General features: G+C 62.4%; 208 protein-coding genes and 3 pseudogenes (1 of these 211 cut by a window edge). 127 read left to right on the top strand and 84 right to left on the bottom strand.

Going from position 1 to position 230686, the window contains the following annotated elements:
- The 3 genes in view from K6M89_RS20410 to K6M89_RS20400 are tightly spaced (at most 44 nt apart) and all read right to left on the bottom strand, a layout consistent with a single transcriptional unit that may run on beyond the window.
- Nucleotides 1-413, bottom strand: the 5' portion of a protein-coding gene (locus K6M89_RS20410; protein WP_222140745.1) for a transporter substrate-binding domain-containing protein. Its footprint begins 427 nt before the window's first position; the window shows 413 of its 840 coding nt (coding positions 1-413); its start codon is at nt 411-413; the stop codon falls past the left edge of the window.
- 44 nt (nt 414-457) lie between these two features.
- Nucleotides 458-1108 carry an amino acid ABC transporter permease gene (locus K6M89_RS20405; protein WP_222140744.1) on the bottom strand — a complete coding sequence of 217 codons (651 nt, stop codon included), beginning with the start codon at nt 1106-1108 and terminating at the stop codon, nt 458-460.
- A 5-nt stretch (nt 1109-1113) separates the two neighbouring features.
- Entirely contained in the window at nt 1114-1782 is a 669-nt protein-coding gene (locus K6M89_RS20400) for an amino acid ABC transporter permease (RefSeq protein ID WP_222140743.1), read from the bottom strand.
- A 404-nt stretch (nt 1783-2186) separates the two neighbouring features.
- On the opposite strand from K6M89_RS20400, the gene K6M89_RS20395 reads away from it, so the two are divergent.
- Nucleotides 2187-2894 (top strand): TetR/AcrR family transcriptional regulator, encoded by a 708-nt coding sequence (locus K6M89_RS20395; protein ID WP_222140742.1) that lies wholly within the window; start codon nt 2187-2189, stop codon nt 2892-2894.
- A 50-nt stretch (nt 2895-2944) separates the two neighbouring features.
- Here the strand turns inward: K6M89_RS20395 and K6M89_RS20390 are convergent, their stop codons facing one another.
- Entirely contained in the window at nt 2945-4159 is a 1215-nt protein-coding gene (locus K6M89_RS20390) for an MFS transporter (protein WP_222140741.1), read from the bottom strand.
- 126 nt (nt 4160-4285) lie between these two features.
- Complete coding sequence (locus K6M89_RS20385) at nt 4286-4768, bottom strand: GNAT family N-acetyltransferase (protein ID WP_222140740.1); 483 nt, start codon at nt 4766-4768, stop codon at nt 4286-4288.
- A 326-nt stretch (nt 4769-5094) separates the two neighbouring features.
- Between K6M89_RS20385 and K6M89_RS20380 the strand changes: the two genes are divergently transcribed.
- Nucleotides 5095-6033: a transglutaminase-like domain-containing protein gene (locus K6M89_RS20380; protein ID WP_222140739.1), complete on the top strand. Its 939-nt coding sequence runs from the start codon at nt 5095-5097 to the stop codon at nt 6031-6033.
- A gap of 188 nt (nt 6034-6221) precedes the next feature.
- Here the strand turns inward: K6M89_RS20380 and pcaF are convergent, their stop codons facing one another.
- From pcaF to K6M89_RS20365, 3 genes are read right to left on the bottom strand one after another with little or no spacing between them, the layout of a single operon-like run.
- The gene (pcaF, locus tag K6M89_RS20375; RefSeq protein WP_222140738.1) at nt 6222-7427 is read right to left on the bottom strand and encodes a 3-oxoadipyl-CoA thiolase; all 1206 of its coding nucleotides are present in this window, start codon (nt 7425-7427) and stop codon (nt 6222-6224) included.
- Nucleotides 7428-7437: 10 nt separating this feature from the next.
- Complete coding sequence (locus K6M89_RS20370) at nt 7438-8142, bottom strand: CoA transferase subunit B (RefSeq protein WP_222140737.1); 705 nt, start codon at nt 8140-8142, stop codon at nt 7438-7440.
- Nucleotides 8139-8846 (bottom strand): 3-oxoacid CoA-transferase subunit A, encoded by a 708-nt coding sequence (locus K6M89_RS20365; protein WP_222140736.1) that lies wholly within the window; start codon nt 8844-8846, stop codon nt 8139-8141. The genes K6M89_RS20370 and K6M89_RS20365 overlap by 4 nt, the downstream gene beginning before the upstream one ends.
- Nucleotides 8847-9106: 260 nt before the next feature.
- Between K6M89_RS20365 and K6M89_RS20360 the strand changes: the two genes are divergently transcribed.
- The 11 genes from K6M89_RS20360 to K6M89_RS20310 all read left to right on the top strand — a co-directional run bounded on the left by K6M89_RS20360 (nt 9107) and on the right by K6M89_RS20310 (nt 20395).
- Nucleotides 9107-9865, top strand: a complete 759-nt coding sequence (locus tag K6M89_RS20360; RefSeq protein WP_097584493.1) for an IclR family transcriptional regulator domain-containing protein — start codon at nt 9107-9109, stop codon at nt 9863-9865.
- A gap of 149 nt (nt 9866-10014) precedes the next feature.
- The gene (locus tag K6M89_RS20355; RefSeq protein ID WP_222140735.1) at nt 10015-10263 is read left to right on the top strand and encodes a FitA-like ribbon-helix-helix domain-containing protein; all 249 of its coding nucleotides are present in this window, start codon (nt 10015-10017) and stop codon (nt 10261-10263) included.
- A gap of 241 nt (nt 10264-10504) precedes the next feature.
- Nucleotides 10505-11431, top strand: a complete 927-nt coding sequence (locus tag K6M89_RS20350; RefSeq protein ID WP_222140734.1) for an ArsR/SmtB family transcription factor — start codon at nt 10505-10507, stop codon at nt 11429-11431.
- A gap of 210 nt (nt 11432-11641) precedes the next feature.
- The gene (gene arfA, locus K6M89_RS20345; RefSeq protein ID WP_222140733.1) at nt 11642-13150 is read left to right on the top strand and encodes an arabinosylfuranosidase ArfA; all 1509 of its coding nucleotides are present in this window, start codon (nt 11642-11644) and stop codon (nt 13148-13150) included.
- 180 nt (nt 13151-13330) lie between these two features.
- Nucleotides 13331-15235, top strand: a complete 1905-nt coding sequence (locus K6M89_RS20340; protein WP_222140732.1) for an ABC transporter substrate-binding protein — start codon at nt 13331-13333, stop codon at nt 15233-15235.
- A gap of 116 nt (nt 15236-15351) precedes the next feature.
- Entirely contained in the window at nt 15352-16356 is a 1005-nt protein-coding gene (locus K6M89_RS20335; RefSeq protein ID WP_222140731.1) for an ABC transporter permease, read from the top strand.
- A gap of 3 nt (nt 16357-16359) precedes the next feature.
- A complete protein-coding gene (locus K6M89_RS20330; protein WP_222140730.1) occupies nt 16360-17217 on the top strand; it encodes an ABC transporter permease in 858 nt (285 codons plus the stop codon).
- A gap of 1 nt (nt 17218) precedes the next feature.
- Nucleotides 17219-18208, top strand: coding sequence for an ABC transporter ATP-binding protein (locus tag K6M89_RS20325; RefSeq protein ID WP_222140729.1), 990 nt, complete (start codon nt 17219-17221; stop codon nt 18206-18208).
- Nucleotides 18205-19017: an ABC transporter ATP-binding protein gene (locus tag K6M89_RS20320; RefSeq protein ID WP_222140728.1), complete on the top strand. Its 813-nt coding sequence runs from the start codon at nt 18205-18207 to the stop codon at nt 19015-19017. The genes K6M89_RS20325 and K6M89_RS20320 overlap by 4 nt, the downstream gene beginning before the upstream one ends.
- A 266-nt stretch (nt 19018-19283) precedes the next feature.
- Nucleotides 19284-19877 carry an ankyrin repeat domain-containing protein gene (locus tag K6M89_RS20315; protein ID WP_222140727.1) on the top strand — a complete coding sequence of 198 codons (594 nt, stop codon included), beginning with the start codon at nt 19284-19286 and terminating at the stop codon, nt 19875-19877.
- A gap of 14 nt (nt 19878-19891) precedes the next feature.
- On the top strand, nt 19892-20395 hold the full coding sequence (locus K6M89_RS20310) for a YHS domain-containing (seleno)protein (protein WP_222140726.1): 504 nt from the start codon (nt 19892-19894) through the stop codon (nt 20393-20395).
- A 15-nt stretch (nt 20396-20410) separates the two neighbouring features.
- On the opposite strand, the gene K6M89_RS20305 is transcribed toward K6M89_RS20310, so the two are convergent.
- The 8 genes from K6M89_RS20305 to K6M89_RS20270 form a co-directional block, all read right to left on the bottom strand.
- On the bottom strand, nt 20411-22573 hold the full coding sequence (locus K6M89_RS20305; protein ID WP_222140725.1) for a tetratricopeptide repeat protein: 2163 nt from the start codon (nt 22571-22573) through the stop codon (nt 20411-20413).
- A gap of 639 nt (nt 22574-23212) precedes the next feature.
- Nucleotides 23213-24382, bottom strand: a complete 1170-nt coding sequence (gene ssuD / locus K6M89_RS20300) for an FMNH2-dependent alkanesulfonate monooxygenase (RefSeq protein WP_222140724.1) — start codon at nt 24380-24382, stop codon at nt 23213-23215.
- A 159-nt stretch (nt 24383-24541) separates the two neighbouring features.
- The gene (locus K6M89_RS20295; RefSeq protein ID WP_222140756.1) at nt 24542-25264 is read right to left on the bottom strand and encodes an ABC transporter ATP-binding protein; all 723 of its coding nucleotides are present in this window, start codon (nt 25262-25264) and stop codon (nt 24542-24544) included.
- Nucleotide 25265: 1 nt separating this feature from the next.
- A complete protein-coding gene (locus K6M89_RS20290; protein WP_222140723.1) occupies nt 25266-26102 on the bottom strand; it encodes an ABC transporter permease in 837 nt (278 codons plus the stop codon).
- A gap of 24 nt (nt 26103-26126) precedes the next feature.
- Nucleotides 26127-27092: an aliphatic sulfonate ABC transporter substrate-binding protein gene (locus tag K6M89_RS20285; RefSeq protein WP_222140722.1), complete on the bottom strand. Its 966-nt coding sequence runs from the start codon at nt 27090-27092 to the stop codon at nt 26127-26129.
- A gap of 38 nt (nt 27093-27130) precedes the next feature.
- The gene (locus K6M89_RS20280) at nt 27131-28393 is read right to left on the bottom strand and encodes an SfnB family sulfur acquisition oxidoreductase (RefSeq protein ID WP_222140721.1); all 1263 of its coding nucleotides are present in this window, start codon (nt 28391-28393) and stop codon (nt 27131-27133) included.
- Nucleotides 28394-28399: 6 nt separating this feature from the next.
- Nucleotides 28400-29668 (bottom strand): SfnB family sulfur acquisition oxidoreductase, encoded by a 1269-nt coding sequence (locus K6M89_RS20275; RefSeq protein ID WP_222140720.1) that lies wholly within the window; start codon nt 29666-29668, stop codon nt 28400-28402.
- Between the two features lie 31 nt (nt 29669-29699).
- Nucleotides 29700-31109 carry an LLM class flavin-dependent oxidoreductase gene (locus tag K6M89_RS20270; protein WP_222140719.1) on the bottom strand — a complete coding sequence of 470 codons (1410 nt, stop codon included), beginning with the start codon at nt 31107-31109 and terminating at the stop codon, nt 29700-29702.
- A 394-nt stretch (nt 31110-31503) separates the two neighbouring features.
- Between K6M89_RS20270 and K6M89_RS20265 the strand changes: the two genes are divergently transcribed.
- The 12 genes from K6M89_RS20265 to K6M89_RS20210 all read left to right on the top strand — a co-directional run bounded on the left by K6M89_RS20265 (nt 31504) and on the right by K6M89_RS20210 (nt 45758).
- Nucleotides 31504-32844, top strand: coding sequence for an ABC transporter substrate-binding protein (locus K6M89_RS20265; RefSeq protein WP_222140718.1), 1341 nt, complete (start codon nt 31504-31506; stop codon nt 32842-32844).
- A gap of 106 nt (nt 32845-32950) precedes the next feature.
- Nucleotides 32951-33892, top strand: a complete 942-nt coding sequence (locus K6M89_RS20260; protein ID WP_222140717.1) for a carbohydrate ABC transporter permease — start codon at nt 32951-32953, stop codon at nt 33890-33892.
- Nucleotides 33889-34704 carry a carbohydrate ABC transporter permease gene (locus K6M89_RS20255; RefSeq protein WP_222140716.1) on the top strand — a complete coding sequence of 272 codons (816 nt, stop codon included), beginning with the start codon at nt 33889-33891 and terminating at the stop codon, nt 34702-34704. The genes K6M89_RS20260 and K6M89_RS20255 overlap by 4 nt, the downstream gene beginning before the upstream one ends.
- 59 nt (nt 34705-34763) lie before the next feature.
- Nucleotides 34764-35111: an ArsR/SmtB family transcription factor gene (locus tag K6M89_RS20250; protein WP_222140755.1), complete on the top strand. Its 348-nt coding sequence runs from the start codon at nt 34764-34766 to the stop codon at nt 35109-35111.
- Nucleotides 35104-35607, top strand: a complete 504-nt coding sequence (locus K6M89_RS20245) for an SRPBCC family protein (RefSeq protein WP_222140715.1) — start codon at nt 35104-35106, stop codon at nt 35605-35607. Before K6M89_RS20250 ends, K6M89_RS20245 begins: the two co-directional genes overlap by 8 nt.
- A 240-nt stretch (nt 35608-35847) precedes the next feature.
- Entirely contained in the window at nt 35848-38448 is a 2601-nt protein-coding gene (locus K6M89_RS20240; protein ID WP_222140714.1) for an AMP-binding protein, read from the top strand.
- 108 nt (nt 38449-38556) lie between these two features.
- Nucleotides 38557-41571, top strand: a complete 3015-nt coding sequence (locus tag K6M89_RS20235) for an ATP-binding protein (protein WP_222140713.1) — start codon at nt 38557-38559, stop codon at nt 41569-41571.
- Nucleotides 41572-41702: 131 nt separating this feature from the next.
- Nucleotides 41703-42863: a YcaO-like family protein gene (locus K6M89_RS20230; protein WP_222140712.1), complete on the top strand. Its 1161-nt coding sequence runs from the start codon at nt 41703-41705 to the stop codon at nt 42861-42863.
- On the top strand, nt 42784-43617 hold the full coding sequence (locus K6M89_RS20225; protein ID WP_313140638.1) for a TfuA-like protein: 834 nt from the start codon (nt 42784-42786) through the stop codon (nt 43615-43617). Before K6M89_RS20230 ends, K6M89_RS20225 begins: the two co-directional genes overlap by 80 nt.
- A gap of 42 nt (nt 43618-43659) precedes the next feature.
- Nucleotides 43660-44880 carry a gluzincin family metallopeptidase gene (locus K6M89_RS20220; protein ID WP_222140711.1) on the top strand — a complete coding sequence of 407 codons (1221 nt, stop codon included), beginning with the start codon at nt 43660-43662 and terminating at the stop codon, nt 44878-44880.
- Nucleotides 44881-44899: 19 nt separating this feature from the next.
- Complete coding sequence (locus tag K6M89_RS20215) at nt 44900-45370, top strand: hypothetical protein (RefSeq protein ID WP_222140710.1); 471 nt, start codon at nt 44900-44902, stop codon at nt 45368-45370.
- 25 nt (nt 45371-45395) lie between these two features.
- Nucleotides 45396-45758, top strand: coding sequence for a hypothetical protein (locus K6M89_RS20210; RefSeq protein WP_222140709.1), 363 nt, complete (start codon nt 45396-45398; stop codon nt 45756-45758).
- 20 nt (nt 45759-45778) lie between these two features.
- Here the strand turns inward: K6M89_RS20210 and K6M89_RS20205 are convergent, their stop codons facing one another.
- From K6M89_RS20205 to K6M89_RS20185, 6 genes and pseudogenes are all read right to left on the bottom strand, one after another.
- On the bottom strand, nt 45779-46675 hold the full coding sequence (locus K6M89_RS20205) for a GGDEF domain-containing protein (RefSeq protein ID WP_222140708.1): 897 nt from the start codon (nt 46673-46675) through the stop codon (nt 45779-45781).
- A 131-nt stretch (nt 46676-46806) separates the two neighbouring features.
- The gene (locus K6M89_RS20200) at nt 46807-47301 is read right to left on the bottom strand and encodes a GNAT family N-acetyltransferase (RefSeq protein WP_222140707.1); all 495 of its coding nucleotides are present in this window, start codon (nt 47299-47301) and stop codon (nt 46807-46809) included.
- On the bottom strand, nt 47298-47594 hold the full coding sequence (locus K6M89_RS20195) for a type II toxin-antitoxin system TacA family antitoxin (protein ID WP_097584836.1): 297 nt from the start codon (nt 47592-47594) through the stop codon (nt 47298-47300). Before K6M89_RS20195 ends, K6M89_RS20200 begins: the two co-directional genes overlap by 4 nt.
- A gap of 127 nt (nt 47595-47721) precedes the next feature.
- Nucleotides 47722-49820, bottom strand: a pseudogene (locus tag K6M89_RS20190) (carboxy terminal-processing peptidase); the annotation flags it as partial.
- 108 nt (nt 49821-49928) lie between these two features.
- Nucleotides 49929-50185 (bottom strand): annotated as a pseudogene (locus K6M89_RS31140) (hypothetical protein).
- A 110-nt stretch (nt 50186-50295) separates the two neighbouring features.
- Nucleotides 50296-50586 carry a hypothetical protein gene (locus K6M89_RS20185; protein ID WP_222140753.1) on the bottom strand — a complete coding sequence of 97 codons (291 nt, stop codon included), beginning with the start codon at nt 50584-50586 and terminating at the stop codon, nt 50296-50298.
- A gap of 705 nt (nt 50587-51291) precedes the next feature.
- On the opposite strand from K6M89_RS20185, the gene K6M89_RS20180 reads away from it, so the two are divergent.
- The 3 genes from K6M89_RS20180 to K6M89_RS20170 all read left to right on the top strand — a co-directional run bounded on the left by K6M89_RS20180 (nt 51292) and on the right by K6M89_RS20170 (nt 53144).
- Nucleotides 51292-52065, top strand: coding sequence for a hypothetical protein (locus tag K6M89_RS20180; protein ID WP_222140705.1), 774 nt, complete (start codon nt 51292-51294; stop codon nt 52063-52065).
- A gap of 507 nt (nt 52066-52572) precedes the next feature.
- Complete coding sequence (locus K6M89_RS20175; RefSeq protein ID WP_222140704.1) at nt 52573-52839, top strand: DUF1488 family protein; 267 nt, start codon at nt 52573-52575, stop codon at nt 52837-52839.
- Between the two features lie 38 nt (nt 52840-52877).
- Nucleotides 52878-53144 carry a BON domain-containing protein gene (locus K6M89_RS20170; RefSeq protein WP_222140703.1) on the top strand — a complete coding sequence of 89 codons (267 nt, stop codon included), beginning with the start codon at nt 52878-52880 and terminating at the stop codon, nt 53142-53144.
- Nucleotides 53145-53246: 102 nt separating this feature from the next.
- Here the strand turns inward: K6M89_RS20170 and K6M89_RS20165 are convergent, their stop codons facing one another.
- Nucleotides 53247-53570, bottom strand: a complete 324-nt coding sequence (locus tag K6M89_RS20165) for an ATPase inhibitor subunit zeta (RefSeq protein ID WP_222140702.1) — start codon at nt 53568-53570, stop codon at nt 53247-53249.
- Entirely contained in the window at nt 53567-53857 is a 291-nt protein-coding gene (locus K6M89_RS20160; RefSeq protein ID WP_222140701.1) for a hypothetical protein, read from the bottom strand. The genes K6M89_RS20165 and K6M89_RS20160 overlap by 4 nt, the downstream gene beginning before the upstream one ends.
- Before the next feature lie 451 nt (nt 53858-54308).
- Here K6M89_RS20160 and K6M89_RS20155 point away from each other — a divergent pair, with 451 nt between their 5' ends.
- A complete protein-coding gene (locus tag K6M89_RS20155) occupies nt 54309-54674 on the top strand; it encodes a hypothetical protein (RefSeq protein ID WP_222140700.1) in 366 nt (121 codons plus the stop codon).
- 43 nt (nt 54675-54717) lie between these two features.
- On the opposite strand, the gene K6M89_RS20150 is transcribed toward K6M89_RS20155, so the two are convergent.
- Nucleotides 54718-54933: a hypothetical protein gene (locus tag K6M89_RS20150; RefSeq protein ID WP_096477652.1), complete on the bottom strand. Its 216-nt coding sequence runs from the start codon at nt 54931-54933 to the stop codon at nt 54718-54720.
- Between the two features lie 407 nt (nt 54934-55340).
- Between K6M89_RS20150 and K6M89_RS20145 the strand changes: the two genes are divergently transcribed.
- The 3 genes from K6M89_RS20145 (at nt 55341) to K6M89_RS20135 (ending at nt 56794) form a co-directional block, all read left to right on the top strand.
- Nucleotides 55341-55634 carry a hypothetical protein gene (locus tag K6M89_RS20145; RefSeq protein WP_222140699.1) on the top strand — a complete coding sequence of 98 codons (294 nt, stop codon included), beginning with the start codon at nt 55341-55343 and terminating at the stop codon, nt 55632-55634.
- A gap of 237 nt (nt 55635-55871) precedes the next feature.
- Nucleotides 55872-56180: a hypothetical protein gene (locus tag K6M89_RS20140; RefSeq protein ID WP_222140698.1), complete on the top strand. Its 309-nt coding sequence runs from the start codon at nt 55872-55874 to the stop codon at nt 56178-56180.
- A 302-nt stretch (nt 56181-56482) separates the two neighbouring features.
- Nucleotides 56483-56794: a hypothetical protein gene (locus tag K6M89_RS20135; RefSeq protein ID WP_222140697.1), complete on the top strand. Its 312-nt coding sequence runs from the start codon at nt 56483-56485 to the stop codon at nt 56792-56794.
- Between the two features lie 62 nt (nt 56795-56856).
- Here the strand turns inward: K6M89_RS20135 and K6M89_RS20130 are convergent, their stop codons facing one another.
- Complete coding sequence (locus tag K6M89_RS20130; RefSeq protein WP_222140696.1) at nt 56857-58308, bottom strand: CYTH and CHAD domain-containing protein; 1452 nt, start codon at nt 58306-58308, stop codon at nt 56857-56859.
- Between the two features lie 35 nt (nt 58309-58343).
- Here K6M89_RS20130 and K6M89_RS20125 point away from each other — a divergent pair, with 35 nt between their 5' ends.
- A complete protein-coding gene (locus K6M89_RS20125) occupies nt 58344-58874 on the top strand; it encodes an NUDIX hydrolase (RefSeq protein ID WP_313140625.1) in 531 nt (176 codons plus the stop codon).
- Between the two features lie 35 nt (nt 58875-58909).
- Here K6M89_RS20125 and K6M89_RS20120 read toward each other — a convergent pair whose 3' ends face one another.
- A complete protein-coding gene (locus K6M89_RS20120; protein ID WP_222140695.1) occupies nt 58910-59779 on the bottom strand; it encodes an NmrA family NAD(P)-binding protein in 870 nt (289 codons plus the stop codon).
- A gap of 270 nt (nt 59780-60049) precedes the next feature.
- On the opposite strand from K6M89_RS20120, the gene K6M89_RS20115 reads away from it, so the two are divergent.
- Nucleotides 60050-60610: a GNAT family N-acetyltransferase gene (locus K6M89_RS20115; protein ID WP_222140751.1), complete on the top strand. Its 561-nt coding sequence runs from the start codon at nt 60050-60052 to the stop codon at nt 60608-60610.
- 109 nt (nt 60611-60719) lie between these two features.
- Here K6M89_RS20115 and K6M89_RS20110 read toward each other — a convergent pair whose 3' ends face one another.
- Nucleotides 60720-62681 carry an elongation factor G gene (locus tag K6M89_RS20110; protein WP_222140694.1) on the bottom strand — a complete coding sequence of 654 codons (1962 nt, stop codon included), beginning with the start codon at nt 62679-62681 and terminating at the stop codon, nt 60720-60722.
- A 531-nt stretch (nt 62682-63212) separates the two neighbouring features.
- Here K6M89_RS20110 and K6M89_RS20105 point away from each other — a divergent pair.
- The 4 genes from K6M89_RS20105 (at nt 63213) to K6M89_RS20090 (ending at nt 68799) form a co-directional block, all read left to right on the top strand.
- The gene (locus K6M89_RS20105; protein WP_222140693.1) at nt 63213-65027 is read left to right on the top strand and encodes an McrB family protein; all 1815 of its coding nucleotides are present in this window, start codon (nt 63213-63215) and stop codon (nt 65025-65027) included.
- 44 nt (nt 65028-65071) lie between these two features.
- Nucleotides 65072-66286 (top strand): McrC family protein, encoded by a 1215-nt coding sequence (locus tag K6M89_RS20100; protein WP_222140692.1) that lies wholly within the window; start codon nt 65072-65074, stop codon nt 66284-66286.
- Nucleotides 66287-66777: 491 nt separating this feature from the next.
- Nucleotides 66778-67242 carry a very short patch repair endonuclease gene (locus K6M89_RS20095; RefSeq protein ID WP_222140691.1) on the top strand — a complete coding sequence of 155 codons (465 nt, stop codon included), beginning with the start codon at nt 66778-66780 and terminating at the stop codon, nt 67240-67242.
- A gap of 69 nt (nt 67243-67311) precedes the next feature.
- The gene (locus K6M89_RS20090) at nt 67312-68799 is read left to right on the top strand and encodes a DNA cytosine methyltransferase (RefSeq protein WP_222140690.1); all 1488 of its coding nucleotides are present in this window, start codon (nt 67312-67314) and stop codon (nt 68797-68799) included.
- Here K6M89_RS20090 and K6M89_RS20085 read toward each other — a convergent pair.
- The 3 genes from K6M89_RS20085 to K6M89_RS20075 all read right to left on the bottom strand — a co-directional run bounded on the left by K6M89_RS20085 (nt 68796) and on the right by K6M89_RS20075 (nt 74156).
- Nucleotides 68796-69782: a PD-(D/E)XK motif protein gene (locus tag K6M89_RS20085; RefSeq protein WP_222140689.1), complete on the bottom strand. Its 987-nt coding sequence runs from the start codon at nt 69780-69782 to the stop codon at nt 68796-68798. The two genes, K6M89_RS20090 and K6M89_RS20085, sit on opposite strands and share 4 nt — an antisense overlap.
- Entirely contained in the window at nt 69775-71844 is a 2070-nt protein-coding gene (locus tag K6M89_RS20080) for a Z1 domain-containing protein (protein ID WP_313140612.1), read from the bottom strand. The genes K6M89_RS20085 and K6M89_RS20080 overlap by 8 nt, the downstream gene beginning before the upstream one ends.
- 281 nt (nt 71845-72125) lie before the next feature.
- Entirely contained in the window at nt 72126-74156 is a 2031-nt protein-coding gene (locus K6M89_RS20075; RefSeq protein WP_222140687.1) for an ATP-binding protein, read from the bottom strand.
- Nucleotides 74157-74482: 326 nt separating this feature from the next.
- Between K6M89_RS20075 and K6M89_RS20070 the strand changes: the two genes are divergently transcribed.
- Nucleotides 74483-74782, top strand: coding sequence for a hypothetical protein (locus tag K6M89_RS20070; protein WP_010060282.1), 300 nt, complete (start codon nt 74483-74485; stop codon nt 74780-74782).
- Between the two features lie 96 nt (nt 74783-74878).
- Here the strand turns inward: K6M89_RS20070 and K6M89_RS20065 are convergent, their stop codons facing one another.
- The 6 genes from K6M89_RS20065 to K6M89_RS20040 all read right to left on the bottom strand — a co-directional run bounded on the left by K6M89_RS20065 (nt 74879) and on the right by K6M89_RS20040 (nt 83951).
- The gene (locus tag K6M89_RS20065) at nt 74879-76249 is read right to left on the bottom strand and encodes an alpha-glucosidase/alpha-galactosidase (protein WP_222140686.1); all 1371 of its coding nucleotides are present in this window, start codon (nt 76247-76249) and stop codon (nt 74879-74881) included.
- Between the two features lie 24 nt (nt 76250-76273).
- Nucleotides 76274-77941 (bottom strand): ABC transporter ATP-binding protein, encoded by a 1668-nt coding sequence (locus tag K6M89_RS20060; protein WP_222140685.1) that lies wholly within the window; start codon nt 77939-77941, stop codon nt 76274-76276.
- A 10-nt stretch (nt 77942-77951) separates the two neighbouring features.
- A complete protein-coding gene (locus K6M89_RS20055; RefSeq protein ID WP_222140684.1) occupies nt 77952-79088 on the bottom strand; it encodes an ABC transporter permease in 1137 nt (378 codons plus the stop codon).
- A 1-nt stretch (nt 79089) separates the two neighbouring features.
- Nucleotides 79090-80097 (bottom strand): ABC transporter permease, encoded by a 1008-nt coding sequence (locus tag K6M89_RS20050; RefSeq protein WP_040111638.1) that lies wholly within the window; start codon nt 80095-80097, stop codon nt 79090-79092.
- Between the two features lie 176 nt (nt 80098-80273).
- Entirely contained in the window at nt 80274-82361 is a 2088-nt protein-coding gene (locus K6M89_RS20045) for an ABC transporter substrate-binding protein (protein WP_222140683.1), read from the bottom strand.
- Nucleotides 82362-82484: 123 nt separating this feature from the next.
- Entirely contained in the window at nt 82485-83951 is a 1467-nt protein-coding gene (locus K6M89_RS20040) for an alpha-glucosidase/alpha-galactosidase (protein WP_222140682.1), read from the bottom strand.
- Between the two features lie 245 nt (nt 83952-84196).
- Between K6M89_RS20040 and K6M89_RS20035 the strand changes: the two genes are divergently transcribed.
- Nucleotides 84197-85039 (top strand): AraC family transcriptional regulator, encoded by an 843-nt coding sequence (locus tag K6M89_RS20035; RefSeq protein ID WP_064685785.1) that lies wholly within the window; start codon nt 84197-84199, stop codon nt 85037-85039.
- 24 nt (nt 85040-85063) lie between these two features.
- On the opposite strand, the pseudogene K6M89_RS20030 reads toward K6M89_RS20035, so the two are convergent.
- Nucleotides 85064-86123: pseudogene (locus K6M89_RS20030) on the bottom strand (class I SAM-dependent methyltransferase).
- Between the two features lie 198 nt (nt 86124-86321).
- Here K6M89_RS20030 and K6M89_RS20025 point away from each other — a divergent pair.
- The 4 genes from K6M89_RS20025 to K6M89_RS20010 all read left to right on the top strand — a co-directional run bounded on the left by K6M89_RS20025 (nt 86322) and on the right by K6M89_RS20010 (nt 89963).
- Nucleotides 86322-86639: an XRE family transcriptional regulator gene (locus tag K6M89_RS20025; RefSeq protein WP_222140681.1), complete on the top strand. Its 318-nt coding sequence runs from the start codon at nt 86322-86324 to the stop codon at nt 86637-86639.
- On the top strand, nt 86640-86900 hold the full coding sequence (locus tag K6M89_RS20020) for a hypothetical protein (RefSeq protein WP_010032482.1): 261 nt from the start codon (nt 86640-86642) through the stop codon (nt 86898-86900).
- Between the two features lie 10 nt (nt 86901-86910).
- Nucleotides 86911-87150 (top strand): hypothetical protein, encoded by a 240-nt coding sequence (locus tag K6M89_RS31135; RefSeq protein ID WP_009987796.1) that lies wholly within the window; start codon nt 86911-86913, stop codon nt 87148-87150.
- A 251-nt stretch (nt 87151-87401) separates the two neighbouring features.
- On the top strand, nt 87402-89963 hold the full coding sequence (locus K6M89_RS20010; RefSeq protein WP_222140679.1) for a GcvT family protein: 2562 nt from the start codon (nt 87402-87404) through the stop codon (nt 89961-89963).
- A gap of 60 nt (nt 89964-90023) precedes the next feature.
- Here K6M89_RS20010 and K6M89_RS20005 read toward each other — a convergent pair whose 3' ends face one another.
- Entirely contained in the window at nt 90024-90761 is a 738-nt protein-coding gene (locus K6M89_RS20005; protein WP_097581871.1) for a phosphatase PAP2 family protein, read from the bottom strand.
- 159 nt (nt 90762-90920) lie between these two features.
- Between K6M89_RS20005 and K6M89_RS20000 the strand changes: the two genes are divergently transcribed.
- Entirely contained in the window at nt 90921-91466 is a 546-nt protein-coding gene (locus tag K6M89_RS20000) for a hypothetical protein (RefSeq protein ID WP_222140678.1), read from the top strand.
- A gap of 10 nt (nt 91467-91476) precedes the next feature.
- Here K6M89_RS20000 and K6M89_RS19995 read toward each other — a convergent pair whose 3' ends face one another.
- The 5 genes from K6M89_RS19995 to K6M89_RS19975 form a co-directional block, all read right to left on the bottom strand.
- Entirely contained in the window at nt 91477-92967 is a 1491-nt protein-coding gene (locus K6M89_RS19995; protein ID WP_222140677.1) for an HAL/PAL/TAL family ammonia-lyase, read from the bottom strand.
- A complete protein-coding gene (locus K6M89_RS19990) occupies nt 92964-93740 on the bottom strand; it encodes an ABC transporter ATP-binding protein (RefSeq protein WP_222140676.1) in 777 nt (258 codons plus the stop codon). Before K6M89_RS19990 ends, K6M89_RS19995 begins: the two co-directional genes overlap by 4 nt.
- Nucleotides 93741-93765: 25 nt before the next feature.
- Nucleotides 93766-94470: an ABC transporter permease gene (locus K6M89_RS19985; RefSeq protein ID WP_222140675.1), complete on the bottom strand. Its 705-nt coding sequence runs from the start codon at nt 94468-94470 to the stop codon at nt 93766-93768.
- 10 nt (nt 94471-94480) lie between these two features.
- Complete coding sequence (locus K6M89_RS19980; RefSeq protein WP_097581867.1) at nt 94481-95206, bottom strand: ABC transporter permease; 726 nt, start codon at nt 95204-95206, stop codon at nt 94481-94483.
- 218 nt (nt 95207-95424) lie between these two features.
- On the bottom strand, nt 95425-96267 hold the full coding sequence (locus K6M89_RS19975; protein WP_097581866.1) for a transporter substrate-binding domain-containing protein: 843 nt from the start codon (nt 96265-96267) through the stop codon (nt 95425-95427).
- A 191-nt stretch (nt 96268-96458) separates the two neighbouring features.
- Between K6M89_RS19975 and hutC (K6M89_RS19970) the strand changes: the two genes are divergently transcribed.
- Entirely contained in the window at nt 96459-97214 is a 756-nt protein-coding gene (gene hutC, locus K6M89_RS19970; protein ID WP_222140674.1) for a histidine utilization transcriptional repressor HutC, read from the top strand.
- Between the two features lie 31 nt (nt 97215-97245).
- On the opposite strand, the gene hutC (K6M89_RS19965) is transcribed toward hutC (K6M89_RS19970), so the two are convergent.
- On the bottom strand, nt 97246-97968 hold the full coding sequence (hutC, locus tag K6M89_RS19965) for a histidine utilization transcriptional repressor HutC (protein WP_222140673.1): 723 nt from the start codon (nt 97966-97968) through the stop codon (nt 97246-97248).
- 61 nt (nt 97969-98029) lie between these two features.
- Nucleotides 98030-99376: a formimidoylglutamate deiminase gene (locus tag K6M89_RS19960; protein ID WP_222140672.1), complete on the bottom strand. Its 1347-nt coding sequence runs from the start codon at nt 99374-99376 to the stop codon at nt 98030-98032.
- Between the two features lie 122 nt (nt 99377-99498).
- On the opposite strand from K6M89_RS19960, the gene hutI reads away from it, so the two are divergent.
- The 6 genes from hutI to K6M89_RS19930 all read left to right on the top strand — a co-directional run bounded on the left by hutI (nt 99499) and on the right by K6M89_RS19930 (nt 106366).
- Complete coding sequence (gene hutI / locus K6M89_RS19955; protein ID WP_222140671.1) at nt 99499-100761, top strand: imidazolonepropionase; 1263 nt, start codon at nt 99499-99501, stop codon at nt 100759-100761.
- On the top strand, nt 100758-102293 hold the full coding sequence (hutH, locus tag K6M89_RS19950) for a histidine ammonia-lyase (RefSeq protein ID WP_222140670.1): 1536 nt from the start codon (nt 100758-100760) through the stop codon (nt 102291-102293). The genes hutI and hutH overlap by 4 nt, the downstream gene beginning before the upstream one ends.
- A 183-nt stretch (nt 102294-102476) precedes the next feature.
- On the top strand, nt 102477-103283 hold the full coding sequence (gene hutG / locus K6M89_RS19945) for an N-formylglutamate deformylase (RefSeq protein ID WP_222140669.1): 807 nt from the start codon (nt 102477-102479) through the stop codon (nt 103281-103283).
- Between the two features lie 24 nt (nt 103284-103307).
- Nucleotides 103308-104981: a urocanate hydratase gene (gene hutU / locus K6M89_RS19940; protein WP_222140668.1), complete on the top strand. Its 1674-nt coding sequence runs from the start codon at nt 103308-103310 to the stop codon at nt 104979-104981.
- Between the two features lie 5 nt (nt 104982-104986).
- Nucleotides 104987-105562 (top strand): HutD/Ves family protein, encoded by a 576-nt coding sequence (locus K6M89_RS19935; protein WP_222140667.1) that lies wholly within the window; start codon nt 104987-104989, stop codon nt 105560-105562.
- A 174-nt stretch (nt 105563-105736) separates the two neighbouring features.
- A complete protein-coding gene (locus tag K6M89_RS19930) occupies nt 105737-106366 on the top strand; it encodes a J domain-containing protein (protein WP_222140666.1) in 630 nt (209 codons plus the stop codon).
- Between the two features lie 12 nt (nt 106367-106378).
- On the opposite strand, the gene K6M89_RS19925 is transcribed toward K6M89_RS19930, so the two are convergent.
- The 3 genes from K6M89_RS19925 to K6M89_RS19915 all read right to left on the bottom strand — a co-directional run bounded on the left by K6M89_RS19925 (nt 106379) and on the right by K6M89_RS19915 (nt 107740).
- Nucleotides 106379-107080 (bottom strand): DUF899 family protein, encoded by a 702-nt coding sequence (locus K6M89_RS19925; RefSeq protein ID WP_097581856.1) that lies wholly within the window; start codon nt 107078-107080, stop codon nt 106379-106381.
- 11 nt (nt 107081-107091) lie between these two features.
- Nucleotides 107092-107304, bottom strand: coding sequence for a hypothetical protein (locus K6M89_RS19920; protein ID WP_222140665.1), 213 nt, complete (start codon nt 107302-107304; stop codon nt 107092-107094).
- A gap of 253 nt (nt 107305-107557) precedes the next feature.
- Nucleotides 107558-107740 carry a hypothetical protein gene (locus tag K6M89_RS19915; RefSeq protein ID WP_097581854.1) on the bottom strand — a complete coding sequence of 61 codons (183 nt, stop codon included), beginning with the start codon at nt 107738-107740 and terminating at the stop codon, nt 107558-107560.
- Between the two features lie 69 nt (nt 107741-107809).
- On the opposite strand from K6M89_RS19915, the gene K6M89_RS19910 reads away from it, so the two are divergent.
- Nucleotides 107810-108448, top strand: coding sequence for an alpha/beta hydrolase family protein (locus K6M89_RS19910; protein WP_097581853.1), 639 nt, complete (start codon nt 107810-107812; stop codon nt 108446-108448).
- Here the strand turns inward: K6M89_RS19910 and K6M89_RS19905 are convergent.
- The 3 genes from K6M89_RS19905 to pcaQ all read right to left on the bottom strand — a co-directional run bounded on the left by K6M89_RS19905 (nt 108445) and on the right by pcaQ (nt 110641).
- The gene (locus K6M89_RS19905; RefSeq protein WP_222140664.1) at nt 108445-109143 is read right to left on the bottom strand and encodes an RES family NAD+ phosphorylase; all 699 of its coding nucleotides are present in this window, start codon (nt 109141-109143) and stop codon (nt 108445-108447) included. The two genes, K6M89_RS19910 and K6M89_RS19905, sit on opposite strands and share 4 nt — an antisense overlap.
- A complete protein-coding gene (locus K6M89_RS19900) occupies nt 109140-109652 on the bottom strand; it encodes an MbcA/ParS/Xre antitoxin family protein (protein ID WP_222140663.1) in 513 nt (170 codons plus the stop codon). Before K6M89_RS19900 ends, K6M89_RS19905 begins: the two co-directional genes overlap by 4 nt.
- Nucleotides 109653-109723: 71 nt before the next feature.
- Nucleotides 109724-110641 (bottom strand): pca operon transcription factor PcaQ, encoded by a 918-nt coding sequence (pcaQ, locus tag K6M89_RS19895; protein ID WP_222140662.1) that lies wholly within the window; start codon nt 110639-110641, stop codon nt 109724-109726.
- Nucleotides 110642-110979: 338 nt separating this feature from the next.
- Here pcaQ and pcaD point away from each other — a divergent pair, with 338 nt between their 5' ends.
- The 8 genes from pcaD to K6M89_RS19855 all read left to right on the top strand — a co-directional run bounded on the left by pcaD (nt 110980) and on the right by K6M89_RS19855 (nt 117328).
- Nucleotides 110980-111789 carry a 3-oxoadipate enol-lactonase gene (pcaD, locus tag K6M89_RS19890; protein ID WP_222140661.1) on the top strand — a complete coding sequence of 270 codons (810 nt, stop codon included), beginning with the start codon at nt 110980-110982 and terminating at the stop codon, nt 111787-111789.
- Nucleotides 111786-112184 (top strand): 4-carboxymuconolactone decarboxylase, encoded by a 399-nt coding sequence (gene pcaC, locus K6M89_RS19885; protein WP_222140660.1) that lies wholly within the window; start codon nt 111786-111788, stop codon nt 112182-112184. The genes pcaD and pcaC overlap by 4 nt, the downstream gene beginning before the upstream one ends.
- Nucleotides 112185-112193: 9 nt before the next feature.
- Nucleotides 112194-112943 carry a protocatechuate 3,4-dioxygenase subunit beta gene (pcaH, locus tag K6M89_RS19880; protein WP_016736534.1) on the top strand — a complete coding sequence of 250 codons (750 nt, stop codon included), beginning with the start codon at nt 112194-112196 and terminating at the stop codon, nt 112941-112943.
- A complete protein-coding gene (gene pcaG / locus K6M89_RS19875; protein ID WP_222140659.1) occupies nt 112943-113554 on the top strand; it encodes a protocatechuate 3,4-dioxygenase subunit alpha in 612 nt (203 codons plus the stop codon). Before pcaH ends, pcaG begins: the two co-directional genes overlap by 1 nt.
- Nucleotides 113555-113717: 163 nt before the next feature.
- Nucleotides 113718-114764, top strand: coding sequence for a 3-carboxy-cis,cis-muconate cycloisomerase (locus K6M89_RS19870; RefSeq protein ID WP_222140658.1), 1047 nt, complete (start codon nt 113718-113720; stop codon nt 114762-114764).
- A gap of 314 nt (nt 114765-115078) precedes the next feature.
- Nucleotides 115079-115909, top strand: coding sequence for an MBL fold metallo-hydrolase (locus tag K6M89_RS19865; RefSeq protein ID WP_222140657.1), 831 nt, complete (start codon nt 115079-115081; stop codon nt 115907-115909).
- A 151-nt stretch (nt 115910-116060) separates the two neighbouring features.
- Nucleotides 116061-116435 carry a GFA family protein gene (locus tag K6M89_RS19860; protein WP_222140656.1) on the top strand — a complete coding sequence of 125 codons (375 nt, stop codon included), beginning with the start codon at nt 116061-116063 and terminating at the stop codon, nt 116433-116435.
- Nucleotides 116432-117328 carry an alpha/beta fold hydrolase gene (locus K6M89_RS19855; protein ID WP_222140655.1) on the top strand — a complete coding sequence of 299 codons (897 nt, stop codon included), beginning with the start codon at nt 116432-116434 and terminating at the stop codon, nt 117326-117328. Before K6M89_RS19860 ends, K6M89_RS19855 begins: the two co-directional genes overlap by 4 nt.
- Here K6M89_RS19855 and K6M89_RS19850 read toward each other — a convergent pair whose 3' ends face one another.
- Nucleotides 117329-118081 (bottom strand): polysaccharide deacetylase family protein, encoded by a 753-nt coding sequence (locus K6M89_RS19850; RefSeq protein ID WP_222140654.1) that lies wholly within the window; start codon nt 118079-118081, stop codon nt 117329-117331. It lies immediately after the preceding gene.
- Complete coding sequence (locus tag K6M89_RS19845; RefSeq protein ID WP_222140653.1) at nt 118078-119169, bottom strand: glycosyltransferase family 4 protein; 1092 nt, start codon at nt 119167-119169, stop codon at nt 118078-118080. The genes K6M89_RS19850 and K6M89_RS19845 overlap by 4 nt, the downstream gene beginning before the upstream one ends.
- A 183-nt stretch (nt 119170-119352) precedes the next feature.
- Here K6M89_RS19845 and K6M89_RS19840 point away from each other — a divergent pair, with 183 nt between their 5' ends.
- Nucleotides 119353-121065 (top strand): adenylate/guanylate cyclase domain-containing protein, encoded by a 1713-nt coding sequence (locus tag K6M89_RS19840; protein ID WP_222140652.1) that lies wholly within the window; start codon nt 119353-119355, stop codon nt 121063-121065.
- On the top strand, nt 121065-121943 hold the full coding sequence (locus K6M89_RS19835) for an FkbM family methyltransferase (RefSeq protein ID WP_222140651.1): 879 nt from the start codon (nt 121065-121067) through the stop codon (nt 121941-121943). Before K6M89_RS19840 ends, K6M89_RS19835 begins: the two co-directional genes overlap by 1 nt.
- A gap of 310 nt (nt 121944-122253) precedes the next feature.
- Here the strand turns inward: K6M89_RS19835 and K6M89_RS19830 are convergent, their stop codons facing one another.
- The 3 genes from K6M89_RS19830 to K6M89_RS19820 all read right to left on the bottom strand — a co-directional run bounded on the left by K6M89_RS19830 (nt 122254) and on the right by K6M89_RS19820 (nt 124199).
- A complete protein-coding gene (locus tag K6M89_RS19830) occupies nt 122254-122580 on the bottom strand; it encodes a hypothetical protein (protein ID WP_097581839.1) in 327 nt (108 codons plus the stop codon).
- A 60-nt stretch (nt 122581-122640) separates the two neighbouring features.
- Nucleotides 122641-123084: a DUF805 domain-containing protein gene (locus K6M89_RS19825; protein ID WP_222140650.1), complete on the bottom strand. Its 444-nt coding sequence runs from the start codon at nt 123082-123084 to the stop codon at nt 122641-122643.
- 209 nt (nt 123085-123293) lie between these two features.
- Nucleotides 123294-124199 carry an NAD(P)/FAD-dependent oxidoreductase gene (locus tag K6M89_RS19820; RefSeq protein ID WP_222140649.1) on the bottom strand — a complete coding sequence of 302 codons (906 nt, stop codon included), beginning with the start codon at nt 124197-124199 and terminating at the stop codon, nt 123294-123296.
- Nucleotides 124200-124331: 132 nt separating this feature from the next.
- Between K6M89_RS19820 and K6M89_RS19815 the strand changes: the two genes are divergently transcribed.
- Nucleotides 124332-124787: an Rrf2 family transcriptional regulator gene (locus tag K6M89_RS19815; RefSeq protein WP_097581836.1), complete on the top strand. Its 456-nt coding sequence runs from the start codon at nt 124332-124334 to the stop codon at nt 124785-124787.
- An 80-nt stretch (nt 124788-124867) separates the two neighbouring features.
- Here the strand turns inward: K6M89_RS19815 and K6M89_RS19810 are convergent, their stop codons facing one another.
- Nucleotides 124868-125347 carry a class I SAM-dependent methyltransferase gene (locus K6M89_RS19810; protein WP_222140648.1) on the bottom strand — a complete coding sequence of 160 codons (480 nt, stop codon included), beginning with the start codon at nt 125345-125347 and terminating at the stop codon, nt 124868-124870.
- 71 nt (nt 125348-125418) lie between these two features.
- Between K6M89_RS19810 and K6M89_RS19805 the strand changes: the two genes are divergently transcribed.
- Nucleotides 125419-126645: a DUF3095 domain-containing protein gene (locus K6M89_RS19805; protein WP_222140647.1), complete on the top strand. Its 1227-nt coding sequence runs from the start codon at nt 125419-125421 to the stop codon at nt 126643-126645.
- Here the strand turns inward: K6M89_RS19805 and K6M89_RS19800 are convergent.
- Nucleotides 126634-126900, bottom strand: coding sequence for a type II toxin-antitoxin system Phd/YefM family antitoxin (locus tag K6M89_RS19800; protein ID WP_222140646.1), 267 nt, complete (start codon nt 126898-126900; stop codon nt 126634-126636). The two genes, K6M89_RS19805 and K6M89_RS19800, sit on opposite strands and share 12 nt — an antisense overlap.
- Before the next feature lie 27 nt (nt 126901-126927).
- Nucleotides 126928-128265 (bottom strand): nucleotide sugar dehydrogenase, encoded by a 1338-nt coding sequence (locus tag K6M89_RS19795; protein WP_222140645.1) that lies wholly within the window; start codon nt 128263-128265, stop codon nt 126928-126930.
- A 598-nt stretch (nt 128266-128863) separates the two neighbouring features.
- On the opposite strand from K6M89_RS19795, the gene K6M89_RS19790 reads away from it, so the two are divergent.
- The 10 genes from K6M89_RS19790 to K6M89_RS19745 all read left to right on the top strand — a co-directional run bounded on the left by K6M89_RS19790 (nt 128864) and on the right by K6M89_RS19745 (nt 143501).
- The gene (locus K6M89_RS19790) at nt 128864-130207 is read left to right on the top strand and encodes an adenylate/guanylate cyclase domain-containing protein (RefSeq protein WP_222140644.1); all 1344 of its coding nucleotides are present in this window, start codon (nt 128864-128866) and stop codon (nt 130205-130207) included.
- A gap of 154 nt (nt 130208-130361) precedes the next feature.
- Nucleotides 130362-132251 carry an ABC transporter ATP-binding protein gene (locus tag K6M89_RS19785; RefSeq protein WP_222140643.1) on the top strand — a complete coding sequence of 630 codons (1890 nt, stop codon included), beginning with the start codon at nt 130362-130364 and terminating at the stop codon, nt 132249-132251.
- Entirely contained in the window at nt 132251-134158 is a 1908-nt protein-coding gene (locus tag K6M89_RS19780; protein ID WP_097581828.1) for an ABC transporter substrate-binding protein, read from the top strand. Before K6M89_RS19785 ends, K6M89_RS19780 begins: the two co-directional genes overlap by 1 nt.
- A 3-nt stretch (nt 134159-134161) precedes the next feature.
- On the top strand, nt 134162-135160 hold the full coding sequence (locus tag K6M89_RS19775) for an ABC transporter permease (protein ID WP_097581826.1): 999 nt from the start codon (nt 134162-134164) through the stop codon (nt 135158-135160).
- Nucleotides 135160-136332: an ABC transporter permease gene (locus tag K6M89_RS19770; protein WP_170964833.1), complete on the top strand. Its 1173-nt coding sequence runs from the start codon at nt 135160-135162 to the stop codon at nt 136330-136332. The genes K6M89_RS19775 and K6M89_RS19770 overlap by 1 nt, the downstream gene beginning before the upstream one ends.
- 97 nt (nt 136333-136429) lie before the next feature.
- The gene (locus K6M89_RS19765) at nt 136430-137638 is read left to right on the top strand and encodes a glycosyltransferase family protein (protein ID WP_097581825.1); all 1209 of its coding nucleotides are present in this window, start codon (nt 136430-136432) and stop codon (nt 137636-137638) included.
- 9 nt (nt 137639-137647) lie between these two features.
- Nucleotides 137648-138895, top strand: coding sequence for a glycosyltransferase family 4 protein (locus K6M89_RS19760; protein WP_097581824.1), 1248 nt, complete (start codon nt 137648-137650; stop codon nt 138893-138895).
- Nucleotides 138892-140037, top strand: a complete 1146-nt coding sequence (locus tag K6M89_RS19755; protein ID WP_222140642.1) for a glycosyltransferase family protein — start codon at nt 138892-138894, stop codon at nt 140035-140037. The genes K6M89_RS19760 and K6M89_RS19755 overlap by 4 nt, the downstream gene beginning before the upstream one ends.
- A gap of 181 nt (nt 140038-140218) precedes the next feature.
- Nucleotides 140219-142933 (top strand): ABC transporter ATP-binding protein, encoded by a 2715-nt coding sequence (locus K6M89_RS19750; RefSeq protein WP_222140641.1) that lies wholly within the window; start codon nt 140219-140221, stop codon nt 142931-142933.
- A 100-nt stretch (nt 142934-143033) separates the two neighbouring features.
- On the top strand, nt 143034-143501 hold the full coding sequence (locus K6M89_RS19745) for a cyclic nucleotide-binding domain-containing protein (RefSeq protein ID WP_004679746.1): 468 nt from the start codon (nt 143034-143036) through the stop codon (nt 143499-143501).
- 156 nt (nt 143502-143657) lie between these two features.
- Here K6M89_RS19745 and K6M89_RS19740 read toward each other — a convergent pair whose 3' ends face one another.
- Nucleotides 143658-144989, bottom strand: a complete 1332-nt coding sequence (locus K6M89_RS19740; protein ID WP_097581821.1) for an MFS transporter — start codon at nt 144987-144989, stop codon at nt 143658-143660.
- 376 nt (nt 144990-145365) lie between these two features.
- On the opposite strand from K6M89_RS19740, the gene cyoA reads away from it, so the two are divergent.
- From cyoA to K6M89_RS19710, 6 genes are all read left to right on the top strand, one after another.
- Nucleotides 145366-146535, top strand: coding sequence for a ubiquinol oxidase subunit II (gene cyoA / locus K6M89_RS19735; RefSeq protein ID WP_222140640.1), 1170 nt, complete (start codon nt 145366-145368; stop codon nt 146533-146535).
- A 42-nt stretch (nt 146536-146577) separates the two neighbouring features.
- Nucleotides 146578-148581, top strand: a complete 2004-nt coding sequence (gene cyoB / locus K6M89_RS19730) for a cytochrome o ubiquinol oxidase subunit I (RefSeq protein ID WP_222140639.1) — start codon at nt 146578-146580, stop codon at nt 148579-148581.
- Nucleotides 148582-148586: 5 nt separating this feature from the next.
- Entirely contained in the window at nt 148587-149207 is a 621-nt protein-coding gene (cyoC, locus tag K6M89_RS19725; protein WP_222140638.1) for a cytochrome o ubiquinol oxidase subunit III, read from the top strand.
- Nucleotides 149204-149605, top strand: a complete 402-nt coding sequence (gene cyoD, locus K6M89_RS19720) for a cytochrome o ubiquinol oxidase subunit IV (protein WP_097581817.1) — start codon at nt 149204-149206, stop codon at nt 149603-149605. Before cyoC ends, cyoD begins: the two co-directional genes overlap by 4 nt.
- 46 nt (nt 149606-149651) lie before the next feature.
- Nucleotides 149652-150410 (top strand): SURF1 family protein, encoded by a 759-nt coding sequence (locus K6M89_RS19715; RefSeq protein ID WP_222140637.1) that lies wholly within the window; start codon nt 149652-149654, stop codon nt 150408-150410.
- A gap of 109 nt (nt 150411-150519) precedes the next feature.
- The gene (locus K6M89_RS19710) at nt 150520-151695 is read left to right on the top strand and encodes an acyltransferase family protein (RefSeq protein WP_222140636.1); all 1176 of its coding nucleotides are present in this window, start codon (nt 150520-150522) and stop codon (nt 151693-151695) included.
- A gap of 52 nt (nt 151696-151747) precedes the next feature.
- On the opposite strand, the gene K6M89_RS19705 is transcribed toward K6M89_RS19710, so the two are convergent.
- The 3 genes from K6M89_RS19705 to K6M89_RS19695 all read right to left on the bottom strand — a co-directional run bounded on the left by K6M89_RS19705 (nt 151748) and on the right by K6M89_RS19695 (nt 156068).
- Complete coding sequence (locus K6M89_RS19705; RefSeq protein ID WP_222140635.1) at nt 151748-153685, bottom strand: hybrid sensor histidine kinase/response regulator; 1938 nt, start codon at nt 153683-153685, stop codon at nt 151748-151750.
- A 69-nt stretch (nt 153686-153754) separates the two neighbouring features.
- Nucleotides 153755-155161, bottom strand: a complete 1407-nt coding sequence (locus tag K6M89_RS19700) for an FAD/NAD(P)-binding protein (RefSeq protein ID WP_222140634.1) — start codon at nt 155159-155161, stop codon at nt 153755-153757.
- A 289-nt stretch (nt 155162-155450) separates the two neighbouring features.
- The gene (locus K6M89_RS19695; protein WP_222140633.1) at nt 155451-156068 is read right to left on the bottom strand and encodes a flavodoxin family protein; all 618 of its coding nucleotides are present in this window, start codon (nt 156066-156068) and stop codon (nt 155451-155453) included.
- Nucleotides 156069-156344: 276 nt separating this feature from the next.
- On the opposite strand from K6M89_RS19695, the gene K6M89_RS19690 reads away from it, so the two are divergent.
- The 5 genes from K6M89_RS19690 to K6M89_RS19670 all read left to right on the top strand — a co-directional run bounded on the left by K6M89_RS19690 (nt 156345) and on the right by K6M89_RS19670 (nt 163251).
- Nucleotides 156345-158153 (top strand): ABC transporter ATP-binding protein, encoded by a 1809-nt coding sequence (locus K6M89_RS19690; RefSeq protein ID WP_222140750.1) that lies wholly within the window; start codon nt 156345-156347, stop codon nt 158151-158153.
- A 223-nt stretch (nt 158154-158376) separates the two neighbouring features.
- Nucleotides 158377-160275 carry an ABC transporter ATP-binding protein gene (locus tag K6M89_RS19685; RefSeq protein ID WP_222140632.1) on the top strand — a complete coding sequence of 633 codons (1899 nt, stop codon included), beginning with the start codon at nt 158377-158379 and terminating at the stop codon, nt 160273-160275.
- A 94-nt stretch (nt 160276-160369) separates the two neighbouring features.
- A complete protein-coding gene (locus tag K6M89_RS19680; RefSeq protein WP_222140631.1) occupies nt 160370-160684 on the top strand; it encodes a hypothetical protein in 315 nt (104 codons plus the stop codon).
- 400 nt (nt 160685-161084) lie between these two features.
- Nucleotides 161085-162125 (top strand): LacI family DNA-binding transcriptional regulator, encoded by a 1041-nt coding sequence (locus K6M89_RS19675; RefSeq protein ID WP_222140630.1) that lies wholly within the window; start codon nt 161085-161087, stop codon nt 162123-162125.
- An 88-nt stretch (nt 162126-162213) separates the two neighbouring features.
- The gene (locus K6M89_RS19670; RefSeq protein ID WP_222140629.1) at nt 162214-163251 is read left to right on the top strand and encodes a LacI family DNA-binding transcriptional regulator; all 1038 of its coding nucleotides are present in this window, start codon (nt 162214-162216) and stop codon (nt 163249-163251) included.
- Nucleotides 163252-163256: 5 nt separating this feature from the next.
- Here the strand turns inward: K6M89_RS19670 and K6M89_RS19665 are convergent, their stop codons facing one another.
- Entirely contained in the window at nt 163257-164549 is a 1293-nt protein-coding gene (locus tag K6M89_RS19665) for an MFS transporter (protein WP_222140628.1), read from the bottom strand.
- Between the two features lie 143 nt (nt 164550-164692).
- Nucleotides 164693-165892 carry a multidrug effflux MFS transporter gene (locus K6M89_RS19660; protein ID WP_222140627.1) on the bottom strand — a complete coding sequence of 400 codons (1200 nt, stop codon included), beginning with the start codon at nt 165890-165892 and terminating at the stop codon, nt 164693-164695.
- Nucleotides 165893-166064: 172 nt separating this feature from the next.
- Between K6M89_RS19660 and K6M89_RS19655 the strand changes: the two genes are divergently transcribed.
- Entirely contained in the window at nt 166065-166805 is a 741-nt protein-coding gene (locus K6M89_RS19655; protein WP_222140626.1) for a TetR/AcrR family transcriptional regulator, read from the top strand.
- Between the two features lie 14 nt (nt 166806-166819).
- Here the strand turns inward: K6M89_RS19655 and K6M89_RS19650 are convergent, their stop codons facing one another.
- Nucleotides 166820-167260: a response regulator gene (locus K6M89_RS19650; protein ID WP_097664071.1), complete on the bottom strand. Its 441-nt coding sequence runs from the start codon at nt 167258-167260 to the stop codon at nt 166820-166822.
- Nucleotides 167261-167535: 275 nt separating this feature from the next.
- Here K6M89_RS19650 and K6M89_RS19645 point away from each other — a divergent pair, with 275 nt between their 5' ends.
- Nucleotides 167536-168075 carry a L,D-transpeptidase family protein gene (locus tag K6M89_RS19645; RefSeq protein WP_222140625.1) on the top strand — a complete coding sequence of 180 codons (540 nt, stop codon included), beginning with the start codon at nt 167536-167538 and terminating at the stop codon, nt 168073-168075.
- A 7-nt stretch (nt 168076-168082) separates the two neighbouring features.
- Here K6M89_RS19645 and msrA read toward each other — a convergent pair whose 3' ends face one another.
- On the bottom strand, nt 168083-168787 hold the full coding sequence (msrA, locus tag K6M89_RS19640; protein WP_222140624.1) for a peptide-methionine (S)-S-oxide reductase MsrA: 705 nt from the start codon (nt 168785-168787) through the stop codon (nt 168083-168085).
- Nucleotides 168788-168995: 208 nt separating this feature from the next.
- Between msrA and K6M89_RS19635 the strand changes: the two genes are divergently transcribed.
- The 5 genes from K6M89_RS19635 to cueR all read left to right on the top strand — a co-directional run bounded on the left by K6M89_RS19635 (nt 168996) and on the right by cueR (nt 182275).
- Entirely contained in the window at nt 168996-174467 is a 5472-nt protein-coding gene (locus tag K6M89_RS19635; protein WP_222140623.1) for an alpha-2-macroglobulin family protein, read from the top strand.
- A complete protein-coding gene (gene pbpC, locus K6M89_RS19630; RefSeq protein WP_222140622.1) occupies nt 174464-176545 on the top strand; it encodes a penicillin-binding protein 1C in 2082 nt (693 codons plus the stop codon). The genes K6M89_RS19635 and pbpC overlap by 4 nt, the downstream gene beginning before the upstream one ends.
- Nucleotides 176546-176605: 60 nt before the next feature.
- Nucleotides 176606-179212, top strand: coding sequence for a malto-oligosyltrehalose synthase (gene treY, locus K6M89_RS19625; protein WP_222140621.1), 2607 nt, complete (start codon nt 176606-176608; stop codon nt 179210-179212).
- Between the two features lie 141 nt (nt 179213-179353).
- The gene (locus K6M89_RS19620; protein WP_222140620.1) at nt 179354-181876 is read left to right on the top strand and encodes a heavy metal translocating P-type ATPase; all 2523 of its coding nucleotides are present in this window, start codon (nt 179354-179356) and stop codon (nt 181874-181876) included.
- 9 nt (nt 181877-181885) lie between these two features.
- The gene (gene cueR, locus K6M89_RS19615) at nt 181886-182275 is read left to right on the top strand and encodes a Cu(I)-responsive transcriptional regulator (RefSeq protein WP_222140619.1); all 390 of its coding nucleotides are present in this window, start codon (nt 181886-181888) and stop codon (nt 182273-182275) included.
- 5 nt (nt 182276-182280) lie between these two features.
- On the opposite strand, the gene K6M89_RS19610 is transcribed toward cueR, so the two are convergent.
- Entirely contained in the window at nt 182281-182589 is a 309-nt protein-coding gene (locus tag K6M89_RS19610) for a hypothetical protein (protein WP_222140618.1), read from the bottom strand.
- A gap of 177 nt (nt 182590-182766) precedes the next feature.
- On the opposite strand from K6M89_RS19610, the gene K6M89_RS19605 reads away from it, so the two are divergent.
- From K6M89_RS19605 to K6M89_RS19595, 3 genes are read left to right on the top strand one after another with little or no spacing between them, the layout of a single operon-like run.
- A complete protein-coding gene (locus K6M89_RS19605) occupies nt 182767-183306 on the top strand; it encodes a sigma-70 family RNA polymerase sigma factor (protein WP_097606695.1) in 540 nt (179 codons plus the stop codon).
- Complete coding sequence (locus K6M89_RS19600) at nt 183293-184060, top strand: anti-sigma factor family protein (protein ID WP_097663910.1); 768 nt, start codon at nt 183293-183295, stop codon at nt 184058-184060. Before K6M89_RS19605 ends, K6M89_RS19600 begins: the two co-directional genes overlap by 14 nt.
- 20 nt (nt 184061-184080) lie before the next feature.
- Nucleotides 184081-184791 (top strand): Bax inhibitor-1/YccA family protein, encoded by a 711-nt coding sequence (locus tag K6M89_RS19595; protein WP_222140617.1) that lies wholly within the window; start codon nt 184081-184083, stop codon nt 184789-184791.
- A gap of 121 nt (nt 184792-184912) precedes the next feature.
- Here K6M89_RS19595 and K6M89_RS19590 read toward each other — a convergent pair whose 3' ends face one another.
- The 4 genes from K6M89_RS19590 to repA form a co-directional block, all read right to left on the bottom strand.
- Nucleotides 184913-186043 (bottom strand): RHE_PE00001 family protein, encoded by a 1131-nt coding sequence (locus K6M89_RS19590; protein ID WP_222140616.1) that lies wholly within the window; start codon nt 186041-186043, stop codon nt 184913-184915.
- A gap of 179 nt (nt 186044-186222) precedes the next feature.
- The gene (repC, locus tag K6M89_RS19585; protein WP_222140615.1) at nt 186223-187437 is read right to left on the bottom strand and encodes a plasmid replication protein RepC; all 1215 of its coding nucleotides are present in this window, start codon (nt 187435-187437) and stop codon (nt 186223-186225) included.
- Between the two features lie 155 nt (nt 187438-187592).
- Complete coding sequence (gene repB / locus K6M89_RS19580; RefSeq protein WP_222140614.1) at nt 187593-188588, bottom strand: plasmid partitioning protein RepB; 996 nt, start codon at nt 188586-188588, stop codon at nt 187593-187595.
- Complete coding sequence (gene repA, locus K6M89_RS19575) at nt 188585-189781, bottom strand: plasmid partitioning protein RepA (protein ID WP_097581776.1); 1197 nt, start codon at nt 189779-189781, stop codon at nt 188585-188587. The genes repB and repA overlap by 4 nt, the downstream gene beginning before the upstream one ends.
- A 201-nt stretch (nt 189782-189982) precedes the next feature.
- Here repA and cobF point away from each other — a divergent pair, with 201 nt between their 5' ends.
- From cobF to K6M89_RS19550, 5 genes are all read left to right on the top strand, one after another.
- The gene (gene cobF, locus K6M89_RS19570) at nt 189983-190747 is read left to right on the top strand and encodes a precorrin-6A synthase (deacetylating) (RefSeq protein ID WP_222140613.1); all 765 of its coding nucleotides are present in this window, start codon (nt 189983-189985) and stop codon (nt 190745-190747) included.
- Between the two features lie 71 nt (nt 190748-190818).
- On the top strand, nt 190819-192201 hold the full coding sequence (cobG, locus tag K6M89_RS19565) for a precorrin-3B synthase (protein WP_222140612.1): 1383 nt from the start codon (nt 190819-190821) through the stop codon (nt 192199-192201).
- A 2-nt stretch (nt 192202-192203) separates the two neighbouring features.
- Nucleotides 192204-192836, top strand: coding sequence for a precorrin-8X methylmutase (locus tag K6M89_RS19560; protein WP_222140611.1), 633 nt, complete (start codon nt 192204-192206; stop codon nt 192834-192836).
- On the top strand, nt 192833-193564 hold the full coding sequence (locus tag K6M89_RS19555) for a precorrin-2 C(20)-methyltransferase (protein ID WP_222140610.1): 732 nt from the start codon (nt 192833-192835) through the stop codon (nt 193562-193564). Before K6M89_RS19560 ends, K6M89_RS19555 begins: the two co-directional genes overlap by 4 nt.
- Entirely contained in the window at nt 193561-194325 is a 765-nt protein-coding gene (locus tag K6M89_RS19550) for a precorrin-3B C(17)-methyltransferase (protein WP_222140609.1), read from the top strand. Before K6M89_RS19555 ends, K6M89_RS19550 begins: the two co-directional genes overlap by 4 nt.
- Here K6M89_RS19550 and K6M89_RS19545 read toward each other — a convergent pair.
- Complete coding sequence (locus K6M89_RS19545; protein WP_222140608.1) at nt 194289-195059, bottom strand: cobalt-precorrin-6A reductase; 771 nt, start codon at nt 195057-195059, stop codon at nt 194289-194291. The two genes, K6M89_RS19550 and K6M89_RS19545, sit on opposite strands and share 37 nt — an antisense overlap.
- On the opposite strand from K6M89_RS19545, the gene cbiE reads away from it, so the two are divergent.
- Together cbiE and cobM are read left to right on the top strand one after the other, a co-directional pair.
- Nucleotides 195058-196290 carry a precorrin-6y C5,15-methyltransferase (decarboxylating) subunit CbiE gene (gene cbiE / locus K6M89_RS19540; protein ID WP_222140607.1) on the top strand — a complete coding sequence of 411 codons (1233 nt, stop codon included), beginning with the start codon at nt 195058-195060 and terminating at the stop codon, nt 196288-196290. The two genes, K6M89_RS19545 and cbiE, sit on opposite strands and share 2 nt — an antisense overlap.
- A gap of 4 nt (nt 196291-196294) precedes the next feature.
- On the top strand, nt 196295-197053 hold the full coding sequence (gene cobM, locus K6M89_RS19535) for a precorrin-4 C(11)-methyltransferase (RefSeq protein WP_222140606.1): 759 nt from the start codon (nt 196295-196297) through the stop codon (nt 197051-197053).
- Nucleotides 197054-197139: 86 nt separating this feature from the next.
- Here cobM and K6M89_RS19530 read toward each other — a convergent pair whose 3' ends face one another.
- Nucleotides 197140-197952, bottom strand: coding sequence for a TIM barrel protein (locus tag K6M89_RS19530; protein WP_222140605.1), 813 nt, complete (start codon nt 197950-197952; stop codon nt 197140-197142).
- Between the two features lie 160 nt (nt 197953-198112).
- Nucleotides 198113-199141, bottom strand: coding sequence for a LacI family DNA-binding transcriptional regulator (locus tag K6M89_RS19525; RefSeq protein ID WP_222140604.1), 1029 nt, complete (start codon nt 199139-199141; stop codon nt 198113-198115).
- A gap of 131 nt (nt 199142-199272) precedes the next feature.
- Here K6M89_RS19525 and K6M89_RS19520 point away from each other — a divergent pair, with 131 nt between their 5' ends.
- The 13 genes from K6M89_RS19520 (at nt 199273) to K6M89_RS19460 (ending at nt 212378) form a co-directional block, all read left to right on the top strand.
- A complete protein-coding gene (locus tag K6M89_RS19520; RefSeq protein ID WP_222140603.1) occupies nt 199273-200361 on the top strand; it encodes a fatty acid desaturase family protein in 1089 nt (362 codons plus the stop codon).
- A 22-nt stretch (nt 200362-200383) separates the two neighbouring features.
- The gene (locus K6M89_RS19515) at nt 200384-200698 is read left to right on the top strand and encodes a MocE family 2Fe-2S type ferredoxin (RefSeq protein ID WP_010028639.1); all 315 of its coding nucleotides are present in this window, start codon (nt 200384-200386) and stop codon (nt 200696-200698) included.
- A gap of 10 nt (nt 200699-200708) precedes the next feature.
- Nucleotides 200709-201932: an NAD(P)/FAD-dependent oxidoreductase gene (locus K6M89_RS19510; RefSeq protein WP_222140602.1), complete on the top strand. Its 1224-nt coding sequence runs from the start codon at nt 200709-200711 to the stop codon at nt 201930-201932.
- A 26-nt stretch (nt 201933-201958) separates the two neighbouring features.
- Nucleotides 201959-202774 carry a 3-methyl-2-oxobutanoate hydroxymethyltransferase gene (locus K6M89_RS19505; RefSeq protein WP_222140601.1) on the top strand — a complete coding sequence of 272 codons (816 nt, stop codon included), beginning with the start codon at nt 201959-201961 and terminating at the stop codon, nt 202772-202774.
- A 341-nt stretch (nt 202775-203115) separates the two neighbouring features.
- The gene (locus K6M89_RS19500; protein ID WP_222140600.1) at nt 203116-204045 is read left to right on the top strand and encodes an NUDIX hydrolase; all 930 of its coding nucleotides are present in this window, start codon (nt 203116-203118) and stop codon (nt 204043-204045) included.
- A 69-nt stretch (nt 204046-204114) separates the two neighbouring features.
- Nucleotides 204115-205086 carry a quinolinate synthase NadA gene (gene nadA / locus K6M89_RS19495; RefSeq protein ID WP_222140599.1) on the top strand — a complete coding sequence of 324 codons (972 nt, stop codon included), beginning with the start codon at nt 204115-204117 and terminating at the stop codon, nt 205084-205086.
- Entirely contained in the window at nt 205083-206624 is a 1542-nt protein-coding gene (locus K6M89_RS19490; protein WP_222140598.1) for an L-aspartate oxidase, read from the top strand. The genes nadA and K6M89_RS19490 overlap by 4 nt, the downstream gene beginning before the upstream one ends.
- Nucleotides 206602-207522 (top strand): carboxylating nicotinate-nucleotide diphosphorylase, encoded by a 921-nt coding sequence (gene nadC / locus K6M89_RS19485; RefSeq protein ID WP_222140597.1) that lies wholly within the window; start codon nt 206602-206604, stop codon nt 207520-207522. The genes K6M89_RS19490 and nadC overlap by 23 nt, the downstream gene beginning before the upstream one ends.
- Before the next feature lie 305 nt (nt 207523-207827).
- A complete protein-coding gene (locus tag K6M89_RS19480; protein WP_246642554.1) occupies nt 207828-209780 on the top strand; it encodes an AfsR/SARP family transcriptional regulator in 1953 nt (650 codons plus the stop codon).
- A gap of 103 nt (nt 209781-209883) precedes the next feature.
- Entirely contained in the window at nt 209884-210027 is a 144-nt protein-coding gene (locus tag K6M89_RS19475; RefSeq protein WP_222140595.1) for a hypothetical protein, read from the top strand.
- A gap of 13 nt (nt 210028-210040) precedes the next feature.
- Complete coding sequence (locus K6M89_RS19470) at nt 210041-211306, top strand: YcaO-like family protein (protein ID WP_222140594.1); 1266 nt, start codon at nt 210041-210043, stop codon at nt 211304-211306.
- The gene (locus K6M89_RS19465) at nt 211303-212046 is read left to right on the top strand and encodes a TfuA-like protein (RefSeq protein ID WP_222140593.1); all 744 of its coding nucleotides are present in this window, start codon (nt 211303-211305) and stop codon (nt 212044-212046) included. The genes K6M89_RS19470 and K6M89_RS19465 overlap by 4 nt, the downstream gene beginning before the upstream one ends.
- 65 nt (nt 212047-212111) lie before the next feature.
- Entirely contained in the window at nt 212112-212378 is a 267-nt protein-coding gene (locus K6M89_RS19460; protein ID WP_222140592.1) for a hypothetical protein, read from the top strand.
- Nucleotides 212379-212419: 41 nt separating this feature from the next.
- Here the strand turns inward: K6M89_RS19460 and K6M89_RS19455 are convergent, their stop codons facing one another.
- A complete protein-coding gene (locus tag K6M89_RS19455) occupies nt 212420-212824 on the bottom strand; it encodes a helix-turn-helix domain-containing protein (RefSeq protein WP_004668301.1) in 405 nt (134 codons plus the stop codon).
- A gap of 468 nt (nt 212825-213292) precedes the next feature.
- Between K6M89_RS19455 and K6M89_RS31895 the strand changes: the two genes are divergently transcribed.
- Nucleotides 213293-213583, top strand: a complete 291-nt coding sequence (locus tag K6M89_RS31895; protein ID WP_438826588.1) for a hypothetical protein — start codon at nt 213293-213295, stop codon at nt 213581-213583.
- Here the strand turns inward: K6M89_RS31895 and K6M89_RS19445 are convergent.
- Together K6M89_RS19445 and K6M89_RS19440 are read right to left on the bottom strand one after the other, a co-directional pair.
- On the bottom strand, nt 213575-214411 hold the full coding sequence (locus tag K6M89_RS19445; RefSeq protein WP_222140591.1) for an amidohydrolase family protein: 837 nt from the start codon (nt 214409-214411) through the stop codon (nt 213575-213577). The two genes, K6M89_RS31895 and K6M89_RS19445, sit on opposite strands and share 9 nt — an antisense overlap.
- 70 nt (nt 214412-214481) lie before the next feature.
- The gene (locus tag K6M89_RS19440; RefSeq protein WP_222140590.1) at nt 214482-215267 is read right to left on the bottom strand and encodes an IclR family transcriptional regulator; all 786 of its coding nucleotides are present in this window, start codon (nt 215265-215267) and stop codon (nt 214482-214484) included.
- A gap of 300 nt (nt 215268-215567) precedes the next feature.
- Between K6M89_RS19440 and K6M89_RS19435 the strand changes: the two genes are divergently transcribed.
- Together K6M89_RS19435 and K6M89_RS19430 are read left to right on the top strand one after the other, a co-directional pair.
- Nucleotides 215568-216302, top strand: a complete 735-nt coding sequence (locus K6M89_RS19435; protein WP_222140589.1) for an SDR family oxidoreductase — start codon at nt 215568-215570, stop codon at nt 216300-216302.
- Nucleotides 216303-216466: 164 nt separating this feature from the next.
- Complete coding sequence (locus K6M89_RS19430) at nt 216467-217744, top strand: L-fuconate dehydratase (RefSeq protein ID WP_222140588.1); 1278 nt, start codon at nt 216467-216469, stop codon at nt 217742-217744.
- Here the strand turns inward: K6M89_RS19430 and K6M89_RS31890 are convergent.
- On the bottom strand, nt 217719-217949 hold the full coding sequence (locus tag K6M89_RS31890) for a Tn3 family transposase (RefSeq protein WP_222140587.1): 231 nt from the start codon (nt 217947-217949) through the stop codon (nt 217719-217721). The genes K6M89_RS19430 and K6M89_RS31890 overlap by 26 nt on opposite strands.
- Before the next feature lie 59 nt (nt 217950-218008).
- Between K6M89_RS31890 and K6M89_RS19420 the strand changes: the two genes are divergently transcribed.
- Nucleotides 218009-218872, top strand: a complete 864-nt coding sequence (locus tag K6M89_RS19420; protein ID WP_222140586.1) for a class I SAM-dependent methyltransferase — start codon at nt 218009-218011, stop codon at nt 218870-218872.
- 230 nt (nt 218873-219102) lie between these two features.
- On the opposite strand, the gene K6M89_RS19415 is transcribed toward K6M89_RS19420, so the two are convergent.
- From K6M89_RS19415 to K6M89_RS19400, 4 genes are read right to left on the bottom strand one after another with little or no spacing between them, the layout of a single operon-like run.
- The gene (locus K6M89_RS19415) at nt 219103-219657 is read right to left on the bottom strand and encodes a sarcosine oxidase subunit gamma (RefSeq protein WP_222140585.1); all 555 of its coding nucleotides are present in this window, start codon (nt 219655-219657) and stop codon (nt 219103-219105) included.
- Nucleotides 219650-222607, bottom strand: coding sequence for a sarcosine oxidase subunit alpha family protein (locus tag K6M89_RS19410; protein ID WP_222140584.1), 2958 nt, complete (start codon nt 222605-222607; stop codon nt 219650-219652). Before K6M89_RS19410 ends, K6M89_RS19415 begins: the two co-directional genes overlap by 8 nt.
- Nucleotides 222604-222885 (bottom strand): sarcosine oxidase subunit delta, encoded by a 282-nt coding sequence (locus K6M89_RS19405; RefSeq protein WP_097581736.1) that lies wholly within the window; start codon nt 222883-222885, stop codon nt 222604-222606. The genes K6M89_RS19410 and K6M89_RS19405 overlap by 4 nt, the downstream gene beginning before the upstream one ends.
- A gap of 11 nt (nt 222886-222896) precedes the next feature.
- Nucleotides 222897-224147 (bottom strand): sarcosine oxidase subunit beta family protein, encoded by a 1251-nt coding sequence (locus K6M89_RS19400; RefSeq protein WP_222140583.1) that lies wholly within the window; start codon nt 224145-224147, stop codon nt 222897-222899.
- An 87-nt stretch (nt 224148-224234) separates the two neighbouring features.
- Here K6M89_RS19400 and K6M89_RS19395 point away from each other — a divergent pair, with 87 nt between their 5' ends.
- From K6M89_RS19395 to K6M89_RS19365, 7 genes are all read left to right on the top strand, one after another.
- Nucleotides 224235-225194, top strand: a complete 960-nt coding sequence (locus K6M89_RS19395; RefSeq protein WP_097581734.1) for a GlxA family transcriptional regulator — start codon at nt 224235-224237, stop codon at nt 225192-225194.
- A gap of 80 nt (nt 225195-225274) precedes the next feature.
- Nucleotides 225275-225958, top strand: coding sequence for a helix-turn-helix domain-containing protein (locus K6M89_RS19390; RefSeq protein ID WP_222140582.1), 684 nt, complete (start codon nt 225275-225277; stop codon nt 225956-225958).
- Between the two features lie 90 nt (nt 225959-226048).
- A complete protein-coding gene (locus K6M89_RS19385) occupies nt 226049-226954 on the top strand; it encodes a class II glutamine amidotransferase (protein WP_222140581.1) in 906 nt (301 codons plus the stop codon).
- A 56-nt stretch (nt 226955-227010) separates the two neighbouring features.
- Nucleotides 227011-227697 carry a GltB/FmdC/FwdC-like GXGXG domain-containing protein gene (locus tag K6M89_RS19380; RefSeq protein WP_097581730.1) on the top strand — a complete coding sequence of 229 codons (687 nt, stop codon included), beginning with the start codon at nt 227011-227013 and terminating at the stop codon, nt 227695-227697.
- A 14-nt stretch (nt 227698-227711) separates the two neighbouring features.
- Entirely contained in the window at nt 227712-229040 is a 1329-nt protein-coding gene (locus K6M89_RS19375; protein ID WP_222140580.1) for an FMN-binding glutamate synthase family protein, read from the top strand.
- Nucleotides 229041-229119: 79 nt separating this feature from the next.
- On the top strand, nt 229120-230427 hold the full coding sequence (gene glnT / locus K6M89_RS19370) for a type III glutamate--ammonia ligase (RefSeq protein WP_222140579.1): 1308 nt from the start codon (nt 229120-229122) through the stop codon (nt 230425-230427).
- A gap of 81 nt (nt 230428-230508) precedes the next feature.
- On the top strand, nt 230509-230686 hold a 178-nt coding region (locus K6M89_RS19365), incomplete at its 3' end, for an ACT domain-containing protein (RefSeq protein WP_222140749.1).

The following is a 230686-nucleotide window of genomic DNA, read 5'->3' as shown; positions in this document are numbered from 1 at the left end:
GTCTCCGGCTTGGCGAGCAGCATGATGTCGATCGCCGAATAGGGCTTGGTGAACTGCACCACCTTGGCGCGATCGGGATACATGCCCATCACGGCAATCAGCGCATCGACCTTGTTGGTCATCAATGTCGGGATGCGGTTGGCGACGGCGACGCGATTGAACTCGACCGGCACTCCGATCTCCTCACCGAGAAGCTTGGCGAAATCGGCATCGAAGCCAGCGCTCTGATTGCTTTCGTCGACGAACCCCCATGGCGGGTTCTCACCCTGAATGCCGATCACGATCTTGCCGTTGGCCTTCAGTTCCGCAAAGCTCTGCGCATCGGCGCTGCCCCCACCGAATGCGACGAAAAAGCCGAAACCGACTGCCCCCACAGCCCCCCAGGCTTTCCTCAACAGATTGGACTTCTTCATCATTAGGCTTCCTCCTTGCCCTTTAGCGTTGTTCCCTGCGCGCGCTAGCGAGCGCTCGCAAAGCGTTTTTCCAGTTGGAAACTGAAGTGCGACAGCGGCCAACACAGCGCGAAGTAGAGCGCGCCGACGAGACCGAAGACGATGAGCGGCTGATAGGTCGCGTTGGACACGATCTGCCCGGCACGAGTCAGCTCGGTAAAGCCGATGATGGCGGCAAGAGACGTGCCTTTGACCAGTTGCACCAGGAAACCGACCGTGCTCGGCAGCGAAATCCGCAGCGCCTGCGGCAGGATGACGTAGACGATGCGGGTTCGATATCCGAGCCCAAGCGCCTTGGCCGCCTCCTCCTGTCCCTTCGGCAGCGCCATGATGGTGCTGCGCCAGATCTCGCCCAGATAGGCGCTCGCATGCAGCGTCAGGCCGGCGGCAACGGCGATCCAGGCGTTCACCGTGATGCCGACCAATGGCAGGCCGTAATAGATCACGAAGAGCTGCATCAGCAGTGGTGTGCCCTGAAAGATGATGATGAACGCCGCCGCCGTGCCTCGCAGTGGCGGGAACGGTGCGGTGCGGATCAGGGCAATGCAGAGCCCTCCGATGGCGCCGCAGACGAAGGCGATGGCTGCGAGCAGGATCGTCCAGTGGAACGCTTCGAGCAAGATGACGATCTGGTTGAGGCCGAGTGTCTGAACCATGGCCGTCACCGCGTCGGATAGGAGAGAAGGCCGCGCTCGATCACGGAGAACAGTCCCGTCAGCATGGCGGACATCCCGAGATAAAGACCGGTCAGGGTCAGGTAGACTTCGAAACTGCGAAAGGTCGCCGATTCCAGCTCTTGACCGATGCTGGCCAGCTCCATCGCCGATATCGAGGCGACGACGCTGGAGGTGAGCATCAACAGGATGAACTGGCTCGCAAGTGCAGGAAAGCTGACGCGCAGCGCCGGCCTGAGGATGATGTGGCGGAACACCTGGAAACCGTTCAGGCCGAGTGCGCGACCGGCCTCGACCTGGCCCTTATGAATCGATTCCACCCCGCCGCGGATGATCTCAGCCGCATAGGCGCCGCCGTTGAGACCGAGGGCGACGACAGCGGCCGTGTCGGGCGCCAGCCTGATGCCGATCGACGGCAGGCCGAGATAGATGAAGAAGGCCTGCACCGGAAAGGGGGTATTGCGGATGATCTCGATGAAACCCTTCACCAGCCAGACGAACGGCCCGAACCCGGTCCGGCGCAAGGTTGCGCAGACAAGGCCGATGGCAAAGCCCATCGCCATCGCCTTGGTGGAGATCGCAAGCGTCAACCAGCATCCATAGAGAAGCCGGGGCCAGGCGTCGAAAATCACGCTGAAATCGAATTGATAGCTCACTGTGAGCCCCTCCCCGCAGCCGTAGGCGCCTTCTCCGTTCCAAGCGCCTCCGACAAATGTTCATATTGGTGCAAAGATAGCCAAATGATCGAATATCTGTCAACTCCTCCGATTTATTCCCATCTCCAATCTATATAATGTGCAAATTCATCCATTTAACATAAAAGCGGCTGCAGCCATGGAAATTCAACTCTCATATTTTTTCTATTTTTCTACCAATATTGTCGCTTCAAAAATGTTCGAACTAGTACATATTTTCCCAAACGCAAAGGGAAGGAAGTCCCAGTGTCGACCGGCGATACGGCTGTTGAAGGGTTGTGAGAATGTTCGAGAACGACCATGCTTGCAAAGCAGGCCAAAGGTCGCGATAAGGGCGATTACATGTGGCTGGTCAGTGAGGAACCATGGCTGAAAGTGGAGCTAAATCCGCCAAGTCGCAAGCGACGCAAAAATATCAGCGGCAGCAGCGCACCAACGATCCCGACCAGACCCGCGCCGACATTCTCGAAGCGGCGGAGGATCAATTTGCCCGGCGGGGTTACGCCGGTACGACGATCGACAGCATTGCGCAGAAGACCCGCCGCAGCAAGCGGATGATCTACTACTACTTCAATTCGAAGGCGAAGCTCTACGTCGCCGTGCTCGAAAATGCCTATGCGCGCATCCGCGTCGCGGAGGCGAAGGTCAATCTCGGCGAGGACGATCCCCGCCAGTCGCTGAAGAACCTCGTGGATTTCTGCTTCGATTTTCACTTCGATCACCCCACATATGTCAAGTTGATTGTCAGTGAAAACCTCAACGAGGCGAAATACTTAACGGCCTCGTCGCTGGTCGGGGAGCTGCACCGGCCGATCCTGCAACGCATCGATCAATGCCTGCGCCTCGGATACCAGAAGGAGCTCTTCCATCAGGTCGTCACGCCGATGGAAATCCATATGACGTTGAGCGGCCTCTGCTTCTTCAATGTTTCCAACCGCGCCACCTTCTCGGCGATCTTCGATGCCGACATGACCTCTGCTGCGGCGCGGCGCGCCCGCAAGCAGCAGATTCTGCTGACGATCCTCGGGCGGCTGAACACGACAATGGACGGTTTCGTGTCGGATTTCTCGTAGCGTTCGAGCCCTTACAACCGCAGCGCCGCAGAGAAGCCTTGGGGTTTGCCTCACGAAGACACGCCGAAGGCCGGCTGCGACTTTTGGCGGGCGAGAGGCGGGAAGGCAAGGGCGATTGCCGCCGCTCCGAGACCGACCATCGCCGAGCCGATGAACAGCCAGGAATAATTGGCAAAAGTATCGAAGATCCAGCCGCCGATAAGAGGACCGAAGGCCATGCCGAGGCTGGAAAGCATCGTCGCCGCGCCAAGCACGGTACCGATGATGCGCTGGCCGAAATACTCCCGCGCCAACACCGCATAGAGCGGCATCACCCCGCCATAGGCGCTGCCGAAGACGATGGCGAGCGCGTAGAATTCGGTCAATTCGCTGACGAAGAGATAGGTCGCAAGCGCTGCCGCCTGCACCGTGAGGCCGGCGACCAAGACCGGCTTTACCCCGAGCCTGTCGGCGAGGCTGCCATAGAGCAGCCGACCGCCCAGCCCCGCCAGGCCTTCGACGCTATAGATGCTGACGGCAGCCATCGGTGCGACGCCGCAGATCGTCGCATAGTTCACCATGTGGAAGATCGGGCCGGAATGGGCCGCACAGCAGGCAAAGAAGGTGAGGCCGAGCACGATGAATTGCGGCGAGCGGAAGACTTTCGACAGCTGTGGCCGGGCGCCTTCGGCGGCAAATTCGCTTCCCGCATCGACGCTCTCGACAGGCGGACGCCTGACCAGCATAGCCGCCGGCACCAGCAGCACCCAGGTCGCGATGCCGATGATCAACATGGCCGGCCGCCAGTCATAGGCCGAGATCAGCCAGCGCGCGAAAGGCGAGATCGTCATCGGCGCGACGCCCATGCCGGCGGAGACCAGCGACACGGCAAGGCCGCGGTTCTCGTCGAACCAAGCGGTCGTCGCCGCGATCATCGGCGCGAAGAAGGCGCTGGCGGCCAATCCGACCAGGAGTCCGTAGGTCAGCTGGAATTGAATGAGCGTTTCGGCGCGGCTCGCCAGTACCAGCGCCAGACCGAGCAGCACGGATCCGATCATCACCACGATGCGCGGCCCGAAGCGGTCACTGGCCGCGCCCCAGAGGAAACCGCCGAAGCCCATGACGATGAAATTCAGCGTCATCGCGCTGGCAATGCCGACATGCGACCAGCCGGTCGCGCTCGCGATCGGCTCCTGGAAAATCGCCAGCGAGAACATTGCGCCGATTGCCACACAGGACATCAAAGCGCCGACGGCGACGATGACCCAACGATAGGGAACACTCATGCTTCCAACCTCCATGCCGACAGTGATCGCGAAGCTGCGGCCGGCTTGCCGCATCTCGCCTACGATCAATGACGTTTGAAGCGCTGCGATTTCGACACCGCCCTCACATGTTTTTTCCGTACAATTCTACAGGGTGCGGAACATCACCAGTGCGTCGACATAACCGTCGGTCGGATGGAGGAAGACGCCGGGAAGCCGGCCGACGATGTCGAAGCCGAGAGATTGCCACAGCTCGACGGCGCGGCGATTACTGCTGACGACGAAATTGAACTGCATGGCCCGAAAGCCGCGGACGCGGGCATGCTCCAGCGAATGCTCGTGCATGCGGCGGGCGACGCCACGGCCAGCCGCCGCGGCATCGGTCATATAGCCGCAATTGCAGACATGGCGCCCGCCGCCGGCCTGATTGGCCTTGATATAATAGGTGCCGAGGATGACGCCATCCTCTTCGGCGACGAAGGTCTCGCGGTCCGGTCCCATCCAGTAGGCCAGCGCATCACCTTCGGAGAGATCTCGATCCAGCGCATAGGTCTCACCGGCGCGGATTGTCGGGCCGATGATCCTCCAGATGGCGCTTCGGTCGTCGTTATTTGCGGGTCGGATCAGCATGCCCGATTTCTACAGAAGCCTGATCTGGCGCGCAACCGACCCGGATCTGCCGGCACGTGCCGGAAGCCCCACGCGTAACCAGCCTCAGACCTTTTTCGAGTCCGCGAGTGCAATTGCTATCGCCTGCCTGGCGCAGATCCACAGCGCCGCCTGCGACTTTCTCGCGGCTCCCGAAAGCTCCGGTGCCGTGATGCCGCGATGCTCGCCTGAGATGCACCGCGGGCGGACGAACCAGCGCTCAAATCTCCGCAACGCGGATCAAACACCCGATTGAACGCTGTGGCAGAACAGGCGAACCGGCATCTGGCCCCGCAGGAGGTTGTAATATGAATGTCAAAATCCTTTCCAACCATTGCGAGCACAACGACCGCGCTCAGCATCGCAAGCTTCAACATTATACGAAGCATTCACTCTTCAGCTCGCCCGGGCGCCATTCCGCACTCCTCGAAATGCTGCCGTCCGATCCATCGGGGGTCGCCCGCACGGTGCAGGCTCTGCTGATCTACGAACACGCCGCAGAACCACTCTATGGTTACAAGGTTCCCGACGCCCGCCGCGCCGAAAGCCATATCCGCCCGATCGAGAAGATGGTTGATGCGTTGCTGGCGCTTGACGATCGTCCGCTCTCCTGTGCCCGGGCGCCCGGGAAGCGCCTGGTCGGCATTTGCCGCCACTACATGTTACTGTCCATCGCAATCCTTCGCCACCACGGCGTTCCCGCTCGAGGCCGGGGAGGCTTCGGCGCCTACTTTAACCCCGGCAAATTCGAAGATCACTGGGTCGGCGAATACTGGAAAGCAAGTGATGGACGCTGGGCGCTGTTGGACAGCCAGCTCGACCAGGTTTTCATCCGCAAGCTCGGAATTGGCTTCGACATCCATGACGTTCCACGCGACCAGTTCTTGACCGCGTCCGACGCCTGGCGCAGATGCCGGCGCGGAGAACTCGATCCGAACTTGTTCGGCATCGAGTTCGCGCAGCTTCGTGGTCTGTGGTTCGTCGCCGGTAACCTGATCCGCGACCTCGCCACCCTCAACGGTCGCGAAGTCCTGCCCTGGGACGTGTGGGGTGCACAACCCGCACCAAATTCAACGCTTTCGGACTCCGAACTGGATTTCTTTGACGAGATCGCCTTGCTTACGGCCGATCCGGATGCAGACTTCGACGCGTTGAACCGGCGTTTTTTCGAAGATGCGAAACTAAGGCTGCCCGGAAGCGTCTTCAACTCATTACGCGAGCGTCATGAAAGAGTGTTAGAGGGCTGAGACGCCGCGCGGAGTGTCATACGCGGCCCCGGCGAGTACCCTGGCTCTCCTGCTACCATTCTGCCCTGATGCATCGGCCAAATGGGACATCCGGTCCCAGGATCTGCGCCTGTGATAAGGTGGGTATGGCGCTGGAGCGCCGGGAGTTGGGGATGTGGCGGTCTCTCGGGATCTGACGTACCGCGCCCTCAAACCCTTTCCAGTGCGATGGCGATCCCTTGCCCGACGCCGATGCACATCGTCGACAGCGAGTATTTTCCGCGGGCTTCCGCAAGCTCCAGCGCCGCTGTGCCGGTAATGCGGGCGCCCGACATGCCCAAGGGATGACCGAGCGCAATGGCGCCACCATTGCGGTTGACCCGCTCGTCGTCATCAGCAATGCCGAGCGTGCGCAGCACCGCCAGGCCCTGGCTGGCAAAGGCTTCATTGAGTTCGATGACGTCGAACTGTTCCTGGCTCATTCTAAGCCGGGCCATCAGCTTGCGCGAGGCCGGGATCGGCCCGACGCCCATGACACGTGGCGGAACGGCGGCGGAGGCGCCGCCGAGGATGCGGGCGATCGGCGTCAGGCCGTATTTTCGCGCCGCCGCTTCCGAAGCGACGATCAGTGCCGCCGCGCCATCATTGACGCCGGAGGCATTGCCTGCGGTGACCGTGCCCCCCTCTTTCTTGAAGGGCGTCGCGAGTTTCGCCAGCGCTTCCATCGTCGTCGCGCGCGGATGCTCGTCCTTGTCGACGACGACGGGATCGCCCTTACGCTGCGGGATGGTCACCGGGGCGATCTCCTTCGCCAGCCGGCCGCTCGCCTGGGCGGCGGCGGCCTTGGCCTGGCTGCGCACCGCAAAGGCATCCTGGTCCTCGCGGCTGACATGATAGTCCGCGGCGACGTTCTCGCCGGTCTCCGGCATGGAATCAACGCCGTATTGTTTCTTCATCACAGGGTTGACGAAACGCCAGCCGATCGTGGTGTCGTGAATTTCCGCCGCCCGTGAAAAGGCCGTCTCGGCCTTCGGCATGACGAAAGGCGCGCGCGACATGCTTTCGACGCCGCCGGCGATCATCAGTTCGGCCTCGCCGGCGCGGATGGCGCGTGCGGCCGTGATCACCGCATCCATGCCGGAGCCGCACAGCCGGTTGATCGTCGTGCCCGGCACGGCGATCGGCAGGCCGGCCAGGAGCGCCGACATGCGCGCGACATTGCGGTTGTCCTCACCCGCCTGGTTGGCGCAGCCGAAGATCACGTCGTCGACGGCTTCCCAGTCGACGTCGTCGTTGCGCTGCATCAGCGCCTTCAGCGGGATGGCGCCGAGATCGTCGGCGCGCACCTGCGAGAGCGAGCCGGCGAAGCGGCCGATCGGCGTCCTGATATAGTCGCAGATAAAGGCTTCGGTCATGGCTTTTCCTTTAGAGTTTCGGAACGACGAGATCGGTAACCGGTCCGTCGACATAGAGCGGCGCACCGGTCATCGCCTGCAATTCCTCCTCAGACATCGCGGCCAGCTTCTCGCGCAGGACAAAACGCCCTTCGACGATGTCGATGACGGCGTGGCTTGTGTAAACGCGGGTAATGCAGGCGACACCGGTCAGCGGGAAGGTGCATTTCTCCACCAGCTTCGGCTCGCCCGTCTTGGTGACATGCTCAGTGATGACGCAGACCTGCTTGGCGCCGTGCACGAGATCCATGGCGCCGCCGACAGCAGGCACGCCCTTGCTGCCCACCCGCCAGTTGGCGAGATCACCGTTCTGCGCGACCTGATAGGCGCCGAGGATGGCGACGTCGAGATGGCCGCCGCGCACCATGGCGAAACTGTCGGCGTGGTGGAAGAAGGCCGCACCCGGCTTCAGCGTCACCGCCTTCTTGCCGGCATTGATCAGGTCCCAGTCTTCTTCACCGTCCGCCGGCGGCTCGCCGAAATTCAGGATGCCGTTTTCGGTGTGGAAGATCGCTTCACGGCCGGGCGGCTGATAGCGGGCGACCATTTCGGGAAAGCCGATTCCGAGGTTCACATAGGCGCCGTCGGCGATATCCTGCGCAGCGCGCCAGGCGATCTGCGCATTGGAAAGCTTGATGTCTTCCCGGGTATTGATGGGACTGTTATCGACGGTCATACGTAGGCCACTCCGGCTCGAATGAGCTCTTCTTCCTGCTGGGGATTGGCAACGGCAACGACGCGGTCGACGAAGATGCCGGGGGTCACCACATGTTCGGGATCGATGCCGCCGGCCGGCACGATCGATGAGACCTGGACGATGGTCTTCGCTGCCGCCATGCACATTAGCGGATTGAAGTTGCGGCCGGCCTTGTTGTAGGTGAGGTTGCCGTGTATGTCGCCGACCGCAGCCTTGACGATGGCGAAATCGGCCTTCAGCCAGCGTTCCTGCACATAGTGGCGGCCGTCGAATTCGGCGATAACCTTGCCCTCGGCGAGTTCGGTGCCATAGGCCGTCGGCGTGTAAAAGGCCGGAATGCCGGCCCCGCCAGCGCGGATGCGCTCGGCCAGCGTTCCCTGCGGCACCAGTTCGAGCTCGATTTCGCCGGCCAGATATTTGTCCGTAAAGGCGCGCGGATCCGACGAGCGCGGGAACGAGCAGATCATCTTTCTGACCATGCCGGCATCGATCATCGCCGCGATGCCGATGCGGCCGTTGCCGGCATTGTTGTTGATGACGGTCAGACCCTTGCAGCCCTTGTCGATCAGGGCGTGGATCAATTCAATCGGCGCGCCCGAACCGCCGAAACCGCCGATCATGACGGTCGCGCCGTCACCGATCTCGGAGACGGCCTCCGCCGCGCTCCCGACTGACTTGTCCATGCCGGATTCTCCTTGGCTCGATCGGGTGGGCAGCTCGCCATCCCGTCTCCTGTTCAGAGATAAAGCGCGGCAGGGGCATACCGCAAGATATTTTGTGCGTTATTTGACATTTGTTCATATATCGCACAATGAGGGGCGGTCAGGCGTTGCCCGAGCAATCGATCCAGTGAATCGATTGCAGCGACGAATGCCCGAAGCGCAAGCGAAGGGCGGAGCGATACAAATTTACTTAGCCAAGCCCCAACCACAGGAGCCCCCACATGCGCGAAACGGATTTCGTCAGCGGCTTTGCCCGCGGTCTGAAAGTCATCGAAGCCTTCGGCGAGACGCGGCAGCGGCTTTCGATCGCCGAGGCCTCGAAGCTGACGGCGCTCGACCGCGCCACCGTGCGCCGCTCGCTGCTGACGCTCGCCGAACTCGGCTATGCCGATTATGACGGCAAGTTCTTCACACTGACGCCGAAGATCCTGCGGCTCGGCCATGCCTATCTCTCAGCGACGCCGCTGCCGGCGCTCTTGCAGCCGCACCTCGATCATCTCTCGGAACGCGCCGGCCAGAGCGCTTCGGCCTCCGTGCTCGACGGCATCGAAATCGTCTATGTCGCCCGGGCCTCGCAGCGCCGGGTCATGTCGATCAATCTCACCCCGGGCAGCCGCCTGCCGGCCTATTGCGCCTCGATGGGTCGCGTGCTGCTCGCAGCCCTTCCCGAAAGCGAGGCCCGCGCCATCCTTGCCCGCAGCGAGCTGAGGCAAAATACTGCGAATACCAAGACCGATCCTGAGGAACTCATTGCCGAATTCCGGCGCGTGCGCGCGGACGGCTATGCCGTCATCGATCAGGAGCTGGAGATCGGCCTCTGCTCGATCGCCGTTCCTGTGGAGAACGACCGCGGCGAAACGGTCGCGGCAATCAATATCGGCGCGCCGGCCGCCCTCGTCCCGGCGGCGGAGATGAAGGACCGCTATCTCAAGCTGCTGAAGGAAACACAGGCCGCATTGCGGCCGCTCTTGCACCGGTGACGGTGCAAGCGAGGACGCGGCCCCGGTCGGAGGGCATTGACCCGCGCCCTGCCCTTTCTGCGGGGCTGACCGCCTGAGAACGGAAACGCATCCGCTGGCCGTTGAACCTGCAATCACTGATTTATATGCTGTCATTGATGAATGGAGGCATGGCCAGCATGACGATCCGCAATCTCGATGAGGGATTGAAGCAGCGGCTGCGCGTCCGCGCCGCGACGCATGGCCGTTCAATGGAAGGCGAAGCACGCGATATTCTGCGTACGGCACTTGCGACCACCGAGCCGGTGGCACGCAATCTCGCCGATACTATCCGCGCCCGCCTGCAATCGGTCGGCGGAATTGAGCTCGAAATTCCGCCCCGGCAGCCGATCCGGGACGCGCCGGACTTTGACGCGTGACCATTCTCGATACCAACGTCATTTCGGAGTGCTCACACCCGCACCGCAGTGCTTCACTAGCAACGCGCAACCTGTCCGATTTCGAGGGAATTGGCTTGCAAATCATTAATCCGTGAGAAAACCGCTAACCCTCCGCGCGTAGAGTTGCAGACCTACACGGGTAATCACTGTCGGCGCCGCCGTTCCCACTTGATGTATCATAATTTCCGATATACATCATTTCATCGGAATCATTGGGGGAATGATGGAACGTTCGTTTTTGACGATTGCCGCCGGCGAGAACAGTGAGGCGATCCGCGCACTTTCTGCCCCGGCGCGGATCGAGATTCTCAAGCTGCTCTGCGCCAAGGGGCCGATGAATATCAACGATATCGCGCGCGCTTTGTCCCTCCCCCAATCTACGGTCGCCACCGGGATTCAGATTTTGGAAGACGCACGGCTTGTCGACTCGCAATTGGCAAAAGCGCGGAAGGGGAACCAGAAGATCTGCTCGGCGATCTACAGCGAGATCCTGATCAGCTTCGAGGAAAGCGCGGCGCAACGGGCAAACAATATTATCGAAGTCGAGATGCCGGTCGGCTTGTATACCAGTTGCGACGTCCATGCGCCATGCGGCCTTTGTTCCACCGAGAGCGTCATAGGCCCCCTCGACGTGCCCGACTATTTCCTTGACCCACAGCGGATGCAGGCCGGGCTCGTCTGGTTCGGCCGGGGCTATGTCGAGTATAAATTCCCCAACAATGCCAAGGTGTTGAACAAGGATATCCGTGCCATCGAGTTCTCCTTGGAATTATCCTCGGAAGTGCCTGGCACCAATCCGGACTGGCCCTCGGATATCACTCTCTGGGTCAACGGCATGGCGATCGGCACCTGGACCTCGCCCGGCGATTACGGCGACAAGCGCGGCGCCTTCACGCCCGCCTGGTGGAAGCTGGAAGGCTCGCAATATGGGATGATGAAGACCTGGCGCATATCGACGCGCGGCACCTTCATCGACGGTGTCGCCGCATCGAATGTCACGCTCGGCGATCTGGCGCTCGGCCAGCATTCCTCGATCCGGCTGCGCGTCGGCATCGCCGAGAATGCCGGCCATACCGGCGGCGTCAACATTTTCGGCCGCGGCTTCGGAAATCACGGCCGCGACATCATCATGCGGCTCCATGTGTAATCAATCAATATCGGAAATTTTGATTTAAAAACGTTGGCTACTTTGCGATTTCGTGGTTGATGAAATACGATAACATTTTGTAATTACGCTGTTTTTGCCGAAAAATGAATTAGTATGACAAAAGATTCAACTCGGTTGACAGAACGACATTCCTGATATCAAGTTACAGGCAAGAAAACAAAATTCCTGATACATAAACGGGAGGATCCGTTGAAGACGAATGTCGTTGCCCACCGCGATTTCCGCATCGCGACCATTGACGCCAGGCTCTACAGTTCATTCCTCGAGCATCTCGGCAGAGCGATCTACGGGGGCATCTACGAGCCCGGACATCCGACAGCCGATGAAGACGGCTTTCGCCGCGATGTTCTCGATCTCGTCCGTGATCTCGACACGCCCTACTGCCGTTATCCCGGCGGCAACTTCGTCTCGGCCTATAATTGGGAAGACGGCGTCGGCCCGCGTTCGGAGCGCCCTGTTCGTCTCGACCTTGCCTGGCGCACCCGCGAAGCCAATCAGATCGGCGTCAACGAATTCGTCGACTGGTGCAAGAAGGCGAACACCAAACCGATGCTTGCCGTCAACCTCGGCTCCCGCGGCCTCGATGCCGCCCGCAATTTCCTCGAATATTGCAATCATCCCGGCGGCACCTACTGGTCGGATCTGCGCCGCAAGCACGGCTGGTCCAATCCGCACGATGTCAAATTGTGGTGCCTCGGCAACGAGATGGACGGCCCTTGGCAGGTCGGTCACAAATCGGCCTATGAATATGGCCGGCTGGCGGACGAGACGGCCAAGGCGATGCGCGGCTTCGACAAGTCGCTCGAACTCGTGGTCTGCGGCTCGTCCAATTCCGATATGAAAACCTATCCCGATTGGGAGGCCCAAGTCCTTGAGCAGTGCTACGACAGCGCCGACTATATCTCGCTGCATATGTATTTCGCCAACCGCGAGAAGAACACGCTGAACTATCTCGCCCGCGCGACCAAGCTCGATCGCTACATCACCACGATCGGCGGCGTGATCGACTACATCAAGGCGAAAAAGCGCTCGAAGAAGACGATCGGCATTTCCTTCGATGAATGGAACGTCTGGTATCATTCCAACCAGCAGGACAAGGAGATCCTGGCGCGTGACGAGTGGCCGAATGCGCCGCATCTGCTCGAAGACGTCTATAATTTCGAGGACGTGCTGCAGGTCGGTGGCATTCTGAACACCTTCATCCGCCGCTCCGACCGGGTGCGTATCGCCTGCATCGCCCAGCTCGTCAACGTCATCGCCCCTATCATGACTGAGGACGGCGGGGCTGCCTGGCGCCAGACGATCTATTACCCCTTCTACTACGCCTCCCGCTATGGCCGCGGCTCGGCGCTGCAGCTGGTCGTCGATGGCCCGACCTATGACAGCGACGAGGAGAACGAGGTTCCCTATCTCGACGTCTCGGCCGTCCATTCCGAGGATGGCAGGAGCCTGACCTTCTTTGCCGTCAACCGCCATCCGGACACAGTGCTCGATCTCGACGTGCGGCTGGAAGGCTTTGGCGGCGCCCGGCTGATCGAGCAGGTGGAAATGAGCCATGGCGATCTCGAAGCCGTCAATACGGCGCGGCGGCCGGAAACGGTCGTGCCCGCCAAGGTCGAGAGCGCAAGGGTTGAAGACGGACGGGTGCGGGCGGCGCTGAAACCGCTGTCCTATAACGTCATCCGGCTGTCGGTGTGACAGTCGCCGGGCAGGCCAATCGGCCCGGCTGAGAATTCGGCTCGACTGCGAGGAGGCAGACGAGCCGGAGGGATGGTTCGCCGAAGACATGGAAGTTCCGAGGCTTCTGCGAACCGACAACCGCGACATGCCCATGCGTGCCCAGCGGCCGCGGCATGATCGCTTTCAAGGGAGGAGTTCATGCAAAAGTGGAAGAGGTTTGCATTCGGCTTCGTGCTGGCCACGTTCGGCCTGACCGCAGTGGCCGGAGCCCAGGAATACACCTCCTTGCCGCGCAAGGAGACGCTCATCGTCGAAAATCCGGAAGGGACGATCAAGAATCCCGGCTGGTTCAACATCTGGGTCAATGGCGGCGGCGGTGTTTCCACAGGCCTGCAGCAGCTGACCATGGATACGCTCTGGTATATCGACCCGGAACAAGGGCTTGGCGGCGCGAGCTGGGACAATTCGCTCGCCGCCGACAAGCCGCAATATAATGCCGACTTCACCGAAATGACCGTGAAACTGCGCAAGGGGCTCTTCTGGAGCGACGGCGTCGAATTCACGGCAGACGACGTGGTCTATACCGTCAAGACGCAGATGGACCACCCCGGCATGGTCTGGAGCGCGGCCTTCACGGTGCAGGTGGCAAGCGTCGAGGCGACCGATCCCCAGACCGTCGTGTTCAAGCTGAAGAAGCCGAATTCGCGTTTCCATTCGATCTTCACGGTGCGCTGGAACGGCGCCTGGATCATGCCCAAGCATGTCTTCGAAAAGGTGGAGGATCCGCTCCGCTATGATTTCGCTAATCCGGTCTCGCTCGGCGCCTACAAGCTCAAGGGCTATGATCCCCAGGGCCAATGGTATACCTGGGAGAAGCGTGAGGACTGGCAACGGACCTCGCTTGCCCGCTTCGGCGAGCCGGGCCCGAAATACGTGACCTATGTCGATCCCGGCCCGCCGGATAAACGCACCATCGCTCAGCTTGAGCACAATCTCGATATCATTCACGACAATACGCCGGAGGGCATGTTCACCCTCAAGGAGAAGTCGAAGACAATCGAAACCTGGTTCCCGGGCTTCCCCTTCGCCCATCCGGATCCGACGCTGCCGGCCGTCATCTTCAACACCCAGAATCCGCCCTTCGACAAGGCCGATGTGCGCTGGGCGCTTGCCCTGTTGATCGACATCAAGGCCGTCGACATGGCGAGCTACCGTGGGGCGGCGACGCTTTCCGCGCTCGGCGTGCCGCCGACGGCGGCAACGATGAAGGACTATCAGGCGCCGATGCAGGATTGGCTGAAGGATTTCGAAATCGATACCGGCAAGCGCAAGATCAAGCCTTATGATCCGACCATCGGACAACAGATTGCCGATATCCTGCGCAAGCAGCCGAAGTTCAAGGATCAGATCCCGAGCGACCCGCAGGCGATCAGCAACGCCTTTGGCTATGGCTGGTGGAAACCGGATCCGCAGGCAGCGACCGAGCTTCTTGAAAAGGCCGGATTCAAGAAAACCGGCGGCAAGTGGATGACGCCTGACGGTCAGCCGTTCCGGATCCGTATGTCTGTCGAAGGCGATACCCGCTCCGTCTTCACCCGGGCCGGAACCCTGATCGCCCAGCAATGGGCCACATTCGGCATCGACGCCAAAGCCGTGCCGGTCGCGAAACTTTGGCAGACGGCGCTGCAGCCCGGCGATTTCGATGTGGCGATCGCCTGGAGCGTCGAGACCTGGGGCGGCGATCCCGACCTGTCCTTCTTCCTCGAAAGCTGGCACTCGCAGTTCGTGGCGAAGAAGGGTGAAAACCAGCCGCCGCGCAACTGGCAGCGCTGGTCCAATCCGGAGCTCGACAAGATCATCGAGAGCATCCGAGCCATCGGTCCCGACGATCCGAAGGGCATGGAGCTCGGCAAGGATTATCTGAAGCTGGTCGCCCGTGAAATGCCGACGATACCGCTGATGTCCTATAACGTCTTCACCTCGATGGATACGACCTATTGGACCGGTTATCCGACGATCAAGGACCCCTATACGGATCCCGTGCCGAACTGGGCGAATTCGAGGCTGATGATGGTCAAGCTGAAGCCGGCTCAACCGCAATAACCCTCCCAACGCCGGCGCGTGAGCCATCGCGCCGGCCCCCTCATCGACGGGCATGAGCCCCGCTGCCATGCTCGTCGATCCTTTCCAGAAAGGAATTAGAGAGGAACCTCCGCCTTATGACGTCCTATCTGCTCTTTGTGCTGAAGCGGTTCGGCCAGTTTCTGCTCGTCGTCTTTCTCGGCGTGACGATCACCTTCTTCGTCACCCACCTGACCCCGATCGATCCGGTCGAAGAAAGCATAGGCGCCATCACGCAGATGGGTCAGTCCGACCCGAACGCGATCGAGCTGATGCGCCAGTCGCTTCGCGAGCTTTACGGCATGGAAGGCACGATCTGGCAGCAATATCTGAAATTCTGGCTGCGGCTTGCGACAGGCGATCTCGGCCCCTCGCTCTCGGCCTTCCCCACGCCCGTTTCGACAATCATCCTGCGCTCGCTGCCCTGGACGATCGGGCTGATGACGGTCTCGACGCTGATCACCTTCGTGCTCGGCAATGCGATCGGCGCGCTCGCCGGCTATTACAGGAAGAACATGGTGCTGAAGGGCGTCAGCCTCATCTTCATCGCGCTGCTTCCCATTCCCTATTATATCCTTGCCTTCGTGCTTCTCATCATCTTCGGCTATCTCTGGCCGGTGCTGCCGATCACCGGCGGCTACGAGATGAACGCCAATCTGGACCTCTCCTTCGCGCTGGTCCTCGACATCCTCGAACATTCCATCCTGCCCGCCCTGTCGCTGATCCTTGTCGGAGCCGGCAGCTGGCTGATCGGCATGCGGGCGCTTGTCTCCAACATCATCACCGATGATTACGTCACCTTCGCCGAGCTCGGCGGAGTGCCGAAGAACAAGATTCTCCGCTCCTATATCGCCCGCAACGCCATGGTGCCGCAGTTCACCGGGCTTGCCATGTCGCTCGGCGCGATCTTCAACGGCACTGTCATCACCGAAATCGTCTTCGGTTATCCCGGCATCGGCAACCTGCTGATCTCGGCCGTGCATGCCGGCGACTACAGCCTGGTGCTCGGCCTCAGCGCCCTGTCGATCGTCGGCGTTGCGGCCGCCGTCTTCATCATCGACATTCTGAGCCCGCTGATCGATCCGCGCATCAAGGTGGAATAGAGCATGTTTACGATCATCCGCGACCTCTCACGCCACAATATGGAATTCCTCTGCGGCCTGCTGCTCTTTGCGGTCATCGTCGGGCTGGTCATCCTGTCCTATTTCTCGCCCTATGGCGCGACGGACATCTACCTCCTGCCGCCCGACATGCCGCCGGACGGCGAATACTGGCTGGGCACGACCTCGCGCGGCCAGGACGTTTTCTGGCAGCTGACGACGGCTCTCCGCAACACGCTCTATTTCGGCATCGGCGTCGCCATTCTCTCGCGCATTATCTCGCTGGTCGTCGGCCTCGTCGCCGGTTATGCCGGCGGCGCGGTCGACCGGCTGCTGATGGCGATCAACGACAGCGTCATGGTCATCCCGCAATTTCCGCTGCTGATCCTTTTCTACTTCGTGCTGAAGGACAGCATGACCTGGACGGCGCTGATCGTCATCATGGCCATGCTCGGCTGGTCCTATGACGCCCGCCTCATCCGTTCGGTAGCGATCGGCCTGAAGACCAGGCCCTTTACCACCCAGAGCGTTTATTCCGGCATGACCATGCGCAAGATCCTCATCGAGGAGCACCTGCCCTATGTGCTGCCGATCGTCTTCGCCACGACGATGAACAACATGATCTGGTCTATCGGCATGGAGATCACGCTCTCGGTGCTGGGGTTCACCGACATCGAGACGCCGACCATGGGCATGATGATCTACTGGGCCAACGCGCATTCGGCGCTGATCTCGGGCATATGGTGGTGGGTGGCCGCCCCCGTTGCCGTCATCGTCATTCTCTTCCTGGCGCTCTTCCTGCTGTCGATGTCGATGAACGAATACAATGATCCGCGCAGCCGGCTCAACCGGATGGGAAGTTAGTATGGATCCTTTGGTCGAAATCGAGAATCTGAAAGCCTATTACCGCGCCTTCCTCTTTGGTGTCGATCGTGAGGTGCGGGCCGTCGACGACATCAGCCTGACGATCGGCCGCGGCGAGGTCTATGGCGTTGCCGGCGAATCGAGCAGCGGCAAGACGACGCTGATCAAGACGATTGCCGGCGCGATCCGCCCGCCGCTCCGAGTCGTTTCGGGCAGTGTCAAATTCCACTTTGGCGGCGGCAGCCAGGATCTCTATGCGATGACGCCGGAGGAGCGCATAGCGCTGCGCTGGCGCCATCTCTCCTATATCATGCAGGGCTCGATGAACGTGCTCAATCCGGTGCGCCGGATCCGCCACTCCTTCACCGATTTCGCCTTCCGCCACATGACGGTGAGCAAGAGCATCTTCTTCGAGAAGGTCGCCGCCCACCTGCAAAGGCTGAAGCTCGATCCGCAGCTGCTCGACGCCTATCCGCACGAACTCTCGGGCGGCATGCGCCAGCGCATGACCATTGCGCTCGCCACCATCCTGACGCCGGAGTTCATCATCGCCGATGAGCCGACGACCGCGCTCGACGTCATCGTTCAGCGCGACGTGCTGACGATGATCCGCGAGATCCAGCGCGAGATGGGCTCATCCTTCCTGTTCGTCACCCATGATATGGGCGTGCATGCGACGGTCTCCGACCGCATCGGCATCGTCTATGCCGGGCGGCTTGTCGAGGAGGCGCCGACGCCCAAGCTCTTCAGCCTGCCGCTCCACCCCTATACGCAGCACCTGGTCGGCAGCCTGCCGAAGATTGGCGACCCCACGACGCGGCCGTCGCTGGAGGGGCGCCCGCCGAACCTCGCCATGCCGCCGGAAGGCTGCCGGTTTCACCCGCGCTGCCCGAAGCGCATGGATATCTGCTCGCAGAAGGTGCCGCCACTCGTCACCGTCGAGCCTGGGCGGCGCGTGGCCTGTTTTGCAGTTACGGGAGATCCGGTTTGAGTGCTCTGCTTCGCCTCTCGCATGTCACCAAGGTTTACCGCCAGGGCGGCCTGCTCGGCCGGCGGCTGATCACCGCGGTCAGGGATGTCAGCTTCGAACTCGGCGACGAGCCGGAGATCCTCTCGATCGTCGGCGAATCCGGCTCGGGCAAATCGACGGTGGCGGCGATGATCCTCGGCCAGACCGAGCCGACGGAAGGCGAGTTGCAATTTGCCGGCAAGACCGTCGCGATCCACAGCCGAGCCGAACGCACGGCTTTCATGAAGGAGGTGCAGCCGGTTCTCCAGAACCCCTTCGAAGCCTTCAACCCGCTGAAGCGGGTCGACCGCTATCTCTTCGAGACCGCCCGCAATTTCTCCGCCGGCGGAAAACGGCCGGATCGGCGCGAGGTGGAGAAGATGGCCGACGCCGCCCTCCATCATGTCGGCCTCACCCTTGAAGAGGTGAAGGGCCGCTTTCCCCACGAACTCTCCGGCGGCCAGCTTCAGCGCGTCGCCATTGCCCGCGCGCTGATCCCGCAGCCCCGCCTGCTGGTCGCCGACGAGCCGGTCTCCATGGTCGACGCCTCGCTGCGCATGGCGATTGTCAACCTGTTCGGCCGCCTGAAAAACGAGCTTGGCCTTTCGATCATCTACATCACCCACGATCTCGCCACCGCCTATTACATCAGCGACAACATCATCATCATGCGCAAGGGCGAAATCGTCGAACGCGGCCAGGCGCGGACGGTGCTCGACAATCCGCAGCATCCCTATTCGCGCGCGCTGAAGGATGCAGTGCTGGCGGCGGATTTTAGTGTGGCGGTGTGAGTGGTGGGAGGTGAGTGCGAGGAAATGGTGCCAAGAAAGCGCTTTCGTTTCTGCCACAGCAATTCCAGGAAAAGTGTGAAGCGGTTTTCCGTCCGGAATTGCGTAAAAACAAAAACTTAGAGCGGTCCTGCGCTTCCATGAAAGCTGAAGCGTTTTAGCTTTGAAGCGGAAATTTCGGTGGCGGTCGCCGCTGCAGCTGAAGCAGCTGCTAGGTAGCCTACATGCCGACGGCGTGCTATTCTGTCGGTAAATATTAAGGTGAAGCTATGCGCCGGTTTCTTACATCGGTAGCGTTGTTTTTTTCAGCGACCGCGGCGGCCGCGGGTGATCTATTGTTCGATGCCGTTTCAGCAGGAAACACCGTTGCCGTGGAGCAATTTCTGGCCTCGGGTGCCGATGTCAACAGCCGCACTCCCGACCAGGCAACACCACTCATCAACGCCGCGCTTGCCAAGCAGCTTGCCGTTGCCGAGTTGTTAATAAAAAGAAATGCCGATGTTATGGCAAGGAATTCAGGCGGCTTTACGCCCCTTCACGCTGCGGCATTTTCGGGTAGCGTACCCATCAGCAAACTGCTCCTAGATCACGGAGCAATTCTCGATGATGCGTCCAACAAAGCAGGCGTTACGCCGCTCATGGTTGCTGGCGAAGAGAACCATGTCCTCCTCGCGGAGTTTTTCCTCGCCAACGGGGCCGATGTCACCCACGCCGAGGTTCACGGCTACGCGCCAATCACGAGGGCCATGTGGAAAGGCAATTTCGATATCGTCCGTCTCTTCAAGCGACATGGTGTGTCGTGCCCTCCGGCCAGCGTTCTCGGCGCAGGTAATTACGCTAAGTGCATGGAAATACACGAATAAAACAGGAGGCGCAAATGCATTTTGGAAACGGGACACAATGCATTGGTCGATCTTTGGCAGTGATCGGCCTAGCTGTCGCAGACGCTGTCAGCGGATCGCCAGCCATGGCCGACGACTCGGTAAACACGGGGTACTTCGGCGGCGTCGCTATCATGGGATACGACACTGTCGCCTACTTTACCGAAGGCAAAGCGACGAAAGGTTCGGAAAACATCTCCTACGAATGGATGGGGACGCCTTGGCATTTCGCAAATGCCAAACATCGCGAGATGTTTATGAGCGAACCGCTTAGATACGCGCCGCAATACGGCGGCTACTGCACGGGCGAGGTGAGTGGCGGGTCTGTCACGGTCAACATCGATCCGGAAGCCTTCAAGATCATCGAAGGCAAGCTTTACCTGATGTATGACAAAGCGGATGCGGAGGACTTTGCCGCGCATCCGGCAGACACTGTGGCCAAGGCCGATGCCAAATGGCCGAAGGTCTCGGCCGATCTCGAACTCGATCAGTATCACTGACCGATTAACAAGACTCTATTGGGCAGGCGAAAAATAAAAAACCTTGGTCGAATTTACGTAAGCATAGCTGGTTTCGTCGGCCGGGTTTGGGTGTCTATAGACCGGGCCGCAGTCGGGTCGGCCAAATGCGTTTTCACTTTGCTCGCAAAGCAGGTCTCCTTTGACAGAAACCTTCTCGGTCATCATCTGGGATGCCGAGCGGAATGCGGCCTTACCGTCCAGTTGGACCTGCATTAGCGCAGGGCTTTCGGACGGCTCGGTCTTTCCTCGCAGAAGTTTGCCCATAACTATGGCCGTGATCTCGGCACCCTTCAACCGGTTTTGCTCATTCCCCTGAAAACCAAACGGCCATTCCGGCAGTCCAGCCTCGCGCAACGCGTCTAGGATAAATGCCAAATCCTCGTCCCTGAAATGGGCATTGCCGAGCCGCCAGGACGCGAGGCAGTCACGCCCCCCGAGAAGACGTTCAGCCTCAGCGACAGTCGCTCGAGCCTCATCAATGCGACCGACACGGACATAGGCCATGGCGAGGGCGGTAACGAACTCGCCGTTGCCTTGGGAGCCATAGCCCGCGCGTTTGAAACTGTCTATCGCCCTCTCGTAGTCGCGTTGCAGATAAAAAATCATGCCAGCCGTATATCGGTCGACAGCGGAGGGGTTCGGATCGATCCTGAGCGCCTTCTCGACGGCCGCAGCGGCATCGGCGTGATTGCCCGATATCAATTGAACATATGCAGCCGCCATATGGGCCTCGGCGTCGGCGGGGCCGACTGACAGGGCCTTCTGCGCGGAGGCGATCGCCTGCTCGTAGCGTCGGTCCACGACCTGCATGATAGCGAGCACCGCATAAGGCGACGGCAGTTCGGGATCGAGGGCGAGTGCGCGACTTGCCTTATCGTAGGTTCTTTTTCGCGCCAGGGCACTCTGGAGGACGTCATCATACGCGCTTCGCCAGACATAGGCCGTCGCGTGCGCATCGGACGCGAAGGCTTCGGCAAAGCCGCCGTCGAGTTCCTCGGCCTTGTCAAATAGCGCCAATGCCTCCAGCATCCGAGAACGGCGTCCGGTACGGGCCGCCTGCTCGGCACGCAGATAATAGTCATATGCCTCGAGATTGGCGGTCGGCGGACGGGCAATTCGCTCTGCCTCGGACGGGGAGAGTTCCAGACCGAGCGCATTAGCGATTTGACGGCTCATCGAATCCTGCACAGCAAACACATCGGCGCCACTGCGATCAAACCGATTGGCCCACAGATGGTCGCCGCTCTCGGTGTCGACCAGTTGCGCGTTGACGCGCATCAGGTCGCCCATTCGCTGCACACTGCCCTCCACGAGATAACGCACGCCGAGATCGCGGCGTATGTCCGCCAGCACGTGAGGTTTATCCTTGTAGGCAAAGACGGAATTTTGGGAAATGACATCAAATTTCGACAACCTGGTGAGATCCGTAATCAAGTTGTCGGTGATGCCATCGGCAAAATAATCCTGGGTTTGGTCACTCAAATTGGCGAAGGGTAGTACCGCGATCGATGGGCGTTGTTTATGCGGCCATTGCCAGGCGAAGACTGTCGCACCGGCGGCGATCAATAGTCCTACCAGCGCTAACAGCGCCATACCCCGGGGCCTTGCCCGGGTGGAGAAGATGACTTTGCCGGTGTGGGCTGGATCAAGCAGGACGCAATAGACGCGAACCGGATCCGCTATGTTTTTCAATCGATGTTCGCCGAGCGCCGAGAAACCGACATCGACCTTGTGCGCGACGTGGTCGAATGCGGTACCGGAGATGAAAATTCCGCCGGGTTCAGCAATCCCCTGCAGACGGGCGGCAATGTTGACGCCGTCGCCATAGATGTCATCGCCTTCAACAATAATGTCGCCGAGATTGATCCCGATGCGAAACCGAATGCGCTGTTCCGCGGGAAGTCCCGGGTCTCTGCCGGACATTCCCCGCTGGATTACGGCAGCGCATTGAACCGCGTCCACAACGCTAGCAAACTCGACCAGTGCCCCGTCACCCATGAGTTTGATAATCCGGCCATGGTGCTCTTCGATGGCGGAATCGACCAGCTCCCGACGGCAGGCCTTCAACCGCTCAAGCGTGCCGCCTTCATCCACTCCCATGAGACGACTATAGCCTACCACGTCAGCGGAAAGTATCGCGGCGAGACGCCTCTCCATTTCTCAGCCCACCCTTTCGATACAGGGAGCTGGACATCTTACCACGACCGAGGGCGCGCTGGCTCGGGTTCTTAGCTCAATTGGAGCCGCGCTTCCTCTCTTCCGAGACGACGCAACGCTTGGCGATATCGATCGAGGCTCGGATTGGCACAATGGTGCTTGCGACCACACCGGGGATCGGCTCGTTGGCCTTTGCATACCTCGCACTGTCAAGCGATGCAGCAAGCGGGGAGCGGCCCTCTAATTGTAACAGCGGAGGCTGCATATGCCGAGCTGGCCACGCGGCTTTACCGAAATCGTGGGCTTTCAGGAACGGGCTCGGCATAGTCTCCGGCCGAGTTCGGCATAACGGCACAAACATGTCACTCGCCCGGATCCCGGGCTGCACTTTTGCACGGCTCCGGACTTTCCCGAGAGCCCTTGGCGAATTCATCGCCGCCGCCGGTCAGCGGATGGACCGCGCCGTCACGCCGGCCAGGCCTAACAGATCGACGGAAAGATCGAAGACCTGCTTGGCGACCACGTGAACCCCTCGCCTTCTCGTTGTATTCTGCCGTTGATCGCGCATCGTTTTTCTGTTCACATTCTTATGGCAGGCATTGCGGCTCTTTGAGACAGGAGGCGTTCGTCGGCAACTCCTCAGGAGGCGGATGCGATCTTCACGTTCCCGCCATGTCCGCCTCCCCCAAAGACCCGGCGTTCGCCGAAGGAGGAGCGGATCTGCCCATGGGGGCCGGGCAGGCCGATTTCGGGGAAGAGCAACTCGGAAACCCGGTAGGCTTCTTCCAGATGCGGATAGCCGGAGGCGATGACGGTATCGATCCCGAGCTCCTGATATTCCCTCAGACGTTCTGCGATCGTCTTCGGCGATCCGACCAGCGCGGTTCCCGCGCCCGTGCGGACGAGACCAATCCCCGCCCAGAGATTGGGAGAGACTTCGAGCTTGTCGCGGCGTCCCTGATGCAGGGCGACCATGCGCGCCTGGCCGACCGAATCCGAACTCTTCGCGAACACCTCCTGCGCTGCGGCAATCGTTTCGTCAGAAAGCTTGGAAATCAGCCGGTCGGCCGCAGCCCAGGCCTCTTCATCGGTCTCGCGAACGATGAAGTGAAGACGGATGCCGAAGGTGACGTGCTTGCCCTGCGCCGCAGCGGCCTTGCGGACCTTGGCGATCTTCTCTGCCACCTGCGCCGGCGGTTCGCCCCAGGTCAAGTACTTGTCGGTGATGCCGCCGGAAAACGCGATCGCAGCGTCGGACGATCCGCCGAAATAAAGCGGAGGGCGCGGTTCCTGTACGGGTGGCAGACCAAGTCTCGCATCGAGGGCCTTGATATACTTGCCGTCGAGGTTGGCCTTACCGGTCTCGACCAACGAGTTGAACACCTGGAAGAACTCGCCGGCATGATCGTAGCGTTCGTCATGCGGCAGGAAAATGCCGTCACCGGCGAGTTCCTGGGCACTGCCTCCGACCACGATGTTAATCAGCAGGCGGCCGTTGGAAACGCGGTCGAGCGTCGCGGCGAGGCGCGCATAATAGGCCGGCGATGCCGTGCCAGGTCGAATGGCCACCAGAAATTTCAGTCGCTCGGTGTGGGCGGCGAGATCCGCGGCCAGAATGAAGGATTCCTCGCACGCCGCACCCGTCGGAATAAGCACGCCGGAATATCCCAGCCGGTCGGCAGCCTTCGCGATCTCGCGGAAATAGCCGGGATCCGCCGGGCGGCTGAGATCGTCCGATCCCAGATACGCACCATCACCAGACGAAGGGATGAACCAGAGAAAGTCGAGAGGCTTGTCGGTTGCCATCATTCAAATCCTGTCGAAACGCGGGAGCCGTTACAGATTTCACCCGACATTATGAATTTCTATAGTTTTTATAAGGAATTTTCTTCCAACTATCGGACAGCTTCGAAAAGATCAGTTCTCTCGCGGCAGTCGCCAGGATGCGCCGCCCCGCGGGATCGTCTCTCATCGCCTGGCAGCGAGATGTTTGTCATCAGTGCGATCGAGGGAGCGTTCCAGCAGTAGGTCCCGTCTGCGGGGCAGATCGACCGGCACAACCTCAAGGATGCGACCCGGCCACGGCCGCATCACAATGATCCGATCAGCGAGTGCGGCCGCCTCCTCGATATCATGCGTGACGAGCAGCATGGTGCTGCCATTCTCGTACCAGAGATCCGAGAGATGATCCTGCAGGTCAGTCCGGGTCATCGCGTCAAGGGCTGAGAAGGGCTCGTCGAGCAGGAGCACCGAGGGCCGTGTGACCAGGCCGCGAGCGAGCGCAACGCGCTGCGCCTGACCGCCGGAGAGTTCGCGAATCCAGCGGCCGCCATATCCCGACAGGCCGATTCGTGACAACACGGCCTCTACCCGTGCCGATCGCTCTCCCTTGTCGAGGTGCCGCAGACCAAAGGCGATGTTGTCCGCGACTGACAGCCATGGGAAGAGTCGCGGCTCCTGGAAAACGATGTTGACCCGCTCGTCCGGCTCGACGAGACGGCGGCCGCCCAGGCGGATTTCGCCGCGCGTCGGTGGTTCAAGGCCGGCGACCAGCCGCAGAAGGGTGCTCTTGCCGCAGCCGGAGCCGCCGATAATGGCCACGACCTCGCCCTCACCGACCTGCAGCGTGAAGTCCTCGAGCGCATGCGCCCCATTCGGATAGATCTTTCCGAGGTGGCTGATCTCCAGCATGTCAGTGTTCCCGGGCATGGTTGTCCTGCCAGCGCACGAAAGGTGCGGAAAGAACGAGCAGGCAGGTGTCGGTGAACTTGCCGACCACGGCAAAGACCAGGATCGTCGCGAGAATCTGGTCGGGCTTTCCGAGCTGTTGGCCATCGACCAGGAGATAGCCGAGCCCTTGCGAAGCGCCCATGAATTCGGCGGCGACGACGAACATCCAGCCGAGGCCGAGGCCCGCCCGCAGTGCCAGCACATATCCCGGCAGCACCGAGGGCAGCAGGATGCGTCGCACAAGATCCAGGCCGGAAAGGCGGAAGACCCGGCCGACCTCGACACTCTTCCGGTCGACCCCCTGCACCGCGCCATAAACACCGAGATAGACGGGGAAGAACACGCCGACCGCGATCAAGGCGATCTTCGAGGCTTCGAAAATGCCGAACCAGAGGATGAACAGCGGAACCCAGGCGATGGAGGGAATGGCGCGCAAGGCTTGCAGCGTCGGATCGAGCAATCGTCGGAGGATGGTCGAATAGCCTGTCAGCGCCCCCATGACCGTGCCGACCACCGCGCCGGCGAAGAAGCCTGCGAGCACGCGCCACAGGGTAATGGCGACGTGTCCGGCGAGCTCGCCGCCGACTGCCAGCGCAAAGACCGTTTCGAAGATGCGTGAAGGCGCCGGCATAAGACGCCCCTCGATGAGTCCGAGACGAAAGAGCGCTTCCCAGAGGACGAGCAGCGACAGCGGAAAGAGGAGGCCAGCGAGCGGACGATCGAACACCGAAAGGCGGACGGGCCGCCTCTCGATCTCCTGCTTCTCCGGCTGTCGCGCTGCGGTATCGAGCACTGCCATCGGCTTTCTCCCGGAGGTATTGTGCTATTGACCCAGGGAAGCACCGAAGGACGGATCGATCAGGTCGGCGACGGCGGCCTTGACGTCGACCTCGGGCTTCAGCACGCCGGCCTGCTGGAGGGCGAGGCCCGCTGCCTCGATGGTGGCACGCTGTGCATCGCCGATCTTCGAATTGCTGAGGTCCGTGCGCTCGAGCTGGCGGGCGATGACGGTGTCGGGCAACTTGGTAGCGGCGACAAGGGCGGCCTTCAGGGTCTCAGGCTCGGCGATCGCCTTCTTGCGCGCGACCTCGTAGAGGGCGATGACGCGCGACACGATCTCCGGATGCTCCTTGGCGAACTGCTCGCGAACGTTCAGGATGCCCCAGCTATTGTTGTCTGGCTTGCGATAAAACAGAAGGTCGCCGTTTTCGATCTCGGCCGAGGCCATGATCGGATCGAGACCCGCCCAGGCGTCGACATCACCGCGCTGCAGCGCAAGCTTGCCGTCGGCATGCTGGAGGAGGACAAGCGAGACGTCCTTCTCGGAAAGGCCAGCCTCGGCCAGCGCCCGGACGAGAAAGATGTGCGGATCGGTGCCGCGGGTGACGGCGATCGACTTGCCCTTCAGATCCTCGATCTTGGTAATAGCAGTATCCTTGCGGGTGACGAGGGCGGTCCACTCCGGGCGGGAATAAACGTAGATCGACTTGATCGGGTTGCCGTTGACCTTGCCGATCAGCGCGGCGGCGCCGGCCGTTGAGCCGAAATCAAGCGAGGATGCATTGAGAAATTCGAGTGCCTTGTTCGAGCCGGCAGACTGAACCCATGTCACCTTTATGCCGTCCCTTTCGAACTCCTTTTCAAGCAGGCCGTCATCCTTCAGGATGAGGCTGACCGGGTTGTAGGTCGCCCAGTCGATGCGGATTTCGGACAGGTCGGCCGCGAGAGCCTGACCAAGAGCGGTCACCGACATCAGGGCGCTAAGGGCAATGCCGAGCAGCGATTTCATGCGTATCTCTCCATAGAATTCGAGAGGTGATCTAAAAATCAGAGGGCGCCATGCCGCGGGGGCAGGATGCCATTCAGGTAGAAGTTTCCGATATGGTGGTATTTCCAGCGCACCGGATCATGCAGCGAATGCGTCCGGGCATTGCGCCAGAAGCGGTCGAGCCCATAGCTTTCGAGCGTCGAACGTGCACCGCCGAACTCGATAAGCTTGGTGGCGGCAAGCTGCGCCACGTCCGTCCCGAGCGCCTTGACCTCCGCGACAGCGATGGATGCCTCGGCTACGCTCGCCGCGGTCGGTTCTGCGGTGGCGCGGTCGACAATCCGGCCGGCCCTTGCGAGCAGCGCATCAACCGCATGCACTCTGATCGCCACGTCGCCGACGCCGTGTATGGTGTGCGGATCCTCATAGCCGTGCTCGATCGCCAATTCAAAAAATGGCCGCGTATGGGCACGAACATAGGAAATCGTTTCCGCCAGCGCCCCGCGCGCGATGCCGACCTGCACTGCGGCATGGATGATCTGCGCGAAAGGACCCATCGGCGTCGGCTGTTCGAAGCTTCCATCATGGTCGACGATCTGGAACGGCGTCACCTCGACGTCGTCGAAGGTCACGGTGCCGCTGCCCGTCGATCGCTGCCCGAAGGACGACCAGTCGTCGACGAAGCCGAGCCCCGGAGCAGCCCGGTCGATGAAGACCAAATGGACACGGCCGTTCGGTCCCTTCGCCACAGCGACGACGATATGGGCAAACAGTGAGCCGGTCGCGTAAAACTTCTGCCCATTCACGTAGAGCTTTCCGTTGCGATCGGCGAAATGCGTCTTGAAGTCGACCGGCGTCTTCGTGCCGATCTCCGTGAAGGCGTTGCCAAGACGGTCACCCTCCAGCACGCGCCGGAAATAGTGCTGCTTCTGCTCCTCGCTGCCGTTCAGCCGTAGCGCCTCCACCATGTAGAAATGGTTCTGCGGGATCTGCCCGATCGAGGAATCTGCAGCCGAGATGATGGCGGTGACCTCGGCCAGCGTCGCCGCCGAGACGCCGGCGCCGCCATAGGCTTTTGGGATGCCGATCGCCCAGAGACCGCTCTGCGAGAAGCGGTCGATCTCGGCGAGCGGAAGGCGCCGTTCGCGGTCCCGCTGGGCGGCGCCGACCGCGAATTCAAGCGCGAGGTCCTTGGCGATCCGGATGGCCTCCGCATCATCGCGGATGACATGGGCCAGGCTCCGACGCGCGGCGATGTGCGGCGCAGGACGGCCGGCGGTGAGCGCGGCCTCCCGGTGCAGCTTGCGATGATTCGTGCTCATCTGGGCTCAGTTCCAGGCGTGACGCGGCGGATGGACGCCGTTCAGATAGTAATTGCCGACATGGTAGTACTTCCAGCGCACTGGATCATGCAGCGTATGGACGCGGGCATTGCGCCAGTGGCGGTCGAGTCCGTGCTCGGCGAGGGTCGAGCGCGTCCCTGCAAGCTCGAACAGCTTGTTCGTCGACAGGATCGCAATCTCCGTCGTCAGAACCTTGGATTCGCCTGTCTTGATCGTCGCTTCCGAGACCGTCTCCAGCGTCGGATTGGCGCGCGCCGCGTCGATGGCGTGGCCGGCGATCTCGAGCAGTGCTTCGGCCGCATGCAGCTTGATCTTCAGGTCGCCGATCTGGGCGATGGTGAAGAGATCTTCGCCGGCCGTCGCCTTGCCGCTGTCGATCCAAGGACGGCTATATTTGCTGACGAACTCGATCGTATCGTCGATCGTGCCCCGGGCGATGCCGACATCGATCGCCGACTGGATGATCTGCGAGACGGGGCCGCCGACCGTCGGATGGTCGAAAGAGGTGACCTTCAGCGCCCGCGCCTTCGGCACGCGCACGTTTTCAATCTTGACCGAACCGGACGCGGTGGTGCGCTGACCGAAGCTCGACCAGTTGTTGGTGACGGTGAGACCGGAGGCGTCGCGGTCGGCAAAGACGAGATAGCCCTGGCCGGTGTCGTCGACACCGACGATCGGCACGATATGGGCAAGCAGCGCGCCGGTCGTGTAGAATTTCTCTCCGTTGACGACCACGTCGTCGCCGTCATGAACGACCTTGGTCTCGAACTCGGCGACGGTCTTGCTCTTTAGTTCGGAGAAGGCGTTGCCGTATCGGAGCCCTTCCAGCGCCCAGCCGAAGAACAGTTTCTTCTGCTCTTCCGTGCCGTCGAGATCGACGGTCGCGACGATCGCCAGATGGTTCTGGGTGATCTGCGCGATGGCCGGATCGGCTGCAGCGATGATGGCGATCACTTTTGCGAGCGTGGCATAGGAGACTTCCGGACCGCCATAGGCTTTCGGTACGTTGATGCTCCAGAGACCGCTCTGCGAATAGGCGTCGAGCTCGGCGATCGGCAGCAATCCCTCACGGTCACGCAACGCGGCCCCGACCTTGAAGCTCGCGGCCAGCGTCTCGGCGATCTGGATCGCCTCCTCGTCGCTCCTGATCACATGCGCCGGCTTGACCGGGCGCGGACGGGGCGTGAAAGGATCGGTGGAATTGACGCGTGGGTGGACGCTGTAATCGATTTTGGTGTCGGTGATGCTTCCCATGGGAAAACCTCGTCGGGTTGAACTGGAATTTTCAGCTGGCATTGGCGAGCGTAATCGCCTGGTTGCGTTTGAAGGCTTTGATGTCGCGGTAACGGTCGGCCGGATGCGCCTTGGGCAGATAAGGCCCCTCGCCGAACAGCTTCTCCCGCAGCGTGCCCGGGCGATAGCCGGTAGGATAGACGCCGCGCTTCTGCAGTTCCGGCACCAGATAGCCGACGATATCCTCGAAACTCTCGGGTGTTACGGCATAAGCAAGGTTGAAGCCGTCAACGTCGGTCTCCTCGACCCAGGCCTGGAGCTCGTCGGCGACGGTGGAGGGCGATCCCACGACCACCGGCCCCATGCCGCCGATACCGCCCCATTCGGCCAGCTCCCTGATCGTCCAGCGCTTATTCGGATCGCCTTCCGAAAGGCTCTCGATCGCCGAATGGATGGCGTTGGTCTCGACCTTGCGCACGAGGTCATCCGGCGCGTAGCGGGAAAAGTCGACGCCAGTCCAGCCGGACATGAAGACCAGCGAGCCATCATAGGAAACGTAGTCGAGATAGTCGCGGAATTTGGCGCGCGCCTTCTCGTCGGTCTCGTCCACGATAACCGTCATCAGATTGTAGATGCGGAACTTCGACGCATCGCGCCCGACGGTTGCCGCCCGCAGCCGGACATCGTGCACATAGTTCTTCAGGATTGTCCTGGTCTGTGCCGCAACAAAGACGCATTCCGCATGCTCCGCCGCGAAATGCTTGCCCGGCCCGGAAGCGCCGGCCTGGTAGAGCACCGGCGTACGCTGCGGCGACGGCTCGGTCAGTGCGTAGCCCGGCACTTCGAAGAAACGGCCCTTGTGGCCGATCTCGTGCACCTTCGAGGGATCGGTGAAGATGCGCTTCTCGCGGTCGCGCAGCACAGCACCGTCTTCCCAGGAACCCTCAAGGAGCTTGTAGATGACTTCCAAATATTCGCTCGCCACTTCGTAGCGGTTGTCATGCGCACGCAATCCGCCTTGCCCGATGTTCTTGGCGCCGCTCTCCAGATAGGAGGTCACGATATTCCAGCCGACGCGCCCCTTGGTCAGGTGGTCGGCGGTGGCAAGACGCCGGGCGAAGGGATAGGGGTGCTCAAACGAGATCGAGGCGGTGATGCCGATGCCGAGATGTTCGGTGGCAAGCGCAATCGGGGCCGCGAGCTGGATCGGATCGTTGACCGGAATCTGCGCCGCCTGATGGATGGCGTAGTAGCTGTTGGCCTTGTAGACGTCGTAATAGCCGATCACGTCGGCGATAAAGATGCCATCGAAGACTCCCCTTTCGAGCGTCCTGGCAAGATCTTGCCAGTAGTCCAGATCCTTGTATTTCCAGGATTTGTCACGGGGATGCGCCCAAAGACCGGGCGACTGGTGGCCCACGCAGTTCATGTCGAAGGCGTTGAAGTGTATCTGCTTGGTCATTCCGCGATCCCATCCGGATTTCAGGCGTGGTCCCCGAAGCATCCCGATGCCGCATCCATTTAACAGTTATTATATGTTTTTTATGTACTATTTTATGGAATTTTTTTCTGAGTTTTGTCAGTGGGCGGTCACCGGCTCTGGCCCTTAGGTTATCACTCGCTCACCCGCCTCATCTCATCGCACCGGATCGCATTTTCCGCACGGCCTCGCGAAGCAAGAGGTGCGGGTGAATTTGAAAATAAATTCTATAATTTTTGTGTACTTTAAATTCCTGTTGGTTAACGGCAAGAGCTATCTGTCGAATGATCCCCACCAAGGCCGACGCAGCTGCCTCACGGAATACCGCTCCGTGGTCATTCCTGCGGCCGGCGCCGTCGCAACCGAGGATCAATTCATGTCCAAGCCCATCATCAACCAATCCTATCGCCGCCGCACGGTCTTGAAGACCATGCTGGCATCAGGAGCGCTCCCTCTTCTCTCATCGGGCGTCGTCTCCTCCGCCCTCGCCGGGGGCAATCGGTTCGCCGGCCGCACCCTCAATCTCCTGATCATTCAGCCGCATGTCGTCACTGGCAAGAAGATCGCCGAGGATTTCGAAAAGCTGACGGGTGCGAAGGTCAACGTGACCGCCGTTCCCTATGACCAAGTCAGCCTCAAGGCGACCCTCGACTTTCAGTCCGGAGCCGGTGAATTCGACGTCATCGACTATTTCTATACCTACAAAGGCCAGCTCGCCGAGGACGGCGTGATCGAGGACGTGACCGACTTGATCGAGAAAGACAAGGCGGAAATCCAGCCCGACGACTTCATCCAGACGATCTATGACCAGTACACGCTGCATGACGGCCGTCGCTATGGCCTGCCTTATGACGGCGACAGCCACCTTCTGTTCTACAACAAGGAGCTGTTCGATCGTTACGGCCTCAAGCCACCGACGACCTGGGACGAATACAACGAAAACGCCAAGATCATCACCGAGGCGGAATCCAGGAACGGGATCTACGGTGCTGCGGTCCTTGGCGCGAAGATCCCTGTCATCATCCTGTCGACCTATGCCAACCGCCTCACCGGCTTCGGCGGCAACTTCCTGAAGGCAGACGGCACTTCGGCCCTCGACAGCGCCGAAGCCGTGGAAGCGCTGAAGTCGCTGCTCGCATCCGCACCGCATGCATTGCCGACGCCGCTCGAGACGCGCTTCGAGGAAGGTCTGCCCGCCTTCCTCAGCGGTAAGGCCGCCCAGATCGACTTCTGGACCGACCTCGGCGGCTACGCCCAGGATCCCAAGGGCTCGAAGATCGTCGACAAGTGGGGCGTCACCCGAATTCCCGTCGGCGGGGCCAACAAGACGCCACGTCTTGCCTTCAACGCCGGTTTCGGCTTCGCAATCACCAGCGGCTCGAAGAACAAGGACGTCGCCTGGGAACTGATCAAGCTCGCGACCAGCAAGGACTACCACGAACAGCTGCTCACGCTGACCGGCTCCGGCATCGATCCCGACCGTCACTCCGGCCTCAACTCCGAGAAATTCAAGGCCTTCCAGCCGCTCGTCCAGCCGCTGCTTTCAGACGGTGCACTGGAAAACAGCCTCGCCTGGCCCACGGCCGTCTATGCCCCGAAGCTGGAAAACGCGCTGACCGATGAACTCGCCCTCGCCCTTGCCGGGACCAAGAATGCCGAACAGGCGATCGCCGATGCCCACAAGGCCTGGACGACCATCATCGAAGCCAATGGCTGATCATTGAGGCCGGCCCACCTGGCGGACGTGGAACACGAGACCCGAAGGCGTGCCTCGCGGCAGAGCGGGGCACGCCTTTCGAGAGAAGAACAACAGGCGCGATGACATGACTGCGATCGATTTCCCCCTCGCTCGAAGACGAGCCGCCTCAACGACGGCAGATCACGGCATTTCGGCACACCGGGTCGTCCGCTGGCTGTGGATCTCTCCGATCCTGCTCGGGCTCGCCGCGACCCTGGCCTACCCAACACTCTTCCTGGTGGCTCTTGCGCTCAGCAAGAGCACGCTCGGCAAACCCTTCCGCAGCTTTGTCGGATTGCAGCATGTGCGGGAGGTCCTCCAGGATCCCCTGTTTGTGACTTCTGTGACCAAGAGCATCGCCTATGCTTTCGTCACGGCGAGCATCCAGCTGGTTATCGGCTTCCTGATCGCCTTGCTCTTCACCCGGCTCCTGAAGGCCGGACGGTTCCTGGTAAGCCTGATCCTGCTGCCGCTGATGACGCCGCCGGTGATGGTGGGAGTCGCATGGAAGTTGATCCTCGCGCCGGCCGGAGGGCTGCTGAACGGGGTCCTCCTGAACCTTGGCATCGTCGACGCGCCCGTGAGCTTCCTGGGCGATCCTGTCTTTGCCTGGTTCGCGATCGCGGTTGCCGATATCTGGCAATGGACGCCCTTCGTCGTCATCCTCAGCTTCGCCGCCCTTTCGACCATTCCCGAAGGCGTCCACGAGGCTTCGATCATCGATGGGGCATCACCGCTGCAACGCTTCTGGCACATCACGCTTCCGCTCGTGGCGGCGCCGCTCTCCTCGATCTATCTGCTGAAGCTCATCCTCTCCTTCAAGGTTTTCGACCTCGTCTATGTCCTGACGTTCGGCGGTCCGGGCTTTGCCACCACGACGACCGGCTTCTCCATCTATCGCCGTGCATTGGAACAGTTCGATGTCGCCCGCGCCGCCGCCGAGACCCTGATCTACAGCCTGGTGGTTGGCGCGGTGCTCTGGCCGGTCATCCGCCTTCACCAGCATCTCGAGAGGAAAGACGCATGACGATCAACCGCTCCGACATCCCGCTCGTTGCCGCGATCGCACCGGTCTTCGTCTTCTTCACCCTGCCGATCGCCTATCTCGTCTCGGTGTCCTTCAAGACCAAAGACGACGTGCTGAGCGGCCATTTCCTGCCGACAAGCCCGACGCTCGACAATTGGCCGGCCGCTTTCGAGGCCGCCCATCTCTCAGGATTCATCGCCAACTCCGTTGCCGTGTCGCTGCTCGCCGGCGCCCTGACGCTGCTGCTCACCCTGCCCGCCGCCTACGCCGTGCTGCGGCTCGGCATCGGTGGCAAGTGGCTGGGTGATCTGACGCTGTCGAGCTACATGGCGCCACCGATCGTGGCTCTGATTCCCCTGTTCTATCTTCTCAAGGCAGCCGGGCTGCTGAACACCCATGCCGGCCTGGTGATGCTCTACGGCTTTGCCAATATCCCCGTCGCTTTCTGGCTTCTCACGCCTTTTCTCCGGCGCATGCCGCTGGAGATCGAACAGGCGGCGGCGCTCGACGGAGCCGGCCCTCTTCGGATCCTCGTCCATATCGTCGTGCCGATCATCGTACCGGGCATCGTGGCGACGCTGATCATCGTCTCGGTCCTCGCCTATAACGAGTTCCTCTTTGCCTCCGCCTTCACCTTTTCCGACGAGACGCGCACACTTCCTGTCGGAATTTCGCTCTTCCAGGGGGATCGACTGGTCAATTTCGGCCAGATGGCAGCCGCCTCGCTCGCCGGCATCGCACCGGTCTATCTGGTGGCGCTCTTCCTGCAGCGCTATCTCGTGGCAGGTCTCGCCCATGGCGGACTCAAATGATCACCGGACGGCTCGGAACGCTTGCGTTTCCCGCGCGAACAAGCTACATACTGAACCAGATGGTTCAGTATGTAAGTCCTTCCCTCGACCTCTCGTTTGCGGCGCTGTCCGATGCGACACGCCGCGGGATCATCGATCAGCTTGGGCGGGGGGACGCGTCGATCACCAGTCTCGCGGATCAGTTCCAGATGACGCTGACCGGCATGAAGAAGCACGTCCAGGTTCTCGAGCGGGCGGGGCTGGTCGTCACGCATAAGGTCGGACGGGTGAGAAACTGCAAGCTTGGGACACGTGGCCTCAAGGCGGAGGCCGCGTGGATCGAGGCGCATCGCAAGCTCTTCGAGGCCCGCTTCGAAGCCTTGGACGAAATCATCAGCGAGATGCAACAGGAGGGAAGCGATGACTGAGCAAGTTAACGGTGCAGGTGGTGCTGAGAACCGCACGTCGGTCGAGCGCAGAGGCGATCGCGAACTCCTGGTAACCAGGACATTCAATGCGCCACCGGGCACGGTTTACAGGGCGTGGAGCCAGCCCGAACTGTTCCAGCGCTGGTGGGTGCCAAAATCGGTATCCGGCATTTCGCTCGTCTCGTGCGAGATGGACGTGCGTACCGGCGGCAAATATCGGCTGGAATTCGGCGCCGGCGGTTCGGACACCATGGCTTTCTATGGCAAGTATCTCGAGGTGGTGCCGAACCAGCGCATCGTCTGGACCAACGACGAGGGGGAAGAGGGCGCGATCACGACCGTGACCTTCGAGGACCAAGGCGGGAGGACACTCCTGACTTTCCACGAAGTCTATCCGTCCAAGGAGGCGCTTGAGGAAGCCCTACAGGGCTCGGCGGCCGCATTGCCGGAACAGTTGGAGCAGCTCGACGAATTGCTGTCCAGCATAGGCAGGTAGCGCCGGTCGGGAAAATCGCCTCGAGGGAGCGTCTGCTCTTGGGAAGTGACTCCGCCACCCGCCGGAGCGAGGACGCGTTCCCGGACATTCACCCGCTAACCTTGATCAGGGCGAAGCCGCCTTCCCGCGGCCGAGCTCAAAATTGCGCCGCCCCAAGCTTGCGCAGCCGCAAATTACTTGACTGACATTATCAAGGATTATACGCGCTTCGGCCAGTTTTCTGCCATTTGAAGCGCGAGCATGACCCCCGCCGACCTGTTTCCTGAAATCGCTCGCGCCGATCAGCGCCCGGCCCTTATCTTCGCCGACGGACGGACCCTCTCCTATGCCGACCTCAATGCCCGGACGCTGCGCTTTGCCGAGCGGCTGGGACGGGGGGAAAAGCGGCTTGTCGCGATTTCGGCGGATGTTTCGGAACATGTGATCGTCGCCTATCTCGCTGCGCTGCGCGCCGGTCATGCAGTGGCGATGCTGCCGCCCTGCGATGACGGGCTGTGGCAAGAGTTTCTGGCAGCCTTTCAGCCTGATTTCACCTACCGCCCCGCCGGCGGCCGCTGGCGGCTCGTCCGGGAAAGCCGGCCCGGGCAAAGCGACGCGCCGCTGCATCCGGATCTCGCATTGCTGCTGATGACCTCAGGCAGTTCCGGGCTCGCGAAAGCCGTGCGCCTGTCCTATGCCAATCTTGAGGCCAATGCTCGTGCGATTGCCGGTTACCTCGAACTCTCCCCTGCCGACAGAACCGCGCTCGTCCTGCCGCTTCATTATTCGTACGGCCTGTCCGTCATCCATTCCCACCTCGTTGCCGGCGGCAGCATCTTCATTCCAGGCGTCTCCGTGGTGAGCGAGGAATTTGCAAGACTGCTCGGCGAAAGCGGCTGCACCAATCTTTCGGGCGTGCCCTATTCCTATGAGCTGATGGAAAGGACGTGCTTCCGAAGCCACGAGCTGAAGGCGCTGCGCTTCATGACGGTGGCCGGCGGACGGCTGGCACCCGAACTTATCCGCCTCTACCGCGACCATATGCGCGCGAACGGCGGCCGCTTCTTCGTCATGTATGGCCAGACCGAGGCGGCCGCCCGCATCGCCTTCGTGCCGCCGGAAAGCCTGGCCGACAATGAGGAGCGGATCGGCATCGCCATTCCCGGCGGCAGCCTCAGCCTCGTCGGCGATGATGGGCATTCGCTCGACCGACCTGACGTTGCCGGAGAACTCGTCTATGCCGGCCCGAACGTGATGATGGGCTACGGCGCCGATCGCGCCGATCTTCAGCGGGGCGCCGAGGTCGCGGCATTGAAGACCGGCGATATCGCCATGCGCGACGAGGACGGTTTCTTCCGGATTGTTGGCCGCAAGAGCCGTTTCGCCAAGGTCGCGGGGCTCCGGATCGGCTTCGACATCATGGAGCAGGTTCTGGCCGAGGAGGGAATCGCGGCTGCCGTTGTCGGTGACGATCACGGTCTGCAGGCCTATGTGACCGATGCCGCTTCCGCCGACCGGGCGCTGGGAATGCTCGTCGAGGCGAGCCATCTTCCGGCGAGCCTGGTCTCCGTCAGGGCGCGACGAGAGCTCCCGAGGCTTGCCTCCGGCAAGATCGACTATGCCGGCCTTAGCGAGGAGATGCTGGCGACGCGCGAGACGAGACGAGCCACGGCGGTCAGCGTGCTCGATGCCTATGTCAGGGTCTTCTACCCCCACAATGTGAGCTGCAGCCACAGCTTCGTCTCGCTCGGCGGCGACTCCCTCCGCTTCCTGCAATTGACGATGGAACTCGACAGGCTTGGCATCGAGCTGCCGGAAGGCTGGGAGCATACGGCGATCGCCGAGCTCGATATCGACCCGCAGGTTGCACGGACGGATAGCGCAGAGGTCAGGGCGCTGCCGACCGATCTGGTGCTGAGGGCGATCGCCATCCTGCTCGTCGTCACCCATCACGAAATGCTCTGGCCCATTCCCGGCGGATCGGGCGTGATGCTGCTCCTCGTCGGCTTCAGCCTGGCACGTTTCCAGTCGGGCCATTTCCTCGCTGGCAATTTTCGCCAGGCGCTGCGGCCGGCAATCAATGTTCTCATTCCCTATTTTCTCATCGTTGCCGCCTATGGGCTCGCCTGGCGCACCATTCCCTGGGCCTCGGTCACGCTGACCGGCAATTTCGGCTATGCCGAGCCGGAGCGCCACGAAATGCTTCCCTACCTCTACTGGTTCATCGAAGCCTATGCGCAGACGCTTCTCGTCTTCTCGCTGATTTTCGCCGTGCCTACGGTGCGAAGGCTGGCGCGATCGCAACCCTTCGCCTTCTCGCTCGCGCTGCTTGGACTGGCGGTCGCGGCGCGGTTTTCGCTGCCGCTCCTCTTCGATGTCGGCAGGCGGCAGATTTTCACCATCTACTGGGGCCTGCATCTCGGCATGTTCGGCTGGTGCGCGGGCCTTGCCGGCAAGAAGACGCAGCGGATCATCCTGACGGCGCTTGCCGCCGCCGTGCTCGGTTATCTCGCCTTCTGGGAAACGCTCTGGATCGGAACGACGGTCAAATATCTGACGATCTTCGCAGCGCTTCTCGCCCTTCTCCACCTGCCGCGCATTCACTTGCCCGTGCGGCTGGGGCGTCTCGTGACGCTGATCGCCGTCTCGGCCTTTCCCACCTACCTTCTGCACCGTTTCGTGCCGGAACTGCTGATGCCACAGACAGCGGCCGTGCTGCCGGCTCCCCTCTTTCATCTGCTGGCGATATCAGGTGGCCTGGCGCTCGGCGTCATCGCCAACAAAATCGCGGCCGACCTTCGCAATCTGCTTGGCGGGGTCCGCGGTACGGGGGGACGTACGGTGATGGCCAAGACTGTCTGAACCGCAAGCGAACAGCAGAATATATTAGCAGCGCCGCACGAAAAGCTTGCATGCAGGCATTAAATCGGATGTCCTGAGCATGGCTTCAGTGGTGTTGGGCGCCCCGCTATGAAAACCCTCGACGCACGAATTCGGTTTAAAGGTGAGCGGCGACAGGTCACGGCCCTTTTCTATGACATTGTCGGTTCCACCGAGCTCTTGTTGCGCAGCGAGCCGGAGAAATTCTTCCGGTCGGTCTCGGCGTTACATCAGAGCGCCGAAGCGATCATTAGGAAACACGGGGGATTTCTTCACCAGCGGCTCGGCGATGGCGGTTGCTGCTTTTTCGGCTATCCCGAACAGTCCGAGGATGCCGCTGAAAGCGCGGTGCGCGCTTCTCTGGAGCTGTTGCGCGTCGCGGCCGGCGCCGAGACCACGACCAAGACCCAGGCCAAGGCCAAGGCACGCAGGCCGTTTCGGCTGCGGATCGGGGTGGCCACCGGGCTCGTCGTCTTCTCCACGCAAGGAGATGAGATCGTCGGCACGGCGCCGGTTCTGGCGGCCCGGCTACAGGCCGAGGCCGACCCCAATTCCGTCCTTGTCGCCGATTCGACCGTCCAGCTCACCCGGCAGAAATTCGATTACAGCCTGCTGCGGGAGGCAAAGCTCAAAGGCTTCGAACATCCGATTGCGCTCTGGCGCCCGCAGGAGCGCGACCATTCGGCCCCGGAATCATCGCCGTCCCAGCGCCAGGACAGGCCGATCCGCGGCCGGGAAACGGAGCTTGCCGCCCTTTCCAGCGCCTGGAATTCGGCCCTCGGCGGCAAGGGAAGTCTGATCGCCGTGGTCGGCGAGGCCGGCATCGGCAAATCCAGGCTAGTCGGCGAATTCGCCGATAGCCTGCGGCAGAGCACGCATGAGACCGTGGTCTTGCAATGCGGCAGGCGCCTGGAGAGCCAGCCGCTGCATCCATTCGTTTCGTTTCTCGAGAGGCTGGTCACCGAACCCTCGGTCCTGAAGGATGGCGACAACGACGCCTTCATGCGGGCTCTTCAAGCCTCCGGCCGACAGCTCGATGCATCCGTCGCCGACACCATCCTCGCATTCACCGCCGACCGTTCGCCGGCGACGTCGCGCAATATTCGCGTCTCCGATCTCTCCGGGCGCGCCTTCAGGCGGAAGGTCATCGAAGCCGCCGCCGACATTCTGACATGCAAGGCCGCCGATCTCCCGACGCTCCTCATCTTCGAGGATGTGCACTGGGCCGACGACATGACGCTGGAGCTGATCGACAGGCTGGGATCGCTGGCGGCCGGGCTTCCGATCCTGGTCATTCAGACATCGAGAATCCGACGATCTCTCGCGGTTGCCCGCGAGATCGAATTGCCCGGGCTGACCGCCACCGCGGTTCGCGATCTCGTCGCCTCGATCTGGCGGGAGCATCCCCCGCCCGGCCTGTCGGACTTCATACTCGACCAATGCGACGGCATGCCGCTCTATGCGGAAGAACTGGCCAGCTTCTTCCGCGGCAGGCAGCCATTGGGCAAGACACTCTCGGAATGGAAAGGGCTGCTCAGGGAAGGCGGCGTCACCTCGCTCAACGATCTGCTGTCGGCCAGGCTCGCTGCGACCGGTTCGGCACGCCGGGCGGCGCAATTTGCCAGCGTCATCGGCCGCGAATTCAGCATCTCGCTGCTCACCTACCTCCTCGAAGGGGTCAGCCGCCGCAGCGTCGACGTCGATATCGAGCAGCTACTGCGGCAAGGCATCATCGAGCATTCGACCACCTCGCACGGCTCCTATCAGTTCCGGCACGTGCTGGCGCAGGAAGCGGCCTATAGCAGCCTTCTCAAGAGCGACCGGCGCCGCATCCACCGGCGGATCGCCGATCTCCTGATCGGCGAAGGAAAACCCAGCCTGCCGGCGGCAATCGCCGCCTGGCAGTGTGCCGAGGCGGGCCTGCATGACGCTGCCGCCCGATTTGCCCTGGCGGCTGCGGAGGCAAGCGTTCTCCGCTCGGCAATGCAGGAGGCAAATGTCTCGCTCGAACTCTGTGCCGAGGCGGTCGACAGCCTTTCCCGGCGCCACCCCGACCGCACCGAACTCGCGCTCAGCCTGTTCGAACTTCAAGGCGTCGTGGCAAGCGCGCTCGAAGGCGAGGGATCGGAGAGCGCGCGGCGGGTCTATGCCCGCGCCATGCAGCTTCTGCGCAAACAGCCCTCGGCCGTGCGCGTCAAGCATTTCCCGGTCTATTGGGGATGGTGGTTCACCGCCCCCAACATTCTGACCCAGCAGTCACGCGCGCGCATTCTCATCGGCGACATGCAAGCCGTCGAGGATCGGGAGACGCGGCTTCAATCCTATCACTGCGGCTGGGCGACGAGCTTCCACGCCGGCGAGCACGGCTTTTGTCTCGACTGTGTCGCCAAGGGCCTCGCGCTCTACGATCCGGAAAGCGCGGTGCGCAATCGGGCTTTCTTCGGCGGCCATGACGCCAAGGTCTGCGGCCTCGGCGAGAGCGCCCTTTCCTACCTGCTGCTCGACGAAGCCGAGGCGAGTGAACATGCGATCGGACAATGCCTGGAATGGGCAAGCGCGACCGATCACGCCGGCAGCATGGTGCATGCGCTCTATTACGCCATGGTGCTTGCCCGCTGTCAGGGCCGCTATGATGACGTCCATGCGCTCGGCGAACAGATGCTGTCGCTCGCCGAGCGGCACGGGCTGGCGGCAAGCCAGGCGCGGGCCAACATGTATTGCGGCTGGGCGGAGCTGATGACCTCGTCCGCAGCCGGCGGCGAAGAGCGTTTTGCCGGCGGCCTGGCTCTCCAGCAGCAATTGGGCACCGACGACAATTTTTCCATGCACAGCGACATGCATGCGCAGGTGCTGCGGCAGCGCGGCAGGTCTGCCGAAGCCCTGGCGACCGTCCAGAATGCGATCAATGTCGGGCGCAGCAGCGGCCAATCGTTCTGGCTCGCCGAACTCTACCGCCTCAGCGCCCAACTGAGGGGCGATCTGAACGAGCCGCCCTCATCGATCAGACGAGACCTGGCACGCGCCATCCAGATTGCCGACGGACAGAAGGCCGCTTGGTTGGCGGAAAGAGCAAAGCAAAGCCTGGACGGACTGCCGCGGCCTTAGAACAGGATGTTTTTAGGCCCGGTCGGCCTAAAATCTGAATCCTGTTCTAAATTAAAGAGTTAGAGCATGATGTCGTCCGAAAACCGCTCACACTTTTCGGCATCATGCTCTAGCAGAGATGGAAGGATGTGATGGACGAAGCGACGCTCGATAACATCCTTGATATCATCTTGAAGACCGAACTCCCCTCGCCTCCCGATCCCCGGCAGACGGTGCAGCGCATCCTCGCGCGCAGACAGGATTACGGCATCACCAGGCTCGGTTCGATCACCGGGCTCGATTGGATCGGCGTCCCGGTCGTCCAGGTCGTGCGGCCGCGCTCACGCTCCGTCGCCGTCAGCCAGGGCAAGGGGCTGACCATTCCGCTGGCGGCGATATCGGGCCTGATGGAATCCCTGGAAGGCTGGGCCTCGGAGCGGATTGCGCCGGAGCGCATCGTCACGGCAAGCCTGCGCGCCATGAACGCACGGGGAGACTGGTCGCACCTCGGCATCGGCCGGGACGAGGAGATGCTCGCCTGGATTGCCGGACTGGATCTGCTTTCGGGGAGACAAATGGCCGTTCCGCTTGCCCTCGTCGATACCGCCTACATCGTCCCGTCGCCGCATCCCCATTGGATCGCCCGGGACACGACGGGCCTCGCCGCCGGCACGAGCCTGCAAAGCGCTGTCCTGCATGCCTGCCTGGAGATCCTGGAGCGACAGGCCCGCTGCGCGGCGATGAAGACGCCGCATTTCTTCGACCGCTTCCAGATCGACGCCCGGTCGGTGCAATCGGGAAACGCCGGCGACATCATGCGGCAGCTCGCCAAGGCCGGTTTTGTCGTCGGCATCTGGCAGATCCCGGCGCCGCACGCCCTGCCGATCTACTGGTGTCACGTTATGGAAGATGCCGGCAGAGCCCCCTTTGCGCCGCTACCCGCCGAAGGTTTCGGCTGCGATATCAACCATGATCGCGCGCTGACCAGCGCATTGCTTGAAGCCTGCCAGTCCCGCCTCGGCGTCATTTCGGCAGCGCGCGACGATATCAGGACGGAGCTTTATAACTATGCCGACGCCGAGGAACTGGCCGCCTGGCGCCTGCAACTCACAAAAGCGGGCCGCTCCTTCCCCAAGGACTGTTCTGCGGCCGAAGGGCGATCCGTTGCGCCGGTCATCGAGGCATTGAAGCTCGCCGGCGCGCATGCGACCGGCCTTGTGGTTCTTCATTCGGATGACCGCATTCCGCTTCACGTCGTCCGCGTCGTTGCGCCGCCGCTCGAAACCAATCCGGAGGCCGATCTTGCGCGATGACATCGTGGTTTTTCTCGGCCCCACCCTCTCTGAGCCGCAAGCCCGGACCTATCTGGATGCGATCTATCTTCCTCCCGTCGGCTGCGCGGATGTCGTGCGGGCCGTGGCCAAATATGCGCCCGCGGCGATCGTGCTGATCGACGGCGTCTTCGGGCAGCTGCCGGCTGTTCGCCACCAGGAAATCCTATGGGCGATGGCCTGCGGCGTGCGCATCTACGGCGCCGCCAGCATCGGCGCGCTGCGGGCCGCCGAACTCGCGCCACAGGGCATGATCGGCCACGGGCTGATCTACCGCTGGTACCGAAGGCACCCGCTCGCCGACGATGCCGACGTCACGGTGCCGATGGCCCCCGTTGCACTCGGATCACGCGCCCTCGGCGACGCCCTCATCGACATCAGGCTGACGCTCAAGAAAGCCGAACGCATCGGCATCATTCAAAGGCGGCTGCGATGCGAGCTCGAATCCTTGGCGCGCGCGCTTCACTTCAGCGAAAGATCCTTCCCCAAGCTGCTGGCGGCGGCCGAAAACAATTGTGCCGCCACGGACGAAATCGAAGCACTAAAGGCCTGGATGCAAGCCGGCGACGCAAGCCGGAAGCGGATCGATGCGGTAAATCTGCTGACATATCTCGCCGATCAAAAGATCAACCGGCTGAATGAAGACATTCCTTTTGCATTTGAACTTACGGAATCATTTGCCAACGACATGGAGTACTACAACATGCTCGATACTCTATTGCCGAAAGGCACGTAGTACTGGTATAGTCGACGATCGCTTGACGTTGGACAACGAGCGGTGGGGGCAGCATTGGATGCCATCACGCATAACGAGGGCGCAGGCCACGGGGCAGCTCTAGAGCGGCCGTTTGGGACGCGTTTCCTCGTCTTTCCCCAGCCCTCCTTCATTCCCGGTTACGAGAAACCCGAAGTGGTGTGGATCGGGCCTTCGGCAGGGCCGATCCTGGCGGGGCCGTCCGACGCCCGCATCTATGTGGCAAATCCGATCGAGGCGAAATCGCCCTACGCCGCACCTTATATTCCGCCCTATCCCGGCCTGCTGCAGCCGCCGGCCGAACCCGGCCCCGACGGCCATTTCGATCACATCGGGCCGGGCTCACCGGCCTTCCTTGCAACCCATAGCTATGCCTGCACCCGCCGCGTTCTCGACATCTGCGAGGGCTATCTCGGCCGCTCGATCGTCTGGTTTTTCCAGCCGACGCTGGAACGGCTGGAAATCGTTCCCCGCATCCCGCATTGGCAAAACGCCCAGTCCGGCTTCGGCTTTCTCGAGCTCGGCGAAAGCGAGGCGCAAAGGCCGGCATCCTGTTTCGCGCTGAATTTCGACGCGGTCGCCCACGAAATGGGCCACCTCATTCTGCTCAGCGAACTCGGAATCCTCGAAGGCGACGGATCGGCCTGCGATTTCTTTGCCTACCACGAGGCGATCGCCGATTTCACCTCGCTGCTCGGATTGCTGCACTTCGACACGGCGCTCGACCGGCTGCTGCGCCGCACCAGCGGCAATCTGCTGCTGCACAACGAACTCGACAAGTTTGCCGAGCTCAGCGACGAGAAACAGCTGAGATCGCTCAACAACTCGCTTCGCATCGGCGATGTCAGCCAGGAAGTGCACGACCGCTCCAAACCCTTTGCATCAGGCCTCTTCGACTGCCTCGTCGAGGTCTACCAGTCGCTGCTCTACGAACGCGGCGTGTCGGATATCGATCCGAGGCGGTTCAGCGACCTTCGCCAGCAGATGGCGCCGGCGCTGATCGAAGAAGGACTGCGCGGCCACAGAGCCTCTTACGAGCTGACCCATTTCGCCGCGAAAGCCGCCCTGCAGGAGGCGCGCGACATCATCGGCGAAGCGCTCATTCGTTCCTGGAAATACCTCGATCCCGACAGCCTGACCTTCGAAACGGCGGCCCTGGCCTTCCTCGAGGCGGCCAGCCGCGGGCGCGGGATCTCCTATCTCGACCAGCTTGACGATTGCATGAGGTGGCGCGGCATTCTCTAACCAACGACGGGAGGCATCGATGACAGACGACAGCGTTCCAGCACCTTCTGGACCCCGCTATATCGCGGATGAAATCATACTTTACGGCATTGACTTGAATGACGCCAATGGCGTTGCCCACCTTGATGTCGGGCTGGCGGGAAAGGCGGAACTGCAGGTAAAACTACACAGCGGCGTCGGCATCACCGGATCGACGGTCCTTGCTTATGGTTATGCCTTCGAGGGCCACTGTTACAGGTTGGATTCCAACCGGATTTTTGTCGTCTCGGGACCGCCAGCAGAACCTGCAGTGGGCTGCGGTTTTGACAAAGCGTTGGGATATAAGATGTGGCGGATCACGGCCGCCACGAAAATCCTCGAAATCTCGACAGGCTTCGGGGAGGCAAGAACGCTTATTCTGGACGCCCAATTGCCCGGCAAACGATCTCCGAGTTCCTACGCGATCACACTTAGAATGGCCCATCGCAACGGTCGCCTCAGCAACGATTAGCTCGGCTCCAACGGGGAGAACAATCATGCCATGTGACGTGACAATCAATGTGACGGAAGACTTTACAGCTCTCACGGTAGACGACGGGTACAGCCCCTACATGGACAAGGGAAATCAGAAACTCGAGAACTTGAAAGTCGTCGCGCCGGCGATCTTTTACATATCGGTTCCGCTCGACAGCAACAACGAAGGCATGGTCTTCGTGCGAGCAACGGATGGCAAATCCAAAAATAGGATCTTCAAATACAGCATTCCCGATAACCGCGATGCCGAAGGGAATATCTACGTTCCCAAGATAACGGCCGCGTTGCAAAGCGATCTCGATAACCTTGACGCGCAGGTTAAGAATCTAACGCAGCAAATCGCGGGCAATAAACGCGGGAAGTAGCGCGGTTGAACGCCGATACCCTACGCCGCGCGCACCCTGTCCCGGCCGCTCATCTTGGCGGCATAGAGCGCCTCGTCGGCGCGCCGATAAAGATCCGAGACGCTGTCTGACGGGAGGCAGGCGGCGATCCCGGCGGAGCAGGTGTAGCTGAAATCGGGCGAGTCTGAGAGCGGCCGGGAAAAGCGGATCACCGTCAGCATGCGCTCGATCATGGCGATGGCGTCCTCCTGGCCGGTTGCCGGCATGACGAGAAGGAATTCTTCGCCGCCGACCCGGCCGAAACAATCGTTGCGGCGAACATTCTGATGAATGCGATGGGCGAAATCGCGCAGGACGAGGTCGCCGGCGTGGTGGCCGAGCCGATCGTTGATGCGCTTGAAATTGTCGATATCGAAGACGGCAAGGCAGCCGCTGCCGCCACCCCAGGCGGCGGCCAGCATGTCGTCGACGCGGGCCATGACGAAGCGGCGGTTGGCGACGCCAGTGAGTTCATCGGTGTAGGATGCCTTGATCGCCTGATCGCGATCCTGCCGGACCGTCCGGCCCTGCGCCTTGAGCCGGGTGATGTCGCTGGCGATGCACAACATCCAGCCGTTCTGCTGGACCGCCTCGGTCATCCACAGCCAGCGGCCGTCGCACAAATCGGGCTCGAAGGCGCGATAGCCGATCTTGCCGCGGCGCGACTGGGTCGAGCGCAGCCACGCCTCGAAATCATCGGTCCGAAGGACCGTGCCCCGGTTCAGCTCGAAATTGCGCCGCATGAGATCCGGCCAGAGCGGCGTCTCATCCGGCTCGATGAAATAGGCCGAACGAAAGGCACTGTTGGCATATCGCAGCCGGTCATCCCCATCATAAACCGCAATCAGCGTTTCGGTCTGTGCGGAAAGATTGAGAAGCTGTTCGACGAGCGCGTCCATACCCTACCCTGTCTGGTTGTCCTGGCATGACATGGCGCAGAAATCTTACGAGGAAAGGGCCGGTTGCGGCAAGCAATGGTGCCACCCGTGATTACGGAAACGTCAACGAGAACAGCCCGCCGCGACCGGCTTCACCGCAGCGCGCCATTGAGATTATGCAAGCCGACCATCAGCATCATAGGATCGGATGGCGACGGCAGGAAGCCGACCGCCTCATAGAAGGCTCGCGCGCCGTCGGAAATCGCATGCACCAGCAGACCGCGGATTCCGAGGATTTCTGCGGCGTTGACCAGGCGCAGGCCCGCGTCGCGCACCAATGCCCTGCCGATACCGCGCCCCTGGTGGGATTGATCAATGGCGAGGCGGCCAAGCACGGCAACCGGAATCGGATCGGGCATGTTTCGCCGAAAACGACCAGGCGCTTCCGGCTGCCGCACCGCTCCGGAGGCGAGCGCGTAATAGGCGATGACCCGGCTCCCCTCGCGGACGACGAAGGTGCGCGATGCACCGCCTGCCTGATTGGCGCGGGCGCGGCGACGCAGCCATTCGTCCAGTTCAGCGACGCCGGACCTGAATTCGCCCAGCTCATGATGATCGGCCAGAGGCGTTGGCCGGCTGAGGGTCACGCTTCATCCCACGGCGCTTTGGTGGACATCGTCCGTTTCAAGCGCTCATTGGGCTCAGCCGGTGCATCAAGGCGGGCAAGATATTCGGCATAGATTTCGGGGCTGACCGTGAATACGGTGCGGTCGAGCAGCACTTCCTCAGCGCGGCGCTCCGAAGCCTCCAGCATGAAGTCCGTGCGCGTTTTGCCAAGCAGTTCGGCGGCGCGGTCGATCAAATTGCGGGTCGCAGGCTTGATGCGCATATTCAGCGGCACGCTTGCCTCAGGGCTTTTGTTCGTGGACGAGCCGGGCACGGGAAACTCCTATCCTGGAGCTTCCTATTTAGCGTAACGACAGCATCTTTACAAGCGCCGTAAAGATATCGCCTTTACGCCACTCGTCATGTGCCCATCCGCGCGATGACGACATTCGTCCGTCTTTCCCCGACTGCTGTGCGGCTGCCTTTACCGCGTCTTCAGCAAATCCGCCCCGTCCGCGACAATGGCAGCCGCCTCGTCGAGCAGGACGTCCTTTGCCTTCTTGCGGGCGTTTTCCATGGCGATATCAGCGCTCAGACTGCGCTCGTCCGACTGCAGGCCATCATCCCCGGTCGGATCCTCGCCGTCGCTCGCCTCGGCCCGGTCCTTGAACCGCTTCTCGCGGGCGGCCGCCTCCTGGCGTCGTTCGGCTTCATTCAGCGACACGACGCCTTTTTCGCGCTGCGCCTTCAGCTCGGCAATGTCCTCGATCAGGCGCTGGAAATCCGGATCGCTCTTGACCCGCGCATCATGACGGCTTTGCAGGGCCGGCACCAACGCCGCGACATCGCCTTCCGGCGTATATTTCGCCGGCTTGATCTCTGCCCAAGGCAGGGCATTGTCATAACTCGTCTCGCCGAAGCTCGTCGGATCGGAGAGCCCGGGCAGGCTGATATCGGGGGTGACGCCGCGCAGCTGCGTCGTGCCGCCATTGACCCGGAAGAACTGCGAAATCGTCACCTTCAGCTCGCCGAGCTCGGGCTTGCTGTTGTGAACCACCTCGTCGAGATCGACGACCGTCTGCACCGTGCCCTTGCCGAAACTGGGTTCGCCGATGATGACGCCGCGCCCGTAATCCTGGATGGCCGCGGCAAAGATTTCCGAAGCGGAGGCCGAGCCGCGATTGATCAGCACCCCTATAGGGCCTGTCCAGGCGGGGGCTGAAAAATCCGCGCTCTTCACCACGATCTTGCCATTGCTGGCGCGCTGCTGAACGACCGGGCCCTTGCCGATGAAGAGGCCGGTGAGATCGATCGCCTCGTCCAGCGAGCCGCCGCCATTGTTGCGCAGATCGAGGAGAACGCCGTCGACATTCTCCTGGCTCAGCTCGTCGAGAAGCTTGGCGACGTCGCGGCTTGCGCTCTTATAATCCTTGTCGCCTTTGTTCTTGGCGTCGAAATCCTCATAGAAGACCGGCAGGGTGATGATGCCGATCTTGCGCGTGGCGTCGCCCGCCTTGACCGACAGCACCGTCTTCTTGGCGGCCTGCTTGTCGAGGCTGATCTTATCGCGCACGAGGCTGACGACGCGATGCGTGGCATCGGCGCCGGCATCCGCGGGCAGAATGTCCAGGCGCACGACGGAGCCCTTCTTGCCACGGATCATCTGCACGACCTCGTCGAGGCGCGTGCCCACCACTTCCTTGATCGGCCCGTCCTTGCCCTGGCCGACGCCGGTGATGCGGTCGCCGACGGCAAGCTTGCCGGAGAGCTGCGCCGGCCCGCCGGGCACGAGCTCACGGATCGTCGTGTAATCGTCGCGCTCCTGCAGCACCGCGCCGATGCCGAACAGGGACAGCTTCATCGAGACATTGAAATCGGCCGAGGCGGCCGCGCCGAAATAATCCGTGTGCGGATCGACCGCGTTCGAATAGGCATCCATGAACGACTGGAAAACGTCGTCGCTCTTGAACTTGTAGGCGCGCTCGAGCGTGTTTTCATAACGCTTGTCGAGCGTTTCGCGAATGGCCGCATCGGTCTTGCCGCCGAGCGTCAGCCGCAGCCAGTCGCTCTTGACGCGCTTGCGCCAAAGCTCATTGCTCTCGGCCTCCGACTGCGGCCATGGCGCCTTCTCGCGCAGCACCGCATAATCTTCCTTCACGCTGAAATCGAAACCCTGCTTCAGCAGGCTGCGCGCATAGCTCATGCGGTCGGCAACGCGCCGTTCATAAGCATTGAAGATCGCAAACGGGATCTTCAGATCCTTTCGCTCGATCGCATCGTCGATCTTGCTGCGGTCCGCCATGAACTTGTCGATATCGGCCTGCAGGAAGAGCATGCGATCCGGATCCAGCGACTTAATGAACCCATCCATCACCCTCGCCGACAAGGCGTCATCGAGCGCCACCGGCTTGTAGCTGTAGCGCGACAGAAACTGCGCGCTCAACAAAGCCGCATCCGCCTGCCGCTCCAGCGGCTTCAAAACAGGCGGCGGTGCAACTTCAGCATATGCGGACGGCGCAATTGCAAGAAATGCACCAAGAAAAACGTAGGCTATGCGCATTCAGCGTGGATCCAATTCTTATGCTGCTTTGTCGATGGGTGATTTAGGTGGCGCAATTATGGTATTTTGGCAAGCAGCTGGCAAACGGGATGCGTCTCGGCAGCCATTTTAGTATTCGGCCGGGAGCAGCCACATCTTACCGGCCATGGTGATACCATGCTGCTCCTTGCGTCCCCCCCGTCCGAATCGAGACTGCGCAGCAGTGCGCGCTCCAACAAATGAGCCTAAGGTCGCTGACGTCACAAACTTGACCTTTTGCGGCCGCTCCCCAAATCGGTCGCTCTTGCGTCGGTGATGGAGGCATCGCAATGCGTCCATTTATTCGCCTCCCGTGGAAACAGGTCGCCTTCTTTGGCGAGCTTCAAGCCTCAGCCTGGCACTGGTAGAAATATCGGAAATTGTCGCCTACGGTCCCTCTGCTGCGCTCGAAGGATCCAGAGACAGCGGCCAAACAGGTCGCATTGGCACCACCGCCTCACGACTTCCGGCGCGTCAGCGGATATGCCTCGGCTTCATAGAGTTTGCGCATCTGCAAACCATCGAAGCGCGCCTCCTCGACTTCGAGCACGGATCCGCGAAGGAGCGAGGCCGGCATGTCCTCGATCGCAAAGCGAAGAGCTTCGGCGACGGAATCAAACCTTTTGTAACCGAGGCTGCTTTTTCTCTTGATTGTCTTGCACGGGTAAAGCCCCGCGCCGGCACTATAGTCGAAACGGTCATAACCTGATCCTTGCGATTGGAGCGATTGTCGAGGACAGTTGATCATCACCGTCCTGTCTGCGGTATCAACGGAAAAAAGAAGTCAGGCCAACCGTTCAGCAGACGCTGCTGCATCTTGGCGTATCTCTCGCCTCCGGAGAACTTATCTGCTGAGGAAATCCAGCCAGTATGGCGAAGTTCGCAACGTTCGCAAAATCAGGGTTTGCCAAGCAACCGACGCGGCCGGGAGGATCAGGTAGCCGAAAGGCTGAAAACGTGCAGTGTATATAAGGGTTTGATCAGCCTCATTCAAGGCACCACATGAATAGCAAAACCTTGCTTGCCAAAGGCGGAAATGAAGTCCAGGGTGCGTTGTCGGCTGCAACTGTTCAGGGCGCTGCCGCCTGAGGGACATGCGCGCGCCCTAGCCCCGACAAGAGGAGGACGCGATGACGTCCCGATCCTCACATGCCTGCTTTCTGCTTTATTTCCAGAAAATGCTCCTGAACGCCAACGGCGAAAGCAAGCACAATCCAGGCAATCGGGAAGTCCATAGGGCCTTTCCGATGGTTCGCAAGAGACGGCAACTTCATGGCTCGTCACTTGTCGGTCGTGAGATATGGCCGACGCCCAGTTTTCCTGAGAAAGCTCCCGAGAAAAAGCCAAGGCTCTGGTAGTTCGCACCGTATCTGTCTTTCCCTCTTTAACCATCAGCGTTGTATCTCGGACTCCGGACCTGGAGATCGCAGATGCAGGCCTTTGGAGACAACTCATGCGCCAATCATATTACAGGGCGCTTGCCCTCACGATGACCGTCCTCCTGCAATCTGCATCTGGACTCAGCTCCTCGGCGTTCGGCCAGACCGCAAGGCCGGTGCCTCAAAATGCCCAGGCAAGCCGCTACGGCTCCGGCTGGACATGCAATGGTGGTTTTCGAAGGCAGGATGACACCTGCTTCGAGGTGCAGCTTCCCGACAACGCGTTCCTGACGAACTCCTCCTTTGGCAATGGCTGGGATTGCCATTACGGCTTTCTCGAGAAGGGGGATCGGTGCCTCGCCGTCCAAATCCCGACCAATGCATATCTTGACCCATATTTCGGCGACCGCTGGAGATGTCTGCGTGGATACCGTCGAACCAATGTGGGTTGCGACCTTATCAAAGTCCCGGAGAACGCATTCCTGTCCGATAACACCACAGAATCCGGCTGGGAATGCGAAAGAGGTTATCGCGCGACACAACAAGCATGCCTCGAGCTCGAACTCCCCGCCCACGCCTATCTGACAACCGGCGGAAATGAGTGGAGGTGCGATAGAGGCTTTGAAAAGAAGGGCCAGGCGTGTGTCGCCGTCCAGGTTCCGGAGAATGCCATCTTCGTCGACACGCCCTACGGGCAAAAATGGAAATGCGACCGAGGCTTCGAGACGAGGAGCAATCAATGCCTGCAGGTCAAGCTTCCCGAAAACGCACATCTTAACTCGGCGGGCAACGGCTGGGACTGCAATCGTCCGTACCAGCTTCGCAGTGGTGCCTGCATGAGCGATTAAAGATCAGCGGAAGTCCACTGTCCGGCGCCTCCCTCGCTCTCAAAACGGCTGATGATGTTTTCAGCCTGCACTTTTTTGCCTTTCGGAAAGCAACGACTAAACGCCTAGGACGGAACTACAGACGCAGAGCGTCAGATCCTGAGGCTTATCGCCGGCAAGTTCGATGCAATCATCTCCAGCATGTCGGCGACGGCCAAGCCCGAGGAGATCATCGCCTTCAGCGATTCCTACAGAATTAAGCTTAGGTAGCGCGCTTATTAGCCGGAACCATTGCCACCGCCTCAAGCGCAGACGGCAGATTCAAGCCACCCGGCCCCTCCATTGCAATTCGAATGCCGCGCCCCATATCTCTATAAGAGCGGAACCGCGAAGGTGCGTTCGTAGCACACTGGCAGTTCGACCAGCCCCGCCGCGCCTCAGGCGAGACCGGCTCCTACGTCCCCAACAGCATCTTCTGCTGCAGTCCGAATGGATTAGGCGGGATTACTGACCTCCGGGAGAGAATGCGTGACACTGAGCTTTCCCAATAGAAGCCGTAGTTTTGATGAGAGCCGGAATGCGGTCCGCTTCTCCGGTTATGACGGCATGTTCGAAGTGCGGTTTTTAGTCGAAGCTAACGCCTTGCGGACCGCGAGCCAGCCCGGCCGCTCCGAGGACGAGTGCTTGAGAGCCTTCGACATGGCGCGCGAGATCATTCTGGAAGCGGCCACCCATGCCTACGGCCGCGGCGGCAAAGACCGATATACCCTGACGGCGCAGGATATCCGCCGGTAGACTTTTACACCCGGCAAGGCCGTGCAGGAGCCGAACCCATGTCAGTCGACAGAAAACATCTCAGTGTCGCGGGCCGCGTGGCGACCCGCTGTCCCGACCAGGGCGATCTTGAATCGGCCGTCTACAGCGCGCTCGCCCATGCCGGCGATCTCGACCCCAGCTATATCTTCGTCACCGCGCGGGGCCGCGACATCACGCTGGCCGGATGGGTGCATTTGAAAGCGGAGGTGTCACGGGCTGAGGAGATTACACTGAGAACCAACGGCGTGCGCAAGGTTCACAATGAACTGTCGCCGGATTTATGAGACAAGTCCGTCCGGCACCATTTCCATGGCCCGGCTGCGTCGTATTCCGGCCCGGCCGCTAGCCAAACCCGGGACAGCTTTCGCTAGCGGCAGATTTCCCGATCATAAAGAGGGTTGCCGGGCGATCTCCTGCGTGGCGGCAGGGCTCAAAGCCTCCATGCGCTCCCGCAAGGCTCTCTCATCGAGATCATTTCCGGTCGAGCGCAAATCTGCAAGGATTTTGGCAATCACGGCTTCATCATCAGCCCCTGACATCCTGAGATTGACGATCTCTCCGACATAGGCTTTGACATCGGCAGCGCCTGTCATGCCGCAGACCCAGACCGCCAGTAGACGGTCGCGGCGCGATCGCACCTTGAATGCCATTTCCGAATTCAGGAAATAGATCTGCTCCAGCGCTTTCTCACGGTTTTCGATGGCGTTCATCGGGAAAGCTCCTGCGTCGCATTCGTCGCTGCCAAGAGATCAGCGAGCGCCGTCGGCTCCATCCGGACGATCCTGCGCAAGCGGTTGCCCTGCGCAATCGATGGCAGATGAATGTAGGTTGCGGTGCGGCGGTAGGCAAGCCACGACAGGCCTTCGATCCGCTCCTCATCCTGCGCGATCTTGTAATCGCCGGCCGGATGCATCTCACCGACAAGATCGGGAAGCGCGAACGGGGCGGAGAAGTGAACGATAGTGCCCGTCGTGCGTGTGGATGATAGGTCGGACATGGTGAAGGCTCCAGTTGAAGGCGGTTAGCCAAGGCCTGCTGATACTTCCTAAAGGGCGTTGGCATGGCGATCGGAATTCGGAGCGATGATGGTCTTTAAGTCTCTGACACGGACGAGAGCCACAGGGCCAAACGACGATAGGGACTCCTACGCCCCAATTGCGTCACAACTAGGACAAAATCCCAAAATGAAGGTTTTATTCAGACTCGATTGGTCAAATTTAAAATATTATTGGTGGAATATGTAAATTAAACTAGCCATCCAATAAAGCCGTATTCGCTTTTTTATTGCGCTATTTTCGTGAAATACAAGATACCGCCATTCAAAAGATCGGATTTTGCAGAAATATACACTACCTTCGCCAGCCTGCTCGACAAGCAGGAAGTCGGCCGCGAAAGCGCGTCCCGCGCGAACGGCAGGCTCATGACTTCATGAAAAAAGAGGCATCTAAATGTCGAGACATAACAACGCCAAGCCCCTTACCGCCAGTGACCGCCACGACTTCGGCGCTAACGCAAAGCGTCCGGACGGCAATCCCTCCGCGAAGGAATTGATCGCCCATCCCGTGGCCGCACGCACCGACCTCGCCGTGCCGACCGAGGAAGCGCGCGCAGTTGACGAACTGCGTGAAGCAAAGAACCCGCGGCATCGGTTCACAAAGTGCCGAAGCACCGAGGCCGAAGATAAGAGTCTGGCTGTCCGGGATCTTCCTACAATGGGAGAGCTCGAGAAGGCGCGGACCGATCACAGCAGGAAGATCGCCGCCCGGGAAGCCGAGAAGCGTGCCGAGGAGCGTGACGAAAAAGCCGGGGAGTGAACAAGGATTAGACCCGCCGAACGCCCCGTGGGCGGCCGCTGGCTCAGCGCTCCAATCGGATCGACGCCTGAATCAGATCCTGATGGAAGCAGTGGTTGCGCAAATCCTCTGTCAGCTTGACCAGCCTTTCCCTGGCCAGCCCGGCAGGCTCGCCTCGCGCCAGCATTCCGTCGATCAGGCCCTGCTGCGCGCAAATCATCTGCCGGTCGACAATCACTTGCCGGCGCGCGAGTTCCAGGTCCTTCGGGGAATAGGTCATAAGAGACTATACCACACAGGCGGCGAAAGTGGGATTCATTTCGCGGCTCCCCATATCATCGCGGCCGCCGGCTTGGTTTGTCGTCGCTGAACGAGCTAAGACAGAGCCCACGCCTCTCCTCGCGACCGAGTGGCCCCAGCACGGAAAATTACAGGGGCGCCTGGCACAGCGTTCGTCGCTTTTGCCTTGGATAAAGCGCAATAAAGGCGCATGTTTGCATATCGGCAGCCAATGAAACGGGCGCTGCCGATCAAAGGGTGGCTCCCTTCGCCCCAATCAAAGGAGGACAAGATGTCTTCCACCCTCAAGCGCTCTTTCCATACCGTGGCTTACGGCGACTTCCTGTTCAGGGCTTCCATCTTGGCGAGCTTCGCCGTCATCATTAGTTTAATTTTGAGGGGATGGTTATGGTAGTAATCATCACGACTGGAACTGCTGCGAAACGCCACGAGAACTGGCAGCTGCGGTCCATCCTCAAGCGAGCGGACTACGCGACGACAGATCTCGTTGCTTCAGAAAACGGCGACCATCACGAAGAGGTGATGGTGATAAGACGCATCAGGGCGGCGACGATCCCGGCGCCCGCCTACCCCTCTTCGAGGCGGCGGAAGCTGCATGCCGATCCTGAGGCTTTGGCATCATGGGAAAACGAAGGAGGCGCCACGCGAGCTGTGCACCCGCCTGCGGACAAGAAAAATTGACGCGAGGCGATTCAGCGAGGAACGTCTTTTGGCGCTGGTGACTATCGAACCGGGAAACGATGATTGCGAGAATAACTACATTCAAACGCATAAGCCTGACCGCTTCCTGCTACCCCGGAATATTTAGTTTGCCAGCCGCATTGATTAGGCGCAGGATGCATCTTCAGTAGCTGTTTCTCAGGGCGCTACTGCGTGAAGGTCGGTTGTTGCCTTCGCCCCAAATTGAAGGAGGACAGCATGTCTTCCAATCTCAACATATCTGTGCGGACCTCTGACCTGGCTGTATTGCAAGGCGTCCTCGACGACGCCGGATACGATTCCACAAGTAGTCTCGCAGATCCTAAATATTACAACATCGCGGTCAAATTGCTGTTCAATCTTTATAATGATGGAATGACCTCGCCCGCCGCCCTTTCCATCGAACTCAGCCGGCACTTTGGAAAAACACCACTGCCCTCGAAATCATCCGCGGAGTTCGAGAAAAATCGCAAGTTGATACAGGGGATCCGTTCAGCCGTTGTGGTTAAGTCGCCCACCGGCGCTTGAACAGACACTGGGTGAGTTACCAATTCGACGAAGCCATTGCCACCCGGACGGCGGGTTGCATGGCGGAGCAGTTCGAACAGCTAGACGAGCTTCTCATCGCCCTCGGCGCAAGCGTCGGAGGCGCAGGAAGTCATCGACGCTCCGTGCCCTGAACTAGCTGCAACTCAGTGACACGGCGTCGGAATGCCTCCGGCAGAATCTGCTGCTTTGAACTCAAGCTCCTTTGCTGCACTTGCCGAAACCATAAATCGGCGACAGTGCGCCGGGCGGCACAATAAAGGGCACAATCAGAGGAGGCTGGAATGCCAGAAGTACCAAAAGAATTTGCAGCGAGCGCAAACGGAGACAAATGGTATCTCGGACATAACGGAACTGCGGACCAGCATATCGTGATCCATCGCGCCAACGACGCCTCCGGCGGCACTGAGACGAGGTGGCCGATTTCGAGCTTTCTGGAGCACTTCGGCGATCATCCGCAAGGTCAGGCTCTTCGCGAGGCACTGCGCGATGCTGGGTCTGTTGAACAGGAAGCACCAAGCGAACATACGCCCGTTGCGCAGAAACCGGTGATTTCTTTCCCCTGGTCTCGCAATATGGACCGCCTCAAGGATTAAGGCAGTAATCACTCACCTTAAAGCGTTCTTGGGGCGCGCGAGCTATCGAAGATTGCATGCTGCTATCTCCAGAAACGCTTGCTGTCGAGAACGTCATCGAGAGATGCTTGCGCTCGTTCGATCAGGGCGTCCTTGTCCGCATGGGAAACGACAGAATCTTTCGCCGGATGTCCGGACAGACCGTGCTTGTCCAAAACCTCCGGGCCAGTTACCAGATCGTTCAATGCGCCCAGATCGTCCTGAAGCGCTTCCATGGCCGCAAGAAATTTCTTATGCCGACGGACGCCCCGCGCGTCGTCGAAGAGTGAGGCGAAGAACTCGGCGGCGTATCTGAATCTCTTCGCATCCTTGCGAACCTCGTGTCTGTGGTCGTCGTCAAGCGTCGCCAAAGAGCCGCCGTCCTTCTTCAGCCGCTTCCGCTGCTTGTCCAGCACACGTTCTGCAAAGCCCCGAGCGCTGGGAATCGCCGCTGACGCCGTGCCGTTGCTAGGAAGGTAGTCGCCGCACTCCAGCCAATCGAACAGGTCGAGCATCAAGGTCCGAGACCGCGAAGAATTCAGAGCATCGATCGCGTCGCGGTAAACACTTTCCCGAGCCGACTTCAGCTTGAACACGAGATCAGGGTCCGTCGCTTTCGTCAGAAGGACGTCCACGTTGCGCGCCTCGCCGAGTATGACTGCTAGCCAGCGCAGTTCGTCCTTCAGCCGTAGCGGCTCGTTTCCGGGAATGATTGGCTTGAACAGCGAAAAAGCCGAACGGAGACGACGCAGCGCCACCCGCGCTTGATGAAGCGCCTCCGGGTTGCGCCGATGAAGGAGGACATCTTCATTTAATCGGAAATGGCGGAAACACGAAAGGGAGATGGCTCGAAAGGCCATAGCGGCATCCATATTCCGATCAAGATCGACACGCGCCGACTTGAACATTGTCTTCTGCGCCTCGATTAGGCCGAAGCCTCGCTCTGCCTTCGACCGGACGCCGATCCTGAACCCGGCGACGGCTTCGATTTTCCTGGCGAACACGAACAAGTCGTTGGAGCTGCCGTCCTTCAGCTCGATCTCAGCCTCGAGGAATGGAGAGAGCCGGTCCCCTGAAACAGCTTGTCCAGCATCGACGGCGACCTCGATCCGAGAGCCATTTTCTTCCACTTTCCAGAGCCGACTTTCGCAGACCGCGTCGAAGAGAGGTACAAGCTTCAGCTCGCCACCAAACTCTGCCAAAAGCGGGCTTGTGTGGTCGAGGACGGGTTCGTCGTTTTCGACGGGGGTCTCCCATTCCGATCTCGCAAAAAGAGCACTACTGGGGCCAATAGCCTTTACCGTTTGCGTTCTCGCGGTCTCCACCTTTCGTATGCGAAGGGTGTAGCCATTGTTCCAAAGCGTGCGGTCGGCGGCATCGAAGTAAATAGAGCTTTGCTGGACAACTTCAGCGGGTTCGCCCAGGAGATCGGAACCAATCAAGGCGTCGAAGGCTTCATGTGACAGATCAAGTTTGATTTCGGTTTCTGACGACATGATGAACTCCTCCTGCTTGACGACGGACTTCCAACGTGGATCTGACTGTCATAGTACGGTGTTACTGCGGCCTGATGAAAAATAGGAAGAAATCTAAGACGGCTATGCTCGCAAACCACAATAAGTCCCCGAGCGGCGATCTCGCCCGCGAAATTGCGCAGGCGGGCGCGATCTGTTATCGCAGGACCGACGACGGACGACTTGAAGTGCTCATGGTCGGGAGCCGTCGGAACGGCAGATGGGGCGTGCCGAAGGGACATCTCGGCGCCGGCGAGAGCAGCGACCTCACCGCGAGCCGCGAGTCGTTCGAAGAAGCAGGCGTCATCGGCAGTGTCGACAGAGCGGTATTTGGCTCTTTTACCTACCGGAAAGACAGCACCCCGCATCGCTACCATGTCGCCGTTCACCTTCTCGAGGTGACGGGTATTTCGGACGACTATCCGGAGAAAACGATCCGCAAGAAGGCCTGGTTCCCGCTTGACGCTGCGGTCACCGAAGCGTCTCAGCCGGGACTGAGGGCGCTGATGGTGAAACTTGCCAATTCGAGGAGTGTTCCTTCCTTTTGAAGGGTGCTCTTGCGGGCTCGCTTCCCTTTCGACCATCAGGACGCGTCACGATGAGCCGCGACCAGCTTGCCTATGTAGGTCTGGAGCGAGATCGATCCTCGAATTGGATCCTCGGGATATTCGGGGCCGTCAGCGGTGAGAGCCGTCATCCTTGCATATGATCGAGCCGCCGCGTCGGAGAAGCCCAGGCTGCGGTATGCGTCTTCCCAGGTTTCGCGCGGGATCACGTCTACGCGAACCGCCCGGCCGAGTGCGGCGGCGAAGGCTGCGGCGACATCGTTGGGGGAGTTCCGTTCCGGCCCCTCGACGGGGTATACGCCGATCTGTTCGATCGGCGCCTGCAGGAGCCGCGCGGCCACCCTTCCCAGATCCTCCGGCGCGACCATCGGGAGCTTGAGCTCGGCAGGGAGCATGGTCGATAACACCCCGTCCTTCATGACAGGTTCCAACATCGTATCCCAATTGCTGTAATAGTAGGCTGCGCGGATGACACTGGCAGGAATCGGCTGGTTCCTCAGGCCCACTTCCAGGTCGTAAAGGACGTTGAGATCGCCGCATTCCTTGCCCGGCTGCGCGCCCAGGGTTGATTGCGCCACGACCTTCTCCAGTCCGGACCCTTCGATCGCCTCAAGCAGGCAGCGCACGGTCTCGCGTTCCTCCCGATCCGTATCGCTCGAGATGTCAGCGTTCGGGTTCAGTAGGAAGGCCCGCTTTCCGCGGCGGAACACCTCACGCAGCGAGGCGACGTCGTGGACGTCGGCGACGGCGACCTCCGCGCCCCGCTGTTGCCATGCGCCGGCCTTCTCAGGGTCTCGCGTGACGATGGTAACGGCCTCGCCCTCATCGAGCAGTGTCTGCGCCACGGCGGAACCGACGTGGCCTGTCCCGCCAACAACGATGTACATTAGCCAGTCTCCAGCAATGAGGCGCATAACGTTTCGCCCCCTTCAAAGGTTCCTTGCCGCAGCAGATGCAATTCACCGACGCGGAGCGCTTCTTCGCCTGGAACGGTGCTCCACCTGTTTATGGCGCTGCTGAAGCCGGAACCGCTGAGCCAGCAGCAACCGGTGTCGCTCCCGCGCCATCTGGGTTACGATGCGTGGCTGAGAACGGGCGTAGGCGCCTAGTCGGACCACCTAACTTAGGAGGCCAGTGTGAGCCCAACAGTGAGATTTATGGCCGCGGCCGAGGAAGACCTTGCGGTCGATACGATCTTGTTGTCGTTTGCAGCCGATCCTATGGCGCGATGGACCTGGCCCAATGCACACCAGTACCTTGCGGCCATGCCGCGAATGATCCGGGCGTTCGGGAGCAGCGCCTTCTCCAACGGAAGCGCCTTTTGCACCGACGGTTACGCCGGGACGGCGCTGTGGCTGCCGCCCGGGGTGCATTCTGACGAGGAAGGACTTGGTGCGGTGCTCGAAAGCACCGTTGCGCCCTCTCTTGCCCCGGAAACCACGGTCATATTCGAGCAGATGGCCACGTACCACCCGAAGGAACCACATTGGTACCTGCCGCTGATCGGCGTCGAGCCGGCGCATCAAGGCGAAGGTCACGGGGACGCCTTGATGGTGTATGCACTCGCAAGGTGCGATCGCGATCACGCGCCAGCCTATTTGGAATCCTCGAACCCGCGCAACATTCCGTTCTACCGGCGCTACGGCTTCGAACCGCTCGGGGCGATCCAGGCCGGGTCATCGCCGACGCTCGTCCCGATGCTGCGGCCGCCCCATTAAGCTCGGTTCGATCCGACAGTGCTCGAGCGCCTTGAAAGGAATCGAACCTTAGGCACGCATTACCAGGTGAGCCCGGCTCTGTGAACGAGCATGAAGTGGCGCGAACGTTTCAGTGTGCGTTGCCCGGTTTCTCCTTTGCCCTCACAATGGCGTCCGCCTCCTTGCCGTATAGTTCCTCGAAGTGATCGAAGGTCTTGGAAAAATACCCAATGCCCTGCGTCGCCGAGCGCAGCGATCGCGCCAGATCTTCAAGTGCGCCGCCCGGAACGAGCGCCCGGAAGATATCCCATCCCTTGGCGGTTTCATCACGGTCGAAGCCGAGAACCTGACCGTTGAGAGCGGCGACGATCTGGACAAGGCTGCCTGAATAGACCGACGGGATGTGGAACTCGGTGCGGAAGACCGGCTGCATCAAGACGGGCGATCCTTCGGAAAGCGCCTGTCGCACCCCCATTCTCGACGCAGTCCGGAAGGCGTGTTCCGAACTGTCGACGGCATGGTGCTGACCATCCAACAGCGTTACGCCGACATCGATGACTTCGAAGCCCAGCGGTCCTTTCTCCATCGCTTCGCGCGCGCCCGCTTCGACGGCGGGGAAGTAATTGCGCGGAACGGCGCCGCCCTTGACAGTTTCGCCGAAGGTGAAGCCCTGGCCGCGCTCGTTGGGGTGAATGCTCAACTTCACATCCGCGAATTGCCCGGCACCGCCGGTCTGTTTGCGATGGCGGTAGTGAACCTCCGATGGTTTCGCGATCGTCTCGCGGTAGATTGGGCTGGGCGTTCGGTCGGTCACCGAGATGTGAAAGACTTCCGCCAGCGTTCGGCAGAGATCACGCAGATGCACCGGCCCTTGGGCGCGGACGAGTTGAGCGCCCGTGCCTTCCTCCTGCAAGACTTTCAGGCCGCGATCCGTCTCGGAAAGTTTCGCCAGCGTTTCGGAAAGTTTGTTTTCATCGCGCTCGCTGCCCGGAACCAGGATCCTTTCAAGCATTGGCGTCGGTGGTTCCGTCCACTCAGGCGGGGCGACCACCGCACCGGAGGTCAACAGCGAAGGGACGGGCAGGTGGTCGGACTTGACCGTCGCGAAGACATCTCCCGGCGCAGGCAGAACCGCCGAATTGGACCGCCCGTTTGCGAGATTTTGCACGGCGCCGAGGCCGGAGCCGCCCAGTGATGCGCCTTGCCGCAGTCCCTCGCCAAGTGCGCGCACGAGCACCGTCTTGCCGACATTCTGGCGATGATAGGCATGGAAGCTCACGGCCACCAGCTTGCCGTCATCGACAGTTCCCGTATGGGCGAGACGCTGGCGAAGAACCCCGACCGGCGGCGCCTCGTGGCGCAGCGCCTTCATCAGCCTCATCATGCCGTTGCCGTGACTTGCAGCACCGATCAGCACCGGGATAATTCTGTTTTCCCTGAGAACCCGTGATGAAATGGCATAGAGCGCGTCGCTGGATGGCTCCCGGTCCTCGATCAGCTCCTCGAGAAGCCAGTCATCAAATTCGGACAGGTGTTCCAGGAGCTCGGTGCGCGCTTCGTGCTCGCGTTCGGCAGTACTTTCGGGGATGGCGATCAGCGCCGAAGGCTGGCCTTCCCGGTAGCGCCACGCCCGTTCCGAAATCAGATCGCAACTGCCAATGATCCTGTCCCCCTCGCGGATCGGGATCTGGCGAAGCAAAAGGGTGTGGCTGGCGTAGTCTTGAAGCGCGGCGATCACGTCCCTCAACCGCCCTCTCGGTTCGTCCATCCGGTTGACGAAGAGGATGCAAGGCGTCCCCGAGGCTTCGATTATCCTGAGATAGGGCGCGGCGAGCACAGCCTCCTCGGGTGCCGATGAAACGCACAATATGCAGGCGTCGCTGGCAAGAAGCGCGTGCTGCGCATGCGCCAACGCTTCGTTGGGTCCTGGCGCATCCAGTGCACACCACGCCTCGTTTCCGAAGGTGAACTCTGTGAGGTTCAATCCATAAGGGGAGCTGGATTTTTTCGGCGTCCCCTCCAGGGAGCCGAGCTTTTCCACGACCGTCGATTTTCCGGTCTGCGAGGGTCCAAGCACGGTAAAGCAACGCATCGGCATTCCTCCAACTGCCATAAACACAACTTTCAGCCATCATAGGATGCCCTGAACCGCTGCAAGGCGCCAGAGGTGTTCAGTTTCACAACGGTTTTGGCCTGGACTTGCGTTTACCGTCGTGTGTTCTGGACGGGCCGAAGCATTCTTTCTCGCCCGCTCTATGCAAATCTCGATGATGGAAAAGCGCGGTCATGCGCCAAGCTACTTAACGACAAGGGCGGGTGAAAACTTCTACGATAACCTAGTTGATTGACTTGATGGGATCAGAACGTTGCCCTCGTGGTTTCCCTCGAAGGCAACTACCGCCCGATCTCTTACGGCGGACGTATTGGAGTGGAGAGCCGACCTTCGGAGCCCCCGCTTGAACCGGTCGATTGTCAATGTTAGCACCGCTCAGAGGAAGTAACATATACGTACATATCTGCTAGGTAGCCTGACTAGCTTCTTAGGGGCCATCCAGATCACACTTATGGTCGAAAGCTCATTGTCAGACGACAGATGGCGATTTTGTATTCATGAGGAGTGGCCGTGGCCAGATATAATCCAGAGGCTGACCTTTCACCGCTTTATGAGACGATGGACCGCCTTCGTACCGATTGCCTAATCGGGGATGGTTCGCTCCTTTCACCCGGACGGTCCCTGTGGAGCGCCGAGAACTTCGCCGAGTTGCAGCGAACCTATGTGCAGAACCTTGATGAGGGCGAAGGCAAGTTCTTTGAGAAGCTTAAGGTTCAGCTATCGGATGCCACGGCCGATGGCCACTGTCTGATGGCCGAGCTGATATGGCTGCTTTATGCGTTTCAGCGGGGTGATGTTTCGCCGCAAACGAAGAATCTGAAAGTCAGGGACGTCTGGTCCTGGTCTGGTGAAGAATTGTCACGGGATGTCGCAGCACTGACTGATCCGGTCCTGCATGGTGTCGGGCGGGCTGGGCAGGGATACAACAACAACAAATGGCGCGAACTTGTCTTGCTAATAACCGCCATGCAGGACCTGAAATCCAATCCGGAAGAAGAGCGGCGACGGTTGCTCGCCGACAGCAGCGTATTTTCCGAATGGATCTACGTCCAAGCGAATGGTGAGAACCGGCAGTTGCGCCATATCCTGCCCTTCCTGCTCTTCCCGGATCATTTTGAGCGGATCAGCGCTGGACAGCATAAACGGGATATTCTGACGGGATTTGGAGTCACATCAGCGTCGGAGGCTGGCGCGATGAGTATCACTGACCTTGATGCGGCGCTTCTCAACCTGCGAAAAGATCTGGAAGCCAAGCATGGCTCGCGCGTCGATTTCTATGAGGGCGATTTCAGGACCGTCTGGCAAATGCCGAAGGAGAGGAAGCCACGCTTGATGGCTGAGTCGGACGAGAACGCCGTGGCATCGACACCATCCGGGTACGAGCTGAACACAATTTTCTACGGCCCGCCCGGTACGGGAAAGACGTTCAGCACTGCGAGACGCGCCGTCGAGATCTGCCTCGGAGAGGCCCCGAACGAACCGGCTGCTGTGCGCCAACTCTATGAGCAACTGGTCAAGGACGGCCGTATTGGCTTCGTCACCTTCCACCAGAGCTACACCTACGAGGATTTTGTCGAGGGATTGAGGCCCAGGCCGACGGCGTCGGGTGGGGGGTTCACGCTCGAACCGGAAGCCGGAGTCCTGAAAGTGATTGCAGAGCGCGCAACGAAGCAGCAGCGCAATCACGTGCTCATCATCGACGAAATCAACCGGGCCAACATTTCCAAGGTGCTTGGGGAACTCATCACGCTTCTGGAAGCCGATAAGAGACGAGGAGCGTCGGCGGCCATCACTGTGACACTACCCTATTCAAAGTCGACATTCTCCCTGCCAGCGAACCTCTACATTGTTGGCACGATGAACACGGCCGACCGATCGATATCGCTGCTGGATACTGCATTACGTCGTCGGTTCGTCTTTGAGGAATTGTCGCCAGATCCAACGAAGCTCGTGGATATTGAACTGGATGACAGTGCGCTTGATATGGCTGCCATCCTGGAAAGCCTCAATCTGCGGCTTGCCTACTTCCTGGGAGGGGACGCCCAGATCGGCCATGCGTGGTTCATGGGAGCGAAGACAAAGGCCGATCTTGATCGGATCATGGCTTTCAAGGTCATCCCGCTGTTGCGCGAGTATTTCCATGACGACCTCGAACGGGTCCGTATCGTGCTAGGCGGCGGCGATGGCTTTCTTTCGAGGGCGCACCTCCCGGTGCCCAAAGGGGCGGAGGGCTTCGCGGAGGATCGGTACCGCTACTCCGACATCTATCGAGACGAAGGCGCATACCCAGAAGAGGCCTATATGATGCTTTTGGGTGAAGCGTAATGCCTGCCCGAAAGCCCCATTATACGCGTTCGGAATGGTCTTCCTTGCCGATTGGAACTCACGGCATCAGCGAGGGGCAGGCCGAACAACTGCATCTGGCGGCGATCTCGGCGGCTCGCCGGCTTGGCGTTCCCGAGAATGGCGTATTGGCGCGAGGTTTTCGCAGACTTGAGACGAAACAGGTCTGCGGGATCATCGCCGTTCAAGGGGCAACCCTCGAGATCCTGCCCAAACTGAATGACGACGACGGCGCGTTGCGCGCAACCCTCGTGCGGATGCTCGCGGTGGCCTTCGATGTCGCGATTTCGGAGGGGCAAATCGCGGAGATGGGCGCACAGGAGAACGATCTGCTCGAAGCGTTCATCAACCTGTTCGTCACGCGCCTCACGCACCAAGTCCGTGCAGGACTCACACGAGCCTATGTGGCGGAAGAGGATGTACTGCCGAAATTGCGCGGCAGCCTCGACCTGCGACAACAGATTGTTCGTCGGACCATGGACCCTTCTAGGTTGCATTGCCGGTTCGACGAGTACTCCGAAAACTCCCCTCTCAATCGCCTGTTCAAAACCTGCCTTTCACACACTGCATCCTTTGTACGTTCAGAACCTCTTCGGCGGCGAATTGTCGGTCTGAAACAACGATTCGCGGACATACCAGACAGCCACGATCCGCTGGGCGAGCGGATCGTCTGGAACCGGATGAATGAGCGGTTCCGGCCAGCCCAAACATTGGCTCGCATGTTGCTGGAAGCGGAGTGGCAGAACACGACGTCGGGGCACGTCGCCGGTCTCGCTCTCCTGTTTCCGATGAATCTACTATTTGAGCGCTACGTTTCGCGATGGCTGCAGAAGGTTCTCCCAGCGGGATCTGTGTCGCTACAGCGCCGCCAGCACACATTGTTGCAACACGGTGCCTATCCCCTGATCCCGGACATCGTGATTGAGACTTCACATGGACCGCTGATCGTGGACACCAAGTGGAAGGATCTCGGCGACAAAACCGGATCTCCCCCAAGCGTCAGCCAAGCCGACCTCTATCAGCTTGCGTCTTATGGTGCGGTCTATCACGCCAATCGCGTCATACTGCTCTATCCGGGAACCGGGCAGAGTCGCCCTCCTACTGTCTGGCGCTACACCGCGACGGATCGACAGGTCGAAATCTGGCGCGTCGATCTGCGAACCGCCACGAACAGAAATGAATGGGGAAGCATTGCGCAAAATCTGATCAAGTCCGAGCTCGCAACACAACGCACCTCGTAAAGCGCCTTGCATAGGCTGGCGTGCCCGACAGACGGAGGCTAACACGGCACAGAACGCCGGCCACTTGGCAGCGGGTAATGTCTACGTCTCTTAGCCTTCTGCGCTCACGCAGGGACAACAGAATGATGCCAACCTTGGCGCAGGCCTGTCTGCTCTGCGCCGCACGGTCGCCATCCACAGACAGTCAGCAAGCGGTCCCAGTCCCGACTTTCATCCCCGAGCTCATGCGACGCGTTGTCTTAGGCACGGATCCGGCCAGAGTGTTCCACCGAGCCCCTCTTCGTGGCCGAGGCCGTGTAGGGCGAGAACATCCCGGAATCGCGGGGACGCCATCATCTAGGAACAAAGGGGCGGCTTCATCGGATCGGCGCGTAGACCAGCGCAAACTTGCTCATCCGCAACGACGGGCTGTTTAAGGAGCGGACAAAGCTTGTAAATTTCGGTACGAACATCAAACTTGGCTCTCGAATATTTTAGCTAATGGCCAGCTGATGTCCCCTGTAGAACAAAAATCATTCAGACTTAAGCGGCCGGATTTCGCGGATGTGCCGGAATCCCGACGCCGGAACATGTCAGCCATACGACCGCGGCACACCAAACCAGAACACATCGTGCGCCAATTACTGCACCGGCTTGGCTACCGGTTCCGGCTTCACCGGAAGGATTTGCCCGGGCACCCCGATATCGTTTTTCCGGGCCGGTGGAAGGTGATTTTTGTGCATGGATGCTTTTGGCATCGCCATGGCTGCGGAAATTCAGTACTGCCCCGCACCCGGAGGGAATGGTGGGAAGCCAAGCTGCATCGTAACGTGGAAAGAGACGAAGCTGCGCTTGCCGGGCTCCGAAAGCTGGGATGGTCGCCATTGGTGATATGGGAATGCGAAATTGGGGACAAGGAGGCTCTGGCGCAGGTGTTGCACAAGCATTTGGGGCCGCCGGGCTCCCGCACGGTTTAGATGTGTTACTTGAATTATAATAGTTACGAGTCGCGCGGGCCGCGCCGGGCAAGAGGGTAAGACGACAAGATGAAAAAGGTCACATCCGGCACCGGGACTTCTCCACTCCTCTATAAACTCGACAGACTTCGCCTGGGCGAGCCAGCACGCGTCCTCGATCTCTTTGCAGGTGCAGGCGGCATCAGTCTTGGTTTCCATCGAGCGGGGTTCGAGATAGAGGGAGCCGTTGAGATCGATCCTCTGGCCGCTCTCACCCACGCGAGAAACTTTCATGCACATTTAGAAGCAGACAAGTTTGGCGTGCATGCCCAGCCTCGGGATATGAGGATGGATCCGGCAGCTCTGGCAGAGGAACTCGAATTAGGAGACGTTGAAAGTGCTATCGACGTCCTTGTGGGCGGCCCTCCTTGCCAAGCTTATGCCAGAGTCGGCCGCGCCAAGCTGCGTGAAGTGGCAGATCACCCCGAGGCGTTCCGCGTTGACCCGAGAGGCAACCTTTACCTGCGCTATCTGGCTTACGTCCGCGCGTTCTGCCCTCTCGCCGTTCTAATCGAGAATGTGCCCGACATCCTTCACTACGGCCACCACAATGTGGCAGAGGAGATTGTTGAGGCGCTCGACGACCTCGGCTACACGGCGCGATACTCGCTAATCAACTCGGCGTTTCATGGCGTGCCGCAGATGCGAGACCGCGTCTATCTGATCGCCTACAGGCGCGAGCTGGGCTTAGATGTGCGCTTCCCTAAGGCAACCAATCATCTCAAGCTGCCACTAGGCTATGCCGGCACCCGTGCGGTGGCTCTGCGCTACGTGGATCGCCAGGGAATGTCAGGTTATGTTCCTCCGGACCTAGGCCATGATGGATTGGCTGCCCCGGTATCCGCCGAGGAGGCGATCGGAGACCTGGCACCTATCGGTGGTCGTTCCGTAAAGCGTGGCACCCGACGCTTCGATAAGCTCTCCACCTACCGGGACGACCGCCAGCCGTCACCGTACGCAATCAAGATGCGGAATTGGGCTGGCTTCGCGTCAGAAGAAGGCGTCTGGGACCATGTGATCCGATACCTGCCGCGGGACCACCTCACCTTCGCCGAAATGCGTCCGGGCGCAGAGTATCCTGAGGCTCATGCAACGGCGGCAAAAATCGTTGATCGAATGGCGTCAGAACGTGGCGTAAAGCAGGGAACGCAAGCGTACAACGAGCTATGGAATAGCATCGTCCCCCCGTACGACGTATCCAAATTTCCTAATCGCTGGTGGAAGCTCAGGCCAGAGTTCCCGGTCCGCACCCTGATGGCTCATATCGGCAAGGATACCTACTCACATATCCACTACGACGCTGCCCAGGCGCGGACGATCTCCGTTCGTGAAGCGGCTCGTCTCCAGTCCTTCCCCGACGGGTTCGCCTTCAGCGGAACCATGAACCCGGCTTTCCGCCAGATCGGCAACGCTGTGCCGCCCATGATGTCATTTGCGCTGGCCGAGGTGATCCATGAAGACCTCAGGACGGCGGCCAACACATTAACAGAAATGCAGCGGTTGCACCGCCGGGGCTAACGGAACGCCTGTGAAGCCCTAACCATGCCGATTACCTCGTCCACACCCAACGTCGGAAGATTGGCAAGGCTGACCGTATAGCGCACCGCCAGGACCCCAGAGGGTGGTCGGAAGTCTTCGTTGAGACGCGGAAACTGATCATCAACGTCATAAAGCGCGGCCTCGCGGAGATGAAAGCGGAGGAGCTCCCCGGACTTCCTCATTTCGTCCGACCAGTTGAGACGCGAGAGTTTGACCAGGAAGTCGTCGACCGCGGCGGGGTCATCCCTGATTGAATCGATGACCTCATCAATCAGGGACGCAAGGGTGAGTGTCCCGCCGATAGAGGCCTCAAGTTGCACCGACGCCAGCAAAAGACGACGACCGTCCGGCGCCCACAATTGATCTAGGCGAGAAATGTCGTGCTCGTGCCGGCTGGCGCGGGTGGTTTTCACCTCGAGATGAAGGTTCCCTGAAACAAAGTCATGGCACTCACTCTCTGGCCCGCTCCAGAGCAACACGGCGCGCGCGCCGAGCGCATCGATCATAATTTTGGCAAGGACAATCAGTTCTCCGGCTAGGCCGACCTGGGTTGTCTGACTCATATACTGGCGCGTTGGACGCCAAGCCGACTGCCACTGCCTGATGATGGAAGCGACGGCAGCCCATGGTTCACGATTCTGAACAAGTACGGCCTCTACGACCTCCCTGCATACGGGAGTGAAGACGCGCTCATGAGGGGCTGTCGCTACCAGACCAAGGAACTGTCCTTCACTGGTGACACGATGCCGAACCATCAGACCGTTTAAATCCGGGAACTCCTGGAATGATGGTCCCTCAGAGACTGGGACGAGCAGATGGAGATCGCCTTCAGCGTCCATGCCCATAAGGATGGCCGTCTCTTCACCCCGGTATTGAAGGCCACGCGTCACCAGCCCATCATCCGAAATCGGACGACCAGACCTCAGCTCCGCCCAGGCCTCCGGAGTCGGCTCCTCAGCCATCCGTCACGCCCCGATTGACGATACTGGTGCTTGCGCCGTCAGAAGTTCGAGGCAAGCTTAGGGCCACGGCGATCACTGCGTCTATCTCACCGACGCCGAGGGGGCCTGGGTCAAGCGGATACACGATAAGTAGCCCTTCGGTCGGGGGGCGAGCAGCGCGCATGGACTCCGCGTCGTAATTGCCGTTCCGTCGGCGGTAGGCATCGGGGCCACCCGGCAAGTCGACTCCCTCATGCCGTGGGTCAATCAAAATCCCGATGCTCTCGCAACTTGTACGAGATCTGGTAACCACCCCGGTCAACAGCCCGCCAATCTTTGTATCAGCACCTTCCCGGGAACCAGCGACAAACACCGACCAATTCACTAGCTCCCCTGCCCCGGCACGCTCGCTGATCCAATCCGCCAACTCATGACCGCGAAACGCAATCACCTCGTCATGCGTGCGATACAGGCGCAGGTAATCGCAGATAATTTCAGGAGGGACATCCTGAAGCAGCCAGCCGCCAGCAATTTGCCGACCGCCTCCGATATTGCTTATGAGACGCTCGGTCAGCAGCCGGTTATCGACCAAGCGATCCTGGTTGCCAAGCGGAAGCATAACTGTCTGTGGGTGCTCGCCGGACCAGGAGTCCCGGACTTCCGTTGAGAACCCCGATTTGTTGCGGGCGGTCAGCAACAGACCGCTATGCGCGCGTAGGCGAATTGCCATTTCATCCGGTCGGCGGCCAGCACGCGCCAGAGAGCGAAGAGAATCTCTCAATGATTGTTCGACGAGCGTGAGCTCCGTAAACCACTGAGCGATGCCGTCTGTAGTCCAGACGCGGACCAGATCTTCGTAGCCCGTTCGGAACCCGTACCAGCGCGCCATTTGCAACAAAGTGTCCACCATGTTGGTGGTCCGCAGAAAGTACGAAACCGTCAGCCCTTCAAGGGTGAGTCCACGAGAAAGTCTGTTGCCCCCAACCGCAACGAGATGTCGTCCGGGATGGAGGTCGTACTCCAAATTTTCTCCAGCGACGCTGTTGAGTTCGAGGATTTCCAGTCCGCCCATCACCCGACAGGCACGCGCGATTATTTCTGACTTATCGGCCGGAAGCTCTACGCCTGCGAGATGGCTCGTGATAATTCCGTGAAAGAGTCCGTCCAGGCTCTGCCCTTGCTGAAGCGCACCCTGCCAGATGTCGCGCTGATCCTTCAAAGCGCCTGCGATACGAGCTTGGTCAGCCGTCCGCGAGCTGATATGCACCAGCATTGTGTGCGGTTGACCTACAAGACCGGGGCGGAGTTCCCGGATGGCACCGGCCAAGCAAAACGTGAGCAAGGCATCCGAAAGCGAGGTTGGGATCAAGTTTTCGGCAGGACGAACAACGAGACCCGCGCTCCGGCGCCTGCCGGTGTTGCGCAAACGTTGAACGTCCTCTTCCGGCACCGGCCTTAACACGTCGCGCCCCTGTGCCGCGACGCCAAAGAGCTCCTCGGTTCCTGTGTATCCATCCGGTCTCGGCAGCTGGAGAGCGAAATCGCGCGGGAACAGGTCTTCTCCCGCCTCACTATCAAGCGCTTGAGGATTTATGAATATGTTGGCGAACGGGGTCGCCGTGTACGCGACGTAGCTGACCCGGGGCAAAAGCCTCAGAATAGTCCGGATCAACCTGTTCGTCGGCGAAGGAGCAGAAGCCTTGTCGCTGGCATCGTCCTCATCACTGATTGTCGGGTCACGGTTGCCCCGCGTGTTGATTGATGCTTGATCCGCCTCGTCGTCGATTATGAGCGCCGGAAGGTCCCCGACGCGTACGCCTGCCGCCTGGAGGAACTCGATCAGCTTGGTAAGGATGTGTGTGTTCTTCTTGATGACCGCCAGAAAAGCCCCGCTCCGCTGGAGAATTGCGGGATCAGCACGCGCAAAATCCGCGTCGCGACCGGTCAACAACGTCCAACCCGGTGCCTCCCAGCTCTCTTCGGAGAGTCCGACCAGTTCCCGCTCAAGGCGCACCTGGGTCTGATTTCGCAGAGAATCGTGGATCCCCGATAGCACGATGATAAGGCGATATCCCGCGTCCACAGCCCGCGCCGCTACAGCGGTGTAGTTTGCGGTCTTCCCGCTCTGCACGTATCCCACAACAAGGCCACGCCCACTGAAGAATCCATTCGAAAGTGGATCCCGCAGGTGCCGAAGGACACGGAAGGATTCTGCGTCAAGCGACGCGACCTGATCCGGCTTCCAGCGTCCGTTGCTCTGCAGTAAATTCTCCAGCCGACTCCATGTTGGCCAAGAGGTTCCTGAGAGTCGGTCCACCCAGCTCGGCGCTGATGGAGGTGTCGCGAGTATACGGAGGTTAGCCATCAGCGCTCGCTTGAATCTAGCAGGATTGCCTGTACCCCCTTCTCGTCGAGCACCGCCAGGAACGCCGCGAGCTCGCCCGTCGCGTCCGGATCATTGGCAAGGCGCTTTGCGAGTGCCGCGAGCGCTGGCAGACGATCACTTACCTGCAGATCGCGCCCACCAGTCAAATTCTGCGCCATTTTCCACGCGAAACGATCCGTCGTCACGGGTCTGTAGCTGACTATGGGCGCCGCCGTCACAGTAGACGGCGGAGATGCTGGCCGCGCCAAAATTGCCCCGCTTTGCATGGTTAGAGGCAATCCGCTCGTCGAAGGCCGCTGCGCCGGAACCGATGCAGGAACAAATTGTGCTCCCATCTGCCTTGCTGCTATCGGCGGCGTGGCTTCTTTCTTGTATTTCGCCTTGCTCGCGTTACGGGCTGGGATCGCTAGTTTCTTGATCTCGTCCTGAATAAATGACGGAAGGCTTACGGAACGCTTGGTAATGTTGATTTGCAAGGCATCATCAAGCTTTGTGCCGAAGAACGAGACGATCACCCTGGCGAGCTTGGTCTTCTCGTCAGACGTTGACCACATCTGGTGCCACCCGCCCCACTTGATCAGGCGGTCATTTCTGTAAATGAAAAGACCCTGCGACTCATTGCGTTTTCCATAAAGCCCTACGTGCTGCAGCACCTCATTTACGATCTGAGGCCCCTCGGCCTTATGGTGCTGCTTGATCTGATCTTCCGAGGGAAGGACAAACGGCTGCACAGTAATTGTCTCGTCGCCTGAGCTTGTCGGCATGCGAATTGACTTTACGTCGTAAGGCCCCGCAAGCGGGTGTCCCACCGGGTTATTGGGTCGAACCTCCACTCCGTTGATCCGGATTGTCACCTTCTTCCGGTTCTTTGCATCCCCCTCAAGGAAGCGATGAAAGACCAGACCAAGGTGTCGCTGGAGCTCCATGACCTCGGATGAATATGGGGATACGCCCTGCACGGACGGAGCTGCGGCAGGCGGCGTCATGTCCTTCCAAAGGACCACCGTACCCTGTTCTCCTAAAGTGGTGGCCTCACGTTCCCATTCCTCCACCGGCGCGTCGCTCGGCTCCCAGTCCCCAAGTTTCTCAACATCCCAGCTCAGATGGCTGATGGCACCACCCCGACGACGAGTAACCACCGTAAAGATACGCGCTTGCGACCAGGAGGCGCCTTTAAGACCAAAGCCGAACTTGCCGAGGCTGTTCGTCTCGTATTCGACGTTGCTCCCCAGGGTCATTGCCTCGTCGAGCTCTTGTCCCGACATACCATGACCATTATCCCGAAGCGTCAGCCAACGCCCGTTCCCGCCGTTCGGAGGTTCGAACACAATGTCAATCTCGGTCGCGTCGGCGCTGATTGAATTGTCGACAAGATCGGCGACCGCGCTCGGAAGGGTATGTCCTGTCCTTGCAATAATCTCTGCCAAACGCTTGGGGCGGGGCGGCAACCGCTTCCGACCCGCGACACTTCCACCTGCGTTGTTCATCGGTTCAACTGTTTCCCTGTGTCTCCCGAACATTTCAGGTCGGGCTTCATTCAGTAGGCACTGCACACGGGAACCTTCTTCCCCATGCAGTGCGATCATTCTTGCCCGTGTCAGCTCCGCAGTAGCGCCATCTGACAGCACGCCGGTCGTCACCTCATCATCTGCGGGGAACACCGCCCAGGCGCCGGTCGCCGGCGTGGCGCCCGAGTCGACCTCCATGGCGAATAGGCATCCTGGTTCCACAAAATCGTAAATTTTGTCCCTTGGGCAATTGCCCTCGAATCGCCAGTTCTTTGCTTGGCGGGTGAGCCACTGCGCTTTCACAGCGATACCGGAATCCGTGTCATATCGGAGTTCCAGCGGTATGCGGTCTGTATCAAGTGCTGTCGGGAAAACCCGGTTTACAACCGTGCCATCGAAATTAATCGCGCGCTGCTTCGAGCCTTCTTTGCCCTGACGCCGATATTCATGGAACATGCCGAGTTCACTATGGGTCAGGATCCGCAAGATCAGAAACTTCATGATGTCAAATTTTGAGCAGAGAGCGAGATGCGTCCCTTCATTCGCCCGATCCTTGGTAACAACTTAGACTTTCAGGTAAACATGGCGGTTAACCGCAAAAAACTCAAGCCCTGAGGCATAAGTACACACTGCGATCTGGCCGCTATACACCAGATTTGGCGAGGCTTCGCACCGGGTGACAAGCCTTCGCGGTGGAGATGTTTCTGCCCCCTCAAAGAGTAAAAGGTCGACTTCTCCGACAGACGACGGCACCCGCAAAGTTTGAGTTGACCGCCTTCGATGACGAAGCAACACTTGCACCTGCATCAAAGCAGGGAGGAAAATCAATGGACGACCCAGACCGCTGGCGCAATATGGCAACCGCACCGAGAGACGGCAGCCGGATCCTCGTCACGATCCGGGCGTCCGAGCAGGGGCCGGCGGAGGTTGATCTCGCCTATTGGTCGCATGGCGATCAATTCGCTGGGGAAGGCTGGCGCGCGTCTGATTCCTCGCCCGGGCACATCATCGAATATGCCGAGCCGGAGCTGAAGTGTTGGATGCCGATGCCGTCGGCCAATCGCACCTCGATGCCTTCGCCCTGGGAAGGCGATGATGACGAGCAGCTGGATGGGTCGGGGATTTAGCGTTTCCTGCAATTGATGCCGACAGGCCTCCCCATACAAAAGCCCCGCGGTTGTTGCCACCGCGGGGCTCCTTGATGCCCGACCAGGGAGAGGCGGTCAGGCGGCCTGGACTTTCTTCGATGTACGCGCCCATTCCGGCAGCCAGTCGCCGTGGGTGGCGAGCAGGTCGTCGACCAGCGACCAGATCTGGTCGAGGTCGAGTTCGGCGGCCGTGTGCGGGTCCATCATCGCGGCGTGGTAGATGTGCTCGCGATTTTCCGTCATCAGCGCCTGCACCGTCAGCTCCTGCACGTTGATATTGGTGCGGATCAGCGCGGTCAGCTGCGGCGGCAGGTCGCCGATGAAGGTCGGCTGGATGCCTGAGGCGTCGACCAGGCAGGGCACTTCGGCGGCGCAATTTTCCGGCAGCGAGGTGATGCAGCCATTGTTGCGGACATTGCCGTAGATCACCGAGGGTTCGCCGGTCCAGACCGAGTTGATGATCGAGGAGGCATATTCCTTCGACGGCTGAACCTCGATCTTGTCGGCGCTGCGATAGGCCTCCGCCTGACCCTTCCAGCGCTCGATCTGCTCGATGCAGCGCTTCGGATATTCATCGAGCGGGATGCCGAATTTCTCGATCAGGTCGTCGCGGCCTTCCTTGATGAAATAGGGCGTGTATTCGGCGAAATGCTCCGAGCTTTCGGTGACGAAATAGCCGAGGCGCGTCAGCATCTCGTAGCGCACCTTGTTCGGGCAGCGCGGGTTCCAGCCGGGCTTTGGCGCCCTGCCCTCGCGGTAGGCGCGCAGCAGATCGGGATAGAGGTTGCGGTAGGAGCCGTCGGCCTGGCGATGCTCGAACTTGAGATAGAAGGCCATGTGGTTGATGCCGGCGGCGCGGTAGCGGATTTCCTCGTAGGGAATGTCGAGATCGTGGGCGAGCTCCATCGCCGTGCCCTGCACCGAGTGGCAGAGGCCGACCTGGCGAATGGTCGGGTATTTCTCCGCGATCGCCCAGGTGTTGATCGCCATCGGGTTGACGTATTGCAGCATGATCGCTTGCGGGCAGACGGCGAGCATGTCCTCGCAGACCTTCCAGAGATGCGGCACGGTGCGCAGGCCGCGCATGATGCCGCCGACGCCGAGCGTGTCGGCGATCGTCTGGCGCAGCCCGTATTTCTTCGGCACCTCGAAATCGGTGACGGTGCAGGGTTCATAGCCGCCGATCTGGAAGGCGACGACGACGAAATCGGCGCCGGCCAGCGCCTTGCGCTGGTCGGAATAGGTCTCGGCCTTGGCCTTGACGCCGAGCGTCGAGATCAGCTTGTTGACGACGATGGCGCTTTCTTCCAGCCGCTGCGGGTTGAGGTCCATCAGGGCGATCGTCGCGCCCGAAAGCGCCGGACGCTGCAGCACGTCGCCGATGATGTTCTTCATGAAGACGGTGGAGCCAGCTCCGATGAACGTGATTTTGGGATTTGCAGCCATTATAACCTCCGGCATGCGGGTCAATCATGCTACCTCGAAAGCGGCCTTGACGAGCCGTTCGGTGTAGGCGGTCTTGGGATGGGATAAAACTTCGTTGACGGGACCTTCCTCGACGATCTTGCCATGCTGCATGACGATGACGCGGTGGCAGAGCGCCCTGACGACCTTGAGGTCGTGGGAGATGAAGAGGTAGCTCAAGCCCCGCTCGTCCTGCAGCTTGCGCAAGAGTTCGATGATCTGCGCCTGGACGGAGAGGTCGAGGGCGGATGTCGGCTCGTCGAGCAGGATGAATTCCGGCTCCAGCGCGATGGCGCGGGCAATGGCGATGCGCTGGCGCTGGCCGCCGGAAAATTCATGCGGGAAACGCGAGAGGATATTGCCGGGCATGCCGGCTGATATCAGCGCCTCGCGCACCCGGTCCTGCCGCTCGCCCCTGGTGGCACCCAGTCGGTTGACGACGAGGCCTTCCTCGATGATCTGGCCGATCGTCATGCGCGGGTTGAGCGATGAGAACGGGTCCTGGAACACCACCTGCATGCGGGCGCGCAGCGGCCGCATCTCGGCGCGCGACAGCCCGTGGATCGGCTGGCGGTCGAAATGGATCTCGCCGGCCTGCGGCGTGTTCAGCCGCAGGATCGCCTGGCCGAAGGTCGTCTTGCCGGAGCCGGATTCGCCGACGAGGCCGAGCGTCTCGTGACGGCGCAGCGACAGACCGAGACTGTCGACGGCGACGAGCTCACGCATCTCCGGTTTCAGGAAAGTGCCGTGGCGCATCATGAAGCCGACGCGCACACCCTTGGCGTCGAGGATGATATCCGATCCCTCCGGCAGCGGATTGGCCTGACCGCGCGGCTCGGAGGCAAGCAGATGTTTGGTATAGGCGTGCTGCGGATTGGCAAACAGCGCTTCGGTGACATTGTGCTCGCGCACCTCGCCATGCTGCATGACATAGACATAGTCGGAGAACTGGCGCACCACCGTCAGGTCGTGGGTGATGAGGATGACCGCCATCCCCAGTTCCTTCTGCAGGTTGCGGATCAGGTTGAGGATCTGCGCCTGCACGGTGACGTCGAGCGCCGTGGTCGGCTCATCGGCGATCAGCACGTCGGGATCGTTGGCGAGCGCCATGGCGATCATCACGCGCTGGCGCTGGCCGCCGGAAAGCTGATGCGGATATTGCTTCAGCCGGGCGGCGGGATCGGGGATCTGCACATGTTCGAGCAGTTCCAGCGCCCGCTTTTCCGCTTGCCCGCGGCTCATGCGGCGGTGCACGCGGATCGCCTCGACGATCTGGCTGCCGATCGTATAGATCGGATTCAGCGAGCTCATCGGCTCCTGGAAGATCATCGAGATGCGGTCGCCGCGCAGCTTGCGCCGCGCCCGCTCGGAGAATTTCAAGATATTGCTGCCGTCATAGGAGACCGTCGATTTGTCGGAGACGACGGCGCGCTTCGACAAGAGCCCCATCACCGTGCGCGCCGTTACCGATTTGCCGGAGCCGGATTCGCCGACGATGGCGATGGTCTCGCCGCGATAGAGCTGGAAGGAGACGTCCTTGACGGCTTCGACCATGCCGTCCTCGACCTTGAAATTCACCGCGACATTGCGGGCGTCGATGATCGGCACATCCGAGCGGCCGTCATGATCGTGGCGGACGGGCGGGGCGAAGGAATTGACCAGGGAAAGAGCCATATCGATCACCTCAATAAGGATCGACTGCGTCGCGCAGTCCGTCGCCGAGCGCATTGAAGGCGAAGACGGTGACGAGCACGAAGCCGACGGGAGCGAGAATCCAGGGATAGGAGCCGATGACCGAATAGGTCGCCGTATCCTGCAGCATCAGCCCCCAGGAAATCAGCGGCGGCTTGACGGCAAAGCCAAGGAAACCGAGGAAGGATTCCAGCAGCACGACGCTCGGTATGTGCAGCGTCACGGCGACGATGACGTGGCTCATCACGTTCGGAAGGATATGCTGGATGATGATGCGTGTATCGGTGGCGCCGACGGCCATCGCCGCCCTGACATAATCGATGCGGGCAAGTGCTAAGGTCTTGCCGCGCACCTCGCGCGACATCTGCGCCCAGCCGAGCGCCGACATGACGAAGATGACGAAGGCGAGGAAAACGTTGGTCGGCGCCGTCACCGGGATCAGCGACGTCAAGGCGAGATAAAGCGGCAGCTGCGGGAAGGCGAGCACCAGCTCGACGAAGCGCTGCAGCCAGACATCGAAGGTGCCGCCGAAATAGCCCGACACCATGCCGACCGTCGTGCCGATCAGGGTGACGATGAAGACGACGGTCAGCGCGATCATCAGCGAGATGCGCGAGCCGATGATGGCGCGCGACAGCACGTCGCGGCCGAACTTGTCGGTGCCGAGGAAGTGCACCGGCTGGCCGTCGGTGGAGCCGAAGAAGTGCCGGTTCGCCGGAATGAGGCCGAACAGCTTGTATTCGGCACCCTTGACGAAGAAGCCGAGCAGCCTGGGATTATCGTAATCCATGCCGACGATCGGCTGGAAGGTGACCGGGTCGAGCTCCTCGCTATCCGACAGCGCATAGACGCGCGGCTGGAAGACGAAATTGCCGTCCTTGTCGTGGAAGCTCATCACCTGCGGCGGCGCGAAGCCGACATGGGTCGCCTTCGGATCCATCGGCGCGAAGAAATCGGCAAAGACCGCCATGAGGAGCAGGAGCCCGACGAGGATGAGCCCGGCCATGCCGGTCCAGGAGCGCCTGAGCCGGCGCCAGACGAGCGCCAGATAGCTCTCGCTGCCGTGCGACGGCTTCTTGACCGCAAGTTCGGTGGTCGGGGGCGTGGCGGACGAGTCGAAAGCAAGCATCTCAGGCTCCTCCGTATTGACGGACGCGCGGGTCGAGCAAGGCGAGCAGCATGTCGGCGATGATATTGCCGACGATCAGCGTTGCCGACAGCACCATCATGAAGGTCGCGGTGACATAGACGTCGCCGATCGCCATCGAGCCGACGATCGCCGGGCCGACGGTCGGCAGCGCGAAGATGATCGCCGTTTCGATCTCGCCGGTCAGCATGTAGGGCAGCACGACGCCCTGATACATGACGAGCGGATGCAGGGCGTTCGGCACCGCATGGCGCATCACCACGGCGCCGCCGGAAAGCCCCTTGGCCTTGGCCGTCTCGACATATTGGGCGTTCAGCGTATCGAGCAGATTGCCGCGCATGACGCGCATATTGTAGGCGAGCCCGCCGAAGGTGGCGATCGCCACGACCGGCCAGACATGGCTGAGGAGATCGACGAATTTCGCCCAGGACCAGGGCGCCCCGCCATATTGCGGTGAGAAGAAGCTGCCGATCTCCGTCACGTCGAACTGGAAGACCAGGAGATAGACGATGATCAGCGCCATCAGGAAGCGCGGCACCGTCATGCCGAGGAAGGAAATTCCCGAAAGCAGGCTGTCGATCCAGCTGTATTGCCGCGTCGCCGCCCAGATGCCGAAACCGATGCCGAGCACCGAGGCGAAGATGTGGCAGACGAGCGCCAGAAGCAGGGTCCGCGGCAGGCGTTCGCCAACGACGTCTGCGACCGGCTTGTTGTAGAACATGCTGTAGCCGAAATCGCCGCGGGTGACGATGCCGCCGATCCAGTTGACGTATTGCACGACCATCGGCTTGTCGAGGCCGTGCTCGACCCGGTAGGCCTGCGCCTGCGCCTCGGCCTGGGCGTAGGAGGCGCCGCCCTGGTTGATCAGCTGGGAGCGGATGTAATCGGCGTAGTCGCCGGGCGGAGCCTGGATGATCGCGAAAGTCACCACGCTCAAGATGAAGAGAACGGGGATCGCGGAGGCTATGCGCACGAGCAGGAATCGTAACATCAGACGGTTCGCTTCTCCTTGCCGCCAGTCGCTCCTCGTCAGCGCGGCCGGCTTGTTGGTCATATCAGGCCGCGCGCGGCACGCGCGGCCCGAATTTCACTTCAGCTGGGAGGGAGCTTTTCCCGCGCGTCGCACACTCTGCGACGCGCTTTAGCTTCGTTACCAGGCGACCTCAATCAGTTGATCGGGCCCTTGTCGCCGGGCTTGCCGGGCAGCTGCTCGGGGAACAGCTCGTATTTGCCCTGCTTGTCGGCGGCCACCCACAGGCGTTCGCGGATGACCGAGTCTTCGGCCCAGTTGAACATCATGATCGGGGTTCCCTGCGGCACATTCGAGAAGCGCTTGTTGACGATCAGCGCGCCCGGATATTCCGTCAGACCGACCGTGTTCACGTGTTCGGTCGAGATCTTCTGATACTGCTTCATCAGATCGACACGCTCGTCATTGTTCTGGCTCGTCCTGAACTTGTTGACGACGTCAATGAGCTCCTTCTCGAACGGCATCAGATCGAGCTGGTCATCCTTGCCGGCGCGGTGATGCCAGCTGGTGCGCGGGCCGACCGGGGCAAGCTGCTCGGTATTCTGCACCACCGACGACAGTTCCGTGGTGTTGCGCTGGATCAGCCAGTCGAAGCGGCCGGCATAATGCGCATCGTCACGCTTGGCGCCGTCGAGCGCATTGATGACGATCTTGAGCCCGAGCTTTTCCATCTGGCCGACGACACCTTCGGCAAGGCTCTTGTCGGTCGTGTACTGATTGTTGATCAGCATGACGATTTCGACATCCTTGCCGCCGGCCGTGCCGGCCGGGAAGTTCACGATGCCGTTGCCGTCCGTATCCTTGAGCCCTGCCTTGGCGAGTTCGGCCTTGGCGCCGTTGAGATCGAAGGGATAGTAGACGGTCGAGTTGCGGTCGTAGAAGCTGGTGCCGGAGGACAGCCCGCCCGGATAGATCGCCGTGAACGGCCCCTTGACCAGCGAGTCGCCGATCGCCTTGCGGTCGAGCGCCATGGTGACGGCCTTGCGGAAGTCCTCGTTGCGGTTCAGCTCGCGGATCGCCTGGCCACGCTCATCCGGGTTGCCCCAGCCATTGGCGGAGAAGTTCATGCGCAGGTTATAGCCGATCAGACGCGGCCCGAAGGCGAGACGCGCCGGCGCGGTCTTTTCGGCGGCCCGCTTCAGCGAGGCGACGAAGTTTTCCGGCTGCTCGAGGTTGGAGAAGTCGGCGGAGCCCGCCACCGCCTGCACGTCGCGGTCGGCCCAGGTCGAGAGCTTGTAGTGCAGCTCGTTGAGATAAGGCAGCTGGTTGCCCTTCTCGTCGACCTTCCAGTAATAGGGGTTGCGGCGCAGCACGATGATATCGTCGGAGCGATATTCCACCGGCACCCAGCCGCCCATCACAGGCATGTTCATATATTCCGGCGGGAAGGCGTTCTTGAACTGGTCGTAGGTGTTCTTCGAGTATTTCGGATGCTGCGGCTTCAGGATATGCGACGGACCCGGGCAGAAGTTCGGGTAGGCCATCGTATAGAGATATTGTTTCGGGAAGGCCTCCTTGAAGGTCCATTCGACGGTGTAGTCGTCGATCTTCTTCAGCGTCGTGCCGACACCGAAGGCCTCCGGCGAAGCGCCGCCGCCGAGCGGCGAGACGTTGGGATCGATGACTTCGTCCTCCCAGTAGAACACGATGTCATCGGCGGTGAACGGCGCGCCGTCCGACCACTTGGCGCCTTCGACCAGGTGCATGGTCAGCTTATGGCCGTCTTCGGACCAGTCCCAGCTCTTGGCCAGGTTCGGCAGCGGCTCGGTGTCCTGGGCCTTCACCTGGAACAGCGGCGCGGTGCGCGTCAGGCATTCGGACAGGCCGATATCGATGCCGCCCCAGCCCTGCGTCTGGCCGGCGCCGTAATTCCAGCCTTCCGGCCGGCCGCCGATGACATGGCGCATCGTATCGCCGTAGACGCCGGTGCCGTCGGGCATGTTGCCCGTCTTGAAGACCAGCGGCTCCTTCGGCAGCCGGTCCTTGACCGGCGGCAGCTTGCCGGCGGAAACGAAATTCTTCGCGACCCAGTCCGGCTCGTGATATTCGGGCAGCGCCTTGAACTCCAGAATGGAGTCGCGCGCGACGTAATTGATCTTGCCTTCGGCCGGAAATTCCGGCGGCACCGGCGGAACGGTTGGTTCGGAAGCGTGGGCATGCAGCGCCAAGACCGAGACGCCGAGCGCCAGTCCTGCCAGAATGCCTGCTTTGCGGAAATTCATCATCGTTTCTCCCTCTTGTTCCGGAGCGCGGGGGCAGCCGGCTCCTTTCTCCTCGAACGGCGTGAAAGCGGGCTGATGTCATGGATTCCCCTCCCGGAAACCCATGACGACCCTCTTTCACGAAAATCAGACGGCGTGTTTCAGCGCCGCCTTTTCCGCGCGCAGCTCTTCGATCGAGCGGACGTTGCGGCGTGCGGCCCCCGCCCAGTCGCGGGTCTGCACCTTCGATTTCGATAGCCGCTCCTTGGCGGCCGGCACGGCATCGGCATATTGCGGCAGCCAGCGCGCCTGGGCAACGACCATCTCGTCGACCATCTGCCAGACCTCCTCGGGCGTCGAGACGGCGCCGACCAGCGGATCGTGCAGCACGGCGAGCTTCAGAAGGTCGATGTCACCGGAGATCGCCGCATGCACCGACATGCGCTGGACGTTGATCGAGGCGATGCAGGTGGTGGCACAGGCTTCCGGCAGGGTGAGGCCGGAGACCATGTTGATGCCGAAGCGATCGACGAAACCGGGCGATTCGATGATCGCATCGGCCGGCAGGTTGGTGATGACGCCATTGTTCTTGACGTTGAAATGGCCGCGATAAACCCGGTTCGTCTCCAGCCCTTCCAGAATATGGCTCGCATGTTCGTTCGAGCGCTTGGCCGGATCGATCGGCTTGGAGGCGGATTCCAGGAATTGCGGGAATTCGGTCTCGAACCAGTTGCGCGTTTCGGTGGAGTGGCGGAGGTAACCGCCGGTCTCGCCGTGGATCCAGTCGGACATGTCGATCCAGCGGGTGATTTCCTCCGGCCGCTTACGATACCAGGGCAGGTATTCCGAAAGGTGGCCGTTGCTTTCGGTGGAATAGACGCCGAAACGCTTCAGCACGTCGATGCGCAATTTCTCCTGCTGCGAATAGACAGGATGCGCCTCGAAGGCGGCGATGAGCTCGTCCTTGCCGATCTTGCGGCCGTTGAGGCGCAGGTCGATGAACCAGGTCTGATGGTTGATGCCGGAGCAGACATAGTCGAGTTCGCTGAGCGATTTGGCACCGAGCACCTCGGCGATCTGTTCGGCGCCGTGCTGGACGCCGTGGCAGAGGCCGACGGTATCGACCTTGCCGTATTCGATCGCCGCCCAGGTGTTCATCGCCATCGGATTGGCATAATTCAGGAATTTTGCGCCCGGCTCGGCAACCTCCCGGATATCTCTACAGAAATCGAGAATGACGGGGATGTTGCGCTGGCCGTAGAGAATGCCGCCGGCGCAGATCGTATCGCCGACGCACTGGTCGATGCCGTATTTCAGCGGAATTCTAATATCGTCGGCATAGGCCTCGAGCCCGCCGACCCGCACGCAGCTGATGATGTAGCGCGCCCCTTCCAGCGCCTGGCGCCGGTCGGTTGTCGCCGTCACCTTGGTCGGCAGCCCGTTCGACTCGACGATGCGGTCGAGGATTGCCTTGATCATCTCGAGATTGTGTTCGCTGAGATCGGTCAGCGCGAATTCGACGTCGCGGAACTCCGGCACGCACAATATGTCGGTGAACAGCTTCTTGGTGAAACCGACGCTGCCCGCACCGATGATAGCGATTTTGAAACTCATGATCTTCACCTCGACCCAATGGAATGCTAGAGAAAAGATCGGTTATGGAGGGATCAGGCCGCATGCGGCGCAAGCGGTTGAAAAAGCCGTAAAACCTGCCTGTTTTCCTCCCGGCCGCTTTATCGGCCGTCGTCTCCTCTTCTTGTCGAGCGGGATTATGCCCGAATCCGGCGGGCCGACCAGAGAAGGATTATGCTTTCAGGGGTAATTTTGTGCTGCAGGATTTGATCGCCAACGGACAGTCGATGAGGACGGTTTCGCTGCCCCGCGGCCGCCAGCGTCTGCACGCCATGCCGACCAGCGCCGGCTATGAAGTGCGGGAGAACGAGACCTATGACTGGGACGGCCGAAAACGCGGGCAAACGCCGTTCACCGTGCTGCAGCACACGATCAGCGGCACCGGCCGGCTGCGTTACCAGAACCGCAACTATCGCCTCCACGGCGGCGATACGCTCTTGGTGCTCGTGCCGCACAATCACCGCTACTGGCTGGAGAAGGGCGAGCGCTGGGAATATTTCTGGATTTCCATGAATGGCGAGGAGACGCTGCGCATCCATCAGCTGGTGCTCTCCACCGCCGGCCCGGTGCTGAAGCTGCAGCCGGCCACCATCGATCATCTCGCCGATTGCAGCCTGCGTCTGGTCAAGGGCGCGACCTCGCCGGGGGCGGCCTCGGCTGTCGCCTATGAAGCGGCGATGGCGCTTTATGACGACGTCTTCGGCTCGTCGGCCTTTGCCGCCGAGCTCAGCCTGATGCAGCCGGTGATCGACCATATCAACGCCAATCTCGACAAGCCGCTGCCGGTCAATGAACTTGCCGCCATCGTCGGCCTCAGCCGCGCCCATTTCTCGCGCAGCTTCGCCGAGAGCGAAGGCGTGCCGCCGGCCGAATTCGTGCTGCAGCAGCGGCTGCAGCGCGCCGTCAAGCTGCTGACCAAGGCGGACTTCCTGCCGGTCAAGGAAGTCGCCATCATGTGCGGCTTCGAGGACGCCAATTATTTCTCAAAAGTCTTCCGACGCGTCTACGGCACCAATCCCACCGAATTCCGCACGACCGGCATGTATGCCAGCATCGGCCGGCCGAAATAGCGCCGGCCGCCGCGCAGCCGGTCCTCAGGCGCGGACTTCGAACACCATGTTGAACGGCGTTTCGGTCGCCCGGCGGAAATGCTTGAAGCCGGCGTCGAGCGCCACCTTGCGCAACCTCATTTCTCCCGCCTGGGCGCCAAGCCCAAGCCCCACCTCCTGGGAGAGCGAGGCCGGCGTGCAGATCATCGTCGAGGCGCCGTAATAGACACGCCCGACCGGATTGAGATTGTCCTTCAGATGATCATGGGCAAAGGGCTCGACGATCAGCCAGGTGCCGTTCGGCGCCAGCGTCTCCTTGACATGCCGGCCGGCGCCGACCGGATCGCCCATGTCGTGCAGGCAGTCGAACATGGCGACTATCATAGTCGCGTCCCGGAAATTCCGCCGCCTTGCCCTGCTCGAAGGTGACGCGGTCGGCGACGCCCGCCTCTTTGGCGGCGGCCTTTGCCCTTTCGATCGACGGACCGTGATAGTCGAAGCCGGTAAAACGGGATGCGGGATAGGCCTGCGCCATCAGAATGGTCGAGGCGCCGTGACCGCAACCGACATCGGCGACGCTGGCGCCGGCCTTCAGCTTCTCTTCCATCCCGGCAAGCGCCGGAATCCATTCGTTGACGAGATGGCTGTTATAGCCCGGCCGGAAAAACCGCTCGGTGCCACGGAACAGGCAGGTGCTGTGTTCATGCCAGCCGAGACCCTTGCCGGTGCGGAAGGCTTCGGTGACCTTCGGCTCGTCCATCCACATGGATTGCACCACCTCGAAGGCGCCGACGAAGAAGGCCGGGCTGTTTTCCTCGGCAAAGACCATCGCCTGTTCCGCCGTCAGGCTGAATCGATCGGTCTTTTCATCGTAAACGATATAATCCGCAGCCGCCTGGGCGCTCAGCCATTCCCTGAGATAGCGCTCCTTGATCCCGGTTTTGGCGGCAAGCTGCTCAACGCTCACCGGCTTCCCGTCGGCCATCGCCTTGAACAGCCCCACCTTGTCGCCAAGCACGACCAAGGCCCCTGACATGGCTGCGCCGACATCGCCGACAAGACGGCCGACAAGCGCATCGAGTTTCTGCATATCTGGCTCACGCATCGTTACCTCCCGGGCGCGATAAGGGAGCTCTAAATTAGGCTTTAACGATATGCAGTCAATCGACCCTCTCTATCGCCCAATGAGGCTAGGTATCCAAGGTCGCCGGAATTTCATCGGCTTGCTTTCTTCGGGGCGCGCTCACATCTTCATAGGGCTGCCCCAGAGCCAGATCAGAGTCTCAATGCCAGGTGGATATTCATGCTGTCTCCAGCCCAGTGCCGTGCCGCGCGTGCTCTCATCGCCTGGTCCAAGCGGGATCTGTCCGCAGCCTCTGAGATCGCCAAGGCGACGATTGCCGGTTTCGAGGCCGGAACGCTTTCCCCCGACGTGCGAACCCTGCGGCATATCAAGCGCGCCCTGGAAGACGCCGGCGTGCTTTTCATCGCGGAGAATGGCGGCGGCGCCGGCGTCCGCTTGGCAAAACCGGCATCGGCTTCTATAGACACGAACGAGACCGAGACGGTCCAATATGAAGAATATCTCAAAAACGACGCCCCTCCCGGCGCTGGCGGCTGAATGACGAAGAAGCAGAAGTTTGAGCACTCCGAACTGGCCGGAGAATTCACCGACGACGGCATCACCGTGCTCGTCGATATCTTTCGAACCGCCGGCAGCAACGAGGACTGGACGATGGAAGTCGTCACCCAGTCCGAAGACCTGATCCGCTGGGACGAGCCCTTTGCGACCGACCGGGAGGCTTTCGACGAATTCCTCGCGGTGGTGGCGCGCGACGGCATCCGGTCGCTTCTCGAAGACGAAGAGCCTTCCGTGCATTGAGGGACAGCCCGTGAAAAGCATCAATGATCTCGTCGCCTCGGCGAAAACCGTCTGCGACCGATACCGCGCCGGGCGGATGGAGCGCGAAACCGTACGCGAATGGGTGCTCGGACTGGGCGCCTATCCATCGCCGCATGGCGACCGCGTGCGCGAAGCGGCCGAATGGTTCCGCCTGCACAATCGCGAGCCTGTGTCGGAAGACATCGTGCTCGTGGATATCGACCGGCTCAAGGCGATTTCAGCGCCGTGACGAGGAAGCGCTTTGCGATCCGGACTAGCGCAATTGCGCCGTTACTCGGCGGCGTAGGACCAATGACGATCATGAGCCTTAGGCATAATGCCCTCATCTCAGCTTCCATGCGAAGAGGCTTGGGGGTTTTGCAGCTTCGGTAAAGGTGACACGCTTACGAGGCTGACATGGCGCCTGGATCTCATGCGTGAAGCGCAAACCAAGCGCGGCTAGGTTATTTTAATTCGTGCCATAAGTAGAAGGAACAGCACGTGGCAGCATTTCCGGAAAAGGCAAAGGTCGTCATCATCGGGCTCGGCGGCATCGTCGGCGCCTCCATCGCGCATCATCTCGTCGAGCGCGGATGGGACGATATCGTCGGCATCGACAAGTCGGGCATACCGACCGATATCGGCTCGACAGCCCACGCCTCGGACTTCTGTTACACCACCAGCCACGACTATCTGTCGGTCTGGACCACGCAATATTCGATCGATTTCTACGAGAAGATGGGCCACTACGCCCGCATCGGCGGCCTCGAAGTGGCGCGCACTGGCGACGACGCCTGGATGGAGGAAATCAAGCGCAAGCTGTCCTCGGCCCGCGCTTTCGGCACGCGCGCCCATTATGTCAGCCCTTCCGAGATCAAGGAAAAGTTCCCGCTGATCGAGGAAGATCAGGTGATGGGCGGCCTTTTCGATCCGGATGCCGGCCTCGTCATCCCGCGCTCGCAGACCGTTGCCGGCAAGCTGGTCGATGCCGCCGAAAAGGCCGGCAAGCTGCAGGTGTTCGGCAACACGCCGGCCAAATCGCTGATCGTCGAAGGCGGCCGCATCAAGGGCGTCGTCACCCATCGCGGCACTATTATGGCCGACCACGTCATCGTCTGCGCCGGCCTCTGGGGACGCCTGATTGCCGAGATGGTCGGCGAAGACCTGCCGGTCATGCCGGTCGATCACCCGCTCACCTTCTTCGGCCCCTATAACGAGTTCGAAGGCACCGGCAAGGAAATCGGCTTCCCGCTGCTGCGCGACCAGGGCAACTCCGCCTATATGCGCGATACCGGCGACCCGGCGACGACCGAAGGCGGCCAGATCGAGTGGGGCTATTACGAAGCCACCAATCCGCGCATGTGCCATCCGCGCGAGCTTCTCGAAAAACACGAGGCACGCCTTTCGCCCTCGCAGCGTGACCTCGAGATGGAACAGATCATCGAGCCGCTCGAGCGCGCCATGGAATTGACGCCGATCCTCGGCGAACTCGGTTATAACGAAGGTCACTCCTTCAACGGCCTGCTGCAGGTTTCGGCCGGCGGCGGCGCATCCTGCGGTGAGAGCCAGAAGGTGCGCGGTCTCTGGTACTGCGTTGCCATCTGGGTCAAGGACGGCCCGGGCTACGGCAAGCTGATCGCCGACTGGATGACCGATGGCCGCACCGAAATCGATCACAACAGCATCGATTATGCCCGCTTCTATCCGCATCAGCTGACCGAAGAGTTCATCGAGGGCCGCTGCTACGAAGCCGCTCAGAAGATCTATTTCCCCGCCGTTCACACCCGCGAACCCTATCTATCCGGCCGCAACGCCAAGCGCTCGCCCTTCTACGAGCGCGAAAAGGAGCTGGGTGGCTACTTCATGGAGCTGGGCGGCTGGGAGCGTGCGCACGGCTACGCCGCCAACGAGCACCTGCTGGAGAAATACGGCGACCGCGTTCCCCTTCGCGAGAACGAATGGGACAGCCGCCATTTCTGGCGCGTCTCGAATGCCGAGCATCTGGCGATGAGCGAGGATTGCGGCATCGTCAATCTCAGCCACTTCCACATGGTCGATATCGAGGGACCTGACCATGTCGAGCTGATGGAATGGCTGTGCGCCGCCAAGATCGGCGGCGATGCCAATATCGGCAAGGGCGTTTACACCCACTTCCTCGACGACGAAGGCATGGTGCGCGCCGACTTCACCGTCTTCCGCATGGCCGACCGCTGCCGTCTCGTCAACGGCGCCGATGCGGGCCCGCGCGACCTGCACTATATGAAGCGCGTCGCCCAGGACCGCGGTCTCGACGTCACGATCACCGACGTCTCGGAAAAATTCGTGACGATCGGCATCTGGGGACCGAATGCCCGCGAGACGCTGAAGAAGGTCGTTGCCGATCCGGCCGGGCTCGATCAGGAAAACTTCGCCTTCGCAGCGATCAAGCCGATCGAAATCGCCGGCAAGACGGTCACCGCCTTCCGCATCTCCTATGTCGGCGAGCAGGGCTGGGAGCTGCACATGAAGTACGAAGACGGCCTGGCCGTCTGGGATGCGCTGCGCTCGACCGGCGTGATGGCCTTCGGCGTCGAGACCTATGCAAACTCGCGCCGCATGGAAAAGAGCCTGCGCCTGCAGAACGCCGACCTGCTGACCCAGTACAACCTGATCGAAGCCGATCTTGCCCGCCCGAAGGTCAAGGAAGCCGATTTCCGCGGCAAGGCAAAACATCTCGAATACAAGGCGCGTGAGCACCAGCCGGCCATGCTCTGCACGCTTGTGATGACCGAGAATACCGACAAATTGGGCGTCAAGCGTTATCCGCTCGGCAACCTGCCGGTCGTCGATCCCGCCACCGGCGAGGTCCTGGTCGACGAGCTCGGCCGCCGCTCCTATACGACCTCGATCGCCTACGGCCCGACGGTCGGCAAGAACATTGCGCTCGCCTACCTGCCCTGGTCCTATTGCCAGGTCGGACGCAAGCTGAATGTCGAGTACTTTGCCGAGACCTATCCGGTGGAAGTCGTCGGCATCGGCTACAAGCCGATCTACGACCCGGAAAACCTGAAGCCGCGCACCTAAGCGCTGGAATCCTTGTGGCGCCCCACATGCGGGCGCCACAGTGGTTCAACGCAACATCCTCTAATTACTGTCGCCATTGTCGTTTTCGACGCCATCGTCCGAGGCTCTGCTTGGAACGAAGCGTTTCGAGATCAGCCAGCAGCCGAGCGCCCAGAGCGCGCCCGCACACCATCCGGCGAAGACGTCGGTGGGATAGTGGACGCCGAGATAGATCCGGCTCAAACCGATGATGACGGCGAGGAAAACGCCTGCCGCCATCACGAAAATCCGCGTCGAGCGGTAACGCTGCGTGCGTGCGACGAGCGCGCCGAGCGTCAGATAGGTCACCGCCGAGACCATCGCGTGGCCGGAGGGAAAGCTGAGGTCGCTGACTTCGACGAGATGCGGCACAATATCGGGCCGCGGCCGCGCGATGAGGATCTTCAGCGTCGTGCTCGCCAGCCATCCTGTCAGCACCGAGGAAAAGATGAAGAGCGCGATCGGCCAGCGCCGATCGAGCAGGAGATAGACGGTGATGAGAACCGTCAGCAGCGAGAGAACGGTGACACCGCCGAGGCTGGTAATATCGTCGAAGGCATGCGTCAGCCAGCCGGGGCCGACCGGCACGGCTAGATCGTCCGCCCGTCGCAGCGCCAGCAGGATAGCCTCGTCGAAGCGGAATGTCTCGCCCTCGAGAACCTCGCTCGTCAGCCGCTGCAGCAGGAACAGCCCGCCGGCGATGGATGCCATGGTGATCAATGTCAGCGGCTCATATGCGCTGAGTCTCGCCAAAAATCCGCGTCGTTGAACCTCACTCATACCTGCCGTCGAACTCCCTGCTGATCAAGCCGATACCCGCCAGATCGGCAAGGCGAGCCGCAAATTCAAGACCTTGCAGCATTTGCAGGCATCCCGGTAGCAAAAGCTCAACCTTCTTTTGCTATGGCTGGAGCCGGTTGTCCTGGAGAGGTTTCGGCGATGAAAATTCTGACCGCGATGGTTCTGATGGCAGCCGTCCTGCCGCCGATCTCCGCCTTCGCAGAGACCGAATGGATGGGCGGCGCGAGACAATGGTCGGTCGGCTTTGCCAATGAAAGCCCGCATCCTTATTGCCGGCTGCTGTGGAACAGCGAGATCGGCAAAACCATGGAATTCCGCCAGAGCGCCACCGAAACCTTCTGGCTGGTGACGAAAAACACCTGGGACATTCCGGCCGGCACCAAGACCGAGGTGACGCTGACCGATCGCGACGTGACGAAAGTGATCGCCGCCGAATTCTTCGACAAGACCACGCTTCGCCTCTGGCCGATGGGCAGCAAGGGAAGCGCCGGCCTGAAAAAGATCATCAAGAATTCCTTTGCCGGAACGCCTGACGTGCAGCTGACCTTTGCCGGCGACGAAGGCGACTGGACGCTGCCGCTCTCGCGGGCGGATCAGCTCTATCCCACCTTCGCCCAGTGCCTCAAGCGCCTCGAGGCCGGCGGGCAGGCCAAGCAGGATTCGGCAACGAGTAAACCTTTCTGACAGCCCTCGCCTAGACAGCCGGCGGCGCAGTCTCGCGGATCAGACTGCGCACGGTCTCGATATCGCCGTTCAGCGGCCGCTCGTCGCCATAATGCGAGATACGCTGCCGCACGATCTGATAGACGAGATCCGTGCCTGGCGCCCGCGGCGCCGTCGCCGCCAGGAAATCATGCGCCTGGGCAGCCGCCATCAGTTCGATCGCCAGAATATATTCGGCATTGTCGATGACGCCGTGCAGCTTGCCAGCGGCGGCTGTCGGATGGGCGAGGAAATCCTCCTGCAGGCCGGACGTCAGGCCGCCGTCCAGGGACGCCGGCGCGGCAAGCCGGCGGTTCTCGTTGCTGAGTGCGGCGGCGGTATATTGGGCGATCATCAAGCCGGAATGGCTGCCGGCATCGCTCGCCAGAAACGGCGGCAGGCCGCTGACCAGCGGATTGACGAGCCGATCCATGCGCCGCTCGCTGATCGCGCCGATCTGCGCCACAGCGATGGCGAGGCTGTCAGCCGCCTGCCCGAGCGCAGGCGCCACCGCATGCGCTTCGGAGGAGACGATCGGATGCTCGGGCGTGCCCGAGACGGCAGGATTGTCCGTCACCGAGGCAAGTTCCTGATCGGCGATGCGGGCGGAGTTGTCGAAAACGTCGCGGGCGGCGCCATGGGCATGCGGCACCGAACGCAGGCTCAGCGCATCCTGGGTGCGCCGGCCGAAGGCGGCAGTGACAAGACCGCTGCCCTCAAGCCGTGCGCGCAGTGTGGCGCCGACTTTCGCGATCCCGGCCGACGGACGCAGCGCCAGCACTGCCTCCTCGAAGGCGGCGATCTGGCAGCCTGCCGCTTCCAGCGTCAGCGCCGCGATGGCATCGGCCCAGTCGAGCAGCCGTTCGGCGCGCAAAAGTGCTGCGGCGGTGAGCCCGGTGGCGCAGGCCGTGCCGTTGACGAGGCTCAAGCCCTCCTTGGCGCCGAGCACCAACGGCTGAAGGCCGATCGCCGCCAGCGCCTCACGGCCGTTCATGCGCCGGCCGGTGAGCGTGGCGCTGCCTTCGCCGATCAGCACCAGTGCCGTATGGGCATTGTGGGTGAGATAACCGGCCGAGCCTTTCGACGGAACGTCGGGAATGCAATCATGCTCCAGCAAAGCTGTGAGATGCTGGACGATCTCGCGCCGCACGCCGGAATGGCCATGGGCGAAATTGGCGATCTGCGCGGCGATGATGGCGCGCACCTCGCGGGATCCAAGCAACGGCCCGACGCCGCAGGCATGGCTGAGCACGATGCTGCGCGACAACAGGCTCTGCGAGGCGCGGTCGACGACCGTATCGGCGAGCGCCCCGACGCCGGTATTGACGCCATAGGCGCGCACGCCGGTCTCGACGATACGCTCGACGATGCGGCTTGCCTGCTCAACCCGCGCCCAGGTGGCCGGCGACAGCGCAAGCGCCTCCCCTGCCCCGACGCGCGCGACGTCGCGCCAGGTCAGCACTTGATCGATGGTGATCGTCATTGCCCTGTTCCGAAATGGCCGATGAACTGGCGGAAGGCGGGGGTCGCACCTGTTGTGAACATTTCGTCCGGCTTGCCGCTGCTTTCGATCAGCCCCTCGCGCATGAAGACGACGCGGTTCGAGACGTTGCGGGCAAAGCTCATCTCATGGGTGACGACGAGCATGGTCATGCCTTCCTCGGCAAGCGCCCGCATGACGCGCAGCACCTCACCGACCAGTTCCGGATCGAGCGCCGAGGTCGGCTCGTCGAAAAGCATCACCTTCGGTTTCATCGCCAAAGCGCGGGCGATTGCGGCGCGCTGCTGCTGGCCGCCGGAGAGATGGGCGGGATAGGCGTGACGTTTGTCGGCGATGCCGACCTTTTCGAGCAGCGCTTCGGCCTCGGCGATGCAGTTGGCGCGCGGCCGCTTCAGCACATGGATCGGCCCTTCGATGACGTTCTGCAGGATGGTCATATGGGACCAGAGATTGAAGGACTGGAACACCATGCCGAGTTCGGAGCGGATATGGTCGACCTGCTTTTGGCTGGCCGGCCTTGTCTTGCCGTTCTTGTGAACCATCTCGATGTGCTCGCCATCGACCCAGATCTCGCCGTCGCTCGCGGTTTCGAGCAGGTTGATGCAGCGCAGAAAGGTCGATTTGCCGGAGCCGGAGGCGCCGAGCAGCGAAATCACGTCGCCATCCTCGGCATCGAGGGAAATGCCGCGCAGCACTTCGTGCGTGCCGAAGCTCTTGCGGATATTGCGGACCGAAAGTCGGGTTACGCCTGGCATGGTAGCTCCAATCAGGTCAAATCGCTTACGCCTTCAGCGGCTGCGGGGCCGCGCGGCGGTGTCGGGAGAGCGAATATTCCAGCAGGGCCATGCCCTGCAGGATGATGAAGTTCAAAACGAGATAGATGATCGCGGCGCAGAGGAAGACTTCCATCGTGCGGTAGGTCTGCGAGATCAGCCGCTGGGCGACGCCGGTGACCTCCCAGACGGTGACGAGGCTGGCGAGCGCCGTCGATTTCATCATCAGCACGATCTCGGTGGAATAGGCCGGTAGCGCGTGGCGGAAGGCGATCGGCGCCAGGATGCGCCGCACCATCAGGAAGCCGGACATGCCGATCGAGCGCGCCGCCTCGATCTCCTTCGGCGAAACGGCGCGAATGCCGCCGCGGAAGATCTCCGCCGTGTAGCCGGCCGTGCAGAGCGCCAGCGACAGCACGGCGCAGACCATCGGCTCGCGCAGTAACGGCCAGAGAAAGGAATAGCGGATGACGCCGAACTGGCCGAGGCCGTAGAACACCAGGAACATCTGGATCAAGAGCGGCGAGCCGCGAAAGACGAAGATATAGCCCTTGGCGAAACCGGACAGATAGCGGTTGCCGCTGACCCGCATCGTGACGATGACGAGCGCCAGCAGGCCGCCGAAGAAGATCGACAGCGAAAACAGGATCAGCGTCGTCGGCACGGCTTTCAGCAGCGTTACCATGGTCGAGGCGAGAAAGGTGAAATCCATCATCGCCTCCTTACGCCTGGCCCATGGCGGAGGCCGGCATGCTGCGATTGGCGCGGCGCTCCGCGCCGTTGAAGATGCGGTCGGAAAGGCTGGTCAGGATCAGGTAGAGGCAGCCGCCGGCGATGAAGAACAGAAAATATTGCCGGGTCGAACCCGCCGCCACCTGGCTGGTGCGCATCAGCTCGGCAAGACCGGTGACCGAGATCAGCGCGGAATCCTTGAGGCTGAGCTGCCAGACATTGCCGAGGCCGGGAATGGCGAAGCGAAGCACCTGCGGGATGATGATGCGACGGAAGCGCATGCCACCATGCATGCCGATCGCCGAAGCGGCTTCGAGCTCACCCTTGGAAATGGCGAGGAAAGCGCCGCGGAACACCTCCGCCTGATAGGCGCCGGAGATGATGCCGACGGCAAGCGCGCCGGCGGCAAAGGAAGGCAGGCCGAGAAAACCTTCGTAACCCATCGCCTTGCCGATCGAGGTGACGGCCGAGGAGCCGCCGAAATAGATGAGATAGATTATCAGCAGTTCCGGCACGCCGCGAAACACGGTCGTATAGACATTGCCGAGCGCCACGAAGAGGGGATTGCCGGAGAGCTTCGCACCCGCGACGATCGCGCCCAGCACCGCGCCGATCGCCAGCGCCGTCGCGGTGACGGCGAGCGTCATCAAGGCGGCGAAAATGAGCAGCGCGCCCCATCCCGTCGAGCCGAAGCCAAGCAGTTCCAAACTTGCCATATCGTCCGTTCCCCGTCCGCGGCAGTGTTTTGTGGATTGACACCAGAGCATGATGCCGAAAAGTGTCAGCGGTTTTCGGACGACATCATGCTCTAACTCTGAAATTTAGAACAGGATTCAGATTTTAGGCCGACCCGGCCTAAAATGATCCTGTTCTGGCACGCAGTCCCCGGCGATAAAGCCGGAGACCGGTGTCTGCGGCCGAACGGCCGAAACGCTTACTGCTGGGGGCTGACGTCCATCTTGAACCACTTCATCGAGAGGTTCTTGACCGTGCCGTCGGCAAGCGCCGACTTGATCGCCACGTTGAGCTTGTCACGCAGGTCCGTATCGGCCTTGCGCAGTCCGAGGCCCTCACCCTCGCCCCAGATCGGACCGGCGATCTCCGGACCGGTGAAGGCGAGCGCGCCGTTGGCGGCCTGGAAGGCATTGGCGAAATAGACGGCGTCATCGAAGCCGAGGTCGATGCGGCCGTTCTGCAGGTCGAGGTCACGGTCGGCGCCGGTCTTGTATTCGCGGATCTCGGCAATATCGCCGAAGTTGTCATAGACGAACTTGGCATAGACGGTCGCCGCCTGGATGCCGATCGTCTTGCCCTTGAAGAGTTCCTTCAGCGCATCGATCTCCTTCACGCCGGTCTGGCCGGGTGTCATCTTGATCGTGGCGCCGGTGCCGGCGGCATTGGCCAGCGGGCTGTCCTTGGCGGTGGCGAAGGCAGCGGGCGTGGCGGCATAGGGGATGGTGAAGTCGATGATCTGCTTGCGCTCTTCAGTGATCGACAGCGCATCCATGATAACGTCGAACTTGCCGGCATTGAGCGCCGGGATCATGCCGTCCCAGTCGGAAGCGACGAGCGTGCATTCGATCTTGGCGCGCTCGCAAAGCACCTTGGCAAGCTCCGGCTCGAAGCCGCCGAGCGTGCCGTCGGCATTGGTGAGGTTCCAGGGCGCATAAGCGCCTTCAAGCGTGATGGTCGCCTTCGTCCAGTCCTTGGCAAAGGCGGGCGCGGCAAAGGCGGAAAGAGCGGCAACGCCGCAAAACAGGATGGCGCTAAATTTCATTGATGAATTCTCCTCTGGAGTTGAAACAGACCTTGCGGCACCGCCGATCTCCGCCGGCTTGCCCTTTCCGTCCTATTTTCGTCTTAAGGACCGATTGGGAGGTTGTATATGGTACCATATGAGAAATTTTGTGATATGCAAGAGGAAAGTCGATTATGTGGCAAATTGAATCCGTGCATAAGGAATAGGCAATGAAGCGGTCCGGCGAGATGAAGCGCGACCTGGCGGGAAATGACAGCACGCCGCTCTATGCCGGCGTCAAGCAGGTGATCCTCGATCGCATCCACAGCGGCGAATGGCCGCCGAAATACCGCGTGCCATCGGAAAACGAGCTGGTCGTCGAGCTCGGCGTCAGCAAGATGACCGCCAACCGGGCGCTGCGCGAACTTGCCAATGAGGGCGAGCTCGTGCGCATCCAGGGCGTCGGCTCCTTCGTCGCCGAGCGCAAGGGTTATTCGGCTCTGTTCGAGGTGCGCAACATCGCCGAGGAAATCGCCGAACGCGGCCATGTCCACGAGGCCTCAGTCGTCATTCTGGCCCGGGAAACCGCCTCTCCGGAGATCGCCGACGCCTTGGAGCTGGCAATCGGCGCCGCCGTTTTCCACTCGCTGATCGTGCACAGCGAAAACGGCGTTCCGGTGCAGATCGAGGACCGGTTCGTCCATCCGGAGGCCGCTCCCGAATATCTCGAGCAGGATTTCACGACGCTGACGCCGAACGCCTATCTGACGGCCGCCGCCCCGCTCAGCGGCTCCGAGCACGTCGTCGAGGCGGCGATGCCGCAGGCCTGGGAATGCAAGCTCCTGACCATTCTGAAGAGCGAGCCCTGCCTGACGATCCGCCGGCGCACATGGTCGGCCAAACAGGTGGTTTCGACCGCCCGCCTCGTCTATCCCGGCTATCGCTACCGGCTCGAAGCGCGCAGTGGCAAGATGTTCGACGACTAAAACACCCGTTGCCTTGTATATGGAACCTCGGCTATTGTGACGCCGGCGTGAACCGCGCCACCAGCGCATGACGATCGCCGGGATAGGTGAAGCGCACATGGGTCACCGGGCCGGCGCCGCTCCAGGTGCGGCGCTCGACCACCAGGCAGGCGGCGTTGCGCGCGATGTCGAGGGCCGCCGCCACCTCGGCACTGGCGGAGACGGCGTGGATCCTGTGCTCGGCGGCGCTCCACGGCACCTGATTGAGCAGCCACGGCCCCGGCGCCACCGTCAGGAAATCGGCATCGGCGGCCTCCGGCACGGTCGCAAGGCTGATCAGCCGCTCCTCCAAACAGAAAGGCCGTGCGCCGGCATTGTGGATGCAGACGACCTCGACGACCGAGGAAGCGACCGGCAGTTCCAGCCGGCGGCTGTCTTCCGCCTTGGCCTTGCGGCTCGCCTTCTTCGCAACCGCATAGGAATAGGGCAGGTTCAGCGACTGCACCTCGGCCTTGATGTCGTGGATTTCGAGAACCGCCGATTGCGCCTGCGGCTGGGTGACGAAGCTGCCGGATTTCTTGCGGCGCTCGATCAGGCCGGCCTTGGCGAGCTGGGTCAGCACCTTGTTCACCGTCATCCGCGAGACGTCATATTGGGTGGCGAGATCGACCTCGAAGGGAATGCGGTGACCCGGCGGCCATTCGCCCGAGACGATACGGCCCTCGATGTCGCTCAGGATGCGCTGATGCAAGGTGGGATCCCTGCTTTGATTCATCGCCACGTTCCGATTAGTTTCCCGATCTAGTCCGAATGCCCCGCTCATGAAAAGCGCTTTTTCAGCCGGCCAGCAATTCGCCCATTGCCCCGAGGAAACGCCGCTCGATGGCGTCGCGGTTGAGATGACGGCCGCCTTCCACCTGCTTGCGGCCGCGCGCCCAGACGCAATCGACAGAAACCCCGCCGGCAAACAGCCAGTGATCGAGAATCTGGTCGGCGGAGAGATAGGGAACGGCCGACGTATCGAGCGAAACGAGATCGGCGTGATGGCCGTCGGCGAGACCGGCCGGCGCCTTCAGTGCCGCGCCGCCGCCGGCAAGCGCCTGATTGAACAGGCAGAGCGCCGTCGAACCGCCGGGTGCGGCAATGACATTGCGGGCGCGCAGCGCCAGACGCTGCGAGTATTCGAGCTGGCGTAGCTCCTCCGGCAGGGAGATCCGCACGTTGGAATCCGAACCGATGCCGTACCGCCCGCCTTCTTCGAGGAAAAGCGGCGCGGCAAAAGCGCCGTCGCCGAGATTGGCTTCGGTGATCGGGCAGAGACCGGCGATCGCGCCGCTTTTCGCCATCCGCCGCGTCTCGTCCTCGGTCATATGAGTCGCATGGATCAGGCACCAGCGCTCATCCACAGGCATATGATCCAGCAGCCATTGCACGGGCCGCGCTCCCGACCAGGTGATGCAGTCCTCGACCTCCTTCACCTGCTCGGCGACATGGATATGGATCGGGCCCTCGCCCGCCATCGGCACGAGTGTCGCCAATTCATCGGGCGTCGCGGCGCGCAGGCTGTGCGGCGCAAGCCCGAGCTCGGCGCCGTCGAGCCGGCCGGTCACGCCACGGCACCCTTCCATCAACCTTTCGAAGCTTTCGAGCGAGTTGATGAAGCGCCGTTGGCCGTCGATCGGCGCCGCACCGCCGAAGCCGGAATGGGCATAGAAAACCGGTAGAAGCGTCAGGCCGATGCCGGTCTCCTGGCTCGCCGCACCGACACGTTCGGCAAGCTCGGCGATATTGGCATAGGCCGCTCCGTCCCTGTCGTGATGGAGATAGTGGAATTCGCCGACGCGGGAAAAGCCTGCCTCGAGCATCTCCGCATAGAGCTTGGCCGCAACCGCCTCGACATGCTCCGGCGTCATCGCCAGCGCGAATTTGTACATGACGGTGCGCCAACTCCAGAAGCTGTCGTTGGCCGGACCGCGCACTTCGGCAAGACCGGCCATCGCCCTTTGGAAGGCATGGCTGTGCAGATTGCCCATGGCCGGAACGATCAGAGCGTGGCGCTCATCGCCGGGTGCGGCGGCAACGCCAGCCTCGACCCGCGCGAGGCGCCCGGCTTCCAGCGTCAGCCGCACGTCCTTCTGCCAGCCTTGCGGCGTCAGCGCCGTGCCTGCGTGAAGTATGGTCATGGCCTTTTCTCCCCTTCTGCCGCGCCGCCGATCTTTCTTTTCCAGAAGAGCGCGCAAAATTTCACTTGTCACCTGCTTATTATGTATATACATGTTTCGGCATAAGGAAAGGCGCAAAGCTGATGACCGGGAACAATTTTTCTGAAGGAACCCCATCCGCCGATACCAGGCCGGTGCTGTGGCGCAACGCCCGGCTGGCGACGCTCGCGCCTGATAGTCCGGGGCTCGGCATCGTCGAAAAGGGTGCCGTGCTCACCGAAAACGGCCGCATCGCCTTTGCCGGCGCCGAAAGCGAACTCCCGGCATCAGCCATCGAACGCTCCGACATCGCCGATCTTGAAGGCCGCTGGGTAACGCCCGGCCTCGTCGACTGCCACACCCATATCGTTCACGGCGGCAATCGCGCCCGCGAGTTCGAAATGCGGCTTGAAGGTGCGACCTATGAGGAGATTGCGCGGGCCGGCGGCGGCATCGTCTCCTCGGTTCAAGCGACCAATGCGCTGTCGGTCGAAGAACTTGTCGCCACGGCGCTGCCGCGGCTCGATACGCTGCTTGCCGAAGGCGTGACAACGATCGAGATCAAATCCGGCTATGGCCTCAACCGGAGCGGCGAAGTGAAGATGCTGCAGAGCGCCCGTCTGCTCGGCCATATCAGGCCGGTCCGTGTCGCCACCAGCTATCTCGGCGCCCATGCGACGCCTGTCGACTATAAGGGTCGCAACGGCGACTATCTCGACGATGTCGTGCTGCCCGGCCTCGACGACATGTACAATCTCGGCCTTGCCGATGCCGTCGACGGCTTTTGCGAGGGCATCGCCTTTTCGACAGCCGAGATCGCCCGCGTCTTCGACAAGGCGAAGGCGCTTGGCCTGCCGGTCAAGCTGCATGCCGAACAGCTCTCCAATCTCGGCGGCGCCAAGCTGGCGGCCGCCTATGGCGCGCTCTCGGCCGATCATCTGGAATATCTAGACGAGGACGGCGTCGCCGCAATGGCCGCTGCCGGCACCGTCGCCGTGCTGCTGCCAGGCGCCTTCTACGCCATTCACGAAAAGCAGAAGCCGCCGGTGGAGGCGCTGCGCCGGGCGGGCGTACCGATCGCGATCGCCACCGACTGCAATCCCGGCACCTCGCCGCTCACCTCGATGCTGCTGACGATGAACATGTCGGCGACGCTGTTCGGCCTGACCGTCGAGGAATGCATCGCCGGCGCCACCCGCGAAGGTGCGCGCGCGCTCGGCCTCATCGGCGAGACCGGAACGCTCGAAGCCGGCAAATCCGCCGATCTCGCCGTCTGGAATATCGAGAGCCTTGCCGAGCTCGTCTACCGCATCGGCTTCAACCCGCTTCATACACGTGTCTTCAAGGGCGAAAGGAACGGTCGATGACCATCACCCTCCACCCGGGCTCCGTCTCGCTCAAGGACCTGGAAATCATCTATTGGACCGGCGAGCCGGCAAGGCTCGATCCCGCCTTCGATGCGGGCATCGCCAAGGCCGCCGGCCGCATCGCCGAGATCGCCGCCGGCAATGCGCCGGTTTACGGCATCAATACCGGCTTCGGCAAACTCGCCTCGATCAAGATCGACAGCGCCGATGTCGCCACGCTGCAGCGCAATCTCATCCTGTCGCATTGCTGCGGTATCGGCGCGCCGCTGCCGGAAAATATCGTGCGGCTGATGATGGCGCTGAAGCTGGTCTCGCTCGGGCGCGGCGCCTCCGGCGTGCGGCTGGAACTGGTGCGGCTGATCGAAGCCATGCTGGATAAGGGCGTCATCCCGCTGATCCCGGAAAAGGGCTCGGTCGGCGCCTCCGGCGATCTCGCGCCGCTCGCCCATATGGCAGCCGTGATGATGGGCGAGGCCGAAGCCTTCTTCGCCGGCGAACGCCTGCCCGGCGCGCAAGCGCTCGAAAGGGCCGGGCTGAAACCTATCGTGCTCGCCGCCAAGGAAGGCCTGGCGCTGATCAACGGCACACAGACCTCGACGGCGCTGGCGCTCGCCGGCCTCTTCCGCGCCCATCGCGCCGCGCAATCGGCGCTGATCACCGGCGCCATGTCGACCGATGCGGCCATGGGGTCCTCGGCGCCTTTCCATGCCGATATCCACACGCTGCGCGGCCATAAGGGCCAGATCGATACCGCAGCCGCCCTTCGCGGCCTGCTCGAAAACTCCGTCATCCGCCAGAGCCATATCGAGGGCGACGAGCGCGTGCAGGATCCCTATTGCATCCGCTGCCAGCCGCAGGTCGACGGCGCCTGCCTCGACCTCTTGCGCTCGGTCGCCCGCACCCTCGAAATTGAGGCCAATGCGGTCACCGACAATCCGCTGGTGCTGTCGGACAACTCGGTTGTATCAGGCGGCAACTTCCACGCCGAACCGGCCGCCTTCGCCGCCGACCAGATCGCCCTTGCCGTCTGCGAGATCGGCGCGATCTCGCAGCGCCGCATCGCGCTGCTGGTCGACCCGGTGCTTTCCTACGGCCTGCCGGCCTTCCTCGCCAAGAAGCCGGGCCTCAACTCCGGCCTGATGATTGCTGAGGTCACCTCGGCGGCGCTGATGTCTGAGAACAAGCAGATGTCGCACCCCGCCTCGGTCGATTCGACCCCGACCTCGGCCAACCAGGAAGACCATGTCTCGATGGCCTGCCACGGCGCCCGCCGCCTTCTGCAGATGACCGAAAACCTGTTCGGTATCATCGGCATCGAGGCGCTGACCGCCGCGCAAGGCGTGGAACTGCGCGCGCCGCTTGCGACCAGCCCGGAGCTTTTGAAGGCGATCGCCGCGATCCGCAGCCAGGTGCCGAGCCTCGAGAGCGACCGTTACATGGCGGGCGATCTCGCCGCTGCGGCTGAACTGGTGGCGACGGGGGCACTGAATGCCTCGGTTTCGTCCGGCATCTTGCCGGTCTTGGAGGGTTGAAATGATAGTGAAGAAGAAAGTCCCCTCCCCAACCCCTCCCCACAAGGGGGAGGGGCTTAACCTCCGGCCCTCGCCGTATTCACTCTTGAGCGTAGCATATGCAGCCGGCTTGTTGTTTTGCGAGCCGGTGCCACAGCTTAGCCCCTCCCCCGTGTGGGGAGGGGTTGGGGAGGGGTTTTTGCCATGAGCACCCCCGTCTTCGAAATCCACCAGGGCACCTCCCCCGTCATCCTCGCCTTCCCCCATACCGGCACCGACGTGCCGCCGGCGATTTACGACCGCCTCAACGACAACGGCCTGATCCTCGCCGATACCGACTGGCACATTCACCGGCTCTATGACGGACTGCTCGATGACGCGACGACGGTACGCGCCACCTTCCACCGCTACGTGATCGACGCCAACCGCGACCCCGCCGGCGTCAGCCTCTATCCCGGCCAGAACACCACCGGCCTTGTTCCGGAAACGGATTTCGACGGCAAGGCGATCTGGAAGGATGGGCAGGCGCCCGATGCTGCCGATATCGCGGCGCGGCTCAGGGATTTTCATGCGCCCTATCACGCGGCCCTTGCCGCCGAGATCGAGCGCGTCAGAGCAATCCATGGCGTCGCCATCCTCTATGATTGCCACTCGATCCGCTCGCAAATTCCCTTCCTCTTCGAAGGCAAGCTGCCCGATTTCAATATCGGCACCGATATGGGCAGGACCTGCGACGGCGCCATCGAGCAGGCAACGCTCACCGTCGTCGAAGCCGCTGAAGGCTATGACAGCGTGCTCAACGGCCGCTTCAAGGGCGGCTGGACGACCCGTCATTATGGCCGGCCGGAAACCGGCGTGCATGCGATCCAGATGGAGCTCGCGCAGTCGACTCATCTCCAGACCGAGGCACCGCCCTTTGCCTATGACACCGCGAAGGCGGACCGGCTTCGCGTCCATCTTAGAGACATTCTGGTGCGCATCGAACAGATCGCGCCGGGCCTGAAACGATAACGATCACTCGACAGGGGAACCGCCATGAGCAATCCACGCCATAACATCCGCGAAATCCGCGCACCCCGCGGCAACGAGCTCAATGCCAAGAGCTGGATGACCGAAGCGCCGCTGCGCATGCTGATGAACAATCTCGATCCCGATGTCGCGGAAAATCCGAACGAACTCGTCGTTTACGGCGGCATCGGCCGCGCCGCCCGCACCTGGGAGGATTTCGACCGCATCGTCGCGACGCTGAAGACGCTCACGGAAGAAGAGACGCTGCTGGTGCAATCCGGCAAGCCGGTCGGCGTCTTCCGCACCCACAAGGATGCGCCGCGGGTACTGATCGCCAACTCCAACCTCGTGCCGCATTGGGCGACCTGGGATCATTTCAACGAGCTGGATAAGAAGGGCCTTGCCATGTACGGCCAGATGACGGCCGGCTCCTGGATCTATATCGGCACGCAGGGCATCGTGCAGGGCACCTACGAGACCTTCGTCGAGGCCGGCCGCCAGCACTATGGCGGCAATCTCAAGGGCAAGTGGATCCTGACCGGCGGCCTCGGCGGCATGGGCGGCGCCCAGCCGCTCGCCGCCGTCATGGCCGGCGCGTGCTGCCTCGCCGTCGAATGCAATCCCGATTCGATCGATTTCCGCCTGCGCACCCGCTATCTCGACGCCAAGGCCGAGACGCTCGATGAGGCGCTCGACATGATCGACCGCTGGACCAAATCAGGCGAAGCGAAATCCGTCGGCCTGCTCGGCAATGCCGCCGAAATCCTGCCGGAAATGGTCCGCCGCGGCATCCGCCCCGATATCGTCACCGACCAGACCTCGGCCCACGACCCGATCAACGGCTACCTGCCGAAGGGCTGGACGATGGCCGAGTGGAAGGCAAAGCGCGAGAGCGATCCGAAGGCTGTCGAAAAGGCGGCGCGCGCCTCGATGCGCGAGCATGTCGAGGCGATGATCGCCTTCTGGGATGCCGGCATTCCGACGCTCGACTACGGCAACAATATCCGCCAGGTCGCCAAGGACGAAGGCCTCGAAAACGCCTTCGCCTTCCCGGGCTTCGTGCCGGCCTATATCCGGCCGCTGTTCTGCCGCGGCATCGGCCCCTTCCGCTGGGCGGCCCTGTCGGGCAATCCCGAGGATATCTACAAGACCGACGCCAAGGTGAAGGAACTGCTGCCCGACAACAAGCACCTGCACAACTGGCTCGATATGGCCAGGGAGCGCATCGCCTTCCAGGGCCTGCCGGCGCGCATCTGCTGGGTCGGCCTCGGCGACCGTCACCGCCTGGCTCTGGCCTTCAATGAAATGGTCAGGAATGGCGAGCTTTCGGCCCCGATCGTCATCGGCCGCGACCACCTCGACTCCGGTTCGGTCGCCTCGCCGAACCGCGAAACCGAAGCGATGAAGGACGGCTCGGACGCCGTCTCCGACTGGCCGCTGCTGAACGCTTTGCTCAACACCGCCTCGGGCGCCACCTGGGTGTCGCTGCATCACGGCGGCGGCGTCGGCATGGGCTTCTCCCAGCATTCGGGCGTCGTCATCTGCGCCGATGGCACCGATGATGCGGCCAAGCGTCTCGAGCGCGTGCTCTGGAACGACCCGGCGACCGGCGTCATGCGTCACGCCGATGCCGGCTACGACATCGCCCTCGACTGCGCGAGGGAAAAGGGCCTGCGCCTGCCCGGCATTCTCGGGAACTGAGCCTCATGCGGATCCTGCGTGCCGGCGATCATAGGCGCATGCCGTGGAAAAACGGTGGCGGCGAAACGGTGGAGATCGCCGTTTCGCCCGAAGAGGCCGGCCTTGCCGGTTTCGACTGGCGCGTCAGCATGGCGACCGTCGCAGCCGACGGACCGTTCTCGAGCTTTCCCGGCATAGACCGCACGCTGGCGATCCTCGACGGCAACGGCATGGTGCTCGACATCGAAGGCAGCACGCCGGTGCTGCTGACGGTGGCGAGCGACCCGCTGGCCTTCCCGGCGGATATCCCGGTCACGGCCAGACTGCAGGACGGCGCGATCACCGATCTCAACGTCATGACCCGCCGCGACGGGCTTGCCCATAGGCTCGTCCGCATCGAAATCGCCGGCGGCAAGACCGTGCCGCTGACGTCATCGACATGCCTGCTGCTCTGCCGCCGCGGCACCCTGTCGTTCCGGCAGGGCGACGAGACCGGCGCGCTCGCGGCCGGCGATGCGCTGCTGATCGAGAATGCGAGGGAAAGCGTGCTTGAAATCGACGGTCAAGCCGAATGTTATCTCGTCTCGATCGCCGCACGCTGATCCTGACGCAACGGCTTGGAAAGATTTGATAATCACGGAATGGTCCAGGCCTTAGCATCGGCTATTTCCATGTCGGGCCATGGACGTCATTCGTGCTTTCGGTCTAAACTTCGCCTTTCTGATGCAGAAGAAGACCTAGACTGCCCGCGAGACCAGGGCAGCAGGGGAGCAGGCGTGACGGATCCATACGATATTCTCGGCGTTGAACGCGATGCGGACGAAGCGCAATTGAAGGCAGCCTATCGCAAGCTCGCGAAGGTCGCCCACCCGGATTCGGGCGGCGATTCGCAAGCCTTCGACAATCTGCAGAAGGCCTATGCGCTGCTTCTCGATCCGGTCCGCCGCAAGGTTTACGACGATACCGGCTACGACGTCGAATTCGCCGACGCCGCCGAATTGCAGGCGCTTGTCATGATCGAGAAGCTTGTCACCGATGCGGTGCTCGACGAGCGGGCGCCGGGAAGTTTCGATCCCGTCGCCGTCATGCATGACAGCCTTTCGGAGGAACTGCGGAAAGCGCGGTTCAGCAAGAGCGAATTGGAACGCCATGCCTCGCGCATCGGGCTGCATCTGGAGCGACTCGCCAAACAGTCCGGCCGCGATGTGCTCGCCCATATGTTCCGCGCCCGTATCGAGGCGATCGGCAAGGCGGTGGCCGAAACCGAAGCGAAGATCAAGGCGACGGAACGCGCCGCCGACATGCTGAGCGGCTACGTCTACGATATCGACCCGACGCCGCTGCCGGAGGCCACGGTCACCAACATCGAATGGGCCGAGGCGTCGAGAAACCGCTCCGCCGGCTGACGGCCTGCAGCCTCAATAGGACAGCTTCGGATACCAGTCCGGCGCCCGGCCTTCGGGCGTGGCATCGAGCACGGTCCAGAGCGGCATCAGATCGGGCGCGCCACGCGGATCCTCGCCCGGATCGGCCGTCACCTCGCCCATCTCCTCGCTCCAGAAATGGCGGATGGTACCGTCGCGCCGCGTGAAGACATTGAAGGCGGCGCCATCGCTGCCATCCCTGCCGATCGCGTGATAATCGCGGCTGTATTCATCGGTCATATCCGAATAGAGCGGCAGGTGGTGCCAGCCGCGCTCCTTCTTGAAAGCGAGCAGCCTTTCGATCGGCGAGCGGGCGACGACGGCAAGCGCCACGCGCTGCTGCATATCGGGTACTTCGCCATCCCAGGCCGACAGCAGCGAGGTGCACATCGGACACGGGCGCTCGCGTTCACGCCCGTACATGTAACTGTAGACGACGAGCGTGTCCTTGTCGGCGAAGAGCTCGCTGAAGCTTATTGGCCCTCCGGCGCCTTCGAAGCGGTAGTCTTTCGTCACCGCGCCGCCCGGCGGCAGTGCCCGGCGCTGTCTCGCCACGCGCTCGATGTGGCGGCGCAATTCGATCTCTTCGGCGAGCAGCGCATCGCGGGCGATGCGATATTCCTCGCTCTCGTTGGGGAAATGGACGCCGTTCCTTGCCGCAAGCACGGCGGCGGGGACGAGATTCTGATTATTCATAGTCATATCTCCTACAATTGCCTGAGAACGTTGCTGACCTGCAGCACATCGTTAAGATGACGATCGGCGGATGCGAAAATCGACAGCACGGCGCAAAAAAGCACCGGAATAAAATATCCCACTTCGGAATCCCGAAATTCGCTCGCTTCGGGATTCCGAAATGCGCGGGCTTTTTTGCCCCGCCGCGGCGGAAAAATATGCAATGATTTCAGTCCAGCAGCCAATTTCGGGATTCCGAAGTGCTATATAGATTTTGGTGGGAGTTCCTCAAGATCGCCCAGCTTCGAAGCGAGGCCTCGTGAATGTCCGAAAGCAAAAAGGGCGCTCGACCCTTGCGGGGAGCGCCCTTATCCTGTCGGACAGCAAAGGGTTCGACGACGTCGATACCCCGGGCATCCGTTTTTCAGGCAGGGCTGGTATATGCGCCCTTTGGGTCGCGGTTTCAAGGGCGGATCTGCATGATAATTTTGCGATCCCCTAAAAGGCGACGCCGGTCACGGGGTTGACCACCGGCCGTTCGCTTTTGTCCCCTTCTCCGGCCGGCTGCACGGCTGGCGGCGCCTTCGATTCGGAGTCGGCGGGCTCAGGTTTCTCGGGAACGGCGGCGACATCCTTGGGACGGCGCTGCTCCGGCTTTACGTTTTCGTCGTTCGTTGACATTGTCTGTCTCCTTTCCAGGAACAAGTCACGGCCGTCGACATGGTTCCGACGGCGGATGGAGGATTGCCGATGTTTGACAGGTTTCTGCTGCAGGGCCCCGAGGATGCGCGCTTCACCATCCTGCTTGCGCATGGCGCCGGCGCGCCGATGGATTCGGCGTCGATGACGGCCGCGGCGGAAGCGCTTGCCGATGTCGGTTTCCGCGTCGCCCGCTTTGAATTCGCCTATATGGCTGCCCGCCGTAGCGGAATCCGCAAGCCGCCGCCGCGCGCCGAAACGCTCAATCCCGAATATGAGGCGGCGATTGCCGGGCTCGGCGCAGAGGGCCCCCTCATCATCGGCGGCAAGTCGATGGGCGGCCGGGTCGCCAGCATGGTCGCCGACGATCTCCATGACAAGGGGAAGATCGCCGGCCTGCTCTGCCTCGGTTATCCCTTCCATCCGCCCGGCCAGCCGGACAAGCTGCGCACCGGCCATCTCAAGGGGTTGGCGACGCCCGCGCTGATCTGCCAGGGAACGCGCGACGAATTCGGCACGCGGGACGAGGTGCCGGGCTACGATCTCTCCGACCGGATCGAAATCCTCTGGCTCGAGGACGGCGACCACGACCTGAAGCCGCGCAAGAAAATCTCCGGCTTCTCGGCTGCCGATCACCTCGCCACGATGGCGCAGGCGGTCAAGGCCTGGGCCGAGCGGTTGCCGGTTTAAGCGCCGGCTTTCGGCTGCCGTCGCCGGCTTGCAAGCTTCCTGACGTCGATGCGCCGGTCGGCCGCGAAAACGGTGATTTCGAAGTGATCGGCCTGCAGCACATCGCGAATGTTGCGTGGCCGATGCGCGGCGATATTCACCCCGCCTCGCAGCCGCACACTGTCATAGAGGATGCCGGCTCCGCCGCTCGAACGCACCTGTTCGCCCAGCAGCTGCGAGACCGCATAGCTCGCGCCGTCATAGACATCGGGCCGCAATGTCTGCTCGCCGCGAATATCGAGATAGTCGCCGATCAGAGCGGCCGCATAGCTTCGGTAGGTGCGCGCCATCGTCGCCACGCCGCGGGCGACAGCCTCGCGCCGGAGGTGATGGCCGACCTCGGCGGCGGCTGTCTTCAGATTGTCGGCGGCATACCAGGCGCCGAGATCGGGGCCGTTGAAACGCATGCCGCCCGGCGCGACATGCAGGAACGCCGCCATCACGATGCTGGCATTCGGACTACCGTAAACCCATTCATCCCTCGCAAGCCGCTGGATGCGGTCGGCGACGAGGCGATCGTTGGTCCAGCCGACCAGTTCCATCACGGCTTCGAGATCAGCCGCCCGCGTCACCGTCTCGAAAAGTCCGATCGGCGGAAATTGCGATGGGATCAGCCGGTAGGACGGCCGCGGCGCCTCGGCAAAACGCTCGCTCACCGGAAGACGATGTCCGCGTCTTCGTACGGCGTGAAGGCCTCGTCGAGCCTGTTCGGCGGCATGTAGAGGCCGCCGCGGGCGCCATCGAGGAACCGGCGCACGGTCATCAACCCGTCCTGGGTCCCGTTGGTGACGATGTCGAGCGGCGGATGGCCGCCGAAAACCGGCGCCTGATGCGGCATGCGCAGCCAGGCGACGCCGGCGCGCTCGTCGGAAAACAGCACGCCGAGCGCCTGATGGATGCCGAGCACGGCGGAGATCCGGGTCAGCGTATCGACATCGAGCGTGAAGGCCCCGTGCTCGCGCGCCTGCTTGGCCCAGCTGTGGTAGGTCGAGCGGGAGGGGTAGCCGAGCACGAGCAGGCGCTGCTCTTCGCTCAAACCCCAGAGATCGGCGATCGCCAGAAAGGTCCGCAAAGCCGGCGGGCTCAGCCGCCGTCGGTTTGCCGGCGCAAACCGCTCCGTTTCCAGCCGTTCCGGCTCCTGCTCCCTGCGTCGCGCCTGCTGCATCGGGTTCTCCTGTCCTGAACTAGATTTAGTCTAGATCTGGGCATTCAGCAAGTGAATTTGGAGAGGGAAGTTCAGGAAAGCTCCCGCGCCGCCTCACGGATCGTTTGCATCAGGATCGATTGCGGTGCGGACGGCACGGCATCGGCGCGCATCGTCAGCCCGACCGGCCCCTTGGTCTCGCCGGTATCGACCGGCAGAAGCGCCAGCCGCCCATCGGCGACATCGCCGGCCACGACGCCGTTGGAAATGATCCAGATCGCATCGCTTGCCCTGAGGAAAGCGCGGCCGAAGGCATCCGATACCGTCTCGATCTGGTTCGGCAGGCTGGAGACGCCGTTGGCGATGAGGAAATTTTCGACAACCGGCCGGATGATCGAACCGCGCGTCGGCATCAGCACCGTATAGTCCGCGAAGGCTGAGAACAGCGACTGCCGGCCGTCAAGCAGCGGATGGCCGGCGCGCACGGCAAACACCACCTGTTCGGAATAAAGATGCTCGAAGGAAAAGCCGGCCATCTTTTCGGCGCCGGCCAGGCGCCCGACGACCAGATCGAGGTCGCCGACGCGAAGCTCTTCCAAGAGCACCGCGTTCTCACCGGTGACGATCTTCACCCCGCTCCACGTCTTCTCCTTGAGAAAAAGTTCCATCGCCCGCGGCATGATGCGCGATGAGACCGTCGGCAGGGCGCCGATGCGGATCGGCGGCGCGTCGGCGAACTGTTCCTGCGACACGGAATCAAGACCCTGGCGCAGCGCGGTCAGCGCCGCCCCGGCATGCCGCAGGAAAACCTCGCCGTAGCGGGTGATCTTGATGCCGCGGCCATCGCGCTCGAAGACGTCGACGCCCAGCACCTGCTCCAGTTCACGGATCGTCTTCGTCACCGCCGGCTGGCTGACATGCAGCAATTCGGCCGCCTTCATCACGCTCTTCTGCCGCGCCACCTCGACAAAGGTCTGGAGATGGCGAAACTTGATGCGGCTGTCGATCATCGATCACATAACTCCTCGGTTATCGAAAAGCCAGAAAATATCATTTTACTTAACCGGATCAACCATCCACTTTCACCGTTAGGAGTATGTGCGATTGGATGGGACGGCGAGTGACTTTGGCGAGACGCTGCCCCACTCTCCGTCATCCTCGGGCTTGACCCGAGGATCCATGGCGCGGTTAATTGGTGGATGCCGTGTGGATGCTCGGCTCAAGCCCGAGCATGACGGAGGGTGGAGAGACCGACGGAGCCATTCTCGGCGTGGGTATTCGTATCGAAACGCCAGCGAAACCAAACGATGCCGGCCCCTCGGCTGAGCTAACTTGATGAGGACGTGACGTGCAATTCGCCCGCATAAACGACGTAACGATCCATTATCAGGTTATCGGCGCGCCTGCCGACCGGCCGGTGATCATCTTCATCAATTCGCTTGGAACGGATTTCCGCATCTGGCGCGACGTCGTGGTGCGGCTTGCCGGCGACTTCGCCATCATTCTTTACGACAAGCGCGGCCACGGTCTTTCCGATATCGGCCAGCTCCCCGCATCGATCGAGGACCATGCGACCGATCTCGCCGGCCTGCTCGATCTGCTCTCGGTGAGAGACGCCGTCATTTACGGCCTCTCCGTCGGCGGCCTCATTGCCCAGTCGCTCTATCAGCGCCGGCCGGATCTCGTGCGCGCCCTCATCCTCAGCGACACCGCCCCCAAGATCGGCACAGCGGAAAGCTGGAATGCCCGCATCGCCGCGGTCGAGAAAAACGGCATCGGCAGCATCGTCGACACCATCATGGAGCGCTGGTTCACGCCCGCCTTCCGCCGGCCCGAAAACACCGCCTATTCGGGCTATTGCAACATGCTGACGCGCCAGCCGGTCGAAGGTTATATCGCCGCCTGCGAAGCGATCCGCGATGCCGATTTCACCGAGGCGGCCAAGAGGATCGCGGTCCCGACCATCTGCATCGTCGGCGACCAGGACGGCTCGACGCCGCCCGATCTCGTGCTTGCGACCGCCAAGCTGATCCCGGGCGCCCGTTACGAGGTCATCCCGGACTGCGCCCACATTCCCTGCGTCGAGCAGCCGGAAGCGCTGACGGCGATCATCCGCGCCTTCCTCACATCGATTTCGCCTGGAGAAAGCAGCCCATGAACGAGACCCCCTCCGAACGATACCGGCAGGGCATGGCGACCCGCCGTGCCGTGCTCGGCGATGCCCATGTCGACCGTGCCGCCGCGATCTCCACGGAGTTCGACCGCCCCTTTCAGGAGCTGATCACCGAAGCGGCCTGGGGCCATGTCTGGTCACGTCCTGTCCTGACCAAGCGCGAGCGCTCGATCGTCACCATCGCGCTGCTGGCGGCGCTCGGCCAGGACGATGAGGTCGCCATGCATGTGCGCGCCACCGCCAATACCGGAGCGACCCGCGAGGATATCTGCGAGGCGCTCCTGCATGTGGCGATCTATGCCGGCGTTCCCGCCGCCAACCATGCGATCAAGATCGCCAAGCAGACCTTTGCACACATGGACGCCGAAAAGGCGGCCTGAGGGGGAAACATGTCCGAATTGGTCAATCGCAAGCCGGAAACCGGCGCCTTCTTCGCCCGCGACCGCGCCTGGCATGCGCCGGCGCTGACGCCCGGCTACAAGACGTCGGTGCTGCGCGCGCCGCAGCGCGCCCTGCTGTCGCTCGACGGCACGATCTCCGAAACGACAGGTCCGGTCTTCGGCCATTCGATGATCGGCGAGCTCGACAACGACCTGATCCTGAATTATGCGCGCCCCGGCGAAAGCGCCATTGGCGAACGCATTATCGTCCACGGCCGCGTGCTCGACGAGCGGGCAAAGCCGGTTGCCGGCGCCCTCGTCGAGTTCTGGCAGGCCAATGCCGGCGGGCGCTATCGCCACAAGAAGGAAAGCTATCTGGCGGCGATCGACCCGAATTTCGGCGGCTGCGGCCGCGCCATCACTGATGAGGAAGGCCGCTACCATTTCCGCACAGTGCGGCCCGGCGCCTATCCCTGGCCGAACGGCGTCAACGACTGGCGTCCCGCCCATATCCACTTCTCGATCTTCGGCCACGGCTTTGCTCAGCGGCTGATCACCCAGATGTATTTCGAGGGCGACCCGATGATCTGGAAATGTCCGATCGTCGGCACCATCCCCGACAAGGCGGCAATCGAGCAGCTGATCGCGCCGCTCGACTGGGGCAACACCATCCCGATGGATTCACGCGCCTATAAATTCGATATCGTGCTGCGCGGCCGCCGCTCGACGATGTTCGAAAACAGGCTGGAGGGCAATTGATGCAGCAACTCGGCTATCTCAAGGAAACCCCGTCACAGACGGCGGGTCCCTACGTCCATATCGGCCTGACGCCGAATTTCTGCGACATAACGGGCGTTTACGACAGCGATCTCGGCGTGGCGATGGTCAACGACAAGACGCTCGGCGAACGCATCACCGTCACCGGCCGCATCTTCGACGGTGCCGGCGCCCTGGTGCGCGACGCCGTCGTCGAGATTTGGCAGGCCGACAGCGCCGGCCTCTACAACAGCCCCTCGGAAATGCGCGGCGCCGCCGACCCGAATTTCACCGGCTGGGGCCGCTGCCCGACCCGCGCCGAGGACGGCGCCTACAGCTTCGAGACCATCAAGCCCGGCCGTGTCCCCTTCAAGGACGGCCGCAGACAAGCCCCGCACATCACCGTCTGGATCGTCGCCCGCGGCATCAATATCGGCCTGCAGACGCGCATGTATTTCCCCGAGGAAGCCGAGGCCAACGCCGCCGATCCGCTGCTTTCGCGCATCGAACATCGCGAACGCGTCGCCACGATGATCGCCACCCGCGACGGTGCGACGTGTCATTTTGACATCCGTTTGCAGGGTCCTGACGAAACGGTGTTTTTGGATATTTGAGAGGCTCGCGAATTGCTTATCCATGAGGTTCGGTGCAAGTAGCCCCCTCACCCTACCCTCTCCCCGTGGGGGAGAGGGGAACAGTGCCCCAAATCCCTTCTCCCCTCGGGGGTCCGAAGGACGGCAGCCGGATGAGGGGGCCACAGCCAAAAACGAGCAGACCATGACCGCATCGCCCTTCGACCACCCCTTCCTCTCCGGCCTCGTCGGCGACGATGAAATCGCATCCTATTTTTCCGCCGAAGCCGATCTCCGCGCCATGGCCGCCTTCGAGGCCGCGCTCGCCAAGGCCGAAGCCGATCGCGCCCTCATTCCCGCAGAAGCGGCAAGAAGGATCGCCGAAACCTGCGCCGGCTTTTCTCCCGATCTCGCCAGTCTTCGCGCGGCAACGGCGCGCGATGGCGTCGTCGTCCCCGATTTCATCAAGCAGCTACGCGCAGCGGTCGGCGAGGAAGCGGCCAAAAACCTGCATCTCGGCGCCACCAGCCAGGATGTCATCGACACCAGCCTGATGATCCGGCTGAAGGCGGTGGTTTTCCTGTTTGCCGGCCGGCTGTCCGCCATCGTCTCCGGCCTCGATGCGCTCGAGCGCCAGTTCGGCGGCAATAGTCTGATGGGCCATACCCGTATGCAGGCGGCGATCCCGATCACCGCCGCCGACCGTCTCGCCGCCTGGCGCGCGCCGCTGACAACCTATCGCGACCGCTTGACCGAGCAGAATTTCCCCATTCAGTTCGGCGGCGCCGCCGGCACCCTCGACAAGCTCGGGCCGCAGGCCGCAGCCGTGCGCGCCTCGCTCGCCCAGGAGCTCGGCCTCGCCGACGTCAGCCAATGGCAAAGCACGCGCCTCGTGATCGCCGATATATCAGGCCTGTTCGCGTCGATCTCGGGCAGCCTCGGCAAGATCGGCCAGGATATCGCCCTGCTCGCCCAGGCGTGCCGCGAGATCGAAATTACAGGCGGCGGCACTTCTTCGGCGATGGCCCACAAACAGAACCCCGTCGCCGCCGAAGTCCTGGTCTCGCTCGCCCGCTTCAACGCCACGGCGCTCTCCGGCATCCACCAGTCGCTCGTCCATGAACAGGAACGCTCGGGTGCCGCCTGGACGCTCGAATGGCTGCTGCTGCCGCAAATGGCCGTGGCAACGGCCGCCTCGCTGCGGCTCGCCGGAGAACTCATAGGAAATATCAAGAGACTCGGAACTGCGTAACGCCGCATCAGCAACAGCCAGCATAGGGCGAGTATTCTGTCGCCCGGCGCGGCAATTGTTTTTGCGATCGCGCGCAACCATCTAATAGGCATGACTTGCGGAAAACGCCCGCCTCGAGCTGCTCATTTACCGAAAACCAACCATACTGGGTTGCTTTCCGACGCGAAAGCCGATTGCTTAGGAAAATCTACTTCTTCTTCCGCTAGCGGTGAGGAGAATGAAAGGGGGCGCAGGCAACCCGTGGAATTCTGCTGCTTCGCATCGGGATAAACTATGAGTACGATGGCGAAGCGGGAAGGCCGGTTTGAAAAACGATGACGACAGAACAGTTTCAGATAAAATTTTGGGGCGTCCGCGGCAGCATTCCCGTATCGGGCCCCGAATTCGACCGCTACGGCGGTAACACGTCCTGCATCGAAATTCGCTGCGGAAACCATCGGATGCTTTTTGACGCAGGCTCCGGCCTACGCGAGGCCGGGCTGTCGTTGCTCGCCGACGGCGTCAGCGACGTCGATCTCTTCTTCAGCCACTGCCATTACGACCACATCATCGGCCTGCCCTTCTTCAAGGCGATCTACTATCCCTCGATCAACGTCAACATCTGGTCGGGCCATCTCGACGGCAAGATGAGCACACGGGAAATGGTCGAGCAGTTCATCAGCCCGCCCTGGTTCCCCGTCAAGACCGACATCTGTCAGGCGACGATGAATTTCCGCGATTTCCATGCCGGTCAGGTTCTGACCCCGCATGACGGCATCGGAATCAGGACCTTCACGCTGAACCATCCGGGCGGCGCCATCGGCTATCGCATCGAGTGGCAGGGCCGTTCGATCGCTCTGATCTACGACATCGAGCATATCCCCGGCGCTTACGATCCGGTCTCGCTGGAAATGATGCGCGACGCCGATCTCGTCGTCTACGACTGCACCTACAATGAAGACGAGATGCAGCGTTTCAAGGGCTTTGGCCATTCGACCTGGCAACACGGCACCGAGCTCGCAAAAATGGCCGGCGCCAAGCGCTTCGCCCTGTTCCACCACGCCCCCTCCCGCACGGACGAGCAGCTGGCGCAGATGGAAGCGCAGGCCGAGGCCGCCTTCCCCGGCGCCTTCGCTGCGCGCGACAATCAGACCGTGGTGATCTGAACCGCTGCCGAACCGCTCCTTTGTCGGCGCGAAGGCAAGGTGAAGACGCCTTGGTCCTTCGCCGCCCGCGCGCCTGCGCTTTCCTGACGGAACAGTAGCCGGGCCCGACCGTTTCCCCGGCAGCGCAAGATCGATGAAGCGGGGATCAGCCATGACCGTGTTATCAGGACAATGCCTTTGCGGGCAGGTGCAGCTTTCTGTTCGAGGCGAACCCTCGCGCGTCGGTATTTGTCATTGCACCGATTGCAGGAAGGAGAGCGGCTCGGCCTTCACCTTCTATGGAATCTGGCCCGCCGCCCAGTTCGAATATTCCGGAGAAACCGGCGAGTTCCACGGCCGGCGTTTTTGCACCGGCTGCGGCTCGCGGCTGTTTTCCGCCGATGACGAAGAGGCGGAAATCAAGCTCGGCATCCTGTCCGAAGCCCCGACGCCGCTCGTGCCGCGTTACGAACTCTGGATCAAGCGCCGCGAACCGTGGCTACGGCCGGTCGAGGGCGCCGAGCAGCACGAGGAAGATCGCAGGTGAACGGCCACGTCGAAAACCCTCCTGTCGCCGCGCTCATCCGGCATCGCCGCATCACAGTTGCCGGCATCGAGACTTTCTATCGCGAGGCCGGTCCGCCGGACGCGCCTGTCCTGCTGCTGCCGCACGGCTATCCCTGCTCGTCCTATGAGTTTCGCAATCTGATGCCGCGCCTTGCCGATCGCTGGCGCCTGATCGCTCCGGATTTCCCGGGCGCAGGCTACAGCGGCACCCCTGATGATTTCGACTACAGTTTCGATGGTCACGCCGCCTGGCTGGAGTCCTTCGTCGGCGCGGTCGATGTCGGCCGCTTCGCCCTCTATCTCCATGATTTCGGCTCGCCGATCGGTGCGCGGCTGGCGATCAGAGCGCCGCGGCGCGTCGTGGCGCTCATCATTCAGAACGGCGACATTCCCTACGAGGATGCGCTCGGGCCGAAATATGCGGATATCGAGGCGACGTGGAGCCTGCCGCCCGCAGAGATGAGGAAGGTGCTGGCGCAAGCGATCAGCGAGAAGACGTTCAAGGAGGAATTCCTCAACGACCTGCCACCGCCTCTTGCCGAGACTATCCCGCCGGACCTCTGGACGCTGCACTGGTCATTGATGACGCCGCAGCGCAAGCAAATCGCCATCGATCTGATCGCCGGCCTCAGGGAAAACCGCGCCTGGTTTCCCGAGCACCGCAAATATCTCAGGGACTTCCAGCCGCCGACCCTGATCGTCTGGGGGCCGAACGATCATTACATGCCGGAAAAGTCGGCACGCGCCTATCTCCGCGATCTGCCGGACGCCGAACTGCATCTGCTCGGCGGCGGACACTGGCTGCTCGAGACCCACCTCGACGAGGTCGCCGCCCTCATGCGGGACTTTCTGGGACGCGTTCACGCCGCCTGATTACGCTTGCAGAAGTGCAGGCGCCGGCGACCAGCGGACGGCGGGGTGTCTGCCCGTCTGCTCGAATAGGGCCGACAGGAAGTCCCAGGCGGCGGCGTCATGCACGAGATGATGGGTGAGAACACCGATCGGCTCGTCGCTGCCGGCAAACCGGTCGCCAAGCTCGGCCACCAGTTCGGCAACCAGTTCCTCTTCGCTGCGGCCGCCGCGTGTGCCATGCCAGTCGATAATGTCGACATGGGTGTTGAGAAGCGGCATCGGCCCGTTCCGCTTTGCCCGCCCGTAGACCGAAAGCGCTGCAAAGCCGAGAGCGGGCAAAGCAGGGATGAGGGCGGCGTCGATCCGGTTCCACGGCGGCACCAGGATCGGCACAAAGCGGGCGGGATGCAGCCGCTGCAGCAGCCGAAACCCGTCGCGCAATTCACCGAGAACGACGTCCGCCGGCCGCTCGCTGCCGAGTTCCTGTTTTTTGCGCTCACGCCCGGCATGATTGGTGTGAGACCAGCCATGCACCGCGATGGCGACGGACGCTTCCTCCGCCAGCCGCGCGGCCAATGTTTCGCCGGTGAGACCGGGAATGACGGCGAGCGTCAACGGAATGTCGTACCGACCGGTCAGCGTCAGCAGCGTCTCCAGATCAGGCGTCGGCTCGACGGCATCGTCATCGCGCAGCCAGAACCGCGCCGCGCGGCCGGCGGCCTGCCAGCGGTCAAGCTCGCGGCGCAGCGGCTCCCAGCTCTTGCCTTCGCTCATTCTCCTGCTCCTGTTCCGACGCTTTCGCGCAAAATCCCGTCCAAGGCGCGCGCAGCCGTCGCAAGCGAACGCTGATCGAACACGAAGCGCCGTGCCGCCTGCCCCATCACCTCACGCTTCTCACCGTCGTCGAGCAGGACGGCCACCGCCGCGGCATAAGCGGCAACGTCTCCATCCGGCGTCAAAAGACCGGTGACGCCTGCCTCGACGACGGCGGGCACGCCTGCCGTTGCCTGCGCGACCACAGGCAGGCCGGCCGCCTGCGCCTCCAGATAGGCAAGCCCGTAAGCCTCGCCGCAACCGGGCCAGACATAGAGACCGCCGCGCCCCAACAATCCGGCAATCTCGGCAGCACCCAGCGCGCCGAACCATTCGACGCGCGGGGAAAAGTCGGCAAACAGCGCCTGCACCTCCTGCCGCATCGGCCCGTCGCCGGCGATGGAAAGGCTCCATGGCCTGTCCTCGATCAGCCGCAATGCTTTTGCAAGCATCGCATAACTCTCCATCTTGTCCCCTGCCCGCATCATCGCCACCGTCACCAGCCGGCGCGGATCCGGCCTGGGTGGCAGCGCTTCGAAGAGCGCCGGATCGATGAAGGGCTTCAGGCTGGCGAGCCGCGCCGCCGGAAAGGCGGCGGAAAGGCCGGCCCGGTCGCGCTCGGTGAAGCAGATATTCACCGCCGCCTGCAGGACCGACTCGCCCACACGCTTCTGATGCGCCGCCCAGCCGATCCCGTCCCGCTTTGCCGCATAGGAGGCCTCGGCTGTGACATAGGGAATGGCGAATTCGGCCGATATCGCAGGCCCGAAGGGATCGGGCGATTTATAATAGGGATGATAGCAGAACCAGAGCTCGGGGCGCGGCGCCGATTGCCATTTCACCCTGAGCCGCTCAACTTCGGCGCGGATGGCGGGTTCGAGCGCGGCTGCCGCCTCCGGCGTTGCGGCATAGCTGCGGAATTCGGAGACGACCTCGACCGCGTGCCCGGCAAGCTCCAGCGCCCGGATCAGCAGCCGCGCCATCAGCCGATCGCCCGACGGTACCGGATGGTTCGGTGATTTCATCGGCGCGTAGAAAGCCACCCGCATGCGGCATCCCTCATAAGACAGACTGTTTCCAAATCGGCGCTCGCGGCCGGGCGAAAAATTCCGCTATTGTCCCTTTCCCTAAAACTTGCGCATAAGCATATGGAATGTGATCGCGCTCGAAGCAATTCCGCCTTTTTCGCAATCTCTATGGGCCTGCGGTTCCATCGACAAGAACGGGAATGAATGACGACGGCCTCAGCCACAGGGATTTTTTCGGAACGCGCGATCAGACGGGCGAGGCTTGGTTCCGGCCTCGTCATTTTCATTTTCGTCCTGCTGCATTTGTCGAACCATGCGCTCGGGCTGGTTTCGCTCGCCGCCGCCGACAAGGCCCGCCACCTTTTCCTCGCCATCTGGCGCAATCCCGCCGGCACCGCGTTGTTTTACGCCTCGGTGCTGATCCATATGGGGCTGGTGCTGCGCGCCATCTACATGCGCCGCAGCCTGGTCATGCCGAAGGGCGAAACGGCGCAGATCGTGCTCGGCCTGCTGATCCCGCTGCTTCTCATCGACCATGTCATCGGCACCCGCATCGCCCATGAACTCTATGGCTATATCGACGATTACGAGACGGTCGTCGAGCAGTTCTGGATCAAGAACCCGGCGAACGGCGCACGCCAGGTGCTGGGCGTTATCGCCGTCTGGTTTCATGGCTGCATCGGCATCCATTTCTGGCTGCGCTACCGACCGTGGTATGCGGGCGCCGCGCCGCTGCTGCTGGCGCTGGCGATCCTCGTGCCGGTGCTCTCGATCCTCGGTTTCGTTGAGATGGGCCGCACCCTTGCCGATCCCTCCTATCAGCTGACGACCAATCCCTACGAGGTAAACCTCAACGCCCACTATCTTCACGACCCCGAGGTTCGCGCCCGGATCGCCGCGGTCCGCGCCGGGCTCTACGGCGCTTTCTCGGCCTCGCTGCTCCTCGTCGTCGTCGCCCGCGCCCGGCGCCGGCTGAAGGAGCGCCTCGACCAGGTGGCGGTGCATTATCCGAGCGGCGAGGTGATCCGCGTGCCGCGCGGCTTCACGGTGCTGGAAGCAAGCCGGCTCGGCGGCCTGCCGCATTACTCCGTCTGCGGCGGCAAGGGACAATGCTCCACCTGCCGCGTGCAGATCCTCGGCGACTATGAAAGCCTGCCCGCGCCTGACAAGATGGAACAGACGACGCTCAAGCGCATCAATGCCGGCCCCGACGTTCGGCTCGCCTGCCAGCTGCGCCCGGACCGCGACGTGGCGGTCGCGCCGCTTCTGGTGCCGGCGGTCGAAACCGCCCTTCCCGCCAACAGCCAGGAGACCAGCCCGGGGCGCGAACGCGAGATCGCCGTGCTCTTCGTCGATATCCGCCATTTCACCACGCTGACGGAAATGCGCCTGCCCTTCGACGTCGTCTTCCTGCTGAACCGCTATTTCGCCATCATCGGCAAGGCGGTGGAGCAGGCGGGCGGGCGGCTCGACAAGTTCATCGGCGACGGCGCCATGGCGCTCTTCGGCCTCGGCACCGCGCCGGAGGAAGCTTGCCGCCAGGCGCTTAACGCCGCTGCGACGATCGTCGGCGAGATCGAGAAACTCGCCGCCGAACTGGCCGAGGAGCTGGCGCTGCCGCTGCGCATCGCGATCGGCATCCACACCGGCCCGGCCGTCGTCGGCACGATGGGCTACGGCCGGGTGCGCAGCATGACGGCGATCGGCGATACCGTGAACGTCGCAAGCCGGCTGGAAAGTGCCGCCAAGGAGTTCGAAGCGGCAATCGTCATCTCCGAGCCGGTGGCGAAGCTCGCCGGCGCCAACCTTTCCGGCATAGAAAGCCGTGAAATCAGCGTGCGCGGCCGGGCGCTACCCTTGAAAGTCTATGTCATTCCGAGAGAGAAAGCGGCAGAACCGCTCGAAGGAAAAGACTGATGCCCGGCAAGCCCTGGCTCACCGCCAAATATTGGAGCCGCCGCCTGCGCAAGGCGCGCAATGCCGCCGCCTCGCGCTTTTTCGACACCCGCTTCGGCCGCCGCCTGCTGATCGAAAATATCGGCCCGCGCGTCGTCTCGATGACGGTCGATGCCGGCGATCATCTGATGACCTTTTCGCCGGCCGACTATATCGGCCGCAAGGTCTTCCGGAAGGGTCATTTCGAGCGCGACGCCGTCGACCGGCTGATCGTCATCCTGCGCGAGCGCGGCCTGCTTCGAAAGGAGGCGACGCTGCTCGAAATCGGCGGCAATATCGGCACCCAGACCGTCTATTTCGCCTTGAGCAAAACTTACGCCCGGATCGTCAGCATCGAGCCCGACCCGCGCAATTTCCCGCTCCTTGCCCTCAACATCCGCCAGAACCGGCTGGAAGAGAAAGTACGGCTGGTCAATTGCGCCGCCGGCGAGCACCAAGGCGAGATCGACTTTTTCCTCAATCGCAACAATCACGGCAAGAGCAGCGCCATCCGCCAAAGTGCGACCGACACGAAGATCAGCGTGCCGGTGAAGCCGGTATCCGGAATCCTTGCCGACCTGGCGATCGACCCGGCCGCCATCGGCCTCGTCTGGATGGATATCGAGGGTTACGAGCCGGTCGCCTGCCGCTCGATGCAGCCGCTGCTTGCCCGCCGCGTGCCGCTCCACATGGAGTTCACGCCGCTGTTCTATGGGCGCGAGGGAACCAAAGCTTTCACGACAATGCTGTCCGGCTTCTACGAGAATTGCCTCGTCCTCTTCGAGGACCGCGAGGAGGAGATGAAGGTACGGGATCTGCCGGGGGACATCGATCAGTACAACGTGCTGTTCCTGCCGTAGAGGTGGGCGGACCTTGTGCCGTGTGGCCCCCTCATCCGAGCCTTCGGGCCACCTTCTCCCCGAGGGAGAAGAGGGAGAATGCCGCTTGGCCATCGACCCTATTGGAATGCCTTTAAAATAGTGGGTTCGTTTGAGCAGTGTCGGCTCGCCTTGTTCCCTCTTCTCCCCAGCGGGGAGAAGGTGGCCCGAAGGGTCGGATGAGGGGCCGCACGGGCACGCCTTCATTATCACGGCAGCGGAACTGCGAGTCCGATAAGGTCGGAGTGTGCCCTTCTTTAGGCCGTTGGCGATCTCTTCGAGGACCGCCCCGTCATTGCCACCACTTGGCTCTTTCAAGAGTGACTTTCCGCATCACCTTGCGGTTGTCGGGAACCCGGATCTCAATGGTTTTACTTTTGTTTCCTTTTATTTCCTCTGCACAAACTGCCAACATCGCCGGAAGCAATGGCTCGCGAAGATCCGACATTCCAAGAGTGGTTACCGCCTTTATTGCCGAGGCTGGCGTCATGTTGAAACCGCAAGCTCCTTTCGTGATCGCACGAAAGGAGCTTGCTATTCCGGCAGTGCGATCGTCGGCCTGAGCTTGACCTGTGGCAGAAAGAACAAGCGCGACAGCGCCTAATATGCGCAGCTTCACTATACTACCTTCCCAAGTCAATTGGCTGCAGCGCAGACCGGCGCCGCGGATTGTTACGCTCTAGGCAAATACCTCTGCGCGCGCTTCGGGACTCAACGGGTCCGGTCCGAACTTGTTAGGCCCTTCGGTGCCCGGAAGCAGGGAAATAACAATCGTCACAGGGGCTGTGAGGAAAATGGCATAGGGAATAAAGCTCAGGGCAAACAGCGCGAGATAGCACCAACCGGAAATGCTGCGATCATGGAAGCGGCGAACCTGCAGGGATATCAGCGGCAAAAGCATTGCGAGCGTGAACAACATCCAGATGACCACGGTATAATGAGCCGGTGACGGGGCTCCGCCGCCGCTGGTTAGGAAGGCGAGCACAGTGGCCACAATTGCAAGCGGAAACAGCGCCAGCACATAGAAGAGTCCGAACCACCAATATTCAGAGCGGGAGGCCCTGCCGGAAAAGGTTGCGTATTTCTGCTTCAGAACTGTTCGAACAGCTTCAGTAAATCCCATTGAAATGCCCCCAAATACCACTCGGTGCAAGCGTCGCAACGTCTTACGCCAGCTTGCCAATATATTCCGATAGAAACAGCTACAATTCAAACGCAAAGATTGCAAGAACTCCGCATTCTTCAAACAACGCTCCCGTCGCGGCCGGAGCCGAGGTGAGGGTACGGGATCTGCCTGGCGCATTTCGGTGAACCGAGGCGCCGCCGTAGCACCTATCCGGCAGACTGCATCACCAGCGACTGATGGCAATGCACGCCGGCGAGCACGCCGGAGGCCGAGGCGAGCGTGCCGCTGTGCATGGAGCTTGCGGCATCGCCGGCGGCGAAGACGCCCTTGACGCTGGTCTCCTTGTTTTCGGCGGTGCGGATGACCGGCCCGAACATACCGTCGTCGAAGGCGCAGCCGAGCTGTTCGGCAATGGGGCTCGCCATCGCCGTCTTCGGCGCGACGAATATGGCGTCGAGCGGCACGATCCGGCCATCGGCGAGGCGCACCGCCTCGATCTTCGGAGTATCGCCCAGCAATTCGACGATCGGGCTGCGTTCGATGCGGACGCCGCGGGCGCTCAGCTTCGCGAGCTGCTCGTCGTCAGGCTCGAACCGCGCCTGGGTGAAAAAGGTGGTCGCGCCCCAGTCCGGGATCATCATGGCCGAATGCGCCGAGTGCGGATGGTTTGCAAGGACGCCAAGCTCGCCGCCGCTTACCTCATAGCCGTGGCAATAGGGGCAGTGCAGCACCGTGCGGCCCCAGCGGTCGCCGAGGCCAGCAATCTCGGGAAGCGTGTCGCTGACGCCGGTTGCGAGAATAAGGCGGCGAGCGCGTTCTTCGCCGCCGCCTTCGATGCCGATGACGATTTCGCCATCCTCCTTCTGCGCGTGGGCGACCTTGCCGTCGCGCAGCGCGATGTTCGGATAAAGCGAAAGCTGTCTCTTCCCCTCCTCCATGATCGCCGCCGGTGCCCGGCCGTCCTGACCGAGAAAACCGTGCGCGGCCTGCGAAAACCGGTTTCGCGGCATGCCCGCATCGACGAGCAGAACCCGCCGCCGCGCCCGGGCAAGCTGCATGGCAGCCGACAGGCCGGCAAAATTGCCGCCGATGACGATGACTTCGTAAGACATGCTGTCACTCCCTCGGTGTTGTGTTTTCATGAATCAACATAAGTTACATGAAATAGCACAGTCAAGCGTCACGTCACTTGTGTTGATACAGATGGCCTGCGATAATCACCCGCTCGCTCGACAGGATGGACAATGCGCAACGACAGCCGCCTTTCCCGCATGCTGCACGTGCTGATCCACATGGATCGGCACGTGCATTCGGCGACCTCCGAAATGATTGCGAAGATGCTGAACACCAATCCCGTCGTCGTCCGCCGCACCATGGCCGGCCTTCGCGAACGGGGTTATGTCAGCTCCGAAAAGGGCCACGGCGGCGGCTGGACCTTGGTGCGTCCCTTGTCTGAGATCACCCTGCTCGACATCTACAACGCCCTTGGCGAGCCGCACCTCTTCGCCATCGGCCCCGCCGACGATCAGCCGCAATGCCTTGTCGAACAGGCGGTGAATAGCGCGCTGGCAGATGCGATGCTGGAGGCCAAGGCGCTGCTGCTGAGGCGGCTGGGCAGTGTGACTCTCAAGCAAATCGCGGACGAGTTCGAGGCAAAACTGGAAGCCCGCTCGGCTGCGGCTAATTCCTGCGCCTCGTGAGGGATTAACTCCTCCAAAAGAGGAATAACTGCCACTGCAAATCGCGACAGCGGCCGATGCCGCAGTCCCCGCCCAATCGCTTACGTCCTCCGATAGAGGAAATACCGCCCTTCCTTGATCCCCTCCGGCAGCGGCAGCGCCACCAACTCCGGATGCTCAAGCGGCAGGCCGCTGACCGCGATGCCGTTATGAGCGAGCACGCCGGCGATCAGCTGCGGCAGCCAGGTCAGTGTCACGGCGTCGATCTCGTCGTGGCCGGTGCCGATATCGGCATGGGCGAGCGCTGCGCCGATGCCGAGGAAGGCCTGGCCGGAGTCGCGGATATTGCCGGTCACCATATCTTGCGGCTCCGGCGTCGAGGCCGAATAGGAGCGGACCTCCCAGTCGAAGGCGATGATGCGGCGGTCGGGGAAATGCTCGCGCAGATGGTCATAGGTGCGGCCGTTGCCGAGGCCGAACTCCAGCACCGGGCCGTCGATTTCGGCGACCGGATCGGTGATCGCGTTCAAAATATCGCGCTGGGCCGTCAACCGGCGAATGAAGCTGTCGAGGCGGCTCATCTAAATCCGTATCCGTCGTGAAATCGTGAGCGCGTGCTAACACCGAAATCTTGCCAAGTCGATTGCCGTAAATGGGAATTGGCGTTGCAGCACCAACATGGGTCTGTGCTAAGGTCGATGACATGGAAACCGTGACCGACGATGAATTCTTTGCCGCCGTGCCGCTCTTCAGCGCCTTCGAGGGTGTGACCGATGCCGCCAACTACCGGCCGCTGCCGGATGGCTGGGTGCTGGCGCTTGCCGATATCGTCGGCTCGACCCAGGCGATCGCCGGCGGCCGTTACAAGGACGTCAACATGGCGGGCGCCAGCGTCATTTCGGCTGTGTTGAACGCCGTCGGCAAGGGCGACTATCCCTTCGTCTTCGGCGGCGACGGCGCGCTGATCGCGCTTCCGGGCGCGCTCGAGACGACGGCCCGCGAAGCGCTTGCCGCCGTGCAGGTCTGGGTCGAGGAGGATCTCGGCCTGATGCTGCGCGTCGCCATCGTTCCGGTTGCCGACATCCGCGGCGAGGGGCTCGATGTGCGCGTCGCGCGTTACTCGGCAAGCCCCTATGTCACCTATGCGATGTTCTGGGGCGGCGGCACCAGCTGGGCGGAGCGGCAGATGAAGCAGGGCCATTACGGTATAGAGCGCGCGCCCCCGGGAACACGGCCCGATCTCGCCGGCCTTTCCTGCCGCTGGAGCCCGATCGACGCGCAGAACGGCGAGATCGTCTCGATCATCGCGGTTCCCGGTGAAGGCCGACCGGGCGAAGAATTCCGCGACCTGGTCAACGGCATCGTCGCCATCACCGGCGAGCAGAACCGCGGCAGCCATCCGGTGCCGGCCGGCGGCCCGGACTTCGCCTTCTCGCTCCACGGCATCAATCGCGAGGCCAAGGCCACAGCGCCGGCCGGCCGGCGACTACGGCAGAAGCTGATCATCTTCCTGCAGCTCGCCATCACCGTCGTCTGCTACAAGCTCGGCATTCCGCTCGGCCGGTTCGATGCGCGCCGCTACAAAAGCGACGTCGCCGGCAATTCCGATTTCCGCAAGTTCGACGACGGGCTGAAGATGACGGTCGATGTCGATGCCGAGCACCTGAAACGCATCGAGACGCTGCTGGAAGCAGCGCGGGCAAAGGGCATTGCCCGCTACGGCCTGCATCGGCAGGCCTCGGCGCTGATGACCTGCTTCGTGCCGACGCCGATTTCGCGCGACCATATGCATTTCATCGACGGCGCGTCAGGTGGTTATGCGGTGGCCGCGAGCCGGATGACCGGCAAGGCGCTTTCTACTGCGCCGTCAGTCATTTGAGGTGAAAGACGGAGTCATAGCAACTTCATCATCTCCCTTGCGAAGCTGTTCGATACTTTCGCGCAGTCGAGCGGAGTTGGCAGGCGTCGAGAGCAGGTGCAGCGTTTCCCGCATACTCTCGTATTCGCCTTCGGCGATTAAGACTATTGCTTCCGATCCTCGACGGGTCACGGTCAGAGGAGCCCGAGAGGAGAGGGCCTGATCAAAATAGGATGCAATGTTCTTCCGGAACTCGCTCAACCGAACGCGTGGCATCGAGATCCCTCTGTTAAGCTATGGCCCTCACGCCTTGATGACGTGATCGGCCGAAAGGCCGAGCCGGTTGAAGACGTTGCGGGTGTCGATGATCAGCGCCGCGCTTTTTGCAAGCGCCGCATAATCCACGCTGTCATGGTCGGTCGCCACCAACACCGCATCGTAGCCGGAAACGGCGTCCGGCGTCAGCGCCACCGATTTGCGGCCCTTCAGGGCCTGGTGTTCTCGCGTTGGCGGGATCTCGGCGACGAAGGGGTCGTGATAGTCGGCCCGGCCGCCGCGCTCTTCGATGATCTCGATCAGCCGCAGCGACGGGCTTTCTCTGATATCGGCGACGTTCTTCTTGTAGGCGAGCCCGAGCACCAGCACCTTGCTGCGGCTCAGCGCCTTGCCGGCGCGGATGTCGAGCGCTTCAGCGAGCTTGCCGACAACATAACGCGGCATTGCCGAATTGATCTCGCCGGCAAGCTCGATGAAGCGGGTCGGCAACTCGTATTCACGCGATTTCCAGGTGAGGTAGAAGGGATCGATTGGGATGCAATGGCCGCCGAGGCCGGGGCCGGGATAGAAGGGCATATAGCCGAAGGGCTTGGTCTTGGCCGCCTCGATCACTTCCCAGACGTCGATGCCCATCGCCGCATAGACGGTCTTCAATTCGTTGACGAGGGCGATGTTGACCGAGCGGAAGATGTTCTCGGTGAGCTTGACCGCCTCGGCCGTCGCATTCGAGGAAACAGGCACGACGGTCGATACCGCCGCACCATAGAACGTCTTCATCAGGGACAGCGCCTCGGGCCCGTCGCCGGCGACGACCTTCGGGATGGTGGCGGTATGATAATGCTGGTTGCCGGGATCCTCGCGCTCCGGCGAGAAGCCGACGAAGAAATCCGCGCCGGATCTCAGCCCGGTGCCTTCGAGGATGACCTTGACGATATCGTCGGTGGTGCCGGGATAGGTGGTCGATTCCAGCACGACGAGCTGACCGGGGCGCAGATACTGGGCGATCGAGCGCGACGTCGCCTCGACGAAGGACAGGTCGGGATCGCGATGTTTGGTGAGCGGCGTCGGCACGCATATGATGATGACGTCGCAGGCGGCCAGACCGGCGAAATCGGTCGTCGCCTGGAAGCGCCCGGCATCGATCTCGGCGGCAAGGGCTGCATCGCTGACGGCATCGATATAGGAGCGGCGGGCATCGAGCGCCACCATCTTGGAAGGGTCGATGTCGAAGCCGGTGACCGCAAACCCGCTGCGCGCCACGGCGATCGCCAGCGGCAGGCCGACATAGCCGAGCCCGATGACGCCGGCGCGCGCCGCGCGGGTTTCGATCTTCTGCAAAAGCGTATCGAAGGTGGGAGTGGCCAAGGCGGGATCTTTCAAACCGAGAAATTCAGAACGCTGATCTAATGCATGATGGCGGCGAATTAAACCCGATGTCAGGTCTTCCTCTTCTCCTCAGGGCAATTACCCGCAGTTGGCGACCTAAAACCCCTCCCCAACCCCTCCCACAAGGGGGAGGGACCAATCCGCGGCGCCGGCCTGCCCTCTTTCGGCATCAGCGTTCTCGGCGATGATTTTTAAGTGAGGCGCTGTCGCAAGTTAAGCACCTCCCCCTTGTGGGGAGGGGTGACCAGCTGCTCAAGTTCCTTTAGCCGGGTGTGGCCGAAATGTCCCGGCTGGGTCATCCGATGCAACTTTGAAGCACAAAAAAATCCCGCTCCCATTGTTTCGCATTTGCAGCATCCCTATTTTGACTTTTGATAATGAACCGCTGTGAAAGGACCACCCGTCCGGTCCCCGCCCGGGGGAACTAAGGGGCGCTGCTGCCGGGCTCTCGGCAGATCGTTGACACAAGAATACCGCTCGTACATCCTGATTTCCCTGTGACCTGCGCATGAAAATGTGCCGGCCGAGGGATTTTTGCCTCTTGGGGATGGCGTGCCTTATGAGGATCATACCGAGAATGAGCACGATCGAATCCAGTGTGTCCTCCATCCTGTTGGACCGGGTCGCCGAATGGCTGACGAATTCCTCGCTGGCGGGCGATGACCTCGAAAACATCGTGCGCGGCTTCTGCGAAAGGCTTGCCTCCGCCGGCCTGCCGATCGCCCGTGTGCATCTGACCTTTTCGATGCTGCATCCGCTCTACGATGCGCTGAGCTTCACCTGGCGGCGCACCAGCGGCGTCACCATCGAGGGCTTCCGCATGCCGGCCGGGCAGAAGCCGGACCGCTTCCTGCAGAGCCCCTATTATTACCTGCTCGACAACAACCTGCAGCACATTCGCCGCCGGCTGTCGCAGGAAGGGCCGGCCGAATTCCCGATCTTCGAGGATCTGCGCAAGGACGCCATCACCGATTACCTTGCCTTCGTGCAGCCCTTCGGCGACGGTTCGGTGCAGGGTATGATGGGCTCGTGGTCGACCGACCACAATAACGGCTTTTCCGACGACATGATCGACGCGCTGCTGAGAATGCAGAACCATCTGGCGGTCGCCGCCAAGATGGCCGTGCTCGGCAAGCTCGCCAACAACATGCTGACCACCTATCTCGGCGGCGACGCCGGCAAGCGGGTGCTGAACGGCCAGATCCGCCGCGGCGACGGCGAGACGATCCGCGCCGCCCTCGTCATGGGCGACATGCGCGAATCCACCATGTATGCCGAAAAGGAGGGCCGACAGGCCTATATCGACACGCTGAACCAGTTCTTCGATGCGATCGCCGCCCCCTTCAACCGTAATGGCGGCGAAATCCTGAGCTTCCTCGGCGACGGCTTTCTGGCCGTCTATCCCTGCGGGCGCCACAAGGACCCGTCGAAAATCGCCTGCGAGGCAGCGCTTTCGGCCGTCCACCAGGCGCAGGCGCGGGTGGCCGAGCTCAACAACGACCGCCAGCAGAAGGGTCTCAGCAAGATCGGCTACGGCATCGGCCTGCATGTCGGCAACGTCATGTTCGGCAATGTCGGCCTCAAGGATCGCCTGACCTTCTCCGCCTTCGGATCGGCGGTCAACGAGGTGCAGCGTCTGCAGATCCTGACCAAGAAATACGGCCGCGAAGTCGTCGCCAGCCAGGCTTTCGCCGGCTATTGCGGCGGCGAGTGGACGCGGCTCGGCGAAGAGAAGCTGCGCGGCATCCGCCAGAAGGTAACGGTGCTGCAGCCGCGCGCGCCGGCCCCGGAGCTCCATGTCGACGAACACTTCCGCGAGGCCGTGCAGAACGGCCTTTCCGAAGCCGAGCAGGTCATCCTGCTGCACCGGGACGCGAAGAAACAGGTCAAGCGCACAAGCATGGAGAAGTTCATCCAGTAAGACGCCAGGCTGGCGCCGATAAATTGCGTGTTTCGTCCGGATGACCACGGCGAAAGGCGGCGATATCCCCTTGATTGTCATCAACTAGACACCCCGTTTGCGGTACGATAGTGTGCCTCAAAGGGAACATAGAAGACTGGGGAATATCATTGGTATGGCGTCCGCTGCCGATTTGTTGCGTATCGAGAACCTCGACGTCTCCTTCTCCGTTTTCGGCGACCGGCTGCGTGTCGTAAAGGAAGCCAATCTCCGCATCCTTCCGGGCAAGGTCACCGCTCTCGTCGGTGAATCCGGCTCGGGCAAATCTGTGATCAGCCAGGCGATCATGGGCATCCTGCCCAATCCGGCCAAGGCATCGGGCAGCATCCTCTTCACCGATCCGCTCGACGGCAGCACGACCGATATCCTCTCCTTGTCGCGCGACAGCGAGGAAATGCGTGACCTGCGCGGCCGGCGCATGGCGACGATCTTCCAGGAGCCGATGACTTCGCTCTCGCCGCTGCACACGGTCGGCAACCAGATCAGCGAAGCGCTTTTGATCCATACCGAAGCCGACAAGCAGGAGGCGCGTGAGAAGACCGAGGAAATGCTCGGTCTCGTCGGCTTTTCCAATCCGCATCGCACCTACGACATGTATCCGTTCGAATTGTCCGGCGGCATGCGCCAGCGCGCGATGATCGCCATGGCGCTGATCTGCAAGCCGGCGCTGCTGATTGCCGACGAGCCGACGACGGCCCTCGACGTGACGATCCAGGCGCAGATCCTCGAATTGCTGCGCGACCTGCAGGCCAAGCTCGGCATGGCGATGCTGCTCATCACCCACGATCTCGGCATCGTCGCCAACATGGCCGACGAGGTGGTCGTCATCTATCACGGCGAGATCATGGAAGCCGGGCCGGTCGAGGCGATCTTCCGCAATCCGCAACACCCCTACCTCAAGGCGCTGATGGCCGCCGTTCCGCATTTCGACATGAAACCCGGCGAGCGGCTGAAGGCGCTGCGCGATGTGCCGGTCAATCTCGAGACGCTGGTCGGCAAGAAGAAGCCGCTGCAGGCGGAGACGCCGGGCACGCTGCTGTCCGTCACCAATCTGTCGAAGACGTACAAGACGCGCAAGCGCAGCTTTCTCGGCAAGCACGAGGCCACCGTCCTGCGCGCCGTCGACGATGTCAGCTTCGACATCCGCCGCGGCGAATGTCTGGGCCTCGTCGGCGAATCCGGCTGCGGCAAGACGACGCTCAGCAAGATCCTGATGCGCGCCATCACACCCGACAGCGGCGCGGTTGTGTTCAACGACGGCAAGGATGTCATCGACGTGCTTGCCGTCAAGGGCGACGAGCTGCAGGACATGCGCACCAAGATCCAGATGGTGTTCCAGGATCCGGTCTCCTCGCTTTCGCCGCGCATGACGGTGCGCAACATCCTCAGCGAACCACTGGAGATCCATGATCGCGGCGACAGTGATGAGCGCAAGCGCAAGGTCGAGGGGCTGATGGCGGCGATCGGCCTCGACAAGCGTTATCTCAGCCGTTACCCGCACAGCTTCTCCGGCGGCCAGCGCCAGCGCATCGGCATTGCCCGCGCGCTTGCCCTCGGCCCGAAACTCATCATCCTCGACGAGCCGGTCTCGGCGCTCGACGTCTCCGTCCAGGCGCAGATCCTCAACCTCCTGAAGGATCTGCAGAAGGAGCTGGGGCTGACCTATCTCTTCATCTCGCACAACCTTGCCGTCGTCGATTACATGGCCGACCGCATCGCCGTCATGTGCAAGGGCCGCATCGTCGAGATCGCGCCGCGCGAGATCATCCTGCGCGATCCGGTGCACCCCTATACGAAATCGCTGCTCGCCGCCGTCCCCTTCCCCGATCTCGACCGGCCGCTCGATTTCAAGGCGCTGCGGGAAAACGGCGCCGCCGACAAGCAGAATTGGGGCGTGACCTTCACCGCCGAGCATGACGATGCTTCCGAACTTGCCTATGCCGATCTCGGCGACGGTCATCTGGTGCGCGCCCGCAAGGGCGCTACGGCCAAGGAGTTGCGCTGATGGTGACGCGTCGCACCTTTCTCGGCGGCCTTGTCGGGGCTGCGATCGCACCGGCAGTGCTTCGCGCCGAGCAGATAGTCGAGCCGGAATTCCTCAAGGAGCGGCTGGCCGCAGGCAGCCTGCCTGCTATGGCCGAGCGCATTCCCGCCCGTCCGCGCATCGTCAATCTGAAGGAGATGGGGCTCGAACCCGGCGCCTATGGCGGCACGGTGCGCACCATCATCGGCAGCCAGCGCGACATCCGCTTCATGACGATCTACGGTTATTCCCGCCTGATCGGCTACAACAAGCACCTGCAGTTCCAGCCGGACATCCTCGCCGATTTCTACGCCGAGGACGACAAGGTCTTCACCTTCATTCTGCGCGAAGGCCATAAATGGTCCGATGGGCAGCCCTTCACCGCCGACGATTTCCGCTACTGGTGGGAAGACGTCATCCTGAACGACAAGCTGACGCCGGGCGGCGGCGCGCTCGAGCTTCGCCCGCACGGCAGCCTGCCGCGCTTCGAGATGCTCGATCCGCTGACGGTGCGTTACACCTGGGAAAAACCCAATCCGATGTTCCTGCCGACGCTGGCAGGTCCCCAGCCGCTCGTCATCTTCGGACCGGCGCATTACCTCAAGCAATTCCATAAGAAGTTCCAGCCCGACGAGGCGAAGATGGAACAGATGATGAAGACCAGCCGCGTAAAGAAGTGGCAGGATCTGCACATCAAGATGGCCCGTTCCTACCGGCCTGAAAATCCCAACCTGCCGACGCTCGATCCCTGGCGCAACACCACGGCGCTGCCGGCCGACCAATTCGTCTTCGAACGCAACCCGTTCTTCCACCGCGTCGACGAGACCGGCCGGCAGCTGCCCTATCTCGACCGTTTCGTCCTCAACGTCTCCTCCTCGTCGATCATCGCCGCCAAGGCGGGTGCGGGCGAAGCCGACCTGCAGGCGACCGGCATCGATTTCAACGATTACACCTTCCTGAAGGAAGCCGAGAAGCGCTTTCCGGTGAAGGTCAATCTCTGGAAGGTGGCGCGCGGCTCGCGCATCACGCTCTTGCCGAACCTCAACTGCGCCGACGAGGTGTGGCGCGGCCTGTTCCGCGACGTGCGCCTGCGCCGGGCGCTGTCGCTGGCGATCAATCGGCACGAGATCAACATGGTCGCCTTCTACGGCCTGGGCACGCCGAGCGCCGATACCGTGCTGCCCGACAGCCCGCTGTTCAAGCAGGAATATGCCGACGCCTTCGTCAAGTTCGATCCCGATGAGGCCAACCGCCTGCTCGACGAGCTCGGCCTGACCAGGCGCGGCGACGACGGCATAAGGCTGCTGCCGGACGGGCGGCGCGCCGAGATCACCGTCGAGACCGCCGGCGAAAGCAATCTCGACACCGACGTGCTGGAACTGGTGCACGATCACTGGGCCGATATCGGCCTTGCGCTCTATACCCGCACCTCACAGCGCGACGTCTTTCGCAACCGCGCCATGAGCGGCACGATCATGATGTCGATCTGGTACGGCCTCGACAACGGCGTGCCGACGGCCGACATGTCGCCGTCCGGCCTTGCGCCGACGCTCGACGATCAACTGCAGTGGCCGCTCTGGGGCATGCACTATCTCTCCGCCGGTCAGGAGGGTGTGGCGCCCGACCTTCCGGAGGCGGCCGAACTGATCGATCTCCTTAAACAATGGGGTTCGACGGCGAAGTTCGAGGAGCGCCAGGCGATCTGGCACAGGATGCTGTCGCTCTATACGCAGCAGGTGTTTTCGATCGGCCTGATCAACAGCACGCTGCAGCCGATCCTTCGCGCCGCCAAGCTGCAGAACCTGCCGGAAAAAGCCCTCTACGGCTTCGATCCCACCTCCTATCTCGGCATCTACATGCCGGATGCATTCTGGTACAAGGAGGCCTGAGGCGTGCTCAGATACATTCTCTGGCGCATTGCCGCCATGGTACCGACGCTCTTCGTCATTTCGGCGCTGGTTTTCACCATCATCGAACTGCCGCCCGGCGACTTCTTCGAGAGCCAGATCGCCGAACTGCGCGCCTCGGGCGAGACCGCCAATCTCCAGGAAATCGAGGAGATGCGCCAGCAATACGGCTTCGACAAGCCGGAGATCGTGCGCTATTTCTACTGGGTCGGCGGCATGCTGCACGGCGATTTCGGCTATTCCTTCGAATACCAGCTGCCGGTTTCCGACGTGGTCGGCGAGCGCCTGTGGCTGACGATCCTCGTCTCCTTCACGACGATCCTGCTCACCTGGCTCATCGCCTTCCCGATCGGGATCTATTCGGCCACGCACCAGTACAGCTGGAGCGATTACGGGCTGACCTTCCTCGGCCTGCTCGGCATCGCCATTCCGAACTTCATGCTGGCGCTGATCCTGATGTATTTCGCCAATATCTGGTTCGGCATCTCGATCGGCCATCTGATGGACCAGCAATACATCTCGGCGCCGATGAGCTGGGAGAAGGCGCGCTCGATCCTCTCCCACCTGTGGATCCCCGTCATCATCGTCGGCACGGCCGGCACGGCCGGCATGATCCGTCGCTTACGCGCCAACCTGCTCGACGAGATGCAGAAGCAATATGTGACGACGGCGCGCGCCAAGGGCCTGCATCCGATGCGGGCGCTGGTCAAATATCCGCTGCGCATGGCGCTCAACTTCTTTGTCGCCGATATCGGCTCGATCCTGCCGTCGATCATCTCGGGTGCGGAGATCGTCGCCATCGTGCTGTCGCTGGAAACGACCGGGCCGATGCTGATCAAGGCGCTGCAGAGCCAGGACATGTATCTCGCCGGCTCGTTCCTGATGTTCCTCGCCTTCCTCAACGTCATCGGCGTGCTGATTTCCGATATCGCCCTCGGCTTCCTCGATCCCCGCATCCGTCTGCAAGGCAGGAGCACCAAATAATGTCGCCCCTTCCCGCACCCGGCGCGCCGCTGCCGCATTACGTCTCGACCGCACCTTTCGATCCGCATGCGACCGAAACCATGACGGCGGCGCAATCGCGCATCCATCTCGCCTCGCAGAAGAAGCTGATGTGGTGGAAGTTCAAGCAGCACCGGCTGGCCTTGGTCTCCGGCATCTTTCTCGCCGCAATCTACCTGATGATCCTGATCGTCGAGTTCCTGGCGCCCTACGGCCTGCACACCCGCAACGTCGATTTCATCCATGCGCCGCCGCAGCGCGTCCATTTCTTCGACAAGGGAGAATTCGTCGGCCCCTTCGTCTACGGCCGCAGCATGACGCTGGACCTCGATACGCTGCACCGCGTCTATACAGACCGGCCGAACGACGTGCAGCCGATCCGTTTCTTCTGCCGCGGCGATTCCTATAAATTCTGGGGCCTCGTCGCCTCGAACTATCATCTGGTCTGCCCGTCGATCGGCGGCCAGATGTTCCTGCTCGGCACCGACCGGCTCGGCCGCGACGTGCTCTCGCGCATCCTCTACGGCGCGCGGATCTCGCTGACGATCGGCTTGATCGGCATCGCGATCAGTTTCGTGCTCGGCATCGTCATCGGCGGTCTTGCCGGCTATTGGGGCGGCGTTTTCGATCTCATCGTCCAGCGCCTGATCGAGATATTGCAATCGCTGCCGAGCCTGCCGCTGTGGATGGCGCTCGCCGCCATCATGCCGGTGACCTGGAGCCCGATCGTCATCTATTTCGGCATCACCGTCATCCTCGGCATCATCGACTGGACCGGGCTAGCGCGTGCCGTGCGCTCGAAACTTCTGGCGCTGCGCGAGGAGGATTACGTGCAGGCAGCTCAGCTGATGGGTGCCAGCACGCCGCGCATCATCGGCCGCCATCTGGTGCCGGGCTTCATGTCGCATCTCATCGCCTCGGCGACGATTTCGATCCCCGGCATGATCCTCGGTGAGACCGCGCTCTCCTTCCTCGGCCTCGGTCTTCGCCCGCCGATCACCAGCTGGGGCATTCTGCTGACCGAGGCAAAAAGCGTCAGCGTCATCGCCTTCTATCCTTGGCTGCTCTTTCCGATCATTCCTGTTGTTCTTGTCATTTTGGCGTTCAACTTTCTGGGAGACGGCTTGCGCGATGCGGCAGATCCCTACAAATAGCAGGAAACCCGGCGGCGCCGCACGGCACCGCCCCCGCCTCGTGGCCTCCGGACGGTGGGGGTACTAACGCATGTTGTTCACCCCGGAGGGAACACCCTTGGCCAGACGTCTCGAAGATGCACGCATCCTCATGTACAGCCACGACACTTTCGGCCTCGGCCACCTGCGTCGCTGTCGCGCCATCGCCCATGCGCTGGTCGAGGATTATCGCGGCCTCAACATCCTGATCATTTCGGGCGCGACGATCGCCGGCGCCTTCGACTACCGCGCCCGCGTCGACTTCGTGAAAATCCCGAGCGTCATCAAGCTGCGCAACGGCGAATATACCTCGCTCGCCAGCCATATCGACCTGCACGAGACGTTGAAAATGCGCGAATCGAGCATTCGCCACACCGCCGAGACCTTCCAGCCCGATATTTTCATCGTCGACAAGGAGCCGATGGGGCTGAAGGGTGAGGTCGAGGATACGCTCGCCTATCTCAAGGCCCGCGGCACCGTGCTGGTGCTCGGCCTGCGCGAGGTCATGGACGCGCCGCATCTGCTCGAGGCCGAGTGGAAGCGGAACGGCATCATGCAGAAGATCGACCAATATTACGACAGCGTCTGGGTCTACGGCCCGCCGGATTTTTACGACCCGCTGATCGGTCTCGACGTGCCGGTGAGCCTGCGCCGGAAGATGGATTTCGTCGGCTTCCTGCAGCGCAGCGTCTCCAAGGGCAAGACCTCGATCAACGCCCGAAAGGATAATTATCTGCTGGTCACCACAGGCGGCGGCGGCGACGGCTCCGATCTCGTCCACGACGTGATGAATGCGTATGAGGCCGATCCTACGCTGACGCAGAAGGCGCTCGTCGTGCTCGGGCCTTATATGCCGGCCGCCGAGCGCGCCAAGCTGGTGCAGAAGGGCGAAGCCATCCCCTATATCGAGGTGATCGAGTTCGACAACCACATGGAAGAGCTGATCGACGGCGCCACCGGCGTCGTCGCCATGGGCGGTTACAACACCTATTGCGAGATCCTCTCCTTCGACAAGCCGGCCCTCATCGTGCCGCGCGTCAAGCCGCGCGAGGAACAGCTGTTGCGCGCCAAGCGGGCCAGCGAACTCGGCCTCGTCGACATGCTGCTGCCGGAACAATCGGTCGATCCGATTGTGATGGCCGAGGCGCTGAAGCGCCTGCCCTCCCGCCTGCCGCCGTCGAAGAGCGGCAGCAATATGCATCTCGAAGGGCTCGACCACATTTCGCAGACTGTCGGCCGATGGATCGACGGCCGCGGCAGCCACCTTGCCCTCGTCGGCGCGGAATAGGACCAAGCCTTGCCGCCACGCCGCAAGATCCTCGTTGTGCTGAAAGGCTATCCCCGCCTTTCGGAAACCTTCATCGCCCAAGAACTGCTCGGCCTCGAAAAGGCCGGCTTCGACCTGACGCTGATTTCGATGCGCCGGCCGACCGACAAAAAGCGCCATCCCGTGCATGACGAGATCAAAGCGCGCGTCGTCTACCTGCCGGAATATCTGCACGAGGAGCCGATCCGGGTGCTGAAAGGTCTTATCGCCGGTTTCTCCAAACCCGGCTTCAAGGCGCTGATCAAACGTTTTCTGGCCGATCTGCCACGCGACCTCTCGCGCAACCGCTTCCGCCGCCTCGGCCAGGCGCTGGTGCTGGGGCGTGAATGGCCGGATGGAGGCGAGTGGCTGCATGCCCATTTCATCCACACACCGGCCTCGGTGACGGAATATGCAAGCATCCTGACGGGCACGCCCTGGAGCTGCTCGGCGCATGCCAAGGACATATGGACCTCGCCCGACTGGGAGCTCACCGCAAAACTGAACAGCGCCCGCTGGACCGTCACCTGCACCAGGACGGGTTACGAACACATGCGGACGCTGACATCCCGCAAGGACGCGGTGCACCTGAGCTACCACGGTCTCGATCTCGCCCGCTTCGGCCATTTTGCCGGCGAGCACTCGAACCGCACCGGCAGCGACCCTGACGATCCGGCCTTCATCTTGAGCGTCGGCCGCGCCGTCGAGAAGAAGGGCTACGACGTGCTGCTGCGCGCCCTCGCCCTTCTGCCCGCCGACCTGCACTGGCGCATGGAGCATATCGGCGGCGGCGAGGCGCTGGCGACGCTGAAGGCGCTCGCCGCCGAACTCGGCCTCTCCGACCGCATCGTCTGGAAGGGCGCCATGGCGCAGGAAGACGTGCTCGATCATTACCGCCGCGCGGACCTCTTCGCGCTCGCCTGCCGGATCGCCGCCAACGGCGACCGCGACGGCCTGCCGAACGTGCTTGTGGAAGCCTCGAGCCAGCGGCTGGTTTGCATTTCGACCGAAGTCTCCGGCGTGCCGGAACTTCTGAGGGACGGGGAAAACGGCCTCGTCGTGCCGCCGGAAGATCCGGCGCTGTTGGCCAGAGCCCTGGAGGCGGCGATCCGCGACCCGGCGCTGCGCAAGCGCCTCGGCGACGCCGCCGAAAGGCGGGTGCGCGACGATTTCGACTATCACTCCAGCATCAGACAGCTCAGCGGCCTGTTCGAGGCCGAATGGCAGAAGGCGTCATGACGGCACCGCATATCTTCTTCTACGTCCAGCACCTGCTCGGCATCGGCCATATCGCCCGCGCCAGCCGCATCGCCAATGCGCTCGTCAAGGACGGTTTCGACGTCACTGTCGTGACCGGCGGCCTGCCGGTGCCGGGCTTTCCCGGAGAGGGCGTCAAGACCGTGGCGCTGCCGGCGGTCGTCGCCAGCAATGCCGGCTTTTCCGGCCTCGCCGATGCCGATGGCCGCCCGGTGGGCGAGGATTTCCTCCATGCCCGCCGCGACCTGCTGCTCGAGGCCTTTCATGCCGCAAGGCCCGATGTCGTCATCATCGAAGCCTTCCCTTTCGGCCGGCGGCAGATGCGCTTCGAACTGCTGCCCCTGCTTGCGGCGATCGAGACGGCCGAACCGCGCCCGAAGCTGCTGAGCTCGGTGCGCGACATCCTGCAGGAAAACCGCAAGGCCGGCCGCGACGCGGAAACCGCAGCCCTGGTCAGGGATCATTTCGACGCCGTGCTCGTCCACGGCGATCCCGGCTTCGTCAGGCTCGAGGACACCTTCCCGCTGACGGCAGAGATTGCCGACAGGGTACGTTATACCGGCCTCGTCGCCGCGCCGCCGGCGCCGGAACCGGCTGAGACCTTCGACATCATCGCGTCGGTGGGCGGCGGTGCGGTCGGCGCGGCGCTGATCGGCGCGGCCAAAGAGGCGGCGGTGTTATTGCCAACCGATCTTCGCTGGCTGCTGATCGCAGGGCCGAACCTGCCGGAGGCCGATTTCGCCGCGCTGTCGCAGGATGCACCCGCGAATGTGGCGCTGGTACGCTTCCGCAAGGATTTTCCCTCGCTGCTGCGCGGCGCCAAGGTGTCGATCTCGCAGGCCGGTTACAACACGGTCGGCGACCTCCTGCGCAGTCAGTGCCGAGCGATCCTCATCCCCTTCGTCGCCGGCGGCGAGACCGAGCAGACGGTGCGCGCCGAACGGCTGCAGGCACTTGACCTCGCCGATATCCTGCCGGAAGAGGGACTGACGCCGGGCCATGTGAAGGAAGCCGTCGAAAAGGCGCTCGCCGCACCGCGTCGCGGGAGGGTCCTGCTCGATCTCGACGGAGCGGAGAAGACCGCCGGCATCATTCGCTCCATGATTGCCGAATCGCTCGCCTAATTCAAAAATCCTGTGATATAAGCAAAGTTCCGGCGAGAATCGGCCTTTCTGCAGCCGCTCCCTTCGCCTTGTTTTCATTGCGATATCGGCGGTCCGGCTGCATGGTCCTGTTCTCAACAATTCCTCCCGTCCCGCGCCCGGATCGCGCCTTCGGAATTTCCCAGCAAGCTGACGGTTAGCCATGGAAAAAAGCCTCGCCCGCTACATCTGGAAGAACACGCGGCTGCAGCAGCTGTGGATCCTGGCCGTCGTCGCCGCCTCGATGGTGCCCTATTTCCTGTCCTTCGATCTGCCGAAGCAGATCGTCAATGGACCGATTCAAGGCGAAGGGTTCGAAGGGCCTGGGGCAACTCAGAGATTCATGCATATCGCCTACGACATTCCGCTGATCGGCCATGTCGAATTCTTTCAAGGCGTAGAACTCAACCGTTTCCAGATGCTGATGGCGCTCAGCCTGGTGTTCCTGGCCCTGGTGGTGCTGAACGGCCTCTTCAAATTCTACATCAACACCTATAAGGGGCGGCTCGGCGAACGCATGCTGCGGCGAATCCGCTTCGAGCTCATTGACCGGGTGCTGCGTTTTCCACCGGCTCATTTCAAGCGGGTGAAATCGGCCGAGATCGCCACGATGATCAAGGACGAGGTCGAGCCGATGGGCGGCTTCACCGGCGATGCCTTCGTTTCGCCCGCCCTTCTCGGCGGCCAGGCGATCACCGCGCTTGCCTTCATCATCGTGCAGAATTTCTGGCTCGGCATGATCGCCGCCGGCATCGTCGGCGTCCAGGCGGTCGTCATCCCCCGCATGAGGAAACGCCTCTTGGACCTCGGCCGCCAGCGGCAGCTGACGGCGCGCGAGCTTTCCGGCCGCGTCGGCGAAATCGTCGAGGGCATCGGCACGATCCACGGCAACGACACCTCCAACCTCGAACGTGCCGACATCGCCTGGCGGCTCGGCCGCATCTTCTCGATCCGTTACGACCTTTACCAGTGGAAATTCCTGGTGAAGTTCATCAACAACTTCCTCGCCCAGGTCACGCCTTTCCTGTTTTACGCGATCGGCGGCTACCTCGCATTGCAGGGCCGTCTCGACATCGGCCAGCTCGTCGCCGTCATATCGGCCTACAAGGATCTGCCCGGGCCGCTGAAGGAACTGATCGACTGGGACCAGATGCGCCAGGACGTGCAGGTGAAATACCAGCAGGTCTACGAACAGTTCAACGTCGAACCGCTGATCGACAGCCAGATTCAGGAACTCGCGGCTGCCCCGGTCGGGGCGCTGACCAGCGCCCTCGTCGTCACCAATCTCTCGCTTTCCGACGATAGCGGCGCCCGCCTCGTCGACCACGTCTCGGTCGAAATCAAGCCGAATGAGACGATGGCGATCGTCGGCCCGAACGGCAGCGGCGCGGAAGCCTTCGCCGAAGCACTCGGCCGCATGATCTGGCCGGATTCCGGCCGCATCACCATCGATGGGCGCGACCTGCTGGACCTGCCGGAATCGATCACCGGCCGGCGCATCTCCTATGCCTCGGCCGACACTTTCTTCTTCCATGGCTCGCTCGCCAGCAATCTGCTCTACGGCCTCAAGCATGCGCCGATGACCGATCCCGTCTACGACGAGAAGGAAGCGCTCGAATATAAATGGCATTCGGCCGAGGCCGTGAAGGCCGGCAATCCGACCCTCGACCTCAACAGCGACTGGGTGGATTACCAGGCGGCCGGCGCCAGCGGGCCGGAAGACCTTCTGAAAGCGATCCGGCCGGTGCTCGACGCCGTGCTGATCTCGCAGGATATTCTCGATCTGGCGCTGCGCTCGACCGTCAACACCGACGTGCATGTGGCCGTCAGCGACCATGTCGTCGCGCTGCGCGCTTCGCTCCGGGACCGGCTGCGTGACGAGGGGCTCGACGGCATCGTCGTACCTTTCGATTTCGACGCCTACAACGCCCAGGCGACGGTCGGCGAAAACCTGCTCTTCGGCACGATGAAGCGGCCGCTGATGACCAACCGCAGACTGGCTGCGCACCCTTATTTCCAGCAGCTCTTCCGCGAGACGGGCCTCAGCACCGATCTCTACGCCATGGGCCTCGAGATCGCCGAAAACGCCGTCGAGCTCTTCCATGACCTGCCGCCCGACCATCCTTTCTTCCAGCAGCTGACCTTCATGACGGCGGACGACATTCCGACCTATCAGGCGCTGCTGCAGAAGCTGCAAAGCCGCCGCTTCGAGGACGCCACGCCGGAGGAGCGCTCAGCGATCATCCGGCTGAGTTTCGCCTATATCGAGCCGCGCCACCGCTTCGGCCTGTTGACGACCGAACTGATGGACAAGATCGTCAGCGCCCGAAAACAGTTCCACGCGCATATTCCGGATGATCTCGCCGAGTTGATCGAGCGTTACGACGCCGAGCGTTTCACCCCGTCGGCCAGCCTGATGGACAATGTGCTGTTCGGCCGCATCGCCTATCAGCAGGCCGACGCCTCCGACCGTATCCGCGCCGTCATGGGCGAACTCTTCGACGCGCTCGACCTTTATGACGACGTGCTGTCGATCGGGCTGGAATTCGACGTCGGCTCGGGCGGCAAGCGGTTGACCATGGTGCAACGGCAGAAGCTGAACCTTGCCCGCGCGCTTCTGAAGCGTTCGGACTATTTCATCTTCAACCGGCCGCTGTCGGCACTCGATCAGCGCGTCCAGGACCAGATCACCCGCAACATCATCGAAGACCTTCATAAGGAAGGCGAGCGGCCGGCGATCATCTGGGTGCTTTCCAATGCACGGCTCGCCGAGATGTTCGATCGGATCCTGCTCTTCGACCGCGGCGGCTTGGCCGAAGCCGGGAACTATCCGGAACTTTCCGAGAAAAACGGTATGTTCAAGGAACTGTTATCGTAATATTCTATTGGGGCGGCGATGGTGGGCGTTCCCCGGGGGAACGCTCGGAATTGAAGGCGCCTGGTTCCAAGAACCCTGCGCCCAGGGGATTGAAACGCTCATGCTGTTGAGAGACGAAGTCGAAATGCTGCGCCGGGTGCCGATCTTTTCAAGGATTGCGCCAGCCAAACTCAAGCTTTTGGCCTTCACCTCCGACCGCATGACCTACAAGGCCGGTCAGGATCTCTTCCATCAGGGTGATGTCGGCGACGCCGCCTATGTCATTCTCTCCGGCAGCGCCGATATCATCGTCTCTTCGCCGGCCGGCGAGATCAAGGTCGCCGATGTCGAGCTCAATTCCATCGTCGGCGAAATCGCCATTCTCTGCGACGTCTCGCGCACGGCAACGGTGCGCGCCACCTCGCCGCTCGAAGTGCTGCGCATCAGCAAGGAACACTTCCTGAAGCTGCTCAGCGACTTCCCCGAAATGGCCGTCGAAATCATGCGCGTGCTCGCCGACCGCCTAAACCACACCACCGCGGAACTGACCGCGGCGCGGGCGGCGAAGCAGCCGCAGATGGCCCAATAAGATTTCAGATCAAGATTTCAGCGGTCATCGCATTGCGGCTGCAGAAGGTGCAGTGCGATAGATCAGCAAGAATGGCTGCGAGAAAATCGCCAGTTCATATCCTTCTCCCCGTCAGAGCGGGGAGAAGTCTCGGCGGGCGCACGAGGGACAACCCACCTATTCCCGCTGTTCCAGCGCCTTGCTGAAGGCGAGCGCCGCCAGGGTGCAGATGGCGCCGGAGAGCAGGTAGTAGCCGACGAAGGTCAGGCCGAAGCGGCTGGAGAGGCTGAGCGCCACCAACGGTGCGAAGCCGGCGCCGATCAGCCAGGCGAGGTCCGAGGTGAAGGCAGCACCGGTATAGCGATAGCCGCGGCCGAAACGCGACGAGATCGAACCGGTCGCCTGGCCGAAGGACAGGCCGAGCACGCCGAAGCCGATGATGACGAAAGCGTCGTGGCCGTTATTGCCGGATGCGATCAGGGTCGGCCCGATAAAACTGAAGACGGCGATGATGACGGCGCAGATGGCAAGCTGGGCGCGCCGGCCGATGCGGTCGGCGATCAGGCCCGAGGCGATGATCGCGACGACGCCGACCATGGCGCCGACCACCTGCACGACCATGAAGGTGCCGATCGGCTGGTTGCCGTAAAGGCTCATCCAGCCGAGCGGGAAGATGGTCACCAGGTGAAACATGGCGAAGCTCGCGAGCGGCACGAAGGCGCCGATCAGGATGTCGCGGCCGTGAACGCGCAGCACCTCGAGGATCGGTGCTGCCTCCAGCTCATGTTGCTCGAGCAGCGTGCCGAATTCCTTGGTCATGACCAGGCGCAGACGCGCAAAGAGCGCCACGACATTGATCGCGAAGGCGACGAAGAAGGGATAGCGCCAGCCCCAGGAGAGGAAATCCTCGCTGGAAAGATTGGCGACGAAATAACCGAACAGCGTGCTTGCCAGCGCAAAACCGATCGGCGCGCCGAGCTGCGGGATCATCGCGTACCAGCCACGGTGATTGGGCGGCGCGTTGAGTGCGAGCAGCGATGCCAGGCCGTCCCAGGCGCCGCCGAGCGCAAAGCCCTGGCCGAGACGGAAGAGTGCCAAGAGCGCGATCGACCAGACGCCGATCACCTCGTAACCCGGCAGGAAGGCGATCGAGGCGGTCGAGCCGCCGAGCAGGAAGAGCGCGATCGTCAGCTTGGTGCCACGCCCATACATCCGGTCGATGGTCATGAAAACGACAGAGCCGACGGGACGGGCGAGGAAAGCGAGCGAGAAGATGGCGAAGGAATAGAGCGTGCCGGTCAGCCTGTCGGGCGCGAAAGGAAAGACGAGCTGCGGAAAGACCAGGACCGAGGCGAGGCCGTAGACGAAGAAATCGAAGAATTCCGACATGCGGCCGATCACCACGCCGATGGCGATGCTGCCCGGTGACACCGGCTTGTCGTCGTGAATGCGCCGCGCGTCGCGTTCCAGCGACGACGACGACGGTCCGTAATGCGATGTTGTTGCCATAAACGCCTCCTCGTTAAGGCGCTTCCGGCAAGGCGCCCCAAGCGTGATCTTGATCAAACCCGCAGGCTTATCAAGTCCGTAAGACGGAAATAGTTCATCATCACGGCCCAAATGAAGCGGGGACCGAAAAATTTGCGTGATCCGGACGGAGATTTTCCCCTGCAAATGCTGGCCTGACCGGCTGTTGTGGATATATTGGCTTGAGACATGCGCACGCCTAAAATCCTTCTAATTTCGTCAGGATTTCGAGGCACTAGCGCCCAATGATTTTTGCCGCAGTGCGGCATGTTTGCTGCACTGCGACCTTCCGCCTCATGTCGCGATCCGTTTCAGTGCTTTAGTCGCGGACCAAACGAAACAACAAGAGCTTAGAGACGTGCCAAAACTCATGAAGTTTTCCCGCCTTCTATCCGTCTTGCCGCTGCTTTTCCTGGCAGGATGCAACATGGTGGTCATGGCGCCCTCCGGCGACATCGCCGCGCAACAGCGCGATCTGATCGTCGTCTCGACGGTGCTGATGCTTCTGATCATCGTTCCGGTGATCTTCCTGACGCTGCTCTTCGCCTGGCGCTACCGCCGCTCCAACACGGCCGCGACCTACGCGCCGGAATGGCACCATTCGACCCGCCTCGAAATCGTCATCTGGGCAGCGCCGCTGGCAATCATCATTGCGCTCGGCGCCGTCACCTGGATTTCCACGCACAAGCTCGATCCCTACCGCCCGCTCGACCGCCTCGATGCCGAGCGCGCCATTCCGGCCGATACCAAGCCGCTGACCGTCGAAGTCGTGGCGCTCGACTGGAAATGGCTGTTCTTCTATCCCGAACTCGGCATTGCCACCGTCAACGAGATGGCCGCCCCGGTGGACCAGCCGATCAATTTCAAGATCACCGCTTCCTCGGTGATGAACTCCTTCTACATCCCTGCCCTTGCCGGGCAGATCTACGCAATGCCCGGCATGGAGACGAAGCTGCACGCCGTCATCAACAAAGAAGGCGAGTATGAGGGCTTCTCGGCCAATTACAGCGGCGCCGGCTTCTCGCACATGCGCTTCAAATTCCATGGCCTCAATCGCGAAGGCTTCGACGCCTGGGTGGCCAAGGTCAAGCAGCAGGGCACGATGCTCAACCGCGACGCCTATCTGAAGCTCGAGAAGCCGAGCGAGAAGGAGCCGGTGCGTTATTATGCCGGCGCCGACGGCGATCTTTACACCGCCATCCTCAACATGTGCGCCACGCCCGGCAAGATGTGCATGAACGAGATGATGCACATCGACATGATGGGCGGCGGCGGCAAGGAAAGTGCCGAGAATCGCGAGAAGCTGCAATACGACAACCGCCATGCCGACGAAGGCGTCGTGGCGCCGGGCGCAACCGTGCCGGCGACGGGCGTTCCGGCAAGGGCCGAGCCGCCGCGCAATTCCGGTGGCAGCAGCATGCAGCACGACGTGCCCGACATGCCCGGCATGCAGCATGAAGGCCATTCCATGCCCGCCACGGGCAACGGCGCCGATCCGGCGCCGGCGCAGCTCAACAACAACAATTAACCTGGCGCTTTGCGTCGCAAGACATAATGAACGGGTTGTTCCATGTTTTCCAATCCTGACCTCCTGAAGTTCGTCTTCGGCCGGTTGACCCTCGATGCCATCCCCTATCACGAGCCGATCCTGGTCGTGACCTTCATCGGCGTCGTCATCGGCGGTCTCGCCGTGCTCGGCACAATCACCTATTTCAAGTTCTGGGGCCCGCTCTGGCACGACTGGATCTGCAGCGTCGATCACAAGAAGATCGGCATCATGTATGTGATCCTGGCCGTGATCATGCTGTTGCGCGGCTTCTCCGATGCGATCCTGATGCGCATCCAGCAGGCGATCGCCTTCAACGGATCCGAAGGCTACCTGCCGCCGCACCATTACGATCAGATCTTCACTGCCCACGGCGTCATCATGATCTTCTTCGTGGCGATGCCCTTCGTCACCGGCCTGATGAACTTCGTGGTGCCGCTGCAGATCGGCGCGCGCGACGTGTCGTTTCCCTTCCTCAACAATTTCTCCTTCTGGATGACCACCGCCGGCGCGATCGTCATCATGCTGTCGCTGTTCATCGGCGAATTCGCCCAGACCGGCTGGCTCGCCTACCCGCCGCTGTCGGGCGCCGCCTATAGTCCGGGCGTCGGCGTCGACTATTATATCTGGGGCCTGCAGGTGGCCGGTGTCGGAACGACGCTCTCGGGCATCAACCTGATCGCCACCATCGTCAAGATGCGCGCGCCGGGCATGACCTTCATGAAGATGCCAGTCTTCACCTGGACGGCGCTCTGCACCAACGTGCTGATCGTCGCCTCCTTCCCGATCCTGACGGCAACGCTCGCCCTGTTGTCGCTCGACCGGTATGCCGGGACGAACTTCTTCACCAACGACCTCGGCGGCAATCCGATGATGTACATCAACCTCATCTGGATCTGGGGCCATCCGGAGGTCTACATCCTCGTGCTGCCGGCCTTCGGCATCTTCTCCGAAGTCGTCGCCACCTTCTCGGGAAAACGCCTCTTCGGTTACGCCTCCATGGTCTACGCCACCTGCGTGATCATGATCCTGTCCTACATCGTCTGGCTGCACCACTTCTTCACCATGGGCTCGGGTGCATCAGTCAACTCCTTCTTCGGCATCACCACGATGATCATCTCGATCCCGACAGGGGCGAAGATCTTCAACTGGCTCTTCACCATGTATCGCGGCCGTATCCGCTACGAGGTGCCGATGCTGTGGACGGTCGGCTTCATGGTGACCTTCGTCATCGGCGGCATGACCGGCGTCATGCTCGCCGTGCCGCCGGCGGACTTCGTGCTGCACAATTCGCTGTTCCTCATCGCCCATTTCCACAACGTCATCATCGGCGGCGTTCTGTTCGGCATGTTCGCCGGCGTGAACTACTGGTTCCCGAAGGCCTTCGGCTTCAAGCTCGATCCCTTCTGGGGCAAGCTGAGCTTCTGGTTCTGGCAGATCGGCTTCTGGTTCGCCTTCATGCCGCTCTATGTGCTCGGCCTGATGGGCGTCACCCGCCGCATGAGCCAGTTCGAGGATCCGTCGCTGCAGATCTGGTTCATCATCGCCGCCTTCGGCGTCGGCCTGATCGCGCTCGGCATCGCCGCCTTCATGATCCAGATCGTCGTCAGCTTCATGAAGCGCGAGGAACTGCGTGACGACAGCGGCGATCCCTGGGACGGACGGACGCTCGAATGGTCGACCGCCTCACCGCCGCCGGACTACAACTTCGCCTTCACGCCTGTCGTGCACGACCATGACAGCTGGTACGACATGAAGAACCGCGGCTACCAGCGCCCGCTCGGAGGCTTCAAGCCGATCCATATGCCGAAGAATACCGGCACCGGCGCGATCCTGTCGGCGATCAGCGTCGCCCTCGCCTTCGGCCTGATCTGGTATATGTGGTGGCTGGTCGTCGTCTCCTTCGTCGCCCTGCTGGTCGTGGCGATCGGCCATACCTTCAACTACAGACGCGATTTCTACATCCCCGCCGACGCGGTGACCGAAACCGAAGGCAAGCGCACCGCGCTGCTGGCCGAACAGGTGTAATGACCATGAGCGATCAGACCATCGACACGGCCGAAAAGCCTGAATTCTATCTGACGGAAGACCATCATCCGGAAAACAGCACCAATCTCGGCTTCTGGCTTTACCTGATGAGCGACTGCCTGATTTTCGCCGTGCTGTTTGCCACGCACGGCGTGCTCGGCCGCAATTATGCCGCCGGTCCGTCGCCGGCCGATCTCTTCGATCTGCCGATCGTCGCCCTCAACACCTCGATGCTGCTCTTCTCCTCGATCACCTATGGCTTTGCCATGCTGCAGATGGAGCGAAACGCCAAGGCGGAGACGCTGTTCTGGCTCGCCGTCACCGGCCTGTTCGGCGCAGCCTTCATCGGGCTGGAACTCTACGAATTCGTCCACCTGATCCACGAAGGCGCCGGGCCGACGCGCAGCGCCTTCCTCTCCTCCTTCTTCACGCTGGTCGGCACGCACGGTCTGCACGTCACCTTCGGCATCATCTGGCTGATCACGCTGATGGTGCAGGTGTCGATGCACGGCCTGGTCGAGGCCAACCGCCGCCGGCTGATGTGCCTGTCGATGTTCTGGCACTTCCTCGACGTCGTCTGGATCGGCGTCTTTTCCTTCGTCTATCTCTTGGGAGTTCTCGGATGAGTTCGCAAGCACCTGCCCATGAGGATGCCCACGAGGCCCATCACGGCCACAGCCACGGCCATCAGGCCGGCCACGGCACCTTCCGCAGCTATATGACGGGCTTCGCGCTCTCCGTCATCCTGACCGCCATTCCCTTCTGGCTCGTCATGGCCGGCGTCTTCGACAGCCCGGCGGTGACGGCGGTGCTGGTGATGGCCATCGGGGCGATCCAGATCGTCGTCCATATGGTCTTCTTCCTGCACATGAACCCCAGGAGCGAAGGCGGATGGACGATGATGGCGCTGATCTTCACCATCATCATCGTCGCCATCGCGCTCTCCGGTTCGCTCTGGGTCATGCATCATCTCAACACCAACATGATGCCGATGAGCCCCGAGATGATGAAGAACATGCCGTGACTGTGTCGAAAGGGCGGCGCCACTGCCGCCCGAAGCGATTCTTGCTATGAGTGGGGCTCCCTCGGAACAAGCGGAAAGACGGCATTCGCGTGCAAAGCGCGCTCTCTTCTGCGTCTGCCTGGCGCTGCTCGCCGCCGCGCTCTTTGCCCTCGGCACCTGGCAGGTGCAGCGTCTCGGCTGGAAGCGTGATCTCATCGCCCGCGTCGACCAGCGTGTGCATGCCGCACCCGTACCGGCCCCGGCGCGTGCCGACTGGGACAAGGTCAATGCCGCCGACGACGAATATCGCCGGGTGACCGTGGCCGGAACGCTGGCGAACGACCAGGAGACGCTGGTCTATGCCTCGACGGCGCTCGGCCCGGGTTATTGGGTGATGACGCCGCTGACGCTCGCCGACGGCACCGATATCCTCATCAATCGCGGCTTCGTGCCGATCGAACGGCGCGATCCGACCACGCGCCGCGAGGGTCAGCCGGCAGGCCCGGTCGAGATCACCGGGCTGGTGCGGATGACAGAGCCGAAAGGATCGCTGCTGCAATCCAACGACGTCGCCGCCGACCGCTGGTATTCGCGCGATGTCGCAGCGATCGCGCAGAAGCGCGGCCTTGATGCGGTCGCGCCCTATTTCATCGATGCCGATGCGACCGCCAATCCGGGCGGCCTGCCCATCGGCGGCCTGACGGCCATCCATTTTCCCAACAACCATCTCGTCTATGCGATCACCTGGTACGGGCTGGCGGCGATGGCGCTGGCATTGCTGGTGTTCATCCTGCGCGGCGAGAGGGGAACAGGCCGCCGCGAATAATACGCGTTCCGGCGAGCAGTTGCGCCGCGCAGTTCAAGCTCAGCGGATTAATATCTTGTAAAGTCATGTCGGCTACTGCTTGCCTGACCAGAATAGATAAAAGCTGCAGATGAGCCGGCCGGATTACATCCCCAGTCTCGATGGCCTGCGCGGTCTCGCCGCGCTGTTGGTCGTTCAAGCGCATATCGGCCTTATCTTTCCAAGCACGGCCTTGTATGTGGTGACCATGGGCAGCGAAGCCGTCGGCTTGTTCTTTGCCCTCAGCGGCTTTCTCATGGCCCATCTCTACGGTTCACGGCCGGTGACCAGGGAAAATGTCCTGGATTTTCTGGTGAGCCGCTTTGCCCGCATCTATCCGGTCTATCTGGCTGCCGTTCTGCTCGTGGCGATCCTGTCCGGCATGCAGGATCTAAACTTCGTTCAGCCGATCAACGGCGGCACGGACTTTGTGCGCCATGTCTTTCTTGTCGGCTCGAGCGGCGTTTTCTGGTCAATTCCGCCCGAAATTCAATTCTATCTGCTCTTCCCGGTTCTATGGCTTTGTTTAGTTCGCCCGCATCGCCATAGCGGCGTGATCGCAGGCTTCGCCATTGTCGTCGTCGTCGATGGCCTGCTCGAATTGCCGGGGCCTGGAATCCTACTCCTGTCCAAGCTCCCCTACTTTCTTTTCGGCGCACTTGCCGGTGCGCTGCATTCTCATCTGGAAAGATGGACGCCATCCGCGCTCACGGGAATTTTCACGCTGGTCCTGCTGGCGGTATTCTTCACCTACAGGCATGTCTTGCCGAATTTCTCCCCTGAATTTTGGGGCTTGCAAAGCGCGGTCGCCGCGGCCGTCATCGTAGCGCTCGTCGCACGACAACCGCCCATCGCAGCACGCGTCCTGGCAGCAGGCCCCGTCAGGTTTTTGGGCACGATCAGCTTCTCGCTCTATCTTTTCCACGTCCCGATCATGTTCCTTGTCCACCGGACTTTTGAAACTCTGCTTCCTGAACCGGCGCTGATTGCGGCAGCGCTTTTCGTTGCGGTCGGCGGAGCATGGTTCCTGCATGAAACGATAGAAGTCCCGAGCCGGCGCCTGCTCGTCACCTTGTGGCAGCGTCATCGGTCGCGCCTGGTCTCGCGCCAAACTTCGGCCGAGGGGATCGAACGGGCGATCCTTGATCTGCAACAGACCGAAAAGCGTCTCCTCGGCGGCACAGCTTCAGCCGCGACGGGTGACCTTCGGGAAGCAGCCGGCAGCGCGGTCATCCGGGATGATGGCGACGAGAAGCTCCGCGCATAGCGCAGGCATTCGGAACGTGGCGAAGCAACGCACGTCAGAATCCAGCCCGCCCTCACGCGCCTTGAGCAGCGACCCGGCTGATCGCATCGGCGAGCTGTGCCTGCGAGAAGGGTTTGCCGAGCCGGGGCAGATTGGCGGCGCCGTCGCCGTCGGGCAGATCGGCGTAACCGGTGGCGAGGATGATCGGCATCTCGGGCCACTCGCTGCGGATCGCCTCGGCGAGCTGCGCCCCGGTCATGCGCGGCATGGCGTGATCGCAGATGACCAGATCGACGAGCTCCTTGCGCAGGATGTCGAGCGCCTCGGGACCGGCCATCGCCTCAAAAACGGTGTGGCCGAGATCCTCCAGCATCAGCGTCGTGTTCATCAGCACCAGGCCGTCGTCATCGACGGCGACGATGCGCAGCCGGCGCTGTGCATCATCGTCCGGCTGCGGCACGTCGGCCGGCGCCGCGGTTCTCTGTTCGACGGTCGCGACCGGGAACCACAATTCCGCCGTCGTCCCTTGGCCCGGGCTGCTCTTCAGCATCAGCCGGCCGCCGGACTGGGTGGCAAGACCCTGCACCATGGAAAGGCCGAGACCGGTGCCCTTGCCGACACCCTTGGTGGTGAAGAACGGCGTGACCGCCTGCTCCAGCGTCTTCGCATCCATGCCCTCGCCTTCATCGATCACCGCGATCCTGATATAGCGGCCGGCGGACAGCGGCCCCTTGCCGGCGGCGATCGATTCTTCGGAGGCGCGCAGCACGATGCGGCCGCCGGCCGGCATGGCGTCGCGGGCGTTGACGACGAGGTTGAGGATCGCCATCTCCAGCTGGTTCGGATCGGTGAGGATGGTCGGTAGCCGGACGGGGAAGTAGGTCTCGATCGTGGTGAGGGGGCCGAGCGAACGGCTCAGAATATCCATCATCCCGCGCACCAGGCCGGAGACGTCGAGCGGCTCCATGTGCAATTCCTGCCGGCGGGAGAAGGCCAGCATGCGCTGGGTCAAGGCCGCTCCCCGCTGGGCGCCCTGCATGGCATTGTCGACCAGCGATGTCAGCGACAGATCCTGCGGCATGCGCTTCTTCAGGATCTCCAGGCTGCCGAGCACGGCCATCAGCAGATTGTTGAAATCATGGGCGATACCGCCGGTCAGCTGACCGATCGCCTCCATCTTCTGCGATTGGAAAAGCTCTTCGCGCGCCTGCTCCAGCGCCCGCTGCGTCTCCATCTTCTCGGTGATATCGCGGGTGATCTTGGCAAAACCGAGCACGTCGCCGTCATCACCGCGGATGACGTCGACGACGATGCTGGCCCAGAAGCGGGTGCCGTCCTTGCGGACACGCCAGCCTTCCCGCTCGAACCGGCCTTCGACGCAGGCGACGCGAAGCGCGGTCTCCGGCAGGCCGGCGGCGCGGTCCTCCGGCGTATAGAAAGTCGAGAAATGCCGGCCGATGATTTCATCCGGCCGATAGCCCTTGATCCGCTCGGCGCCGGAATTCCAGCTGCTGACATTGCCATTGGGATCGAGCATGTAGATCGCGTAGTCCGAGACGCCCTGGACAAGCCGGCGGAACTGTTCCTCACTCTGACGGATCGCGTTTTCGGCTGCCCTGCGTTCGGTCAGATCGCGGGTGATCTTGGCAAAGCCGATAAGCTCGCCGGAGGGGCGGCGGATCGGATCGATGACGACATGCGCCCAGAAGCGGCTGCCGTCCTTGCGCTGGCGCCAGCCCTCCCCCTCGAACCGTCCCTGCTCGAGCGCCGTGGCAAGCGCGCGCTCGGGAATTCCGGCCGCGCGATCCTCTTCGACATAAAAACGGGAAAAATGTTCGCCGAGAATTTCCGAAGGCTTATAGCCCTTGAAGCGCTGAGCGCCGGTATTCCAGCTGGTGACGATGCCTTCGGGGCTCAGCATGTAGATCGCGTAGTCGGTGATGGCATCGACCAGAAGGCGAAAGCGCCCCTCTTCGTGAAGAGACGTATCATGTCGATCCAGCACTTCCATCTGCCCCTCTCGGTCACCAGCGCTTTCAACGCGGCGGGGTGCAGATGGTTCCGAAAAGATCACACTTTTTCAAACCGCCTTGACTTGCGGATAGAAGCGCTCGCCGATCCGCTCGGCCGCGGCATAGGCCTGCGAGACGATCTCGGGCACGAGATCGATATCGGGCAGGCTACCGAGGCCGAGCGGACCGACGGCAAAGAGCCCGGCAACCGTCGAACCGTCATCCAGGAAGGGCTCGCCCCGCGCAGTGACCGCCAGTCCGAGCGAGAGTTCGTCCGGCATGGCAAGGCCGGCGGAAAACAGGCTTTGCATCAGCGGCGCCGAGAGATCCGGCGCCTGGCAGCGGCAATCGATGATGCGCTCGGCATGGATCACCTCCTCGGCAGAGGATCCCGCCGGTGTGAAAAACAGGCCGCTCAGGCCCCTGCGACCGACCCGGCCGCGGCGCAGCACCGTGCGGCCTTCGGCAAGCTCGCGCTGCAGGCGCAGGTGCATGGCCTCCGGCAGGCGGTTGCGATGGCTGTCGTAGATCGCTCGCAAATGCCGGTTGAACTGATGTTTGTCGCGGGCCGGCAGCGAGCGCCAGAGCGAGCGGGCGTGTTTCCGCAGGCCGTTCATCACCGATTGCCAGCTTCGCCCCTCTTCTTCCGCCTCGCGACAGGCCTGCCGGATGAAGCGCACGATATCAGGCAGGCTCTCGGGCAGCGCTTCGGCCGGAAAGACCGGATCGGCGGCGTTCGGCGTGTGGCTCTGCGGCAGAAAACCGTGTCGCGAAAGGATCGTCACCTGGCCAGCATAGCCGGAATCGCGCAGCTGCAGCAGCTGGTCGACGACGCGGATGCCGCTGCCGAGCAGCACCGCATGCGGCCGCGCGACGAGGCGCTGGGCGCGGACCGGCGAAGCATCCGGCGCCTCGGCATGCGGACCGCTGAGACCGTAGCCGGTGGCGAGGATCACCGTATCGAACAGCGGATTGGACGGATTGGTGCTTTCGAGCAGGAAGCGGTTGCCGTGGCTGCGGCGGATCGTCACCACAGGATCGTTGCAGACCTGAACGGTGATGTCCCGGCGCGCCGCCAGCGCTTCGGAAAAGCGCTGGTAGACGTAATCGCTGAAGATTTCCTTCGGCACGAAGATCTGCCGGAAACCCGGAATGGCGGCCGGCACGGCGGCGCGGAAGGCGGCGTTGCTACAGAGCCAGTCGTTGAAATCGTCGCTGTCGCCGACCGAGACCGAGAGATCGCGAACGCGAGTATTGAGGATGGTCGAGGCACGGGCAGAGGCGAGCGCCTGGCCGCCGCTGACCGAGGAATTCGGATCGAACAGCTGCAGGTGGAAGGGTGCGCGCACCGTCCTCATCAGCGCAATGGCCGTCATCATGCCGGAGAAGCCGCGCCCGACGATCGCAATGCGCGGAACGACTGATATCTGCGCCGCCGCATTGGCCCTTGCGGAGAAAAGTCCCTGAACCGTCATCGCAACTCCTTTGCGGCTTCATCAGCACCCTTGGGGTCGATCGAGGTTTCAACGCATGAACATCCGGCCACGCGTTGATGAGGGTCATGCGGCAATCCACGGCTGCCGCAGCATCGGGTCCGATCAGGCGAGCCCGCAAGAAAACGAGGGGCAACTCCCCTCGCTGATAGTCTATCAAACTGGTCGTGTATGAAAGCGCGAAACAGCCCACCTGGCAAGAACTTTGTTGCCAATTTCCATAACTAATTGAATTAATTGTAATTTTAAAAGCGTGACCAGTGACCGAGCCTCAACGGTCCTCGCCCGGATATTGCTTCGCCTTCAATAGGCCCGCCAGATGCGCCGTGTTGCGCGCCAGCATGTCGACGGCTTTCGTCACGACCTTCGGCACCTTGTCGAGATCGACGAAATTGGTGGAACCCATCGCCTCTCCAACCCAATAGGCAACGGCATTGGCCGGGATGGTGAAGCCGACATCGTTCAGCGCCTGATAGAGTTCGGCCGACACGTGATGGGCGCCGTCCTCGTTGCCGGCGACGGCAACGGCCGCGACCCTGCCATAGGAAACCATCCGGCCCTGATCGTCCGTCTCATCGAGGAAGGCGTCCATGCGCTCGAGCGCCCGCTTGCAGACGCTGGACGGCTGGCCGAGCCAGATCGGCGTCGCCAGCAGCAGGATATCGGCGTCGAGCAGCTTTGCGCGAATATCGGGCCAATCGTCGCCTTCGCCCTCATCCGACGCGACGCCCGGCTTGACGTTGAAATCGGCAAGGCGGAGCACTTCGGTCACGACCCCGTATTCCGACATCGCCTTGTCGATGAGACCGATCATCCGGTCGGTGGAAGATGGATCCTCGGCGTCGCTGGTCTTCAGCGTGGCGTTGAGAGCAAGGGCTTTCAGCGGCATCGTATCTCTCCGGTAACGGTTGCCCGACAGGTCCTGCCTGCTGCAACCCACCCGCGCGCCGATTGTTCCCGCAGGGCATGCGAGGCGGCCTCACGCAAAAATAACCAGTTGGTGAATTCTTTACTTGAACCGCCAAATGGAATCGGCAAAAGTGACGGTGCTATCAATCCCTTCATGGATTTGCCGTCTTTTCGGGCCAGCGTCCGAGCACACATCTATTGGAAAAACACCGTGAGCAGCGATGCGTTAACACGTGCGACGAAGCCTTCGGCTTCGATGGCGCTTGCAACTGCGGCAGGCTGGGGCCGAGGCCTCTATACACTGGTGCGCATCACCGTGATGGCCCTCCGCCACCCCTGGCAGGCGGGTTTTGCGATCGGCGCAACTCTTGTCGCCTCGACCTTCCAGCTGATGATCCCCCGGCTTCTCGGCCAGGCCGTCGACCACACGCAGATGGCAATGGGCGGCGGGGCGGCGGGCCAGGCGGCGCAGGACGCGCTGCTGACCACGGCCTTGCTGCTGCTCGGCGCCAGCGTGCTGCGCGGCCTCTTCACCATGGTGCAGAACTATTACAGCGAAGCCGTCGGCCATCACATAGGCTACGAGCTGCGCCTGGCCTGCTACGAAAAGATCCAGCGTCTCTCCTTCAGCTTTCACGACACGGTGCATTCCGGCGACCTGATCACCGTCGGGCTGCTCGATCTCGAAGGCGTGCGCATGTATTTTTCCACCGCCCTGGTGCGCATGATCCTGCTCACGATCCTGATCGGCATCGGCGCCTATCTGCTGCTGTCGACTGATGTCGTGCTCGGGCTGCTGGCGCTCTCCTTCGTGCCCTTCGTCGGCTGGCGTTCCTCGGTGACGCAGCTCAGGCTGCGCGCCACCTGGCTCGATCTGCAGGAGCGGCTGTCGGTGCTGACCCGCATCATGGAGGAGAATCTCGGCGGCATCCGCGTCGTGCGCGCCTTTGCCGCGCAGGAGCACGAGCTCACGAAATTCGATGCGGCCTCGAAGAATGCCCTGGCGCTCGCCCATCAGCGCGTCGGCATCCGCGTCACCAATACCAGCGCCATGACCTTTTCCTTCTTCACCGCCATGGGCCTCGTGCTCTGGATCGGCGGCGGCAAGGTAATGTCGGGCGAGATCACCGTCGGCACGCTCGCCTCGTTCCTGACCTTCATGACCATCCTGCAGATGCCGGTGCGCCAGCTCGGCCTGATGGTCAACGCCTTTGCCCGCGCCTCCACCTGCGGCTCGCGCCTCTTTGCCCTGCTCGACCTCGACATCGCGATCAAGGACGCGCCGGATGCCAGGGAACTGGCGGTGACGGATGGCGTGCTGCGCTTCGAGAATGTCAGCTTCGCCTATCCTGGCTCGGAAAAGCGCACTGTGCTGCAGGATGTCTCCTTCGAAGCCAGGCGCGGCCAGACGATCGGCATCGTCGGGCCGCCCGGCAGCGGCAAATCGACCATCGCCCATCTGATCCCGCGTTTCTACGACGTCAGCGGCGGCAGGATCACCATCGACGGCCAGGATATCCGCAAGGCGACGCTGCAGTCGCTGCGCCGGGCCGTTGCCGTCGTGCAGCAGGATTCCTTCCTGTTCACGACGACGATCGAGAACAACATCGCCTATGGCGACCCCTGGGCCAAGGAAGGCCGCATCGAACGCGCCAGCGAAAGCGCCCAGCTGCACAATTACGTGCTCGGCCTCCCCATCGGCTACGGCACCGTCGTCGGCGAACGCGGCGTATCGCTATCCGGCGGCCAGCGGCAGCGCCTGTCGATCGCCCGCGCGCTGATGCTGAAGCCGGCGGTGATGGTGTTCGACGATTCGACGGCGGCAATCGACGCGGCGACCGAACAGCGCATCCGCAGCGCCATGCGCCGCTATGCTGCCGACCGGGTGACGATCATCGTCGCCCATCGCCTGAGCTCGCTGATGCATGCCGACCTGATCCTGTTCGTCGAAGACGGAAGGATCGTCGAGCGCGGCACGCATCAGGCGCTGCTTGCGCTCGGCGGCCGCTACAAGGCGCTCTACGACCTGCAGGTGCGGCCGGGCGATGAAGTGCTGAGTGCGTAACTCCCCTCTTCTCCCACCGGGGAGAAGTGCCGAGCAAAGCGAGGCGATGAGGGGGCGAGGAGCGATAGCGACGAGTGCGCTGAGCGGAAGCGAAGGGCAAACGGGGGCGTGCCGTGTGGCCCCCTCATCCGCCCTTCGGGCACCTTCTCCCCGCTGGGGAGAAGCGCGGACAAGCAATTGATGTGCGGACCACCCTCAAGTGTTGGCCGCAGGAGGAACGACGATGGCCGAGGAACTGGAAACAGAGCGTCCCGACGTGCGCGAGGATGGGCGCCGGCCGCCGCGGGCGGTGGTCGGTTCGCACCGCGTCGAGGAGGAAATGTTCGGCAAGGCCTTCGACGGCAACATCGTCAAGCGCATCTGGGCTTTCGTCCACCCCTACCGCACCCAGGTGCTCTGGGCGATCGCTGCTGTCCTGACCTTCACGATGATGCAGTTGCTGATCCCGCTGATCATCCGTTACGCCATCGACCACGGCATGTCGCCGGGCGGCAATCCTTCGGCGCTGATTTGGGCGATTGTCGCCTTCGCCATCGCCATCCTTATCAATTATGCGGCAAGCTACGCTCAGGAGACGCTGGTCGGCAATGTCGCGGAAGAGGTGCTCTTCGACATCCGAAAGGCGATGTTCTCGCATCTCCAGCGCGTCTCGCTCTCCTTCATGGACAAGACCGAAGTGGGGCGGCTGATGTCGCGCCTGCAGGGCGACGTCAACTCGATGCAGGAATTCCTCGAAACCTCGGTGCTTTCGGTCGGCGACATCGTGCTGCTCTTCGGCATCGTTTTCGTGATGCTCTATCTCGATTTCAAGCTGGGGCTGCTGACGCTCTCGGTGCTGCCGGTGCTCTTCGTCGTCCGGCTGTTCTGGCTGCCGCTCGCCCGCAAATCCTTCATGGCCGCGCATGAGACCAATTCGGTCGCCAACGGCGCACTTGCCGAAGCGATCCATGGCGTGCGCGCCGTCCAGAGCATGGACCGGCAGGGCGTCAACTTCACGCTCTACGACGACAAGGCGCATGCCAACCTCAAGACGCATCTGACGGCGGCGCGTTATGCGCAGGTGATGGTGCCGATCGTCGACAGCCTGACGGGCGTGGCAATGGCGCTTGTCATCGTCGTCGGCGGCGCCCGCGTTCTCAACCAGGCGCTCGATGTCGGCGTGCTCGTCGCCTTCCTGTTCTACATCCAGCGCTTCTTCGACCCGATCCGGTCGCTGACCCTGCAATATTCGGTGATGCAGCGCGCCATGGCGTCCGGCCAGCGGCTGACCGAAGTGCTCGACGTGCCCGTCGACATCAAGGACGCACCCAACGCCAAGGCGCTGTCGCGCGACATGGACGGTTCGGTCGAATTCAAGGACGTCGTCTTCGGCTACAATCCGAAGCATCCGGTGCTGAAACATGTGAGCTTCAAAGTCAATCCCGGCGAGACGGTGGCACTGGTCGGGCCGACGGGTTCCGGCAAATCAAGCTGCATGTCGCTGATCCATCGTTTCTACGACGTCCAGCAGGGCGAGGTGCTGGTCGGCGGCCACGATGTGCGTGACCTGACGCAGGATTCGCTCGGGGCGCAGATCGCCATGGTGCTGCAGGAGCCCTTCCTCTTCACCGGCACCGTCTTCGAAAACATCCGCTACCACAAGCTGAAGGCGACGCGCGAGCAGGTGATCGAGGCGGCCAAGGCGGTCGGCGCCCATGATTTCATCATGCGCCTGCCCGATGGTTACGACAGCATTCTCGGCGAGCGCGGCGGCAATCTTTCGCTCGGCCAGCGCCAGCTTTTGAGCTTTGCCCGGGCGCTGGTGGCGGACGCGAAGATCCTCGTGCTCGACGAGGCGACCGCCAATATCGACAGTTATACCGAAATGCTGATCCAAAAGGCGCTGGTGAAGCTGCTCGAAAACCGTACCGGCCTGGTCATCGCCCACCGCCTGGCGACGATCCGCGAGGCCGATCGCATCATCGTGCTGCAGAACGGCGAGATCATCGAAAGCGGTGACCATCGCCAGCTGATGAAGAACGGCAAGCTGTACTCCAGGCTCTATAACCTCAATTACGCCTCGTTCGACGATATACCCGAAGATGTGCTGGAGGAGACGACGGCGACGCAATCGGCAACCTGACTGCATTAACGCCTGTCGCAAAGTTTGAACGAACAAACGCCTTGCTGCCGTATTTCCCTATTATCCCCGGCGAGTGCCCACTGAGGAGAATGTTATGAAGAGAATTATTAGCAGCCTGTTGATCGCGACGGCCCTTGTTGGATCGGCTATTCAGCCCGCTGCCGCGCGCGACCGTCATCACGACAATACCGGCCGCATCATCGCCGGCGGTGTAGCCGCAGGTGTCGTCGGCGGCCTGATCGGCGGCGCAATCGCCAATGGTGGCCCGCGCTACGTCGATGAAGGCCCTCGTTATGTGGAGAGCCCCCGCTATATCGAACCCCAGCCGAGATGCTGGTATGAGGACCGCGACGTCCGCAACCGCTATGACGGCGGCTACCACGCCGAAACCGTGCAGGTCTGCGAGTAGACCTGCAGTTTTTTGAAGCGGCGTTGAATTCGTCAGCGTCGCTTGACCCTCAGCCGAGGTTGCGTTCCGCAGCCTCGGCTTTTTTAATTCAATAACAACGGCATGCCGGCCAGGAGAGCAGCCCCTCATCCGGCTGCCGCCACCTTTGTAACTTCCCTTTACCCGCTATTGGCGTAGTACTGCCTGTTGCGGTGGCGGATGGAAGACCGTTGCACCTTTGGGACCCCAAGCCCGGCCACTATGCCGCGACCTCTCCGTTTCTCGTCAACGTCTCGCGAGTGAGGGGCAGCCTTTGGCGTGAGTCCGTCGGTCATGCCAACCACAGGTATCCTTCGCAAAAATTTCCCCGGCCCCACCGGCTGTCATCTGCCTGTCAGAGACGCGCAATAGCTGAGGGCCGATGAATGATGGTCCCGTGAATGCCGGCAAAGCGCCGAAAAAAGAACGCATGCGCTTCGTCAGCGCCGAGCAGGTGGCGCAACTGGCGGGCGTTTCGCGCTCGGCCGTCTCGCGCACCTTCACGCCCGGCGCAAGCGTCGCCCCGGCAACGCGCGAAAAGGTGCTGCGGGCGGCTGAAGAGCTCGGCTACCATGTCAATGATCTGGCGCGCGGCGTCCTCGCCAATCAGAGCCGCCTCGTCGGCATCGTCGCAACGCGGCCGGAGGTCGGCTTTCGCGCGCATCTCGCCGCAGCCCTTGCCAAATCCCTGATCCGGCGCGGCAGCATTCCGATCCTCATCAACACCGGTCAGACGGAAGAGGAACTGCTCGCCGCCCAGAAGATGCTGATCGGCCACCGTGCCGAGGCGATCATCATTCTCTCCGGCTCGCCGCCGGCAAGTTTCCTCGAGCTCGCGCAGCGAAACGGCCAGCCGCTCGTCGTTATCGGCCGGTCGGAGCCCGACGCCGACCACGTGCGCGCCGGCAACTCCGAAGCCTCACGCAAGGCGGCGACGGCGTTTTACGACAGCGGCCGGCGGCGGCTGGCGGTCATCGGCTCCCATACGGGAACGCCTGCGATCGTCGAACGCGAAAGCGCCTTCCTTTCGGCGGCGGAGACGTTTGGCGCATCCGTCACCCTCGTCCGCGGCGGCGATTCCGATTATGACGGCGGCGTCACCGCCGGGCGCGTGCTTCTCGCGGAAAAAACAAGGCCCGACGCCGTCTTCTGCGCCAATGACCAGATCGCCTTCGGGCTGATGGATGTCCTGCGCCTGGAAGCACAGCTGCGCGTCCCCGAGGATGTCGCCGTCATCGGCTTCGACGACGTGCCGGAATCCGCCTGGCTGAGCTATCAGCTGACCACCTTCCGCCAGGACCCGCTGACCATGGCGCAACGCGCCGTCGCGCTGTTGGAGCGGCGGCTGGAAAACCCGGATTCGCCGCCGGCTTACGAACGCGTCATTCCCGAACTCGTCATCCGCCAGAGCTTCAGACCGTAACCTCTTCCCCCATGGCTTTTCGCAGACGCCGTCCTGTGGCAAGAAGGGCGATGACGCGCGGCGCTGCAAGGGAGGAAGATCGCCAGAGATGAAGGGAATTCGCCAGCTCGCCGAGCATCTCGACATTTCGATCGGCACCGTGTCGCGTGCGCTGAACGGCAAGCCCGACGTCAATGACGAAACGCGCCGGCGCGTGCTCGCCGCCGCCGAAGAGCTTGGCTATGTCGCCAACCAGTCGGGCCGCAGCCTGCGCCAGGGCATGACCAATGTCATCGGGCTGATGCTCGAGGTCAGCCGCGAGACGGTCGAAAACAGCGACGACTTCTTCCTCGGCGTCACCGACGGGCTGCAGAGCGTCTTTTCCCGCCACAAGCTCGATCTGGTCATGCTGCCCTGCCCCGATGACGAGGATCCGCACGAATATCTGAAGCGCATGGTGGCGCGCCGCCTCGTCGACGCGCTGATCATCTCGGCGACACGCCGCACCGACCGGCGCATCGAGCTTCTGGAAAAGGCCCGCATCCCTTTCGTGGCGCTCGGCCGCAGCGCGTCGGGCGGCAGCTATACCTGGATGGACCTCGATTTCGAAGGCGTGGCGGCGCGCGGCGTCGACCGGCTCGTCGCCAAGGGCCACCGGCGGATTGCGGTGGCTGCCCCCTCCTCCGACATCAATCTCGGCTACATCTTCCTCGACAGCTATCGCCAGGCGCTGCAACGCCACGGCCTTGCCTTCGACCCGGCGCTGGTCATCCGCGTCAAGTCGAGCGAACAGGGCGGCTACCAGGCCGGCCACGAATTGCTGATGATCGAAGACCGGCCAACCGCGATCATCCTGATCCACGAGCTGATGGCGATCGGGCTTTACCGCAGGCTGGCCGAGGCCGGCATCGTGCCCGGCCGCGACCTTGCCGTCGTCGGTTTCCGCGAGGAGCCGCGCACGCATTTCCTGCAGCCGTCGCTGACCTCCTTCCGCATGTCGCTGCGCGATCTCGGCGCCCAGCTCGGCGAAACCCTGCTCGCCACCATGCCGGCCTATGCCGAGCATTATCCGCAGGGCGCCCGCAACAGGATCTGGCCGATGGAGCTCATTGCGGGCGAAAGCGACGCTTTCACGCTGACGGGCTGAAACCCTCAGATCCGGCTCGGCGCCGCCGCAGCCTCCCGGCTCGACAACTGACGCGTCACGAAGAAGACCAAGAGGGCGCCGGCGGCAAGGCAGGCGGCGAGGAAGAACATCGGCGCGATCGTGCTGCCGCTTTCATCCTTGATCCAGGGCACGACGTTCTGGGCGACGAAGCCGCCGAGATTGCCGACCGAATTGATGGCGGCAAGCCCGGCCGCCGCACCCGCCCCTTTCAGGAACCGCGAGGGCAGGCTCCAGAACACCGGCTGCGGAGCGAAGATGCCGGCGGCGGCGATGCAGAGGAAGGCGAATTGCAGCGTGTGGTTCGGAATCAGCGCCGACAGCAGCAGGCAGGCCGCGCCGATGAACGCCGGAATGACGATATAGGGCGTCTTCGATTGCGCCTTGTCGGCCATGGTTGGAACGGCATAGAGCGAGACGGCGACCAGCAGCCAGGGAATGACGTTGAGAAAACCGTTGACGGTGTTGCTGACGCCGAAGGCCTTGACGATGGTCGGCAGCCAGTAACTGAGACCATAGGCCGACAGCGGAAAGGCTATATAGCAGAGCGCCATCAAAAGGACGCGCGGGTCGACGAGCGCCTTGAAGCCGTCCGACGCATGTTCGTCCATGCCGGCATTTTCCGAGGCGAGCCGCCGTTCGAGCCAGGCCTTCTCCTCGCTGCTCAGGAAGCTCGCATTTTCCGGCCGGCCGGGAAGATAGAAGAAGGTGACGATGCCGGCGATGACGGCGGGAATACCGGTCGCCAGGAACACCCATTCCCAGCCGGCAAAGCCGTAGAGGCCGTCTAGATCGAGCAGCGCGCCGCCGAGCGGTGCGCCGACGGCATTGGCGATCGCGCTGAAGATCATGAACAGGCCGACCATCCGGCCGCGATAGGCCGACGGGAACCACAGCGTCAGCAGATAGAGGACGCCGGGAAAGAAGCCGGCTTCGCAGACGCCGAGCAGGAAGCGCAGGATATAGAACATAGCCGCGTTCTGGGTGAAGGCGAGCCCGATGGTGACGAGGCCCCAGGAGACCAGGATGCGGGCGAACCAGACACGCGCGCCGAGCCTGTCGAGGAAGAGATTGCTCGGCACCTCGAAGAGAAAATAGCCGATGAAGAAGAGCGAAGCGCCAAGGCCATAGGCATATTCGCTCAAGCCGAGAGCACCGACCATTTGCAGCTTGGCGAAGCTGACATTCTGCCGGTCGATGTAGGCGATCAAATAGAGGATGCCGAGAAACGGCATCAGCTTCCAGGTGATTTTCGAGATCAGCCGCTTCTCATCAACCATGCGTATTCTCCGGAATGATCATATTGCATCGGAGGAGCGTAGATAGTGCCGCCTGCCAATATTCAATTGGGCGAGGTATTTTCTCCGATGCCGCAACCCAGATTGGTGGCCGCATCCGGGGATCGGGTGCGGCCAGTCTTTGACTATTCGGCAGCGGCGACGGCGGCGCGGCGGCCGATCGTTGCCTGGGTCAGCACGAAGGCTGCGAAGGCGCAGAGCGCGATGCCGGCGGCCATCGGAACGGCGGTGCCGTCGAAGAACAGGCTCGAGATCACCATGGCGACGGCGGCGATGACGAAATGCAGCGTGCCCATCAGCGACGAGGCGGTACCGGCGATTGCGCCGTGATCCTCAAGCGCCAGCACCGCGCTCGTCGGGATGACGAGCCCGAGGAAGCCGTAACCGATGAACAGGAAGCTCGCCATGACAGGCAGCGCGTTGGAGCCCGAAGCCATCACCACCGCCATGACGACCATGGCCAGCGCAAAGGCGCTGACGGCAATCCGCATGACGCGCACCAGGCCGAAACGCTCGCCGAGCCAGCCCGTCGCCTGCGATACCGCAAAGAAGGACACGGCATTGATCGAGAAGGCGAAGCTGTACTGCGTCGGCGTCAGCCCGTAATGCTCAATCAGCACGAAGGGCGAGTTGGCGAGATAGACGAGGAAGCTCGAAATGCCGAGGCCGCCGATGAAGGTCAGTGTCAGGAAGTTGCGGTCGGAAAGCAGCAGCCGGTAGGCGGCCATGGCGCTCCCGAGGCCGCTGCCGCTGCGTTCGGTGGCCGGGCGCGTCTCGTCAAGCTGGGTGGCAAGCAGGACGAGGCCGATCAAGGCGGCTGCTGTCACGGCCCAGAACACGCCGCGCCAGCCGTAGAACTCGATGACGGCGCTGCCGGTCAGCGGCGCCAGGATCGGCGAGATCGAGAAGACCAGCATCAGCAGCGACATCAGGCGTGCGGCCTGCACGCCGGTATGCATGTCGCGAACGATGGCGCGCGGAATGACCATGCCGGCGGCGCCGCCGAAGCCTTGGACGAAACGGAAGGCGATCAGCGTTTCGATATCTGTCGCAAGCGCGCAGCCGACCGAGGCGAGCGCGAAGAGGCCGATGCCGAGATAGAGCGGCAGCTTGCGGCCCCACATATCGGACAGGGGACCATAGAAGAGCTGGGCGAGCGCGAAGGAGATGAAGAAGGCGAGCAGGGTCAGCTGCGTGACATTATTATTGGCCCGCAGGTCCTGGCCGATCGAAGGCAGCGCCGGCAGATACATGTCGATGGCAAAGGGGCCGATGGCCGACAAAAGGCCGAGAATGAGCGCAATGCGAAAGAAGGAAGCCGTCATAATGGTGATCTTTCATAAAAGCGAAACGAAGCGCCGGATCGTCACTCCGCCGCATTGCTCTTAGGGGTTCAATGATGATCGTTCGCGCGAAGACGAAGTTGGGAGCTCATATCTTCAGCGATTGAACCAAGAGTGTCAATAAATTTGGACACAGATGTAAAACTAGACGCCATTGTCTAAGAGGTCAAGACGTCTTATCTTCGCTCGCATGAAAGATCGCATGACACCGGCAAGCCGGATGACGGGACATACCCAGCGCGGGCAATGCGCCAAGCGCATGTCCATCCTCGATGCCGCCGCCGACGTCTTCTGCCGCCAGGGTTTCGCCGCCGCCAGCATCGACGAGATCGCCGCCGTCGCCTGTGTCTCCCGGCAGACGATCTACAACCATTATCGCGAGAAGGAAACGCTGTTCGTCGCCGTCGTCGAGGACGTCATGAACCGCGCCAACGCCATGCTCTTCTCCGTGCTGTCGGCCTTTCCTGACAATGCCGACAATCTCGAGGACGACCTGACGGTCTTCGTCGTGCGCCTCAACAAGAATTGCCTCTGCAACCATGACGGAAAATTCCTGCGCAAGCTGGTGCAGACGGAGGGCGAGCGTTATCCGCATCTCTTCGAAAGCTGGCGCCAGCACGGGCCCGGCAAGCTGACCACCGCGCTTTCCGCGCTTCTCGCGCGGCTGGCGCAAAAGGGAGCGCTGGTCATCGACGATTTCGACGTCGCCGCCCGGCAGTTCGTCGCGCTCGCCAATGCCGACCTGCAGATGATGACCCTTTTCGGGGGAACTCCTACCGACGCGGAACTGGAAAAGGCGGCCCGCAATGCCGTTCGTACCTTTCTCAGGGCCTATGGCCGACCGCCGGCGGAGAATGCCGGCGCTCAGCCGCAGCTGGCAGCCGTATCCGGCTGATCAGGCGCTTCCCGTCACGCAAAAACCGTCATCTGCGCCGGCACGACCGCGAACATGCCGACGCGGCGCGCGGCAAGATATTTGACCAGCTGTTCGACAACCGAAGGCATGACCGGCTTCTGGACGACGCCGACCGCCCCCTTGACGCCGTCGGCGACGCTCTCGGGATTGCCGGTCATGAAGACGACGGCGATGCCGTGCTCTTCCGCCAGCCGCCTGCCGAGCTCGGGCCCGGTTGGGCCGTCGGCAAGATTGACGTCGACGAAGGCGATATCGGCCGACGGCGCCAGCCGCAACGCCTGTTCGCGATCATTCGCCAGGCCGGCAACCTGCATACCCATGCCTTCCACCGTCGCGCCGAGATCGAGTGCGATGAGGAATTCATCTTCAACGATCAATACCCGCTGTTTCATGAGATCATCCCGTTGCCAGCGCCGCACGACATTGGTGGCCATGATACTTCCCCTTGTTACGCCATACTTCGAAAGAAGGATCCGCTCCGGCAGTCCTGTGCTGCACGAAACTCGTTGTCGTAACGGGCAACTTGACGATATGTTCCGCAGTGGAACGCGATTTCCCGGATTTAAGATATTGTTAACGTTGATAAAATCTTAACCGAAAGCCGGCAAAGAAAACCGGTACTCGATCATGTGCAAACCCAGGCGCGGCACTTCTTGATGCGGGCACAATGATACGATTTGATTATTCCATTGCTTTTGGAGGATCCCCGTTGAGAAGCAAGCTTATCGTCCTGGCCCTCGTGGCGGTCGGCCTTTTCGCCTATACCAAGGTGATGGCCAGGATCGGCTCGGGCTCGCCGCCTCCGGATGCACCGCTGGAGCAACGCGCCGACCTCATCCGTGTTCATAAATACGAACGCCGCATGGTTCTTCTCAGAGCGGACGCTCCCATCGCGACATATCGGATTCCGCTCGGGAGGGCGGCCGATGCCGGCCCCAAGCAGCGCGAAGGCGACGAAAAAACGCCGGAAGGGCGCTATGAAATAGACTGGCGCAATCCGAAATCCATGGCGCATCTGAGCCTGCACATTTCCTATCCGAAGCCGGAAGAGCAGCACGCAGCTCGAGTGAACGGCTTTCCGCCCGGCGGCAACATCATGATCCATGGGCTGCCCAATGGCTGGGGCCTGCTCGGAGACGTTCACCGCCTGTTGGATTGGACGGATGGCTGTATCGCAGTCACCAACGCGGAGATGCGCGATATCTGGGCCCGCGTCCCCGACCATACGCCGATCGACATCATGCCCTGACGATCAATCAGCCCTTGATCTTCCCGACGAGGACCGGCTCGCTGCGGTAGTCGGCCGGAAACAGCGACTTCAGGTTCTCGATTTTCGGCAGGTCGTTGTAAACGATATAGGGATAGGTCGGGTTGAGCGTCAGGAAATCCTGATGATAGTCCTCGGCAGGGTAGAAGCCGGCGGCATCCGATACTTTGGTGACGATCGGTTGCTGGAAGACATGCGCCTTGTCGAGCTGATTGATATAGCGTTCGGCGACCTTGCGCTGCTGCGGATTGGAGACGAACAGCGCCGAGCGATACTGCGTGCCCCGGTCCGGTCCCTGGAAATTCAGCTGCGTCGGATTGTGCGCCACGGAGAAGAAGATCTGCAGCAACCTGCCGTAGCTTATCTTTTTCGGGTCGAACCGCACCTCGACGGCTTCGGCGTGGCCTGTCGAGCCGGTGCTGACAGTTTCGTATTGCGCCGTTTTCGCCTCGCCGCCGGTATAACCGGAGACGGCGCTCTCGACGCCCTTGACGTGCTGGAAGACGCCCTGGACGCCCCAGAAACAGCCGCCGGCGAAGATGGCGGTCTCGGTGCCCGATGTGGCGGTTTCGTCAATATCAGGCGGCGGGATGACGACCACCTCCTCGGCCGCACCCGCTACACTCACACCGAGTAAGACAACAGCGGCGGCAAGGAGCGCGGCAAAGCTCTTGCGGTGGGAAGACATGGACATGGGGCGACCTCCTGCGAGTTGTCCAAATCCTTGCGCATCCTTGCAAAAGCGGCAAATCACAAGGCGATCACTCACGCCGATGTGACAACCAAAAGAAAGTGCCTGTGCGAAGTTGAAACAGCGCTCAAGTTGAGTTGACAATCGCGTGAGGAGTGAGGAGAGTGCCGCCGGTTAGAGCCAGCATCGCCTGTATCCTTGGGGGGAACCTATGTCCGTGCGCTCGTTCTTTGCTTTCGCCAGCATCGCATTTTTGTCCGTGATCACCGTCAGCTTTCCAGCCGCCGCCGCGGAGACGAAGCGTGACATTCAGACGATCAAGGACGCCGATTTCTTCGGCTTCGACCTTCGCACGGAGCAGAACGTCTCGCTCGATCAGTGCAAGACCTCCTGCATCGGCGACAAGAGCTGCAAGGCCTTCACCTACAATCCCAAGGTGAAATGGTGTTTCCTGAAATCCGATTTCAAGACGATGAACGCCTTCCCCGGCGCCATCGCCGGCAAGATCGTCGAGACGGCCGCCCAGAAGGAGCCGGATATCGGCGCGGCGCCGCGCCTGACCTTCCTGACCAACGACCTTATCCAGCAGGCCCACGACTTCAGGGACAATCTTGCCCTGACCGACGCCCAGCAGGGCCAGAGCGTCGACAGCCTGACGGCCAGCGCCCGTCTCGACATGACCGCCAACAATCTGACCGACGCGCTGATCGCGTTCCACGGCGCGCTGTCGATCACCCCCGGTGATGCCGATCTCTGGCTCGAAACCGCCCGCGCCGCCACTTCGCTCGGCAGCGCCCAGACCGGCACGAGCGGCCAGGCCGTGCTCGACGCGCTGAACGGCTACGAGCTGACCCGCACCAAGGCCAAGCGCGCCGAGGCGCTCGCCGTGCTCGCCGACGCCCTGGACCGAAACGCCAATTACCGCCCGGCCCTCCACGCCTACAAGGCGAGCCTGGCGCTGGTTGCCTCCGACGATGTGCAGGCCGCCTACCTGCAGCTGAAGGCGACGCAGGGCTTCCGCATCACCGAACACACGGTCGACGCCGACAGCGCCACACCGCGGGCCTGCGCCACCTTCTCCGAGTCGCTCGTCAAGACCACCGACTACACGCCCTTCGTGACGCTCAACGGCGCCGCGCCCAAGGCGCTGGAAACCAAGGACAAGCAGATCTGCGTCGAGGGACTGACGCACGGCGAGACCTACAAGATCGCCTTCCGCACCGGCCTGCCGTCGTCGGTCGACGAGACGCTCGAAGCACCCGTCAGCATCGACGTCTACATCAAGGACCGCAGCCAGATGGTGCGGTTTACCGGCGACAGCTTCGTGCTGCCCTCGACGGCGCGCCGCGGCATCCCGATCGTCTCGGTCAACCTGACCTCGGCCAACCTCAAGCTCTACCGCATCGGCGATCGCGCCATCGCACCGCTGTTGGCAAACTCGCAATTCCTGAGCCAGCTCGACGGCTACAGCGCCCAGAACATCCAGGACCAGAACGGCGAACTGGTCTGGCAGGGCTCGATCGACATCGCCAATGATCTCAACAAGGACATCGTCACCAGCTTCCCGGTCGACGAGGCGCTGCCCGAGCGCAAGCCCGGCATCTACGTGATGACCGCGACGGCGCCGAACGGCCCGGCGCAGGAGTGGGATTCGCAGGCGACACAATGGTTCCTCGTCTCCGATATCGGCATCACCACCTATGCCGGCACCGACGGGCTCAACGTCTTCGCCCGCTCGCTCGCCTCGGCCAAGCCGATGTCAGGCGTCGAGCTGCAGCTGCTCGCGAAGAACAATGAGGTGCTCGGCACCGCGACGACCGACGAAAACGGCCGCGCCACCTTCACCGCCGGCCTGATCCGCGGCACGGCGGCGCTGACGCCCGCCGTCATCGCCGCCAAGAACGGCACGTCGGACTATGTCTTCCTCGATATGACCCGGGCCGGCTTCGATCTCTCCGACCGCGGCGTCACCGGCCGCGCCGCACCCGGCGCGATCGATGTGCTGACCTTCACCGAACGCGGCATCTACCGCGCCGGCGAGACGGTGCATGCCCAGGCGCTTGCCCGCGACACCGACGGCAACGCCATCGAGAACCTGCCGCTCACCTTCATCTTCAGCCGCCCGGACGGCGTCGAAGACCGGCGAATCGTCAGCCAGACCAGCAATCTCGGCGGTTATTCCGTCGATTTCGCCACCCAGGAAAACGCCATGCGCGGCACCTGGACGATGAACATCTATACCGATCCCAAGGGCAGCGCGATCGCCAGCAAAAGTTTCCTCGTCGATGATTTCGTGCCCGATCGCACCGACATGGAGATCAAGACCGAGGCCAAGGAAATCGGCCCGGATACGCCGGCGAATATCACCATTTCGGGCAAGTATCTCTACGGCGCCCCGGCCGTCGGCCTGACGCTCGAAGGCGACGTCGTCGTCAAGCCGACGCGTGAGAGCGCCGCCTATAAGGGCTTCCAGTTCGGGCTTGCCGACGAGGAAGCGAGCGAAGATTCCCGCCTGCCGATCGACGGCCTGCCGGAACTCGACGAGAACGGGCAAGCCTCGACCGACCTCACCGTCGGCGATCTGCCGGCAACGACGCAGCTGCTCAACGCCACCGTCTATATCAGGATGCAGGAAGCGGGTGGGCGCGCCATCGAACGCTCGCTTGTCATCCCGGTGAAGAACGAGCGCGCTTCGATCGGCATCAAGCCGGAATTTTCCGACGAGCTGCCCGAGAATTCGATCGCCAACTTCACGGTGATCGGCGTCAGCGCCGACGGCAAGAAGCAGGAGAGCAAGGGGCTGCGCTGGAAATTCTACAGCCTCAACCGGCAATACCAATGGTATCGCGAGGGAACCACGTGGAAATATGAGCCGGTCTATACCGCCGAGCAGATTTCCAACGGCAGCGTCGACGCGACGATGGACGGCGGCAAGATCTCCGTGCCGGTGACATGGGGCCGCTATCGCCTCGAGGTGGAAAGTCCGGATGCCGACGGCCCGACCTCCAGCGTCGAATTCGATGCCGGCTGGTTCGTGAGCTCGACCTCGACCGAAACGCCGGACGGCCTGGAAATCGCCCTCGACAAGGACAGCTACAAGATCGGCGAGACGGCCAAGCTGAAAGTCATCTCGCGCTACGGCGGCGAGCTGATGGTGACATCAGGAACCGAAAAGCTGGTCGCCGTGCAGAATGCGACGATCGGCGAGACCGGCGGCGAGATCGACATCCCCGTCACCGCCGACTGGGGCGCCGGCGCCTATGTGACCGCGACCCTCTTCCGTCCCGGCGACGCCCAGGACAGCCACATGCCGATGCGCTCGATCGGCATCCAATGGCTGAAGGTCGATCCCGAACAGCGCGCCCTGCAGGTCAAACTCGACACACCGGAAAAGATGCTGCCGCGCGGTCCGTTGAACATCGGCCTGCAGGTGGCCGGTGCGGGCGCCAATGAGGATGCCTATGTCACGGTTGCCGCCGTCGATGTCGGCATTCTCAACCTGACGCGCTACGAACCGCCGAATCCGGAGGACTGGTATTTCGGCCAGCGCCAGCTCGGCCTCGAAATCCGCGACCTCTATGGCCGCCTGATCGACGGTTCGCTGGGTGCCACCGGCAAGCTCAGGACCGGCGGTGACGGCGGCGCCATTGCGCTGCAGGCAAGCCCGCCGACGCGGAAGCTCGTCGCCTTCTTCTCCGGTCCGGTGAAGCTCGACGCCGAAGGCAAGGCCAACGTCTCCTTCGACATTCCGCAATTCAACGGCACGGCGCGCGTCATGGCTGTGGCATGGTCGAAGACCGGTGTCGGCCACGGCGTCAAGGATGTCATCATCCGCGATCCGGTCGTCGTGACCGCGAGCCTGCCGAAATTCCTCGCCCCCGGCGACAAGGCCAATCTGCGCCTCGATATCGCCAATACCGATGCGCCGGCCGGCGACTTCAAACTGCAGCTGACCGGCAATGAGGCGGTCGGCATCGAGCAAGCCTCGGCCGCGCAGACGATCCGCCTCGAGGCCGGCGCGAAGACGGAGCTGTCGCTTTCGCTGATCGGCAGGCAGCCGGGCGCCGGCAGCGTCTCGATCAACCTCTCCGACGCCTCCGGCCTGTCGCTCGACCAGATCGTCGACGTGCCGGTGCGCCCGGTATCCCTGCCGATCACTCAGCGCAGGGTGCTGGCGCTGAAGCCGGGGGCAAAACTCACCGTCGACAAGAACTTGCTTGCAGACAGCGTGCTGCCCGGGGCCGCAATCAGCGTCAACGTTACCCGTTCGGCCGCCTTCGACATTCCGGCGCTCTTGATGACGCTCGACCGTTATCCCTTCGGCTGCGCCGAGCAGACCACCAGCCGGGCGCTGCCGCTGCTCTACTTCGCCGAAGTGGCGAAGCAGGCCGGCATCGAAAACGACGCCGACGTGCAGAAGCGCGTGCAGGACGCGATCTACCGCGTCCTCTCCTATCAGGCCTCGGCCGGCAGCTTCGGCCTCTGGGGGCCGGATTCGGGCGACGTCTGGCTCGATTCCTACGTCACCGATTTCCTGACGCGAGCCCGCGAAATGAAATATGACGTGCCGGAAAGGGCCTTCGTGCAGGCGCTCGAAAACCTGCAGAATACCCTCTCCTACACCACCGACATCAAGGGCCAAGGCGACCAGATCGCTTATGCCATCTATGTGCTCGCCCGCAACAAGAAGGCCGCGATCAGCGATCTGCGCTATTACGCCGATACGATGATCAACGACTTCCCGACGCCGCTCGCCAAGGCGCATATCGCCGCCGCATTGGCGCTCTACGGCGACGCCCAGCGCTCGAAGAACATCTTCGTCGACGCACTGCAGATGTCGCAGCAGTCGATGGTGTCGCGTGTGAACCTGTCGCGTACCGATTACGGCACGATCCTGCGCGACGGCGCGGCGATCCTGGCGCTTGCCGCCGAAAGCCGGCCGGTGCCGCCTGTCATCCCAGATCTTGCCAAAGCCGTTGCCAAGGAATGGGGTCGCAGCAAATACAACAGCACCCAGGAAGAAACCTGGATGCTGCTTGCCGCGCGCGCCATCCAGGGCGGCGATGACGGCCTGAAGATCGACGTCAACGGCGCGGCGCACACCGGCGCGTATATGGCCCGGATGGCCGGCGAGGCGCTCGCCGACCATCCGCTGACCTTGACCAACCAGACGAAAGACGCGGTCTCGGCCATCGTTACGACCGTTGCCGCTCCGACCGTGCCGCTGCCGGCCGGCGGCGACGGCTTCCTCATCGAGCGCAGCTATTACACGCTCGACGGCGAGCAGGCGAATGTCAGCGAGGCCAAGCAGAACGAACGCTATGTCGTCGTCATCCACGTGCGCGAGACCAACGACTGGCCGTCGCGCATCGTCATCACCGACCTCCTGCCGGCCGGTTTCGAGATCGACAATCCGAACCTCGTCGACAGCGCCCAGATGACGAATTTCGACTGGATCGGCGAAATCTCCGCCGCCCATACCGAGTTCCGCTACGACCGCTTCATCGCCGCCTTCAACCGTGCGGCCGGTGACAATCGCGAATTCAACGTCGCCTATGTCGTGCGCGCCGTCACCCCCGGCACCTACGACCATCCGGCCGCAAGCGTCGAGGACATGTATCGGCCCGAGCTTTCGGCCCGCACGGCGACCGGCAAGATGGAGGTCGTGGCGGCGCAACAATGAGGCTGTGGCGCAAGTTTGCGATCGGATCCGCCGCCGGCGTCGTTCTTGCCGGCGGGGCCCTCCTTGCGCTCGACGCCGCCGACAAGGCCTTTCCGCCGCCGCTCGACAAGGCGGATATGCTTTCCGCGGAGGTGCTGGATGCCGACGGGCAGTTGCTGCGCGCCTTCGCGACGGCCGAAGGCCGCTGGCGGCTGAAGACTGGAGTCGCCGATGTCGATCCGCAATTCCTGCGCATGCTTGTCGCCTATGAGGATCAGCGTTTCTACGATCACGGCGGCGTCGACGTCTGGGCCCTCGGGCGAGCCAGCCTGCAATTCGTCCGCAATGGCCGCATCGTCTCCGGCGCCTCGACGCTGTCGATGCAGGTGGCGCGGCTGATCGAGCCGCGCGCGGAACGCTCGTTTGCGGCAAAACTGCTGCAGCTCGCCCGCGCCGTGCAGATCGAACGGCGGCTGTCGAAGGACGAGATCCTCGATCTCTATCTCACGCATGCGCCCTATGGCGGCAATCTGGAAGGCGTGCGCGCTGCAAGCCTCGCCTATTTCGGCAAAGAACCGCGCCGCCTGACGGTCGCCGAAGCCGCCCTGCTCGTGGCCCTGCCGCAATTGCCGGAACGGCGCCGGCCGGACCGCAATCTTCAGGCGGCGCAAGAGGCGCGCAAGCGCGTGCTCGAGCGCGCCGCCGTGGCCGAGGTCGTCGGCGACGGCGAGGCGGGGCGGGCCGAAGCTGTCGCGATCCCCATGCGGCGCATGCAGCTGCCGGCATTGGCCGCCCATGTCGCCGAAGCCGCGCTGCGCAAGCAGCCGGCGGTGCTCAAGCATCAGACGACCCTGAAGAAGCCGGTGCAGCAAGGGCTGGAAGCGGTCGCCCGGGCCGCGGCCATGAAGCTCGGGCCGAAGCTTTCGCTCGCCATGGTGATGGCCGATGCCCAGACTGGCGCGATCGTCGGCGAGGTTGGCTCGGCCGATTATTTCGACGCCAGCCGCTCCGGCTGGATCGATATGACACGCGTCAACCGCTCGCCCGGCTCGACGCTGAAGCCCTTCATCTACGGACTTGCCTTCGAGCAGGGCCTCGTCTCTCAGGAGACGATCATCGAAGATCGGCCGGCCGATTTCTTCGGTTACCGGCCGCGCAATTTCGACATGAGCTACCAGGGCGACGTCACCGTGCGCGAGGCCTTGCAGCTCTCCTTGAATGTGCCGGCCGTCAAGCTGCTCGACGCCGTCGGGCCGTCACGGCTGATGGTGCGTTTTCGCCGTGCCGAGGTGCGCCCGGTTCTGCCGCCGAACGAGACGCCCGGTCTTGCGATCGGTCTTGGCGGCGTCGGCATCACGCTCAAGGATCTGGTGCAGCTCTATACGGCGCTCGCCGATCGCGGCCGGCCGGCACGGCTCGGCGACGGCATAACCGGCACACCTGAGAAGCTCGACGGCGAACCGCTGCTGGAGCCGGTCGCAGTCTGGAACGTCGCCGATATTCTTTCCGGCGTCATTCCCCCCGCCGGCGCGCCGCAGCGCGGCATCGCCTACAAGACCGGCACCAGCTACGGCTATCGCGACGCCTGGACGGTCGGCTATGACGGACGTTATGTGCTCGGCGTCTGGGTCGGGCGACCCGACAACAGCGCCGTGCCCGGCCTGACCGGCTATGGCACCGCAGCACCCATCCTGTTCGAGGCTTTTGCCAGGTCAGGCATCGCGACGACGCCCTTGCCGCGACCCCCGGCCGGAGCCGTGCGCATCGCCCTATCGGAGCTTCCGATCAGCCAGCGGCGTTTTGCGCTGAATGCCAGCGGCCTGCTCGTCTGCTCCGGGCGCGAACCCGCACCACAGATTGTCTATCCGCCCGAAGGCGCCCATATCGATCTCGGTGCAAAAGGCGGCGATCTGTCGCCGTTGATGCTGAAGCTGCAGGGCGGCCGTGCGCCCTTCCGCTGGCTTGCAAACGGCAAGCCGCTGCCTGACCTTTCGCGCCGGCGCACCCAGCAATGGCAGCCGGACGGCGGCGGCTATTCGAAGCTTACCGTCATCGACTCGGCCGGACGAGCCGCAAGTGTGGGCGTTTTCATCGACTGAAGGAACCAAAGCCCGGAGGCAACCGTTGGAAGAAATCTCCCTCCAACGTCAGACGGGCTCATGACACTTCCGACAGCGACCTACCGGATACAGTTCCGCAACGGCATGACCTTCGATCGCGCCGGCGCTCTTGTTCCCTATCTCAAGACGCTCGGTATCAGCCACCTCTACGCCTCACCCATCTTCACCGCCGTCAGCGGTTCGACCCATGGTTATGACGTCACCGATGCCAATGACATCGACCCCGCGCTCGGCGGCCGGGCAGGCTTCGAGCGGCTGACGGAACGCCTCGCCGCAGCTGGCATGGGCCTCATCCTCGACATCGTCCCGAACCATATGGCCGCCTCGCCGGAAAACGGCTGGTGGCGCGACCTGCTGACGTTCGGTCGGCAAAGCGCTTATGCCGGCCACTTCGACATCGAATGGAGCGAGCCGCTGACCCTGCCGCAGCTCGGCCGAGACTTCGAAGAGGCGCTGGCTGCGGGCGAATTGCGTCTCGTGCTCGACGAGACGCACGGCAACTTTGCCTTGGCTTACTTCCAGACCTTGTTGCCACTGAACCCCAGCAGCTACGGTGCGCTCGCCAACCGCCTCGACGATCCGGTCGCCATGCGAATGGCGGAGGCGGCAGTGACATCGGGCGAGGATTTTGCCCGCGCGCTGCGCGATATCCTCTTCGAAGGCGGCGATCGGGCGATCCTCCGGCAAAAACTCGAGGACGTCTCGTCCGATCATGATTTTCTCAAAAGCCTGCATGGGGAACAGCATTGGCGCCTGACCCATTGGAAGGAGGCGGCGCGGCATCTGAGCTACCGCCGCTTTTTCGAGGTGACCGGGCTGGTCGGCACCCGCGTCGAAGATCCCCCGGTGTTCGAAGATCTGCATCGGCTGGTGCTCGAGCTGGTGCGCCAAGGCAAGGTGCAGGGGCTGCGCATCGACCATGTCGACGGGCTCGCCGAACCCAAGGCCTATCTCGACAGGCTGAGGGCAGCGGTCGGAGCCGATATCTATATCGTCGTGGAAAAGATCCTCGGGGCAGGCGAGGTGCTGCCGGAGAGCTGGCCGGTCGCCGGTACCACCGGATATGAATTCATCGCCGCGCTGAGCGAGCTCTTCATCGACGCCGGCGGACTGCGCATATTGGATGATGCCTATCGCGGCCTCGCCGGCGAGATGGCTGATCCCGAAGAAGGCCGGCGGCTTGCCAGGCGACAGATGGTGGAGCGCAATTTCGCCGGTGAGTCCGGCAGGCTGGTAACGATCGCGGCAGGCATCTTTCCCGAACTTGACAGAGCGGAGATCGCCAGCGCGCTCGGCGCGCTGCTGGTCGCCTTCCCCGTCTACCGCACCTATGGCGACGGCGGTTCGCTTTCCTGGCAGGATTCGGCCGTCCTTGCCGCGACCGCATCGCACGTCATGGCTGAGCTCGACGACCGGCGCGCGCTCGATCATGTGCTGAAGCTTCTCGAAGGCAGGATCGAAGGCGATGCGGCTCACGAATTCCGGATTCGCTTCCAGCAGTTGAGCGGGCCGGTCATGGCGAAGGCGACGGAGGATACGCTGTTCTATCGCTATAACAGGCTGCTTGCCGCCAACGAGGTCGGCAGCGAACCGGGAAAGCCGCCGGAGGGCCCGGACGGCTTCCATCGCCGCATGGCCGAGCGGGCGCGGCTACAGCCGCATGGGCTTTCGGCTACGGCCACCCACGACACGAAGCGCGGCGAGGATGCGCGCGCGCGGCTTTACGCCTTGAGCGAGGGGGCGGATGTTTTTGCCCAGGCGGTGGCGCGTTGGCGTGACATGAACCGGCCGTGGCTGAAGGATCTCCCGGATGGTGCGGCGCCGGCGCCGAATACCGAATGGATGCTCTATCAGGCGCTTGCCGGCGTCTGGCCGGAGGATTTCGACAGAGGAAAGATGGAAGAGCTTCGCGCCCGCTTTACCGACTACGCGGTCAAGGCGGTGCGCGAGGCGAAATTGCGCACCGCCTGGACCGAACAGAATGACGCTTATGAGGAGGCGGTCACGAGTTATGCCGAGGCGCTGATGTCGCCGGACAATGACGCCTTTCTCGAAGATTTCGAAAGGGTGCTGCAGCCCTTCATCGCGGCCGGCTACGTCAACAGCCTGTCGCAGACACTGCTCAAGCTGACGGCGCCGGGCATTCCCGACATTTACCAGGGCGCGGAAGGCTTCGATTTCAGTCTCGTCGATCCCGACAATCGCCGACCTGTCGACCACGAACAACTGGCTGCCTGGCTTGCTGAAGCCGGACCGATCGCCAAGCTTCAGGCGGCAGCGTTGAAGCAGCGTATCGTCAGCATTGGCCTGCAGCTGCGCCAGCGGCACCCGGCTCTCTTTTCGAAAGGTGATTATCTGCCGTTGAAGGCGACGGGCAGCCGCCGGGATCATCTGCTCGCCTTTGCCCGGGTGCATGAAGGCGATTTCGCAATCGTCGCCGTGCCCAGGATGATGTTCGGCTGGCTCGATCCCGGCGTGCTTTTTGCCGGTCCGGAGTTCTGGGAGGACACGGCGATCGCGGTGCCCTCCCCTCTTCACGGGTTGAAGGCGGATCTGCTGACCGGAAAAACCATCGAGCCCGGCGGCAGCATTTCGGTTGCCGCCTTGCTCGGAAGCCAGCCCCTCGGGCTGATCAGCCCGACCTGAAGGTGGCGCCACGCCGCCCGCTCCGGAAGCGAGCGGCGGCGGCCGTCGAAAAATCGATCTCGCCGAAATTAGCGCTTGACCTTCCAGTTGCTGGAAGGTCGATAAGTCTCTCCAACTGCCCTGCGGGCATAGGAGACAAGCATGAACATAAAACACGACCACCATCACGGCCACGCCCATGGCGATGACGATCATAGCCATTGCAGCCATGATCGGGCGAAGGTCGCCGACGCCATCATTCGTGATCCCGTCTGCGGCATGACCGTCGATCCGGAGGCCGGCAAGCCATCGCTTACCCATGCTGGCCGCATTCATCATTTCTGCTCCGAGAGCTGCCGGACGAAATTTGCGGCCGCACCCCAGTATTACCTGACAGCGAAGGACCCGGTCTGCGGCATGGCCGTCGATCGTTCGATGGCAAAACATTTTCTGAAGGTCGAGGGCGAGAAATTCTACTTCTGCTCGGCCGCTTGCCAGGCGAAATTCGAAGCCGACCCCACGGCCTATCGCGACGGCAACCGCCCGGCTGCAAAGCCGGCGCCGAAGGGTACGCTCTATACCTGCCCGATGCATCCGGAGGTCGTCAGCGACCGTCCCGGCGACTGCCCGAAATGCGGCATGGCGCTGGAACCGGCGGGTATTCCTCCTGATGACGAAGGCCCGAACCCGGAACTTGTCGATTTCACCAGACGGCTCTGGGTCAGCTCCATCCTTGCCCTGCCGCTGCTGGCGCTCGGCATGGGGCCGATGCTCGGCCTGCCGCTCCGCGAAGCGATCGGCGAACCGCAGGCGACCTACATCGAGCTGTTGCTGGCAACGCCGGTGGTGCTGTGGGCGGCCTTGCCCTTCTTCCGCCGCGCTTGGGCGTCTCTCGTCAACCGCAGCCCGAACATGTGGACGCTGATCGGTCTCGGCGTCGGCACCGCCTATCTCTACAGCCTCGTCGCCACGCTTGCGCCCGGGATCTTCCCGATGAGCTTTCGCGGCCATGGCGCCGCCGTGCCGGTCTATTTCGAGGCGGCCGCCGTCATCGTAGCGCTCGTCTTCGTCGGCCAGGTGCTCGAATTGAAAGCGCGTGAACGCACCGGCTCGGCGATCCGCGCCCTACTTGATCTCGCGCCGAAGACGGCGCGGCGCATTGATGCCGACGGCAGCGAAAGCGACGTGCCGGTGGACGACATCCAGGCCGGCGACCGGCTGCGTGTGCGTCCCGGCGAACGCATTCCGGTGGATGGTTCCGTCCTCGAGGGCCAGTCGACCGTCGACGAATCGATGATTACGGGCGAGCCCTTGCCCCTGGAGAAGGCGAAGGGCGATGCTCTGACCGGCGGCACGATCAACAAGAATGGATCGCTCGTCATGGCGGCCGAGAAGGTCGGCGCCGACATGGTGCTGTCGCGCATCATCGACATGGTCGCCGCGGCGCAACGCTCGCGGGCGCCAATCCAGGGCGCGGTCGATCGGGTGTCGGCCGTCTTCGTGCCGGCCGTCGTCGTCGTGGCCATCCTTGCCTTCATCGTCTGGGCCGCGATCGGGCCGGAACCGAGCCTAGCCAATGCGCTGCTGGCCGCCGTCGCCGTTCTGATCATCGCCTGCCCCTGCGCGCTCGGTCTTGCGACGCCGATGTCGATCATGATCGCAACCGGGCGCGGCGCTCAGGAAGGCGTTCTGATCAAGGATGCCGAAGCGCTGGAACGCTTTTCCAAGGTCGACACGCTGATCGTCGACAAAACAGGCACGCTGACCGAAGGCAAACCAGTTCTCACCGACATCGTCGCCTTCGGCGGCATCGAGGAGAACCGGCTGCTGACGCTGGCGGCAAGCCTGGAGCGCGGCTCTGAACATCCGCTGGCCGAAGCGATCGTTTCCGGCGCCGAAGAGCGCGATGCCACCTTCGTCGAGGTCACCGGCTTCGAGGCAAAGACGGGCAAGGGTGTCATGGGCCTTGCCGGCGGCATGACGGTGGCGCTCGGCAATGCGGCGATGCTCGCCGATCTCGGCGTCGATCCCGCGGCGCTGTCGGAAAAGGCCGAAGCCCTGCGCGGCGATGGCAAGACGGTGATGTTCGTCACGCTCGACGGCAAGCTTGCCGGCCTCGTCGCCGTCGCCGACCGGATCAAGCCGACGACTTCAGCCGCCATCAAGGCGCTGCACGACAGCGGGCTGAAGATCATCATGGCGACCGGCGACAACGAGCGCACGGCGCAGGCGGTCGCAAAAAGCCTCGGCATCGATGAGGTCCGCGCCGACGTGCTGCCGGAAGGCAAGAAGGCGCTGATCGAGGAATTGCGCGCCAAGGGCGCCGTCATCGCCATGGCCGGCGATGGCGTCAACGATGCGCCGGCACTTGCTTCGGCTGATGTCGGTATCGCCATGGGCACCGGCGCCGATGTTGCGATGGAAAGTGCCGGCATTACATTGGTGAAGGGCGACCTCAACGGCATCGTCAGGGCGCGGCGGCTGGCGGAGGCGACGATGCGCAATATCCGCCAGAATCTCGGCTTCGCCTTCGGCTATAATGCCCTCGGCGTTCCGGTCGCCGCCGGCGTGCTCTATCCGGTCTTCGGCCTGCTGCTGTCGCCGATGATCGCAGCGGCGGCAATGAGCCTGTCGTCCGTGTCGGTGATTGCCAACGCGTTGAGGCTGCGCTTGGCAAAATTATAGGAGATGGCAATGAATATCGGCGAAGCATCCGAGCGGTCCGGTCTGCCTGCGAAGACGATCCGCTATTACGAGGATATCGGCCTGATCCGCCCCGAAAGGGGCGGAAACGGCTATCGCGACTACGCTGCGAGCGACGTTCACAAGCTGCGTTTCCTGCAGCGCTCGCGCGGTCTCGGCTTTTCGGTCGACGAATGCCGGCAATTGCTGGCGCTCTATGAAGACAAGGCTCGGGCGAGCGCCGACGTCAAGGATATAGCCGAGAGCAAACTCGGTGAGATCGACCGCAAGATCCGTGAGCTGACGGAACTTCGCCGCACGCTGGAGCACCTCGTGCATGCCTGCCACGGCAATGACCGGCCGGACTGTCCGATTCTCGAAGAGCTTTCAGATGGCCGCTGAGCATTTCAGGAAGGTCGAGATGTGTCCTGGATGACCGCGTGAGAGAACGGCGCCGGCTCTGCAGCATCATCCTCGTCGCCGTCATAGAGTACGCCGTCGTCGAGGCGATGCTTGATCGCCAGCGCGTAGATCACGTCGAGAATATTGCGGTCCTTGAGATGCGGATCGGTCAGGGCGAGAAGCGAGGCCCGGACGATCTTCTTGCTGGTGGCCTTCGGACAACGCATCTTGACGAAATCATAGAGCGCCTCACCCGTCAGCCCTTCCATGGCGCCGTCCACGAGAGCTTCGTAGACCCGCTTCTTTTCCTTCATTGTGTATCTTCCCCTCCAAATCAGCGGCGTGATGATCTGTCATGTAATTGTCATAAACAATCGCCGATTTAGGGCGCTCATCGTATCCTGGCCGAATATTCAGCAACGATGTTCCGTCCGGATGACTTTTTTTGTCCCGCCGGGAATAAAATCCGGCGCGCTTGCGTATACTCAATCATGGAACGCAAAGACCGCCCGTTCGACGTCATCGGCCAGCTCGCAGCGCTGAGGCGCTACGCGCGCGCGCTGGTGCGCAATTCGGACGAGGCAGAGGATCTGGTGCATGATGCGCTGGTGCGCGCCTTCGAGAAGCGAAAGAGCTTCCGCAGCGGCGGCAACCTGCGCACCTGGCTGCTTTCGATTCTGCACAATGCCCATATCGATCGCCTTCGCCAGAAGCGGTCGCTGACACGGCGCCACGACGAAGCGGCTGTCGAAGCCGAGCAGTCCTTGCCGGCCGGCCAGGAACATGCCGTGCGCCTGCAGCAGGTGCGCGACGCCTTCTTCGACCTGCCGGAGGAACAGCGCGAGGCGCTGCATCTCGTGGCGATCGAAGACCTTTCCTATCAGGAAGCCGCCAATGCGCTCGGCATTCCGATCGGCACGCTGATGTCGCGCATCTCCCGCGCCCGCACGCAGCTGCGCGAATTCGAGGAGAAGACACCGCGCATTTCGCATCTGAGATTAATCGGAGGGAACGGCCATGAAAGCAGTTGACCCGATCGTCGACGCCGATCTCGACGCCTATGTGGACGGCGAGCTCGATGTCGCCCGCCGCATCCAGGTGGAGTCCTATCTTTCCGAGAACCCGGCGATTGCCGCCAAGGTGATGGCCGATCTCAGCGTGAAAGGTGAGCTGCGCCTGGCGCTTGCCGGCGAAAGCGCCTTCGGCCGTGCCGAGACCCGCGATGCCGCCCGCCGGCTGGAGCGTGGCCTTTCCTATGGCCGCATCTTCCACTCCATGCAGCGCATCGCCGCCGTCGGTATTCTGGTGACCGCCGGCTGGGTGGCGCACAATTCCTTCGGTGCATTCTCGGCGACCGAGGTGGCGGCCTCCGTTCCAGCGCCCGCCTATGTCGAGGATGCCGTCCGCGCCTATCAGACCGCGGTCCTGCGCGAAACCATGCCTTCGCAGCCACCGACCACTTACAGCGCCGACGAAATCCGCGCGGCCACCGCGATCGTGATGCCCGAACTGCCTAGGGATTGGAAGATCGCCGACGTGCAGATATTCCCATCCGAATTCGGCCCGAGCGTCGAGATGGCGATCGAGCAGTCGGATGGAAAGCGGCTGTCGCTTTTCGCCGTCCGTCCGGGCGCTTTCGAGGTCAAGCCGGTCAGCCATCTCACGCTGGAAAAAGCAGAAGCCGCCTATTGGCAGATCGGCGAGGTCGCTTACGCGCTGATCGCCGATGATAGCGGTCTCAATCTCGATCAGGCGGCCGAACGGCTCGCCCGCTCGCTCTATTAGTTCTAACCGAGGAGATCAGCATGAACCCGATCAATCCCCGCTATGGCGCCGTTGCCGGCTCCCAGGCCATCTTCGACGAGGGTCTGCGCCAGCACATGCTGCGCGTCTACAACTATATGGCTCTCGGCCTCGTCATCACCGGCCTCGTCGCCTTCGTCGTCGGTTCGACGCCGGCGCTTTACGTGCCTATCTTCGGCTCGCCGCTGAAGTGGGTGGTGATGCTGGCGCCGCTCGCCTTCGTCTTCTTCTTCTCGTTCCGAATCCAGACGATGTCGGCGAGCACTGCGCAGATCACCTTCTGGGCCTTCTGCGCCGTGATGGGCCTGTCGCTCGCCTCCGTCTTCCTGGTCTTCACCGGGATGAGCATCGCGCGGACCTTCTTCATCACCGCCACGATGTTCGGCGCCACCAGCCTTTACGGCTATGTGACGAAGCGAGACCTGTCGCGCATGGGCTCGTTCCTGATGATGGGCCTCTTCGGCGTCATCATCGCCAGCATCGTCAACATCTTCCTGGGTTCGAGCGCGCTGCAGTTCGCGATCTCGGTGATCGGCATCGTCGTCTTCGTCGGCCTCACCGCCTACGATACGCAGAACATCAAGGAACAGTATTCGGAAAACTACGATCAGGAATCGAACCATAAGCTCGCCGTTTTCGGTGCGCTCTCGCTCTACCTGAACTTCGTCAACATCTTCACGCTTCTGCTCAACTTCACGGGCGAGCGGGAATAGGACCGCGCTTCCGGGGGCAATGGAAGCGCAAGAGCGCCCGGTCTGCAATCTGTGACAGGATGGCAGATCGGGTGCTCGTCTCAAAACGAAGCGGCCGGGTTCACGCCCGGCCGCTTTCATTTCAGATGATACCCCAGGCACGATAGCGACCGCGGCCGGTGATTTCGCGAATGCCGATCTCATTGACGAGGTTCAGCGCGCCGCGCGGCGTAATCCTGAGATGGCGGGCAATCATCGCCGCCGAGACCATCGGCCGCGACAGGATGAAATCGGCAAGGTCCGGCAGGCTGCTGTTCGAGCGTCGGCCGCGGAAGCGCAGCTCCATCTGCGTGCGTGCCAGTGACAACCGGTCGACTTCCTTGAAACCGGCCGCGGCACCCAGATGCATCGCCTCCAGAAAGGCTTGCAGCCGTGTGGCCCGGTCGCGGGCTCGACGCCGCTCATGGCGCACCAGCTTCAGCCCGCCATAGAAGGAGAAGAGATGCGAGGCGACCTTGCCGCGGGCGCGCAGATAACTTGCGACGAGAAGACCACCGAGCCAATGCTGGCGCCGTAGCGGCTCAATCCTGTCCCAGGCTTCGAACAGAATGACGGCGCCGAGAACCGGCGGCAGGCTGTCGGCCAATGGCAAGACGCTTCGCCACTCCGCAAGCCGCTGCTCCTCGTCCCATTCCTCGTCGCCGAGCAGCCCGAGCGGGTCGTCGGTGCGCTTGGCCGGGCTGACAGTCGTCTCGGCAGCCGGCACTTTGCCGGTATGGACGTCGATGAGCTTCTGCGAGCGGGCAAGAAGCGCATCGATCTCCGCCATCTCGGCAGCGAGCGGCCCGTCTTCATCCCCCTCCTCGTCGTCGGTCTCGACCACGACCGCCGGGCTTTTGCTTTCCTGGACCGTGCCCTCCCCTTCCCCCATGGTCGCGGTCAGCGTTGCAAGGCCCGACCCGCTAAGAGCCCAGGAAGGTCCCCCGGTCCAGATGCGCCGACGCGTCCGCAGTACCGAATGGGCGATCGTCAGCTCGTGGCTGGGGGCGCGGCTATCCATATGCGCGTCGTGCAAAACCAGATCCTCGACATGCACGAGTTCGCCGGCGACCCAGAGCGCACCGGCGGCATCGAAGAAATGACTGCGTTCGGCAAATCCCTCGCCGACCGGCGAGCGCAACACCCGCTCGTCCAGCCGCGCCAGTCCGTCCTCTGCGGCAGCAAGAGGTGGAAGCAGGGTTTGCAGCATCGCACCGTCTATATCGTAGCGCATTGTTAAGCTTTACGGTTTTTCACAAATGGAAGCAAAAGACATGTTTTCTTCCGTCACTATGACATAGTTAACGGTGTATTTCAATAAAAGTGGTAGGGGAGAAGGCGGTTAGGGTCTCATCGACAGGCCGCATTTCCTTCTAACGCTCGCAGCTGGTGCGAGGCTTTTTGGCCACCCGGTCACCCGGTTCTCCTCGCCAGCGGACCATTTGCCCGCATTAACGCCATCAGCATCGGCCCGAGCGAGAATTCGCCGCGCTCCGCCCGCCGGGTCAGGTCTCGCAGATAGCCGCCGGCCGAGTTGATATGGCCGCCTCGTTCCAGAATGCAGGCGATCACAGTGGCGGCGTTGTCCGGTCCCATGATATCGCAGGCCAGTTGATAGGCGCTCGGGCTGACGCCCAGCGTCGAGCGGACGATGACGGCCGCGGCCATCAGATCCCGCCAGCTGCCGATCCCGCCGCCCGGCCCATAAGCGGCGATCTCGGGGCAGGCCTGCAACACCATGGCAAGCGGGAAGGACTTTGGCGGCTCCCGCCACGCCCGCGGTTCTTCCTCCGGCTTTGCGCCCTGCTTCGGTTCGAAGCTTGGTTCAAGTTCAGATATTAGGTGTGGGTTTGAATTATGTATGTGCCGACCGTTTTGGCTGTCATTGGCGTCTGTTTTTTCTGTTTTCGTTTTCGATTCCAGCGTCTTGATGATCATTTCGCGGAACGCCTCGAGATCCGTCAGCAGGCTTCTCATCTCCGCCGCCGACGGGCGGCGCGGCAGGCTGGCCGACAGCAGATTGAAATGTTTCTGCATCTCGATCCATTCGCCCGCAATTTCCTCTTCCAGCGCGATCTCGATCAGCTTGGCGATGTCACGTCGGCAGAGCGTCAGGCGCTCCCTCAGGCGCTTCCATTCGAGCCTATCGGCCATCACCTGAGCCGCTTGCGCTTCGATCTCGCCGGCGCGGGCAAGAAGCGGTGCCAGGCTGAAGCCGAAGGCCTCGCCAAGCCCGCCCTCACCGTTGCGGCGGGCAAACCGTTTGCCGTTCGGGCTATCGCGCCGGATGATCAGCCCGGCTTCCACCAGCATCGCCAGGTTCCGCCGCAGCGTCGTGCCGGCCATGCCGTGCGTGCGCAGCGAGAGCTGCTCATTCGAAGGAAAAACGACGAAGCCGTTGGCCTCGGCAATCTCGTTCTTCGGATAGAAGGTCAACAACGCGTTGAGAACGGCAAGCGCACGATCGGATACGCCGATCATGTCCTTTGCCTCGCAGAGCGAGCGAAAGATCTTCCACTTGTCGACCGATGCGTCCGGGTCGACCTTGCTGGCGCTTTCCTGGCTTGCCAGCATGCCAAGCGTCATCGATCGCCGCCCAAAGGGCGTCGATACATATTGAGGCTCCATGTCCCTCACCTTTTTTTCAAGGCAAAAGAAATCTTACCACCCAAAAGGATGCCGAAGACGCTTGACAGTGATTCGAGGAAGTGCGATTCTCAGATTGTCCAGATATGAGAAAGGCTTCCGCGACGGCAACGTTCGGAGGCTTTTTTCTTTTGCGCCTACTCTCCTGCTTGCAACTTGCCGGCCCGATAGGCTTCGTAAAGCTCATCGAGACGGCGTGAAATGTAAGCGCCGAAATCCGGCGCATCGCCTGTTTTCAACGCGATCGTGAATGAATTGCCGGCGCTTCTGATTCGGCCGGCAATCTTGCCGCCGCTCTTCGGCTTCCAGTCATATTTCGTGGGCTCCGGCTTCGCCTCTTTCCGGGCGAGCTCGGCAACCAAAAGCTCGAAACGGCGGTCGCTCTCTTCCGCCATGAACTGTTCCGAGGCGATAAGCTTCACAAGCCGCGCCGCCGTCATCCCGTTCCAGTCCTGGGCAAGCGCCATCCATTTACGCCGTCCAATGCCGGGGGCAGCTCCCACGGAGCGGACGATCTCGGCCGGGATGGCTTTTGCGACCGACAACAGCTTCGACAGCTCCGTCTTGTCGGTCGACAGCGCCTTCATGATGACAGGACGCTCAAACCCCTTGAGCTCGAGATTGAAGGCGAAAACGGCGCGTTCGATATAGGAAAGGTTCCGGCGCGCCGAGTTCTCGATACCTTGCGCGATGACGACATCGGTATCGTCGAGCTGACGGACGATCGCCTGCACTTTGCGTCCGAGCAGCCTGACGGCCTGCAGGCGTCGATGGCCGTAGGCGATCTGGTAGCGGGCCTCGTCATCAGGATGGCGACGAACCAGAACCGGCACTTCCTGGCCGTTCTCGGCAATCGACTGCACCAGCTCGTCTTCCATATCGAGCGGCTGGTCGGCAAGCCGGTCGCGCACGAAGGAGGAATCAATCAGATCGGGATCGAGTTCGACGATGCGCTCGCCGGAGAGCAAGGCCTCCTGCATCGCCCTGCTCTCTTCCTCCATGCGCCCGAGGGTCAGCGCCATCGTCCGGACCGGCCCGGCCGATCCGCGCGAAGAAGATTCTTCGTAGTTGGCCGCGGCCAACTCCTGCGCCGTATCGTCGAAAAGACCTTTGAGGCGATCGCGTCTGCTCATGTCCTGCCCCAGGCTTTGTGAATGCCGGCAAGAACCTCGCTGTTGGCGGCATTGACCGATTCCAACGCCCGATCGTAAGTCGAGCGGCGCACCTGCCCCTTCTCGATTTCGAAGAGCGTCTGCTTGGTCAGGCCGGCATCGGCAATCGCCGTCGATTTGAGAATGGTTGCCGTCAACACGTCATCGCCGAACAGGCTGCGCAACAGCGCAACGATCTGCGACTGCGGTGCATCGAAAGGTTCGTGGCGGGTGACGACATATTTGATGAAGTCGTGCTGCAGGTCGCCGCCGGCCTTGCGAACGACGGAGAGCAGATCCGAGGTCATCAGCAGGAACTGCGACATCGACGCGACGTCGACCATCTGCGGATGGATGGTGATCAGCAGCGATGTGGCGGCGCAGACGGCCCCGAGGGTGAGATAGCCGAGCTGCGGCGGGCAATCGATCACCACCACGTCGTAATCCGCCTCGACCTCGGCAATCGCCACGCCGACCCGGCGGAAGAACAGCTCGGCCGGCTTTTGACGATCGTTGAGCGCCCGCGGCGTCTCATGCTCGAACTCCATCAGCTCGAGATTGCCCGGCACCAGATCGAGCCCGTCGAAATAGGTCTTGCGGACAATCTCCTTCAGCGGCTTGCGTCCGGCATCGTAGCGAATGGCGCCATAGAGCGTATCGCCGTCGGAGAGATCGAATTCGGGCTGCACGCCCAGCATGGAGGAGAGCGAGGCCTGCGGATCGAGATCGATGGCAAGCACCCGGTAACCCGCCAGCGCCAGATACTGCGCCAGATAGAGTGTCGTCGTCGTCTTGGCCGAACCGCCCTTGAAATTGGTCACGGCGACCGTCTGCAGCTTCTCGCCGGGACGCCGCCAGGGAAGATAGCTGAGCGCATCCTTCGGCTTCAGCTTCGCCATATAATGGCGCAATTCATTGATCTGGCCGAGCGTATAGGAGCGCCTGCCATTCGGGGAAAGTTCCGGCTGCGGCCCCTTGCCATCCAGCGAAAGCTGGCGAAGATAGCCGTCGGAAACGCCGATCATCTGAGCGGCCTCGCCGGAGGAGAATGTGCGCAGCGTCTTCTGCGAAAGCGGCGGAAACAGCTTGTCGCGCAACAGCTTCAATTGCCGCGAAAGCTGGTTCGCATGCCGCTCGATCCGCAGATCTGTCGTCGATACGCTAATGTTGTCCAAAACACCCAATCCTTTTCGATGCGCTTTTCTGTCAACATAGCGTCAAAAAGCGTATCGAAAGTGACACGATTCGGGATTTCCGGCAACAATGGGGGCCAGGGCCCCATCAGCGGCCCAGTTGGCCGCGGCCAACTCCCTGCCCTGCCCTTGCGGCGATCCGGCTTTTTCGGCAAGACCGCCAGGAATCATTGGAGTATCGGCGTGAAGCACATCCATATCATCGGCATCGGCACGGGCAACCCGGAGCACGTCACCATACAGGCAATCAATGCGATGAACGCCGCCGACGTGATCTTTCTGCCGCTCAAGGGCGCGACCAAGGAAGAGCTTGCCGAAGTTCGCCGCGAGATCTGCGAGCGATATATCACACGGCCGGGGATCCGGATCTCAGAATTCGCAGTGCCGCAGCGACAGACGGCCGACAGAAGCTACGCGCAAAGCGTCGACGCCTGGCATGGCGAGATCGCCCATATCTATGCAGATCTGATCGCCGGCCTGCCCGAGGATGGCAGCGGCGCCTTTCTGGTCTGGGGTGATCCCAGTCTCTACGACAGCACGATCCGCATCATCGAACGGGTGCGGCAGCAAGCCGACCTGGATTTCGATTACAGTGTCGTTCCCGGCATCACCAGCATCCAGGCCCTGGCGGCCAGCCACAAAATCCCGATCAATCTCGTCGGCAAGCCGATCGAAATTACCACCGGGCGTCGGCTGGCGCGGGAGGGACTCCAGGCGCCCACGACGGTCGTCATGCTCGACGGCGATCAGGCTTTTGCCAAGATCGACGACCGCGATGCCGAGATTTTCTGGGGCGCCTATCTCGGTACCGAGGACGAGATCGTCCGATCAGGACGGCTCGGCGATGTCGCGGCCGATATCCTGACACTCAGGAGCCAGGCCCGGCAACGGCATGGCTGGATCATGGACATCTATCTCCTGCGCAAGGGACGGGATTTCGAGGAATAGCCGGTCGACCGTTTCCATCATGTTTTGCCGCGTCTGCCGCGATCATGTAAGACACGGACAGAGGATTAAGAATGGGCATAGAGACCGCCAAGGCGATCGACAGCAGAGGCGCGACGGACGGCCGTGATCGCGCGGCGGCGAAGAGGCGCGCGCGAGGCGCCTGCCCCGCCCTTGCCGCGCCGATGCCGACCGGTGACGGCCTGCTCGTGCGGCTGCGGCCGGCCGGCGGCGCCTTGACGGTCTCGCAATTCTCCGCCCTTGCTCGCTCAGCTACGGCGCATGGAAATGGTATTCTCGAGATCACTGCGCGCGGCAATCTGCAGATCCGCGGGCTGCGGGCCGAGACGGTCGGACAGCTCGCTTCCGATATTGATGCCGCCGGGATCACCGTGCCGGACGGGCCGGCGATCGAGATCTCGCCGCTGCATGGCATCGACCCGGAAGAGGTGAGCGATCCGGCCGCAATGGAACTGGCCCTGCGCAGCAAGCTTCAGGAACTGCTCGCCTCGCCGCGGCTTGCGCCGAAACTGTCGATCGTCATCGACGGCGGTGGAACCTTCGGCTTGTCGGAACTTTCCGCCGATATTCGTGTCGTCGCACTAGCCCAAGCGCATTGGCTAGTCGCCATCAATGGCGATGGTGCGACCGCAACGCCGGTCGCGGCCGGTCCTGCGGAGGCGGCCGTCTCGGCCGTTGGCGAAATCCTGGTTCAGCTGGCAATGCTCGGGCAGGGCAGTCGGGCACGGGATATCGATCCGGTGCATCTGCAAACGCATTTTCCCGCCATGGCAGCTATCCGATCCATGCAGTCGTGCTCGGCAAGGATGCCGCTACCGGGCCTGCATAGGCTGGCGGACGGCAAAGCCGTGCTCGGCGTGCGGCCGGAATTCGGCCAGACGAGAGCGTCCGACCTGACCGCCCTGCTCGATCTCGCCAAAGCCTCCGGCGCAACGGCCATCCGGCTGGCGCCGGGTCGCGGTTTCTTCTTCCTCGGCCTGCCGGCAGAGAGAGTGCCGGCGATCGAGGCCGCGGCCGCCAAATACGGCTTCAGCGCGCAAGCCGGCGATAAAGCCGAGCATATTGCCGCCTGCGCCGGCGCCGGCGCCTGCGGCTCCGGCTTCTACGAAACACGAACGCTGGCCCGCCGCATCCTGGCCGCGGCACCCGACCTGTTCGACGGGTCGCTGACGCTGCATCTCTCCGGCTGTGCCAAAGGCTGCGCGCATGCGCGCCCGGCGCTGACCCTGACCGGGACGGCTGAAGGTTACGATCTCATCCTCAACGGGTTGGCAATGGATCGGCCGGATGAACGGATCGCTGGCGGACGGATCGATTTCGCTATAGAGAGGCTCGCCCGCTCCATCGAAGATAACAGAGGCGCTGGCGAATCGACCGCCGCCTGCCTTACACGGCTTGGCGCAACCGGCGTTTCGAAGGTGCTGCGACAGGAATAGGAATGCCAGACTACGATTATATCCGCAGCGGCGACGCGATCTACGAGCGCTCCTTTGCGATCATCCGCGCCGAGGCCGATCTTTCGCGCTTCACCGAAGATCAGGCCGAGATCGCCGTGCGCATGATCCATGCCTGCGGGCTGGTCGAAGCGGCGGAGCATTTTGTGTTTTCCGCCGATGTCGTTAGCGCGGCGCGCGAGGCGCTGAAAGGTGGAGCACCGATCTTCTGCGACGCGGAAATGGTCGCTCAGGGCGTTACCCGGGCACGGCTGCCGGCGATGAACGAGGTGATCTGCACGCTGCGCGATCCCGCCACGCCGGAGCTTGCGGTCAAGACCGGCAATACGCGCTCAGCCGCCGCCATGCATCTGTGGCTCGACCGGCTCGGCGGAAGCATTGTCGCGATCGGCAATGCGCCGACGGCGCTGTTCCACCTGCTCGAACTCTTGCGCGACGGCGCCCCGAAACCCGCTGCTATCCTCGGCATGCCCGTCGGTTTTGTCGGCGCGGCGGAATCAAAGGATGCGCTGGCGGAAAATTCCTATGGCGTCCCCTTCGCCATCGTGCGCGGCCGGCTCGGCGGTAGCGCCATGACGGCGGCCGCCATCAATGCGCTGGCGAGGCCGGGCCTATGACAAAACAAGGCCGCCTGATCGGCGTCGGCACGGGTCCCGGCGACCCGGAGCTCCTGACCCTTAAAGCCGTCCGCGCCATCGAAGATGCCGACGTCATTGCTTACTTTGCCAAAGAGGGCAGGGGCGGCAATGGCAAGGCGATCGTCGAGCCACTGCTGAAATCCGGCGTGACGCTGCTGCCGCTCTATTATCCCGTCACCACCGAGATCGACAAGAACGACGAGCGTTACCGGAGCCTGATCACCCAGTTCTATGACCGGTCCGCCGAGGCAATCGCCGGCCATCTCGATGCCGGGCGGACCGTCGCCGTGCTCAGCGAGGGCGATCCGCTGTTCTACGGCTCCTACATGCACCTGCATGTCAGACTTTCCCAGCGCTATCCGACCGAAGTGATCCCCGGCATCAGCGCCATGTCGGGCTGCTGGTCCTTGGCCGGCATGCCGATCGTCCAGGGGGATGACGTGCTTTCCGTACTGCCCGGTACGATGGCCGAGGCCGAGCTGACGCGCCGCCTGGCCGATACGCAAGCCGCCGTCATCATGAAAGTCGGCCGCAATCTGCCGAAAATCCGCCGGGCGCTGGAAACTGCCGGACGACTCGGCCAAGCGGTCTATGTCGAACGCGGCACCATGGCGAATGCAGCCATGGCAAAGCTTGCCGACAGGGCCGACGGCGATGCGCCGTATTTTTCGCTCGTCCTGGTGCCGGGCTGGGAGCGCAGCCGATGAGCGGCGCCCTTTTCGTGATCGGCACCGGCCCCGGCAATCCCGAACAGATGACGCCGGAAGCGTTGGCCGCCGTCGATGCGGCGACGAATTTCTTCGGTTATGGACCCTATCTCGACAGGCTGCAGCTCCGCGACGATCAGCTGCGCCATGCCTCGGACAATCGCGAAGAACTCGACAGGGCAGGGGCGGCACTTTCGATGGCAGCGGATGGTGCCAAGGTCTGCATCGTCTCCGGCGGCGACCCCGGTGTCTTCGCCATGGCTGCTGCCGTCTGCGAGGCGATCGAGAACGGGCCGGCAGCCTGGCGCGCGGTCGATCTCACCATCCTGCCCGGCATCACCGCGATGCTGGCGGTGGCCGCGAGAGCAGGGGCACCGCTTGGCCACGATTTCTGCGCCATCTCGCTGTCGGACAATCTAAAGCCTTGGAATATAATAGAAAACCGTCTCGAATTGGCGGCCAGGGCCGGCTTCGTCATCGCCCTTTATAATCCGATCAGCCGGGCGCGGCCGTGGCAGCTCGGCGAGGCCTTCAAGCTGTTGCGCGACCATCTGCCGGCAACGACACCGGTTATTTTCGGGCGCGCGGCCGGGCGGCCGGACGAACGTATCGCCGTACAGCCGCTGTCCCAGGCGGATGCCTCGATGGCCGATATGGCGACCTGCATCATCATCGGCTCGGCCGAAACGCGGATCATCACGCGGCCCGGCAGGCCGGACCTCGTCTATACGCCGCGTTTCATGGCGGAGGGGAAGAGGTGATCGACCGCCGCCAGCGCCGCCTCGACAGTTTCGACCATCTTGACCGTGGACGCTTGCGCACGCGTGACCATCATCACCTCGATGCCGAGCAGGCGGGCTGCCTCGATCTTCGCATAGGTGGCGCCGCCGCCGCTGTTCTTGGCAATGATGACATCGATATGGTGCTGTCTCAGCAGAGCCAATTCGCCTTCCAGCGTGAACGGACCACGATCGAGGATATAATCGACATTCGCAAGCGCAAGCGGCGGCTCGACGGGGTCGACGCTGCGAACGAGATAGTGATGCTGTGCTGCCGCTTCGGCATAATGCGCACCCTGCCGGCCCGTTGCCAGGAAGACATGGCGGGGGGAGGGGCCAAGCGCCTCAATGGCCGCCGGAATGCTCCGCACGTCCCGCCAGTGATCGCCCGGCAGGCGCTGCCATTCGGGACGACGCAGAGCGATGGCGGTTATGCCGGTGGCCTCGGCAGCACGGGCGGCATTGGCAGAGATGCGCTCGGCGAAGGGATGCGTGGCGTCGATAAGCAGATCATATCCGCCCCCGTTCAGGAAATCGGCGAGCGCCGCAGCGCCGCCGAAACCACCGATTCGAACCGGAACCGGCTGCGCAGCCGGTTTTTCGGTACGCCCGGCCAGCGACAGAAGAATATCGCAATCGTCACGCGCCGCGAGCGCTTCGCCCAGCAGGCGCGCCTCGCTGGTGCCGCCGAGGATCAGAATGCGAGGTCGTCCCATGTCTGATCTCTCTCCTCCCGGCAATCAGCCCTGGCTGACTATTATCGGCATCGGTGAAGATGGTCCAGAAGGGCTGGGCGAGGAGGCGAAAAGGCTGATCGCCAGCGCACCGGCCGTCTTCGGCGGCGCACGGCATCATGCCCTGGCGGCGCAGCTGATATCAGGTGAGAGATTTTCCTGGCAGAGCCCGTTCGCGCGCTCAATCGAGGCGATCCTTGCAAGGCGCGGCACGCCGGTCGTCGTGCTCGCCTCCGGCGATCCGTTCCTCCATGGCGTCGGCGCAACGCTCTCCCGCCATTTGGCGGTGGAAGAGATGCGCACCATCCCGGCGCCTTCGGCCTTCAGCCTTGCCGCCTCGCGGCTCGGCTGGCCACTGCAGGACGTCGCGACGATTTCGCTGCATGGCCGGCCGATCGACCTGATCCGGCCGCATCTGCACCCTGGACGGCGCATCATCGCGCTGACGTCGGACGAGAACGGGCCTCGCGCGCTGGCAAACCTGCTTGCCGCCGATGGTTTCGGTCAGTCACAGCTTACCGTTCTCGAGGCGCTGGGCGGCTCGCGGGACCGGCGCAGAAGCGCGATCTCCGCGGATTTCGATCTTGCGGACATCGATCCCCTCAATGTCTGCGCCCTCCATGTCGCGGCAGGGGAGGGGGCCCGCATTCTGCCTTTCGTCGCCGGGCTCGAGGACGAACTGTTCGAGCATGACGGACAGATCACCAAACGCGAAATCCGGGCAATGACGCTGTCGGCGCTTGCGCCGCGGCACGGCGAACTGCTCTGGGATATCGGCGCCGGTTCGGGATCGATCGGCATCGAATGGATGCTTGCCGATCCGTCGCTGAAGACGATTGCCATCGAGCAATCGCCGGAGCGGGCGGCGCGGATCGCCCGTAACGCATCCGCCTTCGGCGTGCCGCATCTCGCCGTCATCGAAGGCGCAGCACCCGGCGCACTTGTGGGCCTGCCGGAACCGGATGCGATCTTCCTCGGCGGCGGCGGCAGCGAGGCTGGCGTCATCGATGCCGCGATTGCGGCGCTGAAGCGGGGAGGGCGGCTCCTCGCCAATGCCGTGACGCTGGAGATGGAAGCCGTGCTGCTCTGCGAACATGCAAAGCGCGGCGGCTCGCTGACGCGCATCGAAATAGCGCGCGCCGGCGCCATCGGCGGCATGAGCGGCTGGCGGCCGGCCATGCCGGTGACGCAGTGGCGCTGGACGAAAGGATGACGGAATGACGGTGCATTTCATCGGCGCGGGGCCGGGGGCTGCGGATCTGATCACGGTGCGTGGCCGCGGTCTCATCGCCCAGTGCCCGGTCTGTCTCTATGCCGGTTCGATCGTCTCTCCTGAACTGCTGCAATATTGCCCGCCGGGCGCGCGTATCGTCGATACCGCGCCGCTGTCGCTCGACGAGATCGAGGCGGAATATCTCGCCGCCGCGGCTGCCGGGCAGGACGTCGCAAGGCTGCATTCCGGCGATCTTTCGGTCTGGAGTGCGGTGGCCGAGCAGGTGCGCCGGCTGCAAAAACACGGCATCGCTTATACGATGACGCCGGGTGTTCCGGCCTTTGCCGCCGCTGCCTCCGTGCTCGGCCGCGAACTGACGATCCCGGCCGTGGCCCAGAGCCTGGTGCTCACCCGCGTTTCCGGCCGCGCTTCGCCGATGCCGAATGACGAGACGCTGGCGAAATTCGGCGCCACCGGCGCCACGCTGTCGATCCATCTGGCAATCCATGCGCTGAAGCAGGTGGTGGCGGAATTGACGCCGCTCTACGGCGCCGACTGCCCGGTCGCGATCGTCGTCAAGGCCTCCTGGCCGGACGAGAGCGTGCTGCGCGGCACACTCCGCGATATCGAGGCAAAGGTTGCGGCCGAGCCGATCGAACGCACGGCGATCATCTTCGTCGGCCCATCGCTTGCGGCAGAGGATTTTCGCGAGAGCTCGCTCTACGACCCCGCCTATCAGCGCCGGTTCAGGGGCCGCGAATAGAGTGATGCGGTCGGCCGCTCGCCAGCGGCCGACCGTATCGACAATGGTGGCGACGCTTCATGACCGCGCCGCAGGTCTTTGCAGTCTCAAACTCGTGCGGTGAGATGATCCATGCTGGTGCGTAGCGCTGCAGCCGGGTCCTTGACGGCATGCACTTCGGCTGCGAAGGGCTCGAAGGAGAACGGACCCTTGTAGCCCGCCTGCAGCAGCGCCTTGATCTGCCCAGCATTGTCGAGCCGGTCGTCGCCGTCGACGAGCACCCGATGAGAATCGCGCATATCGGCAACCGACACAGAGGGGTCGCTGACGCCGGAGATGTGGACGAGACCGGCAAGCTTCGGGAAGGTCGCCGCTTCGCCGGCAAGGTGATGGTGGAAGGTGTCGTGAACGAGCTTGAAGGTCGATTGCGCGCCGAGTTCCTTGATTGCCTCGGCCGCCTCGGTCTTCGAGCGCAGCGAGCAGATTTCGAAACCGAGCGGCTCGACGAGGCCGATGATGCCGGCTTCATCGAGCATCGGCTTCAACGCCGTCAGGGACTGGCGCAGATTGGCCTGCCGTTCGCCATCGGCGCAGCCGGTGCCGTCGTTCTTCGGAACGAGCACGAGCGCCTTGGCGCCACAGGCGCTGGCATAGTCGATCAGTTCCTGCGCTTCGGCTGCCCGGGTTGCATTCCATTCGTTGAAGCGCTGCAGCGCATTGATCGAGATGATCGTCAGCCCGTGGCTCTCGGCGGCTTGCTTGATCGCTTCGGGTTTGGTTCCGTCGAGAATGGCGTTGCCGGAAAGGTCGTTGCGGATCTCGACCTCTCCGATGCCGAGCGACTTTGCCAGCGCGAAGAAATCATCGATGGCAAGCGACGGCGCGGCCATATGGTTGAGCGCAAAGCGGATGGAAGTCATGACGGATATATCCTCCTCGTCTCCGCATCGCGGCGGAGCAATCCTGTGAATGGGCGTGCGAATCTCTATCGGAATTTGCGCGGCAATCCATCTGCCATCGCCTGCTCCGGCTTTCATTGCTGAAAGAATTTCGAGGGTAATGATGGAATTCCATCACTCCTCAGATGTTCTCTGAAATGTAGATGTCGAACGGCAGGAAGGACTGGCCGGGAATGGCGGCCTCGCCGCGCTCGATGGCGCCGAGCATCAGCGACACCAGCTCCTTGCAAAGGGCGGGCAGGGGGGTTGCGATCACCATCGTGACGATATCGTCGGCAAGCCCGGCCTTGCTGTCCGGCGTCAGTTCGTTGACCACCAGCGCGACCCTGCCGCCGACGCCCTCTTCGCGGAATGCCGAGATCGCCCCCTCCATGCCGCCGCCACAGACATAGAGGCCGACGAGATCGGAATGCTTCTGCAGAAGCGTCAGCGTCACCTCGTGGGTGATTTCGGCGGTTTCGAGATTGATCAGCGTGTCGACGACATCGAATTCCGGCGCATTCTCGCGAAAATAGGAACGGAAGCCGATCTCCCTGAGTTCATGGCCGTGAAAGCGGTGACTGCCGACGAAACAGGCGACCTTGCCGGGTTTGTGCGCCGTGCGGGCGATCGTCCAAGCAGCGGTTCGCCCGACCTTGCGGTTGTTGACGCCGACATAGGCGTCGCGCACGCCCGTGGCGAGATCAGAGAGCACCGAGAACACCGGGATGCCCCGCTCCTTCAACTCCTCGACCGCCGTCGTCACAGCGGGATAATCGGGCCCGACGACGGCAACCGCCTGGTTCCGGGCGGCAAAGCCTTTGATCTTCTCGATGATGGCGGCCGGGGTAGCCGCTGAGGGATAATCGATCTGGATCTGCAGGCGGGCGGTGGTCACGTTGCGCGCCGCCGCTTCGATTTCGCGAGCGAAGGCCTGATAGAAGGGCTGCATCGGCTTCTGCAGCAGGAAGGCCAGCCTATATTGCGGCAGATCCTCGAAGACACGTTGCCGGATGAGGCCGACGGCATGGTAGCCAATCGACTGGGCCGCGTCATAAACGCGCCGCGCCGTTTCCTCCCGCACGCGGTGGCGGCCGTTTAGAACCCGGTCGACGGTGGCAACACTGACGCCCGAGGCGCGGGCGAGATCGGAGATGGTGGGACGGCGCATAAATGTTCCTGATAGATTCAATCACGGATGCAAGCCATTTATGATGGCTTTTGATAGATTGTATCAAGCCTGCATTGAGGGCCCGCCAAAGTCAACCTATTCTGATCGGCAAGGGCAACGGGAGGCAGATGATGGCGACCCAGACAAAAAAACGTGACTACGATCTGCTTGGCGAAAGCAGCCGCACCGCCGTCGAGACGGGGCTGGCGGCAGCGCAATGGTACCACACCGATATTCCGCGCAAGGAGATGAAGGCGCTGATGCAGCGCTCCGATGCGCCTGGTATCCGTGACACGGTCATCTGGCTCGGCAGCATGGCGGTTCTTGCCGGGCTCGGTATCTATTTCTGGGGTTCGTGGATCGCCGTGCCCTTCTTCCTCGCCTATGGCGTGCTCTACGGCTCGGCCTCCGACAGCCGCTGGCACGAATGCGGTCACGGCACCGCTTTCAAGACGCGCTGGATGAACGACGCCGTCTATCAGATCGCCTGCTTCATGATCATGCGCAATCCGGTGACCTGGCGCTGGAGCCATGCGCGCCACCACACCGATACCGTCATCGTCGGCCGCGATCCGGAAATCGCTGTGATGCGGCCGCCGGACCTCCTCCGGCTGGTTCTCAATTTCTTCGGCATCCTCGACGTCTGGCACGCGATGATCGACATGCTGCGCAACGCCTTCGGTGTCGTCAGCGCGGCCGAGAAAACCTTCATTCCCGAAATGGAACAGCCCAAAGCGATCCGCATCGCCCGCATCTGGCTGGCGATCTATCTTGCGACCGTCGCCGTCGCGGTCGCCACGGGCTCCATCCTGCCGCTGATGCTGATCGGCCTGCCGCGTCTCTACGGTGCCTGGCACCATGTGCTGACCGGGCTCCTGCAGCATGGCGGGCTTGCCGACAACGTCATCGATCACCGGCTGAACAGCCGTACCGTCTATATGAACCCCATCAGCCGTTTCATCTACTGGAACATGAATTACCACGTCGAACATCACATGTTCCCGATGGTGCCCTACCACGCGCTGCCGAAGCTGCACGCGATGATCAAGCACGACCTGCCGGCGCCGAACCCGTCGATCCTCTCCGGCTATCGCGAGATGATCCCGGCCTTCCTGCGCCAGCTTCGCAACGAGGATTATTTCCTGAGGCGGGAACTGCCGGCCACCGCGCGGCCCTATCGCGAGGAATTCCACAACGAGCTGGCGCCGGCGGCACAATAATCGAAAATCGAGGAGGACAAAGATGAGCGGAAACTGGATCGAAGTCTGCGGCAAGGACGAGATCGACGAAGAGGATGTCATCCGCTTCGATCATGGCGGGCGCACCTTCGCGGTCTACCGCAGCCCCGACGACGAGTTCTTCGCGACCGACGGGCTCTGCACGCATGAACATATCCATCTCGCCGACGGGCTTGTCATGGATGAGATCATCGAATGTCCGAAACATAACGGCCGCTTCAACTACAAGACCGGCGAAGCCAAGGGCGCCCCGGTCTGCGTCAATCTGAAGACCTATCCGGTCAAGGTCGAAGGCGACACCGTCTTCATCGCTGTATAAGGAGGCCGACGTGGCTCATTTCGTCATCCTCGGTGCGGGCGAATGCGGTGCCCGCGCCGCCTTCGCCTTGCGGGAAAAGGGTTTTGACGGCGAAATAACGCTTGTCGGAGCCGAACCGCTGCCCCCCTATGAGCGGCCGCCTCTTTCGAAGGCGGGGTCCGATGCGAGCGATCCGAAATTCATCGTTGCGGCGGAAAAATACGCCGAAAACCGCATCCGGCTCCTGACCGGCCTGGAAGCTACGGACTTCGATCCCGCCTCCAGGACCGTCACGCTTTCGAATGGCACTGCGCTTCTCTACGACAAGCTGCTGCTGGCGACGGGCGCAGCCGCGCGATCGTTCCCCGGCGCCCCGGAAGACAGTCCGCATATCCGCGCGCTTCGGACCCATGACGATGCGGCGGCGCTGCGCGAGGCCATGAAACCAGGACGGCATATCGCCATCATCGGCGGCGGCTTCATCGGCCTGGAGCTTGCGGCGACGGCGCGCCTCCTCGGCGCCAAGGTCACCGTCATCGAGGGGCTGGAACGGGTGCTGAAGCGCGGCGTGCCGGAGGAGATCGCTCATCTGCTCACCGAGCGCCACCGCGCCGAAGGCGTCGATATCCGCTGCGGCGTTTCCATCGAGGCGCTGACGGCGGAAAGCGGGAAAGCCCGCATCCGATTGTCGAGCGGCGAGGTGATCGAAGCCGATCTTGCTCTCGTCGGCATCGGCGCGCGGCCGAATGTCGAGATCGCGCAAAGGGCCGGGCTGACGATCGAAAACGGCATTGCCGTCGACACCTGCCTTCGGACCTCGGCACCTGACGTTTTTGCGGCCGGCGACTGCTGCTCCTTTCCGCTGCCGATCTATGGCGACCGGCGGGTGCGGCTCGAATCCTGGCGGAGTGCCCAGGAGCAGGGCACATTGGCCGCGGCCAACATGCTCGGCCTCGACGAAGCCGTTTCATCGGTGCCGTGGTTCTGGTCGGATCAATACGACATGACGCTGCAGATTGCTGGCCTTGCCGAAGGGGCGGCCACGCATTACCGCCGCGACCTCGGCACCGGCGCCTTCATTCTTTTCCATGTCGACGCCGACGGACGGCTGATCGCCGCCAGCGGCATCGGCCCGGGCAATACGGTGGCGCGCGATATCAGGCTCGCGGAAATGCTGATCGCCGCACGCGCCCACCCCGCCCCGTCGGCGCTGACAGCCGCCGACGTCAAGCTGAAATCCCTTCTGGCCGCCTGAGCCGTCCGACATTTTCAAAGGAATTGATGATGAAAAAACATAAGCGTGCAACCGTCGCCGATCTGCTTTCGGAAAAAGGCAAGCGCCAGCTGACCATGCTGCGCGTCACCTCGCTGGAAGAGGCGGAAGCGGCCGAAAAGGCGGGGATCGACATCGTCTCTCTGCCGCCGTCGCTGCTCGGTCCGGTCTTTCGCGAGATCGCGCCCACGCCCTTTGCCATTCCGGGGCTCGAATATGGCGAGCATGTTTCGGCCGAAGACTATCTGCGCGCCGCCTTCGCGGCGTTGAAGGCCGGCGGCGACGCGGTCTATTGTGCCGCCAGCCTGCAGATCGTCCGGCGCCTGCGCGATGAGGGCATTCCCGTCTGCGGCCATCTCGGGCTGATCCCGTCGAAGGCGACCTGGACCGGCGGCTTCCGCGCCGTCGGCAAGACGGCGGCGAGTGCGGCCGAAATCTGGCGGCAGACCAAGGCGCTGGAGGAGGCCGGCGCCTTCGCTGCCGAAATCGAAGTCGTGCCGGGCGATGTCGCTGCCGCCATCAGCAGCAATACTTCGATGCTGATGATCTCGATGGGGGCCGGCAGCGGCTGCGACGCCCAATATCTCTTCGCCGACGACGTGCTCGGCGCCAACCGCGACCACTATCCCCGCCATGCCAAGGTCTACCGCAGCTTCGCCACCGAACACGACCGGCTGCAGCGCGAACGCATCGCCGCCTTCACCGAATTCGCCGACGATGTCCGAACCGGCGCCTACCCGGAAAAGCGCCATCTCGTCGGCATCGAGGAAGCGGAGCTGAAGGTCTTCCTGGATCGGCTGGCGAGCGAGACGGGGAATGGCTGAGCGTCTGTTCTTGACTTCGCTTGCGCTCAGCGCATTCGCTCCTGGCGTCGCTCACCCCCTCATCTAGCCTGCCGGCATCTTCTCCCCCGCTGGGGAGAAGGGGGATGTGGCAGCGTCTCGCCCTCCTAAAAGGTTCGCTTGTAGAAAACGAAGCTTGCATCTTGCTCCCCCTTCTCCCCCAGCGGGGAGAAGATGCCCGTAGGGCAGATGAGGGGGTGAGGAGCGCCCGCGACGAACGCCTTGAGCGCAAGCGAAAGGCATCTTCACGAGAGACAGAGAGATGTGGAAGGCCCGCGAAGTGGCTTCCGCTCCATTGGCTTCCGCTCCCGCCTGTGTCAGGAATGACCCATTCGGAACGGAGTATTCGGCCCCCTGTGACGATCGGCTTTGCGCATGCGGAACTGATTGCGGTGCTCGTCGCAGTGACGGGGGATGAACCGCGCGTGATGACCATCCGTTCCGGCGGCGCGCTGCCGTCAGGTCCCTTCGAAATGGGCCATCGCACCCTGCAATCAGGCCTGCGCGAATGGATCCAGGAACAGACGGAGCACCCAGTCGGCTATCTCGAGCAGCTCTATACCTTCGCCGACCGCGACCGGAACAACGACATCCCGGGCGGGCGGACGATTTCGATCAGCTATCTCGGCCTCGTCAACGAGCAGTCGGGCGCCGGCCGGCCGGGATGGCACGGCTGGTACGACTATTTTCCCTGGGAAGACCATCGGCAGGGCCGCCCGGCCGTGCTCGGCGAAATCATGACGCGTCTGAAGAGCTGGGCGGATGCCGATCCGGCCCGGCGTGACCACCGCCATCGCCGCGCCGATTTCACCTTCGGCCTCGATGGCGGCGGCTGGAACGAGGATCTGGCGCTGCAACGCTACGAACTGCTCTATGAAGCCGGACTCGTGGCCGAAGCCGGATGTGCTGGGGAAGCCAATCTCGGCCGGGCGATGTTTGCCGATCACCGCCGCATTCTCGCGACCGGGATCGCCAGGCTGCGCGCCAAGATCAAATACCGCCCCGTCGTCTTCGAGCTGATGCCGGAGAGTTTCACGCTCCTGCGGCTGCAGCGCACCATCGAGGCGCTCGCCGGCCTGACATTGCACAAGCAGAATTTTCGCCGCCTGATCGAACAGCAGGAACTGGTCGAGGAGACCGGCGGCACGGAAAGCGAAACCGGCGGCCGGCCGGCCAAGCTTTTCCGCTTCCGCCACACCGTGCTCGAGGAACGGGCGCTCGCCGGAACGAAATTACCGCTCTCCCGCAATTGACATATGCTCAGAACGAGAATATCTCTTTGCCCGTGATATGCTCAAATAGAGCATAAATAGGAGCCGGCCATGAATCATCCTGTTTCCGCATCCTCGCTCTATGAGCGCGTCAGCCGCGTCATTCCCAAAGCCGAATGGATAACGTTCGAAAATGATGTCGACGCCATCCTCGCGCTCAAGCGCCGCCGCAACGCCGTCATTCTCGCGCATAATTACCAGACGCCGGAGATCTTTCACGGCGTGGCCGATATCGTCGGCGACAGCCTGGCGCTCGCCCGCAAGGCGATCGAGGTCGATGCCGACGTGATCGTGCTCGCCGGCGTGCACTTCATGGCCGAGACCGCCAAGCTGTTGAACCCTGAGAAAACCGTTCTGATCCCGGATCTCGGCGCCGGCTGCTCGCTGGCGGATTCGATCACACCGGAGGATATCGCGCTGTTGCGCCAGGCCCATCCCGGCGTGCCCGTCGTCACCTATGTCAACACCTCGGCCGCGGTGAAGGCCGCCTCCGATATCTGCTGCACCTCGGGCAATGCCAAACAGGTGGTGGAATCGCTCGGCGTGCCGAAGGTGCTGATGATCCCGGATGAATATCTGGCGCGCAATGTCGCCCGCGAGACCGATGTCGAGATCATCGCCTGGCACGGCCATTGCGAAGTGCACGAACTTTTCACCGCCGACGATGTCCGCCAGCTGCGCGAAAACCATCCCGGCGTGACGGTGCTCGCCCATCCGGAGTGCCCGCCCGACGTCGTGGCCGAGGCCGATTTCGCCGGCTCCACCGCCGTGATGTCGGATTATGTCGGCAGGCAGAAGCCGGCGCGTGTGGTGCTGCTGACCGAATGCTCGATGAGCGACAACGTCGCCGTGCACCATCCCGACGTCGAGTTCATTCGTCCCTGCAATCTCTGCCCGCATATGAAGCGCATCACCCTCGCCAATATCCGCGCCGCGCTTGAGGAAAACCGCCATGAAGTGACGGTCGATCCGGCCATCGCCGCAGCGGCGCGGCGCGCCGTCGAAAGGATGCTGGCGATATGAGCGAACGTCTCGATCATCTTGCCGGGCGCACCGTCATCGTCGGCAGCGGCCTGGCCGGGCTGATGACCGCACTGACGCTGGCGCCGGACCCCTCCGTCATCGTCACCCGCGCCGCCCTCGGCACACAGACCTCGAGCGCCTGGGCGCAGGGTGGCATTGCCGCCAGCATCGGCGCCGACGACAGTGCGGCGCTGCATCTGGCCGATACGCTTGCGGCCGGCGACGGGCTCTGCGATCGGACCGTCGCGGCCGGCATCATTGCCGAGGCGCCGGCGGCAATTGCAGCGCTGGAACAGGCCGGCGCGCGCTTCGACCGCAATGCGGCGGGAGAATTCTCGCTCGGACTGGAGGCCGCCCATAATCGCCGCCGCATCGTCCATGCCGAAGGCGACGGATCGGGTGCGGCGATCATCGCGGCATTGGTGCGGGCCGTGGCGCAGACGCCCGCCATATCCGTGCGCGAAGGCTTCGAAGCGCGGCGGATTCTGATGGACGGCGACGAGGTCGCCGGCCTGCTCTGCGCGACCGCGGATGGAGCCGCCATCCTGCCGACCGGAAAGGTGGTGCTCGCCACCGGCGGCATCGGCGGTCTTTATGATGCGACTACCAATCCGCTCGGCAATTTCGGCCAGGGGATCGCGCTCGCGGCACGCGCAGGTGCCGATCTCGCCGACATGGAATTCGTCCAGTTCCATCCGACGGCGCTCGATTCCCGCCGCAGGCCCTTAGCGCTGGTCAGCGAGGCGGTGCGCGGTGAGGGGGCCCTGCTCGTCAACGAACGCGGCGAGCGGTTCATGGCCCGCATCCCGGGCGCCGAGCTTGCGCCGCGCGATGTGGTGGCGCGCGCCATCAGCGCCGAGATCGCCCGCGGCGGCAAGGTCTTCCTCGACGCTCGCGACGCGCTCGGCAGTCGGTTTGCCACACGCTTCCCTGTTATCGCAGCTCTTTGCGGTGAAGCCGGAATCGATCCGGCGAAAGACTTCATTCCGGTGCGCCCGGCCGTTCACTACCACATGGGCGGGGTCGCGACCGATGCCAATGGCCGCAGCTCCGTTCCCGGCCTCTGGGTTACCGGGGAGGCCGCCTCGACCGGCCTGCACGGCGCAAACCGGCTGGCCAGCAACTCGCTGCTGGAGGCGGCGGTGATGGGCATGCGGGCGGCGCGCGACATAGCGGGCATGCCGGCACCCACCGGCAGTCCCTTCCAATCCGAAAGGCTGCCGGCGTCGCCCGACGCATCGCTTGTCCGGCCGATCGTCTCGCGCCATCTCGGCGTGCTGCGCAATCGGGGTGCCGTGCAGGACGCGACCGCCGCCCTGCTGCCGCTTGCCGAAAGTGACGGCCCTGCCGCCGATCCGGCCATCGTCGCGCTGTTGATCGCCGTCTTTGCCGGCCTGCGGATGGAATCGCGCGGCGCCCATGCCCGCACCGATTTTCCGCTGAAGCTCGCCGATGCGCAACGCCGCCGGATGCACCTTTCCCAGGCGTTGGAGATCGCCCGCGCAACACCGCCCTATGCCCTTGCCAGGAGTGCCTGAGATGAGCCTCGTTCCCCTTCCGCGCCTGATCGTCGAGCCGCTGGTGCGGGCGGCCTTGCTCGAAGATCTCGGCCTCGCCGGCGACATCACCTCGGCATCCGTCATTCCAAGCGAGCACCGCTCGACAGTGGTGATGGCCGCCCGTCAGCCGGGTGTGATCGCCGGTCTCGACGCGGCCGAGCTCGCTTTCACGCTCGTCGATCCCGAGATCGTCCTGCGACGCCATGTCCAGGATGGCGACGCGGTCAAACCAGGCGACGTGATCGCCACCATCGAAGGTCCGTCGCGCGGCCTGCTCACCGCCGAGCGCACCGCGCTGAATTTCCTCGGCCATCTCTCCGGCATCGCCACCGTGACGGCCGAGATTGCCGCCGCCATCAGCGGCAGCAAAGCTTCCGTCGCCTGCACGCGCAAAACGACGCCGGGGCTGAGGGCGCTGGAGAAATATGCGGTGCGGGCCGGCGGCGGCACGAACCACCGTTTCGCCCTTTATGACGCGGTGCTGATCAAGGACAATCACGTCGCCATCGCCGGCGGCGTTGCCGAGGCGATCCGCCGGGCCCGGGCAGGCGTCGGCCATCTGGTGAAGGTCGAGGTCGAAGTGGACAGGCTCGATCAGCTGCATGAAGCGGTGGAAACAGGCGTCGATGCCGTCCTGCTCGACAATATGACGCCGGATCAGCTGCGCGAGGCCGTCGCCGTCGTCGCCGGCCGGGCGATCACCGAGGCATCCGGCCGGGTGACGCCGGCAACAGCCGCGGCAATCGCGGCCTCCGGTGTCGACCTTATTTCCGTCGGCTGGCTGACGCACAGCGCGCCGGTGCTGGATATCGGCCTCGACTTCGTCGAGGCGACCGCGACCGAAAAAAGTCCGATACGGGTTGCGCATGTGCTCTAACTATCTAATTTAGAACAGGATTTAGATTTTAGGCCGATCCGGCCTAAAATCATCCTGTTCTACTCTGCCGGCTATGAAGGCCAGCGGCGGCTCAAACAACTCGCCGCCGCAGAATGCCCACAGCACCTCATTGGGCAAGTGTTGGCGAAGCATCTTTCCGGCGAGCGACACGCGAAAATGCAAATATTCGCTGAAACTTCTTCTCTTTATAGCAAAAACCGCTATGCGCGGCGCTCTTATAGCTCTAACATGTTTACGCGACCGCTACGTTTGCGCGCCATGGCTTTCAGGGGTGAGAACCGGGGATGCAACGGACATCCGGACAGATGTCGAAGAACAGGCTGTGCCTGCTCGGACGACCGAGGCTGCTGGCAGCGGGGAGGGAACTCCCCTTGCCGGAGAAGTCTTATTTTCTCCTCGCCATGCTCGCCGCCGAAGCCAATCTCGAACTCGACCGCGAAACCATCAGGCGACAGCTCTGGCAATCGGAACTGCCGGAAAAACGGGCCGGCAGCCTGCGCCAGCTGCTGTCGCGCATCGAGCAGAGTATCCCCGCCGACCTTCCACCGCTGCTTGCCGCGACCCGAACCCATATCGGGCTTGCGGATGGCTGGGAGGTCGACGTTCATATCCTGAAACAGAAAGGGCCGCTCGCCCCCGAAGACAGCGATATGCTGAACGGCGAACTGCTGGAAGGCGCCAAATCACCGACGCAAGGCGCCGAGGACTGGCTGACCTTTGAACGCCAGCGCATCGACGAATGGCGCTCGGTCCATCTGACCCGGCTGATCGAAACATCGGAAGACAGGTCGGATGATGAGCAGGTTGCGCTTGCCAGGCGCCTGTTGGAACTCGACCCCGCCAGCGAGACGGCCTATCGCGCCCTGATGCGCCTCTATGTCAGGATGAACGATCCGGCCGCGGCCCGTCAGGCCTATCTGAAGTGCAAAAGCCAGCTGAAGGACGACTTCGATACCGAGCCGGAGGAAAGCACCACTGCGCTTGCCCGCGAACTCGGCCTGGTCCCGGCAGCACAGGCAGCCGCGGCCGAGCGCCTTTCCGCGCTCGGTGGCTTCGCCGATGCGCTCGGCCAGCCGCGGATCATCATCCTGCCGCCCGAAAGTATTTTTACCGATCCGCTGATGGAGCGAGTCGGCCGGGCCCTTCTCGAAGACGTCACCATCGGCCTCAGCCAGCAGCGCGGCTTCAAGGTGATCGCAGCCCATACGAGTCTCGAGATCCTCAGCCGCTCGGTCGATCCGGCGCGCGCCGTCCTCGGTCCCCTCGACCTCAGCTTCGATTATGCGGTCTACGTGACCATCCAGGGCCGCGACGAGGATGTTTATGCGACCTGCCGGCTGACGCGGACGACGACGTCGGAGGTGATCTGGGCCTTAGAACTGCCGCTGGTCATGCAGAAGATCAGCGAATCCTTCGCGCATCTGACACGGCGGATCGTTTCCTCGCTCGCCGACACGATCGAGCGCCACGAACTGGTGATGCCGATCGGCGATGCGCCGCCATCCGCCTACCGTCTCTATCTGGAAGGCAAGCGGCTGATCGCCCAGACCGACCTGCAGCATCTGCGCCAGGCGCGCAAATGGTTCAAATCCTCGCTCAATCGTTACGAGAATTTCTCGGCCGCCCATGCCGGCGTGTCGCGCGCGCTCGGCATGGAATGGCTGATCCGCGGCATGCAGGACACCGACCTGCTCGACGAGGCGAATGGTGCCGCGCGGCTCGCCCAGCAATCCGACCCGAACAGCGGCCGGGCCTACCGCGAACTCGGCTTCGTGGCGCTGTACCGCCGCCGTTTCGACGAAAGCCTGGAATATTTCCAGCAGGCCCAGGATCTCAATCCCAACGATGCCGACATCCTCGCCGATTATGCCGATGCCCTGTGCCACTACGGTGACTTTGACAAAGCGCTGGATCTGAACAAGGCTGCGTTCAAGCTTAATCCCTTGCCCCCCGATTATTACTACTGGAATCGCGGCGGCATTCATTTCGATCGCGGCGAATACCAACAGACGATCGAAGCGCTTGAGCCGGTGAAGTCCAAACAGGCGACCGCCCGACTGCTCGCCGCCGCCCATGCTATGGCGGGCGACGTGAAAAAGGCCGGCACTTATGCCAAGGTTGTTCTGGAAAATTTCCCGGATTTCCGCAGCGAAGACATTCGCCATTTCGTGCCCGATCGCGATCCCCGGTACACCGAAACGCTGATTCATGGCCTGCATCTGGCTGGACTTCCCTGATTATACGGCCTTTTAACGAAGCCTGTAACGCTTAAATGACGCAGGTAGTGTTCCCCTCCAATGGTTAACGGCAGCCCGGCTGCCTATCCATTGGAGATGGAAAATGAAAGCCACTGTTGAAACCAATGCCGCAATCCCCTCCCATCCGCGTTTCTCGGCTGCAGCCAAGTCAGCGATGAAGCAGGACCACCTCAACATCACTGCGAACGCGCTGGAAAATCTGACACACGCCCTGAAGTTCCGCTGAGGAACAAATAGGTATGTCCGCCTTCGCCGACCTTGAAACGCTAGCCGGTGACCTCGAACGATCATCGGCCGGCATCAGCGACTATCATGACCGGGCGGTCACGCCGGCGCAGACATTGGCCGCCATCAGGCCGCATCTGCGCGAATTCGGCATCACGCGCGTCGGCCTGCTGACCGCCCTCGACGTGCTGAACATCCCTGTCGCCTTCGCGACGAGGCCGAACAGCCATACGCTTTCGGTCTTCCAGGGCAAAGGTATCGACAATGATGCCGCCATGGCATCGGCCGCCATGGAGGCGATCGAGACGCGGATCGCGGAAATTGCGCCAGCCGACCTGACACGGGCGACCGTCGAAAGCATGCGGGCGGAAGGCGCCGCCATGATCGATCTCGACAATGTTGCGCGCTGCGCGCCCGATGACATCGGCGGCGGCCCCATCCCGTGGTGCTCCGGCCTCGACATCCTCTCCGGCAGCAGCGTCTTTGTCCCCTGGTGGCTCGTCGGCCTTGACCATCGCGGCGAGCGGCCGTCGGGCTTCGAGCAGTCGAGCGACGGGCTCGCCTCCGGCAACACGCCGTCCGAAGCGGTCCTGCATGGGCTTTGCGAACTGGTGGAGCGCGACGCCTGGGCCTTGACCCAGCTGAAATCGCCGCAGCGCCTCAAGGAGAGCCGCATCGACCCCGCCTCTTTCGGCGATGCGGTCATCGATGTCATGACCGACCGGATTTCGCGCGCCGGCATGCGTCTGCTGCTGCTCGACATGACCACGGACATCGGTGTCCCGGCTTTTCTGGCCGTCATCATGCCGGGCAATCTGTCCGACCGTGTCGATGCGCGCTGGGCCCATGTCTGCGGCGGCTGCGGCTGCCACCCCGATCCCGTGCGTGCCGCGCTGCGTGCCATCACCGAGGCGGCGCAGAGCCGGCTGACGGCGATCGCCGGCAGCCGCGACGATTTCTCGCCGCGCATCTATCAGCGGCTCGACAAGAGTGCGGCGATGCAGCAGGTGGTCGAACTCTGGGAGGGCGATAGCCGAATGCGCGCCTTCCAGCCCCGCCATCGCCGTCCCGCAACCATCCAGGAGACCATCGGCCATATTGCCGACCGGCTGACGGCGACCGGCATCGAGCAGATCGTCGTGGTGCCGTTTCCGCATTATCAGGCTCTGCCGGTCTCGGTCGTCAGGGTGATCGTGCCGGGCCTGGAGGTCGATATTTCAGGTCAGTACATCCAACTCGGCCTGCGCGCCGTCAACACCATGAGAGGAGCCCAATCATGAAGGTTCTGTTCGTCGGTCCGAGCCTTGGTGGCGGTCTTGCCGCAGCGAGAAACATGTCTCCCTGCATCGATTTCCGGCCGCCTGCCGTCTGCGGCGACATTCTCAAAGCGGTGGAGGATGGCGCCACCGCGATCGGCCTCGTCGACGGCTATTTCGGCGATCTGCCTTCGGTCTGGCATAAGGAAATTCTCTACGCCCTCGAGCGCGATGTCGCCGTTGCCGGCGGCGCCAGCATGGGCGCATTGCGGGCCGCCGAATGCGCTCCTTTCGGCATGGTCGGGCTCGGCTCGATCTTCGAAGATTACCAGTCCGGACGGCTGCTCGACGACGAGGCCGTCGCGCTGATACATGCGCCTGAGGCGCTCGGCTGGCTACCGCTTTCGGTGCCCTGGGTGGATTTCGAGCCGACGATCGATGCGCTTCATGCCGGCGGCGAGATTTCGTCGGCCGAGCGCAAGAAACTGCTGCTCTCCGGCCGCTTCCTGCATTTCTCCGAGCGCACCTATGCCAGGGTGGTGGACGAGTGCCATTTCCGCAAGGCGCGCCGCGACTATCTGCTCGCCGCCCTGCGCAAGAACCGGGTCGAACGCAAGCGGGACGATGCGCGGCTGGTGCTGGAATGGCTGCGCCGTGACGAATTCGTGCCCATCAACCGTGACTGGCACTTTGCCGCAACCTCTCACTGGGAGCTTTTGCACGCTGAAGTCACGCGCAGTGTGACGCCTGTAACGCTTGTATAACGGTAATGGCGAAAAGATGCAGTGGTGATGGAATCTGAGGTCTTCACGGCCAAAGGGGCGGGACAATGTTTGAACAACATAACGACGGTACAGGCAGTGAATACGCAAGGATCTTCCGGCTGCTGTCGGCAGCCAAGGAGGAGGCTGAAAAGCTTCAGCTGCGTAATCTGATGCACCTGACGAACATGGCGCTGCTGCAGGTCGTCATCGATTGGGACGGCATAGATCCGGACAGGGAGCTAGACGTCAACCTCGAGAAACTGCTCGGCAGCAAGGCCAAGATCGCAATGAAGGACGCCAGCGAGAATCTGATCTTGATCGATCGCCATTGACCTTCATGCAGCCCGTTCGGAACGGGTGAAGGAGATCCGGCCTATTCTGCCGCTTCACCGTCCATTTGTTCGGTGTGGGCGATTGCCTGGACGAGCTTCAGGATCTTCTTGCGAAGCGCTTCGTTCTTGATCGAGAAGAACGCGGCGTTGAGAAGGACGCCCTCGCGCGATATAACGAATTCCTCGCTGGGAGCGGGGTTGTCGTTGGCCGTATCAGGAGTGGACAGGTCGTCGAAGAACGTCCTGACGTCGACCTTCAGTGCGCCGGCGATTTCGACCAGCATGCTGGCGGAAACGCGGTTGGAGCCTTTTTCGTATTTTTGGATCTGCTGGAATGTCACGCCGACGCGATCGCCCAATTCGGTCTGCGAGACTTTCCGCAGCAGACGCTGTATGCGGATGGTCTTCCCGACATGAACATCCACTGCGTGCGGTTCTTCTTTCATTTTATTTTCCCTCCTGAGGACACGGAGATGAGGTTATTCGCCATATCCGTGTCTGACAACTTTTACCTGAGTTACACAAAGCTAGCAATTGCCCGGCAGTAGTCGTCCCGAACCGAAACATCACCTCGCTTCATATTAGCAGGAGCAAAAAGCATGCCAAAGTAGTACTTTTGGACGATACATCACCTGATTTCGGGATGTAGCGTCACCTACGGGCGATAGGGCGGGCTACCCTTGATTCCAACCGCCGGCATGTTCCAGGATTACCACGCCCCGCACCCGAGAAGCTGCGCAAAGGAGGCTGCAATATTTTGAATTAATTATCCTTAAATCGATAGCGATTTGGCAGTTATGCCGCCGCAAGCGCGAAGTGTCGATCGAGCCTGCGCCCTTGTCGTCAGAGTGGATATCCGATCCGTGTCGTAGCGGCTTCGAAGGTCGGCAAGCGCCATGGGTTCCGGAGGGCCGATGCAGCGAGCTTGGCAAGTTCTCGAAATATTGTTCGTGCCAAGGTGGAGAAACAGTCATCAGCACGCGCGCCGGCTTTTCGCTGACGGGCTGCTCGAACGCGCCGTCGAACTCGGTGCGGCCTATGCTCGGGCGCATGGCAATGCCGTGATGTGCCATCATTGCCTGTTCCCGCGCGCGGGCTTGCAGGAAGCCAACCGTGCCACTTCGATACACTATGCCCGCCCGGCCATCCTCCACGGGCAGGATGATGCCGCCGCGCTAACCCCTGCAAAAGCCGCGTCAGAGTGACCAGAGCCGTTGGGCATTGGCGAAGAGCAGCTTCGAACGTTCCGCCTCGCTGCTGCCGGAGAGCGCGGCATGGGTCGCAGCGACCCAGGTGGAAAGGCCGCCGCCAAGCGTGCAGACCGGCCAGTCGCTGCCCCAGACGACGCGGTCCCAGCCGAAACTTGCGATGACATGTTCGATATAGGGCCGCAGCGTCTGCGCCGTCCACGTCTCGGCATCGGCATAGGCGACGACGCCCGAAACCTTGCAGATGACGTTCGGCCGCCGGGCGATCTCCGATATGCCGGCCTTCCACGGCTGAAAGGCGTCCGAGCGGATATCGGGCACGCCGCAATGGTCGAGCACGAACTGCACATCCGGCGCAAGGTCGACGAGGGCGACGACGCGTCCGGCCTGATGCGGCAATGTGCAGAGGTCGAAGGTCAGGCCGCTGCCGCCGATGCGCCTGATGTTTTCGCGAAACAGCGCGCCTTCCGAGACGTCGTCGGCCACGACATGCAGCACGCGACGAAACCCCTTGACGAAGGGATCGGCCTTCTGCCGCTCAAGATAGGCGGCAAAGCCGTCATCTTCCGGCCGGCAAGAGACGATGGCGCCGGCTATCAGGCTGCCGGGCTTTCGGGCGATAGCGGCGATGTGGTCGGTCTCGGCCTGCATGGCGGCCGGATCGACATCGACTTCCATATGCAGTGCCGTGGTGATGCCGCAGCGACGCGCTTCGGCTGCATAGGTCTCGTAGAGAAAATCCTGGTCGAGATCAGGCACGCCGGAGAGCCAGGGATAAGGCAGCGCCGACCGATCGATGACATGCAGATGGGTGTCGATGAGCACGGGTTCCTCCAAGGCTGGCTTGCGGCAAGCTATCCCTGGTGAATGAATTGTTCAAATAGAAATCGACAGCTCAGGCCGGGATGGCGACGTCGGCGCCGGCAAGCTGCGAGAGCTCGGCGGCGGTCTTCTGCACCAGCATGATCGTCTGGGTGATGTCGGGTGCCGACGGCGCATTGACGAGCGCGATGAACGGACAGGTGAGGGCGGCAATGCAGCGCCGATCCGGACCGAGAACCGGCGCCGACAGATTGTAGACGCCTGAGGTCTGAGCGCTCGCCATCATCTCGTAGCCGCGCTCGCGGATCTGATCGAGGCGATTGTAGAAATCGGCGCCGAGCTCGATATCGGCGCGATTGCGCACATGTTCCGATATCATCATCTCCCGCTCCTCATCACTGCGGAAGGCGAGCAGCACATGCCCCGAACCGGTGTCGAAGAGGCTGATATGGGCGCCGATGCGGATCGAGAATCCCCAATAATCCGGCGCCTCCTGCTGGGCGATGACAACGGCGGCGCCGCGATCGAAGACGGCCAGGTGATTGGCCTGACGCGCGCGCTGGGCGAAATCGCGCATCAGCGGCGTGGCGTAGGAGGCGAGCCGGCGCACCGGCGCATGCAGCTGCGCAAGCCCGAAAAGCTTAAGCGTCAGCGAATAGCGATCGCCGTCCAGCCGGGTAACGTAGCCGCGACGCACCAGGCGGTCGAGCATGCGATAGAATTCGTTGGGGCTGCGGTCGAGCCGCTTGGCGATTTCCGCCTGCGTAAGGCCGCTGTCGACGCCGGCAAGCAGTTCCAGGATGTCGAGGCCCTTATCGAGGGCAGGAGCGCGGTAGCGGTCTGACTCGTCGGGCTCCATTCCATCCTCCTGTGAATATTATTCTGCATATACGCAGAACCGGGGCCGGAAAAGCAAAACTTCGTGCTTGACCCTTGGCCAATCGTCTGTTTGTCTATAAACAGACAAATTATTGCTGAAGACAGCTGATCGACGGCAACGACGAAGCCGGCATCGTGCCTTGCCTCAGGCGGGCAGCAACGCGCAAAGAGGGAAAATGGCAGGTGCTGACGGACAACCTATTCCATCTCAGCCCGGCCTTCGCCAAGATATGACCGTACGCACCGCCCCGCGCAGACAATTCCAGAAAAGGCCCGTGACATGACAAACAGACTTTCCGGCAAGACCGTTCTCATCACCGCCGCCGGCCAGGGCATCGGCCGGGCGACGGCGGCAGCCTTTGCCGCGACCGGCGCCAAGGTCCACGCCACCGACATCAACACCGACGCGCTGGCGACGCTCGCCGCCGAAACCGGCGTTTCCACCCATAAGCTGAACGTGCTCGACGAAGACGCGGTCAAAGTTCTGGTCGCCGAAATTGGGCGCGTTGACGTGCTGTTCAACTGCGCCGGTTTCGTCCATGCGGGCTCGATCCTGGAGATGAAGGATGCCGATTTCGAATTCGCCCTCGACCTCAACGTCAAGGCGATGATCCGCACCATCCGCGCCGTGCTGCCCGGCATGCTCGAGCGAAAGGACGGGGCGATCATCAACATGGCCTCCGTCGCCTCCAGCATCAAGGGCGTGCCGAACCGCTTCGCCTATGGTGTCACCAAAGCGGCGGTGATCGGCCTGACCAAATCCGTCGCCGCCGATTATGTCGCCGAAGGCATTCGCTGCAATGCCATCTGCCCCGGTACGGTGGAAAGCCCGTCGCTGCAGGACCGCATGCGCGCCGGCGGCGATTACGATGCGGCCCGCGCCGCCTTCATAGCCCGCCAGCCAATGGGCCGGCTCGGTTCGCCGGAAGAGATCGCCGATCTTGCCGTCTATCTCGCCGGCGCCACCTACACCTCAGGCCAGGCGATCGCCATCGACGGCGGCTGGACGATCTGACCAGCGCATGTCGCGCAAAACAGTGCAGCGGTTTGCGATGACGGCATGGGTAAAACAAAGACCTAAAGCGCCACGAGCGAATCGGAAAGATCGCAACGCGCTTCAGCCGATGAGGAGCCGGCAGGCTGCCGGCCGATCCGGCTATCGCAATTGGGAGGAACAACATGACCCGCATCACCGACCTTCGCGTCTTCGATCTCCGCTTTCCCACTTCGCAAAGCCTCGATGGATCCGACGCGATGAATCCCGATCCGGACTATTCGGCCGCCTATGTCATTCTCGACACGGATGCGCCTGATCTTGCCGGTCACGGCCTGACCTTCACCATCGGCCGCGGCAACGACATCTGCTGCATGGCGATCGAGGCGATGCGCCATCTCGTCGTCGGCGCCGAGCTTACCGAGGTGCTCGCCCATCCCGGCAAGTTCTGGCGGCATCTGACCAGCGACAGCCAGCTGCGCTGGATCGGCCCGGAAAAGGGCGCCATCCATCTGGCGACCGGCGCCGTCGTCAATGCCGTCTGGGATCTGCTCGCCAAACAGGCCGGCAAGCCCGTCTGGCGGCTCGTTGCCGAGATGTCGCCGGAAGAGATCGCCGATATCGTCGACTACCGCTATTTGACCGACGTGCTGACGCGTGACGAAGCGGTCGAGATCCTGAAGCGCGCCGAGGCGGGCAAGGCCGAACGCATCGCCCTGCTCGAAAAGGAGGGCTATGCCTGCTACACGACCTCGGCCGGCTGGCTCGGTTACGAGGACGAGAAACTGCGCCGCCTCTGCCAGGAGGCGATCGACGCCGGCTTCAACCATATCAAGATGAAGGTCGGCCGCGATCTGGATGACGATATCCGCCGCCTGCGGATCGCCCGCGAGGTGATCGGTCCCGACCGTTATCTGATGATCGACGCCAACCAGGTCTGGGACGTCGGCCAGGCGATCGACTGGGTCAAGGCGCTCGCCTTTGCCAAGCCCTTCTTCATCGAGGAACCCACCAGCCCAGATGACGTCGCCGGCCACCGCAAGATCCGCCAGGCGATCGCGCCGGTGAAGGTCGCGACCGGCGAGATGTGCCAGAACCGCATCATGTTCAAGCAGTTCATCGCCGAGGGCGCAATCGACATCGTCCAGATCGATTCCTGCCGCATGGGCGGGCTGAACGAGGTCCTGTCGGTGCTGCTGATCGCCGCCAAGTTCGGCCTGCCGGTCTGGCCGCATGCGGGCGGCGTCGGCCTCTGCGAATATGTGCAGCACTTGTCGATGATCGATTACGTCGCGGTGTCAGGTACCAAGGATGGCCGCGTCATCGAATATGTCGATCACCTGCACGAACACTTCCTTGACCCCTGCCGGATCGAGAACGCCGCCTATATGCCGCCCACGCTGCCGGGCTTCTCCATCGAGATGAAACCGGCTTCGATCAGCAGCTATACATTTCGCGGCTGAGGAACCAGCGCCGGCGGTGCGCTCGTCCCCGCCAGAGACTGGACACCGCGGCCCCGGCCCAGCGAGATCTGCAGATGAAGATCGAACGTTCGATCCGACCCCTTTCGCGCAGGGCCTGATTGAGGCGGTTTTGCCGAGGTGATGCTGCCAGCTTCTTGAGGATCACGGACGACTGCACCAGACCGGCGCCGATTCTGGCTTTCAATCCCTTGCCTCGATCAGACGGAAAGCCTAGTTAAGAACGGGTCAGAACAAGGATATGGCATGGCAGAGCAAAATGCCTATCAGGTCGCCGACTGGAATGGCCAAAGCGGGGAGCGCTGGGTCGCCAACCAGGCTCGGCTCGACGCCATGCTGGCGGTGTTCGGCCAGGCCGCGATCGAAGCCGCCGCGCCCGCGACAGGCGAGCGCGTGCTGGACGTCGGCTGCGGCGCGGGCGCGTCGAGTTTGGCTCTGGCCGCCCGCGTCGGCACGGGGGGCCAAGTGTTAGGCGTGGACATATCCGAACCGCTGATCGGCCGAGCGCGCGCGCTTGCGCCACAGAATACTCCGGTCCTGTTCCAGGTGGCCGACGCCAGCAGCGCCGAGCTGCCCGAGGGCGCATTTGACATCCTGTTCTCGCGTTTCGGGGTGATGTTCTTCGACGATCCGACAGGGGCGTTCGCCCACATGCGCCTTGCGCTCAAGCCGGGCGGGCGGGTCGCTTTCGTCTGCTGGCGCGGCATGGCCGAGAACGATTGGGTGCGCTTGCCGATGGGCGCGATCAAGGGCATCGTCCCGCCGACCGCGCCGCCCGATCCCGAAGCGCCCGGCCCATTCTCGTTCGGCGACCGGGGGCGGGTGGCGCGTATCCTGACGGCGGCCGGCTTCACCGATATCGCTATTGCGCCCTTCGATGCTTCCATCCCGTTCGGCGAGGGCGGGACGCGGGACGCGGCGATCGACGACGCGGTGGAGATGGCGATCGAGGTCGGCCCGCTGTCGCGCGCGCTCGCTGATCAGCCCGACGACATCCGCGCCCGCGCCTCGGCCGCGGTTCGTGCCGCTTTCGCGGACCGCCCCGGCGAGCGGTCGGTGATGATCGGCGGCGCGGCGTGGATCGTCACGGCGCGCAATCCGGCAAGCTGACAGGGATTCGTAGGGGGAGGCGCCCCCGCTCAGTGGAGCGGGGTGTCTTTGGCCGGTCAGCGGACCAGATGAGGGCGTATTCGCCGGGCGGTCTCGGAGAGCGTGGCGTAGATCGCAGCGAGGATCAGATTCGAGGACGTCAAGAAGCCCGGATAGGGGCTATGTGCCGGACGTGAACGCCAATCGTCGCTTTCGCTGACGGGCCAAAACATTGGCGGTTGCCGGCACAATTAGCTTTTTTGCGCGCTATCCTTTTCGGCACTTGCCGCCATATGGGCGAGTTCGCCCCAGAGACTTTCGGCGAAGCTGCGCAGAACCGTCAGTTCGAAGCTGTCATTGCCGGTGCGGACGATCTGTACGGAGATATGGCCGAGCATGGTCATCGCCGACTGGCCTTCCGGGAAGACGGTAGGATCCAGATCAACGGCGGTGCCTTTTGACAGCAACAGCCGCGAGGGTCGGCCGGAAATGCCGAAGCGGACGCGTCCGTGGCTCTGGTCCATGACGAAGGCTTTTCCCGCTAACGCTGCTGTAAGTGCGTCGAGACCAGCGGGCGCAAGCGGCACGTTGCCGGCGACGAACCATTGCCGGAAGCCGGCCTTGCGGATCGAGCTGTTCGTAAAGCCGGCTTTAACCAATTCAGCGGCAAGTGCCGCCGGCTCGATCGCGCCGAGCACATGCAGGAGATGGCCCTCGGGCAAGGCTTCCAGCCGGACGCCTGCCTCTGAAATACCGACATAAGCTGCCCCGGCAAGAACCGGTCTGTGCTGCGGGAGATCACGCATGGAGCTTCTCGTTTTGCGGATCGATGAAGACGGGATGGCAGAGCACCGCATCGGTGAATTCATTATGCAGGCCGTTCCAGACCGTCACCTTCTCACCGATACGCTCCCGCCCACGCCTGACGAGCGCCAGAGCGATCCTATGGCCGAGCGTCGGCGAAAAGGCGCTTGAGGTGACGTAGCCCTGGTCGTTTTCGAGCGTCGCCGCAGCGCCTTCGGCAAGAATATGCGAGCCGGTGCGGAAGCCGCTTGCCGGGTTAAGCGGCTTCACGCCGACAAGGCGCGGTCGCTCGGGGTTCTGCAGGCCCTCGCGGGCAAGCATCGCCTTGCCGATGAAATCCGGCTTGGTCGATGACACCATGCGGCCGAAACCGAGATCGCCCGGGGTGACCGTGCCGTTGATCTCTGCATGGGTGACATGGCCCTTTTCGATGCGCAGGACGCCGAGCGCTTCGGCGCCGTAGGCGCAGATGCCGTGTTTTTCGCCGGCCGCCATGATGGCGTCGGCAACGCTCTCGCCGTAGCCGGCCGGCACCGCCAGCTCGTAGGCGAGTTCGCCGGAGAAGGAGATGCGGAAGAGCCGGCCTTCGAGACGGCCGCCGAACAGAGAGACCTTGCGGGCGCTCATGAAGGGGAAGGCGGCATCGGAGACGTCCTCGTCGACGATCTCGGCGAGAATGGCGCGCGATTTCGGCCCGGCAACAGCCATCTGCGCCCATTGATCGGTCGAGGAGGCGAAGCAGACGTTGAGCTCCGGCCAGAGCGTCTGGGCGCAGAATTCGAGGTGGGTCAGCACGCCGGCGGCAAGCGCCGTCGTCGTCGTCATGAAGAAATGCTCGTCGCTGAAGCGGCTGGTGGTGCCGTCGTCATAGATGAAGCCATCCTCACGCAGCATGATGCCGTAACGCGCCTTGCCGACGGCAAGCTTGGCAAAGCCGTTGCAATAGACCCGGTCGAGGAAGGTCGCGGCATCGCGGCCGAAGATTTCGATCTTGCCGAGGGTGGAGACGTCGCAGAGGCCGGCATTTTTGCGGATGTTCAGCACTTCGCGGTCGACGCTGTCGCGCCACGTCGTTTCGCCTGCACGCGGGAACCAGGAGGAGCGATACCAGAGGCCGGTTTCGATGAAGACCGCGCCGTTCTTCTCAGCCCAGCCATGCAGCGGCGATTTGCGCGCCGGCTGGAAATCCTTGCCGCGCGACGCGCCGGTCAAAGCGCCGAAGGAGACCGGCGTGTAGAAAGGCCGGAAGGTCGTCGTTCCCACCTCGGCCGGCGACACGCCGCGCGCCTCTGCGAGAATGCCGATGGCGTTGATGTTGGAAAGCTTGCCCTGATCGGTCGCCATGCCTGATGTGGTATAACGCTTGGCAAGCTCGACATGGCCGTAACCTTCGCGGACGGCGAGGCCAAGGTCTTTGAGATGGACGTCGTTCTGATAATCGACGAAAGCCTTGCCCTTCAAGCCCTTGACGGACCAGAGCGGCTTTGTGGGTGCCGCGGTCTCGGAGGGCGCGGCAAAGGCCGGTTCCGCCGCTGCAAAGCCGATCGCCTTCAGGGCGGCGGCCGCCTTTGCGGCGCCATCACCGAGGCAAGCCGTGGTTTGCGCAAGGCCAGCTGCCGAGCCGGCAACGGCAAAACCGTCCTGCGCGGCCGGCGCCAGAAACGCCGCGGCCTCGTCCGACCATTGCGGCTTGCCGCCGCGGTGGCAGGCAAGATGGATGATCGGGCTCCAGCCGCCCGACATGGCAAGCGCATCGGCTTCGATCCGGCGGATGCCGCCGGTGGTTTCGATGCTGACGCCGCGCAGGCGCTTGCCGCCGAACGCATCCATCACCCGGGCGCCCTTCAGCACTTCGGCGCGACCCTCCCAGGTCTTTCCCCCGTCTGCCCGGCTGTCTACGATCGCCGCAACGGCGAGGCCGGCGGCTTCGAGATCGGCCGCAGTGCGGTAACCGGCATCGTTGGTGGTGAAGACCACCGTGCTTGTGCCAGGTGCCACCGCCTGCCGGTTGAGATAGCTGCGCATGGCGCCAGCCATCATTACGCCGGGAATATCGTTGCCGCCGAAGACGAGCGGCCGCTCCTCGGCCCCTGTCGCCAGGATCGCCCGACGGGCGACGATGCGCCACAGCCGTTCGACGGGCCGATCGGGATCCGGCAGCGCCACATGTTTCTGCACACGTTCGACGGCGCCGAAGACGTTGTCGTCGTACCAGCCGAAGACGGTCATACGCGGCAGCCGCCGGACATTTTCCAGCCCCTCGAGTTCGCTCAGCAGCTCGGCGAGAAGCGTGCCCGCCGGCTTGCCCTCGATCGGGCCGCTCTCGGACAGCAGGCTGCCGCCGAGCTCGGGGCCTTCATCGGCGAGGATGACGCGGGCGCCGGCGCGGCCGGCGGTCAGCGCTGCGGCAAGGCCGGCAGGGCCGGCGCCGATCACCAGCAGATCGCAATGCGCCCAGCATTTCTCATAGCTATCCGGATCGGCCTCGTAGGAGGCTCTGCCGAGGCCCGCCGCCTTGCGGATCATCGGCTCGTAGAGCTTTTCCCAGAGAGCCGCCGGCCACATGAAGGTCTTGTAGTAGAAACCGGCGCTGAGGAAGGGCGAGAGCAGGCCGTTGACCGCACCGATGTCGAAGCCGAGCGAGGGCCAGCGGTTCTGGCTCTTGGCCGTCAGCCCCTGGTAAAGCTCGATCATCGTCGCGCGCGTATTCGGTTCGGTGCGCCCGCCGCTGCCTGTGGTCACCAGCGCGTTCGGTTCGGCGGCACCCGCCGTCAAGATGCCGCGCGGACGGTGATATTTGAAACTGCGGCCGACGAGCTGAACACCGTTGGCAAGCAGCGCCGAGGCGAGCGTATCGCCCGGATGGCCTTCCAGCGCCTTGCCGTCGAAGCTGAAACCGAGTGTCTTGGCGCGGTCGATGCGGCCGCCCGAGGAAAGACGGAAGCTCGTCATGCCTGTTCTCCGCCGAGCTTCGAAAGGGCGGCGTCCCTGACGCCATGGACCTTATGGGTAGTGGTATCGCGCTCGACGATCAGCCAGCGCCGGCATCCGGAGGAATGGTGCCAATATTCGCTGTGCCGGCCGCGCGGATTGTCGCGCAGATAGACATAGTCGAACCAGGCATCCGCACCGGCATCCGGCGCCGGCCGGACAAGGCTCGCATCGCCGCGGATCGAAAATTCCTCTTTCGGCCGAGCGCCGCAATGGGGACAGGAAATCAGGCTCGCCATGTTGAATGTCCTCAGTGCAGATTGGGCTGGGCGCCGACGCCCTTTTCGTCGATCGGATAGCCGCGCGCGAAACGGTCGAGCCGAAAGGCGCGAGCAGTCTGATGCGGCGTGTTGCGGGCGATCAGATGGGCGTAGCAGAAGCCGGAGGCGGGTGTGGCCTTGAAGCCGCCGTAGCACCAGCCGGCGTTGAGATAGAGATTGTCGATATGGGTGCGGTCGATGATCGGCGAGCCGTCCATGCTCATATCCATGACCCCGCCCCAGGAGCGCAGAAAACGCACCCGCGATAGCGACGGGATCATCGCCAGCCCGGCTTCGGCGACATGCTCGACGGTCGCCAGATTGCCGCGTTGCGCGTAGGAGTTATAGCCGTCGATATCGCCGCCAAAGACGAGGCCGCCCTTGTCTGACTGCGACACGTAAAAATGCCCGGCGCCAAAGGTGACGACATTATCGATGAAGGGTTTCAGCCCTTCGGAGACGAAGGCCTGCAGCACGTGGCTTTCGATCGGCAGGCGAAGGCCGGCCATATCGGCAACGACGGTAGAATTGCCGGCCGCCGCCAGTGCCAACTTGCCGCAGCCGATAAAGCCCCTGCTGGTCTCGACGCCGGTCACCTGACCATTTTCGCGGCGGATGCCGGTCACCTCGCATTGGGTGATGATGTCGACGCCGCGGCTGTCGGCGCCGCGCGCATAACCCCAGGCGACCGCATCGTGGCGCACCGTGCCGCCGCGCGGGTGGAACAGGCCCCCCATGATGGGGAAACGCGCATTGTCGAAATCGAGGAAGGGCAATTTCCTGCGCACCGCCTGCCGGTCGAGAAGCTCGGCGTCGACGCCGTGCAGCCGCATGGCGTTGCCGCGGCGCGTATAGGCGTCGCGCTGCGCATCGGAATGGAAGAGGTTGAGCACGCCGCGCTGCGAGACCATGGCGTTGAAGTTGAAGTCCTGCTCCAGCCCTTCCCAAAGCTTCATCGACAGCTCGTAGAAGGGATTGTTGCCGGCAAGCAGATAGTTCGAACGGATGATCGTCGTGTTCCTGCCGATATTGCCGGAGCCGAGATAGCCCTTTTCGAGCACGGCGACATTGGTGATGCCGAATTCCTTGGCAAGATAGTAGGCGGTGGCAAGGCCATGACCGCCGCCGCCGACGATGACGACGTCATAATGCGGCTTCGGCGCCGGGTCACGCCAGGCGGGCGCCCAGCTTTTATTGCCGCGAAGGCCGTTGAGAAAAATCGAAAGAGCGGAATAGCGCATGAGTCAATCCGAATGGAACGTCCGCATGATGCCAGAAAGGAGACGCGCGACTTGCGCAATAAGGACATGAACGGCTAGAAAAGAGACATGTCCTCATCCGATAGCAGAAATCTCCAGGAGATCGGCTTCATTCTGATCCCAGGATTCGCACTGATGTCCTATGCCTCGGCGACCGAGCCGCTCAGGGCGGCAAACCTTCTGGCCGGGCGAGAAATCTATCGCCTGTCGATCTTCTCGCCAGATGGCGCGCCGGTGCTCTCCTCCTCCGGCGTGCCTGTGCCAGCAGAACCTCTTCCCGCCAGGGGCTCCGATCTCGGCATGGCCTTCGTCTGCGCCGGCGGCTCGCCGCGGGACTGGCGTTATCCCGGCGTCCTTGCCTGCCTGCGGCAGTTGGCGCGCGAAGGTGTCAGGATCGGCGGCATTTCAGGCGGTCCCTATCTGATGGCCGCTGCCGGTCTGCTGGCCGGCCGCGACTTCACCATCCATTGGGAACATGCGGCGGCGCTTCTCGAAGCCTTCCCGGATCTTTCGCCGCGCCAGGCGCGCTTCATGATCGACGGCAACCGCATCACGTGCGGCGGCGGCATTGCGCCGCTCGACATGATGCATGTGCTGATCGCCGAGCGCATGGGGCCGGATTTCGCCCGCCGCGTCAGCGACTGGTATCTTCATACCGAGGTCAACGAGCCCGCCGCACCGCAGCGCGCCTCGCTCGCCGAACGCTACGGCGTCCACCATCCCGGCCTGCTCAGCGTTCTCGAACGCATGGAGGAGACGATCGAGATGCCTCTCGACCGCGCCGCCATGGCGCGCATCGCCGGTGTCACTCCCCGTCACCTCGATCGGCTTTTTTCGTGCCATCTCGGCACGACCTTTCTCGACCAATATCATAGGATCAGGCTTCAGCATGCCCATCGCCTGCTGAAGCAGAGCCCGCTTTCCATCTCGGAAATCGCAGTCGCCACCGGTTTTTCCAGTTTGAGCCATTTTTCGCGCATATTCCGAGCCGTTTACGGCACGGCTCCGAGTGAGGCGCGGCGGGTCTGAGTTTTCTTCAAGGTTGAGGAAATTTCACTACCACGATAGGATTGCCTTCGGACAAAAGAGAAGGCGGCAGCGGAAAATCCATGAAATCCAAACATGAAGCGGAAAAGCAACCGGAACCGGCGCATGGCGGACGCGCTCCCTTTTCGCAGGATCCGCATGCTGTTCGAGAACCGAAGGAAAACAACCTCGAAATGGCGATCGGCCATGAGGTCCGCGCCTATCGCAAGAAGCTCGGCATTACCGTCACCGATCTTGCAGCCGCGACGGGGATTTCGCTCGGCATGCTATCGAAGATCGAGAACGGAAACATCTCGCCGTCGCTGACGACGCTGCAATCGCTCTCGCGGGCGCTCGGCGTGCCGCTGACCGCCTTTTTTCGCCGCTACGAGGAGCCGCGCAATGCCGTCTTCGTCAAGGCGGGGCAGGGCGTGGAGCTGGAACGGCGCGGCACCCGCGCCGGCCATCAATATAATCTGCTCGGCCATATCGACAACAATACCAGCGGCGTCATTGTCGAGCCCTACCTCATCACGCTGACGGCCGATTCCGACGTCTTCCCGACCTTCCAGCATGAGGGCATGGAGTTTCTCTACATGCTCGAAGGCGAGGTCATCTACCGCCACGGCGACCAGCTTTTCCAGATGCAGCCGGGCGACAGCCTGTTCTTCGACGCCGATGCGCCGCATGGGCCGGAGCAACTAGTAAATTTGCCCAGCAGGTACCTCTCGATCATCAGCTATCCCCAGCAGAACTCGCGGAGCTGACTTGCCTTAGAAGAAAAGTTTATTCCTGCCAGTTGAAGTCGTTACATAGACCTGCTAGTCCTTTCTCAAACATGAAAGGAGGCACAGGCTATGTGCGGCATTGTTGGATTGTTCCTCAAGGACAAGAGCCTTGAGCCTCAGCTGGGAAACCTGCTCTCGGATATGCTGATCACCATGACGGATCGCGGGCCGGACTCGGCCGGTATAGCGATCTATGGCGGCTCTGCCGAGGGCAAGGCGAAAATCACTATCCAGTCCAGCAATCCTGGCGCGGACTTCGAAGGCCTCGCCGCTGACCTGGAGGAAGCCGGCATCAAGGCCCATGTGTGGATCAAGAGCACGCACGCGGTCATAGAGCTGGAAGCGTCCAAGCTTGGAGCAGTGCGCGAGGCGCTCGAACGGATTCGACCGGCAGTCCGCCTTATGGGCTCGGGTGAAAGCGTCGAAATCTACAAGGAAATCGGTCTCCCAAAAGACGTCGTTGCGCGGTTCGGTGTCCGCGCGATGAGCGGAACCCACGGCATCGGCCATACCCGCATGGCGACGGAATCCGCCGTCACCACCCTCGGCGCTCATCCATTCTCGACCGGCGCCGACCAGTGCCTCGTGCACAATGGCTCGCTGTCCAACCACAACAACCTGCGCCGCGAGTTGGTCCGCGAAGGCATGACCTTCGAGACGCAGAACGATTCCGAAGTCGCCGCCGCCTATCTGACGGCCGAAATGGCCAAGGGCAAGGATCTCGGCCAGGCTCTGACCGGCGCGCTCGACGACCTCGACGGCTTCTTCACCTTTGTCGTCGGCACCAAATCCGGCTTCGGCGTCGTCCGCGATCCGATCGCCTGCAAGCCCGCCGTCATGGCCGAGACGGAGCAATATGTCGCCTTCGGTTCGGAGTACCGCGCGCTGGTCAATCTTCCCGGCATCGAGAATGCCCGCGTCTGGGAGCCGGAGCCGGCAACCGTCTACTTCTGGGATCACGACAAAGCGGCCTGAGGCGCGCCTAAAGCCAAGAGGCGGCGCAGACCGTCTCCCGGACCAATGAGGATTCAATGCCGACATTCGATCTTTCCAACACGCCTCTTCGCGAACTGAACAGCGCGCTGCACGCTCTTTCCAAAGGTGCCAATGACACTGAATTCGAAGTCATCAACCCGCGCGGCAGCCATGCCGTCGCCGTCGGCATCGACAGCCCGGTGACGGTCGCTGTCAGGGGATCTGTTGGCTATTACTGCGCCGGCATGAATGACGGCGGCAAGATTACCGTTCATGGCTCGGCTGGACCGGGTGTTGCCGAAAACATGATGTCCGGTACCGTCGTCATCGAGGGCGACGCCAGCCAATATGCCGGCGCGACCGGCCGGGGTGGCCTGCTCGTCATCAAGGGCAATGCCGCCTCGCGCTGCGGCATTTCGATGAAGGGCATCGACATCGTCGTTCATGGCAGCATCGGCCACATGTCGGCCTTCATGGGCCAGTCCGGCCATCTCGTCGTCCTTGGCGACGCCGGCGACGCGCTCGGGGATTCGCTCTACGAAGCGAAGCTGTTCGTTCGCGGCGAGGTGAAGAGCCTCGGCTCCGACTGCATCGAGAAAGAGATGCGGCCGGAGCATCTGGAGAAGCTTGCCGAACTGCTCGACAAGGCAGGCGTGGCGGACGTCAGACCTGAAGAGTTCAAGCGCTACGGCTCCGCCCGCAAGCTCTACAATTTCAACATCGACAACGCAGATGCGTATTGAGGCGAGGGACACTCATGAGCTATCACAACCCCTATACCCCGCCACGCAAGTCCGCGACTTTCGACGACTATACGCTCGCCGAAATCCGCCGCGCGGCCGCTACCGGCATCTATGACATCCGCGGCGCCGGCACCAAGCGCAAGGTTCCGCATTTCGACGATCTGCTGTTCCTCGGCGCCTCGATCTCACGCTATCCGCTCGAAGGCTATCGGGAGAAGTGCGATACGACAGTGGTGCTCGGCTCCCGCTTCGCCAAGAAGCCGATCACGCTCAAGACACCAATCACCATTGCCGGCATGAGCTTCGGTGCACTTTCCGGCAACGCCAAGGAAGCGCTCGGCCGGGGTGCGACGATCGCAGGCACCTCGACCACGACAGGCGATGGCGGCATGACGGATGAGGAACGCGGTCATTCGCAGACGCTGGTCTATCAATATTTGCCGTCGCGCTATGGCATGAACCCGAAGGACCTGCGGCGCGCCGACGCGATCGAAGTCGTCGTCGGCCAAGGCGCCAAGCCCGGCGGCGGCGGCATGCTGCTCGGCCAGAAGATCTCTGACCGCGTCGCCAATATGCGCAATCTGCCGAAGGGCATCGACCAGCGCTCGGCCTGCCGCCACCCCGATTGGACCGGTCCCGACGATCTGGAAATCAAGATCATGGAACTGCGTGAGATCACTGACTGGGAAAAGCCGATCTACGTCAAGGTCGGCGGCGCGCGTCCGTACTACGACACCGCTCTTGCCGTGAAGGCTGGCGCCGACGTCGTGGTGCTCGACGGCATGCAGGGCGGCACGGCGGCGACCCAGGATGTCTTCATCGAGAATGTCGGCATGCCGACGCTCGCCTGCATTCGTCCGGCCGTCCAGGCGCTGCAGGATCTCGGAATGCACCGAAAGGTTCAGCTGATCATCTCGGGCGGCATCCGCTCGGGCGCTGACGTGGCGAAGGCGCTGGCGCTCGGAGCCGGCGCAGTCGCGATCGGCACGGCGGCGCTCGTCGCCATCGGCGACAACGATCCGCACTGGGAAGAGGAATATCAAAAGCTCGGCACGACGGCCGGCGCCTATGACGATTGGCATGAAGGCAAGGATCCGGCCGGCATCACCACCCAGGATCCGGAACTGGCAAAGCGACTCGACCCAGTTGCGGCCGGCCGCCGCCTTGCCAACTACCTCAAGGTCATGACGCTCGAAGCTCAGACCATCGCGCGCGCCTGCGGCAAGAACCACCTGCACAATCTCGAGCCGGAAGACCTCGTCGCACTGACGATCGAGGCATCGGCCATGGCTCAGGTGCCGCTCGCCGGCACCAACTGGATCCCTGGCAAGGGAGGCTTCTGATTTCTACCGGCCGGGCAAACGTCCCGACCGTCTCATATCCTAACCAAAGTGTCTCGAAGAAATCCAAAGGGGAACGAGAATGACACTGGACCTTGCTGCTTTTGCGAGAGACAAAGGCATCAAATATTTCATGATCAGCTATACCGACCTGTTCGGCGGCCAACGCGCCAAGCTGGTCCCGGCAGAAGCCATCGCCGACATGCAGCAGGATGGCGCCGGTTTTGCAGGCTTTGCAACGTGGCTCGATCTGACGCCGGCCCATCCCGACCTGTTTGCCGTTCCCGATCCTTCCTCCGTCATCCAATTGCCCTGGAAGCGAGACGTCGCATGGGTCGCCGCCGACTGCGTCATGGACGATCGACCTGTCGAACAGGCACCGCGTGTCGTGCTGAAAAGACTGGTGGCTGAAGCTGCGAAGGAAGGGCTCCGGGTGAAGACCGGGGTGGAGCCCGAATTCTTTCTCATCTCTGCTGATGGTTCGGTGATTTCAGACCAGTTCGATACCGCCGAGAAGCCTTGCTACGACCAGCAGGCCGTGATGCGTCGGTACGATGTGATCGCCGAGATCTGCGACTATATGCTGGAGCTGGGCTGGAAGCCCTATCAGAACGACCACGAGGATGCGAACGGCCAGTTCGAGATGAACTGGGAATATGACGATGTCCTGAAGACCGCGGACAAGCACTCTTTCTTCAAGTTCATGGTCAAGTCGGTCGCCGAAAAGCATGGCCTTCGCGCCACCTTCATGCCGAAGCCCTTCAAGGGCCTGACCGGAAACGGGTGCCATGCGCACATCTCGGTCTGGGACGTCGATGGCATGGTAAACGCCTTTGCGGACAAGGAAATGGCCTTCGGGCTGTCGGCTCAAGGTAAAACCTTCCTTGGTGGCATCATGAAGCATGCCTCCGCGCTGGCCGCGATCACCAATCCGACGGTCAATTCCTACAAGCGCATCAACGCGCCGCGCACCACCTCGGGCGCCACATGGTCGCCGAACACCGTGACGTGGACGGGCAACAACCGCACTCACATGGTGCGCGTGCCGGGGCCTGGGCGCTTCGAGCTGCGCCTGCCGGACGGCGCGGTCAATCCATACCTCTTACAGGCGATCATCATCGCGGCCGGCCTCGACGGCATCCGCAGCCAGGCAGACCCCGGCCAGCACTACGATATCGATATGTATGCCGAGGGGCACCTGGTGAAGGACGCGCCGCGCCTGCCGCTCAACCTGCTCGATGCGCTGCGCGCCTTTGATGCCGACGAAGGCTTGAAGGCGGCAATCGGGGCTGAGTTTTCCTCCGCCTATCTCAAGCTCAAGCACCTGGAATGGAATGCCTACTGCTCGCATTTCACCCAGTGGGAACGCGACAGCACGCTCGATATCTGAGCAGCCGGACCGACGTCTTCGCCATGCCGGGTTGGACAGCTCGGCATGACCGGACTCTCTGTACCTAAAAGGGCGAATAGCATGAAGAGCTTCGTACTTACCGTATCCTGCAAATCGACGCGCGGCATCGTGGCGGCGATTTCGAGCTATCTGGCCGAGAAGGGCTGCAACATCATCGACAGCTCGCAGTTCGACGATCTCGATACCGGCAAGTTCTTCATGCGGGTCAGCTTCATTTCGGAAGAGGGTCTGTCGGGCT

Source organism: Rhizobium croatiense, from assembly GCF_019793465.1.
GTDB classification, from domain to species: domain Bacteria; phylum Pseudomonadota; class Alphaproteobacteria; order Rhizobiales; family Rhizobiaceae; genus Rhizobium; species Rhizobium croatiense.
Note: the sequence above shows the minus strand (reverse complement) of the source record. Positions and strands in the feature narration are given on the sequence as shown.

Coding starts and splice junctions, on each gene's coding strand:
- K6M89_RS20405 (WP_222140744.1), bottom strand. CDS start 1,108: ATGGTTCAGACACTCGGCCTCAACCAGATCGTCATCTTGCTCGAAGCG.
- K6M89_RS20395 (WP_222140742.1), top strand. CDS start 2,187: ATGGCTGAAAGTGGAGCTAAATCCGCCAAGTCGCAAGCGACGCAAAAA.
- K6M89_RS20390 (WP_222140741.1), bottom strand. CDS start 4,159: ATGAGTGTTCCCTATCGTTGGGTCATCGTCGCCGTCGGCGCTTTGATG.
- K6M89_RS20385 (WP_222140740.1), bottom strand. CDS start 4,768: ATGCTGATCCGACCCGCAAATAACGACGACCGAAGCGCCATCTGGAGG.
- K6M89_RS20380 (WP_222140739.1), top strand. CDS start 5,095: ATGAATGTCAAAATCCTTTCCAACCATTGCGAGCACAACGACCGCGCT.
- pcaF (WP_222140738.1), bottom strand. CDS start 7,427: ATGACCGAAGCCTTTATCTGCGACTATATCAGGACGCCGATCGGCCGC.
- K6M89_RS20370 (WP_222140737.1), bottom strand. CDS start 8,142: ATGACCGTCGATAACAGTCCCATCAATACCCGGGAAGACATCAAGCTT.
- K6M89_RS20365 (WP_222140736.1), bottom strand. CDS start 8,846: ATGGACAAGTCAGTCGGGAGCGCGGCGGAGGCCGTCTCCGAGATCGGT.
- K6M89_RS20360 (WP_097584493.1), top strand. CDS start 9,107: ATGCGCGAAACGGATTTCGTCAGCGGCTTTGCCCGCGGTCTGAAAGTC.
- K6M89_RS20355 (WP_222140735.1), top strand. CDS start 10,015: ATGGCCAGCATGACGATCCGCAATCTCGATGAGGGATTGAAGCAGCGG.
- K6M89_RS20350 (WP_222140734.1), top strand. CDS start 10,505: ATGATGGAACGTTCGTTTTTGACGATTGCCGCCGGCGAGAACAGTGAG.
- K6M89_RS20340 (WP_222140732.1), top strand. CDS start 13,331: ATGCAAAAGTGGAAGAGGTTTGCATTCGGCTTCGTGCTGGCCACGTTC.
- K6M89_RS20335 (WP_222140731.1), top strand. CDS start 15,352: ATGACGTCCTATCTGCTCTTTGTGCTGAAGCGGTTCGGCCAGTTTCTG.
- K6M89_RS20330 (WP_222140730.1), top strand. CDS start 16,360: ATGTTTACGATCATCCGCGACCTCTCACGCCACAATATGGAATTCCTC.
- K6M89_RS20325 (WP_222140729.1), top strand. CDS start 17,219: ATGGATCCTTTGGTCGAAATCGAGAATCTGAAAGCCTATTACCGCGCC.
- K6M89_RS20315 (WP_222140727.1), top strand. CDS start 19,284: ATGCGCCGGTTTCTTACATCGGTAGCGTTGTTTTTTTCAGCGACCGCG.
- K6M89_RS20310 (WP_222140726.1), top strand. CDS start 19,892: ATGCATTTTGGAAACGGGACACAATGCATTGGTCGATCTTTGGCAGTG.
- K6M89_RS20305 (WP_222140725.1), bottom strand. CDS start 22,573: ATGGAGAGGCGTCTCGCCGCGATACTTTCCGCTGACGTGGTAGGCTAT.
- ssuD (WP_222140724.1), bottom strand. CDS start 24,382: ATGATGGCAACCGACAAGCCTCTCGACTTTCTCTGGTTCATCCCTTCG.
- K6M89_RS20295 (WP_222140756.1), bottom strand. CDS start 25,264: ATGCTGGAGATCAGCCACCTCGGAAAGATCTATCCGAATGGGGCGCAT.
- K6M89_RS20290 (WP_222140723.1), bottom strand. CDS start 26,102: ATGGCAGTGCTCGATACCGCAGCGCGACAGCCGGAGAAGCAGGAGATC.
- K6M89_RS20285 (WP_222140722.1), bottom strand. CDS start 27,092: ATGAAATCGCTGCTCGGCATTGCCCTTAGCGCCCTGATGTCGGTGACC.
- K6M89_RS20280 (WP_222140721.1), bottom strand. CDS start 28,393: ATGAGCACGAATCATCGCAAGCTGCACCGGGAGGCCGCGCTCACCGCC.
- K6M89_RS20275 (WP_222140720.1), bottom strand. CDS start 29,668: ATGGGAAGCATCACCGACACCAAAATCGATTACAGCGTCCACCCACGC.
- K6M89_RS20270 (WP_222140719.1), bottom strand. CDS start 31,109: ATGACCAAGCAGATACACTTCAACGCCTTCGACATGAACTGCGTGGGC.
- K6M89_RS20265 (WP_222140718.1), top strand. CDS start 31,504: ATGTCCAAGCCCATCATCAACCAATCCTATCGCCGCCGCACGGTCTTG.
- K6M89_RS20260 (WP_222140717.1), top strand. CDS start 32,951: ATGACTGCGATCGATTTCCCCCTCGCTCGAAGACGAGCCGCCTCAACG.
- K6M89_RS20255 (WP_222140716.1), top strand. CDS start 33,889: ATGACGATCAACCGCTCCGACATCCCGCTCGTTGCCGCGATCGCACCG.
- K6M89_RS20250 (WP_222140755.1), top strand. CDS start 34,764: ATGGTTCAGTATGTAAGTCCTTCCCTCGACCTCTCGTTTGCGGCGCTG.
- K6M89_RS20245 (WP_222140715.1), top strand. CDS start 35,104: ATGACTGAGCAAGTTAACGGTGCAGGTGGTGCTGAGAACCGCACGTCG.
- K6M89_RS20240 (WP_222140714.1), top strand. CDS start 35,848: ATGACCCCCGCCGACCTGTTTCCTGAAATCGCTCGCGCCGATCAGCGC.
- K6M89_RS20235 (WP_222140713.1), top strand. CDS start 38,557: ATGAAAACCCTCGACGCACGAATTCGGTTTAAAGGTGAGCGGCGACAG.
- K6M89_RS20230 (WP_222140712.1), top strand. CDS start 41,703: ATGGACGAAGCGACGCTCGATAACATCCTTGATATCATCTTGAAGACC.
- K6M89_RS20225 (WP_313140638.1), top strand. CDS start 42,784: ATGACCGCATTCCGCTTCACGTCGTCCGCGTCGTTGCGCCGCCGCTCG.
- K6M89_RS20215 (WP_222140710.1), top strand. CDS start 44,900: ATGACAGACGACAGCGTTCCAGCACCTTCTGGACCCCGCTATATCGCG.
- K6M89_RS20210 (WP_222140709.1), top strand. CDS start 45,396: ATGCCATGTGACGTGACAATCAATGTGACGGAAGACTTTACAGCTCTC.
- K6M89_RS20205 (WP_222140708.1), bottom strand. CDS start 46,675: ATGGACGCGCTCGTCGAACAGCTTCTCAATCTTTCCGCACAGACCGAA.
- K6M89_RS20185 (WP_222140753.1), bottom strand. CDS start 50,586: ATGATCAACTGTCCTCGACAATCGCTCCAATCGCAAGGATCAGGTTAT.
- K6M89_RS20180 (WP_222140705.1), top strand. CDS start 51,292: ATGCGCCAATCATATTACAGGGCGCTTGCCCTCACGATGACCGTCCTC.
- K6M89_RS20170 (WP_222140703.1), top strand. CDS start 52,878: ATGTCAGTCGACAGAAAACATCTCAGTGTCGCGGGCCGCGTGGCGACC.
- K6M89_RS20165 (WP_222140702.1), bottom strand. CDS start 53,570: ATGAACGCCATCGAAAACCGTGAGAAAGCGCTGGAGCAGATCTATTTC.
- K6M89_RS20160 (WP_222140701.1), bottom strand. CDS start 53,857: ATGTCCGACCTATCATCCACACGCACGACGGGCACTATCGTTCACTTC.
- K6M89_RS20155 (WP_222140700.1), top strand. CDS start 54,309: ATGTCGAGACATAACAACGCCAAGCCCCTTACCGCCAGTGACCGCCAC.
- K6M89_RS20150 (WP_096477652.1), bottom strand. CDS start 54,933: ATGACCTATTCCCCGAAGGACCTGGAACTCGCGCGCCGGCAAGTGATT.
- K6M89_RS20145 (WP_222140699.1), top strand. CDS start 55,341: ATGGTAGTAATCATCACGACTGGAACTGCTGCGAAACGCCACGAGAAC.
- K6M89_RS20140 (WP_222140698.1), top strand. CDS start 55,872: ATGTCTTCCAATCTCAACATATCTGTGCGGACCTCTGACCTGGCTGTA.
- K6M89_RS20135 (WP_222140697.1), top strand. CDS start 56,483: ATGCCAGAAGTACCAAAAGAATTTGCAGCGAGCGCAAACGGAGACAAA.
- K6M89_RS20130 (WP_222140696.1), bottom strand. CDS start 58,308: ATGTCGTCAGAAACCGAAATCAAACTTGATCTGTCACATGAAGCCTTC.
- K6M89_RS20120 (WP_222140695.1), bottom strand. CDS start 59,779: ATGTACATCGTTGTTGGCGGGACAGGCCACGTCGGTTCCGCCGTGGCG.
- K6M89_RS20115 (WP_222140751.1), top strand. CDS start 60,050: ATGGCCGCGGCCGAGGAAGACCTTGCGGTCGATACGATCTTGTTGTCG.
- K6M89_RS20110 (WP_222140694.1), bottom strand. CDS start 62,681: ATGCGTTGCTTTACCGTGCTTGGACCCTCGCAGACCGGAAAATCGACG.
- K6M89_RS20095 (WP_222140691.1), top strand. CDS start 66,778: ATGTCCCCTGTAGAACAAAAATCATTCAGACTTAAGCGGCCGGATTTC.
- K6M89_RS20090 (WP_222140690.1), top strand. CDS start 67,312: ATGAAAAAGGTCACATCCGGCACCGGGACTTCTCCACTCCTCTATAAA.
- K6M89_RS20085 (WP_222140689.1), bottom strand. CDS start 69,782: ATGGCTGAGGAGCCGACTCCGGAGGCCTGGGCGGAGCTGAGGTCTGGT.
- K6M89_RS20075 (WP_222140687.1), bottom strand. CDS start 74,156: ATGAAGTTTCTGATCTTGCGGATCCTGACCCATAGTGAACTCGGCATG.
- K6M89_RS20070 (WP_010060282.1), top strand. CDS start 74,483: ATGGACGACCCAGACCGCTGGCGCAATATGGCAACCGCACCGAGAGAC.
- K6M89_RS20065 (WP_222140686.1), bottom strand. CDS start 76,249: ATGGCTGCAAATCCCAAAATCACGTTCATCGGAGCTGGCTCCACCGTC.
- K6M89_RS20060 (WP_222140685.1), bottom strand. CDS start 77,941: ATGGCTCTTTCCCTGGTCAATTCCTTCGCCCCGCCCGTCCGCCACGAT.
- K6M89_RS20055 (WP_222140684.1), bottom strand. CDS start 79,088: ATGCTTGCTTTCGACTCGTCCGCCACGCCCCCGACCACCGAACTTGCG.
- K6M89_RS20050 (WP_040111638.1), bottom strand. CDS start 80,097: ATGTTACGATTCCTGCTCGTGCGCATAGCCTCCGCGATCCCCGTTCTC.
- K6M89_RS20045 (WP_222140683.1), bottom strand. CDS start 82,361: ATGATGAATTTCCGCAAAGCAGGCATTCTGGCAGGACTGGCGCTCGGC.
- K6M89_RS20040 (WP_222140682.1), bottom strand. CDS start 83,951: ATGAGTTTCAAAATCGCTATCATCGGTGCGGGCAGCGTCGGTTTCACC.
- K6M89_RS20035 (WP_064685785.1), top strand. CDS start 84,197: ATGAGGACGGTTTCGCTGCCCCGCGGCCGCCAGCGTCTGCACGCCATG.
- K6M89_RS20025 (WP_222140681.1), top strand. CDS start 86,322: ATGCTGTCTCCAGCCCAGTGCCGTGCCGCGCGTGCTCTCATCGCCTGG.
- K6M89_RS20020 (WP_010032482.1), top strand. CDS start 86,640: ATGACGAAGAAGCAGAAGTTTGAGCACTCCGAACTGGCCGGAGAATTC.
- K6M89_RS20005 (WP_097581871.1), bottom strand. CDS start 90,761: ATGAGTGAGGTTCAACGACGCGGATTTTTGGCGAGACTCAGCGCATAT.
- K6M89_RS20000 (WP_222140678.1), top strand. CDS start 90,921: ATGAAAATTCTGACCGCGATGGTTCTGATGGCAGCCGTCCTGCCGCCG.
- K6M89_RS19995 (WP_222140677.1), bottom strand. CDS start 92,967: ATGACGATCACCATCGATCAAGTGCTGACCTGGCGCGACGTCGCGCGC.
- K6M89_RS19990 (WP_222140676.1), bottom strand. CDS start 93,740: ATGCCAGGCGTAACCCGACTTTCGGTCCGCAATATCCGCAAGAGCTTC.
- K6M89_RS19985 (WP_222140675.1), bottom strand. CDS start 94,470: ATGGATTTCACCTTTCTCGCCTCGACCATGGTAACGCTGCTGAAAGCC.
- K6M89_RS19980 (WP_097581867.1), bottom strand. CDS start 95,206: ATGGCAAGTTTGGAACTGCTTGGCTTCGGCTCGACGGGATGGGGCGCG.
- K6M89_RS19975 (WP_097581866.1), bottom strand. CDS start 96,267: ATGAAATTTAGCGCCATCCTGTTTTGCGGCGTTGCCGCTCTTTCCGCC.
- hutC (WP_222140674.1), top strand. CDS start 96,459: ATGAAGCGGTCCGGCGAGATGAAGCGCGACCTGGCGGGAAATGACAGC.
- hutC (WP_222140673.1), bottom strand. CDS start 97,968: ATGAATCAAAGCAGGGATCCCACCTTGCATCAGCGCATCCTGAGCGAC.
- K6M89_RS19960 (WP_222140672.1), bottom strand. CDS start 99,376: ATGACCATACTTCACGCAGGCACGGCGCTGACGCCGCAAGGCTGGCAG.
- hutI (WP_222140671.1), top strand. CDS start 99,499: ATGACCGGGAACAATTTTTCTGAAGGAACCCCATCCGCCGATACCAGG.
- hutH (WP_222140670.1), top strand. CDS start 100,758: ATGACCATCACCCTCCACCCGGGCTCCGTCTCGCTCAAGGACCTGGAA.
- hutG (WP_222140669.1), top strand. CDS start 102,477: ATGAGCACCCCCGTCTTCGAAATCCACCAGGGCACCTCCCCCGTCATC.
- hutU (WP_222140668.1), top strand. CDS start 103,308: ATGAGCAATCCACGCCATAACATCCGCGAAATCCGCGCACCCCGCGGC.
- K6M89_RS19935 (WP_222140667.1), top strand. CDS start 104,987: ATGCGGATCCTGCGTGCCGGCGATCATAGGCGCATGCCGTGGAAAAAC.
- K6M89_RS19925 (WP_097581856.1), bottom strand. CDS start 107,080: ATGAATAATCAGAATCTCGTCCCCGCCGCCGTGCTTGCGGCAAGGAAC.
- K6M89_RS19915 (WP_097581854.1), bottom strand. CDS start 107,740: ATGTCAACGAACGACGAAAACGTAAAGCCGGAGCAGCGCCGTCCCAAG.
- K6M89_RS19910 (WP_097581853.1), top strand. CDS start 107,810: ATGTTTGACAGGTTTCTGCTGCAGGGCCCCGAGGATGCGCGCTTCACC.
- K6M89_RS19900 (WP_222140663.1), bottom strand. CDS start 109,652: ATGCAGCAGGCGCGACGCAGGGAGCAGGAGCCGGAACGGCTGGAAACG.
- pcaQ (WP_222140662.1), bottom strand. CDS start 110,641: ATGATCGACAGCCGCATCAAGTTTCGCCATCTCCAGACCTTTGTCGAG.
- pcaC (WP_222140660.1), top strand. CDS start 111,786: ATGAACGAGACCCCCTCCGAACGATACCGGCAGGGCATGGCGACCCGC.
- pcaH (WP_016736534.1), top strand. CDS start 112,194: ATGTCCGAATTGGTCAATCGCAAGCCGGAAACCGGCGCCTTCTTCGCC.
- pcaG (WP_222140659.1), top strand. CDS start 112,943: ATGCAGCAACTCGGCTATCTCAAGGAAACCCCGTCACAGACGGCGGGT.
- K6M89_RS19870 (WP_222140658.1), top strand. CDS start 113,718: ATGACCGCATCGCCCTTCGACCACCCCTTCCTCTCCGGCCTCGTCGGC.
- K6M89_RS19865 (WP_222140657.1), top strand. CDS start 115,079: ATGACGACAGAACAGTTTCAGATAAAATTTTGGGGCGTCCGCGGCAGC.
- K6M89_RS19860 (WP_222140656.1), top strand. CDS start 116,061: ATGACCGTGTTATCAGGACAATGCCTTTGCGGGCAGGTGCAGCTTTCT.
- K6M89_RS19850 (WP_222140654.1), bottom strand. CDS start 118,081: ATGAGCGAAGGCAAGAGCTGGGAGCCGCTGCGCCGCGAGCTTGACCGC.
- K6M89_RS19845 (WP_222140653.1), bottom strand. CDS start 119,169: ATGCGGGTGGCTTTCTACGCGCCGATGAAATCACCGAACCATCCGGTA.
- K6M89_RS19840 (WP_222140652.1), top strand. CDS start 119,353: ATGACGACGGCCTCAGCCACAGGGATTTTTTCGGAACGCGCGATCAGA.
- K6M89_RS19835 (WP_222140651.1), top strand. CDS start 121,065: ATGCCCGGCAAGCCCTGGCTCACCGCCAAATATTGGAGCCGCCGCCTG.
- K6M89_RS19825 (WP_222140650.1), bottom strand. CDS start 123,084: ATGGGATTTACTGAAGCTGTTCGAACAGTTCTGAAGCAGAAATACGCA.
- K6M89_RS19820 (WP_222140649.1), bottom strand. CDS start 124,199: ATGTCTTACGAAGTCATCGTCATCGGCGGCAATTTTGCCGGCCTGTCG.
- K6M89_RS19815 (WP_097581836.1), top strand. CDS start 124,332: ATGCGCAACGACAGCCGCCTTTCCCGCATGCTGCACGTGCTGATCCAC.
- K6M89_RS19810 (WP_222140648.1), bottom strand. CDS start 125,347: ATGAGCCGCCTCGACAGCTTCATTCGCCGGTTGACGGCCCAGCGCGAT.
- K6M89_RS19805 (WP_222140647.1), top strand. CDS start 125,419: ATGGGAATTGGCGTTGCAGCACCAACATGGGTCTGTGCTAAGGTCGAT.
- K6M89_RS19800 (WP_222140646.1), bottom strand. CDS start 126,900: ATGCCACGCGTTCGGTTGAGCGAGTTCCGGAAGAACATTGCATCCTAT.
- K6M89_RS19790 (WP_222140644.1), top strand. CDS start 128,864: ATGAGCACGATCGAATCCAGTGTGTCCTCCATCCTGTTGGACCGGGTC.
- K6M89_RS19785 (WP_222140643.1), top strand. CDS start 130,362: ATGGCGTCCGCTGCCGATTTGTTGCGTATCGAGAACCTCGACGTCTCC.
- K6M89_RS19780 (WP_097581828.1), top strand. CDS start 132,251: ATGGTGACGCGTCGCACCTTTCTCGGCGGCCTTGTCGGGGCTGCGATC.
- K6M89_RS19770 (WP_170964833.1), top strand. CDS start 135,160: ATGTCGCCCCTTCCCGCACCCGGCGCGCCGCTGCCGCATTACGTCTCG.
- K6M89_RS19755 (WP_222140642.1), top strand. CDS start 138,892: ATGACGGCACCGCATATCTTCTTCTACGTCCAGCACCTGCTCGGCATC.
- K6M89_RS19750 (WP_222140641.1), top strand. CDS start 140,219: ATGGAAAAAAGCCTCGCCCGCTACATCTGGAAGAACACGCGGCTGCAG.
- K6M89_RS19745 (WP_004679746.1), top strand. CDS start 143,034: ATGCTGTTGAGAGACGAAGTCGAAATGCTGCGCCGGGTGCCGATCTTT.
- K6M89_RS19740 (WP_097581821.1), bottom strand. CDS start 144,989: ATGGCAACAACATCGCATTACGGACCGTCGTCGTCGTCGCTGGAACGC.
- cyoB (WP_222140639.1), top strand. CDS start 146,578: ATGTTTTCCAATCCTGACCTCCTGAAGTTCGTCTTCGGCCGGTTGACC.
- cyoC (WP_222140638.1), top strand. CDS start 148,587: ATGAGCGATCAGACCATCGACACGGCCGAAAAGCCTGAATTCTATCTG.
- cyoD (WP_097581817.1), top strand. CDS start 149,204: ATGAGTTCGCAAGCACCTGCCCATGAGGATGCCCACGAGGCCCATCAC.
- K6M89_RS19715 (WP_222140637.1), top strand. CDS start 149,652: ATGAGTGGGGCTCCCTCGGAACAAGCGGAAAGACGGCATTCGCGTGCA.
- K6M89_RS19710 (WP_222140636.1), top strand. CDS start 150,520: ATGAGCCGGCCGGATTACATCCCCAGTCTCGATGGCCTGCGCGGTCTC.
- K6M89_RS19705 (WP_222140635.1), bottom strand. CDS start 153,685: ATGGAAGTGCTGGATCGACATGATACGTCTCTTCACGAAGAGGGGCGC.
- K6M89_RS19700 (WP_222140634.1), bottom strand. CDS start 155,161: ATGACGGTTCAGGGACTTTTCTCCGCAAGGGCCAATGCGGCGGCGCAG.
- K6M89_RS19695 (WP_222140633.1), bottom strand. CDS start 156,068: ATGCCGCTGAAAGCCCTTGCTCTCAACGCCACGCTGAAGACCAGCGAC.
- K6M89_RS19690 (WP_222140750.1), top strand. CDS start 156,345: ATGGCGCTTGCAACTGCGGCAGGCTGGGGCCGAGGCCTCTATACACTG.
- K6M89_RS19685 (WP_222140632.1), top strand. CDS start 158,377: ATGGCCGAGGAACTGGAAACAGAGCGTCCCGACGTGCGCGAGGATGGG.
- K6M89_RS19680 (WP_222140631.1), top strand. CDS start 160,370: ATGAAGAGAATTATTAGCAGCCTGTTGATCGCGACGGCCCTTGTTGGA.
- K6M89_RS19675 (WP_222140630.1), top strand. CDS start 161,085: ATGAATGATGGTCCCGTGAATGCCGGCAAAGCGCCGAAAAAAGAACGC.
- K6M89_RS19670 (WP_222140629.1), top strand. CDS start 162,214: ATGAAGGGAATTCGCCAGCTCGCCGAGCATCTCGACATTTCGATCGGC.
- K6M89_RS19665 (WP_222140628.1), bottom strand. CDS start 164,549: ATGGTTGATGAGAAGCGGCTGATCTCGAAAATCACCTGGAAGCTGATG.
- K6M89_RS19660 (WP_222140627.1), bottom strand. CDS start 165,892: ATGACGGCTTCCTTCTTTCGCATTGCGCTCATTCTCGGCCTTTTGTCG.
- K6M89_RS19650 (WP_097664071.1), bottom strand. CDS start 167,260: ATGGCCACCAATGTCGTGCGGCGCTGGCAACGGGATGATCTCATGAAA.
- msrA (WP_222140624.1), bottom strand. CDS start 168,787: ATGTCCATGTCTTCCCACCGCAAGAGCTTTGCCGCGCTCCTTGCCGCC.
- K6M89_RS19635 (WP_222140623.1), top strand. CDS start 168,996: ATGTCCGTGCGCTCGTTCTTTGCTTTCGCCAGCATCGCATTTTTGTCC.
- pbpC (WP_222140622.1), top strand. CDS start 174,464: ATGAGGCTGTGGCGCAAGTTTGCGATCGGATCCGCCGCCGGCGTCGTT.
- treY (WP_222140621.1), top strand. CDS start 176,606: ATGACACTTCCGACAGCGACCTACCGGATACAGTTCCGCAACGGCATG.
- K6M89_RS19620 (WP_222140620.1), top strand. CDS start 179,354: ATGAACATAAAACACGACCACCATCACGGCCACGCCCATGGCGATGAC.
- cueR (WP_222140619.1), top strand. CDS start 181,886: ATGAATATCGGCGAAGCATCCGAGCGGTCCGGTCTGCCTGCGAAGACG.
- K6M89_RS19610 (WP_222140618.1), bottom strand. CDS start 182,589: ATGAAGGAAAAGAAGCGGGTCTACGAAGCTCTCGTGGACGGCGCCATG.
- K6M89_RS19605 (WP_097606695.1), top strand. CDS start 182,767: ATGGAACGCAAAGACCGCCCGTTCGACGTCATCGGCCAGCTCGCAGCG.
- K6M89_RS19600 (WP_097663910.1), top strand. CDS start 183,293: ATGAAAGCAGTTGACCCGATCGTCGACGCCGATCTCGACGCCTATGTG.
- K6M89_RS19595 (WP_222140617.1), top strand. CDS start 184,081: ATGAACCCGATCAATCCCCGCTATGGCGCCGTTGCCGGCTCCCAGGCC.
- K6M89_RS19590 (WP_222140616.1), bottom strand. CDS start 186,043: ATGCGCTACGATATAGACGGTGCGATGCTGCAAACCCTGCTTCCACCT.
- repC (WP_222140615.1), bottom strand. CDS start 187,437: ATGGAGCCTCAATATGTATCGACGCCCTTTGGGCGGCGATCGATGACG.
- repB (WP_222140614.1), bottom strand. CDS start 188,588: ATGAGCAGACGCGATCGCCTCAAAGGTCTTTTCGACGATACGGCGCAG.
- cobG (WP_222140612.1), top strand. CDS start 190,819: ATGGGCATAGAGACCGCCAAGGCGATCGACAGCAGAGGCGCGACGGAC.
- K6M89_RS19560 (WP_222140611.1), top strand. CDS start 192,204: ATGCCAGACTACGATTATATCCGCAGCGGCGACGCGATCTACGAGCGC.
- K6M89_RS19555 (WP_222140610.1), top strand. CDS start 192,833: ATGACAAAACAAGGCCGCCTGATCGGCGTCGGCACGGGTCCCGGCGAC.
- K6M89_RS19550 (WP_222140609.1), top strand. CDS start 193,561: ATGAGCGGCGCCCTTTTCGTGATCGGCACCGGCCCCGGCAATCCCGAA.
- cbiE (WP_222140607.1), top strand. CDS start 195,058: ATGTCTGATCTCTCTCCTCCCGGCAATCAGCCCTGGCTGACTATTATC.
- K6M89_RS19545 (WP_222140608.1), bottom strand. CDS start 195,059: ATGGGACGACCTCGCATTCTGATCCTCGGCGGCACCAGCGAGGCGCGC.
- cobM (WP_222140606.1), top strand. CDS start 196,295: ATGACGGTGCATTTCATCGGCGCGGGGCCGGGGGCTGCGGATCTGATC.
- K6M89_RS19530 (WP_222140605.1), bottom strand. CDS start 197,952: ATGACTTCCATCCGCTTTGCGCTCAACCATATGGCCGCGCCGTCGCTT.
- K6M89_RS19525 (WP_222140604.1), bottom strand. CDS start 199,141: ATGCGCCGTCCCACCATCTCCGATCTCGCCCGCGCCTCGGGCGTCAGT.
- K6M89_RS19520 (WP_222140603.1), top strand. CDS start 199,273: ATGGCGACCCAGACAAAAAAACGTGACTACGATCTGCTTGGCGAAAGC.
- K6M89_RS19515 (WP_010028639.1), top strand. CDS start 200,384: ATGAGCGGAAACTGGATCGAAGTCTGCGGCAAGGACGAGATCGACGAA.
- K6M89_RS19505 (WP_222140601.1), top strand. CDS start 201,959: ATGATGAAAAAACATAAGCGTGCAACCGTCGCCGATCTGCTTTCGGAA.
- K6M89_RS19500 (WP_222140600.1), top strand. CDS start 203,116: ATGACCCATTCGGAACGGAGTATTCGGCCCCCTGTGACGATCGGCTTT.
- nadA (WP_222140599.1), top strand. CDS start 204,115: ATGAATCATCCTGTTTCCGCATCCTCGCTCTATGAGCGCGTCAGCCGC.
- K6M89_RS19490 (WP_222140598.1), top strand. CDS start 205,083: ATGAGCGAACGTCTCGATCATCTTGCCGGGCGCACCGTCATCGTCGGC.
- nadC (WP_222140597.1), top strand. CDS start 206,602: ATGCCCTTGCCAGGAGTGCCTGAGATGAGCCTCGTTCCCCTTCCGCGC.
- K6M89_RS19480 (WP_246642554.1), top strand. CDS start 207,828: ATGCAACGGACATCCGGACAGATGTCGAAGAACAGGCTGTGCCTGCTC.
- K6M89_RS19475 (WP_222140595.1), top strand. CDS start 209,884: ATGAAAGCCACTGTTGAAACCAATGCCGCAATCCCCTCCCATCCGCGT.
- K6M89_RS19470 (WP_222140594.1), top strand. CDS start 210,041: ATGTCCGCCTTCGCCGACCTTGAAACGCTAGCCGGTGACCTCGAACGA.
- K6M89_RS19465 (WP_222140593.1), top strand. CDS start 211,303: ATGAAGGTTCTGTTCGTCGGTCCGAGCCTTGGTGGCGGTCTTGCCGCA.
- K6M89_RS19460 (WP_222140592.1), top strand. CDS start 212,112: ATGTTTGAACAACATAACGACGGTACAGGCAGTGAATACGCAAGGATC.
- K6M89_RS19455 (WP_004668301.1), bottom strand. CDS start 212,824: ATGAAAGAAGAACCGCACGCAGTGGATGTTCATGTCGGGAAGACCATC.
- K6M89_RS31895 (WP_438826588.1), top strand. CDS start 213,293: ATGCAGCGAGCTTGGCAAGTTCTCGAAATATTGTTCGTGCCAAGGTGG.
- K6M89_RS19440 (WP_222140590.1), bottom strand. CDS start 215,267: ATGGAGCCCGACGAGTCAGACCGCTACCGCGCTCCTGCCCTCGATAAG.
- K6M89_RS19435 (WP_222140589.1), top strand. CDS start 215,568: ATGACAAACAGACTTTCCGGCAAGACCGTTCTCATCACCGCCGCCGGC.
- K6M89_RS19430 (WP_222140588.1), top strand. CDS start 216,467: ATGACCCGCATCACCGACCTTCGCGTCTTCGATCTCCGCTTTCCCACT.
- K6M89_RS19420 (WP_222140586.1), top strand. CDS start 218,009: ATGGCAGAGCAAAATGCCTATCAGGTCGCCGACTGGAATGGCCAAAGC.
- K6M89_RS19415 (WP_222140585.1), bottom strand. CDS start 219,657: ATGCGTGATCTCCCGCAGCACAGACCGGTTCTTGCCGGGGCAGCTTAT.
- K6M89_RS19410 (WP_222140584.1), bottom strand. CDS start 222,607: ATGACGAGCTTCCGTCTTTCCTCGGGCGGCCGCATCGACCGCGCCAAG.
- K6M89_RS19405 (WP_097581736.1), bottom strand. CDS start 222,885: ATGGCGAGCCTGATTTCCTGTCCCCATTGCGGCGCTCGGCCGAAAGAG.
- K6M89_RS19400 (WP_222140583.1), bottom strand. CDS start 224,147: ATGCGCTATTCCGCTCTTTCGATTTTTCTCAACGGCCTTCGCGGCAAT.
- K6M89_RS19395 (WP_097581734.1), top strand. CDS start 224,235: ATGTCCTCATCCGATAGCAGAAATCTCCAGGAGATCGGCTTCATTCTG.
- K6M89_RS19390 (WP_222140582.1), top strand. CDS start 225,275: ATGAAATCCAAACATGAAGCGGAAAAGCAACCGGAACCGGCGCATGGC.
- K6M89_RS19385 (WP_222140581.1), top strand. CDS start 226,049: ATGTGCGGCATTGTTGGATTGTTCCTCAAGGACAAGAGCCTTGAGCCT.
- K6M89_RS19380 (WP_097581730.1), top strand. CDS start 227,011: ATGCCGACATTCGATCTTTCCAACACGCCTCTTCGCGAACTGAACAGC.
- K6M89_RS19375 (WP_222140580.1), top strand. CDS start 227,712: ATGAGCTATCACAACCCCTATACCCCGCCACGCAAGTCCGCGACTTTC.
- glnT (WP_222140579.1), top strand. CDS start 229,120: ATGACACTGGACCTTGCTGCTTTTGCGAGAGACAAAGGCATCAAATAT.